The organism is Amycolatopsis oliviviridis, assembly GCF_014654365.1.
Lineage (GTDB): Bacteria > Actinomycetota > Actinomycetes > Mycobacteriales > Pseudonocardiaceae > Amycolatopsis > Amycolatopsis oliviviridis.
The window spans coordinates 230,686-461,371 of the sequence record NZ_BNAY01000001.1; the positions used below are offsets into that span (position 1 = coordinate 230,686).

The following is a 230,686-nucleotide window of genomic DNA, read 5'->3' on the forward strand; positions in this document are numbered from 1 at the left end:
GCCTACCGCACCTGGCCCCTGGGACTGCCTTCGAACGTCGGAGTGCTCTCCGTCCGGTACCCGGGCAGGGAGGATCGGTTCAGCGATCCGTTCCCCTCCCGGCTGGAGGCCCTCGCGGACGACATCGCGGACGCGCTCGGCGATCTGGCCCGCCACCGACTGGTGTTCTTCGGGCACAGCATGGGTGCCTCGGTGGCGCACGAGGTGGCCCTGCGCTTGCAGGAACGGGGTTGCCCGCCTGCCGCTCTGTGCGTCTCCGGCAGGCGGCCGCCGCACGCGCTGGGCGGCAGGCAGATGATCTCCGGTACGGACGAGGAGATCATCGCGCACGTCATGAGCTTCGACGCGAGCGCGGCCGCGGTCTTCGCCGATCGTGGCCTGCGGGAGGTCGTGCTGCCCGCGATCCGCGCCGACTACCGCCTGACCGACGACTATTCCGGTGGCGCCCGGCCGCCGCTCGACTGCCCGGTCTACGGCTATGTCGGGAACAGCGATCCCGAAGCGTCCCCGGAGCAGATGCGCCGCTGGGCGGAGACGACGAACGCCCCCTTCCGGCTCCGGGTGCTGCCCGGTGGCCACTTCTATCTCAGGGCCAACGCGACCGCGCTGCTCACGGATCTGAACGACGCGGTCATATCCGGTCATGACGGTGTCCTGAGCGACCTCGGCCCAGGGGTGGCAGATGGTCAGTGAATCGACCGAGCTGACCACGCCCCGCGGGCTCACCTCACTGTGGGGCGGCACGGCGAATCCGCCATGCCTGATCGACGCGCTGGCCGCGACCGCGGCGGCGCGGCCGGGCCACGTCGCGGTCCGCGACGAGGACCGCGAGTTCACCTATCACGACCTGAGCAGGTGGACCGGGCAGATCGCCGCGCTCCTGGCGGACCACGGCATCCGCCCCGGCGATCCGGTGGCCATCACCGGCACGCGAAGCGCCGCGATCGTGGCGGCGATGCTCGCCATCGTGCGCATCGGTGCCACCTACGTGCCGCTGGACGCCGGCTACCCCGTGAAGCGGCTCGAGTACATGACGGCCGACAGCGGCGCCAGGATCGTACTGTGGGCCGACACCGAACCCGGGTTCGCGACCGGCGTGCCGTCCTTGCGCATACCGCCTCCCGACGACCCGGCCGCGGCGGGACGACGCGGCCACACGGCCGCTCCGCAGCAGCCGTGCCGGGCGGATCTGCCGGTGTACATCATCTACACCTCCGGGTCCACCGGCCTTCCCAAGGGCGTCGTGCTGCCGCACCGCAGCATCGACAACATGGCGCACTGGCAGCGCGGTCACTCGGTGCGGCCGGACCTGCGCACCGCCCAGTTCACGCCGCTCAACTTCGATGTGTGGTTCCAGGAGGTCTTCGGTACGTTGACCGGCGGGGGCACGCTGGTGATCATGCCCGAGCCGCTGCGCCGTGACCCGATCGCGCTGCTCGACTGGCTCGCGGACAACCGGATCGAGCGCCTGTTCCTGCCGTACGTGGCGCTGCACATGCTCACCACCGCCGCGGCCGCCGCGGACTCACTCGACGGTCTCGCGTTGCGGGAGGTGAACCTCGGTGGCGAGCAGCTCGTCTGCACCGCGACCATCCGGGACTTCTTCCGGCGCTTGCCGGGAAGCAGGCTCAATGTCCACTACGGACAGAGCGAGTCCGCCATGGTCACCGCGCACACGCTCACCGGGCCGCCGGACGGCTGGCCGACGCTGGCGCCCATCGGACGTCCGCTGCCGGGCTGCCGGGTGTTCGTCGATCCGGTCGACCCCGGCGAACCCGAGGTGGGGGAGCTCCTGGTGGCCGGCCTGCCGCTCTCGGCGTGCTACCTCAACCAGCCCCGCCTCACCGCGGTGCGTTACGTCCCGGTGGCAGGCATCGGCGACGGTGGCGACCGCACCTTCCGCACCGGCGACCTGGTGCGCGTCGAGGACGAAGTCATCCACTACGTCGGCCGTGCCGACAACGAGGTCAAGATCCGCGGTGTACGGGTGAATCCCCTCGAAGTGGACGCCTGCCTGCTCGAGCAGCCGGGTGTCACGGAATCGGTCTGCGTTCCGCTCGAGATCACCGAGGGCGCCCGCCAGCTGCGGGCCGCCGTCACCGTCGACGGGGACAGCTTGGGATTCGACGAGGGCCGGGCGCTCGCCGCCCTCGCCGAGTTGCTGCCCGCGCAGGCGGTTCCCGTCTCCATCACCGTCCTGCCGGAATTGCCAAGGACACCGAGCGGCAAGGCGGACCGCAAAGCCGTCGCCCACGCGCTTGCCCGTATGCACCTGCGAGGCCACCTGCGGCCCGGCCGCTGACGGCGCCACCACCAGCCACCTCGGCACCGACGCAGACAGGGGTAGGGAATGGAAGGCGACTTCGAGACGCGGACTGAACACCGGCTCGCGGAGATCTGGGCCGACGTGCTCAAGGTCGACAAGATCGGGCGCGACCAGAACTTCTTCAACCTGGGCGGGGATTCGCTGCTGGCCACCAAGGTCGTGCTCGCGGCCCGCCGCCTCTGGAAGATCGATTTCACGGTACAGGTGCTGATCGACGCACCGGTCCTCGCCGACCTGGCCGAGCGCATAGACCTGTGGGCGCACCAGGACGCCGGGACGCCCGCGCCCCGGAACTAGGCCGTCCTGGCCGGTGCCGACACCGACAGTACTCACGTAGTTCGACGAGACAGGGCACAGGATTCTCGGCGGGAGGCCGGAAAGTTGCTGATCAACAATTTCGCGAAAGGGAGCGGCGACCAGGATCGCAAGAAGGTCGTGCTCGTCGAGATTCCCAGCTACGAGAACATCTTGCCGCTCGCCTCCGGCTACATCCAGGCGTGCGCCCAGGAGGACGAGGGACTGGCGGCGACGCATTCCTTCGAAATCTTCTCTTATCCGGTGAAGGACGACCGGACCAAGCTGCTGGAAGAGCTGGCCGGGAAGTACGCGGACATCTACACGTTCAGTTGTTACATCTGGAACATGAAGCTGATCCGCTGGGTGCTGAAGGAGTTGCGGGAGCGGCAGCCGAACGCCCATTACCTGCTCGGCGGCCCGCAGGTGATGAACCATGCCGCGACCTACCTGGCCGATTCGCCGGAGAACGTCTACATCTGCAACGGCGAGGGGGAGCGAACGTCGGTGGAGCTGTTCAGACAGCTCAACAGCGCGGCTCCCGACCTGCGCCGAGTCCCCGGGCTCAGCTTCTGGTCCGGCGGCGAACTCGTCACGACGGAACCCGCGCCGCGGATAGGCGATCTCATGGAGATTCCTTCGCCTTTTCTCACCGGCGTCTTCGACGGTTACGAGTTCAGTCTCGGGATCTTGGAGACGAACCGGGGGTGCCCGTTCCGCTGCACCTTCTGCTACTGGGGCGCGCGCACCAACTCGAAGGTGGTGAAGTTCGAGGAGGACCGGATCAGGGATGAGCTGACCTGGATCAGCAACAACGGGTTCTCCGGGCTCTTCATCGCCGACGCGAACTGGGGGCAGTCACCCCGTGATGTGGCGATGACCGAGCACATCGTCGAGCTCAAGAACGAGATCGGCTACCCGCTGGTCGTGTACATGGCGGCCGCCAAGAACCGGCCGGAGCGCATGGCGCAGATCACGGAGATCTTCGTGCGGGGCGGTCTCATGGTGACTCAGCCGATTTCGCTTCAGACACTGAACCCCGCGGCGCTCAAGCTCATCGCGCGGGACAACATCCGCGAGGAGACCTACGTCGAGTTGCAGCGAACGCTGCGAGAAAAGCAGATCAGTTCCTATGTGGAACTGATCTGGCCCCTTCCGGGGGAAACCTTCGAGTCGTTCAAGGAAGGCTTGACGAAGCTGTGCCGCTCCTATGCCGACACGGTCATCGTCTACCCGGAACTTCTCCTGAACAACACGCCCATGTATCAGCAGCGGGAACTCTACGGCCTGATGACGGAGCCCGTCCCGAGCGACGTATCCGAGGCGGAGGTCGTCGTCGGCACGAGCTGGGTGTCCAGGGAGGCGTGCATCGACGGATACTGGCTGTACAACGCGATGCACACCGTCTACAACATGCGGGGACTGTTCTTGCTCTCCGGCTACCTCGACGAGGCCGGCATCATCTCCTACGGTGATTTGTTCGCGAGCGTCGCGCGGTACTTCGAGCAGCAGGCCGATTCCGAAGTGCTCCAGCTCTTCACCAAGTCATTCGCCCACCTGGCCAACTATGACGTGCTCCTCAGCGGCAAAATCGGGCACATGATCCTCAGCACCCATCGTGAGGAATTCGATGCGTTGCTGGCCGCCTATGTCACGTCCCAAGAGTGGTGGTCCGACCCGCTGGCCCGGCAGGCGTTCGAAATGGACCTGCTCGCCCGGCCCTACATCTACCGTGAACCGGTGCGTGTGCCGGACTACGAGTTCACCGAGTGCACCGTGCACGGCCTGGGCGATGCCGAGAGTTTCCTCGTGGAGGTCCCCGCGGAGCTGGCCGAGTTGCTGGCGGAGCGCGAGATGCTCAAGGCCGACGTGCTGGATGACGCGGCGTCCGGCCGGATCACGCTGCGCATCGATCACCACGCTCGGCAGAAGATGCCCTACATGCCGCAGCGGAGCCTCGAGCACAACGCCAACTACTGCCATGGCACCGTCCTGCGTTTCCGCGAGATTCTGCCCTTCGTCGAGGTTCACTCATCCGACGTGGTCGCGACGAACTGATTCCGCGATCGCGCTCCCGCGGCAGGGTAAGAGCCGCCCCGCTCGCGGAATCGGTCAGCGGCTGCCGGCGGTGATGTTGCCTTCGGTGGTGGTGGCGTGGATGTCGAGTTCGGCGGCGGTGCCATCGTTCCTGAGGGAGTTCTTGACGCGGCCTCCCCCGCCGGCATCGAGGGAGGCCGCGACACCGGCGGCGGCGCTGACGGAGATGTCGCCGGTCAGGGCGCGCAGCACCACCTTGCCGCGCACGGCCTCGCCGATCCGGATGTTGCCCTGCACGGTGCTGATCTCCGCGGACCCGCTCAGCCGGCCGACCTCCACGTCGCCGTCCACCACGGTGACGTGGACGCTCGCGGCCTCGTCGATGGTGATCGGGGCCTGCACGCCCTCGAACTTGACGTCGCCGAGCCGTCCTACGGTTCTGAACTCGGTACTGGCCGCCTGGGCGTCGACCCGGGAACCGACGGGCAACTGGACGGTCACGTCGACGGAGCCGGAACCGGAACCACCGAGGAGCTGTGTCGTCCTCCAGAGAATCCGCAGGACGCCGTCGCCGTATTCGACCTTGGTCTGCTCTGCCACCTTCACGTCGTCGCTCTTCGAGGCGTCCGCGGGCAGGACCTCGACCGCGGTGTCGGCCCGCTCGGCGGCGACGAACTTGATCCGCCCCGCGACGATTTCGACGAAGGCGGAGATCGGGGCCGGGGTGTCGAACTTCTGCATCGTGCTCCTTAGTTCTGACGGGAACGGTTCGTGTCATTCGGGCGTCACGCCCGTCCGTGATCGGCGGTGCCTGGCTGAGCGGAACACCGAACGAGGCTCCGAGCGGCGCCGTAGTTCACATAGTTGCAGAGCGGGTAAGAGAACTCAATAATTTCTCATTGACAGCTTAAGAAAATCAAGGAACCATGGTGTCGACCACGCAGGGAGTCGAGCACGCAGGGCGTCGAGGGAGTCAAGGTGGACTGGCAGGAGCTGACGGACCTGACGCGCGGACAGCCGTTCGTGGTCGAGCGGGTCCGCATCGTCAGCAGCGGTGTGGCGATAGAGGCTCGGTTCGAGCCGCCACAACTGGCTCAGCTCAGCGTCGACGACCAGGTGTTCGTCACCGCGTTCGTCCGCTCGCACGGTTCGATCAAGGAGATGGAGCGGGTCTTCGGGGTGAGTTACCCGACGGTCAAGGCCCGGTTGAACCGGATCGCCGAGCAGCTCGACTTCGTCGACACGGACCCGGCGCCGACCGGCGCCGACGTCGTCGACCGTCTGCGGCGGGGGGAGATCAGCGTCCAGGAGGCGCTGGCGGAGCTGGAGAGGTCCCGATGATCCCGCAGCTGGTGACCTACCGGCAACGCCGTCGCGATGGCCGGTGGCTGCGGCTGTACATCCCGGTCGTGCCGGTCGTGCTGGTGCTGTCACCACTGCTGTTACTCGGCGTGCTGGCCGGACTGGTCGCCTGTCTCGTCACCGGGGTGAGTCCGGTCGGCGCGCTGCGCGGTCTCGGGCAGTTCGTGTGGGCGCTGCCCGGAACCCGGTTCGAGATCGAGGATGGCAGCACGGCTGTGCTGGTCAGCGTCAGATGAGTAGTAAAGGAGGGCAATGATGAACGAGCAGCGCCGCCAGGTTCTGCAGATGCTGGCCGATGGCAAGCTCGCCGCCGACGAGGCGGAGCGGCTGATCGACGCCCTCGGACGAGAGCGGCCGGAGTCGGCGCCGACGCCGCGGGGCGCCACCCGGCCCAAGTACCTCCGCGTGGTAGCGGTGGACACCTCCGGTGACAGCGGGCCGAGCCGGCTCAACATCCGGGTCCCGCTCCAGTTGTTGCGCGCCGGGGTCCGCCTCGCGAGCCTCATTCCGCCGGAAGCGCTCGTCAAGATCAACAAGGCGTTGGACAGGTCGGGAATACCGATCGACCTGACCGAGCTCAGGCCACAGAACATCGAGGAGCTCATCGAGCAACTCGGCGAGGTCGACATCGACGTCGACGACCCCGGCAGCAGGGTGCAAGTGTTCTGCGAGTGACAAGTAACGACGCTCGTGCGAGATGCGCGGCGTCATCGCGGGTGCACCGCCAGGGACCCGACCCCGGGCTTCGCGCTGTCCGATTCCGGTGCTGTCCCTATCCCGGTCTGTCCGCTGTCTCCACAACTCCACAACAGAAAGGGCTGTTCGATGACAGCACAGCATGCGATCCGCGTGCGGGGCCTGGAGAAATCGTACAAGCAGCTGCATGTTTTGCGCGGGGTGGACTTCGACGTGGCGCGAGGCAGCATCTTCGCCCTTCTCGGCTCGAACGGGGCGGGCAAGACCACGGCCATAAAGATCATGTCCACGCTGCTCAAGGCCGACGCGGGAACAGTCGCCGTCAACGGCTTCGATGTCGTCAAGCACGCTGGGAAGGTGCGGGAATCCATCAGCCTGACCGGGCAGTTCGCGGCCGTCGACGAGATCCTCACCGGGCGCGAGAACATCGTGCTGGTCGCCGAGTTGAGGCATCTCAAGGACCCGGGAAAGATCGCGGATGATCTGCTCGCTCGTTTCTCGCTGACCGACGCGGCCGCGCGGAGGGCGTCGACGTATTCCGGTGGCATGCGCCGCCGTCTCGACATCGCGATGAGCCTGGTCGGGGAGCCGCCGGTCATCTTCCTCGACGAGCCGACGGCCGGGCTCGATCCCCAGGCGCGTAACGAGGTGTGGCAGTCGGTCAAGGAACTCGCCGACCGCGGCACGACGGTGCTGCTCACGACGCAGTATCTGGATGAGGCCGAAAAGCTGGCCGACCGGATCGCGATCCTCCACGAGGGCCGGATCATCGTGAACGGCACCCTCGCCGAGCTCGGGCAGGTGCTCCCGCCCGCCAAGGTCGAATACGTCGAGAAGAAGCCGACGCTCGATGACATCTTCCTCGCCATCGTCGGTCGCGACAGCAATGACAGCGCCGGCAATGAGCGCAGCGTCGGCTCGACGAGTAAGGAAAACTGATGGCCAAGAGTCTTCTCGGCGACACGACCGTCCTGCTGCGTCGATCCCTGCGCCACATCATGCGCAGCCCGGACACCATCATCACGACCGTGATCATGCCGATCGCGATAATGTTGATGTTCGTCTACGTGTTCGGTGGCGCGATCAAAACGGGGTCGGATTCCTATGTGAACTACATGTTGCCCGGTATTCTGCTCATCACGATCGCTTCGGGCGTCTCGTACACCGCGTACCGGATCTTCGGGGAGATGTCGAGCGGCATCTTCGAGCGACTCCAGTCCCTGCCGATCGTACGGTCATCCGTACTGTGGGCCCACGTGCTGACCTCGATGGTCGCCAATCTGATCTCGCTCGTGCTCGTCGTGGGTGTCGCTGTCCTCATGGGCTTCCGTTCGGGGGCGGGATTTCTGTCCTGGCTCGCGGTCGCCGGCGTTCTGTTCCTGTTCACCCTTACCCTGACGTGGATCGCCGTCATCCCCGGCCTTTCCGCGCAATCCCCGGACGGCGCGGGCGCATTCTCCTTCCCGCTCATCTTCCTGCCGTTCGTCAGCTCGGCATTCGCGCCTACCGAAACCATGCCCGGTCCGGTGCGGGCCTTCGCCGAGAACCAGCCGATGACCTCCATCGTCAACACGATTCGCGACCTGTTCGCACAGAACCCGGTCGGCAATGACATCTGGTTCGCTCTCGCCTGGTGCGTCGGCATCCTCATCGTCGCCTACGTCTTCGCCAGGACCGTTTACCACCGCAAAATCGCTTGAAAGGCACCCTTCCCCGCCTGCGGCCCTGGAGACGGAATGGGTACAGGCCTACGCTTCCTGTACCCATTCCGGTCCTTCGATCCAGGATTCACATCCACCGCGAAGATCAACCCACGTTACTGCTCGAGGATCGGGTCAGAGTCCTCAGCGCTGCCGTCACCAGGATCTGCTCGGCCCATGCCTCTACCTCGAGTCCGAGTTTGCTCGCCGCCTCGTGGCAGGACTCGAGACTGTCCGCCGCGATCGATACTCTGAGCATGACGGTATCCTCGGGTGAAAGCGCGGCGGTATCTTCGCCGGGTCGGCTTCCGCCTGGTTCCAGCTCGTTGTCATGGGTTCGTTCCAGCATGCTCGTCTTCACCTCGCGACGCAGGCGCTTGGCCGACCAAGCGTTCTCCTCGGCCTTGCGCAGCCAGAAGTCCTGTTCGGGTTCCGCAAGGCCTGCCACCTCGGCATGATGGGTGAAGCTGAGCGTGTCCCGGCGGCGAGACAGTGGAAAACTCCGCGCCACCCACGCGTGATTTCTCAGTGTCTGATAATCCAGTGACGTGAGCGTAATCGCGTCTTTGTATCTGCCATTGAAGCTGGCCTCTCCGTACAGGAGCCAATCCCCAAGGCACCACGCCGACGAAGAATAAATACCGGATAGGTAGCTGCCGAGTCCCATCCAGTTATCGAATGATATCCTCTTCGGGAGGAGTAGCCCTTGCCTTGTGACAAAAGAAGAGATGTCGTAAGTTGCGCGCTGGTTTCGCTTCAGGCCAGGTAGCTTGTCTGTTTGCCGATCCGGCAGACCCCCAGTCATTCCAACTCCTCACACGTAGATTAACTCGGTTTATCGGTCGGGTGTGAGCTAAGCAGACCTCAGCGTGCCATAACCTCGACATCGGCGGTAGTCGCATATACGATTGCGTCCGGAGCTATTGACTATCCGAACCGCCGGTCTATACGCCGTTTGCAGGAATGGCTATTCAAGATCGTAATTTAGCCTCCCGCTTTCGCGGGATTGCGCGGTGTTCTTCGGTTGGATTGTTGATTTCGCAGTGTTCGTGCGCCCCATGCCGGCTGGAGTCAATCGACGGCCACGCTGTCGGCGAGTGCGGCGGGGGTGGGGTGGCGGTAAAGGTCGCGCAGCGCGAGCGAGCCGTAACCCGCCTTGCGCAGGGCCGTCAACAGACGCACCGCGAGCAGTGAGTTGCCGCCCAGCTCGTCGAAGAAGTGCGTGTGCTCGTGCAGGTCGCCGCGCACGACGGACCGCCACAGCGCGACCATCGCGCGGACAGGGGAGCCGGGGCCGGCGGCCGATCCGGAAGGGACGGCAGCGCCGGGTAGCGCCACGTGGTCGAGCTTTCCGTTACCGGTCAACGGAAGGACGGGAAGCGGCACGAGATCGGCCGGCAGCATGTAGTCCGGCAGCACGGCGGCGATCCGGTGGCGCACCGCCCTGGGTTCCGCGCCGGCGCGCAGCACGACATAGGCCACGATGCGCGCGTACTCGGCGCCGCGCTCGTGGTCGAGCACGATCACGGCCGCGTCGGTCACGTCCTGGTCGTCGAGCAGCACGGAGCGGATTTCGCCGAGCTCGACGCGGTGACCGCGGATCTTCACCTGGTCGTCGAGCCTGCCGAGGTGGTCGAGCGTGCCGTCCCGATTCAGCCGTCCGAGGTCGCCACTGCGGTAGAGCCGCTCGCCGCCGACGTCGACGAAGCGTGCCGAGGTCAGCTCGGGGCGGTGGAGGTAGCCGTGGGCGAGGCCGGCGCCGCCGACGCAGATCTCCCCGACCGCGCCGAGTGGGAGCGGCCGTGCCCTGCTGTCGCGCACCGACACCGTCCAGCCCGGCAGCGGCCGGCCGACGCAGTGCGTTCTCGGGTGGCGCGCGTCGACGTCGTGGCTGGTGACGTGCACGGTCGTCTCGGTGATGCCGTACATGTTGACCATGCGGGTGGCCGGCCGTTCCCGCAGCCAGCCGACGACCGCGTGCGGGTCGAGCGCCTCGCCGCCGAAGACCACCAGCCGGGGTGCGGGGCCCGCGAACCCCGAGAGCGCTGCGAACGCCGACGGGGTCTGGCTGAGCACGCTCACGTGTTCGCGGACGAGCAGGTCGGCGAACTCCTCCGGCGATCGGGCCGTCAGCGCGGGCACGACGACCAGACGGCCACCGGTGAGCAGGCAGCCCCAGATCTCCCAGACCGAGAAGTCGAAGGCCGCCGAGTGGAAGAAGGTCCAGACGTCGGCGGGCCCCAGACCGAGGTCGTCCTCGGTGGCGGTGATCAGGGCCAGGACGTTGCCGTGCGGGACCACCACGCCCTTGGGCTTGCCGGTGGTGCCCGAGGTGTACACGGCGTAGGCGGGCGAGTCCGGTGACCGCGCGGGCAGTTCGGCGTCCGACGCGACGTCGAGGTCCGCCGGCCGAAGGGGGTGCTCGGCCGGGAAGCCGGAGATGCCGGTCACCACCAGTGCCGCGCCGGAATCCGCCGCGGTGTGGCGCAGGCGCTCGTCGGGGGACTGGACCTCCATCGGGACGTAGGCCGCGCCCGCCTTCAGGACGGCGAGCAGGCCGACCACGAGTTCGACGGTGCGTTTGAGACACACGCCCACGTACCCGCCCGTCGCGCCGCGGTCGACGAGGACCCTGGCCCACGCGGTGGACCGCGCGTCGAGTTCGCGGTAGGTCATGCGCCGGGTCGCGTCGCACACCGCGACGGCGTCCGGGTCGCGTGCCACGACGTTCCGGAACGCCTCGTGGATGGTCTCCGCGCCGGCCGGGCCGGGGACCGGCGCCCGGCCGAGCGCGACCACCCGCGCGGCCTCCGCGTGGTCGAGCAGGTCGAGGTCGCCCACCACGCGTCCCCCTGGCGTGGCCAGCGCCGCGGCCACGCGGGCGGCGTGCCGGGCGAAGTCCTCGACCAGGTCCGGCGTGAGCCCGTGCTCGTCGTGCGCGTGGCCGCCTGCCATGGCGCCGGCAGGGAAGGGGACGTAGTCCTCTTCCTCGGGCTGCCCCGCCAGCACCACGCATGGCGGGGGCTCGGCGTCGGCGTCGACCGCGTCGGCCAGCGCGGCGGCGACCGTGTCGAGAAAGTCCACCACCGGCCGGCCGTCGTCGACGTCGACGGCCAGTGCCGCGCCCGGCGTACCGACTCGCACCGAGCCCGCGTGCGTGTACCGCGACAGGGCGATGGCCGCGGCCGCGACGGGCACCACGGGAGCGGGCGGGGCCGTACCGGTGCAGCCACCCGCGCACCGGTGCGCCTCGGCACGAAGACCGGCATGGTCGAGGGCCCTCCTGGCCGCCACCACGACGAGGTCCGCGGTGGCGTCGGCGTAAGTGGTCAGCACCGTGCGCACCGGCGGACCTCCGGGGTCGACGGGGCGGCGGGCCTCGCGATACCGCAGCAGCCGGGCGGCCTTCGCGTCGTGGTGGGCGTCGATGTGCTGGTGCCACTGGACGGCGGCCCGCGCGGCGGCGATCCGCGCCGGATCGGTCAGGCGCAGGACGAGGCCGTGGTGAGGTTCGCCGTGTGTCGTGGTGCGCATCGTTCCCCCGGGTGTCAGTGTCATCGGGCGGTGAACCCGCCGTCGACCGTGACCGTGGTTCCGGTGACGTGGCTGGAGTCGTCGCTGGCCAGCCACAGCGCCGCACCGGCCACCTCGGCGGGCTCGACCAGCGCGTTGGTGGGTTGCGCGGCCACGAACGTCTGCTCGTGCTCGTCGACGTCGACTTCGAGACCGCGGGCGATCTCGCCCAGCATCCGGCCCTCGACCGCAGGCGTGTCCCGTACCGAGCCGGGACACAGGGCGTTGACCCGGACGCGGGCCGGTGCGAGGTCCAATGCGGCGGCCTTCGTGAGCCCGACGAGGCCGTGCTTGGCCGCGACATAGGCGGCGAAGTGCCGGTAGCCCACCAGACCGGCGGTGGAGGCGACGTTGATGATGCTGCCGGCGCGGCGCGCGAGCATGCCGGGCGCGACCGCCCGGATCACCCGCCACGCCCCGGACAGGTCGACGTCCAGCATCAGGGCCCACTCGTCCTCGCTGATGCCGTGCACGGGTTTGCCCGCGGGCGCGGCGATGCCGGCGTTGTTGACCAGCACGTCGATGCGGCCGAACCGGTCGAGCGCTTTGCGGACGGCCGTGTCGACGCCGGCGGGGTTCCGCACGTCGGCCAGCACGCCCAGCGTGGCGGCACCCGCCTGGCGGCACAGCGCCTCGGTTCGCTTGAGCTGGGCCGTCGTGGCCAGCGGGTAGGGCACGCCGGGGACGTCCTCGCCGATGTCGAGGAGGACGAGATCCGCGCCTTTTTCCGCGAACCGCACGGCGCACTCGCGGCCCAGCCCGCGCCCGGCGCCGGTGACGAAAGCTGTCTTGCCGCTCAGCCGCACGACGAGTCCAGCGTGCTCGCGATGACGCCCATGACGCCCTCCGGGTCCTCGGTGAGGTACATGTGGCCACCCGGCAGCTCTACGTAGGCGAACGAGCCGCTCGTCGCTTCCGCCCACGCCATCGCGTCCTCTTGGGACACCAGCATGTCCTCGACGCCACGCAGGCAGGTGATGGGTGCGTCGATCGGATGGGGCGACGCCGGTTCGTACGACTCGTGCATCGCCACGTCGGCCCGCAGCGTCGGCAGCAGCAGCTCGCGGAATTCGGCGACCTCGAACGCCGGGTGCCGGTAGCCGGCGAGTTCCTCGACCCTGGCGAGAAACTCGCCGGGGTCGAGGTCGGCAGAGCGGGCCGCCCTGCCACGTGCCGGTGCGGGCGACCCGCTGACGAACACGTGCGACATGGTGATCTCCGTGCGTTCCTCGACGGCGCGCGCCAGCTCGAACGCCAGTACCGCGCCGAGGCTGTGGCCGAAGACCGCGACCGGGCGGCGCCCGGCCGCGGCGTCCCGCAGCGCCGTGCCGCGCAGCATCGCGTCCACCGCGGACCGCACGTCGCGGTGCGGCGGCTCGTCGGTGCGCTCTTCACGCCCCGGCAACTGCACGGGCAGCAGGTCGACCCCGGAGGGCGCCACCTCCTGCCAGTTGCGGAAGAACCCGGCGCCCGCCCCGGCGTAGGGCAGGCACACCACGGGATCGCTCATATGGCATCGCCTCCGGTCATGCCGGGTGACCGGCTCCGGCCACCCTTTCGGCTCGTCCACGCGAGAGGTCAGCGGAAGCGCTCGACGCCCATCCCGAAATCCGCCGTGCGCATGGGTTCTTCCTGGCGGCCGTAGTGCAGCAGCATGGGCTATCTCGCCAAGGCCGAAAACAGGTCTGCGCCGAGCACGTTCGGCTCATCTGCGCCGAACGCATGCTAGAACGGCACGGACGACAGGGTCTAGATCGCGCGCCCACACGAACCGCCCACCGTGTCCACGAGTTAGCCGCTCGCCCTTCTGTCGACCACTTCGTGCGCTCGTTCACCGACGAGCGGGCTCCGGAAGACAGTGATCCGTTTCCTTGCATCGATCGAAAGGGCGCGGCTGGCCCCATCCCTCGGTGAGCCGGTCGAAGACCTCGTCGATCGCGGCGGCTGGATCCCGGGACGGCCGGGCGAGCACGAAGGTCACCGCTGCTGGGGCTGATCCGATCCGGTTTGGTGTCCTGGGATTGGGCACACACGCAGGCCGCCAAGTACCCGACTCACTCGCGGTTGCCCGCCCACCACCGCGCCCGCGCGCCGGACTTCCACCCCACGCCGTTCGGCTGGCAGGATCTGCGTGTCGCGCACGAACAGGGCGCCGCGGTCATGGACGTCGACCAGCCACGTGCGCGCTACCGCCGATGCACGAGGCCATGCTGGCCGAGCTGTTCGATCGCATCCGCGCGTACTTGCGGGAGTACGCGCCGCTGGGTCATGTCGGCGGCCCGGGTCGTGAGGCGGGGCTGGCGAGGGTTTCCTGGCTGCTGGGCGCTTTCGCCTACGTCTACCGCGCCGACACCACGCACCCGTCTTCCACCTGTTCAAAGAAGGTTCTCCCACTCTCGGACAGTTGCACGACCTCGCCGACCGGTGACGCAGGGATGCGCGAACGGGCCGAGCGCCTCGGCCGAGAGATCAGTGCTGAGAACGGGGCCTCGGTTGTGGTACCGGTGGCTGCCGGGCAGGGCCGGCAGCCACCGGACAGGGCGGTATTCAGGCGCGCGGGATCCGGGGCAGGAGCAGGTACGGCCGCTGCTTCTCGGTGCTGTGCAGGGTGGTCCGGCCGTGGAAGGCCGGCCGGTCACGGTCGCCGGGGAGCTCGTGCCAGTAGGCGCCGCTCCCGCGAATTTCACGGCCATAGACGATCTCGTGCGGCCCGGGCAGGTGGTGTTCGTAGTCTTCGCCGCGCACGGACATCCCGAGGGTGTAGCCGGCCGGGACGACGATCGACAGTGGCCAGATCTCGACGTCCGCCTCATACACCTGCCCGGGGACCAGCGGGGAGATCTCGGTGTGCCGCTGCCATGGCCGGTACGGTCGCGACAGGTCCGGGTCGAGCTCGCGGTGCGAGACGCGCAGCCAGCCCTGGCCGACGGGGCCGTGGGGCTCGAAGGCGGTCGGGAAAAGCACTTCGGTGCCCTCGGGGTCGAACAGGTGCACCGTGACGAACAGGTCGGCGTCTTCGGTCGTGGACGAGACGAACAGTTTCAGCGCCGCGGGGCCGGTGTACTCCACCTTCTGGTCGGCGGGCGGCAAGGCGAACATCAGTCCTTCCGACCGCGCGACGAACTCGGAGTGCTGCGCGCCGGTCGGAGCGCGGTCGGTCAAGGTGCCGGTGTCGAGGTCGAGATGCAGTTCGGTCCATTCCGTGCGCGCGAGAGGCCATTCCTGTTCGTGTCGTGGGAAGAACCCATCGGGGGTGCGCACCTGCATTTGAACCGGCGGTTGGGTGTCCCACCCGTTGGCCTCGCCCTTGAGGAAGTGGTCGAAGAAGCGCCGCTGCACATCGAGGCCGTAGTCGGTGTAGAACTCCGTCCAGTGTTCGAGCCCGTGCACCTCCAGCCACTTCTGCTCGGACGAAACACGGTGGTAGCCCTCGAAGTTCCCACGTGAATGCAGGCCCATACCGCCCCAGTTTGCGGCGGTCAGCACGGGCACGCTGATCTTCTCCAAGACCGCGGTGCGGTCCCGGTAGTAGTCGTCGATGACGGGCCGGGCGAGCAGTACCTCGGAGATCCGGATCGCGGCCGCCCGCAGCGCCTCCGCCGTGCGCACCGGTTTGCCCGACACCTTACGGCCGGTGTTCGGATTGAGCGGCGCGTCCGCGCGGCCGTGCTGGATGCGCAGCACCTGGTGCGGCGCCCAGCCGGGCATGAACTCCGACGGGATCCCGCCGTGGTGGGTGTACTCGCGGAAGAAGTCGGACGCCCCTTCCCAAGGGCAGATGGCCTTGAGGTGTGGCGGGGACAGCGCGGCGGCCTGCCACTGGTTGGTCGCGAGGTACGAGATGCCGAGCATGCCGACGTTGCCGTTGCTCCATGGCTGGACGCCTGCCCATTCGATCGCTTCGTAGAGGTCTTGTGTCTCACGCGGGGAGAAGAAGTCGATCTCGCCCTCACTGCCGCCCGTACCGCGCACGTCGATCCGCACGCAGACGTAGCCTTCCGGGACCCACCGTTCCGGGTCCGGGTATTCCCAGACCTGGTACGCGCCGGTCGATTTCTCCGCCACTTCGGGGTGTTCACGCACTAGTGCGGAGAACGCGGACGCGAACCCCTCCGCGAACGCGAGTCCCTTGCCGTACGGGCTGGCCGCCAGCAGCACCGGATGCGGTTTGTCGTCGTCCGGCCGGAAGATGTCCACGGCGAGCGTCACCCCGTCGCTCATCGTGATCCGCACGTCCCAGTCGACCCGCATGCCGTCACGCACTTCACTGTAGGGCTCGTAGTGCTGTGTCATGGCTTCCTTTCCTTCTGTCCTTTGTGGTCAGTCGCGCGCCTTGCCCATCGCGGCCATGGCGACGAGGCCGACGACCGGAATGGCGCACAACTGGATGACCCCGGCGGTTTGCCAGCCGAAGCCGGATTTGGTGGCCGCGAAGAAATAGCCGGAGAAACTCGCCGGGATGTACATGGCCGCGACGAACAGGCCCGTCGCCCGGCCGACCTTCGCGCTGGGCACCGAACGCTGGATGAGCGCGCTGGTGTTGGTGTAGACGACCCCGGTGAAGGCGACCCCCAGCAACAGGGAGAACACGAGCTGCGCGGGATAGGTCGTGCCGAAGACGAAGATCCCGGCCCCGCATCCGGCGATCGCGGCGAATCCGGCCACGTTGACCAGCCGCTGGTCGAACCGGTCGGCGAAGAAGCCGCAGAAGACCGCCGTGAGCGCGCCGAGCCCGAACATGGACGCGGCGAGCGCGGTCTGGTCGGGCGCGTAGCCGTAGGTCTCGCGGAGATAGGTGGGATACAGCCCGAGGTAGCCGTAGATGGTGAAGCCCGCGGCGACGGTGGCGATGGTGCAGCAGATGACGCGCCGGTTGAAGAAGCGGACAGCACCGCCAGGTGCCGACGCGGTGCGCGGTTCCTCGTGGCGGCCGATCTCCGTCACCGAGCGCGGCACCGCGAACAGGAGGACGACGAGGATCACGAGGCCGATCGCGCCGAACACGTAAAGCGGGACACGCCAGTCGCCCGTCGACGACAGGAGCGCGCCGCCCAAGAGCGGACCGGCGAACGCGCCGAGCCCGAACGCGGCGTTGATCGACCCGATCGCCACCGCGCGGTTGCGGTGGAAGTACGCGCCGACAGCGGCGTACAGCGCCGCGTTCTGGGCTCCTTCGCCGACACCGGACAGGATCCGCCACACGGTCAGGTCGACGAGCCCGATCGCCGTCGCCTGGAGCGCGCAGGTGATCGAGAACAGCAGAAGGCTCGCGATGATGATCCGTTTCCGGCCGATCCGGTCGGCCAGGTAACCGGCCGGGATACCGGCCAGGCCCATGCCGAGGGTGAAGATCGTCGACAGCGTCCCTGCCTGGTTGCCGGTGAGTGCGTAGGCCTGCTTGATATCGGGCAGCAGGATGGCGAACACCTGCCGGTCCATCGCGTTGACGAGGTAGGTCAGGTCGAGGACGAGCAGGATGAGCAGGGTCCGGAAGGTCCACGTGGCGGCGCCGGGCGCCGGGGTGCGGCCGGTCAGCGTGGAGCCGGTGAGATCGGGGCTGGTCATGGCGGTGCTCCTCGGAGCAGGGGAGGGGTACGGAAGTCGACGGCCCGCGGGCACGTGGATGGCGAACGGGAGTTCGCGCCGTCCTCCGGGACGGCCGGATGCTGCCGGAACGGGATTCAGTACAGGGAGAGCAGCCGCAGGCCGTGTCGCACCTGTTTCAGCCGCTCGTGACGCTCGTGGCGGGCGGTGATCGCCTGGTCGAGTGACACCGGCACGAAGCCGACCGTGTCCGGCGCCTTGAGCTGGGCGAGTACGTCGAGGTCGGCGCTCGCGACGGTGCCGATCGTCGCGTAGCCACCTCCGGTCACGGCGTCGCGCAGCAGGCAGATGGCTTCCTCGCCGTTGGGTACCTGCACCGACCCCACCGGGTAGCCCAGGTCGACCACGTTGCTGGGGTTGTCGCCCGCGCCGAACGGGGCTTCACGGTCGACGAACCGCAGTGCGGGCCCGATCAGGCGGCGACCGGTGCGGTCGGATTCGGGCGAGACGGTGAACGTCGAGGAGAAGAACTCGCGGACGCTTTCGTCGGTGAACCGGTGGCGACACAGTCCTTCGACGAGCCGGAGGCGCTGGTGCCCGCCGAGGACGGGACGCAGCCGGGGATCGACGGTGCTGCCCGCGCCGGGACGGAACGTCCCGGTCTCGTCGCCGACCGGCAAGATGTCGCCGGCGACGAGCGCCCGGCCGTCGTGCCCGCCGATCACCGAACTCTGGTAGGTGGATCGGCTCCCGAGGAACGGCTCGGTCCCGATGCCTCCGCGTACCGCGAGGTAGGCGTGGCATCCGGTGCGCAGCGTGCCGATTCGCAGCACCTGGCCGGGTTCGACGAACAGCGTCTGCCAGCACGACACGGTCACGCCGTCGATGTCGACGGCGACTTCGCCACCGGTGACTGCCACGGTCGCCGGTTCGGTGAAGCGCAATGCCGGTCCGATCATGGTGATTTCCAGTGTCGCCGCGTTCTCGTGGTTGCCGGCGAGCAGGTTGGCGCAGCGGTGCGAGTACTGGTCGAGCGCTCCCGAAGGGGGCAGTCCGATGGCGTATTGCCCGTCGCGGCCGAGATCCTGGACGAGAGTGCGGGCGCCGGGGGAGAGGACCGTCAGCATGACAACGCCGCCTCCAAGGTGCGCGGATAGCCTTCCGGATCGGCGAGGAACTCGGCGAGCGCGAAGCGCACCGGTGCGCGCCGATACCGGTACCGGCCTTCGCGTGAGTCGATGCGCAGCTGCTCGTACTCCTCGCCGGGGACGGGCCGGAAGCGCAGCAGCGTCGAGATCGTGGCGAGCACCTTCGACGTCTCGAACCCGGGAGTCCGCTGGGTGAGGTCGGCGACCGGGACGGGGGAGCGGCCGAGCAGCTGGTAGCCACCGACCCCCGCGGTCGGGTACACGACGGTGAACGCGCCACCGTGCGCGACCGCCCTGGCCGGGGTTTCCGTCCTCGGCCGCAGGTACTTGGGCGCCTGGATCTGCCGCTCGCGCGGCACGAGCTGGACGCATTCGGTGTTGCCCGGCTTGAAACACGGGAAGGTGACGATGAACGGTGCCGACGTGTGCGCGGCGACGAGGTCGGCCACCGAGGCCAGCCCGTTGATGCGCGCGGTGTAGGCGATGTCCGTCTCCGTCGGCGACTGGTGCCGGTCCCGGAACTTCAGGCAGGTCCGCTCGGTCTCCGGATCCGCGTACCACACGGGGATCTCGACGATCTCCGTGTCCAGCGCCACCGAGCCCGCCTGCCCGAACCGGTCGTGCAAACGGGCCAGCGCGCGCACGAGTTCGCGCGGATGCAGCACATCCGGGTCGGCGCGCACGAGATAGCTCGCGTTGGCCGGGGCGACGTCGAGGACGCCGGGCAGCTCGCGCCGGGCCAGCTCCCCGGTGATCGCTTGGATCCGCAGCGCCTGCGCGAGGTCCATCCCTTCGCACACTTCGACGAACACGAACTCGTCGCCGCCGAAGCTGGCACGTGCGCCGTCGGCAAAGAACTCGTAGCCGCTCACAGTGCCTGCTCTGGGGCGCGAAGGAGAAATCCCGCCGATTCGAGGCGCCGTCGCACGGCGGCCGCGATCGCGACCGCGTTCGGCCGGTCACCGTGCACGCATACCGAGCGCACCGGCATCGGGATCACCGTCCCGCCGACCGTGCGGACGGTGCCGCGTGCCATGTCCAGCGCACGATCGGCGATCGCTTCCGGGTCCTTGGCTCGCGGGACGGGCTCGACGATGTTGATCCCGTCCTGGTCGAAGTCGAGGTCGGCCGCGTTCTCCGGAATGACCGGCAATCCCGCCGCGGCGACCGCGCGCATCGCCTCGGAGGGCGCGAACATCAGCGGCACGCCCGGGAGGACCGGCTGGAGTGCCCGCGCGACCGTGGCCGCCAGCTCGGGCGAACGGCAGATCCGCCCCATGAGCGCGCCGTGCGGTTTGACATGGGTGAGGGGTACGTCCTCGGCCGCGGCGAGCCCCGCGAGCGCGCCGACCTGGTAGAGGATGTAGTCGACCACGTCGGAGTCGGTCGCGGGCAGTGCCCTGCGGCCGAAGCCGAGCAGGTCCGGGTAGCCGGGGTGGGCGCCCGCGGCGATCCCCGCCTCCCGTACGCGGATCAGGGACGATCGCATGGTCGCCGGATCGCCGGCGTGATAGCCGCAGGCGATGTTGGCGGTCGTGATGTGCCGGAACAAGGCTTCGTCGTCGCCGAGCGTCCACCGGCCGAAGCTTTCGCCGGCGTCCGCGTTCAGGTCGATCGTCGGTGCGGTCATGATCACCTCCGGATCAGGTGGGAAGGACTCGGGCGGCTGAATCGGCGAAGCGTTCGAGCAGCAGCGCGGCGTCGGAGGTGTCGAACACCAGCGGCGGCCGGATCTTGATGACGTTGCCGTGCGGCCCGGACGCCGACACGAGCACGAAGTGTTCGCGCAGATCGTCCACGAGCGACTGGGCGAGTACCGGCTCCGGGTCCGTGCTTTCCGGTGCGGTCACCTCGATTCCGAGGAACAACCCGGCGCCGCGCACGTCGGCGAGATGAGGGTGGTCCGAGGCGATGCGGGCGAACCCCCGCTTCAGTTGCGCGCCGATCTCGTGGGCGTTGTCGATGAGACCTTCGTCTTCGATGGTGCCGAGCACCCCCGCGGCCGCGGCGATCGGGACGTTGCTGCCGCCGAAAGTGTTGAAGTAGCGCACTTTCCGGCCGAACTCCCGGCCGACCTCGTGCCGCAGCACCGTCGCGGCCACCGGAATCCCGTTGCCCATCGGCTTTCCCAGGGTCACCAGATCGGGCACGACCTCGTGCCTGCCGAAACCCCACCATCCCGTTCCCGTGCGGCCGAACCCCGCTTGGACCTCGTCCGCGAGGTAGACCCCGCCCGCCGCACGGACTTCGGCGGCGAGTACGCCGAGCAGATCGGTCGGAACCGGCTGCACGCCGTCGGAGGAGAAGATGCTGTCCACCACGAGCGCGCATACCCCGAACCCGTGCCGCCGGAGATCGTCCATAGCCGCCCGGATCTCGGTGCGCAGCTCGGTCACCACCGAGGTGCCCTGTCGCAGCGGGTCGGGCGCGCTGATCGTGCGCACGTGCGGTCCCAGCGGCGAGGCCGGGCCCAGCGACGGGGAGAACGCCGCCACCTCGGCGGTCACCCCGTGGTAGGCGTTGCGCGTGACGATGATCCCGGTGTTGCCGGTGTGCGCCCGCGCGATGCGCAAGGCGAGGTCGTTCGCTTCCGAGCCGGTGCAGGTGTAGGTGATCCGGTCGAGTTCCGCGGGGAACGTCTCGAGCAACCGTTCGGAGAAGTCGAGCAGATCGGCCTGCAGGTAGCGGGTGTTCGTGGTGAGCTTCGACAGCTGGCGGGTGACCGCCTCGACGACGGCGGGATGGCAGTGTCCGAGCGAGACGACGTTGTTGTAGGCGTCGAGGTACTCGTTGCCCGCGGAGTCGTAGAGGTGCACGCCGTCGCCGCGGACGACCTCGACCGGGTTCGTGTAGAACAGCTGGTACCCCGGTCCGAGCACCTTCCCGCGCCGGACGAGGAGTTCCCGGATGTGCGGCGGCTGCCCGGCCAAGGACGCGCCGGTGAAGCCGTTGACCATTTCCGGCCCACGCGGGCGGCTCATCGCCGCGACTCCGTGTCCGCCGACGCGAGTACCCGTTCGGTCGCGGCGTCCAGACCGGCGAACGTCACTCGAGCCGTCGCCCAATCACGGGAGGCGTGCGAGAGCACATACGCCGCGCGCGCCGGATCCCGCCGGGCCCGCCACGACGCGATGAGCGCCCGCTGTACCAGTCGCGCTGTCGACAGCAGCGGAAGAAGCTTGAGTTCTTCTTCGGCGACCGGCCTGATCCGGAGATAGTGGCGCAGCCACGCGAGTGGGACCGCCCACGGGTCGGCGGCGTCCACCTCGAGAAGATTCGACAACGCGATCGCGAGGTCGAAGACCACCGCCGTGCGCAGCACATCGCCGAAATCGAGGATCCCGGTCAACGTCCCACGAGAGCCGACAAGGATGTTGTGGGGGCTCAAGTCGTTGTGCACCAACTGGGTGTCCAGTTCGGCGGGCCGGACGTGGAGCGCGAATTCGGCGAGCACACCGCGCGCGAGCATCCGGTCCGCACTGTCCACTGTGTCCAGTACCGGGGCGAGAGCGCCGAGATGGCGCAGATCCCAGATCAAGGTCCGTTCCTGGTTCTCGCCGCGGAAATCGGCGAGCGCGCGGACGAGCTGTGCGTGGCAGCGGCCGAAAGGTGCCGGATCGGCCTCACTCCCGCCAAGCGGTTCGCCGGGGAGATACGACAGGACCCGCAGCAGCCTCGGCCAGCTCGCGTCCCGTGGCGCGATGTCGTGCACGTCCGCTCCGTCCACACCGGACCGGACGACCGGGATCGGCAGGCCGGGCGCGGTGCGCGCAAGGTGGCGCAGCACCGCCGTCTGCAGCGTGAGTTCCTCGGCCGATTCGCCCTCGCCACCTACCTTCACCAGGTGACGGGTGCCGGACGTGCGCAGAACGAAGGTCTCGTCCTTCTCCGAGGCGACGCGTTCGAGTCTGCCGGTCAGGCCGTGCACGTCTCGTAGCGCGGCGAGTACCAGCGTTTCGTCGAGGGGTTCCGTGACGGCGTCAAGTCCGCTCGCTGTCACGAGTTCGCGGAAGCCGGGCATGATGGGGCTCCTCACGAAGCCACCCAGCCGCCGTCGATCAGCAGGCTGGAACCGTGGATGTAGGAGGCGGCGGGGGAGGCGAGGAAGGCGACCGCAGGCGCGATGTCGCCGACCTCGCCGACCCGTCCGGCGGGGGTGGCATCGAGCATCTGGCGCTCGTAGGCGGAATCTTCGAGCAGGTGCGCGTTGATGCTCGTGCGCACGTTGCCGGGAGCGACGGCGTTGACCCGGACGCCGCGCGGGGCGAATTCGGCGGTCAGTGACTTGACCAGCAGCTCTACCGCGCCTTTGGTCGCGCAGTAGGCGCTGGAGTTCGGAAAGCCGACGTGCCCGCAAATGGAGGAGACGAAGATGACGCTGCTGCCGTCACCGAGGTGTCCGGCGGCCGTCCTGGTCAGCCGGAACGGCGCCCGGACGTTGGTCGCCCACTGGTCGTCGAGCTGCTCGTCGGTGGTGTCGGCGAACGGCGTCGGCAGGAAGATCCCGGCAGCGTGCACGAGCACGTCAATGCCCCCGAAGCGCGCGAGCGTGCGGTCGACGACGTTCCCGGGGCCGGCGCCGGTCGTGAGATCGGCGGCGATCGGCTCGGCCTCCGCGCCCGCCGCCCTCAGCTCCGCGGCGACCGTGCCGAGGCGCTGCGCGTCCCGTCCCACCAGGGCGACCCGTGCACCGGCGGCACCGAGTTCACGCGCGATCTGCGCCCCGATGCCCGAACTCGCGCCCGTGACGATGGCGATCCGGTCGCGAAGCGCTTGTGTGCTGCCAGCCATGAATACTCCCTCGGCCGCTTAATGTAAGAAAACTTACGTTAACGAGGAGTATGCGTCCGCGGGACAGCTAATGCAAGGTTTCCTGCGATAAGGATCAGGTTGTGCGCAGCACCTGGTCCACCAGGGCGTCCAGGTCCTTGTCAGGAGACTCGTAGCCGAAGACCGCGCGCAGGTAGATGGGTGCGAGCACGACATCGAAGATGTGGGCGACCGTCGGCGGCTTGCCACCCGCCGCCTCGACCCGGTCCAACGCTCGCTGCATCTGGGCGGTGCGCTGTCGCAGGTACCGGGCGGCCTCGTCAGCGGTCGGGGCGGGCTTGCCGCCGGCGAGCGGGGAGGTGGCCGCGGCGAGCGCGTGGAACAGCGCGAACCCCTCACGCGTCTTCACCTGTCCGGCGACCGCGTGTGCCCAGCCGAGCAGATCACGGCGCAGGTCGCCGCTGTCCGGGAACGGCGCGTCCTCGTTGAGCTGCGTGACGGCGACGTCAAGCACCAGTGACTCGATCCGCCCCCAACGCCGGTAGATCGTCACCTCGTGTACACCCGACCGTTCGGACACTTCCCGCACCGACGGCTGGTCATGCCCCTCGGCGAACAACTCGCGCACCGCGGTGTGCACCGCGGCGCGCGTACGGGCCGTACGGCCTCCAGGGCGAGTGTCTGCCATAGAGCCAGGCTAACGTCCGCTTCGACGGCAAGCTCCCGGACGACCTGCATGGCGGTGGCCGGCGCATACGTCGACGGGTCTTCGTTAGCGGAACAGTCGTCTCCGATTGGGCTCCGTTGCCGACGTAGGGCCCGACACGGGTCGGCACCGGATGGCACTCGGCCCGGCGAAGAACGGCAGGTTTCGGTACTACCCGGTCGGATTACATCGCTGGAGCGGAGGATGCGTTCCCAGGTGGTATGGATCTTTGCCGAGTACCTGGATGGGGCAGGGGTGATCGAGCGATAATGAACGGGCTCAACCGAGATGGGATCCCTTGTCCTTCGGCTCGGCGTCCGGAGCAGGATCAGGGTTGGCTCGCTGACGGCTGGCAGGGCGGCACAACGCGATCGATCCTGGAGAATCCGGGCTATACGGGCTTTGGACGGTAGGCTCGCCAGGAGATGGCTGGCGACGTCGTGCGGTTCCGGGGAGCCAAGCCAGATCGGGTGGTTCGGTCACGTAAGCCAGCTCACCCGAAGATCGTCTCGGTCGAGGACATCACGCAGGCGCAGCTGATCCGGCGAGCCCAAAGCGGCCGGCGGCCTCCGGACAGCTCGTAAGGCTGAACGCGCGGGACGCCCGGTGAAGCACGTGTACTTGTTCCGCGGTCTCATCGGGTGTGGCGCGTGCGAACGGAAGATGGAAGGCGGCCCGCGCAAGTACCGCATGTACTACCGATGCCCGGCCCGAACTCTGGCACCAGGTGCACCGGCCTTGCTTGCGCATCCGCCCACGATTTATCTCCGGAAAGAGCCGTTGCGGGACGTGGCAAACGGCTGGATCGGTGGGTTGTTCGACCAGCAGAAGATCGAGCAGACCGTCAGTCAGCTTGTGGGCGCTCAGCCAGCAGTGCGAGCCGAGGGTGATGGAGTCGCAAGCAAGCAGTTGGAGGAGGTGGAAGCCAAGCTCAGGCGGTTTCAGGACGCCATCGCTGCTGGGGTCGACCCGACAGCGCTAGTTGAGAGCATCAACGAGGCCTAAGCGGATCGAGCGGCCGCGGGCGAGCCCGCAGGGATCACCGATGCAGAGGCCTACGCGATGATCGACTCGCTCAGCGACATCGGGGCAGCGCTCGCTGACAGTCAGCCGGGCAAACTGGCGAAGCTCTACCGGGATCTGAGGCTTGACCTGCGGTACGACAACGAAAAAGAGGCCGTCTACGCGACGACCTCTTTGCGTGTGAATAATGCGGGTGTCCGAGGGGGGACTTGAACCCCCACGTCCGTTAAGGACACTAGCACCTCAAGCTAGCGCGTCTGCCATTCCGCCACTCGGACTTGCTGATGAGAAGAGACTATACCCCGCCTGAGGGCCTGAATCAGGGGGGTACGTATCGTCACGCTGACGCACATTGAGAAGATGATTGGTTACCGTCCGATAGGTTCACGCCCTCACGCTAAGCCCTCACCGCATGCAAGTCCGCAGGTCAGCCGGCAAAAACACATAATGCGACCACTGATGACATAGGGTCATCATGGCCGCCGTTCACCATGCGCAGCAGGGCGCCTGACGACGGACCAGCTGATCATCGCGCCACGGCCCGGCCCCGCGGTTGAGCTCCGGTATTCCGCGCGCCAGCTCCCTCGCGGTGGTGTCGCACCGCAGAGCCCAGCCACGCACCGCGGCGGCCCTCCGCCCCTGGCACACTTGAGCTGCCGAGAAGCCCAGCCGGATCGTCCCCAGGGCTCCGCGTCTGCCACCCTGACTCTGCCGCACCGGCGGACGGCGAGTAGTAATGCAGCCGGCACGCCCTGCGGTTCCCTCTTCCCACCGCGACCTCGACCCGCTTCCCCTCTTGCCGGTCCGGCTGTTCGTGATGTGCCTTCTCGCTGACCTGCACTGGTACGAAGACGCGGTTCTGGCGAACGCTCTGCGTATCAAGCCGACCGGTGTCGCTCTCCACGTCGAGCGCCTCGCCGCAGCTGGCTACGTGTCCGTCCGGGGCGCAGGTCACCGCACCAAGCTGCGCCTTACCCAGCTCGGACTCGACCGACTGACCGCACACGTAACTACCCTCCAAGCGATCGTCGGCACAGCCGCACAACTCGTCACCGCACGACACGGCGCTCCTCGTGCGCCGACGTGACGACTGACCGCTACCTCTCGAAACCGCCCTTCCAGAGCCGATTCACGGCCGACGTGACGGGCACGAAGCAAGCCGACACGTGTCACACACGTTGTTTCCGCTGGTAGGCCGCTATCTCGTGCGGTCACAGCGCCTGTGACGACCTCATGCCCTCGCGGGACGACCCGCCTCCCGCAACGACCTTGAGCAGGAACCTGTGAAAGCGAAGAAGACACCGCAGCTGTCGACCGCCAAGCAGAGGGAACTCGGCGCTGAGCTACGACGAATCCGCATGCGCGCCGGCTACCTCGCAACCGACATGAGCCGCATGCTCGGCTGGCCCGCCTCCACCATCTCCCGTCTGGAAAGCGGCCTCCGCAATTACCAAGCGGGCGACATCGCCATCTACTTCGCCCGAGCGAAAGCCCCCCGCGAACTCGACGACCTGGTAGCCCTAGACCGACTCCCCGACGACGGCTACCAGGCCAGAAGCCAACCCATAGGCTTTCCCGACGACCTTCCACTCGTCAAAGTGCTCGACAGCGGCAGCCAGTCGGTCGCGGCTTAGGCCTCCGTCGAAATCCCACGGCAACTCCAGATCGAGCACCTCCATACGCGAAGCGCTCGCCAGGGTTGGACACGAGAGCGGATCCACCGTCGATACGACAGTCCAAACTCGACTTGCTAGCCAGCCCACGTCCCTAAAAATGTCGGGCCCTTCACCTTCTACCTGCACCAGAACACGCTTGACCTGACCGACCAGGACCTCTTGCTTACATATGAACAAGTGCTCCATCTTCTGCCCGTGTCGTCGCTGCCCAAGTTTCGCATTCACCTTGTTCCTGCAGAGTCCAGTGTCACTGACATTCGCACCGGGTTCACAATCTACGAACAAGATCAACACCGCTCGGTACTCCACCTCCAACAGCTCACAACAAGCCTCTTCCTGGAAAATGACCATGACATCTCGTTCTACGCCGGGCTACTAGAACGCATCGCCGACAAGCCACTCACTCGTCAACAGACTCAGGAGTGGCTCACCGACCCCCTGGCCAACCTTGAACATCGATGACGATCCAGCCTCGGCTTCGACAAGGAGGATTCCACGGTTGCGCTGGCCGATGTTCAGATAGGCCACCGAACACGGTCAGCTCCGATCGAACACAGAAGACAATGTTCCGGCGAGTGCTGATGTTTACGTGAGGATTCGCAGCGCCCAATATTTACAGGATCAATAAATTGCTACTCAACCGATAGGCGACGGATCATCCATAGACACTATCCACTCATGCCGCGACCTCAGTCTTGCCACGGCAGCTCTTTCAGAACCCTGACCGTCAAGTGTCTGCAACGAATACGTTCGTTAAGTATCTCTGTAATCTCGCCTGACGCAAGAACCCCGATCAGTTGCCTACAAGCACTGATGCCTCCTTGCCTCGGCTCTAGCACAAGTAAGTGATTGTCCACTGCGATCGGCACAGTTCCAGTTACTAAGACACCTCTAATTCGAGTCTCGCCCTCAGCGCTGGGACGGGAAGTACGTCGCACAGCGACGAAGGGGGGCTTGTAGAGTCGACCAGCAAACTCTCTACGACGGCTGGGCACCGACATGTCACTGTGGGCCGGAAGATCTCGGGCAGTAAGAAACGGCGTCGGGGGCCCTTCTTTCGGGTCACGGTTATCCACAACAGTTCCAACACGTACCAGGAACTTGTCCTCGACCCTCAGGTCGGCATCAGTGTTCCGCCACCAGGAGGTCATGGTTCGAGGTGGGCCGTACCCGCGGGCACGGAGAACCAACAGGAAGACATCGACATCGGCATGGTCGTCGAAGAGACCGAACTTCCGTACTTCAAGGACATCAGCCTGCGCTTCGACTACCGATCGCCATCTCTCGAAGTTTGAGCCGCTCCTCAACGAGTCGGGAAGGATCGCTATCAGATGACCTCCGGCATTCAAGTACCCGAGCGACTCAAGCAGGAAGACTGCCGCTGCCGACGTACGCCCCCCAGTCCAGGTGGAGCCAGGCGGCGCGGACACCCTCGTGTACGGGGGATTCAAAACAACGACGTCGGCTCGCTTCCCCTCGCCAGCCTTCAGGCGCGCAAGCGCATCACCAGTCTCTATGGAGGTCAAGACCCGATCAAAGTCTCTAATGGACGAACGCACTCTGCCCTGTTCAGCGATGTGACGTGACGCTGCGTAAAGCGCGAGACGTCGACGGGCGGCCCGGACGAACTCGTCATGAAGGTCCCAGCCCTGCAGTGAGCGGTTCCAACTACTCAAGGTAGCAAATAGGTTACCCTGGATAGGCAGTTGCTCGGCCGCAGTCAGCAGCAAGTCGCCCGCGCCACAGGTTGGATCCAGGTACGTCGTGCCTGGCAGGCGACCCAGGATTGCACTTACCTCAGCCCTGATCGGCGATGATGTGAAGAAGGCACCGACCCTTCGCCGAAACGCCAGCGGAAGCAATGCTCGAGCATCAGACGATGCCCGACCGTTGAGGTACGTCTCTGTAGCAACTTCGTAACCATCCTTGCCGCGCAGAACCCCGGCAAGGATGTCGTCAATCGAGTCACTATGCGCCGCAAACGGAGCACTCTCAGATGCGGCTGTCAACCGGCAACTCCTCATCATCATCGTAGCCAGAATCTAGCGTCTAACAGTACTGTGGGTGACAGCTAGCCTCGCCGACGACACGGCGACAGCAGGGACTCTCGAAGGGGGGATGCTATGACGATCGCAAACCTGCGGTTCGCTCCTGCCATACTTCAACGCCTAGGGGAAGAGCTCGTCCCGCATCCAGACCTAGGCGTTATGGAATTGATACGCAACGCCTACGATGCCGATGCTGAGACGTGCACGGTCGAACTCCAACACGCGGATGCATCCGGCGGCAGAGTTGTCATCAGCGATACCGGTGATGGAATGCGCTCGAACGAGATTCGAGACGGCTGGCTACTTCTAGGCAAATCACCGAAGGCCGAATCGACCTTGAGTCGAACCGGGCGCCGAAAAGTTGGAGAGAAGGGACTTGGGCGTCTCGCGGCTCTCCGACTAGGGCGCCACGTTGTCTTGACTACCCGACCACGCGAAGAGCCTGGAACTGAGTACGTCCTCAAAATCGACTGGGAGGACTTCGCCTCAGCAGAGACCGTCGAGGACGTTGGCCTAACAATCGAAAGGCACTCAACAACAGCCGAACCTGGAACCGTAATCGAGATACTCGACCTGCGTACAGGTTTTTCCTCTCGAGACATCGACAGACTGGCCCGTTCGGTGGTTCTACTCACAGGGCCTTTCGACGGGCCAGATGAGTTTACCGTCACTCTAGATGCACCAAAATTTAGAGACCTTGAACGACTAGTTCACGACAAGTATTTTGATGAGTGCGAATATCAAATTTTAGCCACCCTGGATGAAGATGGCTTAGCGAGTGCGCAGCTCGTGGACTGGCGAGGCAAAGAAATTGCGTCTGCTGATCACTCGGAGATCAGTTCTAGCGGGTTTGGTCGAAATAATCAGCCTATCCCACGCTACTTTGCCCCAGCAGCAACCTTCGAACTGTGGACTTTCAATCTCAGCAAAAAAGACTTCACGATTCGCAACTCAAGGCGCGCGGTACGTGAAGTCGCCAATTGGTTAAAGGTAGTCGGGGGGGTTCACCTATACCACCGCGGACTACGCGTACATCCATACGGCGACGAAGGCCACGACTGGCTCGACATGAACCTTCGGAGAGCCCGAAGCCCAGAACTTCGCCCGTCAACAAACACTGCCATTGGGCGCATAAGTGTTCAGGATGAGGAAAATCAGCTCACCCCTAAAACAGACAGAATGGGCTTCCTTGAAAACTATTCTTTTATGGACCTTAGGGAGTTTGGTCGAAATGTTCTAGACTGGGCAGCCACCAGGCGCCTGCAAGTTCGCGAAGACAGGAGAACACAGGAGAAGCAAGATGCCGAGTCTCGCGCAAGCCAAGCTTGGAGCAATGTCCAGGACCTAATAAAGAACATATCGCCCGCAGAACGCAAGGCACTGCAAAGTGCCACATCGGAACTGCGGCGAGCATACGACGAGAAGGTCTACACTATTGAACAAGACTTGCTCCTTTATCGAACTCTGGCAACAGTGGGAACAACGACCGCAGTCTTTGCACACGAAACCAAACGACCGGTTGGGCAGATAATATCGGCCGCTCAAGTCGTCGAGCGGAGGGCGAAGTCACTCATCGAGGACGCTGTATTTGATTCTCGCCTGGCTAAACAGATTGCCGCGATCACAACAGCTGCCACCTCATTAAGCACCTTTGCAGATATACCGCTACGACTACTTGAGAGCCAGAAGAGAAAATCACAGACTCTCGATATTAACCCAATTATTTCAGACGTAATTTCTATTTTCCAACCACATCTCGATCAAGCAAACATAATTATTTCCCTTGAGCAGGCAAGTGCAGGTGCGCCAGTTGTCACCATGGTAGCTTTGATCGAAGCAATTGTAGCCAACCTTCTTGCTAACGCTGTCTACGCTTTTACTCGACCAAATGATCTCGCCGACGCACAACGAACGATCTTAGTGGTCACGGAAGACAGCGAGGAAGTAGTGACCATGCGCATCCTTGACAACGGCCCTGGGATAGACACAGTCCAGCTACCAGTAAAAGATATCTGGCTACCCGGAAAGACGACCCGCGAAGACGGAACTGGCCTTGGCTTAACGATCGTGCGAGACATTGTTCAAGACATGGATGGTGAGGTCGAAGCACTTGCATCAAGCAGGCTTGGCGGCGCTGAATTTGTTATCCGGCTTCCCAGGGCGATGAGTCGATAGCCTCTCTGATAGAATCACGATTCCATCTTTAGAGGGGCAATGGCGATGGTGCATCATACGCTTTCGACTGGAGATACGGTCGCGATTATTGACGACGAGCCCGACGAGCAAGATAGGCTCAGCGACGGGGTTGAAGACGCAGATTTTAATCCTAACATAGTTGATCTTCCCTACAGCATAGACGAGCTTATACGTGAAATTTCAGAGACATCGTCCGCCGCCATCTGCGATCTACGCCTGACAAAGTTTAAGAATATTCCGTACTGGGGATCCGAGGTTGTGGCAAAGCTCAATCAAGCAAATATTCCAGCGATTTTAGTCAGCAGCGGTGTTAACGAGCGAACTAACGCCGAAGTTCGCAAATGGCGCGCAAACATTCCGCGACTTATTACACGGACAGAAGGTTCCGATCCTGTATCGCTCAGAGCCGCGCTCACCCTCGCCGACCGTGAGTTAGCCAAGAAATTTACCCCAGACCGCAAGCCGTATCAGACAGTCGTTAGAATCGCACAGGTGGAGGTTGATCATCCAGAGCCGATGGCCGAAGTGGTCGTAATCGGCTGGCACCCCGACAAAGAAGTTCTAGTGCCTCTGTCAGTTTTTACCGACGCTGTCGGCCCTATCTCCACTGAGATTAAAGATGAACGCTTCATTGCTGACGTCAATATCTATGCCGAGGACGAAGGCGACTTGTACTTCAGGAATATTCACAGGTCGCCCGCCCTGCCAGAAGAATGGTTGAGATAATGGGCGCGCGCGAACTTCAAGCCGTTGTTCTCGATGTTGGTCACGGAAATTGTGCCGTGATCCGGGACGGCAAAGAGGCTTTGATAGTTGATATTCCGCATGGCATACATGTTGCAGAAACTCTCGCCGCGCAGGATTGCACCGAGATACGTCACTTGGTTTTCTCGCACGCCGATAATGATCACGTCGGCGGCGCCAGCCAGCTGCTTAGCGATGATCGAGTCAGTATCGACAAGGTCTGGCTTAATACCGACGTCAAGAAGACAACCAAAAAGTTCATTGATCTACTACATCAACTTAACAACCTAGTTCGAGCAAAGAAGATTAAGCTCTCGGTAAACCTTAACAGTGCCGCATCGGGCGATCTGGATTTCGGCAGAGTAAGTATCGAAGTGATCCATCCTTCCGTAAGTCGTGCAATCGCTGGCCAGGCGACAGCAAAGGGTCATCCCATGGGCGAAATGACAACCAATGGAATGTCCGCTGTAATTCGCGTTCTACTTGCCGATAGGCCCTGTGTTCTTCTTGCAGGTGATGTTGACAGCGCCGGGTTTAACGAGATAGCGAATGAGGAAACGGTACTCAACGCAGACGTTCTAGTTTTTCCGCATCACGGGGGGCACGCATACGGGCCAAGCGATGAGGATTTTGCTTCGAGGTTCACTCGCTCTGTAGACCCGAAGGTCGTTGTGTTCTCTATGGGACGGGACATTTCCTACAAGAACCCAGATTTGAACATTCTCCGAGGCGTACGGAGGGCAGCACCCAAAGCTCACATAACCTGTACCCAGCTAAGTAAGCATTGTCAAGTCGAAGATATTACGCCCGGCAGCTCCGAAGCTGGAGAAGTCGCAGGGTGGCCAAGTCTTGCAAAATCGAAAACCCTGTGTTGCGCTGGCACCGTGCTTGTCGACATGACTGACGGCAAATTCACCTATACGCCGAACCGTGACGAGCATCACAAATTTATAAATCGCAGGATCGAAGATCCGCAGTGTGCTACTGAGACCTGATCTCGTCGCTGTCTTTGCCAGATTGATAACGATGTAGCTACCAGGTTGGCGGAACCCCCCAGCATAACGGATATGTGTTCCGCGCTCATGCAGTCGGGCATTGGTCGACTTTGAGCCGAGGACGCGTTCGAGGCGGGAGGATGCCGGCGAGCAGACTGCGGGCGTGGTTGCTGATCCGGGTCGCGGCTCCTGCGCAAGGCCTGCCAAGGACTGCCTTCGCCGACAGCTGCAGTCCGAACCACCTCACCTAACCCTTTGATACCCGAGCGCACCACGTCGGCACGACCCTTCACCGCGAGACGCACCTTCGCAGTGAAACTGTCTCTCCTGCGCGGCACAACCGGTTCGGTGAGCCGTTCTCTGCGCTGGGCCCGCGCTTGTGTCGAATTTGCATCCGGGAGTGATTCGACGACGCTTGGTTGCAGTCAAGTTCATCGAGACTCGGCCGAGCGGCTGCGGAACGTCATCTTCCGCAAGGTGGCCCCCCCCGCAGTCGAGCGGCTTCAACTGGAAGCTGGCCAGCCGGGCGGGATCCGTGTATGTCCAGCACCGGGAGGAACTCAGCTGCGAATTGTCGATCTGGGTGCGGGTGGTTGGTGCATATCCAGCTCTGCGAGCACCAGCGTGTCCATCACGTCCTCGACGTTCCGCCAGCGCCGAATGACCGGCGAAGCAGGCCTGCAGGTGCAGCGCGGTCCGTTCGCAACCGCGCCCGGCATCAATCTCGATCGATACGCACGCTTCGATCGAAGAGTTGCACCTCATCCGGAAAGGTGAAGACGTGTGGATAGTGAGCAACTCGCCCCTCGGACACACGCATTAACCCTACGGGGTGGGCGGATGGTCACATCGACCGTCCGCCTTTCTGCGTTCTAGATCATCTCGCTACCCGCGTCAGGGAATCAAACCCGGGCATCGGGCGCTTACACGGGCGTGAAGACGATTGGCTTTCTCTCGTTCGGCCACTGGTCGGCGAGTGCGCACTCCGAGACCCGGTCCGCCGCCGACTTCCTGCACCAGTCGATCGACCTGGCCGTCGCGGCCGAGGAGCTCGGCGTGGACGGCGCGTACTTCCGCGTGCACCACTTCGCGCGTCAGGCGGGGAGTCCGTTCCCGTTGCTGTCGGCGATCGGTGCCCGGACGTCGAAGATCGAGATCGGGACCGGCGTGATCGACATGCGCTACGAGAACCCGATGTACATGGCCGAGGACGCCGGCGCGGCCGACCTCATCTCCGGCGGGAGGCTGCAGCTCGGGGTCAGCCGGGGATCCCCGGAGCAGGTGATCGACGGCTGGCGCTACTTCGGCTACGGGCCCGCGGAGGGGCAGACGGCGGCCGACATGGCCCGGCAGCGCACCGAGGTCTTCCTCAAGCTGCTCGACGGCGAGGGGTTCGCGCAGCCGAACCCGCGTCCGATGTTCGCCAATCCGCCGGGGCTGCTCCGGCTCGAGCCGTACTCCGAGGGGCTGCGCGACCGGATCTGGTGGGGATCGAGCTCGAACGCGACCGCGGTCTGGGCTGCGGAGCTGGGCATGAATCTGCAGAGTTCCACTCTCAAGGACGACGAGACGGGGGAGCCGCTGCACGTTCAGCAGCGCAAGCAGATCGAGGCCTACCGCGAAGCCTGGAAAGAGGCCGGTCACGAGCGTGAGCCGCGGGTGTCGGTCAGCCGCAGCATCTTCGCGTTGACCAGCGACCTCGACCGCGCCTACTTCGGCCGCGATCGCGACTCGCGCGACCAGGTCGGCATGATCGACGAGACGACCAGGGCGATCTTCGGGCGGTCGTACGCCGCCGAGCCGGACGAGCTGGTGCGGGAGCTCAAGGCGGACGAGGCGATCCAGGCCGCGGACACCTTGCTGCTGACCATCCCGAACCAGCTCGGCGTCGAGTACAACGCGCACGTGCTGGAAAGCATCCTCACCCACGTGGCGCCGGAGCTCGGCTGGCGCTGAAATGCGCGATTCGGCCGATGGCGGGGGAGGCCGGCGTGGTTACGATCGACGCAATCCCCGGCCATCGGAGGTCCCATGAGACTGCCCCGATTCCGCTATCTGCTCGGCCTGGTCCTGGCTCTCTGCCTGGCCTCGCCGCCCACCGCGCAAGCGCACGCTCCCGCCCCGCTCGGCGGCGGGAGCGTGCTGCAGAACAGTGCTTCGTCCCGGTGCACGGCGGGATTCGCCGCCGTCTCGGGTAATACCGGCTACCTCATCGCGAGTTCCGCTTGCGGCAAGGCAGGCGACACCGTCCGCAGCGCGGGGCGCGTCGTCGGGGTGGTCGTGGCGGAACAAATGCCGCCGACCGGCGCGATCGTCATCCGGGTGACCAACACGACCGACTGGCGGCTCGTGGGATCCATTCCGCCCACGGACGGCCGGGTGACGATCACCGGCTCGGCCGAAGCCGCGGTCGGCGCGTCGGTGTGCCGATACGGCTCGACGACCAGCTGGCGGTGCGGAACCATCCAAGGGAAGAACCAGTCGATCACCTTTCCCTGGGGAACGCTGACCGGGCTGACCCGGACGTCCGTCTGCGCCGAGCCCGGGGACAACGGCGGGCCGTTCGTGAGCGGAACGCAGGCACAGGGAGTGCTGGTCGGCGGCAGCGGGAATTGCTCCAGCGGCGGCACCACGTACTTCGTCCCGGTCAACCGGATCTTGTCCGCCTACGGGCTGACCATTCTCACCGGGACTAGCTGAAGATCACCGAGCGCAGCAGAAGTCTGTCCGAGCCGCGGCCACCATAGGGGCGGAGCGAAAAGTAGGAATCGCTCGAGCAATCGTCGTCCAGGAACACCACCGCGGTCGAGTCGGTGTCGTTGCGCGGGCGGAAGGCGTCGACGTCCCAGTCGGCGATCTCGGGGATCTCGATGCACTCCCCGCTGGGCGGATCGACCAGGACGCCGACCTGGATCTCTTCGTGTTCGTCGTAGTAGCGGTAGGTGAATTCGCCTTCGGCCGCGGAAGCCGTCGCCGGAATCGTGAGGAGCAGGGCGGCAACGCCTGTGACAGCGAGGAAAACGCTCCGTGCGCGCATGGACGAGTCCTTTCGGGAGAGTCGGGATCCTTCGACGTTAAGCCGAAGATCGACATCTCCGGTAGGCCTCGCGCCGACGTCCACCCGCCGGTGCCGGTGGCGGACCTGATCGTGGGTCGGGCGACCCCGATCGGTGACCGATGCTCGAGGAACTCCAGGTTTACGATCATGATCATGCGCTTCGCCATCAAGACTTCGCCCCAGGACACCGTTTGGTCCGACATGCTCGCCGTCTGGCAGGTCGCCGACGAGATCGAACTCTTCGAATCCGGCTGGACCTTCGACCATTTCTATCCCATTTTCTCCGATTCGACCGGTCCGTGCCTGGAGGGGTGGGTGACCCTCACCGCGCTCGCCCAGGCCACGAAACGGCTCCGGCTGGGCACGCTGGTCAGCGGGATCCACTATCGGCACCCCGCGCTGCTCGCGAACATGGCCGCCACGCTCGACATCGTTTCCGGTGGACGCCTGGAGATCGGGATCGGCGCCGGCTGGAACGAAGAGGAGTCCGGCGCGTACGGCATGGAACTCGGCACGATCAAGGAGCGCAGTGACCGGTTCGAGGAGGGCTGCGAGGTCCTCGTCGGGCTGCTGACCCAGGAGACCACGACCTTCCAGGGCGAGCACTACCAGCTGACCGACGCCCGCTGCGAACCGAAGGGCGTGCAGAAGCCGCACCCGCCGATCTGCATCGGCGGCAGCGGCGAGAAGCGGACCCTGCGCACGGCCGCGAAATACGCCCAGCACTGGAATTTCGTCGGCGGCACACCGGAAGAGTTCGCGCACAAGCGCGAGGTCCTGCACCGGCACTGCGCGGACATCGGCCGGGACCCGAGCGAGATCACGCTGTCCTCGCACGTCCGCCTCGGCGTAGACGGTGACTACGCCAAGGTCGCCGCGGACGCCGAGGCCCTCGGCGAAGCGGGTGTCGACCTGGCGATCATCTACCTGCCGCCGCCGCACACCCCCGCCGTTCTGGAGCCCCTGGCGAAGGCTCTCGAACCGCTGCGCTGAGCCGACGGACCGGCCCGCACGTGGTCGCGTGCGGGCCGGTCGCGCGTTCAGGGCTCACTTCTTCAGCACGACGCACGCCAGCGTCGCGGCGGCGCAGGTGCTGAATCCGACGAGCAAGGCCCAGACTTCCAACGTCAACACGACGTAGGCCACGGCGGTGCCCGCCAAGGCCAGTAGTACGACCCCTCGCATCCGTCGACCCTCCCTGTCGAAGCGTTTGCGATTAATCACTTTACGGAGCCATGGCCACGCTGACAACAGGCGAGACTACCGAAAGTATGCGAGTCGTCGAAAAGTGCTGTTCAGGTCGGTTGGTGCTGCGGAATCCGCAGGAGTGATCCACTCGCGCGATGACTGGAATAATCGGATTAGGTTCAGATTTCAACTATGCGACTAAGGCGTCCGCGCGGACGGCGAGAAGCGCCATTGCGTAACCGGCCGGTCTCGCTATACGGTGGCCGAACTAGAACAGGTTATAGTTCTGGACGGTGGGCGGACCGAGGAGCGGAAATGGCGAACAGGGCTGCGCGCGGCGACGAGGCCGACTACGTGGTCGTCGGATCGGGCAGCTCGGGTGCCGCGATCGCGGGCAGGCTGGCGGCGTCCGGTGCCAGCGTGATCGTGCTCGAGGCGGGCAAGACCGACGAGCGGATGCTGGTCAAGAAACCGGGCCTGGTCGGCCCGATGCACGCGGTGCCCCAGCTCAAGAAACCCTTCGACTGGGGCTACTACTCGGTGCCACAGAAACATGTTCTCGATCGGCGGATGCCGGTGCCCCGCGGCAAGGTGGTCGGCGGCTCCAGCTCCATCAACGGCATGGTCTACGTGCGCGGCAACCGCGCGAACTTCGACTCCTGGGCCGCCGAGGGCAACAAGGGCTGGGACGCCGACAGCGTCAACGCCGCGTACAAGCGGATGGAGGACTTCGAGGACGGCGAGAGCGAGTTCCGCGGCGCGGGCGGACCGATCCGGGTCACCCGCAACAAGATCCCGCAGGAAGGCACGCTGCAGTTCGTCCAGGCGACCGCCGACGCGATCGGCTGCGACATCCTCGACGACTACAACGCCGAGTCGCAAGAGGGCGTCAGCCGGATGCAGCAGAACGCCGCCGACGGCCTGCGCTACAGCGCCTCTCGCGGGTACATCCACGGTCTCGCGCCCGCCACGCTGCAGGTCCAGTCCGGGGCGCTGGCGAAGAAGGTCCTCATCGAGAACGGCCGCGCGGTCGGCGTCGAGGTCGTCGACGCGGACGGGAGCCGGCGCACCCTGCGCGCGGGCAAGGAGGTCATCCTCTCGGCCGGCTTCGTCGGCTCCGCGCAACTGCTGATGCTGTCCGGGATCGGCCACGCCGAACACCTGAAGGAACACGGCATCGACGTCGTCGCGGACCTGCCGGTCGGCGACAACCTGCACGACCACATGTTCCACGCGCTGACCTTCCGCGCGTCGTCGAGCAAGAACAAGGGCACGCCGCCGTACTTCGCGACCGGCATGGTCAAGGAGCTGATGCGGCCGGGCACGACCTTCCTGGCGAATTCGGTCTTCGAGGCGGTCGCGTTCCTCAAGACCTCCCAGGCCACCGAGGTCCCCGACCTCCAGCTGCACCTCCTGCCGTGGGCGTACGTGACGCCCAACCAGGACGCGCCGATCCGGCACGACGTCGACAAGCGGCCCGCGCTCACCGTGCTGACCACGCTGATCTACCCGAAGAGCCGCGGCACGCTGCGCCTCGCGTCGGCCGATCCCACGGCGGCGCCGCTCATCGACTTCCAGTACCTGTCCGACCCGGCCGATCTCGAGGTGCTCGGCGAAGGCTCGGAGATGGTCCGCGAGATCTTCGCTTCGAAGGCGTTCAACGGCTCGATCAAGGAAGAACTCCACCCGGGCAAGGCACTCCAGGGCCAGGAGCTGCGCGACGCGATCCTGAACCGCGCGACCTCGGTCTACCACGGCGTCGGCACCTGCCGGATGGGCGTCAACGAGCTCGCGGTCGTCGGTCCCGACCTCAAGGTCCGCGGCGTCGAAGGCCTGCGGGTCTGCGACGCCTCGATCATGCCGTCGATCACCGGCGGCAACACCAACGCGCCCGCCATCATGATCGGCGAGATGGGCGCGCAGCTCGTGCTCTCGGACAACTGACCGACGGAAAGAGGGCCATGACCGTCACACCGCTCGCGCTCACCCGTCCGGCGTCGGTGACCGACGCGTTCCTACGGCGGATCGTCGCCCGGGTGCCGGGCTCGTCCGGCGCGACCTGGAAGCTCACCGAGGTCTACACCGGCGACCTGCTCGTCGAACTGCCCCAGTCGACACCCGCCGACATCGAGCAGGCGTTCACCACGGCACGCGCCGCACAGGAGAAGTGGGCCGCCACGCCGCTCAAGAGGCGGCTGGAGGTGTTCAAACGGGCGCACACCCTCTTCGTCGACAACGCGCCGGCCGTCACCGACCTCATCCAGGTCGAGAGCGGCAAGAACCGCCGGATGGCGATCGAAGAGACCTGCGATCCGGCGATGGTGATGAGCCATTACCTCACCCGCGCGGCGAAATTGCTGGCGCCGGCCAAACGCGGGGGACCGGTCCCGTTCCTGACGACCTCGACCGAGGTCCGGCAGCCCAAGGGCGTGGTCGGCATCATCGCGCCCTGGAACTTCCCTTTCGCCACCGGCATTTCCGACGCCATCCCGGCGCTGATGGCCGGGAACGCGGTCGTGCTGAAGCCCGACAACAAGACGGCGCTCTCCCCGCTGTACGGCATCGAGCTGCTGGAGCGAGCCGGACTGCCGAAGGGGCTGTTCCAGGTGGTGTGCGGCGAAGGCCCGGACGTCGGACCCACGCTCATCGACGAGGCGAACTACGTGATGTTCACCGGTTCCACCGCCACCGGCCGGGTGATCGGCGAACGGGCGGGCCGCAACCTCATCGGCTGCTGCCTCGAACTCGGCGGCAAGAACCCGATGATCATGCTCGAAGACGCCGACCTGGCCGAGGCCGTCCAGGGCGCGATCTTCGGCGCCTTCGGCAACACCGGGCAGATCTGCATGCACATCGAGCGGATCTACCTGCCGGAATCCCGCTACGAGGAGTTCAAGAACGCGTACGTGGCCAAGACCAAGGCCCTCGACGTCCGCGCCGCCTACGACTTCGGCCCCGACATGGGCTCGCTCGTCTCCGTCGACCACATGAGCCGCGTCAAGTCACACGTCGAGGACGCCGTCGAGAAGGGCGCCACCGTCCTTTGTGGAGGAAAGCCCCGGCCCGACCTCGGCCCGGCGTTCTTCGAACCGACGATCCTCGAAGGCGTCACGAAGGAGATGCTCTGCGGCGTCACCGAAACCTTCGGACCCGTTGTCGCACTGCACAAGTACGCCACGGTCGACGAGGCCGTCGCGCTCGCCAACGACACCGAGTACGGCCTCAACGCCTCGGTCTGGGGTGGTGACGTCGACGCCGCCCGTGCCGTGGCCGCGCGGATCGAGTCCGGCAACGTCAACATCAACGACATCCTGGCGACCGCGTACGCCGCCAAGGGGACGCCGTCCGGCGGCGTCAAGAACTCGGGCGTCGGCGCCCGCCACGGGGACCAGGGCCTGCTCAAGTACACCGACGTCAAGAACGTGGCGGTGCTCAAGAAACAGGTCATGGGCCCCCGCGGCGGCCAGACCTACGAGAAGTACGTCGAGGGGATGCTGTCGGGGCTGAAGCTCATGCGGCGCTTCCGCATCCGCTAGACGTCGTCGGTGTGCTGCGGCGCGGCCAGCACACAGGCGATGCTGAGCACGCACATGCCGATCAGCAGGCCGATGGCGGGCCAGACACTGCCGGTTGCCTGGAACAGCAGCGTCGACGCCAGCGGGGAGAGACCGCCGAAGAGCGCGCCCGCCAGCTGATAGGACAGCGAAATGCTCGTGTACCGCGCTCGCGGGCGGAACATCTGCGACAGGATGGCGGCGATCGGGCTGTAGGTCGCCGTCATCGCCAGGCGCATCGCGACGAACGCCGCGATGATCAGCACCGCGTTCTTGGTCGAGAGCACCAGGAACTGCGGGGCCGCGAGCACGGCGACACCGACAAGGCCGATGACGACCACCCGCACCCGGCCGAAGCGATCGCCGAGCCAGGCCGCGCCGAAACTGACGGCCAGTTCCACGAAGGCGGCGATGGTGAGCGCGTTGAGCACAAGCGATTCGGAGACGCCGACGGCCGGGTCTGTCGCGTACGCCGTCGCGAAAGTGGTGACGAGGTAGTAGCCGCCGACCGCGACGGGCAGCACGCAGATGCCCAGCAGGATCGGTTTCCAGTTCGTCCGCACCGCGTACAGGATGGGGACGCCGGTGTCCTCGGTGGTCTCCTCGAAGACCGGTGACTCCTCGACCTTCAGGCGCACGAGGAGCCCGACGCCGATGAGCAGCACGGACGCGAAGAAGGGGATCCGCCAGCCCACCGTGCCGAGCCATTCGGTGCCGCCGATGCTCAGGAGGCTGAACAGGCCGGTCGCCAGCAACGCGCCCGCCGGATTCCCCGCCTGCGCGAAGGCGCCGTAGAAGGTCTTCTTGCCCGGTGGCGCGTGTTCCACGGCCATGAGCACGGCGCCGCCCCATTCGCCGCCGACGGCCAGCCCTTGGACGAACCTGAGCACCACGAGCAGGATGGGCGCCCACGCGCCGATCTGGCCGTATCCGGGCAGACAGCCGACCAGGAAGGTGGCCGCCCCCATCATGGTCAGGGTCACCACGAGCGCGGTCTTGCGGCCGATCCGGTCGCCGATGTGCCCGAACACGATGCCGCCGAGCGGCCGGGCGAAGAACCCGACAGCGTAGGTGGCGAAGGCCGCCGCGACCCCGGTCAGCCGGTCGCCCGTCGCGGGAAAGAACACGGTGCCGAAGACGAGGCTCGCGGCCGTGGCGTAGATGTAGAAGTCGTACCACTCGATCGTGGTGCCGACGAAGGCCGCGAGCCCGGCCCGGCGGGCACGGCGGAGCGACTGGGTGTCGGTTCGGACGGTCATCGGGCCACCTCGCCGTCGATCCAGGTTTCCAGCACCTCGATGCCCGCGATCCGGGCGGGGTCGCAGGTGAGGGGATTCTCGCCGAGGAGCACGAAATCGGCGCGTTTGCCGGGGGTGATCGAGCCGAGGTCGCGTTCACGGCCGAGCACGCGAGCGCCGGCGATGGTGTGCGCGGCGACGGCGGAGCGGACGTCGATCAGCAGCTCGTCCCCGCCGAGCCGGTGACCGCGCCGGGTCGTCCTGGTGACCGCGGTCTGGATGGCTTCGAGCGGGTTCGGCTCGGCGACCGGGGCGTCCGAGCTGAGCGTGACCGGCACGCCCGCCGCCTGGAACTCGCCGAGGGGGTTGAACCGCTCGCCGGGGGTGCCGACGGCGTCGGTGACACCTTCGCCCCAGTTGAAGTAGTGCTGGGGCTGGTTGACCGGGTGGACGCCGAGCGTGGCCATCCGCTCGATCTGCTCCGGCGACGGCAGCCCGCAGTGCTCGATGCGGTGCCGGGCGTCAGGCCGGGGATTTCGCCGCTGCGCGTCCTCGATGGCGTCGAGCACCATCGCGATCGCGTCGGGGGACTGGGCGTGGGTCGCGGTCTGGAGCCCGGCCTCGTGCGCCTTGGCGATCAGCGCGGAGTAGTCCTCGGGGTCGTGGTAGAGCTGTCCGGTGCGGCACGGGTCGCCGACGTAGCCGTCCGGGAAGTACGCGGTCCACCCGCCGAGCGTGCCGTCGGCGTAGAACTTGATGCCCGCGAAAGCGAGCCGAGCGGTGCCGAAAGCGCCGTGCAGCCCCATTTCCAGGGCCTGGTCGAGCAGATGCGACAGCAGGTACATGTGCACACGCGTCTTGAGCCGCCCGGCTTCGTCCAGCCTCAGGTACATATCGAATTCGCGACGCGTGACCTGGGCGTCGCCGATCGCGGTCACGCCCGCGGCGAGGAACTTCTCCTGCGCGGCGGCCAGTTGCCGCGCGTGCTCCTCCGGTTCGTCCTCGAGGTGGAAGTTCGGCCCGTGCCGCCCGACCTTCACGCCGGTGACCCCGGTGAGGATGTTGCACGCCGCGTCCGAAAGCTCTCCGGTGAGTTCGCCGTGCTCGTCCCGGAAGAACACGCCACCGTCGGGATCCGGGGTGTCGCGGGTGACGCCGTTGCGCCGCAACGTGAAGCCGTTGACAACGCCGCCGTGCCCGCTGGCGTTCATGAGGTAGACCTCGCGGTCATCGGCGACCGCGTCGAGCTCTTCGGAGCGGGGATGGCGTTTCTCGGCGAGGTTGCGGTGTTCGTAGCCGTAACCGCGGACGGGCCTGCCTGCCGGAGTGCTGTCGGCCGCCTCACGCAGCAGCGCGACGATCTCGGGGATGGTCGAAGCCCGCTCGGGACCACAGTCCACCCAGGTCATCATCTGCCCGTACATCAGCGGATGCGCGTGCGGATCGATGAAACCGGGCAGGAGCGTGCCCGGCAGCCGCCGCACCTCGGGATCCGGGTGCCCGAGGCTCGCCGCACGGGCGCGGCACTCGTCCACCGAGCCGACCGCGGCGATCTCCTCGCCGAACACCAGGACCGCGTCCGCGCCTTCCGTGGCGTCGTCGACGGTCACCAGTTCTTCGGGAAGCAGGATCGTCGCTGTCGCGTCGAGGACTGAACGATCGAGGGGCAACAGGCGCATCGCGCGGACTCCTGGGGTTCGACGGTGAAGGCGGGGGTCGCGGCGGTGAAGGTAAACGACGACGGCGGGTGAGGCAATCAGATCACTCGTGTACTGACGGTATTCACAATCGATATGACGGAAATCGGGTGCATAACGGTATATCTCTGCTGCTCTGAGGGGTCATCGGCCGATGATATGGTGCGCCTCGCCGTCGGAAATCCAGTAGAGGAGAATCACCGTGGACGACGCGCTGGTCGCGGCCTTGCGCGCGGACGGTCGGATGAGCGTGGCCGATCTGGCCAAGCGGATCGGTGTGTCGCGTTCGGCCGTTTCGGCCCGGCTGGAGCAGCTGAAGACCGATGGTTCGCTCAACGTGATCGCCGCGGTCCATCCGGAGTTCCTCGGCCTCACCGCGTACGCGCATCTCGCGATCCGCACCTCGGGCCGGTCCCAGGCGACGACGGACGCCATCGCGGCGCTGCCTGCCGCGGCGTTCGTCTCCGCGGTGAGTGGGGAGTACCAGACCGTCGCCGAACTCCGCCTGCCCGACTCCCCGGCGCTCTACCGCACGGTGGCGGACATCCGCGGCCTGCCGGAGGTGGAGCAGGTCAACACCCTCGTCTACGTGGACGTGGTCAAGGGCCTGTTCATGCCCGGCCGTCCGCTGCCGCCCTGGTTGCGGCTGGACGACCGCGACCTCGCCATCATGCTGCGGCTGCAGGCCGACGGCCGGGAGAGTTTCGCGCGCACCGCCGAACATGTCGGGCTGTCACCCTCGGCCACGCGCACCCGGGTGCGCTACCTCGTGGAGCACGACGTCATCCGGATCGCGCCGGTGCTCAGCCGCGCCCGCCCGGACGCCGGCCTGGTCTGCGGGATCGGCCTGAACGTGCGGGGCGCCGGGGACGCCGTGACCGCGGCGCTCGCCGCGCGCGACGACACCGAGTTCCTCGCCAGGACCATCGGCCGGTTCGACGTCGTCGCCACCATCGCGGCGCAGTCCGCCCGCGACCTCGACCGGACGCTGGAGGAGATCAGCGGCAGGCCCGACGTGGTGACCGCGGAGACCTGGGTCCACCTCCGCATCGCCAAGGAACGCTACGAGTGGCCTTTGCCGACCGCAGAGGAACTCGCGCGACGCTAGTCGTTGTCCAATAAGACTTTCCGGATCTCGGTCTTGAGCACCTTGCCGATCTTGGACCGGGGGAGATCCGGCCAGATCAGGATCTCCTTGGGGGTCTTGATGCTGCCGAGCCGTTCCTTGACCGCGGCGCGGAGTTCGACGGCGGGCGCTTCCCGGCCCGCGTGGAGCTGGACCACGGCGGTGATCTGCTCGCCCCATTTCTCGTGCGGCAGCCCGATCACCGCGCAGTCCCGCACTGCCTCATGGGTCATGAGCGCCTGCTCGACCTCGGCCGAATAGACGTTGAAGCCGCCGGTGATGATCATGTCCTTGGCGCGGTCGACGATGTAGAGGAAGTGGTCCTCGTCGAGGTACCCGATGTCGCCCGTGTGATGCCAGCCGTGCGCGCTCGCTTCCGCCGTCGCCCCGGGATTCCGGTAGTACCCGGGCATCACCAGCGAACCGCGGACGACGATCTCGCCGCGTTCGCCGGGCGGGAGCAGCTCGCCCGTGCCGGACATGATCGCGACCTGGGTGAGCGGGGTGGGCCTGCCCGCGGAGGAAAACCGTTCGAGGGCAAGCGATCCGTCGGGACGGACGTGTTCGGCGGGGGAGAGGGTGGAGATCATCATCGGGGCCTCGCTCTGTCCGAACAACTGCCCGAAGACGGGGCCGACCCGGGTGATCGCTTCGGCGAGTTTGGTGGCCGACATCGGGGCGGCGCCGTACCAGAGGCATTGCAGTGACGAGAGTTCGGTGGTGTCCAGCGCCGGGTTGTCGAGCAGGAGATAGATCAGCGTCGGCGGCAGGAAGGTGTGCGTGATCCGGCGGCGTTCCACCAGGGCGAGGAACTCGCCGAGATCGGGGGAGGGCATGACCACGATCTCCCCGCCGAGCGTCATGACCGGGAAGCAGAGGACACCCGCCGCGTGCGTCAGCGGCGCGAGCGCCAGGTAGCGAGGGCGTCCGGCGAACGGGTAGCTCATCAGTGTGAGCGCGGACATCGTCTCGACGTTCGTACCGCTGAGCATCACCGCCTTGGGACGGCCGGTGGTGCCGCCGGTGCCGACGAGCAGGACCAGGTCGTCCGGCGGCGTCTCCTCCCACGGTTCGGCGCCGACGCCGTCGATCCAGTCGGAGAACGGGACGGCGCCGGGCATCGAGCCGTCGAGACAGACCACTGTGGACAGTTTCGGCAAGCCGGGGAGCATCCGGGAGACGAGCGGCGCGAAGGACTCCTGCACCAGCAGACAGGTGCAGTCGAACAGGTCGAGCAGGTCCGTGTTCTCGGCCGCCTCGTTGCGCGGGTTGACCGGGCACCACACGGCGCCGGCCCGGCTGATGCCGAAAACGCAGCCGAACGACCGGGGATCGTTCCCGGACAGGATCGCCACCTTGTCGCCCGGCCGGACGCCGGACCGGGCTAGCGCCCGCCCCACTCGCCACGACTGTTCCCGTACGTCGCCGTAGCTGAGGGACACGTCGCCCATGGTGAGGCAGGGCGCCGCCGGATCGAGGGAAGCGCCCTTGTCGAGATAGTCGGTCAGTCGCACGCGCTCGTCCTTCCGGTCACATGCCCATGCCGCCGTCGACCGGGAGCCCGGCCCCGGTGATGAAGCGGGCCGCGTCGGAGGCGAGGAACACGACGGCGTCGGCCATGTCCGCGACCTCGCCGAGCCGTCCGGCTGGAGTCTGCCCGACGACCGCGCCGATGGCGTCCTCGACGCTCGGGAACAGGCCGACCTCGACGACGTCCTGCGCGAGCTGATTGCCCATCTGGGTGGGGACGAGACCGGGGTAGACGCAGTTGACGCGCACGCCGTAGCCGAGTTTCCCGGCCTCCATCGCGGCCACCCTGGTCAGGCGGTCGACCGCCGACTTCGTCGCCGAATAGCCCGCGATACCGGGGAAGGCGATGGTCGCGGCGACCGAGGCGATGTTCACGACGGCGCCACCGGCGCCCGCGGGACCGCCGGGCCGCATCGCGCGGAAGGCGTGCTTCACGCCGAGGGCGGTGCCCAGCACGTTGACCTCGAGCATCTTGCGCACGTCGGCGGGGTCCAGGTCGGCGACGAGCCCGGTGATCTCGACACCGGCGTTGTTCACCACGATGTCCAGCCCGCCGAGTTCGCCGATGACCGCGGTGACGGCCTGTTCCCAGCTCTGCTCGTCGGTGACGTCCAGCCGGACGAAGCCCGCGGTGGCGCCTTTCTGCTTGATCTGGTCGGCGGTGGCGCGCCCGAGATCCTCCTGGACGTCGCCGATGACCACCGAGGCGCCCGCCAGGGCGAGCGCTTCGGCCATTCCGGCTCCCAGGCCCTGCGCTCCACCCGTGACCAGGGCTTTCCGGCCCGAAAGGTCGTACGAACCCATGGACTTCTCCTCCTTGAGACGGTCCGCGGTTGCGGTGTGGGTCACATCCTGAGCTTGTTTTGGACAATCGTCAAGATTTTCTTGGACAGTCGTCAAGGTTTCCGCGACGCTAGACTGTGGGGCCCGCGACAGGCGCGGGCTCCGGACCGACGGGAACTCGTGGTGACCGAGACGAGCGAGCGGATCGCACGCCGGAGCGTGGACAAGTTCGCCCAGCGCCGGGCGGAACTGGCGGAGTCCACGCTGCAGGCGTTGTCCGAACTGGGGTACGCCAGGACGAGCCTGCGGGAGATCGCGCAGAAGTCGAACTTCTCGCACGGGGTGCTGCACTACTACTTCACCGACAAGGTGGAGCTGCTGACCTACGCGGTCCGCAAATTCGAAGAAGTCTGCGTGACCCGTTACGACGAGGCCGTGGCCACGGCGCAGTCGGCCGAAGATCTCGAACGGGGTTTCGGTGCCGCGATGGCGGGCACGTTGCGAGCCGACGCCGTCATGCACCGGCTGTGGTACGACCTGCGGAACCAGAGTCTGTTCGAGGAGGCTTTCCGCGCCGACGTGCTCGAGATCGACGCTCAGCGGCAGGCGATGATCTGGCGCGTCGTGGAGCGCTACGCCGAACTCGCCGGGGCGTCCCCGGTCGTGACGCGGCCGGTCGCTTACGCCGCTTTCGATGGCCTGTTCCAGCAGGCGCTGCTGCACCATCTCGCCGGCGAAGAGGGCGCGGGGGATGAGCTGGCGAAGGACGCCGAGTCGCTGCTCGGCCGGTTGGTGACCGGCGGCTGACGTCCTGCCGTGATCGCGGAAGCCTTGTAACACCTGGGAAGTCGGGGCGACTCCTGTGCGGAGCGGCCAGCCGACGAAGGAGATCACCGGGTGATGTCACGGAAAAACAGGCGCGGAGCGAGACCGGCGCCTCCGCCCAAGTGGTACGTCTCGCCGCTGTTCGTGGCGATCGTCAGCGTCGTCGGCCTGGTCGCGAGCGTGGCTTCCGTTCTCATCGCGACGGCGGCTTTCGATCAGGACTCCGCCGCGCTCACCTCGGAACTGCGGATCGTTTCGTACGAGGCGACTTCGCTCGACAAGATCCCGATGAAGATGTCGGAAGGTGAAGAAGAACCGGCGGCCGACGCCTCGATCAGCGCCGCCGCGGTGGATGTCGCCGTGGAGAACCTGCATGATCAGTCGGCGTTGATCACGCGGGTCGACGTCCAGGTTCGCGCCGTCCACGCGCTGCGTGCCTGCGGCGGCGGTCCGCTCAGCGCCACCGCCGAGTTCGACATCCTGATCCCGACCGACCGGAAGGTGGCAGGCCAGGTTTTCGGGCAGGGCAAGATGTTCGAGGTCGAAGGCAAACGCAAGGACCGCTTCGCCGTCTCGGTGGGACCGGAGCGGCTGATCGAAAACGACCTCGTCCAGATCTTCCACGTCGACCTGCTGCTCCGGCTCCAGACCGGGGAAACGGTGCGCGCCGACGACATCATGCTCGTCCCGCCGGGCTCCGCCCAGGACGACGACCGCATCGTCACCACGTTGGGCACCACGAAGACGGGCTTCGCCGGGTCTCCCGAGTGCTTGCGGCGCGCGCGAGCCATGGTCGACGCCGCCGTGGGTGCGAAGGCGGCGAAGCAGGCACCCCGGCTTGCGGCGTTGCACGCGAAGTTGCATGCCGTGGGGTATTGAGGTCGGTTCGAGGTAGTTCCTGTCGCGGTGGTCCACCGGGTTCGTCCCGGTGGACGTCCCCAGGCCGCTCGCGAGATTGCAGATCCCGTCGGCTCCGCTGTCGTTGTAGGCGAGGAGCGCTCCGTGTTCGGCGGTGGCTCCGACCCTGGCGCCCGGATGCCAGCCCTGGGCGGGAGGCGCGTCCTTTGCATCGGGGAGATTCCCTGAGTTCCGGTGATCGGTATCGAGGGTTTCAGCGGCGTTCGGTAAGCGCTCTGCAATTAGTCGACTAAATGCGGTCCGGGGATCTTTACAGTCGCCTTTGGAAGAATTCTTCAGTAGAACATGAGTTCGATTCAACTGGTATTATTGGGGAGTGTCCGAGACCTATCTCCCTGAACTCCCGCAGGAGTTGTGGCGTGCCGGCAAGCTGGAGCTTGCCCATGGTGTGCAACAGTTCTTGCAGGTGATGCGGGTGGCCTCTGCCGGGTTGGGGCAGTATCTGGCGGAGATCGAGTCTCGGGGCGTCAAAGACTTGTATGGGTATGGGTCCACGGCGGCGTGGTTTGCCGATGTGGCGCGGCTGTCTCGAGGTGAGGCGGGGCCGATCGTGAATCGGGCGATCGCGTTGAATCCGACGCGGGCTTTGGATGGCACGGAGGTTCCGGCTGTCGCGCCCGCCACCGCCGCGGTGGCTGCTGAGGGCGTGATCGGCGAGCACCGTATCGAGCAGATCTTGGAGATTCTCGCGAAGATCCCTGCTGACACGTCGGTCGAGGATCGGGAGAGTGCTGAGAAGATTCTCGCCAATCTCGCGCGGGAGGCTGGTCCTCGGCAGTTGGTGGACGCGGAGGCGAAGATTCTTGCCTGGCTCGACCCCGACGGGAACGAACCCAAGGATCCCGAGCCTGCCGATCCTCGTCGCGAGGTCACCTTGGAGCGCCGCAAAGACGGGTTCTGGAAGTTGAACGGCCTCCTCGATGACGAACTTGGCGCCCGGACCGCGGCCGCCCTGGAGGCGTACGCGAAACCGCGTCCGGTGGACGAATTCGGCCAAGCTGACCTGCGGACGAAAGCCGAGCGGCAGGGTGACGCGTGGGCCGAGTTGCTGGATCTCGCGATCGCGTGCCCGGATCAGCCCGGCACCAACGGCTACCGGACCCTGGTCCACGTCACCATCGGCCTCGAAGAGCTGAAGTCCGGGATCGGGAAGGCCTGCCTGGATTTCGTCGGGACCATGACCGCCCGCGAGGCCCGGATGGCCGCTTGCGACTGCCTGATGCTCCCGGTCGTGATGAACGCTGCGGGCGAGCCGCTGGACGTCGGACGGCTACGGCGGTTCGTCACTCCCGGCCAGCGACGGGCGCTCAATATCCGCGACCGAGGATGCGCGTTCCCGGGGTGTCATCGAAGACCCAAGAACTGCCACGCCCATCACATTCATCACTGGGCGGACGGCGGGCCCACCGATCTTCGGAATCTCGTGCTCCTCTGCTCCTTCCATCACCGCCTGATCCACCACGGCGACTGGCAAGTCCGCATGGCGGCCGATGGGTTACCGGAGTTCATCCCGCCCCAGTACCTGGATCCGCTGCGCCGATCCCGGCGCAACACCCTCCACCGCGCCTGAAACCCCGCACGGCCCGAGAAGCCCGCCAGCCACCCGGCGACGGGCCCCTCGGGGTGCCTGCGGACCACCGGCACCCCGAAACGGGCCAGCGCTTGCCACACCACCGCTGCCAGCTCACCGACCGACAGGGTCGAGGTGGTCGTGAGTGTCGAGGAGACGGTTCCGTACTGCCCTGAGCTGGCTGGCGTCGCCCCGCTCCGGTCCCGCCCGGCGCTGCAGTGCACCGCGAGCGGGCCCGGTGGTGCCTCGGCCAGCTGAACGAAGACCTCGGTGATGCGACGCTGGTTGTCGTCGGACATGGTCCGGTAGGCGTCCGGCATGGTGGTGCCCTGCACCGCCAGTTCGGCGATCAGCGGCTGCGGGATCGTCGGCGAAGGGCTAGCAACGTCAAGCCGATCCCCTCACCGACCGCTCAGCAGAACGATCTGATCCCCCGTGACCGAACCCGTCCGAACATACGCCGCCAGCCCGGCCAGCGCGGCCGAACCCGCCGCGCCGGCCACGGCGCCGTGACGCGCCAGCAAGGTTTGAGCGGCTAGGAGTTCGTCGTCCTCGACGGCGTGTACCGCGCCGCCGGAGCCGTCGATCGCGGCCAGCGCGTCGGGTCCGTGGAGGGCGTGCCAGTTCACCAGGGGCTCGTTGTGCTCCGTCGTGACGACGCCGTCGCGGGGCAGCACCCGGTACGGGCCGGGCCAGCTCGTCACGATCGGGTTGTTGCCGGGGGAGCCGACGCCGTGCAGCGCCACCGGCCAGCCGAGGGCACGCAGCCGCCGGTGGGCGGCGACGATCGTCGTGCCGTTCCCGACTGGGATCCACAGTGACGCCGGTGTGGGGCCGAGTTCCCGGTACAGGGAATCGATGACGTGGCCGTGGCCTTCGAAGATCACGTCCTTGTAGGGCCCGTCGACGTTCCCGTCCATCGCCCCTTCCGAGACGGCCAGACGATGCGACGCTTCGACCGCGTCTTCGTAGCCACCCGGGACGAAGTGGACGTCGGCGCCGGTCGCGGCGGCGAAGGCACCGCCGTCACCCCAGTCGGCGGGCAGGACGACGGTGCAGCGCACGCCTGCCGCCGCGCAGGCCGTCGCCATCGCCCGTCCGTAGCTGCCGCACGAGCCGACGACGACCCGATCGTGGCCTTCGGCGACGGCGCGGGCCACGATCGCGCGGGCGGCGGGTTCCTTGTGGCTGCCGGACGGATAGTGCGTCTCGTCGGCGAGGAACACTCGGACTCCCGGCAGCAGGTCGTCCGCGGGGGCGAGACTGGATGTCCGAGGCAGCACGGAACCGTTCCCCTTCACCGATTGTGGGCAGCGAGCAGTTCGTCGGCCTCGCGCTGCAGGTCGTCGCGCGTGCCGATGTTCGCGGGCGGTACGGCGTCGGGCAGTTCGTCTTCGATCAGCCGTAGCCGCGCGTTGAACCAGCCGCGGATCGCCCACGCCAGCTGCAGCAGTCCACTGAGGACGATCAGCAGCGCGAGACCGCGGCCTGGCGAGTCCAGCAGCGGCTGGACGAACCGTTCGGCCAGCGGTCCGACGACGAGGTAGCCCAGCGGCATCGTCAGCATCATCAAGGTGATGAACAGGGACAGCACCCTGCCCTGCAGTTCGAGGTTGACCTTGCCCTGGATGATCGCGATCCAGTGCCCGTCGGCGAGTGATTCGCCGAAGCCGACGAGGAACATGCCGGCGATGATCAGCACGGGCGACGTCGTCACGCCGACGAGGATCATCGCGACACTGCCGATGCCCATCGCGATGAGCATCCCGTGGCTGCGCCGGGCGGTCCCGCCCCAGAGTCCCATCACGACGCTGCCGGTGAGCCCGCCGACACCGCCCGCGCCCAGCGCCACGCCCAGCACCGACGCGGGTTGCTCCACCAGCAGCATCGGCGTGATCACGGCGAAGCCCAGGGTGTAGAAGACGTGGTCGATGACGAAGAAGCGGAGGGCGGCGCGCAGGCCTGGGCGACGGGTGATGAACTGCCAGCCGGTGCGGATCTCGGTGCGGAAGTTCTCCTCGCGCCGCCGGAACAACAGGTTCGGGAAGCGGACGAAAAGCAGCGTCAGCGCACCGGCGGCGAAGGTGCCCATGTCGACGAGCAGGACGCCGCTGATCCCGATCGGGCCGATCAGCGCGGCGCCGAGCATGGGGGAGAAGACCAGTCCGACGCCGACCCCGAGCTGCCCGATGCCGCTGGCGTGCCCGAGATAGCGCTTCGGCACCAGCTGGGCGACGGCCGCGAGGTAGGCGGGCCGCTGGAACGCGCCGGCCACCGACGTCACCGTCACGGCCAGATAGACGTGCCAGAGATGCAAGCCCTCCGACAGCATCAGGAACGCCAGCGCCGCCATCGAAAGGCCCGCCATGCTGTCGCTCACCAGCATGACCTTGCGCCGGTCCCACCGGTCGGCGACGGCCCCGGCGAGTGGCCCGGCCAGGATGCCGGGAAGCAGCCCGATCGCGCTGACCATGGCGAACGACGTGATCGAGCCGGTCTGCTGGAGCACCCAGATGCTCAGTACCAGCGTGCTCAGCCCGCTGCCGACCATCGACAGGAGCTGCCCGAACGCGACCACCGCGAACTTGCGCAGATCGGGTTCCGCGCTCGCCACCGGAGCCGGTTCTGCGGCGACAGGCCGCCCGGAGACGAATCCGACGAGCGCCTCGGCGAGTGGCTCGGCGTGGCTCTTGAGGAAGAAGTGCCCGGCTTGCGGCAGGACGGCGAGGCCGACGTCGCCTCTGGTGAAGTGCCGCCATTCCTGACGGCGTTCCTGATAGTGCTCGGTGACCCGGTCGCGCGCGCCGACGACGGTGAGCACCGGCGCCTTCAACGGCTCGAAAGTCCCTCGGTACGCGGCGGTGAAGTACTCCTCCGCGTCACGCGCGTCGTGGCGCACGTTGCGGAGCACGAAGGCCTTCTGCTCTTCGTCGTCCAGATCGGTGAAGCCACCGCGTGCCCGGAGATAGGCGAGGTACTCCCGGTCGGAGGTGAAGCGGTCCACCGGGACGTGCCGGTAGATCCAGTCGAAGACGCGACCCGGCAGGCGTGCTGTCGGGAATCCCGCGCCGAGGGCGACGCCGGCCACAGGAAGACCGGCGGCCTCGGCCCGTCGCGCCACCTCGACGGTGAGCGCGACGCCGAGGCAGTGTCCATAAAGGAGGATCGGGCCGTCGATCGCCCGCAGTTCCTCGACGATACGGCTGGAGACGACGGCGATCGGCTCCAGGTCTTCGTCGGATCTGGAGCGGTCGTGGCCGGGCAGTTCCGCCGCGTGCAGGGCCCAGCCGGACGGCAATGCGTCGGCGAGCGGCTGGTAGGCGACGGCGCTGCCGCCGGAATAGGGCACCGCCACGACCGTGTGCCCGCCGACGGCCGGGTCGGCGTCCGTCGCGGTCAGCCGGTGCAGCAGCCGTCGTTCGGTGGGCCCGGATCCCGAACGCGCGTCGAGATGAGCGGCCAGTCGCCGGATGGTGGCGTGCTGGTACAGCTCGACCAGGCTGGGGGAGGGCTCGATCCGCCGGACCACCTTGAGCGCGGCGAAGGAATCCCCGCCGAGGGCGAAGAAGCTGTCGTCCATGCCGGGATCGGTGACCCCGAGGACCTCCGACCACACCGCCGCGATCCGCTTCTCGGTGTCGGTCCGTGCCACCGCTCCGGCCGAGCGCGGCCCGCCGCCCGCCGGCGGCGGTAGCGCACGCCGATCCAGCTTTCCGTTGGGCGACAACGGAAGAGCGGGCAGCGTGAGGATCCGCGAGGGGACCATCTGCGGCGGCAGGCCGACAGCGAGCGTCTCGCGGTACGCGGCCTCGTCGACATCGGACCCGTCGCGGGTCACGACGTAACCGACGAGCTGCGAGCCATGCGGAGCGGCGGCGCACGCCATCACTTCGGGCAGCGCGGCCAGCGCGGCCTCGACCTCGCCGAGTTCGATCCGGTAGCCGTTGACCTTGACCTGGTCGTCGAGCCTGCCGAGGAAATCGACCGTGCCGTCGAGCTGGAACCGTGCCGAGTCGCCGGTGCGATACATCCTGGCACCCGGCGAGAACGGATCGGGCACGAACCGGTCCTCGGTCAGCTCCGGCCGCTCGTGATACCCGGGAACGACGCCCAGACCACCCAGGTAGAGCTCGCCGACGACACCCGCCGGTACCGGCTGACCATACGCATCCAGGATGTAGACCCGGTTGTTCGGGAAAGGCCGTCCGATGGGCAACGGCGCGTCGTCGGCGAGGTGGTCGACGGAGCCTTCGAAGCAGACGTTGTCGACGGTGACCTCGGTGACGCCGTAGGAGTTGACGACGCGGTTGCCCGGCCCGACGAGACGCCTCGCGAGCTGGAACTCCTTGACGTGCCACTTCTCGCCGCCGCCGATGAGCAGGTCGACGAACCCGAGATCCTGCCCGCTGCTTTCGGTGTGGTCGAGCGGCTCCGGCGGTACTGCTGGGCATCGAGGACGATCGCCCGGTTTCCCGGCCGTGCGGTGAAGGAACGGTCCTGGTCGCCATCCCGCCGGACATCGACTTTCTCCGGACCCGGCGGCCGTCGATCGCGCGGGACTGGCGGCTGGCCGTCCGTGACACCCTGGGCGTGCTGCTGGCAGGCGGAGCCCGGCTGACCGGCTTCGACCGAGCCGCCTGCGGCTACGTACTCACCCGGGGCGAGGGACGATGAAGATCGAGCGCGTCACGCTCAGGCGTATCGCTTTGCCGCTGGTCAGCCCATTTCGGACCTCGCTGGGCGTCGAATACGAACGCGTCGCGCTTCTGGTGCGCGTGACCACATCGGACGCGGAAGGCTGGGGAGAATGCGTCGCCGGGGCCGACGCCAGCTACTCGTCCGAGTACGTCGAGGGTGCCGAAGACGTCCTCGTGCGGCATCTGGTGCCGCCCCTGCTGGCGGCGGGGAGCCTGACCGCGCACACCGTGGCGCCGCTCCTCGCCGGGGTCAAAGGCCATCGGATGGCGAAGGCGGCGCTGGAGATGGCCATCCTGGACGCCGAGCTCCGCGAGCACGGCCTGTCCTTCGCGGCCGCACTGGGAGCCGTCGCCGACAGCGTCCCGAGCGGCGTTTCCGTCGGCATCATGGACTCGGTGCCGGAACTGCTCGACGCCGTCGAAGGGTATCTGGAGCGGGGCTACCGGCGGATCAAGCTCAAGATCGAACCCGGCTGGGACGTCGCGCCGGTGCGGGCGGTCCGCGAGCGGTTCGGTGACGACTTGCTTCTGCAGGTGGACGCGAACGCCGCCTACACGCGGGCCGACGCCCGGCACCTCGCGCGCCTCGACGACTTCGCTCTGCTGCTGATCGAGCAGCCGCTCGACGAGGAGGACCTGCTCGGGCACGCCGCTCTCGTGCGGAGCCTCCGTACCCCGGTCTGCCTCGACGAATCGATCGTGTCGGCCCGGTCCGCCGCGGACGCCATCGCGCTCGGGGCGTGCCAGATCGTCAACGTCAAACCCGGCCGTGTCGGCGGTTACCTCGAAGCCCGGCGCATCCACGACGTGTGCGCCGCCGCCGGTGTCCCGGTGTGGTGCGGCGGAATGCTCGAAACCGGGCTCGGGCGGGCGGGCAACCTCGCGCTGGCCGCGTTGCCGAACTTCACCCTGCCCGGCGACGTCTCCGCGTCGGACCGGTACTACGAAACCGACGTCACCGAACCGTTCGTCCTGCGAGACGGGAATCTGCCGGTGCCGACCGGCCCCGGCCTCGGCGTCGCGCCGATCCCGGGCGTGCTGGACGAGGTCACGAAGTCGGTGCGGGAACTGAGCAATCTCTGACCGCCGGACGCCAATCCCGAGCATGGGAACCGCGATGATCCGCGCCTAGGTTCGCTGCCGTGCCCGACATCGAACCCTTCATCATCCACGCCCCCGACCGTGCGCTGGCCGATCTCCACGCCCGGCTGGCCCGGGTCCGCCTTCCCGAGCCGGAGACGGTTTCCGATGCCTCACAGGGAATCGGGCTGGCGCGGCTGACGACGTTGCTCCAGACATGGCGGGAACACGACTGGCGGGCAAGGGAAATCCGGTGGAACACGATTCCCCATTACCGGGCCCGCCTGGACGGCCTGGAGATCGGGTTCTGGCACGTCCGCTCACCCGAGCCCGCGGCGCTCCCGCTGCTCCTGACCCACGGCTGGCCCGGGTCGATCCTCGAATTCGAGAAGGTGATCGGGCCGCTCACCGACCCGGTGGCCCACGGCGGTTCCGCCAGCGACGCCTTCCACGTCGTCGTGCCTTCGTTGCCGGGATTCGGTTTCAGCGAACGGCCCCGCGAGCCGGGCTGGCATCCGGGGCGGACGGCCTCCGCGTGGGCCGGGCTGATGACCGCGCTCGGTTACGAGCGGTTCGGGGCCCACGGCGGTGATTGGGGTGCCTGTGTGAGCACGGAACTGGCGCGGCTCGTCCCCGGACGGGTCGCGGGCCTGCACCTGACGATGCCCTCGGCGTCGCCACTGCCGGAAGACCGGGCGAGGGCGACCCCGGAGGAACAAGGCATGCTGGACCGGCGCGATCTGCATCTGTCGGACGGATACGGGTTCGGGTTGCTCATGGGGACGCGTCCGCAGACCCTCGGCTACTCCCTGCTCGACTCGCCGGCCGGGCTCGCCGCCTGGCTCGGCGAGAAGTTCGCCGCCTACGCCGACGAGAGGCCGGAATCGGGCGGCGGGGTGAGCCTGGCGGACCAGGTCGACACCATCGCGTTGTACTGGCTGACCGGAACCGGTGCTTCGAGCGCGCGCTGGTACTGGGAAGCGATGCGATGGGTGCCGCGCAGCGCGGAGGAGGAGAACGCGCTGCCGGTGACCGTCCCCACCGCCGTCTCGCAGTTCCCGGCCGATCCCTGGCCGACCGCGCTCCGCTGGGCGGAGCGGCGCTACCGGAACCTGCACCGCTGGACCGAGCTGGAGCGAGGCGGTCACTTCCCGGGACTGGAGCAGCCGGACCTGCTGGTGTCCGAGATCAGGAAGTCGTTCCGGCATGCCTGATCAAAACGGTTAAAAGCCCCAGACCTTCGGAGGGATACACCGGCGGTGCGTGGTCTTAACGTCTGAGACCGACCGAGATCGGTGAGGAGCGCGTCTGATGAAACTCGTGCGCATGATGGGGCTTGCCGTGCTGACGGCGTCGGCCCTGGTGTTGTCGATGACCGCGGCGTCCGCGCACGACCCGGAGACGGCGGAAGGGCAGGCGGCGGCCCGGACCTTCATGGCGGACCACCTCCCGGCCGAACGGCACGCCGTCACCGGCACCGCGGCGGGCGTGCCGTGTGTCAACGGAAAAGCCGACATCTATCCGTGCAAGAACGTGGACCTGCTCAGCGTGCTTCCGCTGTCGGGTCTCGGCGGCGGCAACGGCAACGACATCTGGGGCTGGACCGATCCCTCGTCCGGCAAGGAATACGCCATCGTCGGGCGGACCAACGGCACCGCGTTCGTCGACCTGAGCACACCGACCTCGCCGAAGTTCCTCGGCAACCTGCCGTCCAACGGCGGCAGCAGCTCGTGGCGGGACATGAAGGTGTACAAGGACCACGCGTTCATCGTGGCCGACTTCATCACCGGGCACGGCATGCAGGTGTTCGACCTGACCCGCCTGCGCACGGTCACCACACCACAGACCTTCACCGCGGACGCGCTCTACAGGGAGTTCGGCCCCGCGCACAACATCGCGATCAACGAGGAGACCGGTTTCGCCTACGCGATCGGCTCCAACACGTGCAGCGGCGGACCGCACATCGTCGACATCCGGAACCCGAAGGCACCGGCCAAGGCGGGGTGTGTCTCGCAGGACGGCTACACCCACGACACGCAGTGCGTCGTCTACCGGGGACCGGACGCGGCCTACCGCGGCAAGGAGATCTGCTTCAACGCCAACGAGGACACGCTGACCATCGTCGACGTCACCGACAAGGCCAGGCCGATCCAGATCTCGCGCAAGGGCTACTCGGGCGCGCAGTACTCGCATCAGGGCTGGCTGACCGGCGACCAGCGCTACTTCCTGCTCGACGACGAACTGGACGAGTCACGCGGCACCGACAAACGCACGAAGACCTACGTCTGGGACCTGGCCAAGCTGTCCGCTCCCGTGCACACCGGCGTGTACAGTTCGCCGGCCACCGCGATCGACCACAACCAGTACATCAAGGGCCAGTACTCATACCAGGCGAACTATCAGGCAGGCCTGCGCATCCTCGACGTCAGCGGCGTCGCTTCGGCGAAGCTGTCCGAGGTCGGCTACTTCGACATCTACCCGTCGGGTAACGCGGCGAACTTCAACGGGGCGTGGAGCAACTACCCGTACTTCTCCAGCGGGATCGTCATCGTCAACGGCATCGAGCAGGGCCTTGTCGTGGTGAAGCCGAATCTCGGCGGGAAGTGACCGGGGGCGGGCGTGCGTAAACCCCGGCTCACGGATTGGTTGTTCCTCGCGCTGGCCATGGTGATCGGAGTGGCCGCGGTCTCCGTGGCGCTCCGGCCCACACCCGGCTCCGCACATTCGGCTCACCAGCAGCGGGTCGTGACGGCGGACCTGCTTCCCGCCGCGCACAGCGACGGGCTGTCGGAGGCGGAAAGCGGGTACCGGTTCGAGCGGATCACCACGCCCGCGGTGCGGGGGCCCGAGGTGCCGGTGGCGTTCCGGATCCTCGGGCCCGACGGGAAGCCGGTCACCCGCTTCCTGGACAACCAGACCAAACAGATGCACTTCTTCGCCGTGCGCGACGACATGAACGTCTTCCAACACGTGCACCCGACCCTCGCCGGGGACACCTGGCACACGAGCCTCGCGCTGACCGACGGCGGCGCGTTCCGGATGTTCGCCGAGTTCGTTCCGCTCGACACGAAAGACCCGAAACATCCCGTGGTCCTCGGTGTCCCGTTCGCCGTGCCCGGTGACACCAGCTTCGCTCCCGTGCCCGCGCCCGCCGGGGACACCGTGACGAGTACGGGCTACCGGGTGGAGCGTGCGGGCGGGGAGACCCGGATTCCGTTGATGCGGGCGCAGGTTCTCCGCTTCGCCATCCGCGGCCCCGACGGCGCACCGGTCACCGCGGTCGATCCCTATCTGGGCGCCAACGGGCATATGACCGGTTTCCACACCATGCTGTTGTCGGCCACGCATCTGCATCCCGTCCAGCAGGCCGGTGTCGCGCTGGTCGACGGCGAGCTGACCTTTCACTCCCTGTTCTCGGAACGAGGGGAATACCGGTTGTTCCTGGAATTCTCCCACGGCGGGCGGGTGCACACGGCCGCCATCACCGTCGCGGTGGACTGACCGGGATGATCTCCGCGATCTTCGGGGGCGCGCCACCCGGCGTCCAAAGCAGGCGGACGCGGTCGGTCACGGCGCCCTGGGCGGGCAGTTCCGTGTAGCCGCCGGTCATCCTGCCGATCGTGTGCCAGCCGCCCGCCGCGTCCGCGATCTGGACGTCGGCGCCCGCACCGGCCTCGGTCGCCAGGACGGTGACCTTGCCCAGCGGCTTCGGCGCGGCGGCCGTGACGACGAGCGCGTCGCCGGGTAACGGTGCCGACGCCGCCGCGTACACCGAATCGGCGTTGTTGTCCGCGGCGGCGGGAAGGTTCGACCCCGCCGGGGTTCCGGTGACCGTGTAATGCGGACTGTCCGGTGTGGACACGGTGATCTCCCGGACCACGACCCAGTAAGTCTGGGTCCCGGTCACGCGTACGCGGACGAACCGCGCCTGGGCGCCGTCCGGGAGGTCCGCCGAGACGATCGGCTCCGTGACCGGCTTCACCGTCGTCCAGCGCTCACCGTCGGCGGAGTATTCGAGGACGCCGTTGTGGACGAAGTCGTTCGGGCTGGTCGGTTTGCCCATGGCGATGTCCACATGGGACACCCGCTGCGCACTGCCGAGGTCGACGCCGATCGTGTCGCCGACGCGCGGTGCCCAGTCGGTCCAGTAGTAGGTCTCGGGGTCGCCGTCGACCATCCGCGCGGGGACGTTGTCGGTGTAGGTGCCCATCGACGTCGTCGGCTGCGGCCGGATCCCGGGCAGGCCGAACCAGCGGTCGGCCATCGCCAGCGCGCTGTTCAGGAACGGCACGCAGACGTCCGTGCAGGTGCTCGGGTTGCGCGGTCCCCGCGCGGTCTGGACGCGGATCGCCTGCGCCTGCTTGAGCGCGGCGACGAGGTGCCCACGCTCGGCCCACGACGTCGCGCCGTCGCCGTCGACCTGGGCCAGCAGCATCCGCACCGCGTGCCTGCCCGCCTGGCCGTAGAGCCCGACCTGGTCGAGCCACGGCCCGACCTCGGCGAGGAACTTCGGGTTGCCGGCCATCCCGCTTCGCAGGTCCGCGGGATCACTGGCCATCGTGGCGAGATAGCCGTCCAGTTTCGCCGCCGCGTCCCAGGGATCCTTCTTCTCGAGCGCGGCCCAGAAATCGGCGAGCAGCGGGCGCAGCACCGGCGAGTCCAGATCCGGCTTCCCGGTTTCGAGGCGGACGAGCAGACTCGAATAGTTGTTCTCCGCGAACACCTTCAGCGCCGTCGCGGCGGGACCGCCGAGATCGGCGATCGCGGCGAGCCAGGATTTGTCGGGGTCGTACTTGTCGGGGTTCCACAGGAAGTCGCCCGAGGTGAACTCGGCGATCTTGGACGCCTCGGCCTGCACCATCGGGTTCGCGGTGATCCCGGAGAGGAACTTCGCGACCCCGGGCTCGCGGCCGATGTACGGGCCGAGCAGCAGGCGTTCGGTGATGTAGTCGTTGACCGGGTAGTTGTCCCAGATCAGGATGTCGTGCCCGAAGACCTCTTTCGCCTGCCGGGCCTGCTTTTCGGTGATCTGCCCGGCGATCACGCCGACGCCGGTCCACTCGACGATGACCGCCTTGTCGAGCTGGGTGCGCAGCGCGGTCTTGTACGGGGAGTCGGCGAGGTCGTAGTACTCGGTCGGGACCATCTGCAGCCGGTCGACACCGGGATGCGTGGCGATGAAATCCTGTTGCACCCGGTTGAGCAGGAACGACTGCGCCGCGCCCGCGGCCGCGCCACCGCTGCCGAACTTCGCGGCGTCGGCGTCGCAGTTCCAGCGAGTGTAGGAGATGTCGTCGAGCGGGATCGCGAACGACCGCACCCCGATGTCCCACATGGACTGGAACTTCGCCACCAGCGCGTTCTTGTCGGCGTCCGACGAGTAGCACACCGAAAGTCCGGGCGAGAGCGCGTAGGTGAACGAGACGTGGTTCGCGGCGGCGCGGGTCACCAGTTGCGAGAGCAGCGCCAGCTGGTCGGGCGGGTACTGGTCGCGCCAGCGGGCGCGCAGGTACGGGTCGTCCTTGGGGGAGTAGACGTACATGTTCTGCTTGGTGCGGCCGTAGAAGTCCAGTTGAGCCAGCCGATCGGCATGCGACCACGGCGCGCCGTAGAAGCCTTCGATCACCCCGCGCCGCGGCGCGGCCGGCCAGTCACGCATGGCGAACCCGCGGCTCGTGCCGGAAGCGAAGAGCTGCCTGAACGACTGCGCGGCGTAGAACGTCCCCCCGGTGTCCACACCGGACAGCGCGATCACCCCGCGATCGGCGGCGAGGACGTATCCGTCCTGGGCCAGGCCTTCGGGACCCGGGACGCGGAGCGCGGCGAGCGCCAGGGCGGTCGCTCTGCTTTCGGTGGGTCCGCCGACGAAGACGACGAGCCCGCCGTTGCCGCGTTCCCGGTCGACCGCGGCCTGGTCGTTGTCGGTGATCTTGATGAACGTGCTCGCTCCCGCGGAGCGGAGGACCTGCTCCACGACGGCGAGCGCGGCCGGATCGGTGCCCGCGCCGACGACCTCGACGACGGTGCGCGGGATGGTCACCTGCCCCGGCCGCGGCGTCAGCTGGTGAGGTGTCGGCCAGACCTGGGCGAGCGGCGGGGGAGCGGGCGCCGCGCTCGCCGGTACGGGGACGGCCACCGCGACGGCGGTCACGAGCAGCGTCACCGGAATGAGGCGGAGAACCCATCGGAAGGACATCGGCTTGCCCCCAAATCGTCGATCAACGACGTTCTGTGAGCAAGGAAACACCCAAAGCGATGATGCGGGCTAGGTCGGTCTGGGTGATTTTCCGACAGCGAGCACTAGGCCTTTTCGGTCAACGCGGCCGCGGTCAGGGTGAAGGTGAGTGGTAAGGACGGTGCGGCGGCGGAGCGTTTCGCACCCATGAGGACGCCGGACCCGACAGAATGACCGCGTGCGAATCCTTTGTGGTGTGGCCGCCCTCGTCCTGCTCGCTGTCACCGGATGTCAGTCCGGGGTTTCGGGGCAACCCGAGCCCGAGGGCGACAGTTTCGCGGTCAAGGACGGCTCCCGGCTGCGGTTCCGGCCGGTCCTGGCCGAACTCCCGCCCGGCCCGGCGACAGGCGCGGCGACGAACCGGCAGAGCACGGATCCCGCCGAACAGCAGGCCGCCGCGGCGGCGCTGGACTGCTCGCCGGGGCCGGACCCGCTGGACGGCCGTGACGATCCGGCGCTCCCGCTGGTCGGCTGCGACCGCGTCCTGGGCACGAAATACGTGCTCGGCCCCGCCTTCCTCACCGGGTCCGACCTCAGCCGGGCGAACGCGCGGCTCGATCAGTCGGGCAGCTCGATGATCGGTCTCAGCTTCACCGACGCGGGCTCGCGGACGTGGGCCGACTGGACCGCGGCCAACATCGGGAAGCAGGTCGCGATGGTGCTGAAGAGCCGGGTGCTGACCGCGCCGATGATCCAGTCCGCCATCACCGGCGGGGAAACCCAGATCACCGGGAAGTTCACCTTGCCCGAGGCGCGGCAACTGGCGCGGGACATCGCCGGCGCCTGAGCCCTGGCGGCTGCGGCAGGTGGCGCTCGGGGCGGTGGAATACGATCGCCAGGGCCGACGTTTGAGCGTTCAACTACTTGAGGGAGTTGGACATGGGTTACGAGAACCTGGGCACCCGGCACGAGCCGACCTTCGGTCTGGACACCTTCGGTGACGTGGAGAACGGTCCGGACGGCCAGCCGGTGAGCCAGGCCGAGGCCATCCGCCAGGTCGTGGCCGAGGGTGTGCTCGCCGACCAGGTGGGCCTCGACTATTTCGGGGTCGGCGAGCACCACCGCGCGGAGATGGCTGTGTCGTCGCCGGACGTCGTCCTCGCGGCGGTCGCCGGCCAGACCGGGCGGATCCGGCTGGGCACGGCGGTCACGGTGCTCAGCTCGGACGACCCGGTGCGCGTCTACGAGCGGTTCGCCACGCTGGACGCCGTTTCCCGGGGACGCGCGGAGGTCACCCTCGGCCGGGGCTCGTTCACCGAGTCGTTCCCGCTGTTCGGTTACTCGCTGGACGACTACGAAGCGCTCTTCGCCGAGAAACTCGACCTGTTCACGCACCTGCAGGAGGAGAAGCCGGTCGACTGGTCCGGGACCGTCCGTCCCGCGCTGGAGGGCGCGCAGGCGTTCCCGGTCACCGAATCGGGCAGCCTGCCCGCCTGGGTCGGCGTCGGCGGCACCCCGCAGTCGGTGGTCCGCGCAGCCGCGTACGGCTTGCCGCTGGTGATGGCGGTGATCGGCGGTTCTCCGGAGCGCTTCACCCCGCTGGCCGACCTGTACCGGCGCGCGCTCAAGGAAGCGGGACATCAGGAGCTGCCGATCTCGATGCACAGCCCGGGACACATCGCCGAGACCGACGAGCTCGCGATGGCCCAGCACTTCCCGCACCACCAGGCCGCCTTCGCCAAGATCGGCGCCGAACGGGGCTGGGGCCCGATGTCCCGGGCCGACTACGACGCCATGGCCGGGCCGCGCGGCGCGCTGTTCGTCGGTTCTCCCGAGACCGTCGCGCAGAAGATCGCCTGGGCGGTGCGGACCCTCGGCCTGTCGCGATTCCAGCTCAAATACAGCGTCGGCGGGCTTCCGCACGAGCAGCGCGCGAACTCGATCCGGCTGTACGGCGAGCAGGTCGTGCCGCGGGTGAAGGACCTGCTGAAGGACTAGCCTCGAAGCCGTGGTGTTCGACTCCGAGCGATTCGACCTTCAGCCGTATACCGGTTTCGACATGGCCCGCTACGTCCGGCGGACCTCGTGCAGCTGGGAGGATTCCGGCTGGGAATCGCTGCTCGTCCAGCGGTTCGACCATGTTCCCGTCGTCGAGGACATGCGGCTGCCCGCCGTCGCGGATCTGCATCTCGTCCTGCCTTTGTCGGGGAGGGCGGTGATGGAGACCCGCGGCGAAGGGCGATGGAACCGCCACCAGTGGGAGCCGGGACGGCTCGAACTCGCCGTTCCGGGCAGGCCGCTGCTGCGCCGCTACCGCGGGGACCGGTCGATGCGCAGCCTGCAGGTGCATCTCCCGGGCACCACGGTGGAGGCGATCGCGGCCCGGCTGGGCGGCCGCGTGGTGGACCACGAGGCGATGGCCGCCTCCGTCGCCGGGGGAGACCCGCTGCTCGACGAGCTGGTCCGGGCGGTCGGGGACGCGGGAGAGAACGACGACCTCTACGCCGAGTCCGCGGCCGCCTTCCTCACCGTGCATCTGCTCACCCGGCACGCGCGCAAACCGGGTCCGCCGGACGCGGGTCGGGAGGACAGCCGGGTCCGCGCGGCCGTCGCGATGATGCGCGATCGGCTGGCGGATCCGCTCAGCCTGGCCGAAATCGCCGGGGAAGTGCATCTGAGCGTCTATCACTTCATCCGGGTCTTCAAGGAGAAGACCGGCGAGACACCGCACCGTTTCCTCGGCAGGATCCGGATCGAGGAGGCGCGAAGACTGCTGCGCGACACCGATCTCCCGATCGCCCGGATCGCGGGCAGATGCGGATTCGCCACCCCGGGCGCCCTGTCGGCCGCTTTCCTGCGCCACACCGGAACGCGCCCCTCGGAGTACCGCAATTCCTGATCACCGCGCCGCAATCTGACACATGGTGACCGGACAGGCCCGTTTCTAGGGTGAACGGGTGAGTAGTTCTGGAAAGCAGTCGTACGACGTCACCGCCGAATCGACGGCGCCGCCCGCCGCGGTGTGGGCATTGCTGGTGGACGCCCGCAGCTGGCCTGCCTGGTCGGGTGTCGGCTCGCTGGAAATCGGTGCTTCACAAGGACTTTCGGCCGACGGGAGCGACGGCGTCGGCGCTGTCCGCGCCTTCCGTACCGGCAAGACGGTCACCAAGGAACGGGTCACCGCCCTCGACCCCGAACGCCGGTTCTCCTACGAGGGCGTGGACGTCCCGGTGATGACCGACTACCAGGCCGCCGTCGATCTGCGCGAGACACCCGGCGGCGGGACCCGGATCCGTTGGCACGGAACGTATCGCGTGGGCCGGGGCAAGGCGTTGTTCTTCCGCTGGTATCTCCGTCGCTTCATGCAGGCCATGGCGACCGGGCTCGCCGAGCACGCCGGCGGCCCGGTCCGGAGACCATGACCTGAGAATCAGTGCCGGGCGGCGCCTTCCCGGTGGAAGCCCGCGATCATCGCCTCGGTGCTCGGCGGGTTGAAGGGCTGCCCGAGCGTGCGCATGAGCGAGTTCACGCTGGGGCGGTACATCCCGGTCTTGCAGTAGCGGGATCCCTCGAAGGCGCCGACTGTGCCACCGTCGGGGGAGGGCTTGCCGAGCCAGGTGTACCACTTGGCGCGCCGGTCCTTCATCTGCGTCGCCGTGAGCGCGGACGCGTTGGGCTCCCGCGGTTCCCGGGTTTCGCACGTGCCGTAGTCGTACTCGTCGGCCAGCCCGCCGATGGAGTGCCCGAGTTCGTGGGCGACGATCTGGCTGGCCTGGATGTTGCCGCCCGACGAGGTCGCGACACCGCCGCCCGCTCCGCCGTACTTGGTGGTGTTGGCGAGCATGATGACCTGATCGACGTCGGGTGCGGCCGCGGCGTACTGGTTCGCCTTGGTTTCGTTGACGCACAACAGCCGTTCGATGCCGCCGCACCAGAAGTACGAGCCGAGCGCGGTGTTGCGCTTCACCCCTTGGGTCGGGTCGTTGGTGATGCCGGACTGGGGTGACACGACGTCGACCTGCCAGAGGTTGAACTGTTTGCGGTAGCTCTTGTACGGCTCGATCGCGAACAGCGCCGCGATGCTGGAGCGGACGTGCTGCGAGTACGTGCCCAGCTGCGAGGAGGTGTAGCCGTCACCGACGAAGACCAGGTCGAAGGTGGTCTCGCTGGGACCGTTGGTTTCGATCGGGGTCACCGCGGCGGCGTTCGCCATCAGCTGCGGTGCGGGGGCTCGGTCCGAGGACGGCCGGGTGACGTCGACCCGGGTGATGGTTCCTCCGGGTTCGAAGGCCTCCATCGACGTCGTGAATCGGGCGGCCGGGGCCGCCGACGCCGTCGCGGGGACGAATCCGGCGACGAGGGTGGCGGTCAGCGCGACCATGAGACATGCGCGTCGCATGCGTACTCCTTGCGGGGAGGGGAGAAAGAGGAGTACGGAAAACGATCCCGACTTTCGACGGCTTCCGGCACATCCCAAGTGGCCATAAGGTCCGCGTGATGGACGTCGAGTTACGTCATCTGCGAGTGGTGTGCGCCGTCGCCGACGCGGGCAGCATCACGCGCGCGGCGATCGGGATCGGGAGCTCCCAGCCCGCGCTGACCGCCGCCGTGCAACGGATCGAGCGTGCCTTCGGCGGCACCTTGTTCGTCCGCGGCAGGGACGGGGTCTTCCCCACGGCGTTCGGCGAATGCGTGCTCGACCGCGCGCGTGCCGTCCTCGCCGCGGCGGACACGATGCACCGGGACGCGGCGCGCTGGCTGGCGGACGGGGAGGAACGTCCTGTCGCGCTGGGTGGGATCGGCGGTTCGATGGTCGTCGAGCTGGCCGACCGGCTCGGCGATTCCGGGCGCGGGCAAGCGGTTTCGGTGACCACGGAGTTCTCGCCCTTGCGGTTGCTGGACCTCGTGGCGGGCGGGCAGCTCGACGCCGCCGTCGTCGCCGACTATCCCGGTCACGTCCTGCCGTCGGCTCCCGGGGTGGCGTCGCGGCCACTGGCCACGCAACCGGTGTTCGTCGCGATCGCCTCGGACCACCCGGCCGCTCACCGCGCCGAGATCGATCTCGCCGATCTCGCGGGGGAACGGTGGGTCCTCGGGCCGTCCGACGGCGCCGGCTGGCCCGAGTGCTTCGAGGAAGCTTGTGAGCGGGCCGGATTCCGGCCGCAGGTCGCGCACCGGAGCACGGAACTCCGGCCACTGCAACGCCTGATCGCCGCGGGCCGGGCGCTTTCCCCTTGCCAGGTCACCTTTCCCGCCACACCCGGGATCGCGATCCGTCCGCTCGCGGGGGATCCGTTGTGGATGCGGTATCTGATCGCCTGGGGCACCGAAGGAGCCTTCGGCGGGAACAGCGAGGTCTTGATCGCCGCGGCCGAAGCGGCTTACCGATCGGACACCGACAGCAGCCACACCTACCGCCGCTGGCGCGAGCGGCGCGAAGAACCCGACCGGCGTGCCATCGGGTGACACCTGGTCAGGGAATTCCCCTTGTCGGGCGGTGGTCCTAGCCTCGGAACCTCACCGACGAAGGGTAAGAAATTGCGTCTGCGCGCCCTGCTGGCCGCTGCTGTCCTGACCATCACCACCGCTCCGGCCGCGCTCGCCGCGCCGGACGTCGCCCACGGCACCGATGTCCCACCAGGGCAATTCGGGTTCGTCGCGAAGATCGCGATGACGAAGATCCCTCGCCCGGACGGTTCGACCTACAGCAGTTTCTGCACGGGCGCGCTGATCGCGCCCGGCTGGGTCATCACCACCGGGCACTGCTTCCACGACGCTTACCGCAAGCGGGTTTCGGGCAAGGTGCCGTATCCGACGACGGTGACGTTGGGGCTGGTCGACGAGGCGACCGAATCAGGCGTGGCCCGCAAGGCGACCGAAGTGCTGCAGGCGAAGGAGAACGATGTCGCCCTCGTCAGACTGGACACTCCGGTGACCACGGTGACCCCGCTGACGGTGAACCGCGCGGTCCCGCAGGTCGGTCTGCAGCTGACCCTGGCGGGCTGGGGCAGCCTGACCGCCACGAATCCCGCTCCCGCCACACGAATGCAGCAAGGCACCGTGCAGGTGGCGACGGTGGCCCCGACGACGCTGGGCGTCCGCGGCGCCGCGCCGAAGATCACGACCAGTGCCTGCACGTACGACTCGGGCGCACCGTATTTCGTCCCGGGAGGCAAGAGCGGCGCGCTGGTCTCCCTGGAGGCCACGGGACCGGACTGCCCGCACGCCGGGATCGAGACGACGTCCCGCGCGGACGTCATCGCGGACTGGATCGCCACCCGGACGGGGTAGCGCTTCGTTTCGGCCGGTCGCGGAGCGGGTAGTGGCGTGAGCAGGAGGTACTGCGATGACGAGTACTCGAATGACCGCGCCTCCGGCGCCGCCGGACCCCATGCCGCCGGATCCCGGGGTGCCCGACCCCGGGATCCCCGAACCGGTGCCGGACCCGGGCAGGCCCGAGCCGGTGCCGGACCCCGGGGTCCCCGAGCGGGTCCCCGATCCGGGACCGGACCGCCCTCTGCCGGAACCGGAAAGCCCGCCAGAGTCCCAGCCGGGACCGGCCGGGTTCAGAGGGTGAACGCGAGCCAGAGCGCGAGCCAGGCGCAGGCCGCGACCGCGACGACGGTCGCGAACACCCGCAGGCCGGCGGTGGCGATCCGGAGCGACGCCGTCCCGTTGTGCTGTCGGTGATTGCCCATGATGCCGCCCTCCTTTCAAGATCACCTTCCGCTCTTCGCGCCTCCGGCGCAGCGGGGACGATCTGTCAGGGTGACCCCATCCGGGTGAGAGCGACACGCGTTTCGTCCTCTGGATGCGGTAGTTCGTATCGCGGACGACCGCATCCAGAGGACGAAACGCGTGGGTCGGCTGGTCAGAGCCAGCCGTTGTGGGCGGCGAAGACCCCCAGCTGGAACCGGCTGGAGACGCCCGCCCGGTCCATCAGTGTTTCGAGATAGCGGAACAGGGTGCGCCTGCTGACGCCGAGTTCGGTGGCGATCTCGTCGTCCTTGCGCCCGGCGGCGAGCAGGACCAGCAGTTCTCGTTCGATCGGCCGGATCGGCTGATCGGACGCGTGTCCCCGCTCGTCGAGCGGGAGCGCCGCGGCCCACGAGGTTTCGAACAGTCCCTCCAGCGCGGAGAAGAGGCTGCAGGGGCGCACGATCACGATGGACTGGTTGCGATCGGCCTCCCGGATGGTCAGCGCGATGGTGGCCGCCCGGTCGTCGAACAGCGTCAGTTTCACCGGGAGTTCGGGCAGCAGCCGGGCCTGCTCACCGGCGCGCAGGCAGGGCAGGATGTTCGCGGTGAGATAGCCGGGATCGCCCAGTGAAGCTCCACTGTAGACACATCGGTAAGTGATCCCGCGCCGCAACTGCTCCTCCTCGAGAAGGTTGCGGCGGCCGCCGGTGAAGTACGGCGGGGAATCGAGACGGCGGACCTGGTGCCGTACCAGGGTCGCGAGGTGCTGGAGCCGGGGGAGGATCGCGTCGCCGGTGACCACTTCGAGCAGGTCCTGGGCGTGCGGCATCCCGGTGTGCGCCCGCCGGAACGCGCGGTACGCGGTCTGGACCGCGAGCCGCGCGTCGTGCAGTTCGGCCTGCCGTCGCGTGGTCAGCGCGGCGAGCGCCTCACCGGGATTCGCGGGGAGGAACCCGCCTCCGTCCACTCCGGACGAAACCGCCAGCCCCGCGTCCGCCAGTTCCTTCAGTGCCAGGTGGACGGTCTCCGCGTCGCCTTCCCGCCAGGCCAGTTCCTCGGCGGTCACGGGCGCGTTTTCGAGCATCCGGCGGTAGATCCGCGCGGCGGCCTCCCCGAGGCCGAGCTTGAGCAACTGCGCGCCGAGCCCGTCCTGGGGAGTCACCGGTGTCACGACCTAGACGCCCGAGGTGTCGCGGATCCAGGTGCGGTTCGCCGAGATGGCGGTATGCGTCGAGCTGTCGACCTTGTTGCCCGCGATGTGCACGCCGACCTGCTTGCCGCCGACGAAGACCGGTCCGCCCGAGTCGCCGCCGTTGGTCAGCCCGTCGCCCCGGCGCGCCTTGATCAGTCCATTCCCGACACTGGACACCTTCATCTGCGCGACCTTGAGATACCGCTGCAGGTCTCCGTCTTCGTTGTAGCCCCAGCCGTAGACGTATTCGGTGTCGCCGGTGGCGACGGAAGTGCCCAGGGACGCGTACGTCGTGCTGACCGAGCGGTCGAGCCGCAGCAGTGCGATGTCGGCACCGCTCGAAGGCGTGTAGATATCGGCCGCCACGGCGTAGGTCCCGGCCCGGTGGTCGACGTCGCCGACCCGGACCGAATACTCGGCACCGGGTTCGTCGATGCAGTGCCGGGCGGTGAGTACCCAGCGGGCGCTGATGATCGAACCGGAGCACCACTGCTCGCCGTTCTGCTCGATCATCGCGGCCCACGGACCGGACTGGGCGTATTCGCCGTCGATGATGGGGGCCGCGCCGGCAGCGGGCGCGACCGTCATGAGCCCGGCCGCGCACAGCAGAGCGGTGAGGAGACCTCGGATGCGCATGAATGCCTTCCAGTGCAGGGAAAGTACAGAAAGAAGAGGGAAAGCGACGGCGCGCCGGGTTGCCGCGGCGGGATCGCCAGGGGTCGCCTGGCCGGATCCGGCACCGGTTTTCCCATGCTAGGCAGGCGGATACGACGTCGATAGCGACTAAAGACGGGAGAAGGCCGCGGTGGACGGCAGGGGACCCGGGATGTCGGCACGGGAGTGCCGATGGCACCGATGTGTCACGGCCTCGGTACCGGCGCTGCTCGGCTGCGGTACATGAAGGCCCCCTTCCTTGCGATAGGCGCAAGGAAGGGGGCCTTCATGTACTTGGGGTGCCGCGAGGGGGACCGCGGCTAAAGGCGGGTCTTGCGTTTCGGGTCGAGCAGTTCTTCGGCGAGCAGGATGGCCCGATCGGACAGTGTGAGGGACAGCCGCTCCACGGAATCGCCGATCCGGCCCGCTTCCCGGCGCACGCCGTCGCCCACCGGCTCGCTGTGCCGATCGGCGAGACCTGCGAGCCTGCTCCCCGAGACCACGACCAGATCGGCGAGACGTTCGCCCAGTTCGGTCAGCCGGTTCGCTGTCCTGCCCGCCCGGCGGGCCACGAGGTCTTCGGTCTCGCGCCGCAACTCCCGGACCGCGGACCTCGACTCGGTCGCCGTCCCGGTGAGTGCGGACTTCAGGGTTTTCGTCACGTCCATCCGGGATCGACCTCCACGCGGCTCGGCTGAATTTGAGTGTACGCGTGTACACCGGAAATACGGAATAGTCGGTCGCCATGCCCGTGTGAGCAGTCGCAAAATTTCTGAAACATGTCAACTTCTTGCATTTTGTCTCCGGGTTGTTGCATGCTCGTACGGCTCTGGCTCCCTCCCCGCTGTCTCAAAGAAGAGAAGACGCCATGACACGTATGCGCCTGTCCCGGATCGTCGCCGGACTCCTGGTCACGGGGCTCTCCGTCGCCGGACTCTCCCTCGCTTCCGCCGCGAGCGGCCCACCCCCGGGTACCGCGGCCCCGCCCGGACCGGCCGCGCTCGCCGAGGTGCCGCTCACCCGCTCGGTGTCGGCCAGCAGTGCGCTGCCCGGGTATCCCGTCGCGAACGCCGTCGACGGAAACCAGGACAGTTATTGGGAATCCGCCAACAACGCGTTCCCGCAATGGATCCAGGCCGACCTCGGGGCCGCCAAATCCCTCTCGCGGATCGTGCTGAAACTGCCGTCGGGCTGGGAATCCCGCACCCAGACGCTGACCGTGCGCGGAAGCACCGACGGCACGGCGTTCAGCGATCTCGCCATGCCGACCGGCTACGCGTTCACCCCCGGCGCCAACACGGTCACGATCCCGTTGACCGCGTCGGCCCGCTACGTGCGTTTGCAGGTCACCGCGAACACGCGATGGCCAGCCGCGCAGCTCTCGGAGTTCGAGCTCTACGGGCCCGACACCGGCGACACCCAGGCGCCGAGCGCGCCGGCGAACCTCGCGCTGACCGAACCATCCGCCGGGCAGGTCCGGCTGACCTGGTCGGCCTCGACCGACAACGTCGGCGTCACCGGCTACACCGTCTACCGGGACGGCACGCCGGTCACCACGGTCACCGGCACCTCGTTCACCGAAGCCCGCCCCACGGGGACACGGGTCGAGTACTTCGTGCGGGCCAAGGACGCGACGGGCAACGAATCCGGTGACAGCAACCACGTCGTACGCTCCGGGACGAGCGCGGGCGCGAACCTGGCGGCGGGCAAACCGATCGAAGCCACGTCGGCGGTCCACACGTTCGTCGCCGCCAACGCCAACGACAACGACGCCGCCACGTACTGGGAATCCGCCGCGGGCTACCCGAACTCGCTGACGGTGAAGCTCGGGGTCGACGCGGAGGTCGACTCGGTCGTGGTGAAGCTCAACCCGGACGCGATCTGGGGCGCCCGGACGCAGAACTTCGAGATCCTCGGCCGCGCGCAGGGCGCGACCGCGTTCACCGCCCTGTCGGCGCGTGCGGACCATCGTTTCGACCCGGCCACGAACCAGAACTCGGTGGTCGTCCCGGTCAGCGGACGCGTGTCGGACGTACGCCTCCAGTTCTTCGCCAACTCAGGCGCTCCCGGCGGCCAGGTCGCGGAGTTCCAGGTGATCGGTACCCCGGCGCCGAACCCGGATCTCGTCGTCACCGGCACGACCTGGACGCCGTCGAACCCGACGGAGACCAGCCGGCTCGCCGTGTCGGCCACGGTGAAGAACGCCGGCACCGCGAACGCCGCCGCGACGACCGTGAACGTCAGCCTCGGCGGCACCGTCGTCGGCGAGGCCGACGTCCCCGCGCTCGCCGCCGGTGCGTCCACGACGGTGACGGTGGACGCGGACACGCGTCCTCAAGGGACGTACAGCGTCGCCGCCTCCGCCGACCCGGCAGGCAAGGTGGCCGAGCAGAACGAAACCAACAACACCTACACCTCCCCGACGTCACTGGTCGTCGCGCAGTCGCCGGGGCCCGACCTCGAAGTCACCGGCATCACCTCGAACCCGCCCAATCCGGCCGTCGGCTCGGCGGTGTCGTTCACCGTCGCGGTGCACAACCGCGGCACGAGCGCGGCGGGCGCCTCGGTGACCCGGCTCGCGGTCGGAGGCACCACGCTGACCGGCGCCACCGGCGCGATCGAAGCGGGGGCCACCGCGAACGTTGCGATCTCGGGCACCTGGACCGCCGCCAGCGGGGGAGCGACCCTGACCGCGACGGCCGACGCGACCGGCACGGTCACGGAGACCAACGAGTCCAACAACAGCCTCGCGCGGGCGATCGTGGTCGGCCGGGGCGCGGCGGTCCCGTACGTCGAGTACGAGGCGGAAGCCGCGCAGTACCAAGGACAACTACTGGAGACCGACCCGCTGCGCACCTTCGGTCACACGAATTTCGCGACCGAGTCCTCCGGGCGCAAGTCCGTGCGGCTGGCGAACCAGGGCCAGTACGTCGAGTTCACGTCGTCGAACCAGGCGAACTCGATCGTCGTCCGCAACTCGATCCCCGACGCCCCCGGCGGCGGGGGACAGGACGCGACGCTCAGCCTGTACGTCAACGGGACTTTCGCGCAGAAGCTGACGCTGTCGTCGAAGCACAGCTGGCTCTACGGCAGCACCGACGACCCCGAAGGCCTGACGAACACCCCACAGGCCAACGCGCGACGGCTGTTCGACGAGTCGCATGCGCTGCTGTCGCAGTCGTACCCGCCAGGCACGAAGTTCAAGCTGCAGCGGGACAGCGGTGACAACGCGGCGTTCTACATCGTCGACCTCGTCGATCTGGAACAGGTCGCCCCGGCGGCGGAGAAGCCGTCGAACTGCGTGTCGATCACGGAGTACGGCGCGGTGCCGAACGACGGGAACGACGACTCCACGGCGATCCAGCGTGCGGTGACCGACGACCAGAACGGCGTGATCGGCTGCGTCTGGATCCCGGCCGGGCAGTGGCGGCAGGAGAAGAAGATCCTGACCGACGACCCGAACGTGCCCAACGGCGGCGGCCAGTACAACCAGATCGGCATCTCCAACGTGACGATCCGCGGTGCCGGGATGTGGCACTCGCAGCTGTACTCGGAGATCGAGCCGCAGAACGCGGGCGGCATCAATCACCCGCACGAGGGCAATTTCGGTTTCGACATCGACAAGAACACCCAGATCTCCGACATCGCGATCTTCGGGTCCGGCCGGATCCGCGGCGGTGACGGCGGCGCGGAAGGCGGCGTCGGCCTCAACGGCCGGTTCGGCACCGGCACGAAGATCTCGAACGTGTGGATCGAGCACGCCAACGTCGGCGTGTGGGTCGGCCGGGATTACAGCAACCTCCCGGCGCTCTGGGGTCCGGCCGACGGCCTGGAGTTCAGCGGCATGCGCATCCGGAACACCTACGCCGACGGCATCAACTTCACCAACGGCACCAGGAACTCGAAGGTGTTCAACTCGTCGTTCCGCACCACCGGTGACGACTCGCTCGCGGTGTGGGCGAACCAGTACGTGAAGGACACTTCACAGGACATCGCGCACGACAACGTGTTCGCCAACAACACGATCCAGCTTCCGTGGCGGGCCAACGGGATCGCGATCTACGGCGGATATGGCAACAAGATCGAGAACAACATCGTCCACGACACGATGAACTACCCGGGCATCATGTTGGCGACGGACCACGATCCGCTGCCGTTCTCCGGGCAGACGCTCATCGCGAACAACGCCCTGTACCGCTGCGGCGGCGTGTTCTGGGGCGAGCAGCAGGAGTTCGGTGCGATCACGTTCTTCGCGCAGGGCAAGGACATTCCCGGGGTCGTCCTGCGGGACACGGAGATCCACGACTCGACCTACGACGGCATCCAGTTCAAGACGGGTGGCGGCGTGGTGACCGCGAGCGTCACGAACGTGAAGATCGACAAGTCGAACAACGGGGCCGGCATCCTCGCGATGAGCGGCGCCCGCGGCAGCGCGACCTTGACGAACGTGACGATCACGAACTCGGCGGGCGGCGACATCGTCCGCGAGCCGGGATCGCAGTTCGTGATCAACGGCGGACCGGTTCCGGCGGTCGTCTCCTCGGGGCGGCGCGGTACGAGGTAACCGCGAGCGTGATCCGGGGCCGGAGCGGCGAGATCCGCTCCGGCCCCTTTCATGTCCGGGGGCTCAGACCCGCCACGGCCAGCCGGAACAGCCGGTCCGCCCGCGCGGCGGGATCCGGATGGTGCTCGGTGGCCAGGACGATGCCGACGATCAGCGTGATCAGATCCGCGACGGTGACCTCCGGCGCCACCACGCCGTCCCGCGCGGCCTGCCGCAGGAGCGGATCCCCGGCCTCCTCGATGGCGGCGGAACAGGAGTTCCCGTGTGCCGGGTCGGTTTCGTCGTAGGACAGCGCGGCCGCCAGACCTCGGGCGGTGACGCAGTAGGAGACGACCTCGTCGAGCCAGGTCAGGAGCGCTTTCCGGCTGTCGTCCTCGCCGGTCAGCTCGACGGCGCGAGCACACAGCACCGCGATCCGTTTCGCGGAGACCGCCTCCAGCAGGGCCCGGCGGGTGGGGAAGTGGCGGCGCACGGTCGCCGAGCCGACGTTCGCGGTCCGGGCGATCTGCTCCAGCGAGGCGCCGGAGCCGTGGGCCGCGACCTCCTCCTCGGCGACCGCGAGGATGCGCGCGTAGTTGCGCCGCGCGTCGGCGCGTTGGCCTTCGGACATGTCTTCACCTCGGCGTTTGCGTAAGTGGCGGACCCCGCCATATCGTAGCGGACGATAAGTGGCGGGCCCCGCCACTTAGTTGCCCGAAGGAGCGACCATGTCCCCATCACCCGTTTTGGTCACCGGCGCCTCCGGCAGGCAGGGCGGTGCGACCGTCCGCGCCCTGCTCGCGGCGGGTGTACCCGTCCGCGCGCTGGTACGCGACCCGGCCAGGGCGAAAGTCGTCGAAGCACTCGGCGCCGAGCTCGTCGTCGGCGATCTCCACGACGTCGATTCCGTGACCCGGGCCGCCAAGGGTGCCCGCGCCGTCTTCTCGGTGCAGATGCCCGGCCTGAACGCGGAAGGATTCGACTTCGCCGGCGAGGTGACCCAGGCCGCGAACCTCATCGAAGGCGCGAAGGCGGCCGGAGTGCCGCAGTTCGTGCACACCTCCGTCTCCGGGGCCGGTCAGCACGTCGAGGCGCCCGGATGGGCCGAAGGCCGCTGGGCCTCGATGGAACCCACCTTGGGTGCCAAGGCCGCGATCCAGGACCGGCTCCGCGAAGCGGGCTTTCCACAGTGGACACTGCTCAAGCCGGGTTTCTTCATGGAGAACTTCCTGCCCGACATGAAGTTCCTGTTCCCGCGCGGGGTCGACGGCGGCCTGGTGAGCGTCATCAAGCCGTCGTCGAGCCTCTCTTTGGCCGCCGTGGACGACATCGGGACCGCGGCCGCCGCGGCCATCGCCGAACCGGAGCGGTTCACCGGGATCGAACTCGAACTCGCGAGCGACTTCCTGACCATGACGGAGATCGCCGAAGTCCTGTCTGAGGTGCTCGGCACCCGGCTCGCGGCGCCGGACATGACCGTGGAGCAGGCGACCGCCGCCGGGATGCCGCCCATGGGCGCTTCGCACGAGTGGCTGAACGTGATCGGTCAGCCGGGTCGGCCGGAGTACGCCCGGGACCTCGGGCTCCCGCTGACCGGCTTCGCCACCTGGGCGCGGAAATACCTTGCGTAGTGCGTGATCGTTGAGGCATGCGCGTCGAGCCTCTGCTGGACCATCTCGACCGGGACGATCCCGGTGACGTCGTCGGGTTGTATCTCTACGGGTCCGCCGCGGCGGGCGGGCTCAGACCGGACAGCGACGTCGATCTGCTGCTGGTCACCCGCCGGTCGCTCGACAGGCCGGAACGGGCCGCGCTGGTCTCCCTGTTGCTGCGGCTTTCGGGCTGGCGTGGCCACGCCGAGCGCTTTCCGGACGCGGCGAGCCGTCGTCCGATCGAGCTGACCGCGCTCGTGGCCGGGGACGACCGGCGTCGCCGGGATTTCCAGTACGGCGAATGGCTTCGAGAGGATTTCGTCCAGGGCGGGCTGCCCGAGCCGGAGGAGGACCCCGACGTCGTGATCCTCGTGGCCACGGCTCAGGCGGCGCACCGGGTCCTGCGTGGTCCCGCACTCGCGGACGTCCTCGATCCGGTGCCGCCGGACCTGCTCAGGAGCGCGGCCCTCGGTGTCGTCCCGGATCTCATGGCGGAGATCGAAGGCGACGAACGCAACGTCCTGCTCACCCTCGCGCGGATCGTCGTGACCGTCGAAACGGGCGGGATCGTGGCGAAGGACGTCGCGGCGGCCGCCGTCGCGCCGACGCTCGACGAGACCGGCTGCGTCCTGCTGGAGCGCGCGCGGGCGGGCTACCTCGGCACCGCTTCGGATGACTGGAGCGGTCTCTCGGTCGAGGTGGCCTCGCTCGCGAGCGTCCTCGCGGAGCGGGCGAGGGGCGTTTGACAAAGCGGAACACTGCTCCGTATGTTTGTGGAACAGTGCTCCGCTTACTGCGGTGCCGTCAGGCAAGGGAAGACTCACCATGAGTACTACGACTTCCGTACCAGTCCTTTCGGTCGCCCCGGTGGTGTTGTCGACGCCGGATCGGGCCGTTGACCTGCAACTGCGCGTCTCGGCGCCGACGACCGGAGGCGACCTGCCGGTCATCCTGCTGTCGCACGGCCAGGGCCCCTCGAACCACCTCTCGTCGCTCAACGGCTACGCCCCGCTCGTGAACTTCTGGGCGGCTCACGGGTTCGTCGTCATCCAGCCCACCCACCTGAGCTCACGGACGCTGAACCTGGCCCCCGGCGAACCGGAAGCGCCGCTGTACCCACGATCCCGGGCCGAGGACCTGAGCCGGATCCTCGACCGGCTCGACGAGATCGAGGACGCCGTTCCCTGGCTGCGCGGCAGGCTGGACCGGGGCAAGGTCGCGGTGGCCGGGCATTCGATGGGCGGGCACACCGCGAGCCTTCTGCTGGGCGCGCGGTACAGCGATCCCAGCAGCGGCGAGGAAGTGGACCTCGCCGAGCCCCGGATCTCCGCCGGTGTGCTGCTCGCCGCGCCCGGTCGAGGCGGCGACGCTGTCACCGAATTCGTGGCCGAGAACTACTCCTTCTTCCTCAGCACGGACTTCTCCGCGATGACGACGCCCGCGCTCGTCGTCGCCGGGGACAAGGACGCCTCCCCGCATCTGACGATTCGTGGCCCGGAATGGCACACCGATCCGTACTTCCTCGCCCCGGGCCGCAAAACGCTGCTCACCCTGTTCGGCGCGGAGCACGGACTCGGCGGTATTTCCGGCTACGACGTCGCCGAGACGACGGACGAGAACCCGGAGCGCGTGGCCGCGGTGCAGCATCTCACCTGGGCCTACCTTCGTTCCGAGCTCTATCCCGGGGACGCCGCCTGGCGGACGGCGTGCGACGGTCTCACGCTCGGCCGGGTGGAGGCGAAGTAGATCTCAGTGCACCGCCGGCCCGGTAGCGCGGAGAGCGTCGGTCCCATCAGAGGGCTTCGCGAAGCCGTCACCGGATGATCGTGTCAGAGCACCGGGATCTCCGCCCACACCGTTTTGTGGCCGGCGCCGGTGTCCACGCCCCATTCGGTGCTGATCGCCTCGACCAGAGCCAGTCCTCGACCGTGCGGGCTCGCCGGGTCCTGTTTGGTCACCTTGCGCGGTCGCAGGTGCGGGCGGCGGTCGTCCACTTCCACTCGGACGACGTCCCGGCCCGAGGGCTGGAACACCCTGAGCTCGGCGACGCCGTCCGCGTGTTCGTGGGCGTTGGTGACCAGTTCCGTGGTCAGCAGTTCGGTGTCCGCGATGGTGATGCGACCGACCTCGCTCAGCTGATCCCGGAGCCAGGCCCGGACCTCTCCCAGTGGTGGTGCGCTGTCAGTGGGGAATTCGAAGGCTTGCCGTGTTCCCGTAGTACCCACGCGTGTCTCCTTAGCGGGTTTCCCAGCTGGGCCAAGAGCATGGGCGTACCCGGGTAGTACCCACGGGGCACGGCGTTCACACGCGGGAGGATCCGGCGATCGCGGTGACCTTGATCTCCACCCGCATTCCCGGGGCGCCGAGGGCCGGGACGCCGAGTTCGGTCCAGATCGGCGCGCGGTCGCCCATGTGCTTGCGGAACTGTTCGACCATGACGCGGCCGTGGGTGTCGCCGATGAACCCGGGGGTTTCCGGGACGTGGTACGAGTCCACGGAGATGACGTCGCGCCAGGTGGCGCCTGCGCTGGCGAGCGCCTTCTCGACGTTCTCGAAGGTCTGGACGATTTCGGCTTCGAGGTCCTCGGGGAAGGTGGGGAAGGGCAGATCGTCGGCCCAGCCGCCCTGGCCCGAGATCTCGACGCGATCGCCGACGCGCACCGCCTGGCTGTAGCGCATCTCGGGCAGGAGCCGTTCGCCGTGGCCGGGAGTGACGAAGAACTGCGGCTGGGTCCGGGTGGTGTTCTCGTTGACTTCATGCATGAAGTCAACTTAGCACGATTTGACTTCACGTGTGAAGTCGCGCGGTTCTCGGTAGAGTTCCGCCATGGCCACCTCGGACCCGGATGAAGCGCTGTGGCTGAACGCTGCCGAGAAGGAGGCCTGGACCGGACTGGTCTCCCTGGTCCTCCTGCTGCCGGGGCGGCTGGAGTCGCCGCTGCAGCACGACGCCGGGCTGACGCTGTTCGAGTACCTGGCCCTCAGCCATATTTCGGAAGCCCCGGAACGACGGCTGCGGATGAGCGAACTGGCCTACCTCGCCAACGGCTCGCTGTCCCGTCTGTCCAATGTGGTCAAACGGTTCGAGCAACGCGGGTGGATGGAGCGGACACCCGATCCCGACGACGGCCGGTACACCCTCGCGATGCTCACGGACGCGGGCTACGACGTGGTCGTCGCGGCGGCGCCCACGCACGTCCGTTCGGTGCGGGACCTCGTACTCGACCCGTTGACCGCGGAGGATCAGGAAGCACTGGCCCGCATCGCCGCGAAGCTGCGCATACGGCCCGCCGACCTCGCGTAGCCGATCGGTACCGGGCGCTTGCCTGCTTGCCTGTACATGAAGGCCCCCTTGCTTGCGCCTATCGCAAGGAAGGGGGCCTTCATGTACTTGGGTCGCTGTGAAGGTCGAGGTCTCGCCAAGGTGACGGCCGCCGCTTGCGTTGCGACATTCGGGGCCTATTCGCGCCCGAAGTCCCGCACGAAATCGGGTTCCGCGCGGCCAAGCGGTCACGGAAAACGTGGAAATGCCAGACCTTTCTCACGCTGGTGAGTGAGCGGTGCCAGAGATCTTTCCACTTCCTGGCCTAGCGCGGACATGGTCCCAGTAGGCCGGATTCGCGGTAACAGCCCGTTGAGCAGCTTGACATGGGGCGCTCCGGGTGACGTTCGCGTAATGCGCTAACGAAATGCGGATCGTTCCGTCTTTCTCAGGAAGCTCACAGGAATTCCACCTGGGGCCTGGTCTCGAAAGGGAAACCCATGTCACGAAGACCACTGCTCGTCGTCCTGACCGCCGTGACGGCGATGCTCACGTCCACCGCGGTCGCCGCTGCGGCCCCGCCAGGGGTGGACCCGGCCACCGTCGACCTGACCCTCAACGCGGGGCAGAGCACGACCGTGACCAAGAACGTGACGACCTCGGCGGTACCGCCGAACCCCGACCTCGTCCTGCTCGCCGACACCACGGGCAGCATGGGCGGGCCGATCGGCAACGTCCGGTCGAACGCCAGCGCCATCACCGGTGACGTCCTGGCCGCGCAGCCGACCGCGAAGTTCGGCGTCGCCGAGTACAAGGACTTCACCGATTCGGTGCCCTTCAAGGTGAATCAAGGGATCACCGGCGATACCACCGCGGTCCAGGCGGGAATCGACCAGTGGGTGGCCTCGGGCGGTGGCGACACCCCGGAAGCGAACCTGAACGCCCTCTATCAGCTGGCCACCGGAGCGGTCGACTTCCGGCCGGACGGTACTCGCATCATCGCGTGGTTCGGCGACGCGCCGTCGCACGATCCGAGCGGCGGGCACACCCTGGCCCAGACCATCGCGGCGCTGCAGGCGGCGAAGATCCGCGTGGTCGCCGTCAACGTCGGGGCGCTCGATTCCACCGGGCAGGCCTCCGCGATCACCTCGGCCACGGGGGGCGTGCTGCTGAACAACGTCCCTGCCGGCCAGGTCTCCCAAGCGATCCTGGACGGCATCAAGTCCATCGAGGTCACGGTGACCCCGAAGGTGACCAGCTGCGATCCGCAGCTCACGGTCACCAACGATCCCGGCAGCATCAAGGTGACCAGCGGCGACGTCGCCACGTTCACCGAGACGATCAAAGCGTCGGCCGGCGCCGCGCCCGGTACCTACCACTGTGTCGTCGACTACCAGGTCGACGGCATCTCGCGGGGGTACATCGAGAACACGACCGTGCGCGTGCTCGGGTTGAGCATCAACGACGTGTCGGTCGACGAAGGCTCGGGCGGAGCCCAGGTCCCGGCGACCTTCACGGTGTCGCTGCTCGGCGGCCCCAGCCCGAACCCGGTGACGGTCAAGTACGCGACCGCCAACGGCACCGCGACCGCGCCCGCCGACTACGCGACGGCGAGCGGGACCGTCACGTTCGCCCCGGGCCAGACGGCCAAACCGGTGACTGTACTGGTCAACCCGGACACCGTCGACGAGCCGAACGAGACGTTCACGGTGACTCTCTCGGCCCCGTCGGGCGCCGGGCTGATCGACGCGACCGGGGTCGGCACGATCGTCGACGACGACCGTGACGGCGTCTTCTCCTGCACGGGCACCGCGGCGAACGTCCTCGGGGTGACCGCGGCGCAGGCGAATCCGGCGAACCTGCCGTGTGCCGACGACAATCGCACCGTCGCCGCCGCGACGCTCAACGCGGGGCTGATCAAGGTGGAGACCCAGGTGCTGACCGCGTCGACCGATCTCACGCCGGACGACCAGTCGGCGGCTCCGGCCGCGGGCGATCGCGCGCTGGCGTCGGCCAAGATCGACAAGACGGTGATCAGCACGCTCGGGCTGAAGATCGAACTCGGCGTGATCCAGTCGCAGGCCACCGCGACCTGTCAGCCGTCGCCGGGCGGGCTCGCCCCGGTCCTGGCGGGCAGTTCGAACGTCGCCTCGCTGAAGATCAACGGCGAGTCGATCACGGTGGGCTCGGCACCGCTGACCATTCCGCTGTTCATCGGCTCGCTGAAGATCAACGGCCAGACGATCGCGAACGGCGTCGTGAAGCAGCAGGCCGTCGCGCTGGACACCGCGCTCGCGAAGATCGTGCTCGCGGAATCGCAGGCCGACGTGCACGGCACCGCCGCGCATCCGGCGGGTAACCCCTGCCGGCGCTGATCCGGTGAGACCGGCCGGGCGGACGGGAAACCCCCGTCCGCCCGGTGGGTCAGGGAAGGACTTTGACGGCGGCCGCGGTGGCTTGCGCGAGCAGCTTGTTGTCGATCTTCGCGTCCTTGGTGGCCCGGTCGGTCAGGACCGAGATGACGATCGGGGCCCGGTCCGGCGGCCACACGACCCCGATGTCGTTGCGTGTCCCGTATCCCGCCGTGCCGGTCTTGTCCGCGACCGGCCAGCCGGGGACCCCGGCGCGGATGTTCTCGTCGCCGGTGGTGTTGGCGCGCATCATGTCGACCAGGATCTTGCGTTTGTCCTCGGGCAGGGCATCGCCGAGGGCGAAGGCGCGCAAGTCGGCGGCGAGGGCGCGAGGCGTGCTGGTGTCCCGTTTGTCGCCCGGGAAGGTGTCGTTGAGGTCGGGTTCGATCCGGTCGGCGTGGCTCGTGGTGTCGCCGATCCCGCGCAGCACCGCGTTGAGACCCTCGGGGCCGCCGAGCTCGCGGAAGAGCAGGTTCCCGCCGGTGTTGTCGCTGTAGCGAAGGGTGGCGTCGATGACCGCGCGCAGCGGCATGCCGGTCGCGACGTGCTTCTCGGTGACCGGCGAGTTGGAGACGAGGTCCTGCTGGCCGTAGGTCACCGTCCGGTCCAGGTCGGCGACTGGTGTCCGCTGCAGGACGCCGCCGGCGGTGAACACCTTGTGCGTCGAGGCGTAGGCGAACCGCTCGTCGGCGCGGAAAGTGACTTCGCGGCCGGTCGCGGTGTCGATCGCGTACACCCCGAGCCGGGCGCCGAAGGTGCGTTCGAGCTGCTCGAAGTCGGCCTGTGCGGACGCCGCGACCGCGGAGGCGGCGGGAGTGGCGGCAGGCGGCTGCGGGGGAGCGGGCGTGGAACACGCGGCGAGTGACACGGCCGAGAGCGCCAGGAGGGCCGCCCACCGGCGAGAAGTGACGGACACGGTGATTCCTTTCAAGATCGTTCGATGTCCGCAGTCTGGCCAGCGCCGCTCATGCTGTCCAAGACACGAATGACCTGTTCCATGCGAATAATGCATAGTATGTGGTCGTGGACCTGATCGGCAGCTGCCGGGCGTTCGTGAGCGTGAGTGAGGCGGGGACCTTCACCGCGGGAGCCGCGCTCGCCCGCATCCCCCAACCGGTGGCGAGCCGCCGGATCGCCGCCCTGGAAGGGCATTTCGGCGAGCGGCTGTTCGACCGCTCGACCCGCCGTGCGCGGCTCACCCCGTTCGGCCGCGACATGCTGCCGTCGGCGAAACGGCTGGTGGCCTTGGCCGACGCGATGGAGCACGACGCGCAGCGCGCCAAACTGCGTCCGCTGCGGCTCGCGATGCCGGAGACCTGCACCACCCGCGAGCTCGCCGAACTCGACGCGGCGGCAAGGACACTGGACGTCTTCCTGGAACTCCGGCAGGCCCCGCCGAGAGAACGAGTGGAACTCATGCGCACGCAAGAGGTTCGTGCGGCACTCACCGTCGTCCCGGCCGAAGAAGGCGCGTGGAAGGTCGTCCTCGGCCTGGCGGGCACGGGCGGGCCGCGAGCGGGTTCACTGCACCTGGAAACGTTGCGGGTCGGCCGGTCCGGCGGTGCGCCTCGCCGGGTCTGGATCCAGCCCGAGGACGACGTGCCGCATGTCCGGGACCGGCTGTTCCGGATCCGCGATTCGGTGGGGCTGCGGCCCGCGCAGGTCTCCGTCGCCGATTCGCTCACCGCCGCCGCGGCGGCCGTGTTCGGCTCGGACGATCTGCTGCTGTGTTCGCCATCCCAGGCCACCGAACTCGGCCTGGGATGGCGGCCCATCGGCGAGATCCGGCTCGCGCGCGGTTACGAGATCACGGCGGGCCTCGGCGAGGACGCGCAGCGGATCAGGGGACGCTTGTGGTCCGACATCGCCCGGTGCCTGGGCGCGGAGGAGACGACATGAACACGGAAACGCTGCTCGCGCGGTCGCGGTCCGAACTGGACGACGGTGGCCTGCGCGGCTCGTTCCTGGTACGGGATCTGCGGACCGGATACGAGATCGGCATCGATCCCGAACTGGAGTTCCCGAGCGCGTCGCTGGTGAAGATCCCGCTCGCGACGGCGACCCTGGAGCGGATCCGCCGGGGGGAGCTGGACGGCTCGGCGCCGATCGACGTCGAGCCGGGCCGGGCCACCGCGCCGGGCCCGACCGGGCTGACCCGATTCCGGCATCCCGCGAGGGTGGCCATCGACGACCTCCTCTACCTCACCATGGCCATCAGCGACGAAACCGCGGCGGACACGCTCTTCGCGCTGACACCTCCCGCCGAGGTCACCAGGATGACGCGCGAGTGGGGCGTTTCCGGGATCACCGCGCGGCATCCGGTCGCCGATCTCAGCGACACTCCCGCGGAGCGCTTCGACCCGACGGACGTCCATCTCGCGCACGCGCTCGCGATCACCGCGGGCACCGCCGGGCAAGGACATCCCGTTCCCCAGCTCGACGTCACGCGGGCGAGTTCCGGTTCGGCCCGCGCGTTCGCGAACCTGCTCGAAGCCCTGTGGAAGCCGTCCAAAGTGGACAATGAGGTGGCGGCGAGGGTGCGCGAGCTCATGGGACTCAACCTGCTGCGTCAACGGCTGAGCCCCGATTTCGTCTCCGACGCCACGAAATGGTCGTCGAAAACGGGCACCGTGCTGAACATGCGGCACGAGGTCGGGGTGGTCGAACACGCCGACGGCGGGATCTTCGCGATCGCCGCGCTGACCGCCTCGCGGGTCCCCGCGGCGATCCAGCCGGAGGCCGAAGTGCTGATGGCCCGGGTGGCGCGGGCACTCCGCGATCACCTGCGGGCGTGACGGGCGCCACCGCGCCCGTTGTCACGAACTCCGTTTCTGCCCGGTTCCCAGGGGAAAGCACCGGCGAAAAGGAGGATCGGCATGAAGGTCGTCATCGTGTGCGTTTCGGTGTCCCACGGCAACACGGCGCGGATCGCCGAGACCATGGCGAAGGCGCTCGACGCGCGGGTCGTGAGCCCCGAGGAGGTCGACCCGGCCGAACTCGACGCCTGTGACCTCGTGGGTTTCGGCTCGGGGATCTTCAACCTGGACCTCCATCCGCGCCTGCGCCGGTTCGTCCGGGAACTGCCGGAGAAGCAGCGGCGGAAGGCGTTCGTGTTCACCACGAGCGGTCTGCCCGAGCCGCCGTTCCGGCGCTACACCCGCCGTTTCGCGGAGACGCTCGGCCGGAAAGGCTTCGACGTCGTGGGGACGTTCACATGCCGGGCGTTCGACACCTGGCCGCCGTTCAAACTCGTCGGCGGGATCCGCAAAGACCGTCCCGGGACGGCGGATTTCGAGGCCGCGCGACGGTTCGCCGAAGGTCTCGGTGGTTGAAGGCGATACCACCGCTCGGTGTCGAGATCCTGCCATGTCGGGTATCCGCCAGCTCCGGGCCGTGTGGGAAAGCTGATCACCCGTCTTTACTTCTCGTACGGACGTCGGGGGCTCCTGTCGAAAGGGAACATGGTGATCAGTAGTACGAGAAAGACGCGGAGAGGCACGGTGGCCGTCGTCGCCGGTGCGTTCCTGGCCTCGGGCCTGGTGCTGGCTCCCGCCGCGGGTGCGGCTCCCGCGGCCAAGGCCGACCCGGACACCGCCGCGCTCGCCGGTGCGCTGACCAACCAGGCCGTGGCCTGGGGCGAGTGCTCGTTCCCTTCGGTCGCCCCGGCGACGGAAGCCGAACTGAAGAAGGTCAAGGGCCTGGCCTGCGCCACCGTCCAGGTGCCGCGTGACTGGCACAACCCGCAGGACGGCAACACCATCGGCATTCGCGTCTCGAAGACCGCGACCGCCTACCCCGGCACCGGCAGGCAGGGCATCGCGCTGGTCAACCCGGGCGGACCCGGCGGCGAAGGCCTGCCGTGGGGCGCCGCGATGGCGATGCGCAGCCCCGTGCTGGCCTCGCAGTACGACTTCGTGGGCTTCGACCCCCGCGGCGTCGGCCAGAGCACCCCGCTGACCTGCACCTACACCGTCCCGGACAGCACGGATCAGAATGTGATCAGCCGGGCGAAGGTCGAGGGCTGCCTGAAGAACCCGCTGACGAAGTTCGTCACCACCGAGCAGACCACGTACGACATGGACTTCATCCGGGTGCTGCTCGGCGAGAAGAAGACCAGCTACATCGGCTACTCGTACGGCACGTGGCTCGGCACCTGGTACGCCACCACGTTCCCGGGCAAGGCGCACCGGTTCCTGCTCGACTCGTCGACCGACGCGAGCCGCTCGACGCTGGAGAAGACCTGGGACCTGCAGCCCCGCAGCCGTGACCGCCAGTTCCAGGAGGCGCTGCTGCCTTACGTCGCGCGCAACGACGCCAAGTACAAGGCGGGCACCGACCCGCTCGAGATCCGCCGCAACTGGGAGAAGGCGGGCGGCACCCGGGAATTCGCGGGCATGCTCTACGCAGCCTGGTTCATCATCCCGGCGATGTACGACACCACGCAGTATCCGTCGGCGGCCTCGATGGTGGCCGCGGTGGCCAAGGGACCGGCGCCCGCCGGGACCGACGCGCAGAAGCTCGACCAGGTCGTCGCCAAGGCGCTGGCCACCCCCGGCCTGACCGACGCGAACAAGGCGTTCCTGACCAAGGCCAAGGGCAACGCGCTGGAGGCCATCGCGAAGAAGGACTCGGTCGAGCGCAAGGCGTCCTACCAGGGCGGCGCCGAGGTCGAGACCTGGGACGCGGCGTTCGAGGCGATCCGCTGCCAGGACGGCCAGTGGAACCAGAACCCGCACTACTGGACCTACTGGCAGGCCGACCTGACCGTGAACGCACCGTTCATCGCGCCGATCATGGCCCTCTCCGGCGCGCCGCTGTGCTCGTTCTGGCCGACCACCAACGCCAAGCCGGCGCCGGAGGCGAAGACGTTCCCGAAGCTGCTGATCGCGCAGACCGAGCTCGACGCGGCCACGCCGTACGAAGGCGCGCTCGCCACCGCTAACGGCCTGCCGGGCGCCAAGATGATCAGCGTCGACAACGAAGGCAGCCACGGGATCTTCCCGTACAACACCGACTGCGTCGACGACCCGATCGTCGCCTACTTCCAGACCGGCCTCATGCCGAAGAAGAAGTTCACCGGCTGCCAGGGCCTGCCCCTGCCGGGTGAGGACAAGACGGTCGAGGTCGGCGGCAACCTCGGGCACGACGGGAAGATCAAGATCAAGATGATCACGCCCCAGGTGAAGAAGGCGAACGAGATCGTCCGCGAGCTGCTCGAAGGCACCGCCACGCCGGAAGCCGACGAGAAGGGGATGCCCGCGAACGCGTAGTCCCCGACAGCGCTGAAACAGAGGCTCCCGCGAGCCGATCCGGCCCGCGGGAGCCTCTTCGGTGTGCCCCCCGCCGGGATCTGTGATGCTTTCGTTACCGGTTCACGCGCACGATCCCGCCGCTTTCCCCCTCAAGACCACTGAACGGAAACAGCGATTCCGCGACGCCTGACATCGATGTCAGGCGGTTGGTCCCGGGTGGGGGAGGAGAGGCGTCATGCTCGCCGAGTCGCGAGGCCTGTCGATGGAGGCCGAGCAGCTGTACCGGGCCCTCCTGGACGGGCGGCCGACCACGCCCGGTGCCGAGCTGGCCGAACTGGAGCGGTTCGGCCTGGTCCGGTCCGGCGCGTCCGGGGTCGAAGTGTGCCCGCCGCGCGCGGCGCTGTCGGCGTTCGCCGCGCAGCACGAAGCCGCGGCCGTCCGCGCGCGGGAAGCGGCCGAAGTGCTCGGCGCCGCGTACTCCCTGCGGACCGGCCGGGACGCGGACTTCGTCGAGGTCCTGCGCAGCCGCGACGAGGTGATCGCCACGTTCGAGGCGATGCAGACGCAGTCGGGCGTCGACATCGTCGCGCTGGATCCCGGGTCGTACATGAGCCCGAAGGCCGAGGTGAGCACGGTGCAGCCGGGCTCGATGGCGCGGGGCATCGCCTACCGCGTCGTCTACGACTCGTCCGTGCTCCAGGACGACGACGGATTCGCCCAGGTGCAGTCGAGCATCGCGCTCGGGGAACAGGCCAGGGTGTTCCCCCGGCTGCCGTTGAAGCTGGTGATCGCCGACAGCAGGCGCGCGCTGATCGCCGTCCCGAACTCCGACGCCGGCGACGTGCTGGCGCTGCTGATCCATCCGTCGATGCTGCTGAGCGCGCTGATCGAGCTGTTCGAATCGTTCTGGCGGATGGCGGTGCCGGTGCGGGCGGGCGGCCCGGACGACGCGGAAGCGGCGCAGGAACCGACCATCGCCACGCGTCGTCTGCTCGCGCTGTTGAGCGGAGGCCTGACCGACGAGGCGATCGCGCGCGAACTCGGCGTCAGCGAACGCACGGTGCTCCGGCGCATCAGCCGCTTGCAACAACTGCTGGGCGCGCAGACCCGGTTCCAGCTGGGCGCGCAGGCGTCACGTCAGGGCTGGCTCTGACACCACCTGGGCCGATCAACTAGGCGAAGTCGGCCGGTGCGCGTGAAGGCCCCCTTCACGCGGCTCAGCCGAGGAAACTCGACCTTCACACCCCCCCCGAAGTACATGAAGGCCCCCTTGCTTGCGATAGGCGCAAGCAAGGGGGCCTTCATGTACAGCAAGCAGGCAAGCGCCGGTGCCGAGTGGGTCAAGGGGGTCGTGAGTGGTAAGTGGGGTTAGAACGACACTTACCACTCACGACCACCCCGACCCGACACCACCGGAGAGGTTTCCTGGCGGGAGTGCGAATGGGGCCGTCGGAAATTGTCACGTGAGTAAGGGCGCGGGTTTCGTGAGTGGTAAAGACGGCTAGCACCGTCATTGCCACTCACGAGGAGTGAAATGCGACCGACGCTCGTCATGATCGCGCTCGGGGCTTTCGTCACCACCCTCGACAACACGATCGTCGCCGCGGGCGCGCCGTCCATCGCCCGTGACCTCGCGCTCGATCTGCCCACGCTGCAATGGGTGAGCATCGGGTACATGCTCCCGTTCGCCGGGCTCCTGCCGGTCGCGGGCACGCTGGTGGACCGCTGGGGGCAGGCCGCGACCCTGCGCGCCGGGCTGCTCGCGTTCGGCGCCGGGGCGGCGGTCGGAGGGCTGGCCACGACGGCCTGGCTCGTCATCTCCGCACGAGTACTGCAAGGCGCCGCCGCCGCGTTCCTGGTCCCGGCCCTGCTGAGCCTGCTCCGCACCAACCTCGACGAACGAAGACGGGCTGTCGGCGCGACGGTGTGGACGGCCTGTCTCGCGGTCGCGCTGGCGCTCGGCCCGACACTCGGCGGCGTGCTGAGCGAGTATCTGGGCTGGGGCTGGATCTTCTTCGTCAATCTCCCCTTCGTGGCGGCGATGCTGGCTCTGCTGCGCAAGATCGCCGTCGCCAGGCGTGATTCGGCTGCGGGACGGCCCGCCGTGGTCTCGATGCTCGTGGTGACGACCGGGATGGTCCTGGTCACGGCCGCCGTCGTGGAACTGGGCGAGGGCGGTGCGCTGCCGCCCGTGCTGCTCGGGCTCGCGGGAACGGGCTTCGCGATCTGGTTCGTGCTCAGGGAAAGACGTGCCCGGGACCGGCTGGTTCCGGGCGAACTGACCGGTCAGCGGGTCTTCCTCGGCGCGCTCATCGTGCAGTTGCTGTGGGGGCTGGGGGTTTCGGGAGTCTTCTTCTTCACCCCGTTGCTGCATCAGGAATCCCTCGGACTCGGACCGGTTCTCGCCGGATCGCCGCTGGTCGTGGTGGCGGTCGCGGTCGTCGCCGCGACGCCGCTGGTGCCGTGGGCCGTGCCGCGATTCGGTCCACATCGGACGGTCGCGGCGGGGCTGGCCACGGTGACCGCCGGGCTGCTCGCGGTCGCCGTCGTGAACCATGTCCCGGAAGTCCTGCCGAGGATTCCCGGGCTGGTGCTGATCGGCGCGGGATCGGCCTTGACCACGCCGCTGACCTCGTACGCGCTGGAAATCGTGGCGGACCGGCACGCGGGCACCGCCTCCGGGCTGCTCACCGCGTCCCGGGAACTGTCGAGCGCGCTGGGCGTCGCGCTGATCGGGACCGTGCTGACGGTGGTACGCACGGCGCGGCTCGGCGAAGGTAACGCCTCCGCACTCGCGGACGGCTACACGGCGGGTCTGCTGACCGCGGCGGGGCTGGAACTCCTCGGCGCGTTCCTCGCGCTCCGGCTGCTGAATCCCCGGGCGGGGCAAAGTTCGTCCCGAGGTGACAAGGAGGATGCCCCGTTTCTCTCCTCACGGTGAGCACGGTCGCACCGCCGTGAGCGTTTCAGGGTCCTTTCATTGACACTCTTCGACTGTGATCCATACAGTTCCGGGCAGAGAAAAGAACGGTCCCCGGAATGGAATCCGCTTTCGGCAACGGCGCCGTTCCGCATTCACCCGCTCCTGCTCACGTCGTCAAACGAGGGGCCATGGAAACCATTTCGGAAACGGTCGTCGCCGCCCGCGGTCAGGACGAAACACCCGCTGGAGAGTCCTTCGCGACGCTGCTGGAGTACTGGGCGCGGCGGCTCGGTGACGAGGTCGCCGTGACCTACCTCGACCATCGCACCGGTGCGGACGGCCGGGCGGTCACCATGTCCTGGCGCGAACTCGACGACCGCGTCGAGGCTCTCGCAACGCGCTTGGTCACCTTCGCCGCGCCGGGGGAGCGGGCGGCGATCCTGGCGCGGCAGTCCACCGACTACGTCGTCGCGTTCCTCGGCGTGATCCGGGCCGGGCTGGTCGCGGTCCCGCTGTTCGCGCCGGACCTTCCCGGGCACGCGGGCAGGCTGGCCGCCGTGCTGGAGGACTGCGCGCCGCGGGTCGTGCTCGCCACCGCCGACGGGATCGACGCCGTCGCCGGTTTCCTCGCCTCGACGGAGATCGAGCGGCCCGCCGTGCTAGCCGTCGACATCCCTGCTTCGGTCGCGGCCGGTGAACGTTCCTGGCCGCGACCGGAACCTGACGCACTGGCGTACCTGCAGTACACGTCCGGGTCCACGCGGACTCCGGCCGGCGTGATGCTGACCCACCGCAACGCGCTCACCAACGCCCGGCAGGCCTGCGACGCCTACGCGATCGAAACCGGGACGACGTCCACCGTCAGCTGGTTGCCGCTGTTCCACGACATGGGCCTGATCCTCGGCATCGGCGCGCCGATGGCCGCCGGCGTGGCCTCGGTCCTGATGGACCCGCTCGCGTTCCTCGAACGCCCGTCACGCTGGCTGCGCGCGCTGTCGGCCAGCCCCGGAGCGATCAGCGCGGCCCCCAACTTCGCGTACGCCTACAGCGCGTCCCGGGTGACCGAGGCCGAGAAGAGCTACCTCGAACTGAGCCGGGTCGTCGCGCTGATCAACGGAAGCGAGCCGGTCCTGCCCGCGACCATCGCGAGGTTCCACGACGCCTTCGAGGAGTGCGGGCTGCGTCCCGAGGTCCATCGTTCGTCCTACGGGCTGGCCGAGGCGACCGTGCTCGTCTCCGTCACCGAGGCGGGCAAGGCACCGCGACAGGTCACCTTCGACCGCGACCGGCTCGCCGCCGGGCTCGCGATCCCCGCCGCTCCCGGCGTCGCGTCCACCACGCTCGTGTCCTGCGGCCACCCCGTGGGGCAACGGATTCGCATCGCCGATCCGGTCACCGGGGCGCTGGTCGAACCGGGCCGGGTGGGGGAGATCCAGGTCAACGGCCCGAACGTCGGCGTCGGCTACTGGGGGCTGCCCGGCGCGTCCGTCGCGGTCTTCGGCCTGCCGCCGATCGACCCGGACTCCGGCGCCGGCTGGCTGGCGACCGGGGACCTCGGCGTGCGTCACGACGGCGAGCTGTTCATGACCGGCAGGCTGAAAGACCTAGTCATCGTCGACGGCCGCAACCACTACCCGCAGGACATCGAACAGACCGTGGAGGACCATCCCGCGGTCCGGCCGCATTCCGCCGCGGCCTTCGCGATCGAGCGCGAAGACGGCGAAGCGGCGGTCGTGGTGGTGGAACTGGCCAAGGGAGCCGAGGACGACGTCGCCGTCGCGACCGCGGAGATCCGCAGGGCGGTCTCGACCGCGCACGGTCTGCGCCCGCACGACGTCGTCTTCCTCGCCCCAGGAGAGGTGCCGCGCACCTCCAGTGGCAAGATCAGCCGGGCGCTGTGCCGGAAGTCCTATGTGGATGGTGTGCTGACCGCGCGGCGGCTCGGATGACCGCGGGGATCCGCGCCTGGCTCATCGCGTGGGTGGCGGACCGGACGGGGTCTTCCGTGGACCCGGATCGGCCGTTGCACGAGAGCGGGCTTTCGTCGCGGGAGTCGATGGAGCTGGCCGCGGACCTCGGCCGGTCCCTCGGCCGCCCGCTGGCGCCGACCCTGGTGTGGGAACACCCGACGATCGCCGCGCTGGCCGACCATCTGTCCACAGTGGAGCATGACGCTGTCGCGGACGTCGAAAACCGCGAGGAAGAACCGATCGCGATCGTCGGCCTCGGCTGCCGCCTGCCGGGCGGGACAGAGTCGCCGGAGCAGTACTGGCGCTTCCTGGACGTCGGCGGCGACGGCGTCCGCGACGCCCCCGAAGACCGTCGGGAGGCGGACTTCGGCCGCGGTGGGTTCCTCGACGACATCGCCGGTTTCGACGCCGACTTCTTCGGCATCGTGCCGGGCGAGGCCGAAGCGATGGATCCCCAGCAGCGGATGCTGCTCGAAGTCACCTGGGCGGCACTGGAACACGCCGGGATCCCGCCGTCGACGCTGCGGGGAAGCCGCACCGGGGTGTTCGTCGGGCTCTCGGCGGGCGAGTACGGCCGGCTGACGATGACCGATCCCGCCGCCGTCGACGTCTGGTCCGCCACCGGTGCCGCGACGAGCATCGCCGCCAACCGGCTCTCGTACCTGTTCGACCTGCGCGGGCCCAGTCTCACCCTCGACACGGCCTGTTCGTCCTCGCTGGTGGCGGTGCACCAAGCGGTGCAGAGCCTGCGCCGGGGCGAATGCGCGACGGCACTCGTCGCCGGAGTGAACCTGATGCTCACCCCGGCGGTCACCGAGACCTTCCGCCGGGCCGGAGTGCTCGCCCCGGACGGGCACTGCAAGCCGTTCGACGCCGCTGCCGACGGCATCGTCCGAGGTGAGGGCTGCGGCGTCGTCGTGCTCAAGCCGCTGAAGGCCGCCAGACGCGCGGGGGACCGGGTGCTCGCGGTGATCCGGGGCAGCGCGGTGAACTCCGACGGCCGGTCCAACGGGCTCGTCGCGCCCAGCCCCGGCGCGCAGGCCGCCCTGCTGCGTGACGCGTACGCGGCGGCGGGTGTCGAACCGTCCTCTGTGGACTACGTGGAGGCACACGGGACAGGCACCGAGCTGGGGGATCCGATCGAGGCGGGCGCGCTCGGCGCGGTGCTCGGAGCCGGACGCGAACCCGGTCGCCCGCTCCTGATCGGCTCGGTCAAGGGAAACCTGGGCCATCTCGAAGGCGCGGCGGGGATCGCCGGGCTGATCAAAGTCGTCCTCGCGATGGTCCACCGGCGGCTGCCACCGACCCCGCACTACCGGGAACCCAGCCCGCACATCGACTTCGCCGGCCTCGGCCTGCGCGTGGTCGGGACCGGGGCGGACTGGCCGCGTTACTCGGGTGTCGCGCGCGCCGGGATCTCCGCGTTCGGCTTCGGCGGCACCAATGCCCACATCGTCGTCGAAGAGTGGCCCGCCACTTCGTTCCCCGCTCGCAGGAAGGAAACGCAAGGCCCACAGGTGCTGGCGTTGTCGGCCCAATCGCCTGAAGTCCTCAGAGCGCGGGCCGCCGATCTGGCGGACTGGCTCGAAGAGCACCGCACGGTACCGCTGGACGCCGTGGCCGCGACGCTGGCGCGAGGCCGGGACCACCTGCCGGTCCGCGGCGCCGTGGTCGCCGGGGAGCGTGACCGGGCCGCCGCCGCGGTGCGCGAAATGACCGCCGTCGAGACAGGGCCCGTGCCCGACGTCGTGTTCGTCTTCTCCGGCTACGGCTCGCAGTGGCCCGGGATGGGGCGTCTCCTGCTGCGCACCGAGCCCGCGTTCCGCACCGAGGTGGAAGCACTCGATCCGGTGTTCCGCGAGGAAGCCGGATTCTCCCTGCGCGAGGTGCTCTCCGGCGAGCGCGACCTGCCGGACCTCGGCGCGACGCAACTCGCGCTGTTCGGCATGCAGCTCGCGCTCGCCGGGCTCTGGCGCGCGCACGGCGTCGTCCCGGACGCGGTACTCGGGCATTCGATGGGCGAGGTCGCGGCCGCCGTCGTCGCGGGAGCGCTCGACGTCGCCGACGGCCTGCGCGTGATGACCACACGGGCCAGGTTGCTCGCCGAGGTCGACGCGAGCGGCGACGGCGCGATGGCCGTGGTCGAACTGTCCCCGGCCGAACTGGCCGACCTGGAAGCGGAGTTCCCCGGCATCACCGTCGCGGTCTACGCCTCGCCGGTCCAGTGCACCGTCAGCGGCGACGCCGACCAGGTCGAGGCCCTGGTCTCGCACGTCGAAAGCCTCGGAAGACTGGCGAGACGGTTGCCGGTCGGGGGCGCCGGACATTCGGAGGCCGTCGACGCCGTCCTCGGCCGGTTCCGCGCCGAGCTCGACGGACTCTCCCCACGACCGGCCGAGATCCCTTGCTACAGCAGCGTTCTCGACGATCCGCAGTGGTCGCCGACGTTCGACGTCGAGTACTGGGCGGCGAACCTGCGCCGTCCCGTGCGGTTCAGCCAGGCACTGGCGGCGGCGACCGCCGACGGCTACGGCGTGTTCGTCGAGATCTCCCCGCATCCGGTGGCGCTGGCCGCGATCGAGCAGAGCACCGGCGCGCTCGCGCTGCCGTCGGCGAGCCGCAAGATCGACGAACGGATCGCGTTCCTGGCCACGCTCGCGCGGCTGCACACCCTCGGCGTGCCCGGTGTACTCGACGCCCGGGGCCCGCGCCCGGTCCCGGTCGAGCTGCCCGGTCCGCGCTGGCGGCACCGGCGGTTCTGGCCGCGGCGCCCGGCCGCCCGGTCCGGATCCGGTGGCACACATCCCTTGCTGGGCGTCCACATCGAACAGCCGACCGGCGACGGACACCTGTGGAACGCGGACGTCGGGACGGAAGTGCTGCCCTGGCTGGCCGATCACGCGGCGATGGGCGTCCCGCTGTTCCCCGCCGCGGGGTTCCTCGAACTGGCGCTCGCGGCGGCCAAGGCGGTCCGGCGATCGGCCGGGCAACTGCGCGTCGGCGGCCTCGAACTGCACCGGGTGCTCCCGCTCGCCGCGCGCACCGAGGTGACGACCAGCCTGAGCACCGGCTCCGGACCGTCCGAAGTGGACGTCTACGCGCGTTCCGCGGACGGCGGCTGGACCCGGCACGCCACCGCCCGCGTCCGCGACGGGGAGACGCCGGTGGTGCCGTTCGGCGCGGTCGGCGGGGACGCGCGGCCGGTCGACCTCTACCGGATGCTGGCCGGGATGGGGCAGAGCTACGGTCCCGCTTTCCGCGGACTGAGCGAAGTCGTGGCGGTGCCGGGCCGCGCCTCGGCGTCGATCACCTTGCCCGCCGATGACGCGGCGTATGTGCTGCACCCGGTGACCGCCGACGCCTGCCTGCACGCGCTGGCCGCGGCGGCCGGGGACGCGCTGCGCGAAGCCGACGGCGTCTTCCTGCCGCTGACCCTGGGCGAAGTCGTCCTCGCCGGGGATCCACGCCGCGGCGTCCGGGTCGACGCCGTGCTCGACTCGCTCGATCCGGCCGGTGACGGCTTGGTCGGCGGTGTCCAGCTGGTCGACGCCGACGACGTCGTCCTGGTCGAGTTCCGCGAGGTCTACTGCCGCCGGTTCCAGCGATCGGCGCTGCCGGTGCCGATGACGGACCTGCTGTTCGAAACGGTGTGGCGGCGGGCCGAGCTGCCTGTCGCGGAACCGGGCGCACGCACCTGGGTCCTGCTGCACGACGACATGCCCTGGCCGGCGGCGTTGCGCGACCGGCTCGCCGAATCCGGCGACGAACTGGTGACGGCGCCGCTCGGAGACCGTGCCGCACTGGCGGAAATCCTGCGATCCCGGGCGGTGGCGGGAGTACTCGTAGGTGTCCCGGCCACGGATCCGAGGGAGGCCGCGCGAACGGTCGCCACGCTCTCCGGCGTCGTCGCCGAACTGGCCGAAGCGGCGCACACCCCGCGTTTGTGGCTGGTGAGCGCCGGGGCGTCGGCCATCGAACCCGGTGAGCGCGGTGACCCCGGTCAGGCGTGGCCGCGCGGATTGGTCCGGGTCCTCGCCTTCGAACATCCCGGGCTGCGGGCGAGCCAGGTCGACTTCGACGCCGAGCCGGATCCCGCCCGCTTGTGGCTCGGCAGGCTGGTCGCCGAGATCCGCGCGGACGCACCGGACGACGAGATCGCCTGGCGTGAAGGCGTCCGGTACACGCGGGTCCTGGCCCGCCCGGAACTCGGTGAGCCCGAGCACGAAGCCGTGGTGCGCGAAGGCGCTTACATCATCACCGGCGGTCTGGGCGGACTCGGCTTGGTCGCGGCGGACTGGCTGGCGAACCGTGGCGCGACCAGGGTGGTCCTCTCCGGTCGCCGTGGCGCGGGTCCCGAAGCCGAACCGATGCTCGCGGACCTGCGTGACCTGGGCGCCGACGTCCGCGTCGTCGCGGGTGACATCGCCGAGCCGGGAACGGCCGAGGCGCTGATCGCGGCCGCCACGGAAGACGGCGTGCCGTTGCGTGGCGTGCTGCACGCGGCCGGTGTGCTGTCCGACGGTGCCGCTGCCAGCGTCGAGACCGGCGCTGTCGAAGCCGTCTGGCGCGCGAAAGCGCTGGGCGCGTGGCGGTTGCACGAGGCGACGGCCGGACACGAACTCGACTGGTGGCTGACGTACTCGTCGGCGGCCGCCTTGTTCGGATCGCCGGGGCAGGCCGCCTACGCGACCGCGAACGCGTGGGTGGACGCGCTCGTCTCCTGGCGCCGGGCAGGCGGATTACCGGCGGCGACCATCGGCTGGGGAGCCTGGGGCGAGGCCGGCGCGGCCGTCGGCAACCGCAACCCGGTGCTCGAACCGCTCGGCACCGGGGAGGCACTGGCGGCGATGGACGCCGTGCTGAAGCGGGATCGCGGGGCGACCGGGATCGCCCGCGTCGACGCCGGAACCGTACTGGCCCTGTTCCCGGGACTCGCGGCGCGTCCGTTCTTCGAGATCCTGGTACCGAAGGAGGAACCGGGAGCCGGACCGTCCACTTGGGACGGATTGGAGGCGCTGCGGGCGGTCCTGCCGGAAGCCGCCCGCGAGATGCTGGCCGACTACCTGGCCGGGCTCGTCGCCGGGATGCTGGGTCTCGTCGCGGACGGGATCGACAGACACGTTCCGCTCACCGGGCTCGGCCTGGACTCGCTCACCGCGATGCGTGCCAAAGGCGTCGTGGAACGCGATTTCGGCCTGCCGCTGCCGATTCCCCTGCTGTTGCGCGGCGCCAGCCTCGCCGAACTCGCCGATCATCTCGCGGACCAGGCAGGATTCGGCAGGACAGGCTCGCTGCGGGCCGGGCCGAGCGTGGCGGTCGGCCCCCGGGATCCGGCCGAACGCTGGGTCGCCCGGCACTGGCAGGCGGAACTGGGTGGCGCCGAGCCCGGCGTCCACGACGACTTCTTCGCCGCGGGTGGCGACGCCGAAGCGGCCGATCGGCTGCGCGCGGTGGTCGCCGGGCAGCTCGGAGCCGTCCCCGACCGGCTCTTCGCCACGCCGACCATCGCCGCGATGGCCGACCTGCTGCGTGACCGGATCGAGGGACGCGGCGACTGTCCGGTCCGGCCGCTGCGCGAAGGTGGCGCGGATCCGCTGTTCCTGTTCCATCCGGCGGGCGGCCCGACGAGCGTCTACGACGGGCTCGTCCGCCTCCTGCCGGAGGGCAGGGCCGTCTACGGGCTCGAACGGATCGACGACGAGGACACCGTCGAGGGCAAGGCCGAGTGCTACCTCGAACTGATCCGGGAGATCCAGCCCCAGGGCCCGTACCGGCTGGGCGGCTGGTCGTTCGGCGGCTGCCTCGCCTACGAGACGGCCCGGCGGCTGACGGCGGCGGGGGAGCGGGTCGACCTGGTGGTCATGATCGACAGCATCCTGCCGTCGCCCGCGCCCGGGATACCGGCGCACGAGATCCTGCTCGACCGGTTCGACCGGTTCGCCGAACACGTCGAACAGACCTACGGGGTCCCGCTGGACATCCCGTGCGAGGACCTCGTCCGGCTCGACGACGAGGCACAGATCCGGCTGGTGATCGACAGGCTGGCCGCGCGGGTGCCCGGGATGGGCCAGGGTGTGCTGCGACATCAGTATGAGTCCTATGTGGACGCACGGGTCGCCGAGCGTTACGCACCGGAACCGTACACCGGGCGAGTGCTGCTGGTGCGGGCGCAGGAGCCGCATCCGCTGACCACCACCCTCGACCCGCGCTACCTGCGCACCGACGATGCCCTCGGCTGGGACGCCCACTGCGCCGACCTGGAGATCGTGCGCGTCCCGGGCGATCACCTGTCGATGATCGACCCGCCGCATGTCGCGGTGGTCGCCGAGGCACTCGCGGCGCGGCTCGCGGCACCGAGGGCGGCGAGGCCATGACCGACGTCCCGTTCGCGCCGACGACGGCGTTCCGCATCGCCGATCTCGCCGCCCGCCAAGACGAAGCCGTCCGGATCGCGGAGAAACGCGCCGTCGACCGGCAGCACGCCAAGGGCAAGCTGACCGCGCGCGAACGCGTCGATCTGTTGCTGGACCCGGGATCCTTCGTCGAACTCGACCAGTTCGCGCGGCACCGGTGCGCCGAGTTCGGAATGGACGCCCATCGGCCGTACGGCGATGGCGTGGTGACCGGGCACGGCACCGTCGACGGCAGGCAGGTGTGCTTGTTCTCGCAGGACTTCACCGTATTCGGCGGCAGCATGGGCGAGGTCTTCGGCGAAAAGGTCCTCAAGGTGATGGACCTGGCGATGACACTGGGCTGCCCGGTGATCGGGATCAACGACTCCGGCGGCGCCCGGATCCAGGAAGGCGTCGTCTCGCTGGCCTACTACGCCGAACTCGGGCGGCGCAACGCGCTCGCGTCCGGCGTCATCCCGCAGCTCTCGCTGATCATGGGTCCTTGCGCGGGCGGCGCGGTCTACTCGCCGGCGATCACCGACTTCACGGTGATGGTCGACGAGACCGCGCACATGTTCGTCACCGGGCCGGACGTCGTGCACGCCGTCAGCGGCGAGCGGGTCACCTCGGAGCAACTCGGCGGCGCGGCGGTGAACAGCGAGATCTCGGGGAACGCCCACTACCGCGCTACCGACGAGCACGACGCGATCGACTGGGTGCGGACACTGCTCGGCTACCTGCCGTCCAACAACCTCGACGGCGTCCCGGAGTACGCCGACGAGACCGCTCCCGACCTCACCGCCGCCGATCTCGAACTCGACCGCGTGGTGCCCGATTCGCTGAACCAGGCCTACGACATGACCGAGGTCATCGCGCGCCTCGTCGACGACGGGGAATTCACCGAAGTGCACAGCACCTTCGCACCGAACATGATCTGCGCGTTCGGCCGCGTGCAGGGCCGGACGGTCGGTATCGTGGCCAATCAGCCGCGGCATCAGGCGGGCGTGATCGACATCGACGCCTCGGAGAAGGCCGCGCGGTTCGTCCGGTTCTGCGACGCCTTCGGCATCCCGATCCTCACCCTCGCCGACGTCCCCGGCTATCTGCCCGGGGCGGCGCAGGAACGGCACGGGATCATCCGGCGCGGGGCGAAACTGATCTACGCCTACGCCGAAGCGACCGTGCCGAAGGTGACCGTCGTGATCCGCAAGGCCTACGGCGGCGGGTACGCGGTGATGGGGTCGAAGCATCTCGGCGCCGACGTCAACCTGGCTTGGCCGACCGCGGAGATCGCGGTCATGGGCGCGGAGGGCGCGGTGCGCGTGCTGCACCGGCGCGAACTGGCCGAGCTACCGCCGGAACAGCGGTCGGCCGAACGGAGACGGCTCACCGAGGCGTACCGCGAACGGCATTCGAACCCTTACCTGGCAGCGGAACGCGGCTACGTCGATCAGGTCATCGCGCCGTCGCAGACCCGTCTGCAAGTGGCGAGGGCCCTGCGGGCACTGCGGACCAAACGGCAGACCCTCCCGGCCAAGAAACACGGAAACATTCCTTTGTGAGCGAGGAGAAGTGATGAACCGAAGGCGGCGCTGGGGTCTGCTCGTGGTGTCCATGGTCGCCCTGCTCGGCAGCCCGATCCCCGCGGTCGCCGCTCCCGCGCAGGCCACTGCCGACGACGGCGCGAAGGTCGTCGAAGAGACCTGGCTGGACGCGCGCACGGTCGACCTCAAGATCAGCTCGCCCGCGCTCGGCACCACCGGCATGGTCCGCCTGCTGGTCCCGCCCGGCTGGGCCGCGCAACCCGCGCGGACGTGGCCCACGCTGTACCTGCTGCACGGCTGCTGCGAACCGGTCGATTACCGCTCGTGGGACCAGTTCACCGACGTCAAGGCGTTCACCGCGGACAAGGACGCCCTCGTCGTCATGCCGACCGGCGGTCCCGCCGGGATGTACACGAAGTGGTGGAACTTCGGCCTCAAGAGCACCCCGGACTGGGACACCTTCCACACCCTCGAAGTGCGGCAGATCGTCGAGCGCGGCTACCGGGCGGGCACGCGCCGGGTGATCGCCGGACTGTCGATCGGGGGATACGGCGCGCTCGCGTATTCGTACAAGCACCAGGGGATGTTCGCCGCGGCGGCGTCCTACAGCGGCGTGCCGAACACCCTGAACCAGGGAGCTCCGCTGTTCATCCAGGGGATCCTGGCCAGGGCGGGGATCTTCAACTACCTCGAACTCTGGGGCGACAGCTGGGGGATGCGGCCGATCTGGTCGGCGAACAACCCGTTCGACCACGTCGACGACCTGCGCGGCACGGCGCTCTACATCTCCTGCGGGAACGGCAAGACCGGTCCGCTCGACCCGCCGGGCCAGTCCGACATCTTCGAACCGCAGGCGCTGGCTTCCTCGGTGAGCTTCACGGACCGCTTGAAGTCCAAGGGGATCCCGGTGACCGTCGACTACTACGGCGACGGTACGCACAGCTGGCCCTACTGGCAGCGGGCGCTGCGGAACTCGTGGCCGGTCCTGGCCGGCGGCCTCGGCCTCTGACCGCGCGTGAAGGCCCCCTTCCCTCTGCTCAGCCGAGGGAAGGGGGCCTTCACGCGCAACGCATTTAGAGGACGAAATGCGAGGGTCAGTCGGCGAGTAGTTCGGCGAAGCGTTCCGGGCTGACGTTCCCGCCGCTGATGATCACCCCGACCCGGCCCGAAACCGGAACGCGCCCGCTGAGCAGCGCCGCGAGACCGGTCGCCCCGCTCGGCTCCATGACGAGCTTCAGCCGCTCGAACGCGAACCGCATCGCGTCCCGGACCTGGTCGTCGGTGACCAGCGCGATGTCGTCGACGAGCCGCCGGTTGATCGAGAACGTCAGTTCGCCGGGAATGGACGCGGCCTGGCCGTCGGCGATGGTCCGGGGCACCGGGATCGACACCCGTTCGCCGGCTTCCAGCGAACGCTTGGTGTCATCGCCTTCGGCGGGTTCGACGCCGACGACCCGGATACCGGGCCGCAGGGCCTTCGCGGCGGTCGAACTGCCCGCGATCAGGCCACCGCCGCCGACCGGGACGACGAGAGTGTCCAGGGAGTCGGTGTCCTCCAGCAGTTCCAGCGCCGCCGTGCCCTGCCCGGCGATCACGTGCGGGTGCTCGTACGGCGGGATGAGCGCGAGGCCGCGGTCGGCGGCCAGCGCTTCGCCGATCGCGACGCGGTCGCCGGTGTACCGGTCGTAGGTGACGATCTCGGCGCCGTAGCCCGCCGTGGCGTCCTTTTTGGACTGCGGGGTGTCCTCCGGGATCAGGATGACCGCGCTGCTGCCGAGTTCCCGCGCGGCGAGCGCGACGGCCTGCGCGTGGTTGCCCGAGGAGTACGCGGCGATGCCCTTGGCGAGTTGTTCCGGCGAGAGCCGGGAAGCGGCGTTGTACGCGCCGCGGAACTTGAAGGCCCCGACGCGCTGGAGGTTCTCGCATTTGATGAACACCTCGGCGCCGACGAGGTCGTCGAGGGTCCGGGACCGCACGACCGGGGTCCGGTGCGCGACACCGGCCAGGCGGGCGGCGGCGTCGCGGATGTCGTCGATGGTCACGGGGGCGGTCATGATGCTCCTTGATCACGGATTTCGGCGAGATAGTTGTAGGCGGAGGCCCGGGAGATGCCGATCCGGGCCGCGACCTGGGGCACGGCCCGGCGGACAGCGAAGACGCCGCGCGCGTGCAGGCTGCGGAACAGGTCGAGTCGTTCTTCGCGGCTGAGCGCGGTCCAGGGTTTGTTCAGCCGGAGCTGGTGTTCGTCGACGATCGCGTCCACGACGGCGTCCACGTCGTCGCCGAAAGTGGTCGTCGGCGCCTCGGCGACGGTGCCGACGTCGGCGAGTTCGCCGACGAGGGTCTTGAGCTGGCCCAGCGCCGTGACGTCGAGGTTCACGCACAGCGCGCCGAACACCGAGCCGCCGCTGTCGCGCAGCAGCATGGTCGAGGACTTCACCAGCTTCCCGGACGCCGTCCTGGTGACGTAGTTCAGCTGGTCCTCGGCGTCGTCGCCGCGGGCGAGCAGGCCCATCCCGATCTCGCTCATCGACCCGCCGACGCTGCGGTCGGTGACCGCTCCGGCGATCGCCACCACCGACTGCTCGGGGCGGCGGAAGTCGTGCACCACGACCTCACAGAACGAGCCGAGCGTCGCCGCGATGCCGTCGGCGACCGGGGCGAGCGCGTCGAGGATCGCGTCCTGCTCAGACATCACGGACCCGGGCGAGCGCCTCGACTTCGACTACCCCGCCGTAGGGCAGCGACGCGACTCCGACGCAGGTACGGGCGGGCCGGGGCTCGGCGAAGAACTCCTCGTAGACGCGATTGAGGCCGTCGCGATCGGCGATGTCGGTCAGGTAGACGACGACCTTCACGACGTCGGCGCGGGTCGCGCCCACCGAACGCAGGGCGGCGTCGAGGTTGGCGAAGGCGCGCGGGCATTCGGCGTCGAAGCCGCCGGGTACCAGCTCTCCGGTCTCGGACACGCCGAGCCGTCCGGACACGGAAACCAGGTCGCCGCTGCGGAAGGCCGGGGGATACGGATGCTCGTTGCTCACAAGACTGACCGTATAAGTGTTGGACGGAAAGTCCAAAGGAATAAGAAGTGACCTACCGCTCACGCGAGCCGAAGGTGATTGATATACCGTATACAGAAAGGAAGGGGGTCGGATGACCACGGGTTCGATGGGTGCCGTGCAGTACGAGGACGGCCGGATCGTCGCGCCGCCGAGCATGGCCGACCTGGCCACCCAGGCGCTGCGCGCGATGATACTTTCCGGCGAACTCCCGCCGGGGACGCGCTTGGTCGAGGCCAAGCTCACCGAGCGGCTCGGGGTCTCCCGCCCGCCGCTGCGCGAAGCGTTGCAGGTGCTGGCTTTCGAGGGGCTCGTCGTGCCCCATCCGCGGCGCGGTGTCATCGTCCGCCCCCTGACTCGCCACGACGTCTACGAAATCATCACCCTGCGCGAAGAGCTCGAAGCCTTCGCCGTCCGCATCGGGATCCCGGTCCGCTCACCGGAGCGGTTGCAGGCCTGCCGGAACGCCTTGGCCGCCTTCGAGCAAGCGGGTCTCGACGGCGACGAAGGCGTCTTCACTCAGCGCAAGTACGACTTCCATCAGTCGATCGTCGCGTTGGCCGGGCACGAGCGGGTCACCGAGGCCTACCGCGCGCTTTCCCTGCAGATGCAGTTGTGCATGGCGCTCAACCGCAGTGCCCGCCGCGACGGCGAGTCGTTGATGCAGAACGTCGAGCGGCATCGCGAACTGCTCACGATCATCGAGGGCGGCGATCCCGAGGCGGTGCTGAAGGCGCTGGCCGATCACGGCCACGGCAGCTTCCTCGACGAGGTCGTCGACCGGCTCGACGGCGGTACTCCCGACTCCGAGCGCTGGCTGGCCGAACGCCGTTCCCGCTGAAGTCCACATCGGACGGTCGCCGCGAACCGTCCGATGTGGATGAACTCAGCCCCAGCCGGGCAGGACGAACAGCAGCCAGGTCGTGACGGGCGCGATCAAGCACATGCTGAAGCCCCAGATCATCAAGCCCCGGAACACCTTGTCGTTCTGGCCGGCGGGCGCGTTCGCCACCACCAGTGCGCCGCTGGTGGAGAACGGCGACGAGTCGACCACCGACGACGAGATCGCCAGCGCGATGATCATGCTGACCGCGCCGACCTCGCCCGCCAGCAGGAACGGCACGGCAAGGGGGATGAGCGCGCCGAGGATCCCGGTCGTCGACGCGAACGCCGAAACCACCGCGCCGATCGCGCAGATCAGGATCGCGGCCAGGAGGGGCGAACCGATCTGTGTCACCAGGTTGCCCAGCCAGTCGATCGTGCCGACCCGTTCCATCAGCGAGACGAAGGTGACGATCCCGCAGATCAGCAGCACCGTCGGCCACGCCACCTCGCCGACGGCCGCCTTAGCCGAACCGGGCGAGACGAGCGACAGCACCGTCGCCACGGTCAGCGCGGTGAACCCGACGTCGAGTTTGAACACCAGCGCGCCGACCGCGAGCGCCGCCAGTCCGATCAGGGTGAACACGTGGTCGCGGGTGAGCGGCCGGCGTTCCTCGGGCTCGTCGGTCCCGCCGGTGGAGGGCGGGGAATCGTCGGTGATCGTCGTGCCCGCCGAAGAACCGCTCATCGCTGGCGCGGGCTGAGCCGCCGCGACGGCCACCCGGGTGTCGGCGGTCGAGGATCGGCGGATCAGTTCACGGCCGCCGAAGAGGAAGAACACCACGAGACTCAGCACCAGGTTGAAGGCGAACGAGGACACGAACAGCAGTCCGGGGCTGCTCGGCAGGTTGTCGCGCGCGACGACGCCGTTGACGATGCTGCCGAAGATGCTGATGGGGGAGAAGCCGCCCGCGCTGGCGCCGTTGATGATCAGCAGGCCCATCAGCATCGGGTTGATCGAGTAGCGGCGGGCGAAACCCATGCCGATCGGGGCGATGATCGCCACCGCCGCCGGCACCACCGCGCCGACCGCGGTCAGCGCCGCGGTGACCACGAACATCACCCAGGGGATCAAGGCGATCCGCCCGCCGACGGCGCGCACCACCAGGTGCACGAGCCGGTCGACGGTGCCGTTGCCTTTGGCTATCGCGAACAGCAGCGTCACCCCGACCAGGATGACGAAGAGATCGCCGGGGAAGCCCGAGACGATGTCGTCGGTGCTCTCGCCGGCGAACGCCGTGCCGATCACGAAAGCGGCGACGAACGCCAGCGCTCCCATGTGGACGGGGAGCACGGTCGCGATCAGGAACACCAGGGCGAGCGCCACGACTGTGACGAGTTGTATGGACATGGGAATCCTCTGCGGTCGGCGCTGACACATTCAGGGAATCGGTCGAAGTTTGTTCCGGGCACCCTCTCGACGGAGTTCGGTACACGGTATACCTTTCAAGCAGCGGGACCAAGGTTTCGCTCTGTGGAACATTACGAAGCCGAGCGTGGAGGCGCACATGACATACGCGGCCGGACGTCACTTCCTGCAGATCCCCGGCCCGACGAACGTCCCGGACGTGGTGCTCCGGGCGATGTCGGCGGCCACCATCGACCACCGCGGGCCCGAGTTCCAGGAGCTGGCGAGCGGGCTGCTGCGCGACATCAAGCCCGTCTTCGGCACCACGAACCCGGTGGTCATCTACCCCGCCACCGGGACCGGAGCGTGGGAAGCGGCCCTGACCAACACCCTCAGCCCCGGCGACACCGTGCTGGCCTTCGAGACCGGCCACTTCGCCACGTTGTGGCAGGAGATGGCGCGTGGTCTCGGGTTGCACGTCGACTTCGTGCCGGGCGACTGGCGGCACGGCGCCGACCCCGACGTGGTCGCCGAAAAGCTCGCCGCGGACACCGCGCACCGGATCAAGGCCGTCTGCGTGGTCCACAACGAGACCTCGACCGGTGTCACCAGCCGGGTGCCCGAGATCCGCGCCGCGATCGACTCCGCGGGCCATCCCGCGTTGCTGCTGGTCGACACCATCTCGTCACTGGGTTCGATCGACTACCGGCACGACGAATGGGGTGTCGACGTCACCGTCGCGGGCTCGCAGAAAGGCCTCATGCTCCCGCCGGGGATGAGTTTCAACGCGATCAGCGACAAGGCCCTCAACGCCGCGAAGACCGCGTGCCTGCCGAAGATCTTCTGGGACTGGGGCCCGATGCTCACCGCCAACGAACGCGGATTCTTCCCGTACACCCCCAACACCAATCTCATGTACGGGCTGCGGGAGGCCTTGCGCCTGCTCTACGACGAGGGCCTGGAGAACGTCTTCGCGCGCCATGCCCGGCACGCCGCCGCGACGCGAGCCGCCGTGCGCGGCTGGGGGCTGGAGGTCCTCTGCCAGGACGAACGCGAGCATTCCGGTGCGCTGACCGCGGTCTTGATGCCCGAAGGTGTCGACGCCGACAAGGTCCGTGCGATCATCCTCGACCGGTTCGACATGTCCTTGGGCGCCGGACTGGGCAAACTCGCCGGGAAGATCTTCCGCATCGGGCATCTGGGCGCCTTCAACGATCTCACGCTCGCCGGGACCCTGGCCGGAGTCCAAATGGGACTCGCGCTCGCCGGCGCCCCCGCCGATCCTCGCGGCCTGCAGGACGCCCTCGAACTGCTGCAGAACGACTGAGGGCCCGCCGATGACCGCCGAACTGACCCGTACCAGCCCACTCGAAGACGCGCTGCACGCCCGGATCAAGGGCGAAGTCGCCTTCGACGACTACACGCGGCACCTGTTCTCCCGCGACGCGAGCATGTACTCGATCATGCCGCGAGGTGTCGTGTTCCCCCTCGATCACGAGGACGTCGCCGCCGCCGTCGCCACCGCCGCGGAGTTCGGCGTGCCCGTCGTCCCGCGAGGGGCGGGCACCAGCCTGGCCGGGCAGACCGTCGGCCCCGGCCTGGTGCTCGACCTGTCCCGGCACCTGAACCGGATCATCGAACTCGACCCCGTCGCGCGCACCGCCGTCGTCGAACCCGGTGTCGTCCAGGACCAGCTGAACAAGGCGGCGGCCGCGCACGGGCTGATGTTCGGGCCGGACACCTCCACCAGCAACCGCGCCACCATCGGCGGCATGGCGGGCAACAACTCGGCAGGCTCCGGGTCGCTGACCTTCGGGATGACCATCGACCACATCCGCGCGCTGGACGTCGTCCTCGCCGACGGTTCCACCGCGCGGTTCGAGCCGGTGAGCGAGACGGAACGCGTACGGCGTGCCGAGGCGGACACCCTCGAAGGCCGCATCTACCGCGAACTCCCCGCACTCGTCACCGCGCACGAGGACACCATCGCCAAAGGGATGCCGGTGTTCTGGCGTCGCGCCTGCGGCTACCGGCTCGACCGCCTCGCCGGGTACGGCGACGACAATCCCTTCGACCTGGCCAAATTCGTCGTCGGGGCGGAAGGCACGCTCGTGCTCGCCACCCGGATCGAAGTCGACCTGGTGCCCAAACCGAAGAAGACCGTCTACGCGGTCGGGCATTTCGAGACGACGCACGGCGCGATCTCGGCCACGCTCGACGCGCTCAGCTGCGGGCCGCATCAGGTCGAGATGATGGACAAGACCATCCTCGACCTGTCCCGGCGGAAGATCGAGTACGCCGACCTCGGTAATCACCTCGTCGGCGATCCGGCGGCGCTGCTGTTCGTGTCCTTCTCCGGCGACGACGAAGCCGGACTGGCGGCCAAACTCGACGAGGTCGCCGCGTTGTGGGAGCGCAACGGGCACGGCTATCACACGCTCAAGCTCGTCACCGCCGCCGAACAGGCCGCGCTGCTCAAGGTGCGCAAGTCCAGTCTCGGGCTGCTGATGGCCGCCGGTGAAGGCACCAAACGGCCGCTGGCGTTCATCGAGGACACCGCGGTCGCCCCCGAGCATCTCGCCGAGTACACCGCGCGGTTCAAGGAGATCCTCGACGAGCACCGTCTCGAAGCCGGGTTCTACGGTCACTGTTCGGTCGGCTGCCTGCACATCCGGCCGTTCGTCGACCTCACCGATCCCGCGCAGGTCGACACGATGCGCGTGGTCGCGGAGAAGATCAAGGACCTCGTCGCCGAATTCGGCGGCGTGAACTCGTCTGAACACGGGGACGGCCTGGCCCGTTCGGAGTTCAACCGCGAGATCTTCGGCGACGAGCTCTACGAAGCCATGCGCCAGGTCAAGAAGCTGTTCGATCCGGCGGGCACGATGAACCCCGGCAAGATCGTCGACGCGCCGCCGATGACCGAGAACCTGCGCGACCGCGACGCCCTGCCGCCCGCGCCGCCGCTGCGGACGATGCTGTCGTTCGAGGTCATCGGCGGGGGCGGGATGCGCGACGCCGCCGACCGCTGCATGAACATCGGGCTCTGCCGCAAGACCACCGGCGGGGTGATGTGCCCGTCGTACCAAGTGACCTTGCAGGAAGAGCATTCCACGCGCGGTCGCGCCAACGCCCTCGTCAAAGCACTGTCCGAACCGGACCCGAAGGCCGCGCTCGGCGGGGACCGGCTGCACGAGATCCTCGATCTGTGCCTGATGTGCAAGGCCTGCAAGAGCGAATGCCCGATGAGCGTCGACATGGCCTCGCTCAAGGCCGAGACCCTGCACCAGCATCACGAGGAGCACGGCACACCACTGCGGTCGCGGATCTTCGGCTCGATCCGGTTCCTCAACCGGCTCGGTTCGGCCACCGCGCCGCTGTCCAACCTGCCCGGCCGGATCGGGTCGCTGCGCAAGCTCATGGAACGGACCGTCGGCATCAAGGCCGAACGGCCGCTGCCGAAGTTCGCGCGGGACAACCTCGTGCGCTGGAACCGCCGCCGGAGCACGACACCGGGGTCGGCGGGCACGGTGAACTGGCTGGCGGACTCCTTCACCACCTTCACCGAACCGCAGATCGGCAAGGCGGCCATCGAACTGCTCGAAAGCGCGGGCTGGGCCGTGGAACTCGCGTCCGGCGGCTGCTGCGGGCGGTCGAGCCTGTCCAAGGGGCTGCTCGACGACGCCAAGAAGAAGGCCACCGGACTGGTCACGTCCTTGGCCCGCGACACCGAACCGGGATCGCCGATCGTCGGCTGCGAGCCGTCGTGCGTGTTCACCTTGCGGGACGAGACCTTGGCCTTGCTGCCGGAACTGCCCGAAGCGCGGCAGATCAAGGAGCGAGTGCGCCAGGTCGAGGAACTGCTCGTCGAGGCCATCGACGACGGCAGGCTGAAGTTGCCGGAGCGATCGTGGCTCAGCGGGCGGCGGGTGGTCTTCCACGGTCACTGTCACCAGAAAGCGGAGGTCGGCACCGCCGCCACCATGGCGCTCCTACGTCGCATCCCGGGCCTGGAGGTCGCCGAAATCGACTCCGGCTGCTGCGGGATGGCGGGCTCGTTCGGCTTCGAGGCCGAACACTACGAGACCTCGATGGCCGTCGGCCGAGACCGGCTTTTCCCAGCCCTGGAACAAGAACCGGCCGAAACACTGGTCGCCGCCACCGGGGTCTCCTGCCGTCAGCAGATCTTCCACGGGGCGGGCCGGACCGCGTGGCACCCGCTCGAACTGGTCCGCGAAGCGCTCGGGGGTTCGGCATGCGCCTGATCCGCTTCGGCGTCGAGGGAACCGCCCGGACAGGATGCGTGGAGGGCGACCTCGTGCGCGCCTACGACCCTGTCACCGGCCCCGGCGAAGTCGTCGGCCCGCTGTCCGGCGTCCGGCTGCTCGCGCCGTGCGATCCGCGGACGATCGTGTGCGTCGGCAGCAACTATGCCTGTCAGCTGAAGGAAAAGGGCCGTCCGTGGCCTGAGCGGCCTGCCCTGTTCCTCAAGGCTCCCAACGCAGTCACCGGCCCAGGGCAGCCGATCCTGCGTCCGCCCGAGGTCGAACGCCTGGAGTACGAGGGAGAACTGGCCGTCGTCATCGGCAAGACCGCGCGGAACCTGACCGCCGAGGACGCTTTCGAGCACGTCCTCGGCTACACCTGCGCCAACGACGTCACCGCGCACGACTGGCGGGCCGACGGGCAATGGGCGCGGGCGAAGAGCGCCGACACCTTCCTGCCGCTCGGCCCCTGGATCACCACCGGCATCGAGAACGGAGACCTCGAGGTGACCACCCGGATCAACGACCGGACCGTCCAGCGGTCCACCACCGGGGAGATGATCTTCGGGGTGCCCGCGATCCTCGCGTGGGTGACCCGCTGGTTCACCCTGCGCCCCGGTGACGTCGTGCTCACCGGCAGCCCGGCCGGGGTCGGGCCGATGAAGCCGGGGGACGAGGTGACGGTGGCGATCGAAGGCGTCGGCGAGCTGACCAATCCGGTCCGGCGTGCTTGAAGGCGGAACACACGTGCTTGAAGGCGGATCTCGCGTGTCTGGAGGCGGATCTCGTGAGTTCCGCCTTCAAGCACGCGAGATCCGCCTCTGAGCACGCGAGTTCGAGGTCTGATCACGCGAGATCGTCACACTCGCGGCTTCAGATCACCTCGAAGTTCGCCATCATCGCCATGTCCTCGTGTTCGGCGTTGTGGCAATGGAAGACGTACCGCCCGCGGTAGCCGTCGAAGCGCGCGACGACCTCGACCGACTCGCCCGGGGCCAGGTCCACGGTGTCCTTGATGCCGCCGTCGAACGGCCCCGGTTCACGCCCGCCGCGCGAGAGGATCCGGAATCCCACCAGGTGCAGATGCACGGGGTGGTGGATGTCGGCGACGAACCGCCAGATCTCCGCGTCGCCGAGGCGCGGGCTCGCCGACATCAGGTCGGGCGAGAACGGTTCCCCGCCGATCACCCAGCCCGCGCGCCCATGGACGGTACCCGCGCGGAACGAGAAATCGCGCGTGACCGTCGCCTGTTCGCGCGTGAGCGGCGGGATTTCGGCGAGTTTCGCGGGAATCCGGCTGTCGTCCGGGGCGCGGCGGGCGACGACGAACCGCATGACCTGGGCGGTCGAGCCGGTGCCGAGCCGGTTCACGAGGGTGACCTCGGTGCCGACCGGATACCGGCCGAAGTCGACGACGACGTCGTACCGTTCCGCGGGTGCGATCGGGAGATGGTCGTGTTCGCGTGGCGCGTCGAGCAGGCCTTGGTCGGCGCCGATCTGGACGAATCCGCCCCCGCCGGGTGGCGGCGGGTCCAGCGCGAGATCGTAGCGGCGGGCGTTGGAGCCGTTGAGGACACGCAGCCGGTACCGCACGGCCGCCACCTCGTGCACCGGCCACGGGGCCCCGTTGACGAGGATGACGTCTCCGAAAACGCCTTCCACGTAAGCACTTTCCACTCCAGGCGTGGTCCGCAGCGTCCGATCGAGGGAGGGGTACGCGAAGGCGCCGTGCTCGTCGAAGGAGCGGTCGGCGATCATCAGTGGCAGCTCGCGGTCCCCGGACGGGAGCCCGAGGGCGTCTTCCTCGTCGTCGCGGACCAGATGGAAACCGGCCAGGCCCCGGTAGACGGCCGGACCGGTGAAGTCCATGCGGTGATCGTGGTACCACAGCGTCGCGGCCCGTTGCCGCAACGGGAAGACGTAGTCGCGCTCGCCCTCGGTGATCCGGGCGCGCGAGTCGGCCATGCCGTGGCCGCCGTGCCCGGCGTCCCAGCCGGACTTCGGCAGGACGAGGTCGGTCGGATAGCCGTCGGAGTCGGCGGGCGTGTGCCCGCCGTGCAGGTGGACCACGGTCGGGACGGGGAGTTCGTTGCGGTGGCGCACCACCGTCGTCCGGTCCCGCCGCGATTCGATCGTCGGGCCGGGGAAGATCCCGTCGTAACCCCAGATCGGCGTCCGCACACCGGGCAGGATCTCGGCCGTCGCCGCCCGCTGGGTGATCGCGTAGTGATCCGCGTCGGCCGTCCTTTGTGGACGCAGGACCGGCGGGATCGGCAGTGGGACCCGGAAGGGCTGTGGCAAGGGGAGCCCGCTGCGCAGCAACTCGCCGGTCCCCGGCGAACCCTGCGCGATCAGCCGGGGCGCGGCGATCCCCGCGGCGACGAGGACCCCGGCCCCGCCGGCGAGGCCGAAGAACGTCCTTCGGGGCATCGGGCGGCTCATCGGCTCGCCCGCCAGGTCTGCGGCCGCCAGACGGCGATCGTCGTCAGCGCCATTCCGGTGACCAGGGCGACGCCGAGCGGGATGTGCAGATCGAGTGCGCCCGCCAGCCCGGCGAAGTACTGCGCGGTCTCGCCCGCCGCGAGCAGCAGGCTGACCCAGAACAGCCAGCGTGGCCCGCGCACCAGCCAGAGGGCCAGCGCCGCGAAGATCTGCGCATACGCCACGAACGACACGACGTCGGCGCCCAGACGATGTAGCGACAGCATGTCGTAGGCACCGCCGAGGTAGCCGCCGGCGAACACCGGCTGACCGATGATCGCGACGGCGTGGGCGCTCACGAGCACCCGGTTCACCACCAGGGTCCCGTTCGCCTTCCGGCTCGGGCTGGTCAGGGTTTCACTCACGTGATCGAACGTAAGAGCCGACGCCTTATGCTGTCCAAGACAAGATCTGTTATCTGTTCATAACAAGCGAGGTATCAACGGTGGATCTCCTGGCCCTCCGGTACTTCCAGACGGTCGCCCGGCTCGAACACGTCGGCCGCGCCGCCGAGAAGCTGCGTGTCGCGCAACCCTCGCTCAGCCGGACCTTGGCCAGGCTGGAAAACGACCTCGGCGTACCCCTGTTCGACCGGCACGGCCGCCGGATCCGGCTCAACAGGTTCGGGGCCGCGTTCCTCCGTCGCGTCGACCGGGCGCTGGCCGAACTCGACGACGCCCGGCAGGAGCTCGACGACGCCGCCGGGCTGGAACGCGGGACGGTCACCGTCGCGGCCGAAAGCCTGCTTGCCCTCACCGAACCGCTGCGCACCTTCGTGCCCGGACATCCTCTGGTGGACGTGCGGCTGTCGCAGGCGTCGGCGGAGGGAATGGCGGAGAAGCTGCGTTCCGGCGACGTCGACCTGTGCGTCACGTCGCAACCCTTGTCCGGCAACGACATTCAGAGCCGAGTGCTGCTCGACGAACGGGTGATGCTGTGCGTTCCGGCAGGTCACCGGCTCGCCGGCCGCGGCCGCGTCTCACTCGCGGATCTCGCGGGGGAGCCGTTCCTCACCACACGGCCCGGCTACTGGCAGCGCGCGCTCGTCGAACGCCTCTTCGCGAAGGCCGGTCTGGACCTGTACATCGTCTGCGAGGGCGACGAAGCCGCTGTGCTCTTCCAGCTCATCGACGCCGGTCTCGGCATCGCGTTCGTGCCTTCCCTGGGACTGCGGGCCGACACGAGCACGACGGTGGTCTGGCTCGAGGTCGACGACCCCGAGTGCCGGCGCGTGCTCAGCGTCGTGTGGCGCGAGGCCACCTACCTTTCCACCGCCGCCCGACGCTTTCGCGACCACGTGGTCGGGCACTTCCACGCGCAGGCCGAAGCCGGGTCCCGGTCGGATTGACCAGGACCCGGCTTCGGAAAGTGACTACTGGTTGAGCGCGACGCCGTAGGCGCTCATGGCCTCGCCGATCGGCTGGAAGTACGAAGTCCCGCTGCCCTTGCCCGAGGTGATGCCCAGGCCGACGCTGCCGGAGAACAGGCAACCGCCCGAGTCACCGGGGTTGACCAGCGCGTTGGTCTGGATCAGCTGGTAGACCGAGCCTTCGGAGTAGTTCACCGTGACGTTCAGCCGCTGCACGGAACCCGAGGTGAGGCGGGTGGTGCTGCCGCTCTTGCTGATCCGCTGCCCGACGGTGGCGGATCCGGCGGAGGAGATCTTCTGGGTGGAGCCGTTCCACAGGGTGACGGCGCCGGGGCCGCTGCCGCTGGTGTTGCGGATCAGGCCGTAGTCGTTGTTCGGGAAGCTGGCGCCCTGCGACGGGCCGACGTTCCACTGCGACACCGCGCGGGTGCAGTGACCGGCGTCGAGGATGTAGTTCTGGCCGCCCTTGTTGGTGTTGAACCCGACCGAGCAGCGGGTGCCGCCGCCGGTGATGGCTTCGCCGTTGTAGATCGCGGTGTGCATCTCGCCGGTGGTCCGCTCCACCCGGACCCGGTCACCGAGCGCTTCGGCGGCCTTCAAGAGGGCTTCGGAGCCCTTGGCCGCGTCGGACACGGTCAGCACCACCTGGTTGGACTTCGGGTCGAGGCCGATCGACGTGTGCGTGACCGTCGGCAACGCCTGCAGGGTGTCCTGCGCGCTCGCCAGCGCCGCGCTGGAGTGCTTGACCACCCGGGCCTGCGCCCCGCTCGCGGTGACCTGGTCCGCCGCGGCCTGGTCGAGCACGTTCACCACCGGCTTGGCGGCGTCGTCGAGGTAGCCGTCGGCGGCGCGCTCGCCGAGGGACGCCGTGACCCGCTGCAGCGTCGCGACGCTGGCTGTCTGCGTCCGGAGGAACTCGACGGCGGCGGCCTGGCTGATCCCGGCCTCCGAAGCGAGGGACGTCACCGCCTCCTGTTGCACGGTGGGGGAGTAGCCCTCGATCGTCGTGGCGGTGGCCGTCGACGGGGCGAGGAAACCGACGGCCGCGGCCGCGGCCACCAGGGTGATGGCGGTACGGGCTAAGGGGTTTGGGCGCATACCGGTGACTCACTTTCGCGAGGGAGATCCAGCGCGAAGGAGGGCCGCACTGGACACAGTGGGGTCGCCGGGTACGGCCAAGGTGACCCGGCACCGGTGATCCGGTGCCGATCATGGTGATCCGCGCGGCCGACGGCGGATACCGACTTTCGTTGGACAGGAAGAAAGATAGGTACCCCGCCGTTCGGCCTACCGACGTATTCGCGCACAGCAAACGGAGTTCGTGCCGGTCGGGTTCACACGCCTGGCCTAGCGTCTTGAGTGGCGCGGGTGGTTTGAACCACCTGAATCACTCAGGTGGCCCACGTACCTCCATCGCCGAACGCGAGCCTTGCGAAGCGCTCTCCCATGAGCCGATGCGTGGCCGCGTCCGGGTGCAGGTCGTCGGGCAGCGGCAGGTCGACGTGGTCCGCCTCGCCGTACAGGTCGAGGCCGTCGAGGTAGTGCAGGTTCGGATCGGTCGTGCTCCGCTCCTTGACGATGCGGGCGAGTTCGCCGCGGATCGTGGAGAGCGTGAGCTTCCCCGCCTTGACCTCCGCGGGATCCCCGGTGGCCATGAACCGCACCTTGCCTTCCCGCATGGCCTCCGGGTCGAACGCACACGGTCCCGGGGTGTGCTCGTGGATGGGGCAAAGGATCGGCGAGACGACCAGCAACGGCGTGGTGGGATGCCCGTCCCTGATGGTGTCGAGGAAACCGTGCACGGCCGGGCCGAACACGCGCAGCCGCATCCCGTCCGAGTTGACGAGGTTGATGCCGATCTTGACGCTGATCAGGTCGGCGGCCGTGTCCCGCATCGCGCGGGCGGTGAACGGATCGAGCAGCGCGCTGCCGCCGAAGCCCAGGTTGACCAGGTCGACGCCGGCGAGCGCGGCGGCCGTGGCGGGCCAGGTCCCGGTCGGGGTCGCCGCGTTGGAACCGTGACTGATGGAACTGCCGTGGTGAAGCCAGGTCCGACGATCGCTCGACTGTGCACTGTGGACGGTCGCGTCGGTTCGCAGGGTGACCAGCCGGGTGGATTCGTCGTGCGGCAGCCAGATCTCGACGTCCTTGTCCTCGCCCGGCAGGCCGGCGAAACGCAGGGTGCGCACGGGACCCGGAGTGGATTCGGCGGTGCCGGTGGACATGTCGATGGTGAGTGTGTCGCCCTCGGTCACGCTCGCCTGTCCCGCGAGACGGCCGTCGACGAGCAGCTCGTAGACGCCGTCGGGCCTGGCCGGCGCGCCGACGTAAACCCGTTTGGTGGCGATGACGTCCAGTTCGACGACCGTGGCCGCGGTACGGAAGACCAGCCGCACGCCGGACGGCTGCGCTTCCGTCATGGCCAGCTGGCCGTCGGGGATCTGCCGCCTGGCCTGCGGCGGAAGCCGGTGGGGGAGCACGCCGCGTTCGGTGTGTTCGAGGTCGAGGGCGCCGCGCACGAGGGCGGCGGTGATCGGGGTCGTGAACATTTCCTCCGTCATTTCCTTCGGGGCCAGGCGCGCAGCAGGACGTCGAGCGCGTCGAGGATCTCGGTCCAGCTCTCCTGCGAGCCGGGGGTGCTGTGGCTGAAGCCGCCGGCGGCCTCCAGCCCGACGAAGCCGCTGAAGACACTGCCCAGCAGCCGGACCGCGTGCGTCTGATGCGGTTCGGCCAGGTCGTAGCCGCGCAGGATCGCGCGGGTCATCTCGGCGTGCCGGACGCCGGCGCTGGTGGCCGCGTCCTCGGGCGCGAGCCGGAACCGCGCGGCGGTGAATCTTCCGGGGTGTTCCAGGGCGTAGTCGCGATGGACGTTCGCCAAGGCGATCAGCGCATCCTTGCCGGCCAGGCCCGCCACCGCGGCGGCGGCGAGATCGGCGAGTTCCGCCAAGGCCAGCAGGGCGATCCCGGTCTTCAGCTCGTGGGCGTTCTTGACATGCGAATACAGGCTCGCCGTCTTGACGCTGCACCGCTTCGCGACCTCCGTCGGGGTCACGTGTTCGAAGCCGATCTCGTCGGCCATCTCCGCGCCCACCTGGATCACGCGCTCCGTGGTTAGTCCCGCTCGTGCCATGAGCACCACGTTACCATAGTCCATTCTGGATTTGCCTAATGGCATTAGGTTAGAAACCTGGGTTCGGTAGCGCGGGGCGCACCGGAAGCTGGACGCGATCCGAACAAGTCTGGAGATGTGTTCATGTCGGCTGTCCCAGGACCAGTTGCCCTCGCCCGCGGTTTTCTGACCGGGATCGTCATCGGGACGACCCTGTGCGCCTTCGTCGTGGGCATCGTCATCGAGTACGTCCCGCTGACCGTCACCGGGATCGGACTCCCGTTCGTCTACGGGATCCTGCTCTATCTCGCCGGGGCACCGCGAAGAGCCCGTGAGGCGGCGATCGCCCCGGTGGTCGCGCTCGCGAAGATCGAAAGCCTCCGGGCGAGCGGGACCGAGACCGGGGACATCCCGGTCGACTTCGTTCTCACCGTCGTGCCCGAGGGCGCGGCGACGCACCGCGTGAGGATCACTCACGGCGTCAACCTGGTCGACATCCCGAACTACCGGCCGGGCGGGATCCTCGTCGTCGAGTACCCGCCGGACCGGCTTTGGAAGGCGCGGATCGTGGAGCGGCCGTCCCCGGAATGGGAGCGCCGCGTGGCAGGCGCCGTGATCGAGTCCGCCCCGGAGTCCAGCCTGGTGCAGGAGTCGCCGGAGGGCTGCGCGTTCGGCGCGCTCGCCTTTCTCGGTCTGCTGCTCGGCGCGGCGCTCGTGCTGGTCCTGTTCCGCGCGGAACTCTTCGCGCCGGAAGAGCCCTCCCGAGCGGAAGAAACCCAGTCCAGTGTGACGACTTCGTCCTCGGGATCCGCGACCGTCAACGTCGACGGTTCCCTGCTGGGCGAGGGGGAGTTGCGCCTGGCGATCGACGCGCTGGCGCGGGCCGCGGACGTCTCCCGGGTGATCACCGTGGTCGTCGAGGAACGACGGCTGACCGTGGTCTTCGCACCGACGGACGCTCAGGTGCCGTGGTTCGACCTCCGTGCCCTGGCGGTCGACCGGATTCCGGCCCTGGTCGCCAGGGCGACGAGCACGATCGACGTCGGATCACCGCGGACGTGGCAGGTCACGATCGTCCCGTTCGGGAACGCGGTGACCAGCCGGGTCCTCGTGACCGGACCTGATGGCAGCGGCTCGCTCGCGGACGGCGGCTGAGGCCCTTTCTGGTCAGGGCAGTACGTCCCGAGCGCCGCGTTCGAGACGATGAGCGTCCCGGGCGTGGCGCTCGGGACACGCACCCCGGCCCGTCGTGGCCTCGTGGAAGTGTCCAACGCCTGGCCCGTCGTTGAACAACTCGCCTGACGGCTGGACTTCCCCGGGGCCCGCCGGTAGACCAGAACCCCGTGACTTCTGTCCAACGCCGCCTCGCCGGTGTCCTCGCCGCCCTGCTGCTCACGATGGCGGGCACCGCCGCGCCTGCCGCCGCGGCCACGAACCTGACCGTGCTGAGCTTCAACATCTGGATGCAGGGCTCGCACGGCGGGATCGGTTCGGTGGTCGACCAGATCCGGCGGTCGGGCGCGAACGTGGTGGCCTTGTCGGAGACCGGCGGCGGTGCCACCGAAGCCATCGCCGACGCGCTGGGCTGGCAGCACACCGAACCCGGCTGGGACATCGACGTGATCAGCGCGCTGCCGATCCAGGACACCGACTGGAAGTCCTGGAACGACACGGGCGCGCGGGCCATCACGGCGAAGATCGCCGGCGTCTGGGTCTACGCGATCCACTTGGACTACACGAAATACGGCCCGTACAACGCGTGCTTCGACAAGGACAGCGTCAGCACGATCCTCGCCGACGAAACGAACCGCCGCCGTCAGGCCGAACAGATCGCCGAGTGGACGGGCAGCAGCCCCGGCATCGTCGCGGGCGACCTGAACAGCCCGTCCCATCAGGACTGGACCGCGGCCGCCAAGTCCCGGCACTGCGGCTATGAGGTGGCCTGGCCGACCACGAAGGCGTTCACCGCCCGCGGTTTCACCGATTCTTACCGGAAGCTGCGGCCCGACCCCGTCGCCGACCCGGGCGACACCTGGTCGCCGGTGGTCAAGGACAACCAGGGCAGGCCGGAACCGCAGGACCGGATCGACTTCGTCTTCTACCGCGGTGGTTCGATCACGCCCACGAGCTCGCGCACGTTCGGCGGCGGGACGGGCTGGCCGTCGGACCACCTCGCCGTGCTGAGCTCGTTCACGGTGTCCTGACCGGGAAATCGCCCGGCGTCGTCAGGAACCGTGCGGTCCGGGCGCGGCGCTGCCGGAGTACTCGCCGAGGTCGGAGACCAGCTTGGTCAGTTCGGCGTCGTTGTCGTAGCGCCGCTGGTGGAGCGCGGCGATCTTCGCGCCCATCTCGGGGTCCGGGTCGTCGGTGACGTCGAAGGAGGCGAACTTGTCGACCAGCGGCAGTCCGACCCGGTCGGTGTTCCGGTGCGCCGGGTGGATGAGGTACTCCCAATAGCCGTCGAGATCTTCGATCGCGAAGACCGCGCCCCATTCGTACTCGCCGCCGAAATCGCGTCCCACGACGAAGGATTTCACCGAGGGAATGACCCGGCCTTGATTGCGGAGGCTTTCCAGGGCTTCCTCGATCTGCTCCGGGGAGGCTTCGGGCCGCAGGGTGAAACGGTTGCCGTGGTAGATCATCGTGCTTCCTTTCGGTTCTTTCCGGTTGACCGGGAGCCGACGGCGGCGAGTGCCGCCCCGGCCCCCAAGGCGATGCCCGTCCAGAGGAAGGCGTCGGCGATGCCGATGGCCTGGACGAGCGGCTGGGCGACGAGTGGGGACAGGAACTGCCCGAGGAAGATCCCGGTGACCAGGCCGCTGAGCACCCGGCCGCGCTGCGCGGGATGAGCGAACTCGGCCAGGCGCAGGTTGAGATTCGGGACGACGAGGCCGACGCCGAACCCGCCGACGAGCAGCCCGGCCACGATCTGGACGACGGTGCCCGCCGTGCCGATCACCAGCCAGCCCACGCCCAGGAGTGCGACGCTGAGCGTGGTGATCGCCGTGGGACTCAGCCGCTTGCGCAGCCGGGGGAAGGCCAGCGCGCCCGCGACGCCGGTCAGCGTGCTTCCGGCGACCACGGCCCCGATGACGGCGGGACCGCTGCCGAAACCTTCGAGCAGGAACGGCAACTGTGTCGGCGCCATGTAGAAGATCAGCGTCGCGACCAGCGCCAGGACGTACACGCCGGCGATGCGGCCCGGCAGCCGGATCCGCCCGCTCTCCCGCACCGCCGGTTCGCCGCGTTCCGGTTCACGCAGGGAGACGACCGCGAACACGGCGACGATCGCCGAGACCGAGTAGATCCAGAACGGCGCCTGCCAGCTCACAGTGGCCAGCAAACCGGCCAGCGGCAGGAAGACGACGCCGCCCAGACTCGCGAACGCCTGCTGCAGCCCGAGGAACGAGGCGCGGCTCGCACCGGAGAACCAGTCGGTGATCAGCGTGCTGATCGCGGTCATGATCCCGCCGACGGCGATACCGAGCCCGGCACGGGTGACCAGCAGCAGGGACAGATCGTCGACGAAGAACCCCGCAGTGCCGGTGACCGCGTAGAGCCCGAGCCCCGCCAGGAGCAGCGGACGCCGTCCGACCCGGTCGGCGACGATCCCGGACAAGGGCGCGCTGATCGCGATCGCGAGCGAGGTCACGGTCAGCGCCAGCCGCACGAGAAGACCGGAACCCGGCGTGCCGGAGAAGACCTCCCGCATCGCGGGCAGGCTGGGCGCGATGATCGCCGCGGCCATGATAGTCAGCGGCGCCGCGGCCAGCACGGTGCCGCGGGCCAGGCGCGTCGGCGCCGAGGTGTCTGCTCGGTTCGTCACCCCGCCAATCTCGCAGCGGGGGCCCGGGCTTCGCGTCGGTGAAAATCGCCTATGTCCGAAGTGGCCGGACAAGCACTGGTAGAAATGTCCGATGCGGGATTTCTTCAAGGGGTTCGGGATGTTCTGGCAAGGCCTGGGCATCCTGCTGCGGTCGCCGAGGCTGCTGCTGATCGGGGCGCTGCCCGCCGTGCTGACCACGCTGTTGCTGCTCGGCGGCGTCGTGGCGCTGGCGTTCTGGATCGACGATCTCTCGCTGGTGCTCACCCCCTTCGCCGACGAGTGGTCGCCGCGGTGGCAGGTGCTGATCCGGGTCGCGGTCGGGGTCGGGGTGTTCGGTGCGGTGCTGGCCATCTGCCTGATCGGTTTCACCGCGCTCACGATCGCCGTCGGCGGACCGTTCTACGAGCACATCGCGGAGAAGGTCGAGGACGACCTCGGCGGCGTGCCCGGCGCGGTGGAGCTGTCGTGGTGGCGTTTGCTGGTGATGGGCCTGAAGGACGGGCTGGTGCTCGTGCTGCGTTCGCTGATGTTCACGATCCCGCTCATGATCGCGGGGTTCATCCCGGTGGTGGGGCAGACCGTCGTCCCGGTTCTGCTGGCACTGGTCACGGCGTGGTTCCTGGCGCTGGAACTGATCGCCGTGCCGTTCTACCGGCGGGGGATGGGCCTGAAGCAGCGGCGTCCGATACTGCGACGGCGTCGCGCGCTCGCCTTGGGTCTCGGGCTTCCCGCCTCGCTGTTGTGCCTGATCCCTTTCGCCGCGTTGATCGTGATGCCGGTGGCGTTCGTCGGCGGTGTGCTCGTCGCGCGTGAGGTCCTCGCGACGGACGCGGCGGATCAGCCGCTCCGCGTGGCCTGAGCTTTACGCAGGGCGCTGAGGAAGACGCCGGCCGACTCGGCTCCGGAGATGCCGATGGCGACGTCGAAACAGGGGCCCTCTGCGGTGGAGACGATCTTCTCCGCGGATGATCTGGCGCTAGCATGGGCAAGATGACGGATTCGGCGATCGGCGCGCTCCCGCAAGGGCTGGACGAAAACCTCGGCTGGCTTCTCGGGCAGGTGTGCCGGGCACACGGAGCCGCCCTGGCGAGCGCGGTTTCCGGGATCCCGCACGGCTTGCGGGGCTTCCAGGCGCTGTGCGGCGCGGTGCACGGGAGCGCGCGGAACCAGGCGCAGCTGGGCAGGCAGCTGGACGTCGACCGCACCGTGATGGTGTACCTGGTCGACGACCTGGTGGCCGCCGGGCTGGTGGAACGCGTGGTGGATCCGGACGACAGGCGGAACAAACTGATCCAGGGGACCGAGGCCGGGCGGAAGCTGCTGGACACGACCAAGGCCGCGATCCTGGCGGCCGAGGCCGAGGTGCTGGCCCCGTTGGAGCACAAGGATCAGGACCGGTTCCGGGACATGCTGCGCGCCGTCGTCGCGTACAACCTGGGCGGCCGCTAGCGCGAATTCACGCACGGGAAACCGGTCCACCGGTTGACCGGCTGTGCAGGCTTCGTGTCCCGGCGTGTATTCAAGGCTGGCTTTGGCGCCGCGGACCGGCGAGGATGACCGCGTCGGTGACGAGAGGGAGCGCACGGCATGGTCAAGGTGCACGGCAAGGCGGAGGCCGAGCGGATCCGCGACGAGCTGCGTGAGCAGCGGCGGCCGACCGGCCGGGTCGCCGAGGCCGGCGAGGTCGCGAAACCGTCGGGTGAGGGCGCGGCGGCGATCGTCGCGGACGGCTCGGACCGCATCGAACTGGACTACGCGGAGATCGCGGAGGCCCAGAAGAAGCTCGAAGAGCACCAGCGGAATCTCGAGCGGCACCTGGCGGGCGCCCAGGAACTGGGGACGTCGCTGGCCGACGGCAAAGGCCCGGTGTCCGTCCCGATGAGCCGGTCTTTCGCTCGCCGGGGCGGGGCGGAGGAAGGCGGCGTCCAGTTCGCGCTCCGCTCCTACCTCGCCGAGCTCGCCGCGTTGCGGACGGCGATCGGCCTGGTCGCCGACCAGCACCGTCGCACCGACGAAGAGGCCGCCACCGCTGTCGAAGCCGTCGCGAGGGGGACCGATGAGCGGTGAGTACTACACGGACAGACATCCGCTGAGCGCCCGCGCGCGGGCCAAACAGCGAAAAGTGGTCCGCAGTCGCAAGGCCAACCTGAGGGACGACGCGCTGGGGAAGATCAACTGGGAATGCTACGAGCATCGCCAGTTGTGGGACATGATCAAGTCGGCCGAGCCGCCGAAACTGGGCGAGCGGGCGTACGACTGGGCCCGGCTGGCCAAGGAGATCGACACGGAGGCCGTCGCGGTCCGCGAGATCGTCCAGAGACTGCTGCTGTCCTGGCACGGGCCCTCCTCGGCACAGGCCGCCGGCTCGGCGCACCTGCTCACCACGTGGGCCGCGGAGGCCGCGAGTACTTCGCGGGACATCGGCGACGGCCTCGACGCCTACACCTCGGCGATCACCGAAGCCCGCCGGAAGATGCCGGAACCGGTGCACTACACCGCCGAACGCTGGTTCCAGCAGGGCTACGCGGTGAAGGCCCTCGACGGTCCCAACGGCGCGTACATGATGGACGACCTCCTCGACGACAAACTCCCGACCAAAAAGGAGGCGGACCGGGCGAAGGCCGAAGCGGTGCGGGTCATGGAACAGTACGAAGAGGCCAGCCAGGGTGTCCGGCACCGGCTGCCGCCGTTGTTCGCCGCGGCACCGAAGACGGCGGACGTCCAGGCCCCGGTGGGACCGCCGCCCGTCGTCCCGCCTTCCGATCCCGAACCTCCTCGGCTCACTCGCCCGCCGGTGGAGCAGGGGCAGGAACCGGAGCCACCGGTGCGGGATCCGGGAGCACCGGACGTTCCCGGCCCGGGTACGGCGACTCACGAAGACGGCACCTACGCGGCTTCGGCCGGGGTCGTGGACTTCCCCACCGGCTCCGGGCAAGGCGCGGGATACGGCCCCGGACCGTCCTCGCCCGGCGGCGTCCTCACGGGCGAAGACGCCGCCAGGAACAGCCGGGGTTTCGGACAGGGTGGCTTCGGGCCTGGTGGTTTCGGCCAGGGTGCCGGCGCGGCCCGGGGCGGCGCCGGGGGAGCCGGATTCGGCATGTACCCGCCGATGACCGGCAAGCAGCGGGAAGAGGACAAGGAACATCGCGACCGCTACGGCAGTGGTTACGACCTCCTCGACGATCTCCCGCCCGCCTATCCGCCGGTGTTCGGCGAATGAGCGGCTACCGCGCCCAGCCGGACTCGATGCGGGCGCTGGCACGGCGGCTGGAGGTCGTGTCGGGAGAACTGGGCGAAGCCGCCCGGCTGACCGGCGGCGTCGCCGGGGGAGACCTGGGACCGGCGGGGATCGCCTCGGCGCTCGACGCCGTGATCGGCCCGTGGTCGGCGTCGATCGGCTCCGCGCACACCGGACTCGACGGCGCGGCGGCGGGAATCCGTACCGCGGCGAAGACCTACGAGGACACCGACGACGAAGCGGCCTGGACGCTGCGACACGAATCCGGGGATCCGTGATGCCCGAATACCGAGGGCTCGGTTTCGACCCCGCGCCGGGTGACGCGGACGCGATCGCGGACGCCGCCCGGCGCTGCTCGGAAGCGGCCGCGAAGCTCGACGGGTCGATCGCCGCCCGGATCGAGGTCCCCCGCGAGTGGGAAGGCGAAGCCGCCGTGACCGTCGCCGCCCGCGCGGCCGCGGCGAGGACGGCGCTCGAACCCGCGCCCGCCGTGTTGCGCGCCACGGCGGAGATCCTCACCTCCTGGGCGGGCACGGTCGTGGCCGGAACGAGGCGAGCCGAGCAACTCGACCGGCGCGCCGTGACACTCCGGCGCGCGCTCCTCGAAGCGGCGGACGCCGTGGAACTCGGGGAGACCGCCGTCCAGTTCGCCACCGGGACCGCGGCCACCGCGCAAGCCGATCTCGCGGCGGCGAAGGCACAGCACGAAGAGGTGCGGAGCGAACTCGACCGTGTCCTGGACCAGGCCCGAGCGCTGGAGACGGCGCATCGGGCCGAAGCGTCCCGGGTCGAGCACAGGCTGCGGGCGCTCGGCGAACCCGGCGCCGCGCTCGGTGAGGCACCCGGCGGCGCCGTGAACCTCGCCGACGTCACCGGCGGGATGGCCCGGTTTTCCGCGCTGGGCAAGGAACTCGCTGCCTCACTGGCCCGCGCGCCCGGTCCGGCGGTCACCCCGCCGTCCGGAGCCGCCGCCGCGTTCGCCGCGGCCGTCTCCCAGGGCGGCCGGTGAAACTGACGGCCGTCCCGGGGATCACCCCGGTCTCCCTGTCCTCGGTCGAGCGGACCACGGCCGAACTGCACACGCTCCTGATCCGCCTCCGCGGTCCGGACGCCGAACGGGATCTCGGCCTGGAGACCGCCGCGATCCAGGCCGCCGAACGCGCCCACGAACACCGTGCGGGTCTGCTGGCGATCGTCGAGCACCACGACGCCGACCCGGCCTTGCTGCTCGCCGGGTCGATTCCCGTCGAACGCCCGATGACGGTCGAGTCCGCGGCCGAGCTGAACTGGTCCGTCGCCGATACCGCACCGGGCATCCGCGAGGTCAGCACCGCGACGACCGCCCGCGGCTACCCGGTGGTGATCGTCGAGCGGATCGCCGTCGACGGGCCGGGCGCGCAGCTTCAAGCCGTCGTCCTCGACCCGGGACGGCCGCGGGTCGCGGTGTTCACCCTGCATTCGCCCGGTGGCCGCGGCTGGCTGGACGTGGCCGCGCTCGCGGGCACGCTCGTCGCGGGGGTGGATCTCAGTGAGCCAGCGCGCGTTCCCTGAACTCCCGGGGCGTTTGCCCGACGGCCTTCCGGAAGGTGCGGGAGAAATGGGCCGCGCTGGTGAAACCGCAGTCCTTCGCGATCTCGGCGATGCCCCGCGCGGCCTTCGCCGGATCTCCCAGCAGGGTCTTCGCCCGCTCGACCCGCAACCCCTTGATCCGCTCGGAGATCCCCTGTCCGTCGTCGAACAGCTGGTAGAGCCGGCGGCGCGAGATGTACAGGGCCTCGGCCACTTGGTCCGCGCCCAGCGAGGGATCGGCGAGACGCTCGCGCATGTACCGCACGGCTTCCCGGCGACGGGTCGCGAGCGCGTCGGCACGGTCGAGTTCCGCACGCAGGACGCTGCGCAGCACCAGTTCCGCGAGCCCGCGCAGGTGATGGGCGAGGCCGTGCGGATCGAGCGCCGCGCTGACGGCGAGGACGTGGGCGATCGCGCTGGAGAACAACGCGCGCAACGAGGCGTCGACGAGGACGGGGCGGAACATCAGCGGCTGCAACTCGCCGAAGGACAACGAGAATTCCGCCGCGGGCAGGGTCAGCATGACGACGCCCTGCCTGCCCGGTGTCTCGCCGTCGTGGCCGCCGATCGGCAGGACGTGCAGGACACAGCCGGCGAAGCCGAGCTTCGCGCCGTCTTCGGCGACAGCCCGCGGAACGGTGCACCGCAGGAGAAGCTGGATGCCGTCCGGACCCGCCTTGCGGTCGCCGAGAATCGCCGCGCGGGCGGCCGCCGCGCCGGAGGCACGGACGATCAGCTGTCCGGTCGCGACTTCTGCTTCGGTCATGGGCGCCGTTCGCGGATTCGTCGGGGACATCTCGTTCATCTTCACTGTTCGCTCGGTATCGTGCCCGCCGGGTGGCGGAGCTAGGTGAGAGGTGGCCATGGCACGGCGTTCGGCGAGTACGGCGGGCATCGTCCTGTCGCAGCTGGAATTCGACCTGTTGTGGGCCGACCTCGGGAACGGCGAGTCACCGTATCCGCTCGACGTGCCCTCGCACGGCGAAACCAGGGAAGAACGGGACGAACTGGGCGAACGCGTCTTCGCCGGGCTCTCCGACGCGGGTTTCGCCGGCGGCGACGAACTCGATCCCGGCATCGAGGACCTGTTCGTCCTGCTGGGATCCCCGTCGCTGTCGGTGGACGCGCTGGTGCTCGGTGAACAGCCGTGGCGGATGCTCGCGGCGGTCCGCGGCGCCCGCGGGGTGCTGGCGGTCCAGGACGAGAAGGACCTGGTCCTCGAACCGCTGCGGGCGGCCGAGCTGGTCGCCACGGTCGGCCGGATGCTCGGTGACGGCGTGCCCGGTCCCGGTGACCAGCTCCGGCTGCCACGAGCCACCTTTTCGGCCGCCATGGACGGTTTCGCGCGAGCGGGCTACGACGGATTCGAACGCGCGCTGTCCGGCGCCGGGATCACCGGCCGGAGCGTGCGTCCCCTCGCGACGATGGTGACATCGGCCCGCCACGCCGCCGGGCAGCTCGCGGTCAACGGTGTCCGCGGCCGGAGCCCGGTGCTCAGCTGGTTCGACACCGAGGCCGGCCGCTACGCCGTCACCCACGAAGACGTCGGCGGTGAAGCCTGGGTGATGGTCACCCCGGCCGACGCCGCCTGGCTCGCCGCCCGCCTCGGCCTGCTGATCGACGACGTCTCCTGATCACGAACGCCAAGCGGGCGAAGGGAAATCCCCGGTGAGACCGTCCACGACGGACTCGCCGGCGTCGAGTGCGGAGATGGTCGCCTCGGCGGCGAGCCGGAGCACCAGGGCGGACAGCTCGCTCGCGCGCGAGGTCAGCGCACCCGGCTCGAACCGCAGCCCGACCGGCTTTCCGTACAGGTCGACGGTGACCGTGACGCCACCCTCGCTCGCCTCGCCGGTCACCGCGGCCAAGCGGGCGCTGTAGTCGGTGTCCGGGGTCTCGGCGTCTTCGAGCAAGCGCTCGACGCTGCGTTCGTCGATACCGCGTTCGTCGATCACTGGACCCTCCACGTCTCCGGAGTCGTCTCTTCGATCGCCTCGGCCAGTTCGGCGCTCGTCCCGAGCCTCAGCGACTCCGCGTCGTCCAGATCGAGCCGTCGGCTCGCCTGCGCGGCCGCCCGGTCCACCAGGCCGAGGATCCGCCGGGAGAGTTCCCGAGGGTCCAAGCGCAGCGCGGCCTCCTCGATCCGCAGATCCCGCAGCGCCCCGCCCGGTTCCACCTCGACCGAGGCGACGCGATCCCGTGCCTTCCCGGTGATCACGGGCGCACCCCGCCGTAGAAGGTGGAACCCGACAGCGTGTGCGTGTTGCGGCGCACGGCGTCCCCGGAGTTGCCCTCGATCATCGTCACCTTGTTCCCCTCGACCTTCTCCACGATGCCGATGTGAGTGCTCGTCGACGGGCTCTGCGGCCCGGTCCCGAACAGGAGCACGTCGCCGGGTTTGGCGTCGTGCAGGGAGTTCCGGCCGTACGCCTTCCCGTGCCGCTGTCCCCAGCGGTAGACGTCGCCGGTGAAGGGCAGGATCGGGATGTCCACCCCGGCCTTGCGCCACATCGCGGTCGCGAACGACGAGCACCACGCCGCCGTCGGCCCGTACGGGTTCCGGTTGCTGCCGGGCGGGTTCTCCCGTGTACCGAGTTCCTTGCGCGCCGCGGAAACGGCCTTCTGACCGCGAGAGGTCGCCTTGTTCGGGGTGGTCTTGCCCGGCTTGCCGTGCCCGGCGGCGGGATGGTCCTCGACCTTGCGATCGGCGACGCCGTCGTGCCGCAGTTCCTTGCGCAGGCCCCGCAGCTTGCCGGCGGCTTCGGTGAGTTCGCCGTTCACCTTCCGCAGCGTCGCGGCCGACTGTTTCGTGTACCGCGGCGCGAGATCGGCGGCCGCGGCGATCGCGGTGGCCATCGCGGCCCGCGACCCCACGGCGGTGGCGTCGTCGAGGAGCTTCTTCGCCTTGGCGATGTACTCGTCGGCGAGCCGCTGGACAGCGGTGTGACCTCCGTCCACAGTGGACGTCACGCGGGCGACGACCCGTTCGGCTTCGGTGCTCGCGTCGGCGGTGAGGCGGATGTCCTTCCGCAGCCGCGCCGTGGTGCGCTCGAACTCCTCCGAAGCCTTGCCCTCCCAATGGGCGAGCACGACGTCGGTCTCCCGCTTGTGCGCGTCGTGCTGGTCGTGCAGGGTCTTCGAGACCTGGTGCAGGGCGAACTGGACACGGGCGGCGTCCTCCGCCTTGCCCGCGAGCTTGTTCCGGTGCGCCAGGATGTCCGCGGCGAAATGCCGCGCGGTGGCAAGAGTGTCCATCGAGGTCTCCAACGCTTTCAGGCGAGCCGGTTCAGTGCCGCGGCGGACGAGGCATCGCGGTCGTGATAGGCCTTGCGGGCTTTGGCGGCGGCGTCCGCGAGCCGGTCGGCGGATCCGCCGACGGCCTTGACCTGGCTCTGCAGGGCGGCGCCGAAATCGCCGAGCGCGTCGGCGAACCCGGATTCCTTGCCGATCTTGCCGAAGCTGTCGTCGGCGATCGACCGGACGTCCTTGACCTGGTTCGCGGAGGTGGCGGTGAGCGCGTCACCAACCCGTCGGGTGCGCCGCATGAAGCCGTCCAGCGTCCGGCCGTCGACCCGGATCCGCCCGATACCCGCCCCACCGCCGCTGGGCTTGCCGTGGTGTTTTCGCACGGCTTCGGCCGCCTTGCGCGCCTCGGGCAGGTGACGCCGGTAGGCGCCGTTCGTGTAGGTCGACCACGGCGTCCACGAGCGGCCGTCGTTCGAGATGGTGTTGGCGGCCTTGGCGTTGGTGGTGGCGTCGAACAGTTCGGAGTTCGAGTCGAGGCCGAACTGCCTGCGCCGCTCCGGCCCCATCGCGCCCAGCATGTTGATCTGCCAGAGCCCGTAGGAATCGTCGGGCGGGGTCGCGTTGTGGGCGCGGGTGTTCCCGCCGGATTCGGCGAGCGCGACCGCCACCGCCGTGGTCAGCCCGTCGCCGCGAAACCCGGCTTCGTGGGCGTGCCGGGCGATCTGCTCCGGGATCAGCTTGGTCATGCACCGAGCTTGACCGCCTGTGCGCGCCGGGGGAACCGGCGTTGCACGCGTGGACACGTGCGTTGCACAGGCGGTCAGCCCTCGCTAGGCGATCGGTTCGATCCAGATGTTGCGGAACCGCGGATTCTCCCCGGGATCCCCGTGATCCTGCAGCCGGATCGCGCCCGGCCCGGCGTTCTCCGGGTTGCTGTCGCCCGTGCCGCCGTCGATCTCGACGTCGTTGTGGACCACGACACCGTTCCAGACCACGGTCACCCGGGCGTTGTCGGTCTTGTTCCCGGCACCGTCGAACCGCGCGGCGCGGAACGTGACGTCGTAGGTCTGCCAGGTCCCAGGCGCCGTCGCCATGTTCCGGTCAGGCGCCCGTTTCGAGTAGATCGCGCCCGCCTCGTTGTTGGCGAGCGTGGTGTCCCCGAACGATTCCAGGACCTGCAGTTCGTAGCGTTCCTGGAGGTAGATGCCGCTGTTGCCCCGCTGCTGCCCGGTGACCTCCGGCGGGTAGTTCGGCTCGTTCCATTCGGCGTGCAGCTGGAAGTCGCCGAACTGCTGCTTCGTGCGGATGTCGCCGCCGTTGGACTCCATCGCGCCGCCGGACACCGGCCAGGTCGCGGCGCCGCCCGCGCGTTTCTCCCAGGCGTTCAGGTCGGTGCCCTTGAACAGCTGGATACGCCGGGACTCGGTGAGCGTGAGGCTGTCGAGGTTGACGTTGCCCGCGTCGCCCGTGTCGTAGCGGTAGGAGATCGTGTTCGACCCGGCTTTGAGGTTGAGCGTGTCGGGCTGCGTGTTCCAGGTGTCCCAATTGCCGGTGCTGGCGAGCCTGACTTGTTTGACCTTGGCGCCGTTGACGTAGACGGTCACGGATTTGGTCCCTGGCGCCGGATCCGGGCCGTTCGAGTACCGCAGCGCCGCGTTGTAGGCACCGGTCTTGGGCGCGTTCACGGTGAACGTCGTCGCTGCGCCCTGGTTCCAGTAGCCGTCCACGAACCCGGTGCCCGTGTAGCCCTTGTGGTTCGTGTTCGCCGCGGCGCCACCGCTGAGCGCGGCCCGCTCGGCCTCGTAGGTCGTGCTCGCCGGCGGTCCGCCGACCAACGAGTTCAGCGTGTACCAGGCCTCCGTGCTCCACAGCGCCGCACCGGACTCCGACGCGAACGGGCGCGGAGAGCGGACGTGCACCACGTGTCCCGCCTTCAGGCCCGCCACCTGCAGCGTGACCTTCTTGCGGTCGGGGGACAGGCTCGCGAAGGTGACGGACAGGGTCTGCTCGTCGACCTTCGGCCCGCCGTACGCGGGAGTGGGCTGGTAGCGCCACTGCTGTGCCTGGTATTTCGCCGCGAGGTTCTGCGCGGTCGCGGCCGACAGCGGCTGGGTGTACTCGAGTTCGAAGCCGCCCGCGACGGCCCGCATCGCCCGGATGTCGAAGGCGTTCGTGCCGTTGGGCGTCACCTTCTGGAGGCCGTAGGCGAGCTTGCCGGGCTGGCCCCAGTTCCCGCCGCCGTCGATCCCGCCGGTGTAGATCGCGCCGTCGGGGCCGAGGCTGATCCGGCTGACGCCCGATTCGAGTCCTTGCGTGAGCCGGAAGACCGCACCCTGGTACTCGCCGTTGACCTTCTCCAGGAAGGCGCGCTGGAGCCCGCCGTAGGTCACGTCGCCGTACACCATCTGTCCGGCGAAGGGGCCCTGCGACAGCATGACCATGTTGCTCGGCGAGTTCGCGATCTCGTTGTGGGGCAACCACAACACCGGCGCGGTGACCGGCTTCGCGTCGAACGGACCCGGGGGATTGGTGTAATGGTTGAAGAAGCGGTCCTGCTTGACCCGGACGAGCTTGTTCGCCGGCAGCCAGCCGCCCTGGTTGTCCGTGACGAAGACGTCGCCTTCCGGGCCCCAGCCGATACCGTGCGGCGTACGCAGCCCGCCGGCGATGTAGGACACTTGACCGGTGGCCTTGTTGACCTTGATCGTGGTCCCGCGGTTCGCGGCGGGCTGCGGATCGGTCGTCGCGCCGCCGTAGTTGATGGCCACGGAGAGGTTGGCGTAGAAGAAGCCGTCCTTGTACAGCAGGCCGAACGCGAACTCGTGGAAGTTGCCGCCGAACGGCCAGGTGGCGACGGTGCGGTAGTCGTCGGTCACGCCGTCGCCGTTGGTGTCGTTCAGTTCGACGAGCCGCGTCTTCTCCGACACGTACAGCTTGCCGTCGACGTACTTGACGCCCATCGGCTCCTTCAGGCCGCTGGCGACGCGCTTGCTCCGCACCTTGCTCGGGTCGGTGTTCCCGCTGACGTTGCTCAGCAGGTGCACCTCGCCGAGGACCTTGTCGGACCCGCCCCAGGTGGCGATGGCGAGCCGGCCGTCCGGCAGCCAGTCCATCCCGGTGACCTGCGGCTGGAACCCTTCTGGGCGCAGGTTCGTCAGCGTGAAGCCGGGGTGGACGGCGTTCAGCGGCAGGCCGTCACCGGGCGAGTCCGCGGCGCCCTCGCATTCCTTGCGTCCCGGCGCGGTCACGCGGACGACGTCGGCGTCGGTGCTGAGCACCGAATTCGGCACGAGCGCGAAGTCACCCGCGCCCGGTGGCCGCCATTCCAGGGTGATCTGCTGGTCGTTGGTGTTGTCGAAATGGTCGATCCGCAGCGCGTGATACCCCGTGCCCAGCTGGACCGAGCCGGTCGCGGGGGTCGCTCCGTGCAGGCCGTCGTGGTTGATCACCGTCTGGCCGTCGATGCTGAGCCGGGAGCCGTCGTCGCTGGTGAGCCGGAATTCGTACTGCCCGGCCGTCGCGATGTTGATGTTGGCGATGACCTCCGAGACGAACTGCTCGTTCAACCCGAAGTCGGCAGTGCCGGTCCAGTTGATCGTCGGCATCAGCTTGTCGACGTTGGGGGTCTGGCCGGATTTGATCGCGCAGAGCTTGGTGATCTCGCGTTGCAGGTCGTACGTGCGGAGCGTGACACCGGGTTGCTGGGGTGGGACGGCCGCTTCGGCCGGAGCCGTCACCAGCCCTGACAGGCCTGTGACCAGCGCCAACGAGGCGACTATGGACCGGTTGAAGCGCTTGCGGACAGACGGAAGCATCGTTGCCCCTCAGGTCGGCGGCGGAGCACCTCTGTGACGTCCGCTGAACCTAAGAGGACTTTCGCCTGGAGTCAACGAAAGTATGTACAACTCGGACGAAAGTTACCCCGAACGGCCCTCGGGGAGACGTTTGCGCCGCGAGGGCCGAGCATCCATGGTGAGCGCGGAGACTTGCCTGGGCGACCATGGTCATGCTGCTCCAGGCAGGGCGGCCTGCTAGGCGAGGCGCGGGAGAAGTGGAACCGTCCACTTGGGCGGCAATGAACAAGATGCATGGAAAGTTTGTCTCTATTTCGCGTCAGGCATGCACTGCGTCTTGTCTGGCAATGGTCGATCCCACTGTGCAGATCTCTTGGGGCTGCCGCCGACTGGCGGCTAGTTTCTGTAGTTACAAAGCAATTAACTTTCAAGATCTCTGGGTTCAAGTCTGTAACGCTGGGCCTTTTTGTCTCGACTAGGTATCGACCTGAGGTGTGGTTCAAGTGGTAGGAGTGGCCATGCAGATGCTGTATGCAGTTGAGTTCGATGTCATGGCGACTGAATCGGAAGATCCTTTGGGTGCTTATGAAATTCTCATGGAGCATCTGCATGGATGGCTGGCGTGGGGAGCCAGTGCCTGTCCAAGTATTGCTGACCTGAAAAAAGACGGGGAGGCAGAGTACCTAAAGGTGAGCGTAGAGGGTAAGACTGAAAGTTCGCGCAAAGCTTCGTGGAAACTGGCTGGCGCTACTGGTGGAGTCGAACGTTCTTTTCGGATTGATGTCCGTCAGCCTCTCCTTGCCGAGGGAACGTGGTTCCAGACTCGAATTACAGTATCGCACGACGAAAATCAGGCTAGACTGCGAGTTGTCATGGGTAGAGATATTACGACTGGATGGCTTTCGCCGGTGCCATTCGAGATACTTCGCCGGCCTCGTCTTATTCTTGATGTCACTCGTAACTCAAAGCTGCATGTTCGAGTGCTAGGCCAGTACGTGGACGACCGTTATGTGCCCATTCGAACGCGAGAGGAGCTTGGTCCACTTGTTGATGCGGTGAAGAATTTAACCAGGCTTCCCATTCTTGTTGTAGGTTCGAACAGCAATTCCGCCAGGGAATTTGCGTATAGGGCTGCTCAGGAACTGCAAGGGCTTGCTCGCGTTGCGACCTTGTCGCCGTTTCTGTGTCAAGAGTTCAATAAGGGATTCCTTGATGATCAAGTTCCCTATGGTGGCGCACGTCTCTACTGGCCGGATAGGTCACTGCGACAGCCGTACTTCTCTGCCGAAGAGATCTCGCGTAATGGTATCGAGTATGCCGTTCAGCAGATAATGCGATTGTTGGCACCAATTTCCGTTATTGCCCGCGGAAGGGATATTGGGTGGGATGCGGCTGTTGCTGCGGAGAGATTGGATCGCGCTGGTAAGTCCAAGAAAAGGCTAAATGAGGCCCGCGCTTTAGGGGATCAGCTGGAAGAGATCCGCGTACTGACGGAAGCTTACGAGCAAAAGCAGAATGAATTGACAGAAATGGAGGGATTAAATAATGATCTTTTGGTAGAAAAGGATCAGCTTCGAGGGCAGTTGCAGATGATGGAGGATTATCGGTATCAGCTGGAGAGTTGGAAGTCAGAATATTTTAAGTTGGTTCGCGAAGGGAAGGGGGTTGCGGCGCGCGACTGGAGTGAGGCGCCTGATTGTGCAAATGACAACATTGAGGACCTTCTTGTATTTATCAAAGAGGTGAGCGGGGGTTCATTCGAGTACACCGAGAACTCGGTTAAGTCTTGGCATAAGTCTCAGTATCCATATCCGGCCGCTATGCGTGACGCGCTGATTGATTTGGCGCGAGCGTCAGTGGGCTATAGGGAATCTGGTGGCCATCTGGGGCAGCGTCTCGAAGATTGGATCGGGGAGAAATACCCTCTTAGGGTTGCAATGAGCGACAAGGGGCTTACGCGGAGCGGGTTGGACAAATTTGAATTTGAAGGGCGCTTTCATAGCCGCATACCACATGTCAAGCTTGATGACAATACGTCGCCGGATCGTGTTGGTCGAATCTATTTTGGCGTCGACTCGGAAGAGTTTCGCTTCATTGTTGATCACATCGGTCTGAAGTTGTATGGACTATAATAGAATTAGTTTATCCTAAAGCGTTCTGGGTTTAAGGCTGCCGGAGTCGAATAATTCTGTTGAATCCGCGAGGTTGGTTCAGTTCCTGATAAGGGAGTCCACGAGCCGGTCCAACCCCGCCAGCAACCGGTCGCTCATCTCCGGCGCGTGCACGATGTGGTCCGTCACCCCGTGCATCGCCGAGTACAGGATCAAGGCCGTCGCCTCCGGATCCGGCGGGGGCGAGTCCAGTGCCGCGAGGAACTCGGCGAACGTGTCGACGACCGTGTTCGGCGTGTCCCGTTCCCCGCGCGCCGTGGGGTGGAAGAGAACGTCGTGGAGGCGGACGTCCCGGAGGTATTCCGTGACGCCCGCCCGTACCCACGCCCGTGCCCCGGCGACGCCGCCCTCCGCCCGTGCGGCGGTGAGCTGGGCGTCGGCGAACCGGCGTACGTAGCGGTCCCTCAGCGCGTCCAGCAGATCTCCCTTGCTCGTGAAGTGGAGATAGAAAGTGCCCTTCGCGACGCCCGCCCCCGTGGTGACGTCTTCGACGGTGAGCCGTTCGGCTCCCTGTTTCTGGACCAGCTCCTCGGTCGCGTCGAGCAGATCCGTCCGGCGCTCGTCCGAGGGTTTGGTCCTGGGTGCCGTGCTCTTCATGCCTTCAGCTTAAGACGGCTCAAGATCCGGTACGAGACCGACGACGCCGTCACGCTGAGCCGCGATGAGCCGGGCGTAGCGACCGCTTCGGGCCAGGAGCTCCTCGTGGGTGCCGGTTTCGGCGACGGTGCCCGCGTCGAGGACGACGATGCGGTCGGCGTCGCGGATCGTCGACAGGCGGTGGGCGATGATGATCGTGGTGTGCCCGCGCCGCAGATTCCGCAGCGCCGCCTGGATGTCCCGTTCGTTCTCGGTGTCGAGGTTCGACGCGGCCTCGTCCATGACCAGGACCGACGCCGGGGAGACGAGTGCGCGGGCGATGGCGAGGCGCTGACGCTGGCCGCCGGAAAGCCGCAGCCCTCGCTCGCCCGCCTTCGTGTCGTACCCCTCGGGCAGGGCCTCGATGAAGCCGTGCGCGTTGGCGGCGCGGGCGGCGTCCCGGAGTTCGGGGAGTGTCGCGCCTGGCCGTCCCAGGCGGAGATTGTCGGCGATGGTGGCGTCGAACAGATAGACGTCCTGGGGGATGACGGTGATGTGCTCCCGCAGGTCGTCCAACGGGAAGTCCCGCAGGTCGTGGCCGCCGAGCGTGACGGCGCCCCGTTCGACGTCCCAGAACCGCAGCAGCAGGTTGACGCAGGTCGACTTGCCGGCGCCGGAGTGCCCGACGATCGCGACCGTCGCACCGGCGGGCACGTCGAAGGAGACGTCGTCGAGGACGGGACGGCCGGGTTCGTAGGAGAAGGACACGTGATCGAAGCGCACGTCGGGGGAGCCCACCCGCGGCGCGGCGGTCGCGCTGTCGGGAACCTGCGCCGGCTGGTCGATCAGCTCCACGACCCGGCGGGCACTGGCGCGCAGGGGCGACAGCTGTCCCGCCATCTCGACCACTTCGGTGACCGGGCGGACGGCGGCGATGACGAGGCCGACCGCGACGGTGGCGGTCGCCAGCGTGATCCCGCCCGACGCGCTCAGGACGACCGCGGTGATCAGGACGGTGATCGTGGTGGCGGACGAAAGCAGGTCGGTCACGCCGTTCTGGAAGCCGACCGCGCGGCCGTGCGCGAGCTGGTGGCGGCGGATCGCCGAGGTGCGCTCGGTCAGTTTCGCCTGCCAGGACCCGACCCGGCCGAACGCCAGCAGTTCACGGATCCCTTGCACGCCGTCGACGACGTCGCCGTTGAGCCCGCCGATCTCCTCGCGGAGCCGCTGCCCGTCGCGTTCGGTCCGGCGTGCCACGACGATCGGCACCAGGCTGGTCAGCAGCATGCCGGCACCCGCCGCGACGGCCAGCCGGACGTCGGTCGTGGCGAGGGCGGCGACGCTCGCGACGCCGATGGTCACCGCGTTGAGGACACCGGGAAGCAGATGCGCGAAGAACAGTTCGAGCTGTTCGATGTCGCCCATCGCGATCGCCGCGACCTCACCGGTGCGCCTTCCCTGCAGCTCGCGGGGAGCGCTGCGTTCCAGCCCGTCGTAGAGCGCCAGGCGCAGGCCCGCCTGATACCGGAAGGCGAAGGCGTGCCCGAACTGCGCGGCCGCCCAGGTCCCGGCACCGGCGACGACGACGGCGACACCGAGGACGAGCAGGCCGGGGGAGAGGTCGCCGGCTTCGGCACCGGACACGGCGGTCGCGATCAGCCAAGCTCCGGCGGCCGTGGCGACGACGGCCCCGGCGTGCTGGGCGACGCCCCCGATCAGAGCGAGGACCAAGGAGGTTTTCCCTTGTCGCGCACGGTTCAGCGTCGCGCGGAGCGGGGAATGGACGGCGGTGTTCATGAGGCTCCCTGTGCGGAGAGGAGATCGGCGTAGCGCCCGGAGCGGGCGAGGAGTTCGTCATGCGTTCCCGTTTCGCGGACCACGCCCGCGTCGAGGACGACGATGCGGTCCGCGTCGCGCACGGTGGACAGCCGATGCGCGATCACCAGCGTGGTGCGGTTCCTGGTCAGCTGCCCGAGCGCGGCCTGGATCGACGCCTCGGTGGCCGCGTCGACGCTCGCCGTGGCCTCGTCCAGCACCAGGATCGGCGCGTCCAGCAGGACCGCCCGCGCGATCGCCACCCGTTGACGCTGCCCGCCGGAGAGCAGCAGGCCCCGTTCCCCGACCTCGGTGGCGTACCCGTCCGGCAGGCCGGTGACGAAGTCGTGGATGTCGGCGACCCGTGCCGCGGCGGCGATCTGCTCGTCCGAGGCGTCCGGCCGGGCCAGCGCGATGTTGTCCCGGATGGTGCCGCCGAACAGGTGGGTGTCCTGCGAGACGAGCCCGATCATCGACCGGATCTGATCGAGTGGCAGGTCGCGCAGATCGTGTCCGCCCAGCGTCACCCGTCCCGCGCCGGGGTCCACGAACCGTTGCAGGAGCGCGACGAGCGTGGATTTCCCCGCTCCCGACGGGCCGACGACCGCGACCGTCTCGCCCGGGGAGAGACGCAAAGTGAGTCCACTGAGGACGGTCTCGCCTTCCGTGTAGGCGAAGGACACGTCCTCGAACCCGACCGACGCGGTGAGTCCCTCGGCCGGAACGACCCCCGGGCGCTCCGGAGCGGGCGGCCGCTGAGCGAACAGCTTGTGCAGCACGTCGGCAGCGCTCGCGGCGTCGTAACTGGCGTGGAACGACGTGGCCAGCACGCCGACCGCGCGCAGTGCCTCGCCGGAGAGCACCAGGACGACGAACAACGCCCCGACGTCGAGTGATCCGCCCGCCGCCCGGACCGAGGCGACCGCGACCGTCACCGCCACCCCGCCGACGATCGCGAGGGTGTAGATCATCTGCGCGATCAGCGCGACCGCCATCACCCGGTTCCATCCGGTGATCAGCCGGTCCGACACGGTCGCCAGTTCTTCTCGACGCCGTCCCGCCGCGCCGAACGCCTTGAGCGTGACCAGGCCCTGCAGCGTGTCCAGCACGGTCGCGCCCATCCCGAGGTACGCGGTCATCAGCTCGTCGCCGCGGCGCTTCAGCATCCGCGACCAGAGCTTGGGCAGGATCAGCGCGGCGACCACGAACGCCGCCACGATCGCCGCGGACCACGGATCGTGTCCCACCAGGACCGCCAGCACGATCAGCGGTGTCACCGCGACCGCGACGAGCGAGGGCACGTAGCGGGCGTAGTACGCCTCCAAGGACTCGATGCCCTCGACGAGCGCGCCCTTCAGTTCGCCGGTGCGTTCACCGGACATGTGCCCCGGGCCGAGTTCGGCCAGTTTCGCGAACGCCCGAGTCCTCAGCTCCTGTTTCGTCGCGGCCGCGGTGAGCTGTCCGACGATCTCCGCGATCCACGTCAGCCCGAACCGGAGCAGGGCGACCGCCCCGACCCCGGCCAGTGGCCAGATCTGCTCGCCGATCCCTTGCCCGGTCAGCATTTGCCCGAGTACCCGGGCGAGCAGCAGCCCTTGGCCGATGTAGGTGCAAGTCACCGCGACGCGCAGGAGAACGCCGGCCACGAGGTAGCGGCGGACTCCGGTCGCCAGCGTCATGATGCGTCCCACCGGCACCCCCTTCGCTAGTTGATTTAGGGTTACCTTAGTTCGACTGACCGACGGTCAGTCAAGTGTGGTGTTCGTGACGTGGGTCACTGTCGCTCGGTTCGGATAGAGTGAAACCGGCGCGAGGGGGAGAGCGAGTGACGACGGGATCGAGCGAGCCCAGGCTGCGTTCGGCCGTCCTCGCCGAGGTGTGGGCGAGTCTCGACGGCGTCGAGGTCCTGTCTTCGGCCGACGGCGGGCCGCTGACCCGGACGATCAAGAAGATCATCGACCCGCTGGTGATCCGCACGGCGGCGCGTCCCCGGCTCGGCCGCCCCGTGCTGGACCCGGCCGCGGCGGCGGACGTGACGGAATTGCTGCTGGCCGACGCGGACAGGCTGCGCGCGACGGCCGCGTGGTTCGCCCACCTCAAACGCGGGCGCCGCGCCTTGCGCATCACGACGGGCAACGTCCAGGACGTCTGCTTCCCGCTGGCGTACGAACTGGCGACCGGTTTCGGCGCGCCCGGCCCCGAGGCGGACGAGACGGCCGCGGCGGCGTTGCGTGACCTGCACGGTGACGGCGAGACGGCGGGCGTCGATCAGCTCGCCGGGTATCTCGCGGATCCCCGGATCGCGGCGGACCTCACCCGCGAGCTGGAGCGCCGCTGGCACACGGAGGCCGCCGAACCCGCTTCGGACCGCGACACCGCACTGCTGAAGTCCTTTGTGGACGAAGTCTCCGATCCGGCCTGGCGTGCACTCGCCGGTTCGGCCGCCGGACACGCTTTCGGGCTCGCGCTGCGGCTCCCGGGCGGAGCGGACGCGGTGACCCTTGTCGTCCAGGAGATCTCGGGGCTGCCCGCGCCGGATCTCGGTCTCCAGCGCGGGGACCGGACCGCCGTGCCGCCCTTGAACCGGCGTGACGAGACCGGCGCGGAACTCCTCGAACGCAGCGTCGAACGGCGAGTGCGCGCGACTTTGCGCCGTCTCGCGCCGGACGAGCGGGGTCCGGTCGCCGACCTCGTCGACGACGAGCTCGCCCGGGTCGCCGCTGGATTCGGGTTGAGCGTGCCAGCGCTGGCAGCCTGCTTCGCGCTCGGAGTCGTCCTCGCGCCCGCGCTGCGGCCACTCGACGGCGCCCCGCCCGCGGGCGTCCCCGAGTTCGCGCGCCGGCTCAACGCCCAGGTCGCAAGGGAGGGCTACGTCCTGCACGCCCGCCGGGCCCTGGCCGGCGCCACGCCGCTCACCCCGAGACCCGACGCGGAACTCCTGCGCGATCTGCGCGAGTTCGCCAAGCAGTTCCTCAGCAGGCTGTGGGTCCGGCTGCACGGCTTCGACGTCCGCGGCGACCTGCCCGCCGACGCCGCCGACGTCCGCGACCTCGTCACCGGCGTGGTCCGGTCGACCTCGCTGGATCTGCGGACGAAGGTGCGCCGCGCGCTGGTGGCGCGGTTGCCGGATCTGGAGGCCGTGTCGTGACGCATCCGGTGCACACCCCCGCGGTCGCGGCGGATGGTGGCCTGATCCGGTTCGCGCTCGCCGATCTGCTCGGCGGACGGGCGACCTCGATGCGGCTCGAACTCAGCGACGCCGGGGCCGCCGAACCGTGGCTGACCCGGCTCGCGGGCCCGGAAACCAGCCTCACCGTGCTCGGCCAGGGGCAAGCCGATCTCCCCGCCCGTCCGGAACTGGGCAGGCTCGCGTTGCTGCTGTGGTTGCGTCGCTGGTGGCCCGCGAGCCCGTCGCTCGGGGTGCCTTCGCTCGATCCGGCGTTGCTCGACCTCGAAACGGCGGTCGCCACGGCCGAGGTGGAGGACCTGGCGGAAGGTCTTCTCGACGGTTTCGAAGCTTCCCCCGCCGAGTTGTTCGACGCCGCGACCGCGGACGGCGCGCTCCTGGCCGCCGCGCCACCGGTCGCCGGCGAAGTCCGCGGACTGTGCGCCCGGCTCGCGACCTGGTTCGACGGTCAGGACGACGTCGTGCGCGCCGAAGCCGCGGCGGAAGTGTCGGCACGCTGGGAAACAGCGGCATCGGGTCAGCGCGCGTACGCGCTGGCCGCGGGCACCGATCCGGGCACGACCGGCGAAGGCGTACTGACGAGTGGGCGGGCGAGCGTCGATTGGGCGCGGGTGCCGCCGGGGATCCTGGACGCCGCCGAAGACACGGTGACCTGGCGGATCACCGCGGCCGCGGCCGCCGCCCGGCTCGAAGTCGAGGTCGCGGGCGCGTTCGCCGACGCCGCGCTGACCGCGGTCGCCGCGCACGACGGCGAGCCGTTCGCCGAGGTGCCGCTGGCACTGGGCGCCGGGCGGTTCGCCGGAACGGCCGACCTGGACGACGCCGCGACCCGGCTCGCCGCGGGCGTCCACGGTGGACGGATCACGCTGGTCGTCGGTGTGGCGGGTGCAGGGGTCGCCGGGACCACTCCCGAGGACCGGGCCCAGGTGGTCGCGCTCGTCCGGGCACGTCCGCCGGAGGCCAGGACACTCGCCGAACGGGCGGCGGCCGTCTCCGACGATGAGGAGTTCTGACGTGCTCGTCGGCATGCCGCCGCCGCGGAACCCGCCGGACCGTCCGCTCCCGCCCGAACTGAGCGCGGCGAGCTCGCACGGGTACAACTGTCGTTGTGTCGCCAGGCATTTCGGCCTCGATCCGGCTCCGTACGGGGAACTGCCGGCATGCTCGCTGTCCGAACGCCAGTACCGGAAGCTGCTGGTGGAGGCGGACAAGGTCCAAGACCAGGCCAAACGACTCGCCGTCACGCGGAACGTCGCGGGCGCGCAGCGGAAGTACGCCCGGATGCGGGAGATCGCGCACCAACTGGACCGGACGGACCTCGAACTCGCCGCGGTCAGCGATCTGGCCACACTCTGTTATTCGGCGGGCGATCTGCGGAACGCGCGCCAATGCGCCGAAGCCGTGCTCCACGTCTTCAAGGTGAGCACCGCCGCCATTGTCCACTTCGGACAGTACGCCGAAGCGCGGATGATCGAAGGCTCCCGGGAGGTCGCCGAGCGCGTGCTCATCTCCCTGGCCACGGAGGAAGGTGACGTCGCCAAGGCGAGCGAGCTGATCGCCGGGCAGCGGCGACGGGCGGCGTTCCGCAAGGAGGCCGGGCCGGAACAGTATCCGCCCGAGTTGCTCGACGTCCACGGCGTCGACGAGCTGGAACTGCGGATCTTCGACGTGCGCGTCCAGATCGCCGCCGGGGATTTCGCGGGTGCGCGGACGGCGATCGAGGAGATCTTGGCGGCGTTGGACGTCCTCGCGGAGGTCGACGAGGTCCGCGAGCGGGTCATGCACCAGCAGGCCATGGCCAGGGCCGAACGTGCCCGGGTCCGCCAGGCGGGCGGTGAGGACGCCGACGCACGGGCGGACCTGCTGAGGCTGAGCGCCCAGCACGAGGGCCGCCCGCTGGCCGCCAAGGTGGCCATCGAGCTGGCGTCGGACCGGGCCCTGGCAGGCGATTTCCCCGGCGCTGTCGCCGCGATCGTCTCCGCCCGCGACGAACTCGCGGCAGCGGGCCTGACCGGCGACGTCGCGGAGGCGAGCCACGCGCTGGGTGGCCTTTTGCTGATGGTGGGTGAGGTAGGGCAGGCCCGCGACCAGTTCGAACACGCGAAAGCGATCCGCTCGGCCAACGGCGACGTTCCGGGCCTGCGTCTGCTGGACACGGCACTGGCCCGCTGTGCCGCGGCGGAAGGCGACTGGGCGACGGCGGAGGACTACGCGACCCGCGCGCGGGAATCGGCGCGGACGTCGGGCGACTGGCCGGCTCTCCTGCACACGGATTTCGTCGCGGCTTCGATCGGGTTCGCCCGGGGCGAGGATCCGCGGGCGGTGCTGGATCTGCTGCTCCCGCTGACACTCGCGGCGGCGGAATACCGATTCGAGTTCGTCTCGCCGGAAGCGCGCACGGCGTGGGCGCGTGACATCGCGGCCCCGACGATGGGGATGGTGCTGGCGCTGCTGGCCCAGCTGGGGGAACGGAGGCTGACGGCTGAACTGATCGAGCGTACGTGTGCGGTCGGTGCGTACACGGGGGTCGAGGGGCCGTCGCTAGACCTGACCGGAACACTGCCGTCCCTCGAACTGGCCCCGTCCACCGAGGACGACCGGCTTCCGTTGGCGGCCTTGGGTTCCGTCACGGCGGCGCTTCCGCTCCGGCTCGCCCCGCCGCCCGTCCTGCGCTGGTCGCCGTCGTCCGGCACGGAGCTGGACCGATGGCTCGGCCTCGCCGCCGAGCGGTACCGGCTTCCCCGGCCCGCCACCGAAATCATCGAGACCTGGCCCGCTGCCCGCCCGGGTCGCGAGACGTTCGTCCTGCGCTTCGCCGACGCCGGGCACACCTTCCTCAGCTGGCGGACGACCGGAGATCTCGACACCGTCCACACGCATCCGATCGAGTTCGCCCTGGTCGGAACCGCCCGCGAATTCCTGGACGCCGCCTCACCGACTCCGCACGAGGGCGAGAGCGTGGCCGAGGCCGTCCGGCGCTCGCTGGGCGAAGACGCTTTCGGCGGCTTCGCCGGTGAGCAACGCCTGGCTCGCGTTCTCGCGCTGAATCTTCTGCCCGCCGACCTGGTCACGGCGCTCCGGCGTGCCGCCGCCGGCGGAAACCGTCCGCTCCTGCGGATCCAGCCGTCGCCGAGCCTCGCCGGTGTCCCGTGGGGACTGCTGGCGCTGCCCGACCGACGGGCCGATCACGTGCTCGAGCTCGACGAGATCGGCACCTGTTTCGACGGCGACGAGCGCGTTCTCGACGTCGCGGACGTCTCGCTGCTCGCCCCGGCCGCGATCCCGCGCCGTCCGCCCGTCGCGGACGGCCCACCGGTCTACTTGCTCGACCCGCGCATCCCCGGCCAGAGTGCCTTCGGCGAGCTGGGTTCGGTGCTCGGCAAGCAGGACACGACGTCGCCGCTGATCCGCCATCTGGACGCGCGGCTCGCCGACGGGCCGGTCCTCCCCGCGGCCGCGCGCGGGCTCGATCTGGTCCGCCGTACCGACACCGACCGCCGGCTGCTCGCCGAACTGCTGGCGCGGCCCTGTTCCCGGCTGGTGTTCGTGGGACACGTCAGCCGCGTGCGCGACGAACACGGCGCGCAGACCGCACTGCACCTGTCCTGTTCGGCGGATCTCCCCGGCACGGCCGCGCCGATCGGACCGCACCGGCCGTTCACCGCCGCCGACCTCGCACTGTCCGAAGTGGACACGATGCCCGCGCGGGTGGCGCTGATCGGCTGCGCCAGCGCGGGCGATTTCGGCCTGGCCGAACCGTTCGGTGTGCTGCTCGCCGCCGTCGCGGCCGGGGCTGGGCTGGTCGCCGCCACGGTCTGGGCGTTGCCGACGTCGGCCGCCGTGCCCGGTTCGGACCCGATGTCCGAACTGGTCATCGCCGTCGACACCGCGCTCGCCGGTGAGGACCCGGTCACCGAGCTGTGCGCGTGGCAGCGATCCCGGCTCGCCCGCTGGCGCGAGAAGCCCGAACCCGCGTCCTCGCCGGTGTTCTGGGCGCCGCTGACCTGCCTCGACGCGACCGACGACGGGAAAACCTGGGTTCGGTAGCGGGACGGCCCGCCGAAGCTGTGTCCATCGAGAACGACACAGCGAAAGGCGGCACCCGATGTTCAAGAAGATCCGCGACAAGATCAACGACGCGACGCAGCAGGGCATGGCCCGCGGGCAGCAGGACTTCCAGCGGCACGCCGAGCAGTTCCGGCAGGCCGCCGCCGCGCAGGGACACGACATCACCCCGCAGCTGCCGACCCCGCAGCTGGCCGCGCAGGCGTTCCGGAACCTCAACGCGGACCCGGACATGGCGGCGTTCCTGGCGCTGCCGATGGACGAGCAGCTGAGCCAGCAGCGGGAACTGCAGGCCTACGGCACCGAACTGCGCCGGCTCTACGACACCTGCGAGCCCGCCACCCTGGTGATCCGTGAGCTGGAGCCGACCGGCCGGAAGATCGCCGGACAGGCGCAGTACACCGCGACGCTCGAAGTCACCCGCGCCGACGGCACCACCTACGGGACCGTGACCTCGCTGATCGCGCCGCTGGCGACGATCCAGCAGTACGCGCCCGGTACCCGGCACGAGGCCCGCGTCGACCCCGCCGACCCGGCGAAGGTCGCCGTGTTCGGCCCGATCGGTTAGAGGGGGCGGCGATGTTCGGGTCCTTCGAGTTCGGCCTGCCGGAAGACCCCCGGCGGGCCCGCCGTCCCGGCCTGCGCCTGTGGCTGCTCGGCGTGCCGACGACGCTCGCCTGGGCGGTCGCGGGCTGGTCCGGTGCCCTCGGGCTGCTGGACGGCTTCCGGTTGATGTCGCTGAACCGCGTCGACGCGTGGGGGGCCGACGCGGGCCCGGCGGTCTCCCTCGTCCTGCTCTTCAGCATCGCGATCACGATCGCTTCGTCGCTCGGGTTCGCGATGATGTGGAGCGGCGGGATGTCCCTGCGCGGGATGGGCGTCGGCTTCCGGTCGGGCAGCCTGGCCGCGTCGCTCGGCATCGCGCTGGGCACCGGCGTCGCGATCCCGTCGTGGACGCCGCCCGAGGCGGTCGGGAAACGGCTGCCGTTCGGCGAAGGCGCGCCCGAATCGTGGACCGACGTCGACTGGATCGTCTACTACGAGCCGTATCTCGTGCCCGCGGTGGCCGGGGTGACGGCGCTGGTCATGATCATGGTGCTGGGGCGGGCGTTCGTCACCAAGGCGGAGGCGGACGACCGGGCGCAGGCGCTGGCCCAGACCGGTGTCCAGGTGATGGGGCAGGTCATCGGTGTCGAGTTCACGAACGTCTGGGTGATGGGGAATCCGCGGTTCACCGTGCAGGTCCGGTACCCCACGGAAACGGGGGAGCGGACGGTCGTCGCGACGATGATCACCCCGCCGCTCCAGGCCCCGGCCCGCGGTTCGACGGTGAAGGTCACCTACGACCCGCGCGACCCCGACGTGGTGCAAGTGGATCCCGATCCCGCTGATCGGGCCGCCGGCGGGAACCTCGGTGCCTTCCTGCCACCGCTGTTCTGACCGCCCTCTACACTCCCGCGGATGGACGAACAGACGGCAGAGGTGTCCACCGCGCAAGCGGTCCGTAAGGCGATGATCCGGCTGGTCCCGTTCCTCGGGCTGCTCTATCTGCTCAACTATCTCGACCGGGTCAACGTCGGGTTCGCGGCGCTCACCATGAACGCCGATCTCGGCATCAGCTCGGCCGCCTACGGGCTCGGCGCCGGCCTGTTCTTCGTCGGGTACTTCTTCTTCGAGGTGCCCAGCAACGTCATCCTGCACAAGGTCGGCGCCCGCGTCTGGATCGCGCGGATCATGGTCACCTGGGGCATCGTCGCCTCGGCCACCGCGTTCATCCAGGGCGAGGTCAGCTTCTACATCGTGCGGGTGCTGCTCGGTATCGCCGAGGCCGGGTTCTTCCCCGGCATCATCCTGTACCTGACCTATTGGTTCCCGCGGAAGGTGCGGGCCAAGATCGTCGCGCTGTTCTTCCTCGCGGTGCCGCTCTCGTCGGTCCTCGGCAGCCCGATCTCCGCCCTGCTCATCCAGCACGGCGAGGGCGTCCTCGGTTTCGACGCGGGCTGGCGCTTCATGTTCTTCGCCGAGGGCGTGCCTTCGATCCTGCTCGGCGTGGCGGTGTTCTTCCTGCTGCCGAACAAGCCGAAGGACGCGAAATGGCTGACACCGGGCCAGCGCACGTCGTTGCAGTCGACTCTCGACGCGGAGGACACGCAAACGGTCGCCCACGAGGTGAGCACGCGCTCGGCGCTGACCGACCCTCGTGTGCTCGCGCTGAGCGCCGTCTACTTCGGAATCATCTTCGGCCTCTACGTCCTCGCGTTCTTCCTCCCGCAGGTGATCAAGGGCTTCCAGCAGCAGTTCCAGACCACCTACAGCATCGTCGAAATCGGGCTCATCACGGCGATTCCCTACGCGATCGCCGCCGTCGCCATGGTGCTGTGGGCACGGCATTCCGACCGTACCGGCGAACGTGCCGGGCATGTCGCCATCGCCGCGTTCGTCGGCGCGGTCTCGATCGCCGCCGCGCTGTACCTGGGGTCGCCGTTCCTGGTGATGGCCGCGGTGACCCTCTGCGCGGTCGGCGTGTTCACCGCCGTCCCGGTGTTCTGGCAGCTGCCCAACGCGTTCCTGACCGGGGTCGGCGCCGCCGCCGGCATCGGCCTGATCAACTCGTTCGGCAACCTCTCGGGTTTCGTGGGCCCCTATCTCGTCGGCTGGCTGCAGGGGCTGACCGGCAGCTTCCGCCCCGGGATGTGGTCGGTCGCGTTCTTCATGGCGATGGCGGGCGTCATCGCCCTGTTCTTCCGCCGCAAGGAGAAGAACATCGTCAAGTGAGGTGGTCGAAGTCGCCGCTGACCCACCGGATGTGGGTCTCGGCGCTTCGGCGCACCACCGCGCGGGCGTCCTTGTCGATGGTGTCGCCGCCGAGGGTGTAGAGCCGGTCGTAGGGGAAGTCGTCCAGCCGGTCGACGATGCGGCGGACCACGGCCGCGGACATCGGGATGTGCTTGGGGAAGTTGCGCTGGAACGACACCCAGTCCGGCGCGAGCCCGCCGGTGATCGTGTCGCCTGCCAGGATGCTGCCGTCCGGCGTCCTGGCCACGGCGCTCCCGCGCATATGCCCGCCGAGCCGCACGAGTTCGAGACCCGGCAAGGGTTCGGCGTGCTCGTCCCAGAACTCGAACGCCGGGTCGGGCGCGGGCAGCCATTCGCGGTTGCGTTCGTTGACCAGCACCGGGACCCCGCCCAGCGCGCGGCTCCAGCCGAGCTGCGCGCCGAACATGTGCGGATGGCTGGTGGCGATCGCGGTGACTTCGCCGAGACCGCTTACGACGTCGAGCACTTCGGTGTCCAACCAGGACGGCGGATCCCACAGCAGGGCGCCCGCCGGGGTCACCGCGACGAAGGACCAGTGCCCGATCGCGAAATGCGGCTCTCGTTTGATGCTGTGCAGGCCGCGGCCGTGATCACGGTGCAACGTCTTGTGCGGCGCGGAGATCAGTTCTTCGTGCGTCCACCATCGTCCGGTGTGCGCGCCGAGGTCACCGGCTTCCTCGATGCCGACCTCGCCCCGGTCGAGAACGCACGTCGGTGGCTCCGGGCTCGCTGGATGTTCGATACCGCACCTGTCGCAGATCCACATGATCGACAGCTTGCGACCTCCAGTGCGCTGGAGGTCAAGACGCGTCTTCCCCCGGCTCGGCGAGCCGGGGGAAGACGGGAATCAGCTGACGGTCGTCTTGCCGAGAGTGGCGTCCTGGTCGGGCGGGTCGAGCGTGAGCTGCACGTCGAACTCGCCGAGCGAACTGTCGGTCTTGATGTGCGAGGTCGCCGCCGGGTCCACGCTGCTGGTGGCCTCACCCGCGGGGGTCCCGGCCGGGATGGTGAAGTCGACCTTGCCCGCCGCGGTGAACTTCAGCGACCCTTCGGCGGGCACCTCGGTGTCCGGGATCGGCAGCTCGATGGGGATGGCCACCTTCTGATCACCGAGCGCGACGTTCACCTTCGAACTGATCGTGCCGGAGAGCTTCTTGGCGCCGACCAGCCGGAGCCCGTCGCCCGCGGCCTGGCCGGAATCGACGTCGAGGGTGAACGGCACCGAAATCGGCGTCCCGGCCTTGGCCGTCGCCGGGATTTCCGCCTTCACGACCACCGCGACCTGCTGGTCGCCGATGATGGGGAAGCCGCCCTTGTAAGTGAGATTCTTTTCGACGGCGGCCGCGGTTCCCGCCGCGGTGAGCATCACGGTTCCGGCTACCGCGGCCGCGATCCCGGCGGCGCAGAACCGGCGAACACCCTTTCGCACCAGGGTTTCCGTCATGTCAGGTCCTTTCGTCGTTGAATGGGCTCGACCCCGAATCTAGGTGGAAAGTCACCAACGAGGAAAGGGAAAGGTCTCTCGCGTTTTCTTTACGCGTTGATCTTGTCACGCGTATGCGGAATGGCGCGTTCGTGAATTGTCACGCGACGGCGGAAAGGGGAAATGCCCGACGTTTTCTTGTCACCCCGGTGACAGGTGCTCCGGGCGGGCCGGGAGCCACCGCCGCCCTGACCGGACAGGCCTCGCGTGACTATCCTGACTCCCGTGACCGAACGAGCCGAGCCGTGGCACCTCCGGACCCGCAGGTTCCTGCGCGCGACGGACCAGCGTGGCGAACTGGTGCGCGGCGCGCGGTTCCTCCGCGGCCTCGTCCCGGGGGAGGGGGCGCTCGGTGACCCGCTCGCGCCGCCGACGGGCCGTTCGTCCGACCGGCTCGCGCGGCTGCTCACCGAGGCGGGAGCCGACCGGCCCAGTGCCACCCGCGAGCTGGGGCTGGCCGCGGTCCAGGCCTGGCAGGCCGTCCGCCGGTCCGGCACCCGGCCGGTGGCCGCGGACGGCATCACGGTGCTGTTCACCGACCTCGTCGGCTTCTCGACCTGGGCGCTGCACGCCGGTGACGAGCGCGTCCTGGAACTCCTGCGTTCGGTCGCCAAGGTGACCGAGTCGGTCGTCACCGGGCACCGCGGCAGCGTCGTCAAAGGGCTCGGCGACGGCGTGATGGCCGTGTTCGCCGACCCGGACGAGGCCGTGAACGCCGCCTACGAGACCTGTTCCGCCGTGAGCGTGATCAAGGCCGACGGCTACCTTCCTCATCTGCGCGCGGGGCTTCACCGGGGGAATCCGCAGCGGGTCGGAAACGACTATCTCGGCATCGACGTGAACATCGCGGCCAGGATCATGGCCGCCGCGGACGGCGACGAGGTACTGGCCAGCGCCAGCGTCGTCGAACAACTCGACCGGGACGCCTTCACCGTGCGCCCGCGCCGGAACTTCCGGGCCAAGGGCACGCCCAAGGATCTCCGGGTGTTCCGGGTCGTTCCCCGCTACACGGCCGGCGGCTGACCGTCCTCCGCGGGCCGGTCAGCCGCCGTCGTCGTCACGTCACCGCCCGCTACGCGCCGGGCATCTCCGAGGGCTGCGAGTCGAGCCCGGCCCGCGGCTTCGACCAGCCGCCACGCGTGAAGTCCGGCATCGCGACCGGTTTCCCGCCGCGGGCCAGCGAGACCACGCTCAAGGGCACGGGGGAGCACCAGGCGGCGGAGTCGTAGATGTCGATGTCCGGTACCAGCCCGGCGCGCATCTGCTGCACGATCCGCCACTGCAGCACGTAGTCCATGCCGCCGTGGCCGCCGAGGTTCGGGTCGTCCTTGAGCTTCTTCCACAGCCAGTGGTCGTGCTGCTCGCGGTACGGTTTGAAGTCCTTCCACGCGTGCCCGCTGTGGTCCGGTTCGAGGTAGATCCGCTCGGGGTAGTCCTCCACGATGCCGCGGCTGCCCGCGAGGCTGTTGATGCGGCTGTACGGACGCGGCGAGCTGACGTCGTGCTCGGCGCGGATGATCCGGCCCTGTTCGGTCTCGATCAGGCAGGTCACCAGGTCGCCGTTGATGTAGGTCTCTTTCCACGACGGGTGACCCGGCGGCATGTGGCGCTTCCGGTAGTCGGCGAGCCCCTTCGGCTCGGTCGCCGTGGCGCGCAGCGTGGCGAACCGGTCGCCGCGGTTGACGTCCATGCACGCGGCGATCGGCGCGAGACCGTGCATCGGGTAGAAACTCGCGGTGCTGCGGGTGTGCCACTTCCGGCGCCACGCGTCGGTGTAGTACGTGTCGGAGAACAGCAGTTCGCGCAGGTCGTGCAGGTAGCCGCCGTGCCCGTTGGTGATCTCGCCGAAGACCCCGGCGTGCGCCATCTTGAGGATCGCGAGCTCGTTGCGGCCGTAGTTGCAGTTCTCGGCGAGGAACAGGTGCTTGCGGGTCTGCTCGCTGGTGTTGACGAGGTCCCACAGCTGGTCGAGCTCGGTGGCGATCGGCAGTTCGACGCCGACGTGCTTGCCGGACAGCAGCGCGGCCTTGCCCTGCGGGTAGTGGAACTCCCACGGGGTGGCGATGTAGACGAGGTCGATGTCGTCGCGGGCGAGCATCTTCTTGAAGGCGTCGGCGGATCCGCCGTACTCGGCCGGACGCGGACGCCCGTCGGCGGCGAGTTTGTCCGCGGCGGCCTTCGCGCGCTCGGCCCGGATGTCGCAGACCGCGGTGACCGCGGCGCCCGGTACCGCGCTCCAGCCGCCGATCATGGACATGCCGCGGTTGCCGAGCCCGATCATCCCGATCCGGACGGTCTGGTGCCGCTCGAACGGCACCCCGATCATGCTGCGCTGACCAGGGCGGCGGGGCGCGCTTTCCGCTCCGGTGGCCTCTTCCGCGGCGGTGGCGCTCGTCGGGATCGCGGCGAGCGCCCCGGCGGCGAGCGCGCCGCCGAACAGTGTCCGCCGGGAGACAGAGGGCAGGTCGGCCATGAAGAACACTCCTTCGTGTCGCCTTCGGTTGCCCGACTGTGTCCAATCGCCGCCGGATATGTCAAGAGATGCATCAAAGTGAGCATAAAACTGCACTAATGCGCAGTTTGACTGCTTGTTCGGCGGTGCTTCGCGCAACCCGGGTGCGCGTACGCACCCGGGTCGCGCCTGGGCTCAGCGACGGATCAGCACCTGGTCGATCGACTTGCGCACGAGGTTCGGCACCACGCAGTCTTCCGCCGGATAGCCGACCGGGATGACCGCGAACGCCTTCTCGTTCTGCGGCCGTTCGAGCAGCTCGCCGAGGAACCGCATCGGCGACGGCGTATGCGTCAACGCCGCCAGCCCGGACAGATGCAGCGCCGTGAGCAGCATGCCGACCGCGATGCCCACCGACTCGTCGACGTAGTAGTGCTTGTGCTTGGTGCCGTCCTCGTCGAGGAAGTAGCGCTGCTGGAAGACGACGATGAGGTACGGCGCGTCGGTGAGATGGGTCTTGACGGCGTCGGTGCCCAGCGGGCGCAACGCGGACAGCCATTCCTCGCCGAGCCTGCCCTCGTAGGAGACGCGTTCCTCCTCCTCGGCGGCATCGCGGATCCGCTGTTTGGTCGCTTCGTCCTTGATGAGCACGAAGGTCCACGGCTGCTGGTGTGCTCCGCTGGGCGCGGTGGCGGCCACCGCGATGGCGTCGACGAGCACCTGCTCGGGTACCGGGTCGGTCGAGAACATCCGCACCGTGCGGCGGGTGTCCATGCGGTGGCGCAGATCGGCGGCGGTGGCCAGCGATTCTTCCTCGGACATGCGAGCAGGCCGGTAGGGCACCGGCTCGAAGGGGTCGCCGTAGGTCGGGGTCCACTGTGCTGTGGTCATGGTGCCGATTCTGGCGTGCTCGGTGCCTGATCCGAAACCCCTCAAGCCTGGGCTATGTCCTTAAGGTTATGCCACCATTCGTCCCAAATGGACGGACACCGATCGGGCCATTCGGCTTGGACCGACACCGACGGCATGGCCCGGGTACCTGGAGCAAACACCTAACGGTGAGCGAAACGGAAAGATAGGTACCTTCCACACGACTTTCGAGGGTGTCCGATTTCCCTTGCCGCGACTCAGAATCAGCCCACCCTTCCCTCGGTACGCGGCCCTGTTCCTCGCCGCAGAAATGAGTCGGAACCATGCGACTGCGCTCCTTCGCCCTGATCGCCGGCACCGCCTTCGCGGCGATGCTCGGCGTGACCGCCCCCGTGGCGTCCGCCGCGGAACCCACGTCCGACGTCCAGCCGATGATCATCGGCGGCCAGAACGCGTCGAGCGGTCCCTGGGCGGCCAGACTCTTCGCCAACGGCCGGCAAACGTGTACCTCGACGATCATCGCGCCGCAGTACATCCTGACCGCGAAACACTGTGTGGCCAGCGGCGGGACGTTCACCTTCCGGATCGGCAGCCTCGACCAGCAGAGCGGCGGCACCATGGCCACCGGCTCGACCGTGACCCGTCACGCGTCCGCGGACCTCGCGATCGTGAAACTGACGACCTCGGTCAACGCCACCTACTCGCCGCTCGGCACCACCGCGAACGTCTCGACCGGGCAGACCGTGCAGGTCTACGGCTGGGGCGCCACCAGCCAGTGCGGCTCGGAGATCAACTGCCAGTCGCGCTACCTGAAGGTCGCGAACGTCCGGGTCACGTCGGTCTCGTGCCGTGACTACAACGGCGGCGTCGCGGTGTGCGCGAGCCGCGGCGACGGCATCACCGCCGGTGGAGACTCCGGTGGCCCGATGTTCGCCTCCGGCCGCCAGGTCGGCGTCGCGTCGACCAGTGACCGGCAGACGACCACCGCGTACACGAACATCACGCGGTACCGGCCCTGGATCCAGCAGATCGCCGGCGTCTGATCCTTCTGATTGCAGCGGGGCCCTCCTCGGCACTTGCCGAGGAGGGCCCCGTGGCGGTCGTACCACGTTCTGCTCCGCAAACTCGCAGCTCAAGGTTCAGGTCTCGTACTTGGAAGACTTCTGATCTTGTGTCGAAAGACCTAGACGTAACAGTCTGACGGGTGCGATCGACTCATAATGCTGTGACGATCGGCGGAGTGGATCTTGCGCAGCACCTAGTTCCTTACGGGCTCGGGGCTCTCATTTTGGCTGTCGTGGTGATATGGGCCTTGAAGCAAGTTCTAAGCGAGTACTTTAAGAAGACCGGCGGAAAGGTATATGACCGTTCGGCAAGCTTTTTTTCACGCAGGGCGCGGTTTCGAAAACGCCTGATACGTCGCTATGGCGAGGCTGTTTCTCGGGACTACGCGTGGCACACACTTGGCTTTGTGACCGATCGAGTTATCGACATCAATAGCGTATATGTTCCACTTCAATACGAACTAGGTGGCGATCGGCAAGACATATATGAAAAACTGCGGAATCAACCTCGTTCCGTTATTATTGGACCTGCGGGTGCAGGAAAGTCTCTGCTGCTCAAAAACTCTATGCTGATGTGGGCTCGACGTGTTCGAGCAGGAACTGTTGAGCGAGTGCCGGTGCTGATCGAGTTGCATCGGTGTAATGATAGTTCGGAATCAATATTTGATCTCATTGTGTCTGAGCTTTCTCGTTCGAGGGTAGATCGATCTGTGCGTCGTGAAACGATGCAGGAAATGGTAGTTCAAGCGCTGCGCGATGGAAAATTAACCCTGCTATTTGACGGATTGGACGAAGTTGGTCGCAGTAATCAGGGGAGGGTTTTTAAAGCGTTGCGCGATTTCGGCCGCGAGTTCCCGGATTGCCAGATTATTGTCACCTGTCGGGATGTTGTTTATAGGGGACAGCCTCTTGGGGTTCAATTCTCGCATGTGGTGCGAGTGGCGGAGTTCGATGATGCTGCAATAATCCGTTTTCTTGGGAAATGGGTGGGACTGGCTGGAAGTTCTGCAGCGTCCGAAGTGTATGTGGGCTTACGGAAGAATCCAACCCTGTTAAGATTGGCGCGCAGTCCACTTCTGTTGACGATGATTGCCTACCTGCAAACGGAGGTTTTCCCTAAGACTGGAAGGCGGTTGCCGACCTCAAGGCCTGCCTTCTATCAGGAAGCAATAACGCATTTGTTGGGGCGCGATGCGGACCTAGGTCGCGCGGATTCCTTGACGGTGTACGAGGTTGGCGAAAAGCTTGCAGTCCTGCAGAGGGTTGCGCTGGTCGCCATGGAGAGCGGTAGCGAGCTTGATGATCGACTAAATATCACAAAAAAGCTTCTGGAGTCGACGACTCGAAAATTGTTGCCTGATCTAAATCTCGACCATACGCACATCAGATCGCTGCTTGATGAAATAATCGACCGCAGTCAACTTCTTGTTTCGGTTAATAAGAAGCGGACTGAGTTCATCTTTCGACATCTAACCTTGCAGGAATATCTAGCTGCGACAGAATTGGCAGATGATCCGGATGGGTTGCTGAGCCGCTATCGTGCGGAACCGTTGGCTTGGCGTGAAACTGTGAAATTGTGGTGTGGTGCAAGTAATCGCGACAGTACAAAGGTTATTGTAGAAATTTTTCGGTCTGCGGAGATGCATCACAAGATTCTTGCTCTAGAATGTTTGGCAGATGCAAAGCGCGTTGACAGCAAATTGGCGAGAGGGATCATTGAATACTTCTTGAACCTTCTGGGCGAGCCGGTCTTGGATCGCGCGGCAATAGTTGCTGCCGTTGGTAAGGTTGCTGCAGATGGACGGCCGCGGGGGAATGAAGTCCTGCGCAAGCTTGAAGCTATCGTCTCAGCGGGTGGCACTGCGAGAGTTGATGCAATGCACGCCTTATCGTTCTCAGGGCGATCTGAGGCCGCCGAGGCCCTAGCTCCACGAAACGCTGCGGATGAAGATCGGCGATCGGCACTACGCGGTATGGGCGAATTAGCCTTGCCGGTTCTTACTGAGCGATCCGCAGAGGGCTTCCTTTGGGCTGTCGATGATCTCGCAATAGTAGGCACGCCCGCAGCGGCGGTAGCGCTCGCGCATCTCCTCTGGCAGGAAAAAGCTGGCGCGATCAGGGCCGCGTGGAGGCTGGCTGTACTGTTGAGCAATCCGAATGTCGAAGAGGAATTGAAGCGCTCAGTGATGCCGGATGAGCGCGCCGCCGCTGAGCCGTGGTTCTCGAGGCCTTTTATTGAAGTTCGATTAAATGGTCCTCTTTCGCAAATTTTTAGCAGAGTGGGCTACTTGTTGGAAAACTCGAAATATGAAGATATACCTAGTGATCTTGACTTTATTGATCCACGATTGGGAATACCCCTAGCGCTACGCAGTCTTAATCGCTACTACTTTTTGAAAACCGAGAGTGAAATCAAGATTAGGGCTGTTCTTGGGTTGCCTCGCGCATCTCGTGCGACTCCTCAAGTGGGGTTGTCGACAGTCGTCAAGAACTACTTCGCGGAAGCTTCTAAGCGTAGGCATCCAGATGAGAAAGTCGAGAAGCTGATTTCGTTGATCTCCTCGGATGCTCAATTGACAGAGTTGCAACACCGCTTGATTGGTTTACTTAGCTGGCCAGTGCGTTCCGTTGTATATGGCACCGTCTTGACTGGCGCTGGTCAAAGTGAGATTCGTGACGAAGACTGGTCTACTGTGATGATGCCTCGCAGGCGAACTTACATGTTGTGGTCGATGTTTAGTGTTACACTTGCTATTGTTATCGGTGGGGTTCTTCTGGCTGGGATGGTCAGGTCTATCTTGACTCTGAGCGACAGTTGGCCAATTGGTCCGACGTGGCTTAGTTGGCTTCTCCAATTATTTTTACCACTACTGATAGCTGGGGTCCTATGTATTGAAAAAGGTGTATTTGATGTCACATCTGGACTGATGATTGCGGTATCGGTGCTGATGGCGTTGGTGCTCGCTGGCCTGGGAATGGTGACATTGATGGAATGGTTGCCGTGGTATGCTGTAAGTGCGTTACTTGCTTTCGCTGTGGCCGCTGTTGGTTGTGGCCTGGTGGCGCGGCGCCATGATAGAATTAATGATAATCCTTTTCGTAAATGCTTGGAAGCTGACGCGGTTCGACTGGATGATCGTACTTCCGTGATCGCGAGCTGAGTGGTGTTTGGTCATTGTCGTGCACGATGTTCATGCGCAGATTGGCGAGGCGTCCTTCTTGCCCGGTGGTTGGCGACGTTGACGCGGTTTCCGCACAGACCCGGCATGCAGTAGCGGCGCCGTCCAGGGCGCGTCGTGTCGATAAAAGCGCCCTGGCAGGTAGGGGCGCCGCACCCGCGGAACCGCTCGACGCCGAGAGTCTGGACCGCGCCCAGGATGCCGACGCCGCAGATCAGGGACAGGGCGTCGGTCACCGTCGCGGCAGGTCGAAGCGAGACGGCCCATCGTGCGCTCTCCGGCAAGAGGGTGAGGTGACCAGCGGGCGACGTGAGGCCGGAAGCGCCGGTGATGAGGTGCTCCCGGTCCGGACGATCGATCAGGTCCCGCACGGTGGTGCGTAGCCGGTGAACGGCGCGGAGATCGCTGGCATGGGTGGGTGTAGGTATCGAGTGAAGCTCAGCGAAGGCGGCAAGAGAGGCCAGATCAGGCAGGTGGTCTTCGCCGTGCCACACCTCGGGCGCGGTGTTGACCAGGTCAGTAGCGACGCCTGCCGCCCAGACGTAATCGTCTAACGCTACTTGCATCCCTTACCAACCTCTCGTACGGTCGCGGTTAACTGCCACTTTAACCCTTACTGGGAGGTTGCTCGTGCAGATCGACGCCTTGGTGTTCGACATACTCGGCACGCTCGTCGACGAACCGGCCGGGATCCGCGCGGCCATCCGGCAAGCTGAGCCGGATGCCGACGCGGATAGGCTGGTCAGGCAGTGGCTGGGTCACGTCGAAACCGAGCAGCGGCGCATCGTCGACGGGGAGAGGCCGTACGCGCCGAGTGACGTCCTCGACCGCGAAGCAGCTCGAACAGACGCGCTCGCGGCGGCGGGGCGCAGGATGCCACCGTGGCCCGACACCGTCGAAGGGCTGGCCCGGCTCGCTGAGCACTATCCGCTGATCGGCCTCTCCAACGCGAGTCGAACCACGCTGCTTCGGATGAACGCCTACGCGGGCCTCCGGTGGCATCAGGCCCTCTCCGCCGAAGAGGTGCAGTCCTACAAGCCCGACCCGGCGGTCTACGAACTGGCCGTCAAGGTGTCCGGCGCGCCGCCGGAGCGGCTGCTGATGGTCGCCGCCCACGCGTGGGACCTGAGGGGAGCGCAGAGCGTAGGTCTCCGCACCGCCTACGTCGCCAGGCCCATCGGGGACCCTCCGTCGGAGACCGACCGCTTCGACTTCTACGCGGACGACCTCGCCGATCTGACGGCTCAGCTCGCAAAACTTCGGATGTGATCAAAACTGTCGGTGCCTCCCGCTAGGTTCTTCCCAGTCCCCACCGAGGCACCCCCGCAAGGAGAAGATGCGTTGTCAGACTGGGAAAGAGCGAGCACGGCCCGGGTGTTGCCACCTGCCCGCCCGCGCAAGCTCGCGAAGGTTCCGTTCGTCGAACTGGCCGACGGACGGGTGCAGGGCGTGGTGTCCAGCGGATCGGACATCGGGCGTGTCTACGTCTCGTCGGTCGCGGCGAGCACGTACGAATTCGCCTGCAGTACCAACAACAACCGGCCCTGTGGCGGCGCGCGGGGAATGTTCTGCAACCATATTCTGGCTCTGCTCAACGAATCCACCCTTCAGTACGGCGCTGAGCGGGTCGCGCGGTACTTGCGCGTGGAGGTCGCGGAACCGACGGCGCAGGCCATTTCGCAGACCATGAGCGCGACGCGGCCGTCGCAGGGCGACAACACCGCGGCCGCGTCCGTGTTCAGCCAGTTCTTGCGGCACTTGGCATACCTCGAATTCGAAGCGTCCACGGCGCCGGTGCCGGAACTGCAGTGGTTCCCGCCGACCAGGGCGGTGGTGTGATGCTCACCGACCCCATCGCCGGCCTCGACGAGGCGTTGGCGGCCATCGACGCTTTCGACGACGTGCTCGTCGCCGGGCTTCTCCGTCCTCAGAAGATCGCCGGCCTGACCGAGCTGGCCGACGCTGTCTCTGGATCGCCGCTGGCGGCGCGGGTCGCCGAGGCGGCCGAGAAGACCGCGGCCGGAGCTGCGGGGGAGGAGCACTTCGTTTCCCTTGCCGCGGCGAGGGTCGCGGTGTTGGGCTCCGTGCATGACGCGGTCCTCGCGCGTATCGGCGAGGCGACCGGTCGGCCACCGGGCGAGGAGTCCGACCGACAGCCATCCGAGACGGAATCACCGAACCTGCTGGCCGCCGCTCGGTCCTGGCTGTCCGATCTGGCCCGTGCCGGGTGGCAGGGCATCGACCATGACCTGATCTCGGCCTCGGCTCCGGTGATCTCCGCACTGCTCGCGGAACCGGGTTTGCGCCGGTTGGCCGTCCTGCTCGACGGCTTCGCGGCCGAACTCGCGGCGTCCTGCCCGGGTGCGGCGCTGGAGCGCGTACCCGTCCGGCGCTGGGGCGACCTGTGGTCACGCGGGATGCTCCTGACCCTGCCCGGCGTGGCGGCGACCCCCGCGATCGGCACCGTCACCGGCCGGCTTCTGCCGCTCGGCGTCGATCTACTGGAACACTCGACGGCCGCTCAGGCCCAGGTCCACGCGGTGATCGAACCCGCCGATGGCACCGCGCCGCGTCTCGTTCGCGCGAGCGTCACGGTGCCCAAGCCGGACACGATCATCGGCGCCGGGATCTGGCAGTTGCTGCGCCCGCATCTTTCCCTGCTCACGGCTGTCAGCGAGAGCCGCTCGATGGATCTCACCGACATGCCGGTCACCGCCGAGGGTGACCTTCTCTGGCAGGACGAGCATGCTCGCCTCGGCGAGCCCGCGGACGCGTTCTCCACCGCGCGTGTCGTTCTGCCGAAAGCCATCACGCCCGTGGTCACTCCGCTGGACAGGCATCCGGTGCGCATCGCGGTCCCCGTTTTCATCGAGGGCTACGGCATCGAAGGCGACGAAGACACTCTCTCGTTCACGTTCGCCGGGAATCAGTTCTCCCTCGAAACCGACCGCGTCCCCGCGGCCGGGCCACTGACTTCGAAGGCCGTCGCGGGTTCCAGCGCGTGCATCGGCCTGATCCGGTGGGACGGCGAGTTCCGGCTCCAGCCGCTCGCCGTGGAGACCACCGTGCGCAAGAAGACCACGGCCGTGCACGCCGGAGCCTGGGCCGGAGGCACCACGGACAAGGCCGGGGTGAAAGCGGAGAAGGCGGCCACCGACGCCGCGGCCGTGCTGCGCGAGCGCGCCGGAAGGTTGCTGCGGAAATGACCGAATCCGAGGACAACCGCCGCCAGGTCCTGTACTGGCGGTTGCTCGCCCGGCTCTTCGACGGCGAGGAGCAGGCCGCGCTCGAATCGGCGAGTGTCGCCGTGGTCGAGGACATCGGCTTGCCGTCGGCGTTGCTGGACCCGAACGTCGCCGTGGACTCGGTCGTCCAGCGGCATCCGGAGCTCGCCGCCGAGTTCGACGGGCTGATGGTCCCCGACGCCGAGGACAGCCGGGACAAGGCCGCCGAGGTGCGGCGTGCGGCGCTGGTGTCGAAGGTGCTGCTCAACGTCTTCGCCCAGGCCCCGCACACGGTGACGGCCGGGCAGCTGTCCTGCTGGCAGGCCGACGCGGGCTGGCTCGAACGCGCGCTGGGATGCCGTCCGGGTGAGCTGCGCGGTGGCCGCCCTGGTGGCGCTCCGACCGGCCTCGGTGGCACCGGTGGAGGCGGGACTCCGGACTTGAGCACGCTGCTCCCGGCGATCGGACCGGACCTCGCCGGGATCGAGGCGGACCTCGTCAAGCGGATGCATCTGCGCGAGGTACTCGCCGATCCCGCGCTCGCGGCGAAGCTGAGCCCGAGCATGTCCCTCATCGAACAGTTGTTGCGGGACAAGGACAATCTGTCCGGAGTGGCGCTGGCCAACGCCAAGTCGCTGATCCGCCGCTACGTCGACGAGATCGCGGAGGTCCTGCGCACCCAGGTCGAGAAGGCTTCGACGGGCAAGGTGGACCGTTCGGTCCCGCCGAAGCGTGTGTTCCGCAACCTCGACCTCGACCGCACCATCTGGAAGAACCTCACCAACTGGAGCCCGGAAGAGGAACGGCTCTACGTCGATCGGCTGTACTACAAGCAGACCGCGAAGAAGACCACACCGCAGCGGCTCATCGCGGTGGTCGACCAGTCCGGTTCCATGGTCGATTCGATGGTCAACTGCGCCGTGCTGGCCTCGATCTTCGCCGGGCTGCCCAAAGTGGACGTCCACCTGATCGCCTACGACACCCAGGCGCTCGACCTCACACCCTGGGTGCACGATCCGTTCGAAACCCTGCTGCGCACCAACCTCGGCGGCGGCAACGACGGCATGGTCGCGATGGGGCTGACCCAGCCGAAGATCGCCGAGCCCGCCAACACCGTGGTGGTGTGGATCTCCGACTTCTACGAGACCCGCGTCGAGCAGCTCTTCGAAAGCATGGCCGCGATCCACCGGTCCGGGGCGAAGTTCATCCCCGTCGGCTCGGTCACCAGCGCCGGCCGCGGCAGCGTCAACCCGTGGTTCCGCGAGCGCTTCAAGGACCTCGGAACACCGGTGATCTCCGGCCACATCACCAAGCTCGTCCACGAACTCAAGACTTTCCTCACCTCCTGAACCTCCCCGAAAGGCAAGACATGTCCGACCTGCTGCGCGCCCCCGCCGAACTCAAGTACGCCGAAGAGCTGGACTGGCTGGAATCGGTCGACGACAGCCCCAAGCCGTTCGCCTGGCGCCTGTCGCCGAAGATGGTGCGCCTGTTCGTCCTCGGTTCCGAGCGTGCCGACGGCCTCGACCGCGAGATCTCACAGAAGTGGTTCGGCGACCGGAGCATCGTCGAGCGAGCCATCGTCACGCTCGCCTCCGACCGCGGCCTGCTGCTGATCGGCGACCCCGGAACCGGCAAGAGCTGGCTCGCCGAACTGCTGGCCGCGGCCATCTCCCGCAACTCCACGCTCGTCGTGCAGGGGACCGCCGGCACCACCGAGGACCACATCAAGTACTCGTGGAACGTCTCCATGGTCATCGCCAAGGGCCAGTCTCGTGAGTCCATGATCCCCTCGCCGATCATGACGGCGATGGAAGCGGGCTCGATCGGCCGGTTCGAGGAGCTCACCCGGTCCACCAGCGACGTCCAGGACGCGCTGATCTCGATCCTTTCCGAGAAGTACATCTCGGTGCCGGAACTGGACAGCGACGGCATCGTCTTCGCCAAGCCCGGCTTCTCCGTCATCGCCACCGCCAACAGCCGTGACCGCGGCGTCAACGACCTGTCCTCCGCGCTCAAGCGCCGGTTCAACTTCGTCCGCATCCCGGTGGTGACGAACAAGAAGAGCGAAGCCGAGATCGTCCGCTTCCGCACCGAGGAACTCCTGCGCCGCCACCAGATCGAGCTGGACGTGCCGCCGACGCTGCTCGACGTGCTGCTGCGCAGCTTCGGTGACCTGCGCGCCGCGGCCGCGTCCGCGGGCAGCGACGACGAGAAGCTGGAGTCCGCGCTGTCCACCGCCGAACAGATCGGCGTGCTCGAAGACGCGGTACTGCACAGCAACTTCTTCGGGGAACGCGCCCTGACCGCCCGCACGCTCGCGTCCTCGCTCGTCGGCTCGCTCGCCCGCCGGGAGCCGGAGGACCTGGCGATCCTCAACAAGTACCTGCACGGTGTCGTCGAACCGCGCAGCAAGGACGAGGGCGGGGACTGGCCGGAGTTCCTCGACGGCGGCCGCGACGCGATCGCCACCCTCTCGTGAGCGGCGCCTTCGAGGCGTTACGCGGCCAGCTGCAGGAGGCCGCGGCCGCCTTCGCCGACGGGCCCGGTGCACTGGAAGGCATCCTGCTCGGGCTCGTCGACGACGTCGACCGTGCGGTGTGCGAGCCTCTGGAGATCTTCCCGGTCTGCCACCATTCCCCGGCTTCGGCCGTGGCGATGGCGCGGCGGCTGCGGGAGAAACAGCCGAAGGTGGTCTACCTCGAACTGTGCGAGGACATGGCACCGCTGCTGACCGAGCTGCGCAACTGCCGTCTTCCCGTGGCGGTGCAGGCCTTCGCGACCGAGGTGAAGGGATTCCCCGCCGAGTGGGCGCCGTTGTCGGTGGTCGCGCCGATCACCGAAGCCTCGGCGGAGTACCAGGCGATCGCCTACGCCCTCGACACCCCGGGCGTCGAACTGGTCCTCGTCGACCGGTCCGCGGATCACGTCTTCCAGTGGGACGAGCGTGAGCCCTCGCCTGATCCGGACGCACCGCCAGCCGAGGAAGAAGCCGCGCTGCACGGCGACGCGGTGGGGGTCGAGATCGGCGATCTGCGACCTCGTTTCGCCGAACTCGAAGAGCACCTGCTGCGGCACGGCCGGGTGCGGCACTGGTCGGAATGGTGGCACCAGTACGTCGAGCTGCCGCTCGGCGACAGCGACCACGACACCTATCGCCAGGTCATGTTCCTGATCGGCAGCCTGTTCCGCCGGCTCGCGCCCGGGGACACCCGCCGCGTGCGGGTGGACGAAGACCGCGAGCGCTACATGTGGACCCGGATGCGCGAGCATCTCGCGGCTTCGGGTGCCGATCCCGCGGACTGTCTCTACATCTGCGGCGCCTTCCACGCGGCCAGCCGGGTCGCGGAGTTCGGTGTCGAGGGTACGGACGGGTTCGTGATCAGCCCACGCAGCGGGAGCACCTGGCAGTACGGACTGATCCCGTCGAGCCACGCGTCGATCGAGGCGCAGTTCGGCCTCGCCGGGGGATCGGTGTCGATCGCCGCGACCGAGTGGGCGAAGAACCTCAAGCGCACCAAGGTGAAGCAGTTCCAGCTGGACGGGCAGGTGGGCGGTCCGAAGCGGAAGAAAGCCGCGGAGCTGCCCGCTCCCACGACGGATCCGGCGGCAGTGGATCCATCGGATCAGCTTTCCGGCTTCCTGCAACGACCTCCGGTCCTCGACCGGCTGGACGAGGCCGAGCTGCTGGGCTGGTCGGTCGAGGTCGTGCGGGCGGCGCGCCGCAACGGCTATCTGTCTTCGACGGCCGATGCCATCGCGGTGTTCGAGACCTCGATCCTGCTGGCAGGCTTGCGAGACCGGGCCAAGCCGACGCCGTACGACTTCCAGGACGCGGCGGTCACCTGTATCGAGAAGGACGTCGTGCCAGGCAGGCGCGACGTGCGCCGCATCGTCGAGATCATGATGGGCGGCGACCGGATCGGCCAGGTCGGCTACGACGCGTTGCCGCCGCTGGCGCGCGACGTGCACGACAGGCTGGAGCCCCTGAACCTCAAGCTGCAGCAACGAGGTGTGCAGCGGGCGCTGCTCGACATCGCTTCGCGGCCGGAGCTGGAGCCGTGCTCAGACCTGCTGTGGATGCTGCGGTACCTGATGCCGCACGGCGCGGCACGGCCGATCATGGGGGAGCGACGGCTGGGTGAGCGGCCGATCCAGGAGTCGTGGGATCTGGCGCTGGGCACGCACCAGCGAGCCCTGATCGAGCTGGGTTACGAGGGTGTCAGCATCGAACAGGTGCTGGAGCAGCGGCTTCGGCGTGCCGCCTACCACCCGCAGGCCACCGCGGCGAAGGTGCTCGGCTCGGTCGAGGACGCGACGCTCTATTTGCGCAGCGCCCGGCTGGCGGGGGAGCTGGGCACGCGCGCCCTCGAGGTGCTGGCCACCGAACGCACCGTCGACGGCGCGCCGGAAGTGCTGCGGCGGGTGCGGAGGCTGCTGGCGCACTACCGGACCAGTGAGCCGGTGCTGCCGAAGTGGATCGAGGACTTCGTCAGGACGGGGTACGCGCACTACTGCACCCTGCTTCCGGCGGCCTTCGCCGACGAGGAGGCCGGTGTCGAGCAGGTCGCCGCGATGCTGGGCTTCCTGTTCAGCATGGAGGCGCTGGCCCTGTCGCTGGGATGTGACCGTACCCAGCTGGAGCTGGCGATCGCCGGATCGCATCCGCAGGAGCCGTCGAAGGTGGCGCTGCTGTGGGCCGCGCAGGTCCAGCTCGGAAACCTCTCCCGTGCGGAACTGCGTGAGAGGTGCGCCGAGCTCCTGGCCAACCCGATGGTGCTGCCCGCGTATCCGCGCTACCTCAGCGGGTTCGTCCACGCGCTGGAACCCGCGCCCGGGCTGGCCGACTTCGTCGTCGAGGCGGTGTCGAACGCTTTCGCCGAACTTCCGGACAGGTTGTTGCTGCCGTGGTTGCCGACGCTGATCACCACGCTCCGGTCGCGGGGCGCGGAGCTGGTGCCGCTGCTCGTACGCGAGGCCGGACGGATCTTCCCCGGCCGGCTCGCGGCGCTCGACGAGTGGGTCCCACCGTGGAAGGACCAGCCGGAACCGCTCGCGCTGACGAGGAAGACGGGGAACGGTGGCCTTGCGTTGCTGGCGGCGCATCCGGCCACCTGTGACGCGGTGGCGGATCTGCTGGGCTGCGGCGAGCCGTGGGGGAGCACCGCGCCCACCGGGTTGGCGCTGCTGGAGCGGTATCCGGACACCGCCGCCGCACTGGAGGAGGTGCTCACCGGAGTGTGACGAAGAGGGCGGTCGCCGGGCACCCGGCGACCGCCCTGTGACTCAGTCGGCGACCCAGCTGCCATGGAAGCCCAGCGGCACCGGCCTCGGCAGGTGGATGCGTGCCAACGGTTTCGCGGTGAAGTCCTGTGCCGAGAGGACCACCAGATCCGTGGCGTTGCGGTCAGGGTTGTTCACATAGGCGAGGGCGTATCCGTCGTCCTCGGACTTGCTGCGGGCCGAGGGCACGAAGACCGCCTCGCTCGCGTCGGCACCCCGGCCGAAGCGGTGCACTTCTGAGCGCCCGCTCTGGAGGTCGTGCTTGATCAACGCGTTGCCGAAGGAGTTCGCGGGCTTGTCCAGGTAGACGTCGAACAGCTCACCCGGCGAGGCCGAGTAGCCGTACCGGTGCCGCCGTGACACGAGGCTTTCGTTGACCCGCGGGAACTCCTGCGGCCGGTCGTCGAGTACGCGGCGCCGCACGCGTCCTTGCGCGAGATCGATCGTCCAGCGCTCCAGCACCGGCGGGCCCGACGCCGACGGCCCGCCGTAGCCCTTCTTGCCCGCCACTTCGAACGGCGCCGGCATCGTGGTCAGGTCCACCACGACCGTGGAGCCCTGTTCGTAGGCGTTGAGTGTGTGCGAGTAGAACACCGGATCCACCCCGAACCAGCGGACCGGGCCACCGTCGCGCTTCATCACCCCGACCCGGGCCGGGTGCTCCGTGTTCCACTTGTAGGGCACGACCTTGCCCGGCCCCGGGTCGAAGGTGACCGGCACGTCGAAGACGACCACGTAGTTCTTGGTGAGCCCGAAATCGTGCATCATCGGGCTGTCGGTGACCGGGATCCGGGCGGTCCGCACGACACGGCCGGTGCGGTCGACCACCAGATGCCGCACGTGGTCCCAAGTCGGGTGGTAGGTCACCGCATGCAGTTCGTCGGCATGGGCGTCGAACTTGGTGTGCGCGGTGTAGGAACCCTCCAATGAACCGCTGAAGTCGAACGGCCCCAAGGTGTTCAGCTCGCCGTCGAGTTCGTACGGCGGCGCGCCGGATTCCTGCAGGGTGAGGATGCGGCCGTGGTGGCTGATGACGTGCGTGTTCGGCGCGAAGTCCTCGGCGGGCACCGGCCACGGGTACCGTTCGCCCAGTTTCGCCGCGACACCGGAAGAACGCACCCAGCGGTTGCGGTACCACTCGGCCTTCCCGTCGCGCAGCCGGACGCCGTGCACCATCCCCTCGCCCATCATCCAGTGGTGAGCGCGCGGATCCTCCAGGCCGAGGACGTTCGGCCCGGTGCGCAGGTACCGCCCGCAGAGGTCCTTCGGAATGCGGCCGGTGACCGGCAGGCCGAACGCGGTCACCTCCTCCTTCACCGGCGCGAAAGCACCCTCGATGAACGGGAAGTGCTCCTTCGCGGCGGTGGCCGGAAGAGGCTGGGCGGCGACGGCGGACCCGGCGCTTCCATAGGTCGCGGCGACTCCGCCGATGGCCAGCGCGGCCGCCCCGCGGAGCACGTTCCGCCTGTTCGGTTCGGTCATGGTCTATCCCCCAACTCGTCCCCATAACTGTGTATGTCATGAACAGTGTATGCCTTTACCTATTTTGGATGCAACAATGCCCCGATGGACGACGTCAAGATCGAGTTGCTGCCGCCGGGCACCGCGCTGGCCTGGGGGTACGCCCCGGCACCCCGGCGTGGGCCGAAGCCGGGATACAGCCTCGAACAGATCGTCGACGCTGCCATCGCGCAGGCCGACGCCGAGGGCTACGCGGCGTTGTCCATGCCGTCGATCGCCAAACGTCTCGGCATCACCGCGAACGCGCTCTACCGCTACCTGAGCTCCAAAGAGGAACTGCTCGTCCTCGTGGCCGAAGCGGCCTGGGGTCCGCCGCCGGAACCGTCGTCCGGCGACTGGCGCGCCGCGGTCACTGCTTGGGCCCGCGCGCTTCTCGAACGCAGCCGCCGCCATCCGTGGCTGATCGATTTGCCGGTGCGCAGCGCGCCGACCACGCCGAATCTGTTGGGGTGGCTGGAGAACTTCCTGGAAGGGATGGCGGGCTCAGGTCTGGGCACCCGGGACGTGATGGGCTGCGCGGTCCTGGTCGACGGTTGGGTGCGCAGCACCGCTTCGCTGCTTCGGGACGTGAACGCGAGCCCTCCCGAGCAGGCCTACGCGCTGAGTGGATTTCTGGGACCGCATCTCCAGGGGCGCGGCTATGCCCGCGTCGCCGCCGTGATCTCCGGCGAGGCGTATGGCGAAGAGGGGATCGAGGAGGCCGACATCGAGTTCGGCCTCAGCCGCATCCTGGACGGTATCGAGAAGCTCATCGACCGCCGGTGAACACTCCGTCGAGCCGGTAGTCGACGATCTCCGCCGCCCGCTCCGCGGTGTAAGCGTCGACCATGATCGCCGTGACGAGGCCGGCCGACATCGTCGCGAGCGAGTCTGCCTCCAGCCGGGGGTCGAGGCGGGCCGGGACGTCGCCTTTCTCCTGGGCTTTCCGGAGAAGGTCGGCGACCGCGTTGACCAGGTGGGGCAGTAGTGGTTCCTGGTCTGGATCCTGGCTTCCGCGTGTGACGTCGACGGCGAAGTAGGCGATCTGGACGGCCGCCAGCCTGCGGTCGCGTTCACCTTCCGGCAGTACCGCGGTGAGGTAGGCGCGCACGATGGTGCGCTCGTCCTCGGTCTTCATCGCCTCGCCGACGGTCTTCCCGGCGTTCTCCGCCGTCAGTTCGACCATCCGGCGCCAGGCGAAGCGCAGCATCTCCTCCTTGGTCGGGAAGTAGTACTGGACCAGGTTCATCGAGATGCCCGCCTCGGCGGCCACCGCGCGCAGGGTGACGGCCTGGAGGCCTTGGGCGGCGGCGATCCGGAAGAGCGCCTCCGCGATCCCGCGCCTGCGCTCCTGATGATCGACACGTTTCGGCACGCGGTCACTCTGCCATGTCGTCGAGGGGTGGTCGAAGCGGCCACGCCCTGTTATGGTGCAAGTGCACCATAAAACTTCGAGGAGGTCTCATGTTGGGGGAGTTCACCGACAAGAAGGCGGCACTGCGTTTTTCCGCCACCTATGACGCGATCCTGAGGAAATGGCCGGTTCCCGCCGAGGAACTGAACGTCGAGACGAGATTCGGCCCGACGCGTGTCCGGCGTTGCGGTCCCGAGGGCGGCCCGCCGATCGTGCTGCTGTCCGGTGGCATGGGCACGTCACTGTCGTGGTACCCGCACATCGCCGAACTCGCCGCCCGGTACCGGGTTCACGCCGTTGACTCGATCGGCGAACCGGGCCGGTCGGTCCAGACCGCTCCCATCGAGTCCGTTGAGGATTGCGCGGACTGGCTCGCGGAGGTCATCGACGGGGTGCTGGCGGGAACCGGCCACGAAAAGGCTTATCTAGCCGGTGTTTCGCGAGGTGGCTGGCTCGCGTTGAATCTCGCGTCGCGGTCGACCGAACGGATCGCCGGCGTGGTCACTTTCGAAGCCGCGGGGTTCGGCGTGATCGGCCGCAGCTTCATCTGGTGGAGCTTCCGGGAGATCTTCCGCTGGTTCCTGCCCCGTTGGCTCCTGCGGCTGGTGGCCTCGGGAGATCCGGATGTCCGGCACACCGTGCGGCCCCTGCTTTTCAGTGCGCTCAAGTACAAACAGCGGCTCCCCGAGATGCACCTGTTCAGCGACGACGAGTTGTACTCGATCGATGTGCCGACGCGGATCGTCGTCGCCGAACGCAGTTCCATCCTCGACAGTCGTGCGGTGGCGGCCAGGCTTGGGTCACTGAGCCCGCACCTCCGCGTCGAGGTCGTGCCCAAGACCACTCACGGACTCTCCTTGGAGAAACCGGACCTGGTCACCGCCCGGATTCTCGAAGCGGTGCCGGTCAAGCCCGGGGTGTGACGTCCGGCCACGACGGTGAGCGGCCGAGCAGGGCGACGATCGTGTCCAAATCGGACGGTCCCGTCGCGTCCACGGCCGGGCCGAAGGCGGCGCCCGGCGCTGTCCGGTTCCGGCCGTCCGGGATCGATTCGGCGAACTTCAGTCCCGCATCGAGCACCTCCTGCTCGAACTTCACCGGCAGACCGAGGGTCTTGGCCACGTCCCAGGAGTGCACCAGGTAGTCCACGAAATGGAAGCCGAGAGCCTGCTCGGCGGTGAAGGTGACTTCGGTGGAGAACTCGGGAAGTGCGAACTTCCGGTCGGCGAGATCGTGGGGGACGAACGCGTTCAGCACCCGGTTGACCGACGCGCGATAGGTCTCGATCGGGTCGTCGCCCAGCGGGAGCAGACGCCAGTGGCCGAGATCGCTTTCGCCGTCGGCCGCGGCGGCGAAGCCGTGGTGCTGGGTGGCCATGTGCGCCAGCAGGCCGTGCAGGGTCCAGGCGCTGCACGGGGTCGGTTTGGTCAGGTCCGCCGGGGTGATCTCGGCGACGAGATCCAGGCTCGTCCGGGTCACGGTGGCGTCGAGGATGCGGAGTTCATCAATAGGCATGCGCATATCATCTACATGTGCCTACGAGTTCGTCAACCGGCTTCGCGACTTCGGTCGGTATGGTCTGCGCATGGCGGAGCAAGGGAGGCCGGATCTCGCGGCGATGCTCGGCGGGCTGATGCGCAGGCTGATGAACGCCGAGACGCCGGTGCTGGCCGAGCACGGGTTGACGATGTGGGGCTACGTGGTGCTGAGCGCCCTCGACGACGGGCCCGTCCGCACGCAGGCCGCGCTCGCCAAAGCGATCGGCGCGGACAAGACCCGGATCATCGGCACCCTCGACACGCTCCAGGGGGACGGCCTGATCACGCGGGAGCCGGACCCGAAGGATCGCCGGGTCCGGCTGCTGGGGATCACCGGCGCCGGCAGCGCCGCGCGGAGGTCGGCCCAGGCGCGGATCCAGGAGCAGGAGGAACGTCTGCTCGAACAGCTTCCCGCCGCCGACCGCAAGGCGTTCCTCCGTGCCGCGCTCGCGCTTTCCGAAGCGCGCTGGCCATAAGCCCGGACGCGGGATCAGCGCAGGACTTCGGTGACCATGCCCGGCGGGTAGTCCGATGGCGAGCGGCGCCACCACGCCCCGAAAGCCTGAGCCAGCCGCCGCGGCACCTGGACCTGCGCGCCGCCCCCGTGGAAGTCGATCGTCACCAGTACGCCCTCGATGTCCGCGGAGCTCCAGGGGATTCGCCGGACCAGCTTCGCGTAATCGGCGCTCGCGGACACGAACGTGACCACCTTCGTCGCGCCGACCCGCCGGGCTTCCCCGAGGACGGCGTCTTCGAGGACGCCGGACGGCCAGTCGCTCAGCTTCAGCTTCCGGTCGTAGTAAGAGATCGGCTCGTCCGCGCGCAGGATTCCGTAGCCACCGCTGAGGATCAGCGTCCGCCCGTTCCGGACCGCCTCGCCCAGCTCGCTGCCGACGTTCCGGTAGAAGTTGCCGCTGTAGCGGAGCCAGGCGGGCCGCAGTCCGCCGTTGTCGACCTTGGACCGCGCCAGGACTTCGGCTCGTGCGCGAAGCATCGGTTCCGGCCAGGCCGCGTTGATTTCGCCGGACGCGTCGCCGCCCCGATTCTTGCCCTTCGAACAGCCGAGGATCGTCAGTGCCTCGCGTGGATTCATCGCGTCCAGGACGGTTTTCACCGGAAGGACGGTATCAGTGGAACCAGGCCGAACCGTTGCCCTTCGGCGTCGGGAGCATGCCGTGACTGGGCGGCCACAGCACCGCCGTCGGCACCTGCTTCAGCTGAGCGCGCAGGGAATTGACGGGCAGTGGCCGCTTCCGGGTGAGCATGGTCGTCGTCCGCGGATGCAGGTCCACGAACGGATAAGTGGTGTGGAGCGCGCCGAGCCGCCGTTCGAGACGCAGGCTGCGCTCGGTCAGGTCGGCCGATCCCAGCGCGGGCTGGACGAGCAGGAATTCGGCGTTGCCGAGCCGGACCGCCCGGTCGAGCGGGCGGAGATCCTCGCGGATCAGATCCGCGATGTTCTGCTCGGTGTGCATCTTGACCCGGTTGCCGTGGCGCCGCCCGACCTCGTCGAGGTCGTCGACGGTGATCAGGATCAGGCCGAGCGGGACGGTGTCGGTCGACGCGCCCAGCCAGCCCGAGATCCCGGCCATGGTCGCCAATCCGGTGTCGGGATCGGTCGCGAGGGCCGGTTCCTCCGGTTTCATCGGCGCTTGCCGCTCCAGCCGGCCCGCGAGATGGCGCAAAGCCGCTTCCGCGCGGTTCTCCACCGGCGCCGCCGCGGGGGTCGTCACGCTCTTCAAGACCTCGTCGATCTTGATCCGCGCGGTCGGCGGCAGCCGGTCGCCGAGTGCGTCGCGCAGCCGGACGACCTCGGCGTAGGCCTCGTCACGGCGGAAACCCCAGCGGCCTTGGAACTGCCGTGCCGCTTCGACGGAGGTCGCCGACGGGTCGACGTCGTCGAGATCCTGCGCGACGACCGAGCCGCCGAAGGTCGGGGTGAGCACCGCGACCGACCATTCGCGAGCGAGGTTCTCCTCGGCGCGCAACAGCACCGGGGTCACGCCGTGCGGCAGGTCCGGGCGCCCGGAGTCGACCATGCCGACGACGGTCACGGCCGCGCGCCGGGCGATCCTGGCGTAGACCTCGCGTTCCCGCTCGAAGTAGGGCAGGCGCTGGAAGAGCGCGAGGACGACCATGTTCTCGTCGGTGCCTTCGGCGAGCGCGGCTCTCTCGACAGCGTGTGAAGCGATCACGAGCGCGCGTTTCGACAGCACGCCGGCGCGTGCTTCTCCGTCGGTCATCAAGTGATCGCTTCCATGTGGGGACTAGCTCATCAGGCTAGAAGAGCAGGGCATCTCCGCCTAGCTACACGATGGTGTGACCCTCGCTGACCGGACGCTGATCGGCGCCGGGCATGCTGGAGGGACAGACCGCGAAAGGGGGACCATGACGCCACTCGTCGTGCACGGGCTGTGGTCCCGTGGCCGCGGGATCGTGCTGTGGGGCGAACACGGCGACCGGCCGGCGACGACATCGATGCGGCCGTCGAGCGCGGCCCGGCCGCATCCGTTCGCCGCGTCGGTCGCGGATCTGACCGCGCTGCACCCCGGCAAGCCGGCGTCGGCCGTCCTGCTGTTGCCGTCGCGGCGCGGTGGTCCGGTCGCCTCGCCCGAACTCGGCTCACGCGGCAGGCCGCAGCAGCAGGAACTCACGCTGGAACCCTGGTCGGTACCGGCGCTCCTGATCGACCCCTCCGAGCTCGGAGACCTGGCCGACACGGTCGGCTACGGCACTTCCGTCCGCCACCTCCGCGCCGTCGTCCGGCTGGCGGACGACCTGGTGCGGCGCGGCCGGGTGCTCCCCACACTCGTGCGGAACGAGATCGTGGCGCGGGCGCGCTGGCGGCCGGTGGCCCGGGGCGGCGACGCGGTCAGGCTTCGCGCCCTGATCGCGGCCACCCCGCCGGTCGGACGGGCCGAACACCCCGGACCGGCTCCGGCGGCGCTCGTCACCGACGCGCTCCACACGCTGGTCGACGCCGCCGTCCGCGATCGGCTGGCGGCCGCCGGTCACGCCACGGAGAGCGACGGGCGCGAAGGGCCGTTCGGATCGTGGCTTCACGCGCTCAAGAGCGCCGACGACCGGATCGGCCAAGCGCCGGGACGCATGGGGATCGTCGCCGAAGGTATCGCGGCGTGGGACGAGGTCGGCGACACCGACCTCACCGAGGGCACGGTCTGCTTCCGGCTCGACGAGGTCCCCACGCTGTACGGGCCGGTCGACGACCCGGACGACCAGACCGGCGACGGAACCAAGTGGCAGCTGCGTTTCCTCCTGCGTTCCGCGGCCGATCCCAGCCTCCTGCTCCCGGCCGAAGACGTCTGGTCCGGCAAGGCGGGCGCGAAGTTCACCGACCCCGAAGGCCTGTTCACCGCCGAGCTGGAGCGAGCCGCGGGAGTGCTGCCGCTGCTCGGCCCGGCGGTCGAGGCCGGGAAGCCGGGCATCTACGACCTCACCGTCGCCGAGACCGTGGAGTTCCTCGACGGCGGCGCGGAACAGCTGACCGCGGCCGGCTTCGACGTCCAGCTCCCGGCGAGCTGGGGTGGCAGGCGGAAGCTCGCGCTCAAGCTGTCCGTCCGCGGCGCACCCGTCGACCAGGCCGCGGTGCACCGGCTCGGCCGTCATCAGCTCGCCTCCTACCGCTGGGCGCTCGCCGTCGGCGAGGACGCCCTGACCGACGAAGAACTCGCCGGGCTCGCCGCCGCGAAGTCGTCGCTGGTGCGGCTGCGCGGCCGCTGGGTGAGCGTGGACCCCGAACTGCTGCGCGCCGGTCTCGAATACCTCCGCCGCGACCCGGACCGCGAGAAACCGCCGCTGCCCACGTCCGCCGACCTGCTGGCCCTGCTCCGCGGCGGCTTCGAAACGCCGCTGCCGGTCACCGAAGTCACCACCGACGGCTGGATCGACGACTTCCTCGCCGGACGGGTCCAGCGCACCATCGAGCCGGTCGAGCCGCCGCCGACGTTCCTGGCGACCCTGCGGCCCTACCAGAACCGTGGTGTCGCCTGGCTTTCGTTCATGGCGTCCATCGGGCTCGGTGACTGCCTCGCCGACGACATGGGGCTCGGCAAGACCGTCCAGCTGCTCGCGCTCGAAGCCATCGAGCGGGCACAAGGTGAGACCGGGCCGACGTTGCTCGTCTGCCCGATGTCGCTGCTCGGGACCTGGCAGCGCGAAGCGGCCAAGTTCGCGCCGGAGCTGCGCGTGCGCATCCATCACGGTGCCGACCGTGGTCACGCGCGCGCCGAGGGCGCGGATCTCGTCGTCACCACCTACTCGACGGCCGCCCGTGACGCGGACGAGCTCGCGGGCATCCGATGGCACCGGCTCGTGCTCGACGAGGCGCAGGCGGTCAAGAACCAGAACACCGGGCCGGCGCAGGCTTTGCGGCGGATCCCCGCCGCTCACCGGGTCGCGCTCACGGGGACACCGGTGGAAAACCGGCTCGCCGATCTGTGGGCGCTCTCGGATCTGCTCAACCCCGGCGTCCTCGGTGGCAGGCAAGAGTTCCGCGAGCGGTTCGAAGTGCCCATCGAGCGCCGGGGCGATCTCGCCGCGGCCACCGAGCTGCGCCGCTTGACCCGGCCGTTCCTGTTACGGCGCCTCAAAACCGATCCCACCGTGCTCGCCGACCTGCCCGAGAAGATCGAGATCCTCCAGGAATACCGCCTCACCCGCGAGCAGGTGACGCTGTACCGCGCGACCGTCGACGAGATGATGACGAAGATCGCCGACAGCGCCGGGGTCAAACGGCGCGGCAACATCCTCGCGGCGATCACCAAGCTCAAGCAGATCTGCAACCACCCCGCGCATCTGCTGCACGACGGTTCGCCGATCGGAGTCCGGTCCGGCAAGGTCAACCGGCTCGAAGAACTCCTGGTGGAGATCCTGGATTCGGGCGACCGCGCGTTGTGCTTCACCCAGTTCGCCGAGTTCGGGCATCTGCTGGTGCCGCATCTTTCGAACAGGCTGAACGTGAAGATCGCCTTCCTGCACGGCGGGTTGTCGCAGCGGCGCCGTGACTCGATCGTCGAGCATTTCCAGTCCGGTGAGGGCCCGTCGATCCTGCTCGCGTCGCTGAAGACCGGGGGAGCGGGATTGACGCTCACCGCGGCCACGCACGTCCTGCATCTGGACCGGTGGTGGAATCCGGCGGTCGAGGACCAGGCCACCGACCGCGCCTTCCGCATCGGCCAGCGCAACAGTGTCCAGGTGCGGAAGTTCGTCTGCCCCGGCACCATCGAGGAACGGATCGACGCGGTCATCACGAAGAAGGAAGCGCTGGCCGACCTCGTCGTCACCGACGGGGAGGACTGGCTCACGGAGCTGTCCACCGACTCGTTGCGCGAGGTCTTCGCGCTGGGACGGGAGGCGGCCGATGACTGACGGATTCCGCCGGGCACTAGACGATCTCGGTGTCCACAAAGGACTCGTGCCGCCGTGCCGGGTCGACACCCTCACGATCGGGCCAGGCGCCGCCGTCGCCCGGGTCCGCGTGACGCGGCAACGGTTCTACGACGTCCGCGTCGGGCTTCCGACGTTCGGCAAACAGGTGTGGACGGCGTTCGTCGCCGCGGTCGTCGCGGACGAGGCCACGACGACGGCTCTGCTCGACGGCCGGGTGCCGGATGGCATCGAAGGCATTTTCGCGGCGGAGCAGGTGCCGTTGTTCCCCGAGGCGGGATGGGAACTGTCGCTGGACTGCACCTGTCCGGGCACTCGCGTCCCCTGCGACCACCTCGTCGCGGGCCTGATCGCCCTCGAAGAGGACGAAGATCCGTTCTCGATCTTCGCCCTCCGAGGGCGGGACCGCACGACGTTGCTCGAAGAGATCGGACGGCAGGCGGGCGCCCGGGTGACGGCCCCGTCGGCGGAAGACGGGACGCCCGGCCTCGACGAGGTCATGGAGGACTTCTTCGGCTGGGGTCCGGCCGGGGACGTCACGAACACGCGACGCCCACCGGCCGGCGACCCGCTGGGACTGCTCGACGAGGTCCCGCCACTCAAGTCCACAGTGGACGGAACCTCGGTGACCGATCTGCTGCGACCGCTCTACCGGTCGCTCACCGGTCAGGAGTGAAGGAACTTCGGCTCGCGCTTCTCGGTGAACGCGGCCATCCCTTCCTTCTGGTCCTGGGTGGCGAAGGTGCCGTGGAACAGACGCCGTTCGAACCGGAGCCCGTCGGCCAGCCCGGACTCGAAAGCCTGGTTCACCGCCTCCTTGACCATCATCGCGGCGGGACGCGACATGCTCGCGATCTTCGCCGCGACCGCCAGGGCGTCGTCGAGCAGGCCTTCGGTGGGGACGACCCGGGAGACGAGCCCGGACCGCTCGGCCTCGGCGGCGTCGATCATGCGGCCGGTGAGGCACAGGTCCATCGCCTTGGCCTTGCCGATCGCCCGGGTCAGCCGCTGGGAGCCGCCCATGCCGGGGATGACGCCGAGGGTGATCTCCGGCTGGCCGAACTTGGCGTTCTCGGCCGCGATCAGGACGTCGCACATCATGGCCAGTTCGCAGCCGCCGCCGAGCGCGTACCCGGAGACGGCGGCGATCAGCGGGACACGGACGCGGGAAAGCGCGTCCCAGCCCGCGAACCAGTCGGCCGCGTAGACGTCACTGAACGACTGCGGCTGCATCTCCTTGATGTCCGCGCCGGCCGCGAAGGCCTTGGCGGAACCGGTGAGCACGATCGCGCCGACGTCGGGATCCTGGCCGAGTTCGGCTGCCGCGCCGGTGATCTCCCGCATGGCCCGCAGGTTCAGCGCGTTGAGCGCCTTGGGCCGGTCGAGCGTGATCAGGGCGACTCGGTCGAGGGGACGCCCGACGGTGATGGTCTCGTAATCGCTCATGCGGTTTCCTTGGTGAGGAGGCCGTCGCGGACGGCGGTGATGATGGCGGAGAAGTCCCGGCCGGGACCGTCCTGCTCGACGAACGCCGCGTAGAGTTCCGCGGCCCTCGTGCCGAGCAGGGTGGCGACGTCGTTGTCCCGGGCGGCCGATTCGGCCAGGCGCAGGTCTTTCAGCATCAGGCCGCTGGCGAATCCGCCGGTGTACCCGCGGTTGGCGGGACTGGCAGGCACGGGACCGGGCACCGGGCAGTTGGTGGTCAGGGCCCAGCACTGCCCGGACGCGGTCGAGGCGACGTCGAACAGCGCCTGAGGGGTGAGGCCGAGCTCCTCGCCGAGGGCGAACGCCTCCGAGACGGCGATCATCGAGACGCCGAGGATCATGTTGTTGCAGATCTTCGCCGCCTGACCGGCGCCGGATGAGCCACAGTGGATCGCCCTGGCGCCCATGACGGCCAGGAACGGCTCGGCGGCGGCGAACGCCCGCGGGTCGCCGCCGACCATGAACGTCAGTGTTCCGGCTTCGGCGCCGACCACACCGCCGGACACCGGGGCGTCGACGGCGCGGTGACCGGCCGCTGTGACCAGCTCGGCCGCCTGACGGGCATCGGCGACGTCGATGGTGGAGCAATCGACGAACAGCGTCCCGGGCCGTGCCGACGGCAGGATCTCGTGATAGCAGTCGAGGACATGCTTGCCACTGGGCAGCATCGTGAGGACGACGTCCGCCGCCGCGACGGTCGCGCTCGCGCTGTCGAACCTGGCCACCCCTGCGGAGCGGGCGCCGGGAGCGGGGTCGTAGCCGTGGACGGTCTCACCGGACTTGACGAGGTTGGCCGCCATCGGGCCGCCCATGTTGCCCAGGCCGAGGAAGGCGATCGTCATCGGGCCACCCACTCGGCGTCGCCGAGATCGGCGAAGTAGGCGTCGACCAGCTTGTCGTCCACTTCGGACAGGGTGGCGGGGGACCACTTCGGGGAGCGGTCCTTGTCGATGATCTGCGCCCGGATGCCCTCGGCGAACTCGGGCGAGGACAGCGCGTGGGTCGAGATTCGGAACTCCTGCGCCAGCACGGTTTCCAGATCGAGCAGGTCCGCGGCGGTGCGGAGCGCCCGCAGGGTCACCTTCAGCGAGGTGGGCGACTTCGCCTCGATCTCCTTGGCGGCGGTGGCCGCCGCGTCTCCGCCCGCGTGGAGCCGGGCCAGGATCTCCTCGACCGTGTCCGCCGCGTAGCACCGGTCGATCCAGTCGGCGTCCTCGGCCAGCGCGCTCGGCGGCGCGGGTTCGGAGATCAGCTCCAGCGCGGTGTCCGGGGTCCGGGACGCGAGCGCGTCGAGCAGGTCCGGGATCTTCTCGCTGGACACGAAGTGATCGGCGAGTCCACAGTGGATCGCGTCGGCGCCCGAGATCGACCCGGCGGTGAGCGCGATGTGCGTGCCGAGTTCACCCGGCGTCCGGGACAGCAGGTACGTGCCGCCGACGTCGGGGACGAAGCCGATGCCGGTCTCGGGCATGCCGACGCGGGAGCGTTCGGTGACGATCCGGTGGCTGCCGTGCGCGGAGACGCCGACCCCGCCGCCCATCACGAGCCCGTCCATGAGCGCGAGGTACGGCTTGGGGTAGCGCGAGATGAGCGCGTTCAGCCGGTACTCGTCGGCCCAGAACTTCAGCGACGAGGTGCCGCCGGTGCGGGCGTCCTCGTAAATGGCGCGGATGTCGCCGCCCGCGCAGAGCCCACGGTCGCCGGCGCCGTCGATGAGCACGGCGCGGACCGCCGGGTCGGAGCGCCACGCTTCGAGGTGGTCGAGCATGGCGAGGACCATGTCGTGGTTCAGCGAGTTCAGCGCTCGCGGCCGGTTCAGCGTGATCCGGCCGATTCCACTGTGGACGAGGAACTGGACGTCGTTCACGAAGCCTCCTGCAGCATCCGGCGCGAGATGATCACGCGCATGATTTCATTGGTCCCTTCGAGGATCTGGTGCACCCGCAGGTCGCGGACGATCTTCTCCAGTCCGTACTCGGCGAGGTAGCCGTAGCCGCCGTGCAGCTGCAGCGCCTGGTTGGCCACCTCGAACCCGGTGTCGGTGCAGAAGCGCTTCGCCATAGCCGAAAGCTGGGTCGCGGTGTCCTCGCCGTGGTCGAGCGCGTCCGCGGCCCGCCAGAGCAGGGTGCGGGCGGCTTCGAGATCGGTGCGCATGTCGGCCAGCCGGAACTGCAACGCCTGCTTCTCCGAGAGCTTCTCGCCGAACGCGGAACGCTCCGAGAGATGCCGGACGGCCATGCCGAGCGCGGCTTCCGCACCGCCGAGGGAGCAGGCCGAGATGTTGAGCCTGCCGCCGTCCAGCGCGGACATCGCGACGCGGAACCCGCTGCCTTCGCCACCGAGCAGCGCGGACGCCGGGACGCGGGCGCCCTCGAAGATCACCTGCCGGGTGGGCTGGGCGTTCCAGCCCATCTTGATCTCGTTGGGACCGAAGGAAACCCCGGGCGTGTCCCGATCGACGATGAACGCCGAGATCCCCCGTGCGCCGGGGCCACCGGTCCGGGCGAGCACGACGTGGACGTCCGAGGTGCCCGCGCCGGAAATGAACTGCTTGACCCCGTCGAGTACGTACTCGTCGCCGTCGCGGCGGGCGCGGGTGGAGAGCGCGGCCGCGTCGGAACCGGCGTCGGGCTCGGTGAGGCAGTAGCTGCCGAGATCGTCCATCGTGGACATTCGTGGCAGGTACCGGTGCCGCTGGGCGTCGTCACCGAATCTGTCGATCATGGTCGCGACCATGTTGTGGATGGAGATGTAAGCCGCCAGTGAGGGGCAACCGGTGGCGAGCGCCTCGAAGACGAGGACGCCGTCGAGCCTTCCGAGCGCGGAGCCTCCGAGGTCTTCCGGCAGATAGACACCGCCCATGCCCAGCTGGGCGGCCTTGCGCAGGACGTCGACCGGGAAGTGCTTGGCCTGGTCCCATTCGATCGCGTGCGGGGCGAGGTGTTCCGCGGCGAACTCCGCCGCGGTCTCGCGCAGGGCGCGCTGTTCGTCGGTCAGTCTCATCGCGGCCTCAGCTCATCGTCGGGATGACGAAGCTGGCGCCTTCCTTGGTACCGGAAGGCCAGCGCGAAGTGACCGTCTTGGTCTTGGTGTAGAAGCGGATCGAGTCCGGCCCGTGCTGGTTGAGATCGCCGAAACCGGAGCGCTTCCAGCCGCCGAAGGTGTGATAGGCGATCGGCACCGGGATGGGCACGTTGACCCCGACCATGCCGGTGTTCACCCGTGAGGTGAAGTCGCGGGCGGTGTCGCCGTCGCGGGTGAAGATCGCGACGCCGTTGCCGTACTCGTGCTCGCTGGGCAGCCGCAGCGCTTCCTCGTAGTGGGCCGCGCGGACGATCGACAGCACCGGTCCGAAGATTTCCTCGCGGTAGATCCGCATGTCGGTGGTGACGTGGTCGAACAGGCAGCCGCCGAGGAAGAAACCGTTCTCGTGACCGTCCACGGTGGTGCCGCGGCCGTCGACGAGCAACTTCGCCCCTTCGGCGATACCGACGTCGATGTAGTCGCGGACGCGCTGGACGGCCTCGGCGGTCACCAGCGGCCCGAAGTCGGCCGTGTCATCGAGCGACGCACCGACCTTCAACGTCTTGACGCGTTCGGTCAGCCGGGCGGCCAGCGCGTCGGCGGTGGCCTCACCGACCGGGACGGCGACCGAGATCGCCATGCAGCGTTCGCCTGCGGAGCCGTAGCCTGCGCCGATCAGCGCGTCGACGACCTGGTCGAGATCGGCGTCCGGCATCACGATCATGTGGTTCTTGGCGCCACCGAAGCATTGCGCGCGCTTCCCGTGCGCGGCCGCGGTGGTGTAGATGTACTCGGCGATCGACGACGAGCCGACGAAGCCGACGGCCTCGACGCGGGGATCGGTCAGCAGCGCGTCCACGGCCTCTTTGTCACCGTTGACCACGTTGAACACCCCCGGCGGCAGACCGGCTTCGAGGAAGAGCTCGGCCAGCCGCAGCGGTACCGACGGGTCGCGTTCGGACGGCTTGAGCACGAAGGCGTTCCCGCAGGCGATCGCCGGGGCGGCCTTCCACAGCGGGATCATCGCGGGGAAGTTGAACGGGGTGATCCCGGCGACCACGCCGAGCGGCTGCCGCATCGAGTAGACGTCGATGCCGGTACCCGCGCTGTCGCTGTACTCGCCCTTGAGCAGATGGGGGATGCCGATGGCGAACTCGACCACTTCGAGACCGCGCTGGATGTCGCCGCGGGCGTCGGGGACGGTCTTGCCGTGCTCCGAGGCGAGCAGGCGGGCGAGGGAGTCCTCCTCGGCGCGGACGAGGTCGACGAACTTCATCAGCACCCGGGCGCGCTTCTGCGGGTTCCAACGAGCCCAGTCGAGCTGGGCCTGCGCCGCGTCGGCGACCACGCCGGCGACCTCGGCGGCCGAGGCGAGCGGGACGCGGGCCTGGACGGCGCCGGTGCTGGGGTCGAAGACGTCGGCGAAGCGACCGGAGGTCCCCGGTACCGGCTTGCCGCCGACGAAGTGACTGAGTTCGGTGCTCATGGCTGCCCTTTCCGAAAGTGCGCAGGACGGAGCCGCCCGGGACCACGATCGGCGGCCGGGCAGGGGAGTACGGACGACTTACCGCCGGGGTGGTGGCGGGTCGGCGACTTTCGCGCAGGCAGGAAGAATCCGCATGCGTTCAGCTCCATCCTCGTGGACGAACGTGGACATCTGCGGCCGGTATCCTGGCTCCCGGATCCGCGGCGGCTCCGGCCTTCCCGGCTCGCGCCAGTGGCCTTCTCTGCGGGAGCGCCGCTCCCCGGTCACAGTGGCGGGACCGCACCGGATTCTCACCGGCTTCCCTGCACCGCAGACCTGTGGACACCATAAAGTAGGAAGTCCGACTATGTCGAGGTTGTGGCGTACGCCTCAGCCGAGCGGCGGGTAGGGCAGCAGGCTGGAGGAATGCTCGTCGACCCGCATCGGCTTCCCGATCGCGGGGAAGGCCCGCTGGGGGCACGCGGGCCGCTCGCAGACCTTGCAGCCCATGCCGATCGGGGTGACGGCCGCGCCGGTACCGAGCGCGAGACCGTCGGAATAGACGAGCCGTTTCGCGTGCCGGAGTTCGCAGCCGAGCCCGATCGCGAACGTCTTGCCGGGGTCGCCGTGCCCGTCCGCGGCGCGGGAGACGGTACGGGCGAGCCAGAAGTACTTCTTGCCGTCCGGGAGTTCGGCGATCTAGGTGTGAATCCGGCCCGGTGCGCCGAACGCTTCGTAGACGATCCACAGTGGACATGAACCGCCGACGCGGGAGAAGTGGAATCCGGTGGCGGACTGGCGTTTCGAGATGTTGCCCGCGCGATCGACCCGGACGAACGAGAAAGGCACGCCGCGCGTGCCCGGACGCTGCAAAGTGGACAGTCGATGGCAGATCGTTTCGAAGCCGACGCCGAAGCCTGACTCGCGACGGCGTTGGCGGAGAAGCGCAAGATCATGGGCTTCGGGTACCACCTGCTCGACCTGTACGAAGCGCTCGCCCGCGCGATGTACGACGCGAAGGGGTTGCACCCGAACCTGGACTACCCCGCGGGCCCGGCGTACCACCAGCCTCATCCGGCCGTCGAGTGCGTACACCGGACCCACCGAACGGGTGGTCGGCCTGGTCGGATAACGGGAAAACGCCAGCGGGAAACGGATCCGGTCTGGTAGGTGTCGGTTATGAGTAAAGAGCCGACAGCTGGGGAGTTGGCGGATGAACTCCTCGACCTCCTCGCGACCGAAATGCCTTTGATGGCGACCTTCGACAACATTCCCGGGCACGACCACGAGTTACGGGACGTCTCCGAAGCCGGTGACGCCCGGCTGAGGGAACGGGCCGTCCGGATCGCCGGACTCGCCGCCCGCTCCACGGATCCGGACCGGATCACGCTCGGCGTCATCGCCCACCACACGGAATCGCTCCTGACCAGGCTGGACGCGCGGCCGAGCGAGTACACCCTCGCCGATCCGATGGTGGCCGAGGGCGTCGGGGTGCTGTCCTGGCTTCCGCAGCTGGCGCCGTCGGGCGAGCAGGCGGAGGAGGATCATCTGACGCGGCTGGCGGCGTTCCCGGACTTCTTCGCGGCGCTGGCGGATCGGCACCGCGCCGGGATCGAGAGCGGCCGGACGCCGGTGGAACGTGCGGTGCGCAACGCCGTCGAGTACCTCGACCGGTTCCTGGCCGCCGAGCCCAACCCGCTGCTGGTGCCGCCGCTGACCGGCGACCGCGTCGAGCGACGGGAACGGATCTTCACCGAAAAGGTGCGGCCGGCGCTCGCCGCCTATCGCGACATGCTCGCCCGCGAGATCGCCGGGCACGGCCGTCCCGACGACCGGCCCGGGCTCTGCTGGCTGGAGGGTGGCAAGGAGACCTACGCGGGGTTGCTCAAGACGCACACCACCACCGGGGTCTCCGCGGCGGAGCTTCACGAGACGGGCCTCGCGATCGGACGGGCGCTGGACGAGGAGTACCGGCGGCTCGGCGCCGCCGTGTTCGGCGAAGACGATCCCGTCGCGATCCGGCGGCGGCTGCGCACCGATCCGTCGCTGCGGTGGCGGGACGCGGACGAGATGATCACGACCGCGACGGAAGCGGTCGCGCGGGCCACGGCCGCCGCGCCCGGCTGGTTCCGCCGGGTGCCGTCCGCCGAATGCGTCGTCCGCGCGGTGCCGGAGGCGGACGGGCCGTCCGCCGCGCAGGCGTACTACATGCCGCCGTCGGCCGACGGCAGCCGTCCCGGTGTCTACTCCACCAACGCCTACCGGGTGACCGAGCGATTCCGGTTCATCGCCGAGTCCGTCGCCTTCCACGAAGCCGTTCCAGGACACCACTTCCAGGCTTGTGTGTCCTTCGAGCTCGAAGGGGTTCCGCAGCTGCGCAAGCTCGTCCCGCTCTCGGCGTTCGACGAGGGCTGGGCGCTCTACACCGAGCGGCTCGCCGACGAAATGGGGCTCTACTCCGACGATCTGATGCGGCTGGGCATGGTCGCGGAGGATTCCTTGCGGGCAGCGCGGCTCGTCGTCGACACCGGACTGCACGCGCTGGGCTGGACCAGGCAGCAATGCGTGGACTACCTCACCGAGCATTGCGTGCTCAGCGACGTCGAGGTGCGGTCCGAGACCGACCGGTACATCGACTGGCCCGGCCAGGCGTTGTCGTACATGACGGGCAGGCTGGAGATCCAGCGTTTGCGCGCGTTCGCCGAGGAGCGGCTGGGTGAGGCCTTCGACATCCGCGACTTCCACGACGTCGTGCTGAGGCACGGGCAGGTGCCGCTACCTGTGCTCGGCGAGGTCGTGCGGGAGTGGGTGGGGTCGTGAGTGGTAAGTGCCGTTAGTGCGGACCAGCGTTTACCGACCTATGCCTGACCTGCGCGAGGGTGGCGGTTCAGCGGCCGCCGGGCTCGACGGTGAAGGAATCAGGGCAGTGTTGTGAAGGCCACTTTCGCAACCTTCAACGTTGTGAAGGTGGCTTTCACAACATCCGAGGCCGTCATGCACGCGAGCGAGCATGACGCCTTTGCTGTACCCCTCAATAGAACGACACTTACCACTCACGACCCACTCGGCCGGTACGAGGCTTACTTGAGCTTCAGGAGCTTTTCGACGTTGCCGTGCGCGATCTTCTCGCGGTCGGCTTCGTCGATCGGCGCCGTCTTGAGCAGATTCACCATCGGCTCGTTCGGGGTGTACGGGTGGTCGACCGAGAAGATGATCCGATCGGCCCCGAGTACGGCCAGCGCGCACTGCAGCGGCGGGAAAGTCGCGTAGCCACTGGTGGTGATGTGCACGTTGGTCTTGAAATAGTCCGCGACCGGCTGGCGCAGCTGCTCGTTGATCGGCGTCAGCACGACGTCGATCCGCGACAGCGCGAACGGGATCATCTCGCCCATGTGACCGATGATGATCTGCAGGTCCGGGTACTCGTCGAGGACGCCGGACACGATCAGCCGCAGCAGGTGCAGCGCGGTCTCCGAATGCCAGCCCCACGCCGCGGTGGCGAGGTTGTCGGCCTGGAGGTCGGACAGGCCGGAGAAGTAGGCGTCCAGCACGGGTTTCGGCGGGAGTGCCGGATGCAGGTAGAGCGGGACGCGGAGCGCTTCGGCGGCGGCGAGCACCGGCTGGAACGCCGCGTCGTCCAGGAATCGCCCGGTGGTCAGGCCGTTGAGCATCGCGCCCTTCAGGCCGAGTTCCTCGACGGCGCGGCGGAGTTCGTCGGCCGCCGCGTCCGGCGCCTGGATCGGCAGGGCGGCGAAACCGGCGAACCGGTCGGGATGGTGGGAGATCGCGTCGGCGAGCGCGTCGTTCGCCTGGCTCGCCCGATGCGCTTCCTCCGGCTTCAACGCCTCCGCGCCGGGGACGGCGTGGGACAGGACCTGGACGTCGATGCCCGCCGCGTCCATCTCCGCGATCCGGCCGCGTCCGAGGTCGCGGAGCTTCTTGCGGATCCCCACCATGATCGGGTGATCGCCCAGTTCACCCTCGCCTTCCTCGTTGTACAAGGTCGGATGGATGAAATGCTCTTCGATGGCGATGACCTTCAAGTCGATCCCTCCACGCGGACGATCACGGAATTCCTCGTCCAGTCTTCTCGTTCCGCGCGGAATCCGGATCTTCCTTCGTGCCGAACACGCGGCGCCGGGGCACCCCGGCGCCGCGTGATCGGGATCAGTCGCGCTTCGCCAGCGTCGAGACCTCGGCGTCGGACAGCGGCCGGTCGTAGAACCGGACGTCGTCCACCGCGCCGCGCAGGAAGTCGACCTGCTGACCGCCATACTGACCGCGGCCGATCACCGTGTGCCCCGTGCTCGGAGCGGCGGAGCAGGCGTTCTGCGAGGCGACCTTCTTGCCGTCGACGTACAGCGACAACGTGCCAGCCTTCGCGTCACGGACACCGGTCAGGTGGTACCACTTGCCGACTTCCGGCTTCTCCGGCGACAGGGCACGGAGACCGACGAAGCTCATCGCCCACCGCTGGTCCTGCCCGGAGTACTGCAGGAAGAACGCGCTGTCGCGGCCGGTGTCCTGGCTGACGACGGTCTGGAACGCGCCACCGGCCTCGTCCAGCTTCGCCCACGCCGAGACCGAGTAGCTGCCCGCCGTGTTGACGAGGGCCGCCCCGGTGTCGGCCTGGCCGTTGCCGGCGAAGGCCAGCGCGCCGCCCTCGACACCGCCTGCCCACTGCGTGTTGGTCAGCGTGGCGTTCGCGGTGCCGACCGAGTCGGCGGCGCTGGATCCCGTGCCCTCGTCGAACTTGTAGGCGTGCACGCCGGCGATCCCCGGGGTGCCGGGGCCCGGGTCGGGTGCGCCGGAACCGCTGCCGTCGGCGTTGCGGATGATGGCCTGGTTGACCGCGCGCACCTGCGCGAAGTCCATCTTCTTCACCTGCCTGTCGTAGGTGAAGAAGCCGTTGACCTCGTGCTCGACGTCGGTGATCTGCGTGTAGATCGAGCCGCTGATGCCGCAGCTCTGCGCCGAGGCGAGTACGTCGCGCTGGTTCTGGACGTAGCGGCTGTTCAGCGTCGCCTGGTCCTTCACCATCTCGTAGGCGTGACCTTCGCCGAACCACATGTGGTCCTTGACCTCGAGGCCGTAACCGCCGTGTTCGCCGTCGATCGAGATCCGCTTGCCGTCCGGCATCGGCTTCGCCGGACCGGGGTAGGAGTGCCAGTCGAGGACGTCACCTTTGCCGGAGTCGCCCAGCGAGTCGCAGCAGTTGACGCCGCTGTGCGCGTTGACCAGCCGGGTCGGGTCCTGCGCCTTGACGCTTTCGGCGACCTTCCCGGTCTCCTCGCGCGACCACTCGGCCCAGCCCTCGTTGAACGGCACGTAGCCGACGATCGAGGTCCAGTTCTTCTTCTGCTCCACCAGTTCCTTCAGTTCGGCCTTGAACTGCTGCTGGGCGTCGACGGGCGGACGGCCACCGGTGCGCATCGACGGCATGTCCTGCCAGACGAGCAGGCCGAGCTTGTCGGCGTGGTGGTACCAGCGGTCGGGCTCGGTCTTGATGTGCTTGCGGACCGTGTTGAAGCCGAGGACCTTGTGCTGTTCGAGGTCGAAGCGCAGCGCCTGGTCGGTCGGCGCGGTGTAGATGCCGTCCGGCCAGTACCCCTGGTCCAAAGTGGACTGGAGGAAGAGGATCTTGCCGTTGAGGGTGAACCGGAGTTTGCCGTCGGCGCCCTTCGTGGTGCCGTACTCACGCATGCCGAAGTACGACGACACCTTGTCGACGGTGCGGCGGCCGTCCTTCAGCACGACGTCGAGGTCGTAGAGGAACGGCGAGTCCGGCGACCAGAGTTTCGCCTTGGGCACCGGCAGGGAGATCGTCCCGGCCGCCGACGCCGTGCTGCGGCTGACCACCTTCCTGCCGTCGCGGACCACGGCCTCGACGGTCAGCCCGGAGCCGCCGCCGGTGTCGACGGTGAGCTTGAGCGTGGAGGACTTGAGATCGGGGACCATGCCGAGCGTGCCGACGTGCTTGGCCGCGACCGGTTCCATCCACACCGTCTGCCAGATGCCCGAGGCGCCTTCGTAGAAGATGCCGCGGTCGGGGACGAGACGCTGCTTGCCGACGGGTTGCCAGGTCGCGTCGGCGCGGTCCTCGACGCCGACGATGATCTCCTGCTCTCCTTTGGCTTTCAGGGCCGACGTCACATCGGCGGAGAACGCGCCGTAGCCGCCCTGGTGCGCGGCCACCTCCTTGCCGTTGACCCAGACCTTCGCCTTGTAGTCGACGGCGCCGAAGTTGATCCGCAGGGTGTTGTCCCTGCCCACGTTCCAGTGCTTGGGCACGGTGAACGTGCGGCGGTACCACATGTAGTCCTCGTGCCGCTGGATCCCCGAAAGCGCCGATTCGGTGGGGTAGGGGACCAGGATCTTCTCGGCGAGCTTCTCGCCGATCGGCGGGATCTCGCCGGGCGCGGCGCCGGCGAACTCCCAGACCCCGTTGAGGTTCTGCCAGTTCTCGCGCACCAGTTGCGGCCGGGGGTACTCGGGCAACGCGTTGGTGGGCGAGACCTGGTCGGTCCACGGGGTGGTCAGGCGTGGCTTGCCCATCTTCCAGCCGCTCTCCGCGGCCGTCGCGGGTCCTGACGTCAGCGCCAAGGCGGCCAGGGCGGCCACCGCGGCGGTCAGGGGCTTCCGGAAGCGTCTCGGCTTCCGGGGGCGTGGTGGTGACAACGTTGGCAACATCTGCTCGACACCCTTCTCCGGGGGCGGCCGCCTCGGCGGAGGTGCGCCTCCCACTGGACCTGTGCAGGCGTGAAACCACGACCCCGTGGACGGTGGGAACCGGTGTGAGCCGGGCCACGGCTGGCCGTCAGGACGTTTTTACATCGTTGATACAACGTTGTAAAGCGTCGAAGGCCTCGAATCGGTCCTGGACGGCGGAGCTGTCCGGTGTGTCAGGGGGAGGCGAGTGCGGCGCGGACCCACCCCGACCGAGGCTCCGCCGCCACGCTCACCTACTTAAGCGCGTGAAGGCCCCCTTCCCGCGGCTCAGTCGAGGGAAGGGGGCCTTCACGCGCGGTCGTTGTGGTACCGCAAGCGGGGCGTGGGGTCGAACGTGGTGGGTGCCCACGTTGACACGGGATCTGACCGATAAGTAACTTACTGAAGAGTCAGATCGAAGGGAGGCGACGATGCCGACCGAGGAGCGGTCCTGGTGGGGCTGGGGCACCACCGACGGCGAACTGTCCAGGGAAGAGTCCGACGCGCTGGTCGCCCGCACGTCGGGTGTGTTGCCCGGGCACGACTTCACCGACCACGCCCCGCCGGAACCTTCGGAGCTCGACCTCCCGGCGCCGCGGATCCGCCCTCCCTCGACGCTCGCCGCGTTGTGCGGCGACGAACCCGTCGACCGGTTGTCCCACGCCCGGGGCAAGGCCTTCCGCGACGTCGTCCGCAATCTGCTCGGCCGGATCGACCACGTCCCGGATCTGGTCGCCCGCCCGCACACCGAACAGGACGTCGTCGACCTCCTCGACTGGTGCGCGGCCTCCGGCACCGCGCTGATTCCTTACGGTGGCGGCAGTTCCGTGGTCGGCGGGATCGAACCGCGATTCGATGGTCCGGCGGTGTCGATGGATCTGGCCTGCCTCGACACCGTGCTCGAAGTGGACACGGTCAGCCGCGCGGCCCGGATCCAGGCCGGGATCTTCGGGCCGGCGCTGGAAGACCGCCTTCGCCCGCTGGGACTGACCCTGCGGCACTTCCCGCAGTCGTTCGCCCACTCCACGCTCGGCGGCTGGCTCGCCACCCGCGCGGGCGGGCATTTCGCCACGCTCGCCACGCATATCGACGATCTCACCGAGTCGCTGCGCGTCGTCACCCCGGCCGGGATCAGCGAATCGCGGCGCCTTCCGGGATCGGGCGCCGGTCCTTCGCCGGACCGGATGTTCCTCGGCTCCGAAGGCACGCTCGGCGTGATCACCGAAGCCTGGATGCGGCTGCAGGACAGGCCGGTCTGGCAGGTCACCGCGTCGATCGCCTTCGAGCGTCAGGAAGACGCGGTCGCCGCCACCCGTGCGATCGCGCAGTCCGGGCTCCACCCGTCGAACTGCCGCCTCCTCGACCCGGCCGAGGCCTTCATCAACGCGGGCGCGAGCGTGGGCGGGGGATTGCTGCTGGTCGGGTTCGAGTCCGCCGACCATCCGGTCGACACGTGGCTGGAACGCGCACTCGAACTGACCGCGGGCCACGGCGGGGTCGTGAAAGCCAGGCGCGGCAAGGATTCCCCGGACCGGGACAGCGCCTCGACCTGGCGTTCGTCGTTCCTGCGGATGCCGTACCAGCGCGACGCCCTTGCCCGCCGGTCGCTGATCGTGGAGACCTTCGAGACCGCCTGCACCTGGGACGCCTTCGACGAGTTCCACGACGCGATCACGTCGGCGGCACGCGCCGCGATCGACGAGGTGTGCGGCGGCGCCGGCGTCGTCACCTGCCGCTTCACCCACGTCTATCCCGACGGTCCCGCGCCGTACTACGGGATCTACGCCGCCGGGCGCTGGGGGAGCACGGTCGCGCAGTGGGACGAGATCAAGGCCGCCGTCTCCGAGGCGATCGCGGGCCACGGCGGCACGATCACCCACCATCACGCCGTCGGCCGCGACCATCGGCCCTGGTACGACCGGCAGCGCCCCGATCCGTTCGCGGCCGCGCTCACCGCCGCCAAGACCGCCCTCGATCCGGCTGGCATCCTCAATCCCGGAGTGCTGATCCGCTGACCGAACCGGGAGATACCGTGGCCATCCCCGCAGAACTGGTTTCGCAAGCCCGGGAACACGTCGACTCGGGGGCCTTCTTCGCCGAGCTCGCCGAACTCGTCCGGTATCCGACCGTGAGCGATCATCCGAGCGGCCGTGTCGCCATCAAGGCATACCTGGACGAGGTCCTGACCCCGGCGCTGAGCGCGCTCGGCTGTTCGGTGACGACGTATCCCAATCCCGACCCGGACGGTGGCCCGTTCCTGATCGGGACCCGGATCGAATCCCCGGAGCTGCCGACACTCCTGTGCTACGGCCACGCCGACGTCGTCGACGGGCACGAGGGCCGGTGGAGCGAAGGCCGGGACCCGTGGACGCTGACCGCGGACGGCGAACGCTGGTACGGCCGTGGCTCGGCGGACAACAAAGGACAGCATCTGATCACCCTGACCGCGCTCAGACTGCTTCTCGCCGAGGCGGGCACGCTCGGGTTCAACCTCAAGTTCCTGTTCGAGACCGGGGAGGAGATCGGCTCACCCGGGCTCGACGAGTTCGTCGCGGCGCACCAGGAGGAACTGGGCGCCGACGTCCTCATCGCCTCCGACGGCCCGCGCCTGGACGCGGCGACGCCGACGCTGTTCCTCGGCGCCCGGGGCAGCGTCCGGATCGCCCTAGACGTCGATCTCCGGCCCGACGCCTACCACTCCGGTAACTGGGGCGGGGTCCTGCGCAATCCCGCCACCACCCTCGCCGGGGCGATCGCCTCTCTCGTCGACGGACACGGCCGCGTCCAGGTGCCGGAGCTCCTGCCGCCCGCGCTTCCGGGCAGTGTCCGCGCGGCGCTCGCCGACCTCGAAATCGGGAACACACCAGGAGATCCGGCGCTGGACGAGGGCTGGGGCGACACCGGGCTGACCGCGGCCGAGCGGCTGTACGGCTGGAACACCCTCGAAGTCCTCTCACTCGGCGCGGCCGACATCGACCGGCCGGTCAACGCCATTCCCGGCCGGGCTCGCGCGATGCTGCAACTGCGCTACGTCGCGGGGACCGACGTCGGCGGTGTGGGCGAGGCGATCACGAAACACCTTGCCGCCCAAGGGTTCTCGATGGTCGACGTCACCGCCGAAAGCAGCTTCGTCGCCAGTCGGACCCCGGTCGACGACCCGTGGGTGGGCTGGGCGAAGGGCGTCCTCGACGAGGTCGCCGATCGTCCGGTGGCGATCCTGCCGAGCTTCGGCGGCGGCCTGCCGAACCACGTGTTCACCGACATCCTCGGTCTGCCGACGCTGTGGCTGCCGCATTCCTATCCCGGCTGCCTCCAGCACGCGCCCGACGAACACCTCACCGCCCCGATCGCGCGAGAAGGCGTCGTGCTCGCCACGGCGCTGTTCCACGCGCTCGGCCGCCGTGGCGAGGAGGCGTGACGAGCGAACGGGCGGTGGCCTGATCGCGGCCGGCCGAAAACTGTCGGACCCGGCTGCCAGGATGCGGGAGTGGAAACCTGGAGAACCCGGCTCGGCGCCCTCGCGCACGAGCGGCTGCCCGCGGATCTGGCGACGCGGTGGACCGACCTGTTCCGTCCCGGAATCCGGCTGGACTCCGGCGGCGGTGGCGCCTCCGTCGCGAGGCTTGGCGGGAATCCGTCGCTCCCGTCCGGAACCGAGTGGCCCGAGTGCGAAGGATGGCCGCTGGACTTCGTCGCGGCGATAGACTGCGCGGCGCTGCCGCGCGAGTTCCTGACCATCGCCCTGCCCGAACGCGGGACCTTGCTGTTCTTCGTCCTCGATCCGCTCCGGCACTCCGGGGAAGACTGGCAGGACCTGTCCAACGTGGCCTTCACCGGGCAGGTGCTCTTCGTGCCGGCGGACGTCGCGGTCGCCGAACGAAAGCCCCCGGCGGATCGGGTCCCGTATCCCGGCCGCACGCTCTTCGCGGAGGTCGTGGCCACCGCGCCGGAAGGGGAGCACACACTCATGGACACGACCGAGACCTCGGCCGGTGTTTCACTCTCGGAGGCCGCGGAAGAGGCACACGATTCGGGTTCGGGCGTGTTCGGGGAGCTTGTGTGGGATGCCTACGGACATCTTCCGCAGCATCAGGTCGGCGGCTTCGCTTTACCGATCCAGGGCGCCGTGGAGAACGACGTCGCGGCAGACGTGCTGGGCGCCTGGAACCATCCGAGGGTCCCGGAGGAAGCGGGCCATTGGCTGCTGCTGGCCCAGATCGACAGTGACCAGGACGCCGAGATGACCTGGGGAGACGTCGGGATGCTGTATTGGATGATCCGCGACGACGACCTGGCGGCCGGCCGGTTCGAGGCGGCTCGATGCGTCATGCAGTGCGGGTGAGGCGCCTTACGACTCTCGCAAGAGGTAGCGCTGCAGCTTCCCGCTCGCGTTGCGCGGCAACGCTTCGATGAACCGGACGCGACGCGGGTACTTGTACGGCGCCGCAGTCTCTTTCGCGTGGTTCTGCAGTGCTCGCGCCAGGTCCGCTCCCGGTTCGGCGCCGGGCCGGGGCACGACGAACGCCGTCACGACCGAACCGCGGTCCGGGTCCGGCGTGCCGATCACCGCGCATTCCTCGACGTCCGGATGCGTGAGCAGGACTTCCTCGACCTCGGGGGCGGCGATGTTGTAGCCCGACGAGATGATCATGTCGTCGCTGCGCGCGACGAACCGGAAGTAGCCGTCCGCGTCACGGACGTAGGTGTCGCCGGTGAGGTTCCAGCCGTCCCGGACGTAGTCCCGCTGGCGCGGGTCTTCGAGGTACCGGCAGCCCGTCGGCCCTTTCACGGCAAGGAAACCAGGCGTTCCGTCGGGGACGGGCGAGCCGTCGACGTCGAGGACGGCGGCCCGGTAGCCGGGCACGGCCTTCCCAGTCGCGCCCGGACGCGCGTCGCCGTCGGCCGCGGAAAGGAACACGTGCAGCATTTCGGTGCTGCCGAGTCCGTCGATGAGCGGACGCCCGACGACCTCCCGGTACCGCTCGGCCACGGGAGCGGGGAGGGATTCGCCCGCCGAGACCGCCCGGCGCACTCCGGCCAGGAGCCCGCCGTCGCCGGCGTTCAGGATCGCCCGGTACGCGGTCGGGGCGGTGAAGAGGACCGTGACGCCCTTGCCTGCGACGATGGCGGCGAGTTCCGCAGGGGTCGCACGTTCGATCAGAAGCGTCGCCGCCCCCGCGCGCAAGGGGAAGACCAGCAGTCCGCCGAGGCCGAAGGTGAAGGCCAGCGGCGGTGTTCCGCAGAAGAGGTCGTCGGGCGTCGGCCGCACGACGTGCCGGGAGAACGTGTCGGCGATCGCGAGCAGGTCGCGGTGGAAGTGCATCGTCGCCTTCGGGGATCCCGTGGTACCGGAGGTGAAGGCGAGCAGGGCGACGTCGTCGGCCGCCGTCGGGACGTCGGCGAACGTCGCCGGGTGCCGTTCCGCACGGGCGGCGAGCTCCGTTCCGTAGGACACGACGGGCAGATCAGGCGGGAGTTCGTCCAGCAGGCGCTCGTCGCAGACCGCGAGCGCGGGCTCCGCGCGGCCGGCGATCTTGTCGAGTTCGGCGCGCCGCAACATCGGCATGGTCGTGACGGCCACCGCGCCCGCCTTGAGCACGGCCAGCCACACCACCGCGAGCCACGGCGTGTTGGTGCCCCGCAGCAGCACCCGGGCGCCGGGGACCACGCCGAAATCGGTGACCAGGACGTGGGCGACACGGTTGGCGCGAGCCAGGACTTCGCCGTACGTCCACGTTTCGGCACGGGACACCAGGCACGGCCGGTCCGGGCCCGACCGCTCGATGCTCTCGTCGAGCAGCGCGGTCGCGGCGTTCAGCCGGTCGGGATACCGCAGCTCCGGCAGATCGAACACGAGCTCCGGCCACTGATCGGCGGGCGGCAGCCGGTCACGGCAGAACGGGTCGACGTGCGCGCTGGGAGAAAGCCTCATCGTCGCCGCTCCTCGGTCCGGCCGGGCCCCCTCCGCGAAGGTAGCACTTGTTACGACCGTCGAGAAGGCGCGATGTCCTGCCCGTGACGACGGCACCGGACAAGACATGGGCAGAATGTCCCCTGTGGACGAGGAACCGCCGGAGCACGCGCGCTACGCCGGCCATCGCCAGGCGCTGGCGCGGGCGACCGATGTCGAGGAAGGCGCGTTGATCGGCGAAGTGCTCGGCGATCCGGACAAGGTGATGGCGGAGGCCGCAGTCGCCGGTCATCTCGACGACCGGGCGGCCGCTCTGCACCTGCTGCCGTCGTATCCGGCCTGGGCGGAGAAGGTCGCGGGCCTCGTCGAAGGCCGCCCGTTCCTCGCGCTACGACTCGGGGAGTGGACGTTGTTCCGGGCGATCTCCCTTGGCGCGCCGTGGCGGGCCGAAGAGCTGCTCGCGGCCACGGATTGGCTGCAGCGCAAGGTTTCCGAGAGTGTCACCGCGCCGGAAGCCCTGGCGGTGCTCGCCGAGCACGGCCGGACCAGGCGGATCCGCAACGCGGCCGCGCTGCAGCTCAGTTCACGACGTCGGTGACGGCGCGGCGCAGGGTCGTGCGCACGGTTTCCGCGTCGTCGAGGTTCCCGCCGTGCAGCGCGCCGTCGCGAAGCAGGACGAGGGTGCGCGCGGCGTGCTCGGGATCGTCATGACCCGCGTCGCGCGATAGGTCGCGAAGGACGCCGAAGAACCAGTCCCGGTGGTCGTCGATGACCCGGCGGACCTGGTGCGCGGGATCGGGGTATTCGGCGGCGGCGTTGAGGAACTGGCAACCGCGGAAGTCGTCGTCGAGCGTCCGGTCGCCGATGATGCCCAGCGCGGCGAGCAGTGCGTCGCGCGCGGGCTTCCCGCTGGTCACGGCGGCGACGCCCGCGCGGATCCGCTCGCTCGTCGTGCTCAGGTACGCGGCGACTAGGTCGTCCTTGGTGGGGTAGTGGCGGTAGAAGGTCGCCCTGGTCACGGCCGCTTCGGAGACCAGGCGCTCCACGCCGACGGCATGGATGCCCTCGGCGTAGAACAGTCGTGACGCTGTCTCGAGCAGCCGGACCTTCGGGTGTACGTCCCGGTCGGCAGTCGGCATCTTTCAACTCTAGAGAAAGAACGGTCATTCCACCAGGTCGCCTTCGTCACGTTGCGGAAGAGCTCCCGGACGAGCATTGTTCAGGCAGAAAGACCGATCGTTCTCTCTGACTCCGAAGGAGCCACCATGAGCAACCAGAAGCCCACCATCGTCCTGGTCCACGGTGCTTTCGCCGACTCGTCCAGCTGGAACGGCGTCGTCCCGAAGCTGCGTGAGCAGGGCTACCGGGTGCTGGCCGCGTCGAACCCGCTGCGCGGGATCGAGTCCGACGCGGACTACGTCGCCGACGTCGTCAACGGAGTGGACGGCCCCGTGGTGCTGGCCGGGCACTCCTACGGCGGCGTGGTGATCAGCCGCGCGGCCACCACCGCGCCGAACGTCAAGGCGCTCGTCTACATCGCCGCCTTCCAGCCGGAAGCGGGGGAGAGCGTGTTCGAACTGTCCGGCCGGTTCGAGGGAAGCAAGCTCGGCCCGGACACCACGAACGTCCTCGCCACCCAGGGCGAGCTGTCGATCAAGCCCGAGAACTTCTCGGACGTGTTCGCCGCCGACGTTCCCGCGGAGACCGCCGACGTCATGGCGGTCACCCAGCGCCCGGTCACCGAACGCGCGCTCGCCACCCCGTTCGACGGCGAGCCGGCGTGGAAGACCGTGCCGTCCTGGGCGCTGATCGCCGAACAGGACCACGCGATCCCCGCCGCCGCGCAGGCGTTCATGACCGAGCGTGCCGGTTCGGAGGTCACGAGGATCGACGCCTCGCACGCGGTGTCGGTCTCGCGGCCGGACGTCGTCGCGGAGGTCATCCTCGCGGCCGCCGTCAAGGTCGGCTGACCCCGAGCCGTCCGAATCGGGCGGCTTGACAGGTGAAACCTCCCCGGAGAGACTGCAAAAGCGTTTTTGCAGTCTCTCCGGGGAGAACCACGTGAAGATCTTGGTGCTGGATTCGAGCCCGCGTCGTGAGGGCAATTCCTGGGCACTAGCCCAGGCGCTGGGCAAGGGAGCTGAGGAAGCGGGGCATACGGTCGACTTCGTCCGCCTCTCCGATTTCGTCCGGTCGCCGCTGGACGACTGCCGTGAGTGCCGCCTGAGCGACGGGTCCTGCGGGATCACGGACGACTACGAGCGGCTGCTGTTCGACCACGTGCTCCCGGCGGACGCGATCGTCTACGCGACACCGCTGCACTGGTACGGCATGACCGGACGGCTCAAGTCCTTCCTCGACCGGTTCTTCTGCTACACCTCCGCCAGTTCGCCGCACACCGCCGAGGTCGTGCCGGGGCTGATGCACAAACGTGCCGCGGTGCTGATCTCCTGTGAGGAGAGCTACCGCGGCGCGACGCTCGGCCTCGAAGCCCAGTTCCAGGAACTCACCCGGTACCTGCGCCAGGACCTCGCCGGGATCGTCGTCGGCGTCGGCAACAGCCGCGGCGAGGTGGAACGCGATCCGGCCCGGCCACTGGAGGCGGCGGCCGACCTCGGACGTAGGCTGGGCGACGCCCACGTCACCGACTATCGGCTGGACACCGACCGGCCGAACCGCGTTTGGGGACCGCCCGTGGAGGTCTGATTGTCGCCGACCATCCGTGACGTCGCCGCCGCCGCGGGAGTCTCGATCACCACCGTCTCCCACGTGCTCAGCGGGCAGGGACGGATCTCGGAAGAGACGCGGCAGCGCGTCGCGCGGGCGGCGGCCGAACTCGGCTACCAGGCCAGCGTGCACGCGCAGCAGCTGGTCACGCGGCGCAGCCGCACCCTGGCGATCCAGCTCGCGAACTCGGTCGACGCGAGCAGCGCCTGTGCCCTCGTGCCGAACTCGGACTACTTCCTCGAAGTCCTCAACGGGGCCGCCGAGGCCGCGTCGAAACGGTCGTACGCGCTGCTGCTGGCCCCGGCGGACGCGGACCTCGACAGGTTGAACGCCTTCGCCGTCGACGGCGCGATCCTCGTCGATCCCCGTGGTGACGAACCGTTCTTCGCGACGGGATGGTGCCGTGACCGGCCGCTGGTGACCGTCGGACGCCCGATGGCGGCGCCGTGCCCGGTGCCGGTCGTCGTCGACAACGACCTGGTCGCGGCCGCCCGGCTGATGCTGGATCACTTGGCGGACAACGGTTACGCGCGGCCGGCGATGATCACCACCGACACAAGTCGTTCCTACGCGGCGGATCTGGTCGCGGGATACACCGGCTGGGCGGAAGACCGGGGACTGGAGCCGGTGGTGGTCGAGATCGACGAACCACCGACCGGCGAAGGCACGGCCGAGGCGCTGGGCAGGCTGCTCGACCGGCCGGTGTGCCCGGACGCCGTCTTCACGACGTCGGAGAACCTCGCCCTCGGCGTTCTGCACGAGGCGCGTCGGCGGAAGCTCGCGGTGCCCGGCGCGCTCGGGATCTGCAGCGCGGTCGACAGCGGTTCGCTCAGGCTCACCTCACCGCAGGTGACCGGCATGTTCGTGCATCCACGCGAGGTGGGCGGCCGGGCCGCCACGGCGTTGATGGACCTCGTCGAGGGCATCGCCCCGAGTGGCGAGCAGCGCCGGATCGAAGTGCCGGTGCGGCTGAACGCGCGCGAATCGACCGCTCGCTAGTACGCGTTTCGTCCTCTGCATGCGGTACTTGCGCACGCAAGTACCGCATGCAGAGGACGAAACGCGTGCTCAAGAAGTCCGGCATTCCGCGACCGGCGCGTCCCCGCCCTCGTCGCCGGTGGTCGCGATGAAACCGAACGTGGTCGTCCCACCCGCCGGCAGTACCGCGTTCCAGTCCACTTCGGACACTCGAACGCGGTCGCCGTCCTGTACCAGGGAACCGTTCCACAGGTTCGCGATCTTGGTTCCGGGCGGCAGGGTCCAGCTGACCTCCCAGCCGGTGAGGCGGGTGTCCTTCGCGTTCCGTACGGAGACGCGGATCTCCGAACCGCCGGGCCAGCGACTGGCCACCTCATAACGCGCTTCGCATGCCGGGCTCGCGGCGGGAGCGCTCGCGGTGGGAGCTGCCGGCGCCGCCACCGGGGCCTCGGACGAGTCGCCGTCGAACACGAGGAACCCCGCCAGGACACCACCCGCGACCACCACTCCGCCCGCGATGGCGAACGGCAGCCGCGAGCGGCGGGTGGGCGCGGGAAGCCGTTTCGTACCGGACAGGATCGCCGGACGGCCGTCGGCGACGGCGCTGAGCATCCGTTCGGCCTCGGCCATGTCCGGCCGCTCGCCGGGATCACGCCGGAGCAGCCGCAGCAGGACGTCCGTGAGGGGGCCGGTCGTGCGCGGCGCGGTGATCTCGCCGCGGGCGACCCGTTTGAGGAGCGCGATCTGGTTGCCGTCGGTGCCGAACGGCGGGGCGCCCTCCAGCACCGTGTAGAGCGTCGAGCCGAGGGAGAACACGTCCGACGGATAGCCGGGTTCCTCGCCGTCCGCGACCTCGGGGGAGAGGTACGCCGGGGTGCCGACGACGAGGCCGTCGCCGGTCATGGTCCCTTCGCCCGTGGCGTGGGACAGGCCGAAATCGGCGATCTTGGCCTTGCCGTCGCCGGTGATCAGGACGTTGTTGGGCGTGACGTCCCGGTGCAGGATGCCGTCCTCGTGGGCCGCCGCCAGCGCGGACGCGATCTGCGCGCCGAGTTCCGCCACCCGTCCGGCGGGGAGCGGGCCGTCGTCCGCGAGGAGTTCCGTCAGCGGCCGCGACGGCAGGAACTCCATGACCAGGAACGGGGCCCCGTCCTGTTCGGCGACGTCGTAGACGGTGACGGCGTGCGGATGTTTGAGCCGCGCGGCGACCCGGGCCTCCCGCATCGCGCGCACGATCGACCGGAACGGGGCGTCGTCCGGCATGGTGTCGGGCAACAGTTGCTTGACCGCGACCGTCCGGTCGAGGCGTTCGTCCCGTGCCCGCCACACCACGCCCATCGCGCCCCGGCCGACCTTGCGTTCGAGCCGGTACCGTCCGGCGACGAGATCGCCTTCACGTGTCACGCCGCCCCCTGATCTCCTGGAGTGCACACGGATCCGCCGGCATTCCGGTTCACCGGGGCAACTCTAGCCGTTAGGGGAGCGGGACCTCCTCGACCGGCGCACCGGCCGCCGCGAGCCACGCCTCGGCGAGCAGCCGGTGACCGAGCGGGCTCGGGTGGACACCGTCCGGGGCCAGCGTCGCCGCCCCGTGTTCGGCCGCCGCACGCGGCATGAACAGATCCGCGCGGATCAGCCGCGCACCGTACTCGGTCGCCACGTCGATCGCGGCTTCGATCCGGGGCGCCAGATCGTCGGCCCACGCGTGCTGTTCCGGCTCGACCGGCAGCAGGAACGGGGTGATCACGTACAACTCGGCGGGAAGGTGCTGCCGAGCGGAGGCCAGCAGCCGGGCATAGGTCGCGCGGAACTTCCCGATCGGGCTCGGGAGGCCGCGGTCGAAGGTCCGCCAGGTGTCGTTGATGCCGATCTTCACGGTCAGCACCGTCGGGCGGGCCGCGAGGACGTCGGTGGTCCAGCGGGCTTCCAGGTCGTAGATCCGGTTGCCGTTGACACCCCGGTTGAGCACCTCCGGCCCGTCGACCAGCAGCTCCGCGATCTGGCGAACGTAGCCCTTGCCGAGTGACGCCGGATCGGTGCGGTCGCGGCTGGAGTCGGTGATCGAGTCGCCGGCGAACACCAGCTTGTCGGCCTCGCTGAACTTCACGCGCCCGCCTCGATCAGCTTGCGCAGGGAGTCGGCCTCGCCGGGGATCAGCTCCGGATCGTTGTCCGGGACGAACTCCAGCAGCGCGTCGAGCGGCCGCCCGGCCTTCGCGAGCAGCCCGAACGCCGCCGTCCACAGCTCCGTCCTCGCGTTCAGCGGATGCCGTTCGTTGCTGGGCCACCACGAGAACACGTGCACCGCGCGCACCCGGTCGAGGACCAGTTCCAGCCCCGCCAGCGCCTGCTCGTCCGGCAGGTCCTGCGGTGGCTGCCAGTAGGTGCCGAGGTTGTCGCGGCCGACCTCGTCGAGCAGCCGGACGGTCGATTCGGCGGTGTCGGTCAGGGTCCCGCCGTGGAATTCCAGCGCGACCTCCAGCCCGTGTTCGTTCGCGACGTCGGCGGCCTCGCGGAGACCGGTGACGACCTGTTCACGCTCGTCGGGATCGACGTCCTCGGAGCCCGCTTTACCCGCCCACACGCGGATCCGCGAGGCACCGAGCCGCACGGCGGTGGCGGCGATCTCGCCGAACTTCCCGGATTCCACCGGGGTGGCACGGAAGTAGGAACCGTAGGAATCGCAGGTCAGCCCGTGCCGTGTCATGGCTTCGAACGCGCGCTCGGCAGCCCAGTCGTCACCGGGGCGCACGTGCACGTCGGCGCCCCACTCGATCACCTGCAGTCCCGCGTCCTCGGCTCGGCGCGCGACCTCGTCGGCGTCCAGCCGCCGCAGCGTCACCGAACACAGTCCCGGGCGGATCATCGTTCCTCCAACGGTTGAGTACTTTCCCGCAGCACGACCTCGCCGGTGACCGGTTTGACGCGGGGGTCGCTCGCGCGGTCGGCGAGCACGAAGTCGAGGGCCTGTTCGCCCATCGTCTCGATCGGGACGCGCACGGTCGACAGCGAAGGCCTTATGTCGCGCAAGGTGATGATGTCGTCGAAGCCCGCGATCGCGATGTGCTCCGGCACTTCGAGGCCGTGGTCGCGGCAGGCGGCCATCGCGCCGACGGCCATCACGTCGTTGACCGCGAAGACACAGCCCCGGAAGCCGCTTTCCAGCGCCCGCACCATCGCCGCGTAGCCGCCGTCGCGGGTGAACTCCGCGTGCAGGACGTGATTCGCGGGGAGGGTGACGCCGTGGTGCGCGAGTCCGTCACGGAAACCGAGGACGCGATCGCGCGAGGTCAGCAGTCCGGGTGGCCCGGCGAGCACGAGGAAGTCGCGATGCCCGATCCCGGTGAGCCGTCCGGCCAGCGCCGCCGCCCCGGGCCCGTTCTCCAGCATGACGGTGTCGAAGGGCAGTTTCCGTTGCCCGATCACGACGACCCGGCCGTCGGCGGCCTCGAACGCCTTGAGTTCCTTGGTCAGGTTCCGTTGCAGGGCACTGTCCTCGTTGCGGGACCCGGCCAGGATGACCGCCCGCGCCCGTTGTCCGCGCAACGTCGTGACGTACTCGAGTTCCTTCTCCGGCCGGTTTTCCGTGCTCGCGATGGTGACCGTCAGCCCGTGCCGGGCGGCCACGCGCATGACCCCGGACGCGATCGAGGAGAAGTAAGGGTCGACGATGTCGTGCACCAGCAGCCCGACGACGTTGCCGCGGCCGCGGGCCATCGCCTGCGCCGGCACGTTCGCCGTGTACTGCAACCGTTCCGCCGCCCGTAGCACCGATTCCCGCAGTGTCCCGCTGACCTGTCTGGTCCCGCCGTTGAGCGCTCTCGACGCCGTCGCGAGCGACACTCCCGCCTCACGGGCGACGTCGGCCAGGGTGGCCGAACCCGCTGCGCGCTGCGGCATGGTTCCTCCTCGGTGGTGCGGTGGGCTCACGCCGGAGTGGGCTGACTCCGGCGTGAGCCCGGCTTTGATGTCGACCGCCTGGATGTCGACCGGCCGGCTACGGAGCGCCGGGGCCGACGTCCGCGGTGGTGAGCGGCCGGTTGGCGATGGCGGCCGTCGAGTACTCGTCGGCGCCGACGTCACGCTTGCTGCCGCGGGCCTGACCGTCGATGTCCAGCGTGACCGGAGCGGTCGACAAGGTCGCCGCGTCGATCGCGGGGCTGCCCGCGGCGAGCCGCGAGACCCCGTCGGTGCCCTGCACGAGCTTCGGGTCGACTCGGCGGAAGGTGCCCGCCGGGATGTTGCCGTCCCCGCCCGAACCCCACAGGATGTTGCCGGACCAGGTGAAGTTGCCCGTGGTGCTCATCGAGACCAGGTCGCCGTTGCTGCCGACGAAGAGGTTGTCCGAGATCGTGCAGTCGCGCGGTTCGATCGTCCGTTTGGTCTCGCCGGAGAGCGTGCTGCTGTTGTTCAGCAGCGTGTTGTGCGCGATGAGCACGCGGTCCGCCGCGTCGTTGCCGCGCCGGGATTCCTTCGATTCACCCGGGAAGTGGTCCCGGACGGAGCCGCTGCCGACGACCAGCGCGTTGCTGGACAGTCCGGCGATGTAGTTGTTGAGGATCTTGTGGTCGTTGCCGTAGATCCGGATGCCTTCCTTGCCGCCGAGGATGAAGTTGGATTCGACGACGGTCTTGTTCCCGTGGCGCAGCACGATGCCGCCCAGGCTGTTCCGGATGGTGTTGTTGCGGATGAAGTTGCCCGACGACTTGACCGAGATCGCCTCCGGGTCGCCGTTCGCGCGTTCGAACAGGTTGTACTCCACCGTGGCGCCGGCGGTGCTCAGCGCGCGCGGGCTGACACCGAGCCGGATCGGCTCCCCGCCGTTGTCGCCGGGGAAGGTGTGGTCGGAGAAGTAGTTGCGCAAGACGTGGACGCCTGTCGCCATCTTGTCTTCGTCCGCGCCCTCGATGCAGAGCATGACGCCGAGCGTCGTCTTGTGGTGGAAGTGGTTGCGGTCGACCTTGCTGTAGTCGGCGCGGACCATCACCCAGTGCAGGCCTTCGATGTCGGCCAGCTGGAAGTCGTTGCGGGTCAGGCGGATCCGCGAACAGTTCGGCGGGATCTCCAGCGTGGTGCTCTGCCGGAACTTGAATCCGCTGATCGTGACGCCGGTCGAGTCGTCGAAGACGAAGCTCTGCTCACCGTTCAGGGTCACCCCGCCGGTGGACTGGGCGACGATGGTGATCGGCTGATCCTTGGTGCCGCGCCTGCCCTTGATGGTGATCGGCTTGCCCGTGGGCACGGTGTACGTGCCGTTGTTCACGGTGATGACGGCGCCGGCGGCGGCCGAGTTGATCGCGTTCTGCAGTTCGGTCAGCGAGCTGACGTTCAGAGCGCACAGACCGTTCGGCTTGGCCGACGCCGTTCCGGCGGTGACCCAGGGGACGGTGACCAGCGCGGCGCCGAGGGTGGCGCCGGTGAGGAACCTTCTGCGATCCATGATGCCTCCGTGCTCAATCGGTGGGGAGGGTTTCCGCGGCGGCGGGGCTGGTGAGGAACAGCTCGATCACCGGGACCGGGGTGTCCGGTTTCCGGATCGGGAGCTTGAGGGTGAGCGTGCCTTCCGGCTGCCCGCCCATCTGGGTGTTCTGCGCGGTCTGCCCGGGATCCGTGCGGACCTGCTGGATTTCCGAGGCGTCGTCGAGCAACTGGGCGTAGCGCACCCGCCCGGCCAGCCCCGGCAGGTGGACGTGGTTCATCGGCCAGCTGAAGAGATGCAGGTAGAGCCGGTCCCCGCGCTGGGTGTAGCGGCCGTCGGCGGGCGCGGTGAATTCGGCGGGACCGCAGCCGCGGACGGAGCGTTCGTGCCGGTCCATCCAGCGGCCGAGTTCGGCGAGCACCTCGTGTGCCCGCGGATCGATCTCGCCCCGGCCGTTCGGCCCGACGTTGAGCAGCAGGTTCCCGTCCTTCGACACGCCGTCGACCAGCATCCGGATGAGCAGTTCGGGGCTCTTGTAGTCGAGGTTGTCGCGGTCGTACCCCCAGCTGCCGTTGAGGGTCTGGCACGCCTCCCACACCACCGGGACGCCGTCACGGGTCATCGGACCGGACGGCTGGTACTGCTCCGGGGTGATGAAGTCGCCGGGGATGCCGGTGCGGTCGTTGACCAGGATGCCGGGCTGGAGTTCGCGGACCAGCGCGAGCAGGCCGGGGGAGTCCCAGTCGTCCGGTCCCTTGCCGCCCCACCATTCCTTGCGGCCCTTGTAGGAGAAGTCGAAGAACAGGTAGTCGATCGTGCCGAAGCGGGTGAGCAGTTCGCGGACCTGACCGTGCAGGTACAGCCGGTACTCGGCGATGTCGGCGTACTGGTGTGCCGCGATGTACTCCTGGTCGTCACGGCGGGGATGGGTGCCGTCGACCGGGAAAGCCGGGTGATGCCAGTCGATCAGCGAGTGGTAGAAGCCGACTTTCAAGCCTTCTTCGCGGCACGCGTCGACGAACGGACCGAGCAGATCCTTGCCGTACGGCGTGTTCGTCACCTTGAAGTCGGTGAGATCGCTGTCCCACAGGCAGAAACCGTCGTGGTGCTTGGTGGTGAGCACGACGTAGGTCATGCCCGCGTCCTTCGCGGCCCGCGCCCAGGAACGCGGGTCGTACTTGTCCGGCTCGAAGTGGTCGAAGTAGACCCGGTACTGCTCGTCGGTCAGCTTTTCGCGGTTCTGCACCCATTCATGCCGGGCGGCCAGGGAATACAGTCCCCAGTGGACGAACATCCCGAACCGGTCGTGGGTGAACCAGGCGGTGGAACTCACTGCAGGATCGCTCCTTGAGGTGGTGGGTCAGCCCTTGAGCGCGCCCGAGGCGAGGCCGCGGACGAACGAACGCTGGAAGAACAGGAACGCGGCGACCGAGGGGAGCAGCGCCAGCAGCGACGCGGCCATGATCACGCCGGGCGTCACGTCCGAGTCGATGCGCAGGGTCCGCAGGGCCAGCGGCAGGGTGTAGGTCGAGGCGTCGGTCGAAACCAGCAGCGGCAGCAGGTACTGGTCCCAGATCATCGTGAAGCCGAAGACACCGATCACGCCGAGGGCGGGCTTGCACATCGGCAGGATGATCTGCGCGAAGATCCGCAGGTCCCCGGCGCCGTCGATCCGCGCCGCCTCTTCGAGCTCGCGGGGGACGTCCTTCATGAACTCGGTCATCACCAGGATCGAGAAGGCCCACGCGCCCAGCGGCACGATCATCCCGGCGAGGCTGCCGATCAGGTTGAAGTGCACCAGGGGCAGGTCCGACAGGATCAGCGAGAGCGGGATCGCGAGGATCTCCTCGGGCAGCATCAGCGTCGCCAGGATCGCGACCAGCACGAAGGTCATGAACCGGAACTTCTTGCGCGCCAACGCGTACCCGGCCAGCACCGAGATGACGACCTGCAGCAGCAGGCCGAAGCCGACCACCAGGAACGAGTTGAGCAGGTACAGCCCGACACCCTTGTCGAACGCGATGCCGAAGTTGTCCAGGGTGGGGCTCGACGGGATGACGCTGAGCGCCGTCGGGTCGGACACGTCGCTGAACGAGCTGACCAGCAGCGCCAGCAGCGGACCGGCGAACACCAGGAGCAGCAGGGCGTACAGGACGAACTTCAGGATCCGTCCGCCCGGCGACTTGACGGCGTCGAGGCCGAGCGCCGAATCGTTGGCCGCGGTCATGCGTCTCGCCTCCGTCGGAGCACCTGGACGAACAGGGTCAGCACGAGCGTCGCGAGGAACAGCAGGACCGCGCCCGCCGCGCCGACGCCCAGCCGGTTCTGTTCCAGGCCGAGTTTGTAGATCAGGGTCATCGCCACCTCGGTCGAGCCGTTCGGCCCGCCGTTGGTCAGCAGGAACACCTCGGTGAACACCCGCAGGCCGCGGATCGCCGCGAGGACGAACAGGATCGAGAACACCGACCGCAGACCGGGCAGCGTCACGTGGAGGATCTTGCGCCAGCGCGAGGCACCGTCCACAGTGGCCGCCTCGTAGAGCCCGCGGTCGATGCCGGCCAGGCCCGCGAGGAAGATCATCATGTCGTACGGCGCGCCGCGCCAGATACCGGTGATGATGACCGAGACCATCGAGGAGTCGGGATCGTTGATGAAGCCCGACGGGCCCAGCCCGACCAGGCCGAGGATGGAGTTCAGCATCCCGTCCTCGGTCGGGTGGTACATGATCCGCCAGAGTTCGGCGACCACCGCGATCGGCACGACCACCGGCAGGAACGCCGCCGACCGCAGGAACTTCAGCCGCTTGCTCTGACCCTCCATCAGCAGGGCGAGCGCGAGACCGATGACCATCGACCCCACGGTCTGCCCGATCGCGATCACGACGGTGTGCCAGATCGCGGAGTGGAACGCCTCGTCACCGAGGACGGTGCTGTAGTTCTCCCCGCCGACCCACTGGTTGCCCAGGTACGGCTGGACGTCCTGGAAGGACATCGTCACCGCGGTGATCATCGGGATGAACTTGAAGTACACGAACAGGATCAGGGCCGGGGCCAGGAACAGCCACGGCGTCCACCACTTCCCGTCGCGGTCGCTGCGCCTGCGGGCCTTCGGCGCGGGCGTCCGCTTGACGGCGGGACGGTCCGCGCCGACGGCCGCCGGCTTGGCGTGATCTACGGTCATGACGCGCTGATCCCCTGTTGCTGCAAGGTCGCGGTGAGCTTCGTGTCGAGTTTGGACAGTTCCGCCTTGACGTCGAGCTTGCAGTCGGCGACGAGCGCGCTGACGGTGTCGGCGGTGTCCTGGCGGACCGGCGTCCAGTTCGGGATGGACGGCGCGTAGTGGCCGGACTTGGCGTAGATCTCGGCGTAGGTCTTCCAGCGCGGGTCCGGGCGGACCTGGGCGATGTCGACGTTCTTGTTCACCGGCAGCTGCACGATGAAGGCCGAATCGCCTTCCATGCCGATCTTCTGGCCATCGGCCGAGATCGCGAAGTCACCGAAGGCGTCCTGCCCGGCCTGGTTCGGCGAACCGGCCATCATGTAGATCGACAGGCCTTCGGCCAGGACGTCGGAGTTCTTGGCGCCCTGCGGCATCGGGACGACTTCGTACTTGTCCTTGCCGAGCGACTTGTCGAAGCGCGGCAACAGATACGGGCCGACGACGTACATCCCGGCCTTGCCTGCCTCGAAGGTCTCGTTGGTCGCCGGGGTCGGCATGGTGACCGAGCCGGGCTGGATCACGTTGTCCTTGCAACCGAGGTCGCGGAACCACTGCACGGCGGCCACGGATTCGGGCGTGCTCATCGACGGCTTGTACTTGCCGCCACCGGTTTCGGTGATGAAGTCGCCGCCCGCGGCCCACAGGAAGTTGGAGAAGTACCAGGAGGCGTAGCCCCGCTTGGTCGACAGTGTCGCGGTCAGCCCCGCGGTGTCGTTCTTCCCGTTGCCGTCGGGGTCACCGGTGGTGAAGGCCTTGGCGAGGTCGGCCAGTTCGGCCCAGTTCTGCGGGACGCTCTTTCCGAGCTTCTCGCGCCAGTCCTTGCGGATCAGCAGCGCCGAAGCCTGTGCGCTGTAAGGCAGGCCGTACAGCTTGCCGTCCGGCATCTGGTTCGACTTCAGCGCCTGCTCGGTGAGCTCCGAGGCGTGCTTGATCTTGCCCTGGTCGATCTCACGCACGAGCCCCTGGCTCTTCAGCGTGCCGACCTGCGTGACGTCGTTCATCACGATGTCCGGCAGATCGCGCTGGGCGGCGCGCTGCGCCAGCTTCGTCTCGAAGTCGTCGAAGATCGCGGTGACCTGCACCTTGAATCCCGTGGCCTTCTCGAAGGCTTCCGCGAGCCGTTTGGTGGCCTGTTCGCCGGCGCCACCGGGCGTCGTCCGGGTCCACAGTTCCAAGGGCGCCTTGGTGTCCTGCGCGACGTTCGTTCCGGCGGGACCTGCCGAGCAGCCCGAAAGGACCAGCGCTGAGACCGTGAGTCCCACGCCGATCCACCGCGATTTCCGCATCGCTTCTCCTGTTCACTGTGGACCACGCTGTCTACTCCGGAGGGGACGGTAAGCGCTTTCACGGCGTCCGGTCAATGGTCCGATGATTACGAATTTCAATCGGCCGGGTTTGCCTGTGCGTGGGACGCACCGACCGTGGACCGGGTTAAGCATCCGATGTATGGTCGCCGCGGAGGTAGGGATGACCGAGCTGCAACACCGCCCGACAGCGCTTCTCGTGATGGAGGAACGCCGCCGCGACGACGTTTACCCCGAGGCGGTGCTGAAGGAGATCGGAACGCTGGTGGACCTGCGTGAGCCGCTCACGCGAGAGCGGCTGGCGGAGGACCCGGCGGCCCTGGAAGGTGTCGAGATCCTGCTGTCCGGCTGGGGTGCCCCGGTGCTGGACTCCGTCCTCTTGGGACACGCCGCGGACCTGCGCGCCGTGCTCGTCGCCGCCGGCTCGGTCCGGCCGCTGACCACGCCCGAGTTCTGGGCGCGCGAGCTGCCGATCGTGTCCGCCGCGGCCGCGAACGCCGTCCCGGTCGCCGAGTTCACCCTGGCCCAGGTCCTCTTGGGACTCAAGCAGGTGCACCGGATCTCCCGCGAGATCCGGGAGCGGAAGGCGTATCCGCCGGATCCGAGGGTCGCCGGGGCGTACCGGTCCCGGGTCGGCCTGCTCGGCCTCGGCGAGATCGGCGCTCTCGTCGCGTCGCATTTGCGCGCTTTCGACGTGGAAGCGCTGGCGAGCGACCCCGTCGTCGACGCCGCGCGGGCCGCCGAGCTCGGCGTGCGGCTGGTGGGTCTCGACGAACTGTTCGCCACGTGCCCCGTGGTCAGCCTGCACGCGCCGCTGCTCCCGGAGACCAAGGGACTGGTGAACGGGGAGTTGGTGGCCAAGATGGGCATCGGCGCGACCCTGATCAACACCGCCCGCGGCGCCGTGGTCGACGAGCCGTCGGTGATCCCCGTGCTGTCCGGGCGCCCGGACCTCACGGCGATCCTGGACGTCACCTGGCCGGAGCCGCCGGAACCGGACTCGCCGCTCTACACACTGCCGAACGTGGTGCTCACTCCGCATCTGGCCGGCGCGCTGGGCGCCGAGCGCGCGCGGATGGGCGAGCTCGTGGCGGCGGAGCTGCGGCGGTTCGTACTCGGGGAGCCGCTCCAGCACGCCGTCGCGCCGGACCGGGCGCACCTGCGGGCATAACCTGTCAGGGTGACGCTCGCCTTTCGAGAGACCGGCCCCCGGACAGGCGTCCCCGTGGTCCTGTTGCACGCCTTGGGCAGCGAATCCGGCACTTGGGACGATTTCGCGGCGGTGGTGGGGAGTTCCTGGGGGCGGCGTATGTATAACGACCTATACCGCTCGGCTTACGCGAGTCGGCAGGTAGAACGACGTTGCGAAAGCTTCGTTCGCAACCTTGAAGGTTGCGAACGTGGCTTTCGCGTCATCGCCCCACCGTCGTCGAGGGGCTGCCGAAGGTGTGTCGCTGCGAAACGGCGACGGTCACCGGTTCCGCATTCAGAGGCGACCGGGCTCGGTCGCCAGCGCGGTGAGGGTCCGGTGCGGGTCTTCGGTCAGCCGCCGGGTCTTGTGGTCGAGCAGGCCCCAGGTCGACTCGACCCGCGCGGCCAGGACGCCGTCGGAGCGCAGGAAACGCTGGTGGACGCGCCAGGTCTTCCCGGCGCCGAAGTCGGGTTCGACGGAGACCGTGATCTCGTCGCCGAACCGGACCTCGTTCAGATAGTTGATCCGGGCTTCGAGCAGAACCGGACCGAATTCGCCCTGTGTGAAGGTGACACCGGCCCGCCGCAGATACGCGACCCGGGCCTGGTCCGCCCAGTCGTGATACGCGATCGCGGTGACGTGGCCGTTGAAGTCGGTGTCCGCCCGGCGCGGGGTCAGGGTGAAGGTGAAGGCCGTCATCTCAGTGGTGTCCACTTTGGACGGGGACGACGAAGTTGACCGTCTTCTCGTCGAGGATCTTGTGCGTGGGGTCGGCCAGGCCGATCCACACCTTGTGCGAACCCGCGGGCAGTGACTGGATGATGAGCGGTTCTCCGCTGCCGTCCGCCCAGTGCCACGCCGCGTCGTCGACGGTCACGTGGATGTGGCCGATCCGGGGCGAGACGTCGAGGGCGGCCGGGCCGTACACCGGCACGATCCGCAGGTTCTCCGCCCGGTACCGCAGCACGACCAGGCCCATCGCGAGCTGTTCGGGCAACGGCGCGTCCACGACCAGCGAGGGTGGTGGCTGCGAGGGCAGCGGCACCACGGGAGCGGGCGACCAGTCGCCGGCGGCGACGGCGGCCGGGGGAGCGGCCGCCGCCGGCGCGGGCGGGGGAGCGCTGCAAGCGGCGGTGGCCAGGACGGCGGTGAGCAGGGCGGAGGTGAGGGCGAACTTCCCAAGAGCGGGCATGAACTCAAGCTAGGACGGACACCGGGGCCGCGGCGCCCGTCGGACGACGTCATCGCTGTACGTCGTCGTGACACTTTCCGGTGATCACCAGCTGAACCGGGGCGTGACGGGGAATACCCAAGACATCGAGCAGGGGGCGGAAGTAAGGGAGAGCACGATGAAGTCTCGTCTCGCCGCTTTGACGGCCACCTTCACGCTCTTGGTCTCCGCAGGTGCCGTCGCCGCGGCACCGGCCTCGGCGGACCCGGTTCCGGGCAGCCCGAACAAGTTCTACGCGTCGTGCGCCGTCGACCTCTTGGGTGTCCCGGTGGGCTGCCTAGAGACCGACGAGACGCACGCGACCCACATCTGTCAGTACGTGATGACCGGATTCGGGCTGGGGCTCGACTGCATCCAGCGCTGACCGGACGGGAACCGGGTGGGCGTCCCTGCGACGCACCCACCCGGCTCCCCTTCCCGGTGCGGTTCACCGGTCACCGCACCGGGAGGATCACACCCCGGCTACCGAAGAGATCCACTGCCGGTGCGCGGTGACGTCGGTGTAGATGGTGTCGCCGGTGCCGCACGTCGAACTCTGGTGGCCCGCACGGCTGGTCGCACCGGCCAGCGTGCCCTGGACGATCAGCGGTCCGCCGGAGTCGCCATAGCAGGCGGTCTGGTACGTCGTGCTGTACACGCACAGCTCCGTGGAACCCTGAATGGTCTGGCAGCGGCTGTCCGGATCGATGCGGGTGTTGAGCTGCTTCAGGTTCGCCGGAGGCTGCTGCTCACAGCCACGCTGCGGGCAGGTCTGGCCCCAGCCGTACAGCGTGACATTCGTCCCCTGGGCGGGCGAGGTGCTCGCGATCTGGACCGGGGTGTTCTGCACGGGCTGGGAGAGCCGGATCAGCGCGATGTCGTTCGGGCCGGCCTGTCCGCTGTAGCGGGGGTGCTTGATCATGCGCGACGCCGAGGCCAGGGTCCCGCCGTACTGCCAGGTCTTCGAGCCGATGCGTACCTGCATGCTTTGCTGCTGGGGGATGCAGTGCGCCGCGGTCAGCACCCACTGCGAAGCGATCAGGGATCCGCCGCAGCCATGGCGGCCGTTGACCTGGAGCGAAGCGATCCACGGGAAGTCGCCGGACGCCTGTCCGCCACCGACGATGGCCGGTCCGACCTGTCCCGGTTCCTGCGCCGCCACCGGCGATGACACGGACAGCGCCGCCGCGCCCGCGACCAGCGGGATCAGAGCGGCGCGCAGCAGGGTACGCAGTCTCATGGGGAGTCCTCCTCGACATTGAAGGGGATATGTCTGATTCACCTTCGCCGCGCGAGGGCTTCCGGAGAACTCCCGGCTTTGTATAGCGTTCGTCTATGGAACTGGGGTTCCGGCAGTTGCGGGTGGTCCGCGCCATCGCCGAGACGGGGACGCTGTCCGCCGCCGCGGCCGCCCTCGGCCTCACCCAGCCCACCGTCACCGAAAGCCTGCGCCGGGCGGAACGCGCCGCCGGCGGCCCACTGTTCCATCGGGACCGGCACGGCGCGCGGATCACGCCGCTGGGCGAGCTGGTCGTGGCCCACGCGCGTGCCGTCCTGGACGAACTGGCCCGCCTCGAGTCCGCATTGGACCGCAACCGATACGGCACGCTGCCCGATCCCGTCCGGATCTGCGGGATCCCCGGCCAGCTGGTGGGGAACCTGGCGGTGGCCGTGCCGCGGGTGCTGTCCACCGGGGTCGAGGTCCGGGGCGCGCTGAGCGTCCCGGCGGCACTGGACCTGCTCGCCGACCATCGGCTCGAACTGCTCGTCGTGGTCGACTTCCCCGGCTACGTCCACGCTCCTCCGCCGGAGATCGGCCGCGTCACCGTCGCGAGGGAACCGATGTTCGTGGCGGTCGCCGGGCATCACCGGCTCGCGGGCCGGTCCGAGATCGCGCTGGAGGAGCTCGCCGGTGAACGCTGGCTGAGCGTCGCCGACACCGCGGACCTCGACGACACGGAGTTCACCGGCTACCTCGGTGACGTCTGCCGGGCGGCCGGGTTCAGCCCCGGGATCCGTACCCTGCCGCCGAGCGTCTGCGCACAGCTGTGCGAACTGGGCGAGGCCGTCCTGCCGATGGTGCCCGCCGCCCGGCGCCGCAGCGGGATCGAGGTCATCCCGTTGCGCGGCAACCCGCTGCGCATGACCACCCGGCTGTACTGGCACGAGCGCGGGCCGTTGGCCGGGAACGCGGTCCGCGCGCTGTGGGCGGAACTCGTGCGGGCACAGCACGCCGTCATGGAAGTCCCGGACCTGTATCGAGCCTGGCTGGCCGATAATCCACAGTGGACGACCACGGTGGGCTCCTTCGAGGAGGCGAGGTCAGGTGCCGAGCCAGCCGGGGTTGGCCGCGGCCCACTCGGGGAGACGATGCCGGAGGGCGGCCAGCTCGGTGATCGCGTGGACCAGTCCACTCCGGACGGCGGGGACGTCGACCGCTGATCCGTCGCGCCACAGCAGGAGATGCCGTGTCCTCAGCGGCACACCCCGCAGGGCCACCACCGAACCCGGCATCGTCGAACCGGAATCGAGGGATTGGGCCAGCGCCACCGCGCGAGGATCGCGCCGGACGGTCTGCCGCAGCACCATCGGTTCCAGCTCCTGTACGGTGATCGTGCCGAGACCGGCCCGGGCGCATTGGTCGGTCAGGTGGTCGTGGAACTCGTCGTCCCCGCCCGCCACGGCCAGCCACGCCGAATCGGTGAGCTCGGACAGTGAGACCTCGCCGCGCCCGGCGACAGGATGCTTCGAGGACACGATCACGAAGACCGGTTCCGTCCCGACGGGAAGCATGTGGACGCCGTCCGGCGGAACGATCTCCTGACCGGGATGGTCCACGTACAGCGCCAGTTCCACCGTGCCGTCGAGCAGCGACGAGAACAACGCGGTCCTGCTGGTCACCGCGAGCAGTTCGACCGGACGTCCGGGGGCGGCCGCGGCGACCACGCCGCTCAACGCCTCGGCGAAGACCGTCGGGAGCGCGCCGATCCGGAGCAGGCCCTCCGACGGTGCGCGGTGGAACCGGCGGATCGCCAGGTCGAGCTCGTCCGCCGCGGCCAGGACGCGCCGCGCGTGGTTCAAGAGCACCTCGCCCAGCGCGGTGGGCCGCACGCCGTTGCGGTCCCGTTCGAACACCGTCCGCTCCAGCGCCCGCTCGACCCGGTGGAGCTGCGCGCTCAGCGCGGGCTGAGACAGCCCGAGCGCGGTGGCGGCCTTCGCGATGCTGCCCGCCGACGCGATCGCGTCGAGGAGGCGCAGATGCCGGACATCGATTTCCACCGGCCAAGTATGGCCGTCCCCGGGGCCGATGAGGGGGCTGATCACAGGTCGTCCTCGCTGATGATCGTGCGGAGTTTCTGCAGGGCGCGATGCTGGGCGACCCGGACCATGCCGGGGCTCACCCGCAGGACCGCTCCCGTCTCGGGGGCCGACATGCCGACGGTGATCCGCAAGCGGATGATCTCGCGCTGGATGTCGGGCAGGGCGCTCATCAACCGGGTCAGCCGGTCGTGGCCGTCGGCGGCGAGGGCGTGCCACTCGGGTTCGTCGGTCTCGGGCGTCGCGCGTTCGGGCGGGTCGGGCGTGGGCTCAGATCTGTCCCGCGCTCGCCACCGGAAGGCTGCGGCGACCTTCCGGGCGGCGATCCGGAGGACGGCGGTGAGGAAGGAACCGCCGGTGGCCCGGGTGGTGGGAAGCTTGGTGAGGACCGCCAGGCAGGTCTCCTGCGCGATGTCCTCGGCGGCGACCACGCGTACGTCCACCCCGCCCATCCGGCTGCGGCAGTAGTCCGCGACGACCGGCTGGACGAGGCACATCAACTCGTTCGTGGCCGCGGGGTCACCGCGGCTGGCGCGGGGGACGAGGGATTCGAGATCCGCCGTCAGCGCGCCGTCGTCAGGGGGAGGAGCCGCCCCCGGCGAGGTGAGGTCACCGGGGGCGGCCCAGGTCAGGCGAGTTCCCAAAGCGCGGGCACGTTCGGCGGTTCCCAGCCGGGCATGGAGGTGTGCGGCTGGATCACGCGATAGTTGCTGCCGCCGTAGCTGGCGGTCGCGCCGGAGCCGTAGTAGGTGTACGGCGCCCAGGTGCCGCCCGGCGGGTTCGACGTCGTCGGCCCGGTCGTGGTCGTAGGCGTGGTCGTCGTCGGCCTGGTGGTGGTCGTCGGCTGGTTGCCGCTGACCGTCAGGCGCAGGTTGTAGACGCTCAGGATCTCCGTCACCGGCTGGAAGTAGATGGTGCCGCCGGAGGTGCAGTTGCCGGAGCCACCCGAGGTGACACCCTGCGCCTGGTCGCCGGTGAGCCACGAACCGCCCGAGTCACCGGGTTCGGCGCAGGCGTTCGTCCGGGTCAGGCCGGTGATGGTGCCCTCGGGGTAGGTGACCGAGGTGTTCTTCTGCAGGATGGTGCCGCAGCGCCAGCCGGTGGTGGAACCGGAACGGCAGACCGACGAGTTCACCGCGGCCTCGGTCGAACCGGCGACCGGCACGGTGCCGGGGTAACGGTTCACGAGCGCACGCGGGGTGTTGCCCGCGTCGGCGCGGACCCAGGCGTAGTCGTTGCCGGGGAAGCTGGAGCCGGCGACGGAACCGCTCGGGTTCGACGTCCGGGTGCCGGTGGTGCCGCAGTGACCGGCGGTGACGAAGCCGCCCTCGACCGCGAAACCGATGGAGCAGCGGCCCGAGCCGAAGGTGTAGGCGTTGCCGCCGATGATGTCGATCAGCGGGCGTGGCTGCTCGGTGCTCGCCTCGATCCGGAACAGGTTGGAAGGCACGCCGGAGTCGGCCGCCCACGACTTCGCGGCGGCCTCGCCACCGGCGTTGGCCAGCACGACGATCGAGTTGGTGACGACGTCGGTGTACCAGCCGGGAACGGTCTTCGGTGCCTTGGTGGACTTGGCGTCCAGCCGCAGCTTCGCCGCGTCGAGGTCGGCGGCGCTGCGGGCGACGGTCTTCGGGGTCGCGCCGGCGGCGCGCACCAGGTCGGCCTGGGCGGCGTCGGTGACCGCCACGGTGAGCGTGGTCCCGGACGAGTCCAGCCACGAGCCGGCGTACGAGGTGCCGAGCTGCTTCTTCAGGGTGTTGTCGGCGATCGCGGCGCGCTGCTCGCTCGCGATCCGGGCCTTGGCCTGGTCGGGGCTGATCTTGAAGTCCCGGGCCATCGCGGCCAGCATTTCGGACTGTGCCTGGTCTCCCGAGGAGGCCTGCTGACCGGCACTCGCGCTGGGGGTGAGCGCGATGGCGGTGAGCAGGCCTGCCCCGGTTATGGCCGCGGCTGTGGCGGCGAGGATCTTTCTGTTCATGTCGACGCTTTCCTCGGAAACGGGCGGGGGAGGGAGATTCGTTCCCGACCGTACGAGGCGTGTTCACGGACTGGTACATACCATTTGGGTCATATCGCCCGGCTTGAACGCGGGGTGATATGACGGTTGTTCGTGGTGATCCGGCAGGCGATTCCGTTGCGGTGCAATGAATCTGACCGCCCCCGTGGGGGATTTTCCCGATTCGCACGGTTTGATCGTCGCGAGGCCTCTCGTCGTCAATACCGTACTTTCGAGGGGTAGGGCAAAGGTAACGCCGGAAGTTCTCACAGAGTGAGGAAGTGCCCGTCGTGCCGATGGGGGCGGCGGCACGACGGGCACGGGTGGGGAGGGCCTCAGCGGGCGGTGCAGCGGTAGCTCGTGGCGACCGCCGGATCACCGTGACCGCGGTAGCGCGAGACCTGCGGATACGGGCAGAGATCGCGGGTGAGGGTCTTGTCGGCGTTCGCCGCCGGCAGGGTCGCCGGTGCCTTGCCGTGTTCGACCCAGTCGACGAGCGCGCCCAGCGCGTTCGTCGGCGCAGCGCCCGCGCCGCCGAAGCAGTGCGCGACACCCGGGGCGAGGAACAAGCGGTAGAAGTCGTCGACCCGCCTCGGGCCGCCCATCTCCCGCTCCACCTCGCGGCGGTACTGGAGCGTGCCGCCCGGCGGGATCAGCTGGTCGTCGCTGCCGACGAAGGTGATCAGCTTGCCGCCCGCGCGGCGGAAGTCCGACAGATCGGGGTCGGAGGTCCCGATGACCTGGTCGTACTCTCGCACCGACTGGCGGAACAGGTCGGCGAACTGACGGTAGGTGAGCTTCTCGGTGTCGAACCCGGGCTGCTTCTTCAGGAAGGTCTTCACCCAGCCTGTGGCCACCGGGAATCCCGGGGCGGTCGTCACCGGGCCGAAATCCGCGCCCTTGGGAAGCCCGGCCCACAGCCGCCGCCCGTGTTCGTCGGTCGGCCCGGCCCAGATCTTGCGCACGACCTCGGCGTCCGCCGCGGTGACGGTGACCTCTTTGCCCTCACAGAGCACCTTCGTGCCGATGAGGGAGCGCGGGTCGTAGCTGCACTCGTCCGGCCGGTCCACGATGCCGTTGGAGACGCCGTCCCGGCCGTCGCAGGCCTTGATCGCGGCCTGCTGGAACGCGGTGAAGACGCAGGTCGCCGGGTAGGTCTTCTCCTGGTTCATCACGACGCGCGGCCAGAGGGTCGCGACCGCGAACTCCGCCCAGTGCACTGCGGGCGCGTTCGCCAGGACGCCGTCGAAGTCGCCGGGATAGCGCTGCGCTTCCGAGTAGCCTTGACGGCCACCGGTCGAGCAGCCGTTCCAGTACGAGTAGCCGACGGCCCGCTGATAGAACTTCTGGGTCACGTCCTTCCCGATCACGGCGGCTTCATGCACGGACCGGGTCGCGAAGTTCGTCACCAGCGGTTTGTTGATCTCGCCCTGGGGAGTGAGCGCCCACGAGGTGTCGAGGAAGGTCAGGGGCACACCGGCGTCGGTCGTCACGCCGCTGTAGCCGTCCTTGACCGCCTGGACGAGCGGGGCGCCGAAGTCACCGGCGGTGTAGGCGCTGCCGCCGACCGCCTGGAGCCTGCCCGTCCACCCGGTCCGCGGCAGCGCGACGGCGACCTTCACGTGGTCGCCCGCCGTGCCGTGGGTCAGCGTGACGGTGATCTCGCAGTACGCGGGCACGCCGGTGATCGGGGCGGGAGCCGAGAACGGGGTGGGCGGGAACGTGACGGTCCCGCCCGGTTTCTGTACCGCCTCGACCGTTTCGATCCGCGCGCCCGAGGGCGCCGCCACGGGCACCGCCGCGCACGACGACGTCGCCGCCTGGGCGGGCGCCGACTGCGTGACGGAGGTCAGCACCAGCGGCAGCAAGGCCGCCAGCGGCGCCGCCGCCAGGAACATCTTCTTGCGTCTCATCACTTTCCTTTGCCGGTTATTCGAAAGAACAGCCAGGGTTGGGCACGTCCACGGCCAGTGCCTGGCCGGCGGGCACCCGGTAGAGCACTTCGAGCACGACCGGCTCCGCGCCCAGGTTGCGTCCGATGTGGACATAGCCGGGCCCGCTCGCCTCGGAGATCGCCTGCCCCGGGTGATAGACGCCGTCACTCGCGCAGGTCGCGTCGTGGTGGCTCAGCACGCCGCGTTCGACCACGCCGGTCACGGATCCGGGGTGGAAGTGCCAGCCGGTGCTGCCGCCGGGCGCCAGCGTGATCTCTTTCAGGACGTACTGCGTGCCGCCGGTCACCTGGTCGAAGACCGTCACGGCGCTGACCCCGCGGCCGGGGGTGGCGTTCGCGGTCGCGGGGGCGAGCCCGACGACCAGGCCGGCGAGCGCGAGGGCGAGCGTGAACCGGGAAGCCTTGTGCATGGGACCGAAGGTAGGCGGGACGTGTTGACACGCCGTCTACATCCTGTGGACGCCGCCGGGAAGTCCTAACCGGACCGTTTGGGTATCGTCGGACTGGGCCGTCCGGCCCAGGGGAGGAATGCCGCACCATGCCGCTTTTCGGACGGGAAGCCGAGCTCAAGGACCTGAGCGAGCTCGTCGACGGGCCCGCCGCGGGCTGCGCCGGGGTCCTCATCCAGGGGGAACCCGGCATCGGCAAATCCGCCGTCGTGACGGAGGCCGTGGCCGCGGCGACGGTCGGGGGCCTGCGGGTGCTGCGCACGACCGCCGTCGAGGCGGAACGGAACTTCGCCTACGCGGCCCTGCACCAGCTGCTGCATCCGGTGCGGGCCGGAGCGGACACCCTGCCCGCGCCGCAGCGTTCCGCGCTCTGGGCGGCGCTGGGGCTGGCCGAGTCGGCGGAGCCCAATCCGTACTTCGTCGGGCTCGCCGCGTTGACACTCCTCTCGGAGGAGGCCGCGGGCAAGCCGTTGCTGATCGTCGCCGAGGACGTCCACTGGATGGACCGCGAGAGCGCCGACGTCCTCGCGTTCGTGGCCAGGCGGATCGACACCGAGCCGATCGTGCTGATCGCGACCCTCCGGGACGGGGAGCCGTCGCCGTTGCGGGACGCGGGACTGTCCTCAATGGACCTCGAACGCCTGCCCGGCGACGTGGCTGCCGAGCTGCTCGACTCCGTCGCCCCCGGGCTCGCCTCCCCGGTCCGGTCCCGGCTGCTCGCCGAGGCCGCCGGGAATCCGCTGGCCCTCACCGAACTGCCGTCGGCGGTGACCGAGGCACCCGATCCGGTGCTGCCGCTCACCGAACGGCTGGAGCGCACGTTCGCCGCCCGGTTCACCGCCCTGCCGGAACCGGCGCGCACGACGTTGCTGGTGGCCGCGCTCAACGAGACCGGTTCGCTCACCGAGACACTCGCGTCGGCGAGCGCGCTGCTGGGCGAAGACGTCCAGCCGTCGGCACTGGCACCCGCCGCCGAGGCCCGGCTGGTCGACCTCGAACCCCGGACGGTCTCGTTCCGGCACCCGCTGATGCGTGCGGCGATCCCCGCGTCGGTGCCGCTCGAAGAACGGCGGCGCGCTCACCTGGCCCTCGCCGAGACCCTTCGCGAGCAACCGGACCGACGAGCCTGGCAGCGGGCGGCCGCAGCGACCGGTGCCGACGAAGAAGTGGCGCGCGAACTGGAGAACGCCGCCGACCGGGCGCGGCACCGCGGCGGGGCGACCGCCGCCGTCGCCGCGCTGGAGCAGGCGGCCCGGTTGAGCGCGGACCCGGAACGCCGGGCGGAGCGGTTGCTGCGCGCGGCCGAACTGGCCGTCGAATCCGGTGGCCGCGAGACGGCGGAACGGCTCGTCGGGGACGCGCGCGCCGGGGAACTCACGCCACGGCAACGATCGACGGCGAGCTGGCTGCTCAGCGGTTTCGAGGACGGCGTCCGGGAGGATCTCTCCCGGGTCGGCGAACTCGCGCGGCTGGCCGAGTCGGTCGCGGAGGAGGGGCGGCCGGATCCGGCGATGCGGGTCCTGTGGGGCGCCGCGATGCGCTGCTTCTGGGCCGAACCCGGCGCGGAGGCGCGACGGACGCTGCTGGCCGTCGCGGACGGTCTCCCGGTCGAGAACTCGGACCCGCGCCTGGTCGCCGTCGCCGCGTATGTGGCGCCGTTCGAACGGGCCGAGTCCGTGCTCGGCGAGCTGCGCGGACTCGCCGCCACCACCGGCGCCGATCCCGAGGTCGACCGTTTTCTCGGCAGCGCGTCGCTGCAGGTCGGCGCGGTCGATCTGGCCGCCCGGTTCTCCGCGGCCGCGGCACCGGGGCTGCGGGCGCAAGGCAGGCTCGGCTTACTGCCGCGGGCGCTGGCCGTCCAGGCGTGGAGCCGGGTCCGGCTCGGTGACCTCGCCGCGGCCGTGCCGGTCGCTGCGGAGGCGGCCAAATTCGCCAAGGAGACCGGGCAGCCGTTCATGTACGGCTTCGCCACCGCGGTCCAGGCCGAGATCGCCGCGCTGCGGGGTGAGCACAAACAGGCCAAAGCGCTGGCCGACGAGGCGGAACGGACCGGCCTCGCCGCCGGCGCCCGGCCGGTACTGGCGACGGTGCAGCTGGCCAGGGGCATCACGGCGTCGAGCGAGGGTCGCTTCGACGACGCGTTCGCCGACCTGCGGCGGCTGTTCGACCCCGCCGATCCCGCCTTCCAGCTGGCGTTGCGCGTCTACTTCGTCGCGGACCTCGCCGAGGTCGCGATCCGGGCGGGCCAGGTCGAGGCGCTGCGCGAGATCGTCGCGGAGATGGAGCGGCTGGCCCGGTCGACCCCGGCGCCCGCACTGCACATCGGGCTGCGTTACGCCCGCGCGGTGCTCGATCCGAGCGACGAACTCTTCGAGACCGCCTTGGGCGCCGAACTGGACGGGTGGCCCGCCGAACGCGGGCGGCTGCATCTGGCCTGCGGCGAATGGCTGCGACGGCAGCGGCGCGCTGTCGACTCGCGAGCGCATCTGCGCACCGCGCGGGAGACGTTCGACGCGCTCGGCATGACCGCGTGGGCCGAACGCGCGCGTCGTGAACTGCGGAGCGCGGGGGAATCCAGCCCCAACCGCGGCCCCGACGCGCGCGAGAAGCTGACCCCGCACGAGCTGAGCATCGTGCAGCTGGCCGCGGAGGGACTGACGAACCGGGAGATCGGGCAGCGGCTCTACCTGTCCCATCGGACGGTGGGCACGCATCTGCACCGGATCTTCCCGAAGCTCGGGGTGAGCTCGCGGGCGGAACTCAAGGGCGTCGTGTCATGAAAGGGCCGTTCAGGACGTTTTTCGTCCTGAACGGCCCTTTCATGACATCCGGGAAGCGGGTGTCAGGCGACGGTCGCGTCCTGGGGCTCGGAAGCGTCCCGAAAGCCACGTTCGGGGACACTCGGTGTCCCGAACGTGGCTTTCGCGACGTCGGCGAAGACAGGCGAGCGGTCGGTACGGGAGGTCTGGCGGCAGGGCAGTGTTGTGAAAGCCACTTTCACAACCTTCAACGTTGTGAAAGAGGCTTTCACAACATCCGAGGCCGACATGCACGCGAGCGAGCATGACACCTTTGCTTTACCGCTCGCGACTCCCCGCGAAACCGCACTTAAAGGCATCAATCGGGCATGCCTTCGCTCCCTGAGTGTCCCATATGGACACTCGGGGCGGGCGTCTCAGGCTTGAACGCGCCCATATTTGCCTTACGCCTCTATAACCCGAAACGCCGCCATTCTGCCTCGCACCTCAGGCGACGGTCGCGTCCAGCGTGACTTCGATGTTCCCCCGCGTCGCCTTGGAGTACGGGCACACCTGGTGCGCGCCCCGAACCAGTTCGTCGGCGGTGGCCTGGTCGATACCGGTGGCCTCCAGGTGCAGCGCGGCGCTCAGGTGGAATTCGCCCGCGCCGGTGTCGTGGTGCAGCGTCACCTCGGCGACGACCGCGAGGTCGTTCAGCGGCACCTTCTTGGCACCCGCGACCCGGCGGACGGCGCCGACGAAGCAGGACGCCCAGCCCGCGGCGAACAGTTGCTCGGGGTTCGTGCCGTCGCCGGCGCCGCCGAAGGCCTTCGGCACGGCGAGGCCGACGTCGAGCGCGCCGTCGTCGGAGGTCGCCCGGCCGCCGTTGCGGCCTTCCGCGGTCGAAGTGGCGACGGCGGTGTACGTGGTTTCAGACATGCCGCAACCGTAGGAATCCGGCCGGGACCTCGGCGCCCGTCGGACGACGTCATTCCTGTACGTCATGGGTGGACGACGTACGCCGACGACGTCGTCCGACAGTCGCGGGAGCCGCCGGGGCCCGCTTACCTTTCGGCTCATGCCTCCGCTCCCGCAGGAAGTCCGGTACCGCTTCACCGTGCTCGGCCCGCCCGGTTTCACCAGCGGCGGCACCCGGCTGGACCTCGGCTCGCCGCAGCAGCAGGCCGTCCTGATGCTGTTGCTGGCCAACGCGGGCAGTTTCGTCCGGACCGGTGAGCTGATCGACGGACTCTGGGGCGAGCGGGCGCCCGTGACCGGCGAGGCCGTCATCCGCACCTACATCTCCCGTCTCCGGCGGCTGCTTTCCTTGCAGGGACTGGGATCGGCGATCCTCTCGCGGTCCGGTGGCTACCAGCTGGACCCGGACCCCTTCGAGGTGGACGCGGTCGAATTCGCCAGGCTGATCGAGAGCGCGCGTCAGACCCGCACCGTGGAGACGGCGGCGAAGCTGCTGGAGCGGGCGCTCGGCCTCTGGACCGGGACGGCTTTGGCCGGCGTCCCCGGCGAGGCGGCCGAACACGAGCGCTCACGGTTGGAGCGGCTGAAGCTGACCGCCACCCAGGAACTGCTCCGGCTGCGCCTGGAGCTCGGGGAGCACGACGAGGTGATGGCCGAGGTCCCCGCGCTGATCGAGCGGAACCGCCTCGAAGAACCGCTGTACGAGATCTACCTGCTCGCCCTCCATCGGGGCGGGCGCCGGGCCGAGGCGCTCGAACTCTACCGGGCGATCCACGACCTCTTCGACGAAGAACTCGGGGTCCGGCCAGGACCGAAACTGCGGGCCCTGCACGAGAAGGTGCTTCGCGCCGAGGAGGAGCGGACGCCCGTTCTCCGCGCACGGGACTCGCTGTTCGTCGGCCGCGAGCGCGAACGCGCCGAGTTCCGGCGGCTGCTCGCGAGGGAGCCGGCCAAGGGGATCGAGGTGCTGTTCTTCACCGGCGCTCCCGGTATCGGGAAGTCGACACTCCTGCGGAAGTTCGCCGACGACGCGGCCGCGATGGGCAAGCCCGTGCGGCTGGTCGACGCGTTCGAGGACCTCGAAGACCCGGCCGACGTCTTCCGCCGGCTGCCCGACGACGCCACCGTCGTGATCGCGGGACGGCGTGACCCGGACGCCACGCTACTGGTCGATCCGACCTGGTCGGGCCGGATCAGGCTCCGGAAGCTCGAAGCCCTGAGCGACGACGAGTCCGCGGCCCTGCTCGAAGCGCGCGACGTCGAGCAGAGCCTTCACGAGTCCATTGTGGACTTCGCGGCGGGCAATCCGTTCGCGCTCTCCCTGGCCGCCGAGGTCAGCAGGTCACCACGAGCGGACGCGGCGCGTTACGTGGTCGACACCGTCTACACGCATCTGGCCGGGAATCCGCCTTCGGAGGCGCATCGGTGGGCGCTGTACGTGTGCGCGCAAGCGGACCACACCACCGAAGACCTCCTCCGGTCCGTGCTGCCGGGCGGGCGGTCCTCGGAGCTGTTCGACTGGCTCCGCGGTCATCCCTGTGTCGAAGCCGCCGCGGACGGCCTCGTTCTCGGCGGTGTGCTCCGCGAGGTGCTCGACAGGCACCTCCGGTGGCGTGACCCGGCGGGCCGCGCACGAATGCGCGGCCGGATCAGCCGGGTCACGACCGGCCGTTGATCAGGTGCGCAGCCACACCGCCGTATCCGTCGGGAGCTCGTCCTCGACCGGGCCACTGGCCATGAGCACCTCACGATGCGGCGGCAGCGGCACCGGTGCGTCCGAGAAGTTCAGCACGAAGGTGAACCCCGGCTCCCGGGCGAACGCGAGGACGCCGTCACCCAGTGACAGCCACTCCAAACCGCCGGGGCCGAGCGCGGGAAGTTCGTCCCGCAGGCGCAGACCGGCACGGTAGAGCCGGAGCATCGACGCCGGTTCGGCCGCCTGGACCTCCGTCGTGCTCGAACGCCACTCCGCGGGCTGTGGCAGCCACGTTCCCCCGGAGCCGAAGCCGAACGGCGGGGTGTCGCCGGACCAGGGCAGCGGAACCCGGCAGCCGTCACGACCGGGGTCGGCGCCGTTCGTGCGGGCCCACACCGGATCCTGGCGGAGTTCGTCCGGGATGTCCTCGATCTCCCACAGGCCGAGCTCTTCCCCTTGGTAGACATACAGACCGCCGGGCAGCGCCATGGTCAGCAGCGCCGCCGCCCTGGCCCGGCGAGTACCCAGCTCCCGGTCGACCGGGGTGCCGTGCAGCCGGTCGGCGAACGCGAAACCGGTGTCGCCCTCGCGTCCGTACCGGGTCACGTGCCGGGTGACGTCGTGATTGGACAGCACCCAGGCCGCGGGCGCGTCCACCTCGTCGTGAGCCACCAGCGTCCGCTCGATGACATCCCGGAAACGCGTGGAATCCCAGGGGCACACCAGGAAGTCGAAGTTGAACGCCGCGTGCAGCTCGTCGCGGCGGAGATACCGCGCGGCCCGCGACATGTCCGGCAGCCACATCTCGCCCACCAGCACCCGGTCGCCCGGGTAGCTGTCGGCGATCTTGCGCCACGACCGGTAGATCTCGTGCAGCCCCTCCTGATCGGAGAACGGCGTCTCGTCACCGGGGTCGACATCGGGCAGCCGCGGATCCTTCACCAGCCCGTCGGCGACGTCGATGCGGAAACCGTCGACCCCGCGGTCGAACCAGAACCGCAGCACGTCCTCGAAATCCGCGCGGATGTCCTGGTTGTCCCAGTTGAAGTCCGGCTGGCGCGAACTGTAGAGATGCAGGTACCACTCGCCGTCCGGGACCCGCGTCCACGCGGAGCCGCCGAAGCGGGACTTCCAGTTGTTCGGCGGTTCGGAGCCGTCCGGCCCCCGGCCCGGTCTGAACCAGAACCGTTGCCGCTCGGGCGATCCCGGCTCCGCCGCGAGCGCGTCCTTGAACCATTGGTGCTCGTCGGAGCAGTGGTTCGGCACGATGTCGATGATCACGCGGATACCCTTCGCGTGGGCCGCGGCGATCAGCTCCTCCGCCTCGGCGAGGGTGCCGAAGAGCGGGTCGATCTCTCGGAAATCGGCGACGTCGTAGCCGCCGTCGTCCATCGGCGACGGGTACCACGGGGTGAACCAGATCGCGTCGATCCCCAGTTCGGCCAGGTAGTCCAGGCGCGCGCGGACCCCGGCGAGATCGCCGACGCCGTCGCCGTTCCCGTCCGCGAAACTGCGGATGTAGACCTGGTAGATCGCCGCGCTCCGCCACCATCCGGCGGACTGCCCCAATGCGGTCACGGAAATTGCCCTCCCAATCGTTTGCGGAAACCCCGAGTGCGGCGGAAATCAGCCTTTGATGCTGCCGGCGGTGAGCCCGGCCAGGATGTGGCGCTGGAACGCCAGGAACAGCGCCACCATCGGCAGGCTGGCCAGGACCATGCCGGCGACCAGCACGTTCAGCGGCATGTCGATGGCGACGCGTTGCAGCATCACCGACAGCGTCTGCTTTTCGGTGTCCGGGAACACCAGCAGCGGCCAGATGAAGTCCTTCCACGCGGCCACCACCGCGAGGATCGAGACCACGGCCAGGATCGGCCGCGAGATCGGCAGGATGATCCGCCACAGCGTGCGCACCGGCCCGGCGCCGTCGATCCGCGCGGCTTCGATCAGCTCGTCCGGGATCTGGTCGAAGAACCGTTTCAGCAGATAGATGTTGAACGCGTTCGCGGCGGCGGGCAGCCAGACCGCGGCCGGAGAGTTGATCAGGTTGACGTGCAGCAGCGGCAGATCGGTGATCGTCACGTAGGTCGGCACCAGCAGCGCCGCCGCCGGCAGCATCAGCGTCGCCAGCATGAGTCCCAGTACGACGTTGCCGAATTTCGGCCGCAGCTTCGACAACGCGAACGCCGCGGGGACGTCGATGGCCAGCTGGGCCAGCCACGCGCCGCCGGCGACGACGATCGTGTTGAGGAAGTACTTGCCGAGACTCAGCTGATCCCACGCGTCGGCGAAGGTCTCCGGATGCCACTCGTTCGGGACGAACGTCGCCGGTGTCTGCGCGAGTTCCTGCGGGGACTTCATCGCGCCGGTCACCGCCCAGTACAGCGGGAACAGGAACGCGATGACGAACAGGAGCAGGGTGCAGCCGAAGACGACGGCGTACCCGATCTTCCCACCGGGACTGCGGAGCGTGCTGGGGGAGAGGAGCGTCCTCATGACTGATCCGCCTTCCTGGTCAGGCGCACGTACAACGCGGAGAACACGCCGAGCGCGACGAACAGCAGCAGGCTCAACGCGCTGGCCGAACCGAAGTCGTTGTAGACGAAGGCGTAGCGGTACAGCAGCAGGAGCACGGTGACGGTGGAATCGTCCGGACCGCCGCCGGTCATCACGTACGGCTCGGTGAACACCTGCATCGTCGCGACGACCTGAAGCAGCAGGAGTACCAGCAGCACGAACCGGGTCTGCGGCAGCGTGACGTGGATCAGGCGCTTCCACATCCCGGCGCCGTCGAGTTCGGCGGCTTCGTAGAGCTCCCCGGGAATCGTGCCGAGCGCGGCGAGGTAGATGAGCGTGGTGCTGCCCATGTTCGCCCACGTGGAGACGAACACCAGCGACAGCATCGACGTGTCGCTGGAGTCGAGCCACTGGCCGCCAGGCAGGCCGACGGCGCCGAGCGCGGAGTTGAACAGTCCGGCACCCGGGTCGTAGAACCATTTCCACATGAGGGCGGTGACCACCGGCGGCAACATCACCGGCAGGTAGACCGCGAGCCGGAAGAACGCCTTCGCGTGCCGGAGTTCGTTGAGCAGCACCGCCGTCAGGAACGGCACCACGAACCCGAAGACCAGCGCGAGCCCGGTGAACAGCAGCGTGTTGCGCCAGGCGACGCCGAACAGCGGGTCTTCGAACAAGCGCGTGAAGTTGTCGAACCCGACCCACGTCGGCGGATTGACGAAGTCGACCTGCTGGAAGCTCAGCAGCACACCGCGCACGATCGGGTACCAGGAGAACAACGCGAACACCACGAGCGCGGCGCACAGCAGCCCGTACGCGGTGACGTTCTCCTTGAGCTTGCGGCGAAAGCGGGTCCGGCGGCGTTCGGCCGCGGACGCGACCGGGCGACCGGCCCGCGACGACTTCGCCGCGGGCCAGTCGAGGACGCTACTTGACCTGGGCGAGGACACTGTTGACCTTCGACTCCGCCGACGACAGCTGCTGATCGATATTCGCGTTCCGATCGGTGAGCACCGCCTGCATCACGCTGTCGAGGATGGCGTACACCTGCTGCGCGTTGGGCGGTTCGATGCTGCCCTTGATCCGCGAACTCGCATCCACATAGGACTGGAAATTCTCGGCGGGAACGTTGGCGTGCTTGGTCTTCACCGCGAGCTGCTGATCGCGGACGGCGCCCTGCCAGATATCGGGCGTCGGCTCGGCGGGCAAGCCGACCGGCTGCTTGCCGTCGACGTACTGCTGGACGTGCTTCTCGAAACGCTCCGGGTTGAGATACTTCCAGCGGACCCATTCCAGGCCCGCCTTGATCTTCTCCGGCGAGGCCTTGGGGTTGATCATGTACCCCTCGCCGCCCTGCAGCGTGCCCTGGCCACCCGGCATCCCGGCGACGCCGTAGTCCTCGTACTTGCCGTTGAACTGCTTGACCAGCACCGGGACGTTGTCCGGGGCGGCCATGTACATGCCGAGCTGGCCCGCGCCCATCATCCGCTGGACGTCCTGCGCTTCCAGCAGCTGCTTGCTGCCCATGCTGTCGTCGTCCCACCGCATGGCGCGCAGCTGGTTCAGGGCGGCCTTGGCCTTGTCGTTGTTGAAGGCGGCGGCCCATTTGTCGCCGTCCTTGCGGGCGACTTCGCTGCCCATGGAGTAGAGCCAGCCGGTCAGATGCCAGCCGCCCTGGTTGTTCTTGCTGTAGTCGGCGTACCCGACGGTGCCGTTGCCCAGCGCGGCGATCTTCTTCGCGGCTTCGCGGACCTCGTCCCAGGTCTGCGGTGGTTTGTTCGGGTCCAGCCCGGCCTTCTGGAACAGCGGGCGGCTGTAAAGCAGGCCCATGCTGTAGTTCATCGTCGGCAGGCCGTAGAGCTTGCCGTCGGCGCTCCGGAAGTTGTCCAGAAGTTCCGGTTTGATGTCGTTGAAATTCTTCAGGCTCCTCGCCGCTTCGGTGATGTCGGCGGCCTGGCGGCGCGCGATGATCTGCGCCGGGTCGGTGAAGTAGACGTAGTAGACGTCTTCGAGCTGCCCGCCGGCGAGCTTGGCGGAGAACGTCTTCGGGTCCATGAACCCTTCGTGCGGCTCGATGTCGATGTCGGGATGGGACTCCTCGAACTCCTTGACGTCGGCGTCGAACACGCTGCGCTCGAACGGCTGGCTGGTCGGTGGCTGGCCGGTGACCGTGATCTTGACCTTGCCCCCGGCCCCGGTGCTGTCACCGGAACCGGAACCGCAGGCGGCCACCCCCAGAGTGAGTCCGCCCGCAAGGAGCAGGCAGAACATCCGGCGGCGCACGGTGGGGGACCAAGTGCTGCTCATCTTCAAGCCTCATCTCGGGATCGCGACGGCTGTCACGTGATTGCGGTCACTCTAAAGTGAAGCCCCGGATTAACGCAATAACTGGATGAGAACTTGCAACTTTGCGACAGTACTTGCCGGACGAGGGACGCTCGCGCAACCAGTCACCTGCTTGCGGAGGCGGCGGACGTGCGAAAGGGGCCCTTCGCCACGTCAGACGCGGTGAAGGCCCCTTCGGCACTCAAGCGCCCCCTTCGCAAGTAGGTGACTAGTTGCGGGGTAGGGGTCGGGTGCTGAAGTCCGTGAAGGCCTCCTTAAGGGACTCTGGGTCCCTCAAGGAGGCCTTCACGGACTGGCGCCAGGGGTGATCAGCGAGGCGAAGGGGACTTTCCCTTCATCGCACGAGCGGAAAGTCCCCTTCGTCACAGGTCTTGCTGTCCTAGTGGGTGGCGGAGCTTCGGAAGCGTTGTGAAAGCCACTTTCACAACGGCGAAGGTTGTGAAAGTGGCTCACAACCTCAGAAGCCGTTGAGCGTGCATGCCACCTTTGCCTTGCGCCTCAAGCAAACGCGGGGGCGGGTTACCGGCGGGCGGTGGAGCCCCGGACGACGAGTTCGGGTGCGAACAGCAGCTCCTCGGCCGCCACCTCGCCGCCGTTTATGCGCTTGACCAGCAGTTCCACCACGGCGCGGCCCATCGCCTCGATCGGCTGGCGGGTGGTGGTCAGCGGCGGGTCGGTGCAGTTCATCAGGGCCGAATCGTCGTAGCCGACCACCGAGATGTCTTCGGGGACCGACAGTCCCTGCCGTCGTGCCGCGCGGATCGCGCCGAGCGCCAGGAGGTCGCTCGCGCACAGGACGGCCGTCGCGCCGCGCGGGTACAGCCGGGCCGCGGCCGCGTGCCCGCCTTCGATGGAGAACATGCCGTGTTCGACGAGTTCGTCCAGGACCGGGAGCCCGAGTTTGCCCGCGTAGGCGCGGAAAGCCTCGAGTTTGCGCTGGGACGGCACGTGATCGGTCGGGCCGAGGACGAGCCCGATCTTCTCGTGCCCGAGCGAGCTCAGGTGCCCGACGACCTGTTCGACGGCGACCGCGTCGTCACAGGAGATCTGCGGCAGTCCGAGGTGGTCGACGGCGGCATTGATCAGCACCGTCGGCAGGCGGCGTTCGGCGAGATGGTGGTAGTGGGAGTGCACCGCGTCGGCCTGGGCGTACAGCCCGCCGGCGAACACCACACCGGAGACCTGCTGCTGGAGAAGCAGTTCGACGTACTCCGCCTCGGAGACACCGCCCGCGGTCCGCGTGCACAGCACCGGGGTGAAGCCCTGCTGGGCCAGCGCGTTGCCCATGATCTCGGCCAGTGCGGGGAAGATGGGGTTCTGCAGTTCGGGAAGGACCAGGCCGACCAGGCGGGCGCGGTCGCCGCGCAACTGGGTCGGTCGTTCGTAGCCCATCACGTCCAGCGCGGTGAGGACGGCGGCCCGGGTGCTGGCGGAGACCCCGGATCGGCCGTTGAGTACCCGGCTGACCGTGGCTTCACTGACCCCGACCTTGCGGGCGACTTCGGCAAGACGACGCGTCATGGGTGAAACTTTACCGCAATCGAGCGCAAGAACTAGACACTCTTGATCGGTGCGGTAACCCGGAAGTCGCGCGACGAGGGAACGAGCGCCGCGGCCGCCGGCGCGGCGAAACAGACGACGGCGCACACCGCCAGGACCGGCGCCGCCCCGAACCCGTCGATCGCGGGCGCGATGAGCGCCAGCCCGGCGGGTGCCAGGCCGTAGGAGAACAGGAAGTCCAAAGAGGACACTCGTGCGAGCTTCCCCGGTTCGACCTCCCGCTGGGTCGCGGTGAACCACGGGACGTTGAACAGTTCGATGCCCAGCCCCGCGACGGCGTAAGCGGCGATGACGAAGGCCGGGTGCACCGGGAACAGCAGGCTCAGGGGCGCGAAGCCGTAACAGCCGAGCCCGATCAATGCCGCCCAGCCTTGCCGCTTCGGACGCCAGCGCGCGATGAAGACCGCGCCCGCGAGCGCGCCGAGTGTGTACGCGGTGAGCCCGCCCGCCAAGACGGCTTCGGTGTCGTAGCGGTCGCGGCTGACCAGTGGCAGCACGACGCCCGTGGCGGAGTAACCGGTCGCGATCACGGCGGTCAGCGCGCCGAGCCCGGCCAGGAACCACGGGTGACGGCGAGCTTCGCGAAGGCCGTCGGTGAACTCGCGGAAGAAATGGGTCCTGGCGACGGCCGGGGCCGGGGCCGGGGCGAACGTGCCTCGCGGCGGGATCAACGCGGTGCCGAGCCACAGCACCCCGGTGCCGATCACCAGGACCGTTGTCGGGGCGAGCTGCGAAAGCAAGGCGGTGAGACCGGGCGCGACCAGTGTCGTGACCCGCACCGCCAGCGTCATCGCGGCGTTGGCCTGCTGACGCCGGTCCTCCGCGATCACTTCGGCGGTCAGCGCCTGGAACGCCGGGCGGCACGCGCCCTGCCCGATGCCGACGACGGCGGCCGCGGTGGCGGTCAGAAGAACGGACCGGCCCATGCCTGCCGCGATCACCGGAGTGGCGAGACCCGCGATGAGTCCCGCCCAGAGCACCACCCGGCGACGCGAGTGCCGGTCGGCGAGAACCCCGGCCACCGGGACGGCCACGAGGAATCCCGCGGTGCGCGCGGCCAGGACGATGCCGAGGTCCACGGCGGAAAGTGATCGTTCGAGCACCGCCAGGCCGAGGATGAACGGCAGCGCCCAGGTCGCCAGGCCGGAGGCGGTGTTCCCGAGCCAGAGCCGGAGGAACGGGAGGCTACGGAACACCGGGGGACGATATCAAGGAGAGACAGAACGCCCGGTCGCGCTCTACTCTGCCTCCCGTGCGCACGCCGACCCCGACCCGAGGCCCGGCCAGGCGCCTCCGTGGCGGGGCCGTGGGGGTCCTGACCGGCATCTTGGCGACCGGGGCCCACGTCAGCACCAGCGGGCGCATGCCCGACCTCGGCGTGGTCGTCCTGCTCGTCGCCCTGCTGAGCTGGGTCGCCTACGCGTTCGCGGGACGACGGCGCGGGCCGCTCGCCATCCTGTGCCTGGTGGCCGGGGGACAGGCGGCGATGCAC

198 protein-coding genes, 1 tRNA gene, 4 pseudogenes and 1 riboswitch (2 of these 204 running past the window's edge) are annotated in these 230,686 nt (G+C 68.5%); of the genes and pseudogenes, 103 read left to right on the top strand and 100 right to left on the bottom strand.

The features are described 5' to 3' along the window. From IE302_RS00660 to IE302_RS00675, 4 genes are all read left to right on the top strand, one after another. On the top strand, nt 1-693 hold the 3' portion of the coding sequence (locus IE302_RS00660) for a thioesterase II family protein (protein ID WP_191250673.1). The gene continues 102 nt to the left of window position 1, outside the view; the window shows 693 of its 795 coding nt (coding positions 103-795); its start codon lies off the left edge, out of view; its stop codon occupies nt 691-693. Next, the gene (locus IE302_RS00665; RefSeq protein ID WP_191250675.1) at nt 683-2,302 is read left to right on the top strand and encodes an AMP-binding protein; all 1,620 of its coding nucleotides are present in this window, start codon (nt 683-685) and stop codon (nt 2,300-2,302) included. Before IE302_RS00660 ends, IE302_RS00665 begins: the two co-directional genes overlap by 11 nt. A 48-nt stretch (nt 2,303-2,350) precedes the next feature. Further along, entirely contained in the window at nt 2,351-2,623 is a 273-nt protein-coding gene (locus tag IE302_RS00670; RefSeq protein ID WP_191250677.1) for a phosphopantetheine-binding protein, read from the top strand. A gap of 84 nt (nt 2,624-2,707) precedes the next feature. Then, entirely contained in the window at nt 2,708-4,678 is a 1,971-nt protein-coding gene (locus IE302_RS00675) for a B12-binding domain-containing radical SAM protein (RefSeq protein ID WP_191250679.1), read from the top strand. A 54-nt stretch (nt 4,679-4,732) separates the two neighbouring features. Here the strand turns inward: IE302_RS00675 and IE302_RS00680 are convergent, their stop codons facing one another. Continuing rightward, nucleotides 4,733-5,398 carry a DUF4097 family beta strand repeat-containing protein gene (locus tag IE302_RS00680; RefSeq protein WP_191250681.1) on the bottom strand — a complete coding sequence of 222 codons (666 nt, stop codon included), beginning with the start codon at nt 5,396-5,398 and terminating at the stop codon, nt 4,733-4,735. 237 nt (nt 5,399-5,635) lie between these two features. Between IE302_RS00680 and IE302_RS00685 the strand changes: the two genes are divergently transcribed. The 5 genes from IE302_RS00685 to IE302_RS00705 all read left to right on the top strand — a co-directional run bounded on the left by IE302_RS00685 (nt 5,636) and on the right by IE302_RS00705 (nt 8,415). After that, nucleotides 5,636-5,998: a DUF2089 domain-containing protein gene (locus IE302_RS00685; RefSeq protein WP_191250683.1), complete on the top strand. Its 363-nt coding sequence runs from the start codon at nt 5,636-5,638 to the stop codon at nt 5,996-5,998. Then, nucleotides 5,995-6,255 carry a hypothetical protein gene (locus IE302_RS00690; RefSeq protein ID WP_191250685.1) on the top strand — a complete coding sequence of 87 codons (261 nt, stop codon included), beginning with the start codon at nt 5,995-5,997 and terminating at the stop codon, nt 6,253-6,255. Before IE302_RS00685 ends, IE302_RS00690 begins: the two co-directional genes overlap by 4 nt. Before the next feature lie 19 nt (nt 6,256-6,274). Further along, nucleotides 6,275-6,694 (top strand): SHOCT-like domain-containing protein, encoded by a 420-nt coding sequence (locus IE302_RS00695; RefSeq protein WP_191250687.1) that lies wholly within the window; start codon nt 6,275-6,277, stop codon nt 6,692-6,694. A 150-nt stretch (nt 6,695-6,844) separates the two neighbouring features. Further along, nucleotides 6,845-7,654 carry an ABC transporter ATP-binding protein gene (locus tag IE302_RS00700; RefSeq protein WP_191253005.1) on the top strand — a complete coding sequence of 270 codons (810 nt, stop codon included), beginning with the start codon at nt 6,845-6,847 and terminating at the stop codon, nt 7,652-7,654. Continuing rightward, a complete protein-coding gene (locus IE302_RS00705) occupies nt 7,654-8,415 on the top strand; it encodes an ABC transporter permease (RefSeq protein WP_191250688.1) in 762 nt (253 codons plus the stop codon). The genes IE302_RS00700 and IE302_RS00705 overlap by 1 nt, the downstream gene beginning before the upstream one ends. Before the next feature lie 106 nt (nt 8,416-8,521). On the opposite strand, the gene IE302_RS00710 is transcribed toward IE302_RS00705, so the two are convergent. The 13 genes from IE302_RS00710 to IE302_RS00770 all read right to left on the bottom strand — a co-directional run bounded on the left by IE302_RS00710 (nt 8,522) and on the right by IE302_RS00770 (nt 24,138). Continuing rightward, nucleotides 8,522-9,220, bottom strand: a complete 699-nt coding sequence (locus IE302_RS00710; protein ID WP_191250690.1) for an LmbU family transcriptional regulator — start codon at nt 9,218-9,220, stop codon at nt 8,522-8,524. Nucleotides 9,221-9,486: 266 nt separating this feature from the next. Next, nucleotides 9,487-11,949: a non-ribosomal peptide synthetase gene (locus IE302_RS00715; RefSeq protein WP_191250692.1), complete on the bottom strand. Its 2,463-nt coding sequence runs from the start codon at nt 11,947-11,949 to the stop codon at nt 9,487-9,489. A 20-nt stretch (nt 11,950-11,969) separates the two neighbouring features. Further along, nucleotides 11,970-12,794 carry an SDR family oxidoreductase gene (locus IE302_RS00720; RefSeq protein ID WP_191250694.1) on the bottom strand — a complete coding sequence of 275 codons (825 nt, stop codon included), beginning with the start codon at nt 12,792-12,794 and terminating at the stop codon, nt 11,970-11,972. Then, nucleotides 12,785-13,498: a thioesterase II family protein gene (locus IE302_RS00725; RefSeq protein WP_191250697.1), complete on the bottom strand. Its 714-nt coding sequence runs from the start codon at nt 13,496-13,498 to the stop codon at nt 12,785-12,787. Before IE302_RS00725 ends, IE302_RS00720 begins: the two co-directional genes overlap by 10 nt. A 1,037-nt stretch (nt 13,499-14,535) precedes the next feature. Beyond that, complete coding sequence (locus tag IE302_RS00730) at nt 14,536-16,281, bottom strand: CocE/NonD family hydrolase (RefSeq protein WP_191250699.1); 1,746 nt, start codon at nt 16,279-16,281, stop codon at nt 14,536-14,538. A 27-nt stretch (nt 16,282-16,308) separates the two neighbouring features. Continuing rightward, entirely contained in the window at nt 16,309-17,553 is a 1,245-nt protein-coding gene (locus tag IE302_RS00735; protein ID WP_191250701.1) for an MFS transporter, read from the bottom strand. 116 nt (nt 17,554-17,669) lie between these two features. Beyond that, a complete protein-coding gene (locus IE302_RS00740; RefSeq protein ID WP_191250703.1) occupies nt 17,670-18,659 on the bottom strand; it encodes a 5-oxoprolinase subunit C family protein in 990 nt (329 codons plus the stop codon). After that, nucleotides 18,653-19,552 (bottom strand): 5-oxoprolinase subunit B family protein, encoded by a 900-nt coding sequence (locus IE302_RS00745; protein ID WP_191250705.1) that lies wholly within the window; start codon nt 19,550-19,552, stop codon nt 18,653-18,655. The genes IE302_RS00740 and IE302_RS00745 overlap by 7 nt, the downstream gene beginning before the upstream one ends. Beyond that, nucleotides 19,549-20,310 carry a 5-oxoprolinase subunit PxpA gene (locus tag IE302_RS00750; protein WP_191250707.1) on the bottom strand — a complete coding sequence of 254 codons (762 nt, stop codon included), beginning with the start codon at nt 20,308-20,310 and terminating at the stop codon, nt 19,549-19,551. Before IE302_RS00750 ends, IE302_RS00745 begins: the two co-directional genes overlap by 4 nt. 13 nt (nt 20,311-20,323) lie before the next feature. Continuing rightward, the gene (locus tag IE302_RS00755) at nt 20,324-21,661 is read right to left on the bottom strand and encodes an aspartate aminotransferase family protein (protein WP_191250709.1); all 1,338 of its coding nucleotides are present in this window, start codon (nt 21,659-21,661) and stop codon (nt 20,324-20,326) included. Further along, a complete protein-coding gene (locus IE302_RS00760) occupies nt 21,658-22,701 on the bottom strand; it encodes a phosphotransferase (RefSeq protein WP_191250711.1) in 1,044 nt (347 codons plus the stop codon). Before IE302_RS00760 ends, IE302_RS00755 begins: the two co-directional genes overlap by 4 nt. Before the next feature lie 11 nt (nt 22,702-22,712). After that, nucleotides 22,713-23,471 (bottom strand): SDR family NAD(P)-dependent oxidoreductase, encoded by a 759-nt coding sequence (locus IE302_RS00765; RefSeq protein ID WP_191250713.1) that lies wholly within the window; start codon nt 23,469-23,471, stop codon nt 22,713-22,715. Nucleotides 23,472-23,565: 94 nt separating this feature from the next. Beyond that, nucleotides 23,566-24,138 carry a TetR-like C-terminal domain-containing protein gene (locus IE302_RS00770; RefSeq protein WP_229907528.1) on the bottom strand — a complete coding sequence of 191 codons (573 nt, stop codon included), beginning with the start codon at nt 24,136-24,138 and terminating at the stop codon, nt 23,566-23,568. A gap of 624 nt (nt 24,139-24,762) precedes the next feature. Between IE302_RS00770 and IE302_RS00775 the strand changes: the two genes are divergently transcribed. Beyond that, entirely contained in the window at nt 24,763-25,161 is a 399-nt protein-coding gene (locus tag IE302_RS00775) for a recombinase zinc ribbon domain-containing protein (RefSeq protein ID WP_191250715.1), read from the top strand. Nucleotides 25,162-25,373: 212 nt separating this feature from the next. Here the strand turns inward: IE302_RS00775 and IE302_RS00780 are convergent. Next, nucleotides 25,374-25,457 (bottom strand) — tRNA-Leu (locus tag IE302_RS00780). 458 nt (nt 25,458-25,915) lie between these two features. Between IE302_RS00780 and IE302_RS00785 the strand changes: the two genes are divergently transcribed. The 4 genes and pseudogenes from IE302_RS00785 (at nt 25,916) to IE302_RS42615 (ending at nt 28,150) form a co-directional block, all read left to right on the top strand. After that, on the top strand, nt 25,916-26,266 hold the full coding sequence (locus IE302_RS00785; RefSeq protein WP_191250717.1) for a transcriptional regulator: 351 nt from the start codon (nt 25,916-25,918) through the stop codon (nt 26,264-26,266). 196 nt (nt 26,267-26,462) lie between these two features. Next, nucleotides 26,463-26,813: a helix-turn-helix domain-containing protein gene (locus IE302_RS00790; RefSeq protein WP_191250719.1), complete on the top strand. Its 351-nt coding sequence runs from the start codon at nt 26,463-26,465 to the stop codon at nt 26,811-26,813. A gap of 159 nt (nt 26,814-26,972) precedes the next feature. Next, nucleotides 26,973-27,317: pseudogene (locus IE302_RS00795) on the top strand (Scr1 family TA system antitoxin-like transcriptional regulator); the annotation flags it as partial. Between the two features lie 545 nt (nt 27,318-27,862). Then, entirely contained in the window at nt 27,863-28,150 is a 288-nt protein-coding gene (locus tag IE302_RS42615) for a hypothetical protein (protein ID WP_229907531.1), read from the top strand. A gap of 144 nt (nt 28,151-28,294) precedes the next feature. Here IE302_RS42615 and IE302_RS43220 read toward each other — a convergent pair. Next, nucleotides 28,295-28,885 (bottom strand): annotated as a pseudogene (locus IE302_RS43220) (N-6 DNA methylase); the annotation flags it as partial. Between the two features lie 93 nt (nt 28,886-28,978). Between IE302_RS43220 and IE302_RS00805 the strand changes: the two are divergent. The 5 genes from IE302_RS00805 to IE302_RS00825 all read left to right on the top strand — a co-directional run bounded on the left by IE302_RS00805 (nt 28,979) and on the right by IE302_RS00825 (nt 35,538). Further along, entirely contained in the window at nt 28,979-31,078 is a 2,100-nt protein-coding gene (locus tag IE302_RS00805; protein ID WP_191250725.1) for a sensor histidine kinase, read from the top strand. A 39-nt stretch (nt 31,079-31,117) separates the two neighbouring features. Continuing rightward, nucleotides 31,118-31,825, top strand: a complete 708-nt coding sequence (locus IE302_RS00810; protein WP_191250727.1) for a hypothetical protein — start codon at nt 31,118-31,120, stop codon at nt 31,823-31,825. After that, complete coding sequence (locus IE302_RS00815; RefSeq protein WP_191250729.1) at nt 31,825-32,838, top strand: ComEC/Rec2 family competence protein; 1,014 nt, start codon at nt 31,825-31,827, stop codon at nt 32,836-32,838. Before IE302_RS00810 ends, IE302_RS00815 begins: the two co-directional genes overlap by 1 nt. A gap of 933 nt (nt 32,839-33,771) precedes the next feature. Continuing rightward, nucleotides 33,772-34,794, top strand: a complete 1,023-nt coding sequence (locus IE302_RS00820; RefSeq protein WP_191250731.1) for an LLM class flavin-dependent oxidoreductase — start codon at nt 33,772-33,774, stop codon at nt 34,792-34,794. A 75-nt stretch (nt 34,795-34,869) separates the two neighbouring features. After that, nucleotides 34,870-35,538 (top strand): S1 family peptidase, encoded by a 669-nt coding sequence (locus IE302_RS00825; protein WP_191250733.1) that lies wholly within the window; start codon nt 34,870-34,872, stop codon nt 35,536-35,538. Here the strand turns inward: IE302_RS00825 and IE302_RS00830 are convergent. Then, complete coding sequence (locus IE302_RS00830) at nt 35,531-35,875, bottom strand: hypothetical protein (RefSeq protein WP_191250735.1); 345 nt, start codon at nt 35,873-35,875, stop codon at nt 35,531-35,533. The genes IE302_RS00825 and IE302_RS00830 overlap by 8 nt on opposite strands. A gap of 174 nt (nt 35,876-36,049) precedes the next feature. Here IE302_RS00830 and IE302_RS00835 point away from each other — a divergent pair, with 174 nt between their 5' ends. Next, nucleotides 36,050-36,889, top strand: coding sequence for a TIGR03560 family F420-dependent LLM class oxidoreductase (locus tag IE302_RS00835; RefSeq protein ID WP_191250737.1), 840 nt, complete (start codon nt 36,050-36,052; stop codon nt 36,887-36,889). Between the two features lie 54 nt (nt 36,890-36,943). On the opposite strand, the gene IE302_RS00840 is transcribed toward IE302_RS00835, so the two are convergent. Beyond that, nucleotides 36,944-37,081, bottom strand: a complete 138-nt coding sequence (locus IE302_RS00840) for a hypothetical protein (protein ID WP_191250739.1) — start codon at nt 37,079-37,081, stop codon at nt 36,944-36,946. Nucleotides 37,082-37,399: 318 nt separating this feature from the next. Between IE302_RS00840 and IE302_RS00845 the strand changes: the two genes are divergently transcribed. After that, a complete protein-coding gene (locus IE302_RS00845) occupies nt 37,400-39,028 on the top strand; it encodes a GMC family oxidoreductase (protein WP_191250741.1) in 1,629 nt (542 codons plus the stop codon). A gap of 17 nt (nt 39,029-39,045) precedes the next feature. Next, nucleotides 39,046-40,620: a succinic semialdehyde dehydrogenase gene (locus IE302_RS00850; protein ID WP_191250742.1), complete on the top strand. Its 1,575-nt coding sequence runs from the start codon at nt 39,046-39,048 to the stop codon at nt 40,618-40,620. Here the strand turns inward: IE302_RS00850 and IE302_RS00855 are convergent. Together IE302_RS00855 and IE302_RS00860 are read right to left on the bottom strand one after the other, a co-directional pair. Further along, nucleotides 40,617-41,897: an MFS transporter gene (locus tag IE302_RS00855; RefSeq protein WP_191250744.1), complete on the bottom strand. Its 1,281-nt coding sequence runs from the start codon at nt 41,895-41,897 to the stop codon at nt 40,617-40,619. The two genes, IE302_RS00850 and IE302_RS00855, sit on opposite strands and share 4 nt — an antisense overlap. Next, nucleotides 41,894-43,555, bottom strand: coding sequence for an amidohydrolase (locus tag IE302_RS00860; protein WP_191250746.1), 1,662 nt, complete (start codon nt 43,553-43,555; stop codon nt 41,894-41,896). Before IE302_RS00860 ends, IE302_RS00855 begins: the two co-directional genes overlap by 4 nt. Before the next feature lie 220 nt (nt 43,556-43,775). On the opposite strand from IE302_RS00860, the gene IE302_RS00865 reads away from it, so the two are divergent. After that, on the top strand, nt 43,776-44,681 hold the full coding sequence (locus IE302_RS00865; RefSeq protein WP_191250747.1) for an Lrp/AsnC family transcriptional regulator: 906 nt from the start codon (nt 43,776-43,778) through the stop codon (nt 44,679-44,681). Here the strand turns inward: IE302_RS00865 and IE302_RS00870 are convergent. Together IE302_RS00870 and IE302_RS00875 are read right to left on the bottom strand one after the other, a co-directional pair. Beyond that, nucleotides 44,678-46,213, bottom strand: coding sequence for an AMP-binding protein (locus IE302_RS00870; protein WP_191250749.1), 1,536 nt, complete (start codon nt 46,211-46,213; stop codon nt 44,678-44,680). The genes IE302_RS00865 and IE302_RS00870 overlap by 4 nt on opposite strands. 16 nt (nt 46,214-46,229) lie before the next feature. Next, complete coding sequence (locus tag IE302_RS00875; protein ID WP_229907532.1) at nt 46,230-47,078, bottom strand: SDR family NAD(P)-dependent oxidoreductase; 849 nt, start codon at nt 47,076-47,078, stop codon at nt 46,230-46,232. 117 nt (nt 47,079-47,195) lie between these two features. Here IE302_RS00875 and IE302_RS00880 point away from each other — a divergent pair, with 117 nt between their 5' ends. The 3 genes from IE302_RS00880 to IE302_RS00890 all read left to right on the top strand — a co-directional run bounded on the left by IE302_RS00880 (nt 47,196) and on the right by IE302_RS00890 (nt 50,325). After that, nucleotides 47,196-47,819: a TetR/AcrR family transcriptional regulator gene (locus IE302_RS00880; RefSeq protein ID WP_191250751.1), complete on the top strand. Its 624-nt coding sequence runs from the start codon at nt 47,196-47,198 to the stop codon at nt 47,817-47,819. A gap of 93 nt (nt 47,820-47,912) precedes the next feature. After that, complete coding sequence (locus tag IE302_RS00885; RefSeq protein ID WP_191250753.1) at nt 47,913-48,716, top strand: hypothetical protein; 804 nt, start codon at nt 47,913-47,915, stop codon at nt 48,714-48,716. A gap of 355 nt (nt 48,717-49,071) precedes the next feature. Further along, complete coding sequence (locus IE302_RS00890) at nt 49,072-50,325, top strand: HNH endonuclease signature motif containing protein (protein ID WP_191250754.1); 1,254 nt, start codon at nt 49,072-49,074, stop codon at nt 50,323-50,325. A gap of 245 nt (nt 50,326-50,570) precedes the next feature. Here the strand turns inward: IE302_RS00890 and IE302_RS42620 are convergent. From IE302_RS42620 to IE302_RS00905, 3 genes and pseudogenes are all read right to left on the bottom strand, one after another. After that, a pseudogene (locus IE302_RS42620) lies at nt 50,571-50,645 on the bottom strand (tyrosine-protein phosphatase); the annotation flags it as partial. 81 nt (nt 50,646-50,726) lie between these two features. Further along, nucleotides 50,727-51,608 (bottom strand): pyridoxal-phosphate dependent enzyme, encoded by an 882-nt coding sequence (locus IE302_RS00900; protein WP_191250756.1) that lies wholly within the window; start codon nt 51,606-51,608, stop codon nt 50,727-50,729. A 14-nt stretch (nt 51,609-51,622) separates the two neighbouring features. Then, the gene (locus IE302_RS00905) at nt 51,623-54,928 is read right to left on the bottom strand and encodes an MFS transporter (protein ID WP_308436839.1); all 3,306 of its coding nucleotides are present in this window, start codon (nt 54,926-54,928) and stop codon (nt 51,623-51,625) included. A 67-nt stretch (nt 54,929-54,995) separates the two neighbouring features. Between IE302_RS00905 and menC the strand changes: the two genes are divergently transcribed. The 4 genes from menC (at nt 54,996) to IE302_RS00925 (ending at nt 59,603) form a co-directional block, all read left to right on the top strand. Continuing rightward, complete coding sequence (gene menC / locus IE302_RS00910; RefSeq protein WP_191250757.1) at nt 54,996-56,105, top strand: o-succinylbenzoate synthase; 1,110 nt, start codon at nt 54,996-54,998, stop codon at nt 56,103-56,105. Between the two features lie 59 nt (nt 56,106-56,164). After that, a complete protein-coding gene (locus IE302_RS00915) occupies nt 56,165-57,316 on the top strand; it encodes an epoxide hydrolase family protein (RefSeq protein ID WP_191250758.1) in 1,152 nt (383 codons plus the stop codon). A 97-nt stretch (nt 57,317-57,413) separates the two neighbouring features. Beyond that, nucleotides 57,414-58,709, top strand: a complete 1,296-nt coding sequence (locus tag IE302_RS00920; RefSeq protein WP_191250759.1) for a choice-of-anchor B family protein — start codon at nt 57,414-57,416, stop codon at nt 58,707-58,709. Nucleotides 58,710-58,721: 12 nt separating this feature from the next. Further along, entirely contained in the window at nt 58,722-59,603 is an 882-nt protein-coding gene (locus IE302_RS00925) for a DUF8832 domain-containing protein (protein WP_191250760.1), read from the top strand. Here the strand turns inward: IE302_RS00925 and IE302_RS00930 are convergent. Beyond that, entirely contained in the window at nt 59,584-62,265 is a 2,682-nt protein-coding gene (locus IE302_RS00930; RefSeq protein WP_229907533.1) for a glycoside hydrolase family 84 protein, read from the bottom strand. The genes IE302_RS00925 and IE302_RS00930 overlap by 20 nt on opposite strands. A 268-nt stretch (nt 62,266-62,533) precedes the next feature. Between IE302_RS00930 and IE302_RS00935 the strand changes: the two genes are divergently transcribed. The 4 genes from IE302_RS00935 to IE302_RS00950 all read left to right on the top strand — a co-directional run bounded on the left by IE302_RS00935 (nt 62,534) and on the right by IE302_RS00950 (nt 65,699). After that, entirely contained in the window at nt 62,534-63,124 is a 591-nt protein-coding gene (locus tag IE302_RS00935; RefSeq protein ID WP_229907534.1) for a SecDF P1 head subdomain-containing protein, read from the top strand. A gap of 92 nt (nt 63,125-63,216) precedes the next feature. Next, on the top strand, nt 63,217-64,275 hold the full coding sequence (locus IE302_RS00940) for an LLM class flavin-dependent oxidoreductase (protein WP_191250763.1): 1,059 nt from the start codon (nt 63,217-63,219) through the stop codon (nt 64,273-64,275). Between the two features lie 10 nt (nt 64,276-64,285). Then, a complete protein-coding gene (locus tag IE302_RS00945; protein WP_191250764.1) occupies nt 64,286-65,176 on the top strand; it encodes an AraC family transcriptional regulator in 891 nt (296 codons plus the stop codon). Nucleotides 65,177-65,234: 58 nt separating this feature from the next. Next, the gene (locus IE302_RS00950; RefSeq protein WP_191250766.1) at nt 65,235-65,699 is read left to right on the top strand and encodes an SRPBCC family protein; all 465 of its coding nucleotides are present in this window, start codon (nt 65,235-65,237) and stop codon (nt 65,697-65,699) included. Between the two features lie 8 nt (nt 65,700-65,707). Here the strand turns inward: IE302_RS00950 and IE302_RS00955 are convergent, their stop codons facing one another. Next, nucleotides 65,708-66,676 (bottom strand): M64 family metallopeptidase, encoded by a 969-nt coding sequence (locus IE302_RS00955; RefSeq protein WP_191250768.1) that lies wholly within the window; start codon nt 66,674-66,676, stop codon nt 65,708-65,710. 98 nt (nt 66,677-66,774) lie between these two features. Here IE302_RS00955 and IE302_RS00960 point away from each other — a divergent pair, with 98 nt between their 5' ends. The 3 genes from IE302_RS00960 (at nt 66,775) to IE302_RS00970 (ending at nt 68,854) form a co-directional block, all read left to right on the top strand. Continuing rightward, a complete protein-coding gene (locus tag IE302_RS00960; RefSeq protein WP_191250770.1) occupies nt 66,775-67,743 on the top strand; it encodes a LysR family transcriptional regulator in 969 nt (322 codons plus the stop codon). A gap of 72 nt (nt 67,744-67,815) precedes the next feature. Beyond that, nucleotides 67,816-68,568, top strand: a complete 753-nt coding sequence (locus tag IE302_RS00965; RefSeq protein ID WP_191250772.1) for a trypsin-like serine protease — start codon at nt 67,816-67,818, stop codon at nt 68,566-68,568. 55 nt (nt 68,569-68,623) lie between these two features. Further along, a complete protein-coding gene (locus IE302_RS00970; protein ID WP_191250774.1) occupies nt 68,624-68,854 on the top strand; it encodes a hypothetical protein in 231 nt (76 codons plus the stop codon). Here the strand turns inward: IE302_RS00970 and IE302_RS43025 are convergent. From IE302_RS43025 to IE302_RS00985, 4 genes are all read right to left on the bottom strand, one after another. After that, on the bottom strand, nt 68,844-68,975 hold the full coding sequence (locus tag IE302_RS43025) for a hypothetical protein (RefSeq protein ID WP_268246716.1): 132 nt from the start codon (nt 68,973-68,975) through the stop codon (nt 68,844-68,846). The two genes, IE302_RS00970 and IE302_RS43025, sit on opposite strands and share 11 nt — an antisense overlap. Before the next feature lie 173 nt (nt 68,976-69,148). After that, on the bottom strand, nt 69,149-70,138 hold the full coding sequence (locus IE302_RS00975) for a helix-turn-helix transcriptional regulator (protein WP_229907535.1): 990 nt from the start codon (nt 70,136-70,138) through the stop codon (nt 69,149-69,151). A gap of 12 nt (nt 70,139-70,150) precedes the next feature. Continuing rightward, a complete protein-coding gene (locus tag IE302_RS00980) occupies nt 70,151-70,804 on the bottom strand; it encodes a S1 family peptidase (protein WP_191250779.1) in 654 nt (217 codons plus the stop codon). 338 nt (nt 70,805-71,142) lie between these two features. Beyond that, on the bottom strand, nt 71,143-71,490 hold the full coding sequence (locus IE302_RS00985) for a hypothetical protein (RefSeq protein ID WP_191250780.1): 348 nt from the start codon (nt 71,488-71,490) through the stop codon (nt 71,143-71,145). Between the two features lie 200 nt (nt 71,491-71,690). Here IE302_RS00985 and IE302_RS00990 point away from each other — a divergent pair, with 200 nt between their 5' ends. Continuing rightward, nucleotides 71,691-75,386, top strand: coding sequence for a CARDB domain-containing protein (locus IE302_RS00990; RefSeq protein WP_229907536.1), 3,696 nt, complete (start codon nt 71,691-71,693; stop codon nt 75,384-75,386). Nucleotides 75,387-75,435: 49 nt separating this feature from the next. Here IE302_RS00990 and IE302_RS00995 read toward each other — a convergent pair whose 3' ends face one another. Continuing rightward, complete coding sequence (locus IE302_RS00995) at nt 75,436-75,996, bottom strand: TetR/AcrR family transcriptional regulator (RefSeq protein ID WP_191250782.1); 561 nt, start codon at nt 75,994-75,996, stop codon at nt 75,436-75,438. Between the two features lie 97 nt (nt 75,997-76,093). Between IE302_RS00995 and IE302_RS01000 the strand changes: the two genes are divergently transcribed. The 3 genes from IE302_RS01000 to IE302_RS01010 all read left to right on the top strand — a co-directional run bounded on the left by IE302_RS01000 (nt 76,094) and on the right by IE302_RS01010 (nt 78,763). Beyond that, the gene (locus IE302_RS01000) at nt 76,094-76,996 is read left to right on the top strand and encodes an NmrA family NAD(P)-binding protein (RefSeq protein ID WP_191250784.1); all 903 of its coding nucleotides are present in this window, start codon (nt 76,094-76,096) and stop codon (nt 76,994-76,996) included. A 17-nt stretch (nt 76,997-77,013) separates the two neighbouring features. Next, nucleotides 77,014-77,763, top strand: coding sequence for an aminoglycoside adenylyltransferase domain-containing protein (locus IE302_RS01005; protein ID WP_191250786.1), 750 nt, complete (start codon nt 77,014-77,016; stop codon nt 77,761-77,763). A gap of 79 nt (nt 77,764-77,842) precedes the next feature. Next, a complete protein-coding gene (locus IE302_RS01010; RefSeq protein WP_191250788.1) occupies nt 77,843-78,763 on the top strand; it encodes an alpha/beta hydrolase family protein in 921 nt (306 codons plus the stop codon). Between the two features lie 83 nt (nt 78,764-78,846). Here IE302_RS01010 and IE302_RS01015 read toward each other — a convergent pair whose 3' ends face one another. Both IE302_RS01015 and IE302_RS01020 read right to left on the bottom strand, forming a co-directional pair. Then, on the bottom strand, nt 78,847-79,242 hold the full coding sequence (locus IE302_RS01015; RefSeq protein WP_191250790.1) for an ATP-binding protein: 396 nt from the start codon (nt 79,240-79,242) through the stop codon (nt 78,847-78,849). Between the two features lie 76 nt (nt 79,243-79,318). Then, complete coding sequence (locus IE302_RS01020) at nt 79,319-79,780, bottom strand: Rid family hydrolase (RefSeq protein WP_191250792.1); 462 nt, start codon at nt 79,778-79,780, stop codon at nt 79,319-79,321. A 64-nt stretch (nt 79,781-79,844) separates the two neighbouring features. Here IE302_RS01020 and IE302_RS01025 point away from each other — a divergent pair, with 64 nt between their 5' ends. Together IE302_RS01025 and IE302_RS01030 are read left to right on the top strand one after the other, a co-directional pair. Further along, entirely contained in the window at nt 79,845-80,321 is a 477-nt protein-coding gene (locus tag IE302_RS01025) for a MarR family winged helix-turn-helix transcriptional regulator (protein ID WP_191250794.1), read from the top strand. 458 nt (nt 80,322-80,779) lie between these two features. Next, on the top strand, nt 80,780-82,654 hold the full coding sequence (locus IE302_RS01030) for a Calx-beta domain-containing protein (RefSeq protein ID WP_191250796.1): 1,875 nt from the start codon (nt 80,780-80,782) through the stop codon (nt 82,652-82,654). A 49-nt stretch (nt 82,655-82,703) separates the two neighbouring features. Here IE302_RS01030 and bla read toward each other — a convergent pair whose 3' ends face one another. Then, entirely contained in the window at nt 82,704-83,606 is a 903-nt protein-coding gene (bla, locus tag IE302_RS01035; protein ID WP_191250798.1) for a class A beta-lactamase, read from the bottom strand. A 101-nt stretch (nt 83,607-83,707) separates the two neighbouring features. On the opposite strand from bla, the gene IE302_RS01040 reads away from it, so the two are divergent. The 10 genes from IE302_RS01040 (at nt 83,708) to IE302_RS01085 (ending at nt 101,780) form a co-directional block, all read left to right on the top strand. Continuing rightward, a complete protein-coding gene (locus tag IE302_RS01040; RefSeq protein ID WP_191250800.1) occupies nt 83,708-84,589 on the top strand; it encodes a LysR family transcriptional regulator in 882 nt (293 codons plus the stop codon). After that, nucleotides 84,586-85,485: a serine hydrolase gene (locus IE302_RS01045; protein WP_191250802.1), complete on the top strand. Its 900-nt coding sequence runs from the start codon at nt 84,586-84,588 to the stop codon at nt 85,483-85,485. Before IE302_RS01040 ends, IE302_RS01045 begins: the two co-directional genes overlap by 4 nt. A gap of 81 nt (nt 85,486-85,566) precedes the next feature. Further along, on the top strand, nt 85,567-86,022 hold the full coding sequence (locus IE302_RS01050; protein WP_191250804.1) for a flavodoxin family protein: 456 nt from the start codon (nt 85,567-85,569) through the stop codon (nt 86,020-86,022). Between the two features lie 168 nt (nt 86,023-86,190). Beyond that, on the top strand, nt 86,191-87,960 hold the full coding sequence (locus IE302_RS01055; protein WP_191250806.1) for an alpha/beta hydrolase: 1,770 nt from the start codon (nt 86,191-86,193) through the stop codon (nt 87,958-87,960). A gap of 217 nt (nt 87,961-88,177) precedes the next feature. Further along, nucleotides 88,178-89,095, top strand: coding sequence for a helix-turn-helix transcriptional regulator (locus tag IE302_RS01060; protein ID WP_191250808.1), 918 nt, complete (start codon nt 88,178-88,180; stop codon nt 89,093-89,095). 381 nt (nt 89,096-89,476) lie between these two features. Beyond that, nucleotides 89,477-90,883, top strand: a complete 1,407-nt coding sequence (locus IE302_RS01065) for an MFS transporter (RefSeq protein WP_191250810.1) — start codon at nt 89,477-89,479, stop codon at nt 90,881-90,883. A 170-nt stretch (nt 90,884-91,053) separates the two neighbouring features. After that, nucleotides 91,054-92,814: a fatty acyl-AMP ligase gene (locus IE302_RS01070; RefSeq protein WP_191250812.1), complete on the top strand. Its 1,761-nt coding sequence runs from the start codon at nt 91,054-91,056 to the stop codon at nt 92,812-92,814. Then, nucleotides 92,811-99,209 carry a type I polyketide synthase gene (locus tag IE302_RS01075; RefSeq protein ID WP_191250814.1) on the top strand — a complete coding sequence of 2,133 codons (6,399 nt, stop codon included), beginning with the start codon at nt 92,811-92,813 and terminating at the stop codon, nt 99,207-99,209. The genes IE302_RS01070 and IE302_RS01075 overlap by 4 nt, the downstream gene beginning before the upstream one ends. After that, nucleotides 99,206-100,789, top strand: coding sequence for an acyl-CoA carboxylase subunit beta (locus tag IE302_RS01080; RefSeq protein ID WP_191250816.1), 1,584 nt, complete (start codon nt 99,206-99,208; stop codon nt 100,787-100,789). The genes IE302_RS01075 and IE302_RS01080 overlap by 4 nt, the downstream gene beginning before the upstream one ends. A gap of 13 nt (nt 100,790-100,802) precedes the next feature. Beyond that, on the top strand, nt 100,803-101,780 hold the full coding sequence (locus IE302_RS01085) for an alpha/beta hydrolase (RefSeq protein ID WP_191250818.1): 978 nt from the start codon (nt 100,803-100,805) through the stop codon (nt 101,778-101,780). An 85-nt stretch (nt 101,781-101,865) separates the two neighbouring features. Here IE302_RS01085 and IE302_RS01090 read toward each other — a convergent pair whose 3' ends face one another. The 3 genes from IE302_RS01090 to IE302_RS01100 are packed head-to-tail and all read right to left on the bottom strand — an operon-like array spanning nt 101,866 to nt 103,812. Next, complete coding sequence (locus tag IE302_RS01090) at nt 101,866-102,825, bottom strand: pyridoxal-phosphate dependent enzyme (protein WP_191250820.1); 960 nt, start codon at nt 102,823-102,825, stop codon at nt 101,866-101,868. After that, complete coding sequence (locus IE302_RS01095; protein WP_191250823.1) at nt 102,822-103,466, bottom strand: helix-turn-helix transcriptional regulator; 645 nt, start codon at nt 103,464-103,466, stop codon at nt 102,822-102,824. Before IE302_RS01095 ends, IE302_RS01090 begins: the two co-directional genes overlap by 4 nt. Then, on the bottom strand, nt 103,459-103,812 hold the full coding sequence (locus IE302_RS01100; protein WP_191250825.1) for a RidA family protein: 354 nt from the start codon (nt 103,810-103,812) through the stop codon (nt 103,459-103,461). Before IE302_RS01100 ends, IE302_RS01095 begins: the two co-directional genes overlap by 8 nt. A 112-nt stretch (nt 103,813-103,924) precedes the next feature. Here IE302_RS01100 and IE302_RS01105 point away from each other — a divergent pair, with 112 nt between their 5' ends. Then, a complete protein-coding gene (locus IE302_RS01105) occupies nt 103,925-104,671 on the top strand; it encodes a GntR family transcriptional regulator (RefSeq protein ID WP_191250827.1) in 747 nt (248 codons plus the stop codon). A gap of 45 nt (nt 104,672-104,716) precedes the next feature. Here the strand turns inward: IE302_RS01105 and IE302_RS01110 are convergent, their stop codons facing one another. Next, nucleotides 104,717-106,063, bottom strand: coding sequence for an SLC13 family permease (locus tag IE302_RS01110; RefSeq protein ID WP_191250829.1), 1,347 nt, complete (start codon nt 106,061-106,063; stop codon nt 104,717-104,719). Between the two features lie 157 nt (nt 106,064-106,220). On the opposite strand from IE302_RS01110, the gene IE302_RS01115 reads away from it, so the two are divergent. From IE302_RS01115 to IE302_RS01125, 3 genes are read left to right on the top strand one after another with little or no spacing between them, the layout of a single operon-like run. Further along, nucleotides 106,221-107,387: a pyridoxal-phosphate-dependent aminotransferase family protein gene (locus IE302_RS01115; protein ID WP_191250831.1), complete on the top strand. Its 1,167-nt coding sequence runs from the start codon at nt 106,221-106,223 to the stop codon at nt 107,385-107,387. Nucleotides 107,388-107,397: 10 nt separating this feature from the next. Beyond that, on the top strand, nt 107,398-110,325 hold the full coding sequence (locus tag IE302_RS01120; RefSeq protein WP_191250833.1) for an FAD-binding and (Fe-S)-binding domain-containing protein: 2,928 nt from the start codon (nt 107,398-107,400) through the stop codon (nt 110,323-110,325). Further along, on the top strand, nt 110,316-111,059 hold the full coding sequence (locus IE302_RS01125) for a fumarylacetoacetate hydrolase family protein (protein WP_191250835.1): 744 nt from the start codon (nt 110,316-110,318) through the stop codon (nt 111,057-111,059). The genes IE302_RS01120 and IE302_RS01125 overlap by 10 nt, the downstream gene beginning before the upstream one ends. Before the next feature lie 139 nt (nt 111,060-111,198). Here the strand turns inward: IE302_RS01125 and IE302_RS01130 are convergent, their stop codons facing one another. After that, a complete protein-coding gene (locus tag IE302_RS01130) occupies nt 111,199-112,767 on the bottom strand; it encodes a multicopper oxidase family protein (RefSeq protein ID WP_191250836.1) in 1,569 nt (522 codons plus the stop codon). Further along, nucleotides 112,764-113,171 (bottom strand): hypothetical protein, encoded by a 408-nt coding sequence (locus IE302_RS01135; RefSeq protein WP_191250837.1) that lies wholly within the window; start codon nt 113,169-113,171, stop codon nt 112,764-112,766. Before IE302_RS01135 ends, IE302_RS01130 begins: the two co-directional genes overlap by 4 nt. Nucleotides 113,172-113,251: 80 nt before the next feature. Here IE302_RS01135 and IE302_RS01140 point away from each other — a divergent pair, with 80 nt between their 5' ends. After that, entirely contained in the window at nt 113,252-114,154 is a 903-nt protein-coding gene (locus tag IE302_RS01140; RefSeq protein ID WP_191250838.1) for a LysR family transcriptional regulator, read from the top strand. Nucleotides 114,155-114,178: 24 nt separating this feature from the next. Here the strand turns inward: IE302_RS01140 and IE302_RS01145 are convergent, their stop codons facing one another. The 3 genes from IE302_RS01145 to IE302_RS01155 all read right to left on the bottom strand — a co-directional run bounded on the left by IE302_RS01145 (nt 114,179) and on the right by IE302_RS01155 (nt 117,305). After that, nucleotides 114,179-115,273 (bottom strand): S1 family peptidase, encoded by a 1,095-nt coding sequence (locus IE302_RS01145; RefSeq protein WP_191250839.1) that lies wholly within the window; start codon nt 115,271-115,273, stop codon nt 114,179-114,181. Nucleotides 115,274-115,566: 293 nt separating this feature from the next. Further along, entirely contained in the window at nt 115,567-116,724 is a 1,158-nt protein-coding gene (locus tag IE302_RS01150) for a GDSL-type esterase/lipase family protein (RefSeq protein WP_191250840.1), read from the bottom strand. A gap of 8 nt (nt 116,725-116,732) precedes the next feature. Further along, on the bottom strand, nt 116,733-117,305 hold the full coding sequence (locus IE302_RS01155) for a TetR/AcrR family transcriptional regulator (protein WP_191250841.1): 573 nt from the start codon (nt 117,303-117,305) through the stop codon (nt 116,733-116,735). 123 nt (nt 117,306-117,428) lie between these two features. On the opposite strand from IE302_RS01155, the gene IE302_RS01160 reads away from it, so the two are divergent. Both IE302_RS01160 and IE302_RS01165 read left to right on the top strand, forming a co-directional pair. Next, a complete protein-coding gene (locus IE302_RS01160; RefSeq protein WP_191250842.1) occupies nt 117,429-118,439 on the top strand; it encodes a hypothetical protein in 1,011 nt (336 codons plus the stop codon). A 188-nt stretch (nt 118,440-118,627) separates the two neighbouring features. After that, on the top strand, nt 118,628-119,488 hold the full coding sequence (locus tag IE302_RS01165; RefSeq protein WP_191250844.1) for an endonuclease/exonuclease/phosphatase family protein: 861 nt from the start codon (nt 118,628-118,630) through the stop codon (nt 119,486-119,488). 21 nt (nt 119,489-119,509) lie between these two features. Here IE302_RS01165 and IE302_RS01170 read toward each other — a convergent pair whose 3' ends face one another. Together IE302_RS01170 and IE302_RS01175 are read right to left on the bottom strand one after the other, a co-directional pair. Further along, the gene (locus IE302_RS01170; protein ID WP_191250845.1) at nt 119,510-119,926 is read right to left on the bottom strand and encodes a Dabb family protein; all 417 of its coding nucleotides are present in this window, start codon (nt 119,924-119,926) and stop codon (nt 119,510-119,512) included. Further along, a complete protein-coding gene (locus IE302_RS01175) occupies nt 119,923-121,110 on the bottom strand; it encodes an MFS transporter (protein ID WP_229907537.1) in 1,188 nt (395 codons plus the stop codon). The genes IE302_RS01170 and IE302_RS01175 overlap by 4 nt, the downstream gene beginning before the upstream one ends. 91 nt (nt 121,111-121,201) lie before the next feature. Here IE302_RS01175 and IE302_RS01180 point away from each other — a divergent pair, with 91 nt between their 5' ends. The 7 genes from IE302_RS01180 to IE302_RS01210 all read left to right on the top strand — a co-directional run bounded on the left by IE302_RS01180 (nt 121,202) and on the right by IE302_RS01210 (nt 125,899). After that, on the top strand, nt 121,202-121,969 hold the full coding sequence (locus IE302_RS01180; protein ID WP_191250847.1) for an EI24 domain-containing protein: 768 nt from the start codon (nt 121,202-121,204) through the stop codon (nt 121,967-121,969). 131 nt (nt 121,970-122,100) lie between these two features. Continuing rightward, the gene (locus IE302_RS01185) at nt 122,101-122,559 is read left to right on the top strand and encodes a MarR family winged helix-turn-helix transcriptional regulator (protein ID WP_229907538.1); all 459 of its coding nucleotides are present in this window, start codon (nt 122,101-122,103) and stop codon (nt 122,557-122,559) included. Between the two features lie 138 nt (nt 122,560-122,697). Further along, nucleotides 122,698-123,177, top strand: a complete 480-nt coding sequence (locus IE302_RS01190) for a hypothetical protein (protein ID WP_191250849.1) — start codon at nt 122,698-122,700, stop codon at nt 123,175-123,177. After that, nucleotides 123,167-124,330: a PPE domain-containing protein gene (locus IE302_RS01195; RefSeq protein ID WP_191250850.1), complete on the top strand. Its 1,164-nt coding sequence runs from the start codon at nt 123,167-123,169 to the stop codon at nt 124,328-124,330. The genes IE302_RS01190 and IE302_RS01195 overlap by 11 nt, the downstream gene beginning before the upstream one ends. Then, on the top strand, nt 124,327-124,626 hold the full coding sequence (locus IE302_RS01200; RefSeq protein ID WP_191250851.1) for a type VII secretion target: 300 nt from the start codon (nt 124,327-124,329) through the stop codon (nt 124,624-124,626). The genes IE302_RS01195 and IE302_RS01200 overlap by 4 nt, the downstream gene beginning before the upstream one ends. After that, nucleotides 124,626-125,357, top strand: a complete 732-nt coding sequence (locus tag IE302_RS01205; protein ID WP_191250852.1) for a hypothetical protein — start codon at nt 124,626-124,628, stop codon at nt 125,355-125,357. Before IE302_RS01200 ends, IE302_RS01205 begins: the two co-directional genes overlap by 1 nt. Beyond that, complete coding sequence (locus IE302_RS01210; RefSeq protein WP_191250853.1) at nt 125,354-125,899, top strand: hypothetical protein; 546 nt, start codon at nt 125,354-125,356, stop codon at nt 125,897-125,899. Before IE302_RS01205 ends, IE302_RS01210 begins: the two co-directional genes overlap by 4 nt. On the opposite strand, the gene IE302_RS01215 is transcribed toward IE302_RS01210, so the two are convergent. After that, nucleotides 125,874-126,683 carry a helix-turn-helix transcriptional regulator gene (locus IE302_RS01215; protein ID WP_191250855.1) on the bottom strand — a complete coding sequence of 270 codons (810 nt, stop codon included), beginning with the start codon at nt 126,681-126,683 and terminating at the stop codon, nt 125,874-125,876. The genes IE302_RS01210 and IE302_RS01215 overlap by 26 nt on opposite strands. A 97-nt stretch (nt 126,684-126,780) precedes the next feature. On the opposite strand from IE302_RS01215, the gene IE302_RS01220 reads away from it, so the two are divergent. Next, complete coding sequence (locus tag IE302_RS01220) at nt 126,781-127,551, top strand: ESX secretion-associated protein EspG (RefSeq protein WP_191250857.1); 771 nt, start codon at nt 126,781-126,783, stop codon at nt 127,549-127,551. On the opposite strand, the gene IE302_RS01225 is transcribed toward IE302_RS01220, so the two are convergent. The 5 genes from IE302_RS01225 to IE302_RS01245 all read right to left on the bottom strand — a co-directional run bounded on the left by IE302_RS01225 (nt 127,552) and on the right by IE302_RS01245 (nt 132,978). Continuing rightward, a complete protein-coding gene (locus IE302_RS01225) occupies nt 127,552-127,872 on the bottom strand; it encodes a YbaB/EbfC family nucleoid-associated protein (RefSeq protein WP_191250859.1) in 321 nt (106 codons plus the stop codon). Continuing rightward, nucleotides 127,869-128,135, bottom strand: a complete 267-nt coding sequence (locus tag IE302_RS01230) for a YbaB/EbfC family DNA-binding protein (RefSeq protein ID WP_191250860.1) — start codon at nt 128,133-128,135, stop codon at nt 127,869-127,871. The genes IE302_RS01225 and IE302_RS01230 overlap by 4 nt, the downstream gene beginning before the upstream one ends. After that, entirely contained in the window at nt 128,132-129,172 is a 1,041-nt protein-coding gene (locus IE302_RS01235) for a CHAP domain-containing protein (RefSeq protein WP_191250862.1), read from the bottom strand. The genes IE302_RS01230 and IE302_RS01235 overlap by 4 nt, the downstream gene beginning before the upstream one ends. Before the next feature lie 17 nt (nt 129,173-129,189). Continuing rightward, nucleotides 129,190-129,909, bottom strand: a complete 720-nt coding sequence (locus IE302_RS01240; protein ID WP_191250864.1) for a transglycosylase SLT domain-containing protein — start codon at nt 129,907-129,909, stop codon at nt 129,190-129,192. 84 nt (nt 129,910-129,993) lie between these two features. Next, nucleotides 129,994-132,978 (bottom strand): 3-keto-alpha-glucoside-1,2-lyase-like domain-containing protein, encoded by a 2,985-nt coding sequence (locus IE302_RS01245; RefSeq protein ID WP_191250866.1) that lies wholly within the window; start codon nt 132,976-132,978, stop codon nt 129,994-129,996. A 497-nt stretch (nt 132,979-133,475) separates the two neighbouring features. On the opposite strand from IE302_RS01245, the gene IE302_RS01250 reads away from it, so the two are divergent. Further along, complete coding sequence (locus IE302_RS01250) at nt 133,476-135,089, top strand: hypothetical protein (protein ID WP_191250869.1); 1,614 nt, start codon at nt 133,476-133,478, stop codon at nt 135,087-135,089. Nucleotides 135,090-135,167: 78 nt separating this feature from the next. Here the strand turns inward: IE302_RS01250 and IE302_RS01255 are convergent, their stop codons facing one another. The 3 genes from IE302_RS01255 to IE302_RS01265 are packed head-to-tail and all read right to left on the bottom strand — an operon-like array spanning nt 135,168 to nt 139,210. Next, nucleotides 135,168-135,725: a TetR/AcrR family transcriptional regulator gene (locus tag IE302_RS01255; protein ID WP_191250871.1), complete on the bottom strand. Its 558-nt coding sequence runs from the start codon at nt 135,723-135,725 to the stop codon at nt 135,168-135,170. Between the two features lie 9 nt (nt 135,726-135,734). After that, nucleotides 135,735-137,501: an ABC transporter ATP-binding protein gene (locus tag IE302_RS01260; protein ID WP_191250873.1), complete on the bottom strand. Its 1,767-nt coding sequence runs from the start codon at nt 137,499-137,501 to the stop codon at nt 135,735-135,737. After that, nucleotides 137,498-139,210 carry an ABC transporter ATP-binding protein gene (locus tag IE302_RS01265; RefSeq protein ID WP_191250874.1) on the bottom strand — a complete coding sequence of 571 codons (1,713 nt, stop codon included), beginning with the start codon at nt 139,208-139,210 and terminating at the stop codon, nt 137,498-137,500. The genes IE302_RS01260 and IE302_RS01265 overlap by 4 nt, the downstream gene beginning before the upstream one ends. Before the next feature lie 134 nt (nt 139,211-139,344). Here IE302_RS01265 and IE302_RS01270 point away from each other — a divergent pair, with 134 nt between their 5' ends. Genes IE302_RS01270 through IE302_RS01295 form a run of 6 tightly spaced genes read left to right on the top strand, consistent with a single transcriptional unit; the run spans nt 139,345 to nt 147,546 of the window. Beyond that, nucleotides 139,345-140,667, top strand: coding sequence for a hypothetical protein (locus tag IE302_RS01270; protein ID WP_191250876.1), 1,323 nt, complete (start codon nt 139,345-139,347; stop codon nt 140,665-140,667). Beyond that, nucleotides 140,664-141,719 (top strand): hypothetical protein, encoded by a 1,056-nt coding sequence (locus IE302_RS01275; protein ID WP_191250878.1) that lies wholly within the window; start codon nt 140,664-140,666, stop codon nt 141,717-141,719. The genes IE302_RS01270 and IE302_RS01275 overlap by 4 nt, the downstream gene beginning before the upstream one ends. Then, nucleotides 141,706-144,753, top strand: a complete 3,048-nt coding sequence (locus IE302_RS01280; RefSeq protein WP_229907539.1) for a hypothetical protein — start codon at nt 141,706-141,708, stop codon at nt 144,751-144,753. Before IE302_RS01275 ends, IE302_RS01280 begins: the two co-directional genes overlap by 14 nt. Nucleotides 144,754-144,811: 58 nt before the next feature. Further along, nucleotides 144,812-145,339, top strand: coding sequence for a DUF3592 domain-containing protein (locus tag IE302_RS01285; protein WP_191250879.1), 528 nt, complete (start codon nt 144,812-144,814; stop codon nt 145,337-145,339). A gap of 11 nt (nt 145,340-145,350) precedes the next feature. Then, nucleotides 145,351-146,211, top strand: coding sequence for a DUF3592 domain-containing protein (locus IE302_RS01290; RefSeq protein ID WP_191250882.1), 861 nt, complete (start codon nt 145,351-145,353; stop codon nt 146,209-146,211). 21 nt (nt 146,212-146,232) lie between these two features. After that, the gene (locus IE302_RS01295; protein WP_191250884.1) at nt 146,233-147,546 is read left to right on the top strand and encodes an MFS transporter; all 1,314 of its coding nucleotides are present in this window, start codon (nt 146,233-146,235) and stop codon (nt 147,544-147,546) included. Here IE302_RS01295 and IE302_RS01300 read toward each other — a convergent pair. Then, entirely contained in the window at nt 147,539-148,354 is an 816-nt protein-coding gene (locus IE302_RS01300; protein WP_229907540.1) for an MBL fold metallo-hydrolase, read from the bottom strand. The genes IE302_RS01295 and IE302_RS01300 overlap by 8 nt on opposite strands. 81 nt (nt 148,355-148,435) lie before the next feature. Beyond that, on the bottom strand, nt 148,436-149,032 hold the full coding sequence (locus IE302_RS01305; RefSeq protein ID WP_191250886.1) for a DUF6801 domain-containing protein: 597 nt from the start codon (nt 149,030-149,032) through the stop codon (nt 148,436-148,438). Nucleotides 149,033-149,296: 264 nt separating this feature from the next. Between IE302_RS01305 and IE302_RS01310 the strand changes: the two genes are divergently transcribed. After that, nucleotides 149,297-150,094: an adenylate/guanylate cyclase domain-containing protein gene (locus IE302_RS01310; RefSeq protein WP_191250888.1), complete on the top strand. Its 798-nt coding sequence runs from the start codon at nt 149,297-149,299 to the stop codon at nt 150,092-150,094. Between the two features lie 49 nt (nt 150,095-150,143). Here the strand turns inward: IE302_RS01310 and IE302_RS01315 are convergent, their stop codons facing one another. Next, on the bottom strand, nt 150,144-151,544 hold the full coding sequence (locus IE302_RS01315) for a Gfo/Idh/MocA family protein (RefSeq protein WP_191250890.1): 1,401 nt from the start codon (nt 151,542-151,544) through the stop codon (nt 150,144-150,146). Nucleotides 151,545-151,718: 174 nt separating this feature from the next. Then, nucleotides 151,719-152,414, bottom strand: coding sequence for a nitroreductase family protein (locus tag IE302_RS01320; RefSeq protein ID WP_191250892.1), 696 nt, complete (start codon nt 152,412-152,414; stop codon nt 151,719-151,721). A gap of 302 nt (nt 152,415-152,716) precedes the next feature. Between IE302_RS01320 and IE302_RS01325 the strand changes: the two genes are divergently transcribed. Both IE302_RS01325 and IE302_RS01330 read left to right on the top strand, forming a co-directional pair. Then, nucleotides 152,717-153,436: a S1 family peptidase gene (locus tag IE302_RS01325; protein ID WP_191250894.1), complete on the top strand. Its 720-nt coding sequence runs from the start codon at nt 152,717-152,719 to the stop codon at nt 153,434-153,436. Nucleotides 153,437-153,633: 197 nt separating this feature from the next. Then, nucleotides 153,634-156,618 carry an NACHT domain-containing protein gene (locus IE302_RS01330; protein WP_191250896.1) on the top strand — a complete coding sequence of 995 codons (2,985 nt, stop codon included), beginning with the start codon at nt 153,634-153,636 and terminating at the stop codon, nt 156,616-156,618. Nucleotides 156,619-156,629: 11 nt separating this feature from the next. Here IE302_RS01330 and IE302_RS01335 read toward each other — a convergent pair whose 3' ends face one another. Further along, complete coding sequence (locus IE302_RS01335; RefSeq protein WP_191250898.1) at nt 156,630-157,202, bottom strand: CGNR zinc finger domain-containing protein; 573 nt, start codon at nt 157,200-157,202, stop codon at nt 156,630-156,632. Between the two features lie 64 nt (nt 157,203-157,266). On the opposite strand from IE302_RS01335, the gene IE302_RS01340 reads away from it, so the two are divergent. The 6 genes from IE302_RS01340 to IE302_RS01365 all read left to right on the top strand — a co-directional run bounded on the left by IE302_RS01340 (nt 157,267) and on the right by IE302_RS01365 (nt 165,104). Further along, complete coding sequence (locus IE302_RS01340) at nt 157,267-157,905, top strand: haloacid dehalogenase type II (protein ID WP_191250901.1); 639 nt, start codon at nt 157,267-157,269, stop codon at nt 157,903-157,905. Between the two features lie 72 nt (nt 157,906-157,977). Continuing rightward, nucleotides 157,978-158,475, top strand: a complete 498-nt coding sequence (locus tag IE302_RS01345) for a hypothetical protein (protein WP_229907541.1) — start codon at nt 157,978-157,980, stop codon at nt 158,473-158,475. Further along, entirely contained in the window at nt 158,475-159,842 is a 1,368-nt protein-coding gene (locus IE302_RS01350) for a hypothetical protein (RefSeq protein ID WP_229907542.1), read from the top strand. The genes IE302_RS01345 and IE302_RS01350 overlap by 1 nt, the downstream gene beginning before the upstream one ends. Next, nucleotides 159,839-161,209 (top strand): VWA domain-containing protein, encoded by a 1,371-nt coding sequence (locus IE302_RS01355; RefSeq protein ID WP_191250905.1) that lies wholly within the window; start codon nt 159,839-159,841, stop codon nt 161,207-161,209. The genes IE302_RS01350 and IE302_RS01355 overlap by 4 nt, the downstream gene beginning before the upstream one ends. Nucleotides 161,210-161,229: 20 nt before the next feature. Next, on the top strand, nt 161,230-162,342 hold the full coding sequence (locus tag IE302_RS01360) for an ATP-binding protein (RefSeq protein ID WP_191250907.1): 1,113 nt from the start codon (nt 161,230-161,232) through the stop codon (nt 162,340-162,342). Further along, a complete protein-coding gene (locus tag IE302_RS01365) occupies nt 162,339-165,104 on the top strand; it encodes a DUF5682 family protein (protein WP_191250908.1) in 2,766 nt (921 codons plus the stop codon). Before IE302_RS01360 ends, IE302_RS01365 begins: the two co-directional genes overlap by 4 nt. A 42-nt stretch (nt 165,105-165,146) precedes the next feature. On the opposite strand, the gene IE302_RS01370 is transcribed toward IE302_RS01365, so the two are convergent. Further along, the gene (locus tag IE302_RS01370) at nt 165,147-166,625 is read right to left on the bottom strand and encodes a carotenoid oxygenase family protein (RefSeq protein WP_191250910.1); all 1,479 of its coding nucleotides are present in this window, start codon (nt 166,623-166,625) and stop codon (nt 165,147-165,149) included. Between the two features lie 84 nt (nt 166,626-166,709). On the opposite strand from IE302_RS01370, the gene IE302_RS01375 reads away from it, so the two are divergent. Then, entirely contained in the window at nt 166,710-167,429 is a 720-nt protein-coding gene (locus IE302_RS01375; protein ID WP_191250912.1) for a TetR/AcrR family transcriptional regulator, read from the top strand. On the opposite strand, the gene IE302_RS01380 is transcribed toward IE302_RS01375, so the two are convergent. Then, on the bottom strand, nt 167,413-168,018 hold the full coding sequence (locus IE302_RS01380; RefSeq protein WP_191250914.1) for a TetR/AcrR family transcriptional regulator: 606 nt from the start codon (nt 168,016-168,018) through the stop codon (nt 167,413-167,415). The genes IE302_RS01375 and IE302_RS01380 overlap by 17 nt on opposite strands. An 89-nt stretch (nt 168,019-168,107) precedes the next feature. On the opposite strand from IE302_RS01380, the gene IE302_RS01385 reads away from it, so the two are divergent. Continuing rightward, nucleotides 168,108-168,980 (top strand): alpha/beta fold hydrolase, encoded by an 873-nt coding sequence (locus IE302_RS01385; protein ID WP_191250916.1) that lies wholly within the window; start codon nt 168,108-168,110, stop codon nt 168,978-168,980. Here the strand turns inward: IE302_RS01385 and IE302_RS01390 are convergent. Next, nucleotides 168,964-169,572, bottom strand: coding sequence for a TIGR03086 family metal-binding protein (locus tag IE302_RS01390; RefSeq protein ID WP_191250918.1), 609 nt, complete (start codon nt 169,570-169,572; stop codon nt 168,964-168,966). The genes IE302_RS01385 and IE302_RS01390 overlap by 17 nt on opposite strands. Before the next feature lie 70 nt (nt 169,573-169,642). Here IE302_RS01390 and IE302_RS01395 point away from each other — a divergent pair, with 70 nt between their 5' ends. Next, nucleotides 169,643-170,071 (top strand): MarR family winged helix-turn-helix transcriptional regulator, encoded by a 429-nt coding sequence (locus tag IE302_RS01395; RefSeq protein WP_191250920.1) that lies wholly within the window; start codon nt 169,643-169,645, stop codon nt 170,069-170,071. A gap of 14 nt (nt 170,072-170,085) precedes the next feature. Here the strand turns inward: IE302_RS01395 and IE302_RS01400 are convergent, their stop codons facing one another. After that, nucleotides 170,086-170,709: a YaaA family protein gene (locus tag IE302_RS01400; protein WP_191250922.1), complete on the bottom strand. Its 624-nt coding sequence runs from the start codon at nt 170,707-170,709 to the stop codon at nt 170,086-170,088. A 13-nt stretch (nt 170,710-170,722) separates the two neighbouring features. Beyond that, nucleotides 170,723-171,838, bottom strand: a complete 1,116-nt coding sequence (locus IE302_RS01405) for a DICT sensory domain-containing protein (RefSeq protein ID WP_191250924.1) — start codon at nt 171,836-171,838, stop codon at nt 170,723-170,725. 145 nt (nt 171,839-171,983) lie between these two features. Between IE302_RS01405 and IE302_RS01410 the strand changes: the two genes are divergently transcribed. Together IE302_RS01410 and IE302_RS01415 are read left to right on the top strand one after the other, a co-directional pair. Next, on the top strand, nt 171,984-174,983 hold the full coding sequence (locus IE302_RS01410) for a DEAD/DEAH box helicase (RefSeq protein ID WP_191250926.1): 3,000 nt from the start codon (nt 171,984-171,986) through the stop codon (nt 174,981-174,983). Continuing rightward, entirely contained in the window at nt 174,976-175,677 is a 702-nt protein-coding gene (locus IE302_RS01415; RefSeq protein ID WP_191250928.1) for an SWIM zinc finger family protein, read from the top strand. Before IE302_RS01410 ends, IE302_RS01415 begins: the two co-directional genes overlap by 8 nt. On the opposite strand, the gene IE302_RS01420 is transcribed toward IE302_RS01415, so the two are convergent. The 6 genes and pseudogenes from IE302_RS01420 to IE302_RS01445 all read right to left on the bottom strand — a co-directional run. Further along, nucleotides 175,668-176,447: an enoyl-CoA hydratase gene (locus IE302_RS01420; RefSeq protein ID WP_191250930.1), complete on the bottom strand. Its 780-nt coding sequence runs from the start codon at nt 176,445-176,447 to the stop codon at nt 175,668-175,670. The two genes, IE302_RS01415 and IE302_RS01420, sit on opposite strands and share 10 nt — an antisense overlap. Continuing rightward, on the bottom strand, nt 176,444-177,328 hold the full coding sequence (mmsB, locus tag IE302_RS01425; RefSeq protein WP_191250932.1) for a 3-hydroxyisobutyrate dehydrogenase: 885 nt from the start codon (nt 177,326-177,328) through the stop codon (nt 176,444-176,446). Before mmsB ends, IE302_RS01420 begins: the two co-directional genes overlap by 4 nt. Then, the gene (locus IE302_RS01430) at nt 177,325-178,353 is read right to left on the bottom strand and encodes an enoyl-CoA hydratase/isomerase family protein (RefSeq protein WP_191250934.1); all 1,029 of its coding nucleotides are present in this window, start codon (nt 178,351-178,353) and stop codon (nt 177,325-177,327) included. Before IE302_RS01430 ends, mmsB begins: the two co-directional genes overlap by 4 nt. After that, nucleotides 178,350-179,489, bottom strand: coding sequence for an acyl-CoA dehydrogenase family protein (locus IE302_RS01435; RefSeq protein WP_191250936.1), 1,140 nt, complete (start codon nt 179,487-179,489; stop codon nt 178,350-178,352). The genes IE302_RS01430 and IE302_RS01435 overlap by 4 nt, the downstream gene beginning before the upstream one ends. Before the next feature lie 7 nt (nt 179,490-179,496). Continuing rightward, entirely contained in the window at nt 179,497-180,996 is a 1,500-nt protein-coding gene (locus IE302_RS01440; protein WP_191250938.1) for a CoA-acylating methylmalonate-semialdehyde dehydrogenase, read from the bottom strand. A 158-nt stretch (nt 180,997-181,154) separates the two neighbouring features. Further along, a riboswitch (cobalamin riboswitch) is annotated at nt 181,155-181,340 on the bottom strand. 25 nt (nt 181,341-181,365) lie between these two features. Continuing rightward, nucleotides 181,366-181,890, bottom strand: a pseudogene (locus IE302_RS01445) (short-chain fatty acyl-CoA regulator family protein); the annotation flags it as partial. A gap of 264 nt (nt 181,891-182,154) precedes the next feature. On the opposite strand from IE302_RS01445, the gene IE302_RS01450 reads away from it, so the two are divergent. Continuing rightward, a complete protein-coding gene (locus IE302_RS01450) occupies nt 182,155-183,795 on the top strand; it encodes a DUF885 domain-containing protein (RefSeq protein ID WP_191250940.1) in 1,641 nt (546 codons plus the stop codon). 260 nt (nt 183,796-184,055) lie between these two features. On the opposite strand, the gene IE302_RS01455 is transcribed toward IE302_RS01450, so the two are convergent. After that, complete coding sequence (locus tag IE302_RS01455; protein ID WP_191250942.1) at nt 184,056-185,018, bottom strand: amidohydrolase family protein; 963 nt, start codon at nt 185,016-185,018, stop codon at nt 184,056-184,058. Nucleotides 185,019-185,142: 124 nt separating this feature from the next. Continuing rightward, complete coding sequence (locus IE302_RS01460) at nt 185,143-187,665, bottom strand: LamG-like jellyroll fold domain-containing protein (protein ID WP_373307878.1); 2,523 nt, start codon at nt 187,663-187,665, stop codon at nt 185,143-185,145. Between the two features lie 449 nt (nt 187,666-188,114). On the opposite strand from IE302_RS01460, the gene IE302_RS01465 reads away from it, so the two are divergent. The 3 genes from IE302_RS01465 (at nt 188,115) to IE302_RS01475 (ending at nt 192,025) form a co-directional block, all read left to right on the top strand. After that, nucleotides 188,115-189,698: an FAD-binding oxidoreductase gene (locus IE302_RS01465; RefSeq protein WP_191250944.1), complete on the top strand. Its 1,584-nt coding sequence runs from the start codon at nt 188,115-188,117 to the stop codon at nt 189,696-189,698. Nucleotides 189,699-189,715: 17 nt separating this feature from the next. Then, complete coding sequence (locus IE302_RS01470; RefSeq protein ID WP_191250946.1) at nt 189,716-191,101, top strand: M20 family metallopeptidase; 1,386 nt, start codon at nt 189,716-189,718, stop codon at nt 191,099-191,101. Between the two features lie 69 nt (nt 191,102-191,170). After that, complete coding sequence (locus IE302_RS01475) at nt 191,171-192,025, top strand: YwqG family protein (RefSeq protein WP_191250948.1); 855 nt, start codon at nt 191,171-191,173, stop codon at nt 192,023-192,025. Nucleotides 192,026-192,031: 6 nt separating this feature from the next. Here the strand turns inward: IE302_RS01475 and IE302_RS01480 are convergent, their stop codons facing one another. Next, the gene (locus IE302_RS01480; protein ID WP_191250949.1) at nt 192,032-193,615 is read right to left on the bottom strand and encodes an AMP-binding protein; all 1,584 of its coding nucleotides are present in this window, start codon (nt 193,613-193,615) and stop codon (nt 192,032-192,034) included. Nucleotides 193,616-193,739: 124 nt separating this feature from the next. Here IE302_RS01480 and IE302_RS01485 point away from each other — a divergent pair, with 124 nt between their 5' ends. Further along, the gene (locus tag IE302_RS01485) at nt 193,740-194,192 is read left to right on the top strand and encodes a hypothetical protein (RefSeq protein WP_229907543.1); all 453 of its coding nucleotides are present in this window, start codon (nt 193,740-193,742) and stop codon (nt 194,190-194,192) included. Here the strand turns inward: IE302_RS01485 and IE302_RS01490 are convergent. Further along, on the bottom strand, nt 194,173-194,733 hold the full coding sequence (locus IE302_RS01490) for a TetR/AcrR family transcriptional regulator (protein ID WP_191250951.1): 561 nt from the start codon (nt 194,731-194,733) through the stop codon (nt 194,173-194,175). The genes IE302_RS01485 and IE302_RS01490 overlap by 20 nt on opposite strands. 126 nt (nt 194,734-194,859) lie before the next feature. On the opposite strand from IE302_RS01490, the gene IE302_RS01495 reads away from it, so the two are divergent. The 3 genes from IE302_RS01495 (at nt 194,860) to IE302_RS01505 (ending at nt 197,320) form a co-directional block, all read left to right on the top strand. Continuing rightward, a complete protein-coding gene (locus IE302_RS01495) occupies nt 194,860-195,564 on the top strand; it encodes an alpha/beta fold hydrolase (protein WP_191250953.1) in 705 nt (234 codons plus the stop codon). Between the two features lie 91 nt (nt 195,565-195,655). Continuing rightward, complete coding sequence (locus tag IE302_RS01500; protein ID WP_191250955.1) at nt 195,656-196,300, top strand: flavodoxin family protein; 645 nt, start codon at nt 195,656-195,658, stop codon at nt 196,298-196,300. Then, nucleotides 196,301-197,320 carry a LacI family DNA-binding transcriptional regulator gene (locus IE302_RS01505; RefSeq protein ID WP_191250957.1) on the top strand — a complete coding sequence of 340 codons (1,020 nt, stop codon included), beginning with the start codon at nt 196,301-196,303 and terminating at the stop codon, nt 197,318-197,320. It begins immediately after the preceding gene. A 69-nt stretch (nt 197,321-197,389) separates the two neighbouring features. Here IE302_RS01505 and IE302_RS01510 read toward each other — a convergent pair whose 3' ends face one another. The 9 genes from IE302_RS01510 to IE302_RS01550 all read right to left on the bottom strand — a co-directional run bounded on the left by IE302_RS01510 (nt 197,390) and on the right by IE302_RS01550 (nt 207,222). After that, entirely contained in the window at nt 197,390-198,703 is a 1,314-nt protein-coding gene (locus IE302_RS01510; protein WP_191250959.1) for a serine/threonine-protein kinase, read from the bottom strand. 70 nt (nt 198,704-198,773) lie between these two features. Next, entirely contained in the window at nt 198,774-199,406 is a 633-nt protein-coding gene (locus tag IE302_RS01515) for an SGNH/GDSL hydrolase family protein (RefSeq protein WP_191250961.1), read from the bottom strand. Beyond that, nucleotides 199,403-200,164, bottom strand: coding sequence for a sugar phosphate isomerase/epimerase family protein (locus IE302_RS01520; RefSeq protein ID WP_191250963.1), 762 nt, complete (start codon nt 200,162-200,164; stop codon nt 199,403-199,405). The genes IE302_RS01515 and IE302_RS01520 overlap by 4 nt, the downstream gene beginning before the upstream one ends. Next, a complete protein-coding gene (locus tag IE302_RS01525; protein WP_191250965.1) occupies nt 200,161-201,198 on the bottom strand; it encodes a LacI family DNA-binding transcriptional regulator in 1,038 nt (345 codons plus the stop codon). The genes IE302_RS01520 and IE302_RS01525 overlap by 4 nt, the downstream gene beginning before the upstream one ends. Nucleotides 201,199-201,295: 97 nt before the next feature. Then, nucleotides 201,296-202,738: a polysaccharide lyase 6 family protein gene (locus IE302_RS01530; RefSeq protein WP_191250967.1), complete on the bottom strand. Its 1,443-nt coding sequence runs from the start codon at nt 202,736-202,738 to the stop codon at nt 201,296-201,298. A 13-nt stretch (nt 202,739-202,751) separates the two neighbouring features. After that, entirely contained in the window at nt 202,752-204,050 is a 1,299-nt protein-coding gene (locus IE302_RS01535; RefSeq protein WP_191250969.1) for an alpha-L-fucosidase, read from the bottom strand. 27 nt (nt 204,051-204,077) lie between these two features. Continuing rightward, on the bottom strand, nt 204,078-204,944 hold the full coding sequence (locus IE302_RS01540) for a carbohydrate ABC transporter permease (protein WP_191250971.1): 867 nt from the start codon (nt 204,942-204,944) through the stop codon (nt 204,078-204,080). Beyond that, complete coding sequence (locus IE302_RS01545; protein ID WP_191250973.1) at nt 204,941-205,897, bottom strand: carbohydrate ABC transporter permease; 957 nt, start codon at nt 205,895-205,897, stop codon at nt 204,941-204,943. The genes IE302_RS01540 and IE302_RS01545 overlap by 4 nt, the downstream gene beginning before the upstream one ends. Then, entirely contained in the window at nt 205,894-207,222 is a 1,329-nt protein-coding gene (locus IE302_RS01550) for a sugar ABC transporter substrate-binding protein (RefSeq protein WP_191250975.1), read from the bottom strand. The genes IE302_RS01545 and IE302_RS01550 overlap by 4 nt, the downstream gene beginning before the upstream one ends. 181 nt (nt 207,223-207,403) lie before the next feature. Between IE302_RS01550 and IE302_RS01555 the strand changes: the two genes are divergently transcribed. Beyond that, a complete protein-coding gene (locus IE302_RS01555; RefSeq protein ID WP_191250976.1) occupies nt 207,404-208,411 on the top strand; it encodes a hydroxyacid dehydrogenase in 1,008 nt (335 codons plus the stop codon). Nucleotides 208,412-208,726: 315 nt separating this feature from the next. Here the strand turns inward: IE302_RS01555 and IE302_RS01560 are convergent, their stop codons facing one another. Both IE302_RS01560 and IE302_RS01565 read right to left on the bottom strand, forming a co-directional pair. Next, on the bottom strand, nt 208,727-209,131 hold the full coding sequence (locus IE302_RS01560; protein ID WP_191250978.1) for an acyl-CoA thioesterase: 405 nt from the start codon (nt 209,129-209,131) through the stop codon (nt 208,727-208,729). Nucleotide 209,132: 1 nt separating this feature from the next. After that, nucleotides 209,133-209,624: a DUF6130 family protein gene (locus tag IE302_RS01565; protein ID WP_229907544.1), complete on the bottom strand. Its 492-nt coding sequence runs from the start codon at nt 209,622-209,624 to the stop codon at nt 209,133-209,135. A 157-nt stretch (nt 209,625-209,781) separates the two neighbouring features. Between IE302_RS01565 and IE302_RS01570 the strand changes: the two genes are divergently transcribed. Next, on the top strand, nt 209,782-210,027 hold the full coding sequence (locus tag IE302_RS01570) for a hypothetical protein (protein ID WP_191250980.1): 246 nt from the start codon (nt 209,782-209,784) through the stop codon (nt 210,025-210,027). An 87-nt stretch (nt 210,028-210,114) separates the two neighbouring features. Here IE302_RS01570 and IE302_RS01575 read toward each other — a convergent pair whose 3' ends face one another. Beyond that, nucleotides 210,115-210,882 (bottom strand): S1 family peptidase, encoded by a 768-nt coding sequence (locus tag IE302_RS01575; protein ID WP_191250982.1) that lies wholly within the window; start codon nt 210,880-210,882, stop codon nt 210,115-210,117. A gap of 95 nt (nt 210,883-210,977) precedes the next feature. Here IE302_RS01575 and IE302_RS01580 point away from each other — a divergent pair, with 95 nt between their 5' ends. Next, complete coding sequence (locus IE302_RS01580; RefSeq protein WP_191250984.1) at nt 210,978-212,084, top strand: LysR family transcriptional regulator; 1,107 nt, start codon at nt 210,978-210,980, stop codon at nt 212,082-212,084. Here the strand turns inward: IE302_RS01580 and IE302_RS01585 are convergent. From IE302_RS01585 to IE302_RS01605, 5 genes are all read right to left on the bottom strand, one after another. Then, nucleotides 211,965-212,921: a LysR family transcriptional regulator gene (locus IE302_RS01585; RefSeq protein ID WP_229907545.1), complete on the bottom strand. Its 957-nt coding sequence runs from the start codon at nt 212,919-212,921 to the stop codon at nt 211,965-211,967. The genes IE302_RS01580 and IE302_RS01585 overlap by 120 nt on opposite strands. Before the next feature lie 41 nt (nt 212,922-212,962). Beyond that, nucleotides 212,963-213,604, bottom strand: coding sequence for a sigma-70 family RNA polymerase sigma factor (locus IE302_RS01590; protein WP_191250988.1), 642 nt, complete (start codon nt 213,602-213,604; stop codon nt 212,963-212,965). Next, entirely contained in the window at nt 213,589-214,938 is a 1,350-nt protein-coding gene (locus tag IE302_RS01595) for an alpha-lytic protease prodomain-containing protein (protein ID WP_191250990.1), read from the bottom strand. The genes IE302_RS01590 and IE302_RS01595 overlap by 16 nt, the downstream gene beginning before the upstream one ends. Nucleotides 214,939-215,291: 353 nt before the next feature. Then, nucleotides 215,292-216,869, bottom strand: coding sequence for a tannase/feruloyl esterase family alpha/beta hydrolase (locus IE302_RS01600; protein WP_191250992.1), 1,578 nt, complete (start codon nt 216,867-216,869; stop codon nt 215,292-215,294). Between the two features lie 16 nt (nt 216,870-216,885). Continuing rightward, nucleotides 216,886-217,320, bottom strand: coding sequence for a cupin domain-containing protein (locus IE302_RS01605; RefSeq protein WP_191250994.1), 435 nt, complete (start codon nt 217,318-217,320; stop codon nt 216,886-216,888). Between the two features lie 128 nt (nt 217,321-217,448). Between IE302_RS01605 and IE302_RS01610 the strand changes: the two genes are divergently transcribed. Next, nucleotides 217,449-220,139, top strand: a complete 2,691-nt coding sequence (locus IE302_RS01610) for a helix-turn-helix transcriptional regulator (protein WP_191250996.1) — start codon at nt 217,449-217,451, stop codon at nt 220,137-220,139. Nucleotides 220,140-220,201: 62 nt separating this feature from the next. On the opposite strand, the gene IE302_RS01615 is transcribed toward IE302_RS01610, so the two are convergent. Further along, nucleotides 220,202-220,354, bottom strand: coding sequence for a hypothetical protein (locus IE302_RS01615; RefSeq protein ID WP_191250997.1), 153 nt, complete (start codon nt 220,352-220,354; stop codon nt 220,202-220,204). Between the two features lie 250 nt (nt 220,355-220,604). Continuing rightward, nucleotides 220,605-221,036: an organic hydroperoxide resistance protein gene (locus tag IE302_RS01620; RefSeq protein WP_191250999.1), complete on the bottom strand. Its 432-nt coding sequence runs from the start codon at nt 221,034-221,036 to the stop codon at nt 220,605-220,607. Nucleotides 221,037-221,175: 139 nt separating this feature from the next. On the opposite strand from IE302_RS01620, the gene IE302_RS01625 reads away from it, so the two are divergent. Continuing rightward, a complete protein-coding gene (locus tag IE302_RS01625) occupies nt 221,176-222,750 on the top strand; it encodes a BTAD domain-containing putative transcriptional regulator (protein ID WP_191251000.1) in 1,575 nt (524 codons plus the stop codon). Here the strand turns inward: IE302_RS01625 and IE302_RS01630 are convergent, their stop codons facing one another. From IE302_RS01630 to IE302_RS01655, 6 genes are all read right to left on the bottom strand, one after another. Beyond that, entirely contained in the window at nt 222,751-224,349 is a 1,599-nt protein-coding gene (locus IE302_RS01630) for a glycoside hydrolase family 13 protein (RefSeq protein ID WP_191251002.1), read from the bottom strand. A gap of 48 nt (nt 224,350-224,397) precedes the next feature. Continuing rightward, entirely contained in the window at nt 224,398-225,267 is an 870-nt protein-coding gene (locus tag IE302_RS01635) for a carbohydrate ABC transporter permease (RefSeq protein WP_191251004.1), read from the bottom strand. Then, nucleotides 225,264-226,238, bottom strand: a complete 975-nt coding sequence (locus IE302_RS01640) for a carbohydrate ABC transporter permease (RefSeq protein WP_191251006.1) — start codon at nt 226,236-226,238, stop codon at nt 225,264-225,266. The genes IE302_RS01635 and IE302_RS01640 overlap by 4 nt, the downstream gene beginning before the upstream one ends. Further along, nucleotides 226,216-227,595 carry an ABC transporter substrate-binding protein gene (locus IE302_RS01645; protein WP_191251008.1) on the bottom strand — a complete coding sequence of 460 codons (1,380 nt, stop codon included), beginning with the start codon at nt 227,593-227,595 and terminating at the stop codon, nt 226,216-226,218. Before IE302_RS01645 ends, IE302_RS01640 begins: the two co-directional genes overlap by 23 nt. Before the next feature lie 558 nt (nt 227,596-228,153). Next, the gene (locus IE302_RS01650) at nt 228,154-229,155 is read right to left on the bottom strand and encodes a LacI family DNA-binding transcriptional regulator (protein WP_191251010.1); all 1,002 of its coding nucleotides are present in this window, start codon (nt 229,153-229,155) and stop codon (nt 228,154-228,156) included. Nucleotides 229,156-229,187: 32 nt separating this feature from the next. After that, entirely contained in the window at nt 229,188-230,390 is a 1,203-nt protein-coding gene (locus IE302_RS01655; protein ID WP_191251012.1) for an MFS transporter, read from the bottom strand. Nucleotides 230,391-230,446: 56 nt separating this feature from the next. Between IE302_RS01655 and IE302_RS01660 the strand changes: the two genes are divergently transcribed. Then, nucleotides 230,447-230,686: the 5' end (the start) of a hypothetical protein gene (locus IE302_RS01660; RefSeq protein ID WP_229907546.1), read on the top strand. The gene runs 306 nt beyond the window's last position; the window shows 240 of its 546 coding nt (coding positions 1-240); its start codon is at nt 230,447-230,449; its stop codon lies off the right edge, out of view.

Coding starts and splice junctions, on each gene's coding strand:
- IE302_RS00665 (WP_191250675.1), top strand. CDS start 683: ATGGTCAGTGAATCGACCGAGCTGACCACGCCCCGCGGGCTCACCTCA.
- IE302_RS00670 (WP_191250677.1), top strand. CDS start 2,351: ATGGAAGGCGACTTCGAGACGCGGACTGAACACCGGCTCGCGGAGATC.
- IE302_RS00680 (WP_191250681.1), bottom strand. CDS start 5,398: ATGCAGAAGTTCGACACCCCGGCCCCGATCTCCGCCTTCGTCGAAATC.
- IE302_RS00690 (WP_191250685.1), top strand. CDS start 5,995: ATGATCCCGCAGCTGGTGACCTACCGGCAACGCCGTCGCGATGGCCGG.
- IE302_RS00695 (WP_191250687.1), top strand. CDS start 6,275: ATGAACGAGCAGCGCCGCCAGGTTCTGCAGATGCTGGCCGATGGCAAG.
- IE302_RS00700 (WP_191253005.1), top strand. CDS start 6,845: ATGACAGCACAGCATGCGATCCGCGTGCGGGGCCTGGAGAAATCGTAC.
- IE302_RS00705 (WP_191250688.1), top strand. CDS start 7,654: ATGGCCAAGAGTCTTCTCGGCGACACGACCGTCCTGCTGCGTCGATCC.
- IE302_RS00710 (WP_191250690.1), bottom strand. CDS start 9,220: ATGACTGGGGGTCTGCCGGATCGGCAAACAGACAAGCTACCTGGCCTG.
- IE302_RS00715 (WP_191250692.1), bottom strand. CDS start 11,949: ATGCGCACCACGACACACGGCGAACCTCACCACGGCCTCGTCCTGCGC.
- IE302_RS00725 (WP_191250697.1), bottom strand. CDS start 13,498: ATGAGCGATCCCGTGGTGTGCCTGCCCTACGCCGGGGCGGGCGCCGGG.
- IE302_RS00730 (WP_191250699.1), bottom strand. CDS start 16,281: ATGACACAGCACTACGAGCCCTACAGTGAAGTGCGTGACGGCATGCGG.
- IE302_RS00735 (WP_191250701.1), bottom strand. CDS start 17,553: ATGACCAGCCCCGATCTCACCGGCTCCACGCTGACCGGCCGCACCCCG.
- IE302_RS00740 (WP_191250703.1), bottom strand. CDS start 18,659: ATGCTGACGGTCCTCTCCCCCGGCGCCCGCACTCTCGTCCAGGATCTC.
- IE302_RS00750 (WP_191250707.1), bottom strand. CDS start 20,310: ATGACCGCACCGACGATCGACCTGAACGCGGACGCCGGCGAAAGCTTC.
- IE302_RS00755 (WP_191250709.1), bottom strand. CDS start 21,661: ATGAGCCGCCCGCGTGGGCCGGAAATGGTCAACGGCTTCACCGGCGCG.
- IE302_RS00760 (WP_191250711.1), bottom strand. CDS start 22,701: ATGCCCGGCTTCCGCGAACTCGTGACAGCGAGCGGACTTGACGCCGTC.
- IE302_RS00765 (WP_191250713.1), bottom strand. CDS start 23,471: ATGGCTGGCAGCACACAAGCGCTTCGCGACCGGATCGCCATCGTCACG.
- IE302_RS00770 (WP_229907528.1), bottom strand. CDS start 24,138: ATGGCAGACACTCGCCCTGGAGGCCGTACGGCCCGTACGCGCGCCGCG.
- IE302_RS00785 (WP_191250717.1), top strand. CDS start 25,916: ATGCAGCCGGCACGCCCTGCGGTTCCCTCTTCCCACCGCGACCTCGAC.
- IE302_RS00805 (WP_191250725.1), top strand. CDS start 28,979: ATGACGATCGCAAACCTGCGGTTCGCTCCTGCCATACTTCAACGCCTA.
- IE302_RS00810 (WP_191250727.1), top strand. CDS start 31,118: ATGGCGATGGTGCATCATACGCTTTCGACTGGAGATACGGTCGCGATT.
- IE302_RS00815 (WP_191250729.1), top strand. CDS start 31,825: ATGGGCGCGCGCGAACTTCAAGCCGTTGTTCTCGATGTTGGTCACGGA.
- IE302_RS00825 (WP_191250733.1), top strand. CDS start 34,870: ATGAGACTGCCCCGATTCCGCTATCTGCTCGGCCTGGTCCTGGCTCTC.
- IE302_RS00830 (WP_191250735.1), bottom strand. CDS start 35,875: ATGCGCGCACGGAGCGTTTTCCTCGCTGTCACAGGCGTTGCCGCCCTG.
- IE302_RS00835 (WP_191250737.1), top strand. CDS start 36,050: ATGCGCTTCGCCATCAAGACTTCGCCCCAGGACACCGTTTGGTCCGAC.
- IE302_RS00840 (WP_191250739.1), bottom strand. CDS start 37,081: ATGCGAGGGGTCGTACTACTGGCCTTGGCGGGCACCGCCGTGGCCTAC.
- IE302_RS00845 (WP_191250741.1), top strand. CDS start 37,400: ATGGCGAACAGGGCTGCGCGCGGCGACGAGGCCGACTACGTGGTCGTC.
- IE302_RS00850 (WP_191250742.1), top strand. CDS start 39,046: ATGACCGTCACACCGCTCGCGCTCACCCGTCCGGCGTCGGTGACCGAC.
- IE302_RS00855 (WP_191250744.1), bottom strand. CDS start 41,897: ATGACCGTCCGAACCGACACCCAGTCGCTCCGCCGTGCCCGCCGGGCC.
- IE302_RS00860 (WP_191250746.1), bottom strand. CDS start 43,555: ATGCGCCTGTTGCCCCTCGATCGTTCAGTCCTCGACGCGACAGCGACG.
- IE302_RS00885 (WP_191250753.1), top strand. CDS start 47,913: ATGTCACGGAAAAACAGGCGCGGAGCGAGACCGGCGCCTCCGCCCAAG.
- menC (WP_191250757.1), top strand. CDS start 54,996: ATGAAGATCGAGCGCGTCACGCTCAGGCGTATCGCTTTGCCGCTGGTC.
- IE302_RS00920 (WP_191250759.1), top strand. CDS start 57,414: ATGAAACTCGTGCGCATGATGGGGCTTGCCGTGCTGACGGCGTCGGCC.
- IE302_RS00940 (WP_191250763.1), top strand. CDS start 63,217: ATGGGTTACGAGAACCTGGGCACCCGGCACGAGCCGACCTTCGGTCTG.
- IE302_RS00955 (WP_191250768.1), bottom strand. CDS start 66,676: ATGCGACGCGCATGTCTCATGGTCGCGCTGACCGCCACCCTCGTCGCC.
- IE302_RS00960 (WP_191250770.1), top strand. CDS start 66,775: ATGGACGTCGAGTTACGTCATCTGCGAGTGGTGTGCGCCGTCGCCGAC.
- IE302_RS00970 (WP_191250774.1), top strand. CDS start 68,624: ATGACGAGTACTCGAATGACCGCGCCTCCGGCGCCGCCGGACCCCATG.
- IE302_RS43025 (WP_268246716.1), bottom strand. CDS start 68,975: ATGGGCAATCACCGACAGCACAACGGGACGGCGTCGCTCCGGATCGCC.
- IE302_RS00980 (WP_191250779.1), bottom strand. CDS start 70,804: ATGCGCATCCGAGGTCTCCTCACCGCTCTGCTGTGCGCGGCCGGGCTC.
- IE302_RS00985 (WP_191250780.1), bottom strand. CDS start 71,490: ATGGACGTGACGAAAACCCTGAAGTCCGCACTCACCGGGACGGCGACC.
- IE302_RS00990 (WP_229907536.1), top strand. CDS start 71,691: ATGACACGTATGCGCCTGTCCCGGATCGTCGCCGGACTCCTGGTCACG.
- IE302_RS00995 (WP_191250782.1), bottom strand. CDS start 75,996: ATGTCCGAAGGCCAACGCGCCGACGCGCGGCGCAACTACGCGCGCATC.
- IE302_RS01000 (WP_191250784.1), top strand. CDS start 76,094: ATGTCCCCATCACCCGTTTTGGTCACCGGCGCCTCCGGCAGGCAGGGC.
- IE302_RS01005 (WP_191250786.1), top strand. CDS start 77,014: ATGCGCGTCGAGCCTCTGCTGGACCATCTCGACCGGGACGATCCCGGT.
- IE302_RS01010 (WP_191250788.1), top strand. CDS start 77,843: ATGAGTACTACGACTTCCGTACCAGTCCTTTCGGTCGCCCCGGTGGTG.
- IE302_RS01020 (WP_191250792.1), bottom strand. CDS start 79,780: ATGCATGAAGTCAACGAGAACACCACCCGGACCCAGCCGCAGTTCTTC.
- IE302_RS01025 (WP_191250794.1), top strand. CDS start 79,845: ATGGCCACCTCGGACCCGGATGAAGCGCTGTGGCTGAACGCTGCCGAG.
- IE302_RS01030 (WP_191250796.1), top strand. CDS start 80,780: ATGTCACGAAGACCACTGCTCGTCGTCCTGACCGCCGTGACGGCGATG.
- IE302_RS01045 (WP_191250802.1), top strand. CDS start 84,586: ATGAACACGGAAACGCTGCTCGCGCGGTCGCGGTCCGAACTGGACGAC.
- IE302_RS01050 (WP_191250804.1), top strand. CDS start 85,567: ATGAAGGTCGTCATCGTGTGCGTTTCGGTGTCCCACGGCAACACGGCG.
- IE302_RS01060 (WP_191250808.1), top strand. CDS start 88,178: ATGCTCGCCGAGTCGCGAGGCCTGTCGATGGAGGCCGAGCAGCTGTAC.
- IE302_RS01065 (WP_191250810.1), top strand. CDS start 89,477: ATGCGACCGACGCTCGTCATGATCGCGCTCGGGGCTTTCGTCACCACC.
- IE302_RS01070 (WP_191250812.1), top strand. CDS start 91,054: ATGGAAACCATTTCGGAAACGGTCGTCGCCGCCCGCGGTCAGGACGAA.
- IE302_RS01075 (WP_191250814.1), top strand. CDS start 92,811: ATGACCGCGGGGATCCGCGCCTGGCTCATCGCGTGGGTGGCGGACCGG.
- IE302_RS01080 (WP_191250816.1), top strand. CDS start 99,206: ATGACCGACGTCCCGTTCGCGCCGACGACGGCGTTCCGCATCGCCGAT.
- IE302_RS01085 (WP_191250818.1), top strand. CDS start 100,803: ATGAACCGAAGGCGGCGCTGGGGTCTGCTCGTGGTGTCCATGGTCGCC.
- IE302_RS01090 (WP_191250820.1), bottom strand. CDS start 102,825: ATGACCGCCCCCGTGACCATCGACGACATCCGCGACGCCGCCGCCCGC.
- IE302_RS01095 (WP_191250823.1), bottom strand. CDS start 103,466: ATGTCTGAGCAGGACGCGATCCTCGACGCGCTCGCCCCGGTCGCCGAC.
- IE302_RS01105 (WP_191250827.1), top strand. CDS start 103,925: ATGACCACGGGTTCGATGGGTGCCGTGCAGTACGAGGACGGCCGGATC.
- IE302_RS01110 (WP_191250829.1), bottom strand. CDS start 106,063: ATGTCCATACAACTCGTCACAGTCGTGGCGCTCGCCCTGGTGTTCCTG.
- IE302_RS01115 (WP_191250831.1), top strand. CDS start 106,221: ATGACATACGCGGCCGGACGTCACTTCCTGCAGATCCCCGGCCCGACG.
- IE302_RS01120 (WP_191250833.1), top strand. CDS start 107,398: ATGACCGCCGAACTGACCCGTACCAGCCCACTCGAAGACGCGCTGCAC.
- IE302_RS01125 (WP_191250835.1), top strand. CDS start 110,316: ATGCGCCTGATCCGCTTCGGCGTCGAGGGAACCGCCCGGACAGGATGC.
- IE302_RS01130 (WP_191250836.1), bottom strand. CDS start 112,767: ATGAGCCGCCCGATGCCCCGAAGGACGTTCTTCGGCCTCGCCGGCGGG.
- IE302_RS01145 (WP_191250839.1), bottom strand. CDS start 115,273: ATGCGCCCAAACCCCTTAGCCCGTACCGCCATCACCCTGGTGGCCGCG.
- IE302_RS01150 (WP_191250840.1), bottom strand. CDS start 116,724: ATGTTCACGACCCCGATCACCGCCGCCCTCGTGCGCGGCGCCCTCGAC.
- IE302_RS01155 (WP_191250841.1), bottom strand. CDS start 117,305: ATGGCACGAGCGGGACTAACCACGGAGCGCGTGATCCAGGTGGGCGCG.
- IE302_RS01160 (WP_191250842.1), top strand. CDS start 117,429: ATGTCGGCTGTCCCAGGACCAGTTGCCCTCGCCCGCGGTTTTCTGACC.
- IE302_RS01170 (WP_191250845.1), bottom strand. CDS start 119,926: ATGATCTACCACGGCAACCGTTTCACCCTGCGGCCCGAAGCCTCCCCG.
- IE302_RS01180 (WP_191250847.1), top strand. CDS start 121,202: ATGCGGGATTTCTTCAAGGGGTTCGGGATGTTCTGGCAAGGCCTGGGC.
- IE302_RS01185 (WP_229907538.1), top strand. CDS start 122,101: ATGACGGATTCGGCGATCGGCGCGCTCCCGCAAGGGCTGGACGAAAAC.
- IE302_RS01190 (WP_191250849.1), top strand. CDS start 122,698: ATGGTCAAGGTGCACGGCAAGGCGGAGGCCGAGCGGATCCGCGACGAG.
- IE302_RS01195 (WP_191250850.1), top strand. CDS start 123,167: ATGAGCGGTGAGTACTACACGGACAGACATCCGCTGAGCGCCCGCGCG.
- IE302_RS01200 (WP_191250851.1), top strand. CDS start 124,327: ATGAGCGGCTACCGCGCCCAGCCGGACTCGATGCGGGCGCTGGCACGG.
- IE302_RS01205 (WP_191250852.1), top strand. CDS start 124,626: ATGCCCGAATACCGAGGGCTCGGTTTCGACCCCGCGCCGGGTGACGCG.
- IE302_RS01215 (WP_191250855.1), bottom strand. CDS start 126,683: ATGACCGAAGCAGAAGTCGCGACCGGACAGCTGATCGTCCGTGCCTCC.
- IE302_RS01220 (WP_191250857.1), top strand. CDS start 126,781: ATGGCACGGCGTTCGGCGAGTACGGCGGGCATCGTCCTGTCGCAGCTG.
- IE302_RS01235 (WP_191250862.1), bottom strand. CDS start 129,172: ATGGACACTCTTGCCACCGCGCGGCATTTCGCCGCGGACATCCTGGCG.
- IE302_RS01240 (WP_191250864.1), bottom strand. CDS start 129,909: ATGACCAAGCTGATCCCGGAGCAGATCGCCCGGCACGCCCACGAAGCC.
- IE302_RS01245 (WP_191250866.1), bottom strand. CDS start 132,978: ATGCTTCCGTCTGTCCGCAAGCGCTTCAACCGGTCCATAGTCGCCTCG.
- IE302_RS01250 (WP_191250869.1), top strand. CDS start 133,476: ATGCAGATGCTGTATGCAGTTGAGTTCGATGTCATGGCGACTGAATCG.
- IE302_RS01255 (WP_191250871.1), bottom strand. CDS start 135,725: ATGAAGAGCACGGCACCCAGGACCAAACCCTCGGACGAGCGCCGGACG.
- IE302_RS01260 (WP_191250873.1), bottom strand. CDS start 137,501: ATGAACACCGCCGTCCATTCCCCGCTCCGCGCGACGCTGAACCGTGCG.
- IE302_RS01280 (WP_229907539.1), top strand. CDS start 141,706: ATGAGGAGTTCTGACGTGCTCGTCGGCATGCCGCCGCCGCGGAACCCG.
- IE302_RS01285 (WP_191250879.1), top strand. CDS start 144,812: ATGTTCAAGAAGATCCGCGACAAGATCAACGACGCGACGCAGCAGGGC.
- IE302_RS01290 (WP_191250882.1), top strand. CDS start 145,351: ATGTTCGGGTCCTTCGAGTTCGGCCTGCCGGAAGACCCCCGGCGGGCC.
- IE302_RS01295 (WP_191250884.1), top strand. CDS start 146,233: ATGGACGAACAGACGGCAGAGGTGTCCACCGCGCAAGCGGTCCGTAAG.
- IE302_RS01300 (WP_229907540.1), bottom strand. CDS start 148,354: ATGTGGATCTGCGACAGGTGCGGTATCGAACATCCAGCGAGCCCGGAG.
- IE302_RS01305 (WP_191250886.1), bottom strand. CDS start 149,032: ATGACGGAAACCCTGGTGCGAAAGGGTGTTCGCCGGTTCTGCGCCGCC.
- IE302_RS01315 (WP_191250890.1), bottom strand. CDS start 151,544: ATGGCCGACCTGCCCTCTGTCTCCCGGCGGACACTGTTCGGCGGCGCG.
- IE302_RS01320 (WP_191250892.1), bottom strand. CDS start 152,414: ATGACCACAGCACAGTGGACCCCGACCTACGGCGACCCCTTCGAGCCG.
- IE302_RS01325 (WP_191250894.1), top strand. CDS start 152,717: ATGCGACTGCGCTCCTTCGCCCTGATCGCCGGCACCGCCTTCGCGGCG.
- IE302_RS01335 (WP_191250898.1), bottom strand. CDS start 157,202: ATGCAAGTAGCGTTAGACGATTACGTCTGGGCGGCAGGCGTCGCTACT.
- IE302_RS01350 (WP_229907542.1), top strand. CDS start 158,475: ATGCTCACCGACCCCATCGCCGGCCTCGACGAGGCGTTGGCGGCCATC.
- IE302_RS01355 (WP_191250905.1), top strand. CDS start 159,839: ATGACCGAATCCGAGGACAACCGCCGCCAGGTCCTGTACTGGCGGTTG.
- IE302_RS01360 (WP_191250907.1), top strand. CDS start 161,230: ATGTCCGACCTGCTGCGCGCCCCCGCCGAACTCAAGTACGCCGAAGAG.
- IE302_RS01370 (WP_191250910.1), bottom strand. CDS start 166,625: ATGACCGAACCGAACAGGCGGAACGTGCTCCGCGGGGCGGCCGCGCTG.
- IE302_RS01375 (WP_191250912.1), top strand. CDS start 166,710: ATGGACGACGTCAAGATCGAGTTGCTGCCGCCGGGCACCGCGCTGGCC.
- IE302_RS01385 (WP_191250916.1), top strand. CDS start 168,108: ATGTTGGGGGAGTTCACCGACAAGAAGGCGGCACTGCGTTTTTCCGCC.
- IE302_RS01390 (WP_191250918.1), bottom strand. CDS start 169,572: ATGCCTATTGATGAACTCCGCATCCTCGACGCCACCGTGACCCGGACG.
- IE302_RS01395 (WP_191250920.1), top strand. CDS start 169,643: ATGGCGGAGCAAGGGAGGCCGGATCTCGCGGCGATGCTCGGCGGGCTG.
- IE302_RS01405 (WP_191250924.1), bottom strand. CDS start 171,838: ATGACCGACGGAGAAGCACGCGCCGGCGTGCTGTCGAAACGCGCGCTC.
- IE302_RS01410 (WP_191250926.1), top strand. CDS start 171,984: ATGACGCCACTCGTCGTGCACGGGCTGTGGTCCCGTGGCCGCGGGATC.
- IE302_RS01415 (WP_191250928.1), top strand. CDS start 174,976: ATGACTGACGGATTCCGCCGGGCACTAGACGATCTCGGTGTCCACAAA.
- IE302_RS01420 (WP_191250930.1), bottom strand. CDS start 176,447: ATGAGCGATTACGAGACCATCACCGTCGGGCGTCCCCTCGACCGAGTC.
- mmsB (WP_191250932.1), bottom strand. CDS start 177,328: ATGACGATCGCCTTCCTCGGCCTGGGCAACATGGGCGGCCCGATGGCG.
- IE302_RS01435 (WP_191250936.1), bottom strand. CDS start 179,489: ATGAGACTGACCGACGAACAGCGCGCCCTGCGCGAGACCGCGGCGGAG.
- IE302_RS01440 (WP_191250938.1), bottom strand. CDS start 180,996: ATGAGCACCGAACTCAGTCACTTCGTCGGCGGCAAGCCGGTACCGGGG.
- IE302_RS01450 (WP_191250940.1), top strand. CDS start 182,155: ATGAGTAAAGAGCCGACAGCTGGGGAGTTGGCGGATGAACTCCTCGAC.
- IE302_RS01460 (WP_373307878.1), bottom strand. CDS start 187,665: ATGTTGCCAACGTTGTCACCACCACGCCCCCGGAAGCCGAGACGCTTC.
- IE302_RS01465 (WP_191250944.1), top strand. CDS start 188,115: ATGCCGACCGAGGAGCGGTCCTGGTGGGGCTGGGGCACCACCGACGGC.
- IE302_RS01480 (WP_191250949.1), bottom strand. CDS start 193,615: ATGAGGCTTTCTCCCAGCGCGCACGTCGACCCGTTCTGCCGTGACCGG.
- IE302_RS01490 (WP_191250951.1), bottom strand. CDS start 194,733: ATGCCGACTGCCGACCGGGACGTACACCCGAAGGTCCGGCTGCTCGAG.
- IE302_RS01495 (WP_191250953.1), top strand. CDS start 194,860: ATGAGCAACCAGAAGCCCACCATCGTCCTGGTCCACGGTGCTTTCGCC.
- IE302_RS01520 (WP_191250963.1), bottom strand. CDS start 200,164: ATGATCCGCCCGGGACTGTGTTCGGTGACGCTGCGGCGGCTGGACGCC.
- IE302_RS01525 (WP_191250965.1), bottom strand. CDS start 201,198: ATGCCGCAGCGCGCAGCGGGTTCGGCCACCCTGGCCGACGTCGCCCGT.
- IE302_RS01530 (WP_191250967.1), bottom strand. CDS start 202,738: ATGGATCGCAGAAGGTTCCTCACCGGCGCCACCCTCGGCGCCGCGCTG.
- IE302_RS01540 (WP_191250971.1), bottom strand. CDS start 204,944: ATGACCGCGGCCAACGATTCGGCGCTCGGCCTCGACGCCGTCAAGTCG.
- IE302_RS01545 (WP_191250973.1), bottom strand. CDS start 205,897: ATGACCGTAGATCACGCCAAGCCGGCGGCCGTCGGCGCGGACCGTCCC.
- IE302_RS01550 (WP_191250975.1), bottom strand. CDS start 207,222: ATGCGGAAATCGCGGTGGATCGGCGTGGGACTCACGGTCTCAGCGCTG.
- IE302_RS01555 (WP_191250976.1), top strand. CDS start 207,404: ATGACCGAGCTGCAACACCGCCCGACAGCGCTTCTCGTGATGGAGGAA.
- IE302_RS01560 (WP_191250978.1), bottom strand. CDS start 209,131: ATGACGGCCTTCACCTTCACCCTGACCCCGCGCCGGGCGGACACCGAC.
- IE302_RS01565 (WP_229907544.1), bottom strand. CDS start 209,624: ATGCCCGCTCTTGGGAAGTTCGCCCTCACCTCCGCCCTGCTCACCGCC.
- IE302_RS01570 (WP_191250980.1), top strand. CDS start 209,782: ATGAAGTCTCGTCTCGCCGCTTTGACGGCCACCTTCACGCTCTTGGTC.
- IE302_RS01575 (WP_191250982.1), bottom strand. CDS start 210,882: ATGAGACTGCGTACCCTGCTGCGCGCCGCTCTGATCCCGCTGGTCGCG.
- IE302_RS01580 (WP_191250984.1), top strand. CDS start 210,978: ATGGAACTGGGGTTCCGGCAGTTGCGGGTGGTCCGCGCCATCGCCGAG.
- IE302_RS01595 (WP_191250990.1), bottom strand. CDS start 214,938: ATGAACAGAAAGATCCTCGCCGCCACAGCCGCGGCCATAACCGGGGCA.
- IE302_RS01600 (WP_191250992.1), bottom strand. CDS start 216,869: ATGAGACGCAAGAAGATGTTCCTGGCGGCGGCGCCGCTGGCGGCCTTG.
- IE302_RS01605 (WP_191250994.1), bottom strand. CDS start 217,320: ATGCACAAGGCTTCCCGGTTCACGCTCGCCCTCGCGCTCGCCGGCCTG.
- IE302_RS01610 (WP_191250996.1), top strand. CDS start 217,449: ATGCCGCTTTTCGGACGGGAAGCCGAGCTCAAGGACCTGAGCGAGCTC.
- IE302_RS01620 (WP_191250999.1), bottom strand. CDS start 221,036: ATGTCTGAAACCACGTACACCGCCGTCGCCACTTCGACCGCGGAAGGC.
- IE302_RS01625 (WP_191251000.1), top strand. CDS start 221,176: ATGCCTCCGCTCCCGCAGGAAGTCCGGTACCGCTTCACCGTGCTCGGC.
- IE302_RS01635 (WP_191251004.1), bottom strand. CDS start 225,267: ATGAGGACGCTCCTCTCCCCCAGCACGCTCCGCAGTCCCGGTGGGAAG.
- IE302_RS01645 (WP_191251008.1), bottom strand. CDS start 227,595: ATGAGCAGCACTTGGTCCCCCACCGTGCGCCGCCGGATGTTCTGCCTG.
- IE302_RS01650 (WP_191251010.1), bottom strand. CDS start 229,155: ATGACGCGTCGTCTTGCCGAAGTCGCCCGCAAGGTCGGGGTCAGTGAA.